General features: G+C 64.2%; 202 protein-coding genes and 3 pseudogenes (1 of these 205 cut by a window edge). 86 read left to right on the top strand and 119 right to left on the bottom strand.

From position 1 onward, the window contains the following. A protein-coding gene (locus K289_RS0104115) for an aspartate/glutamate racemase family protein (RefSeq protein WP_027550320.1) crosses the window boundary here: on the top strand, nt 1-136 show its final stretch. 503 nt of this gene lie to the left of the window's left edge; 136 of the gene's 639 nt are visible here — the last part of the coding sequence; its start codon lies off the left edge, out of view; it ends in the stop codon at nt 134-136. Here the strand turns inward: K289_RS0104115 and K289_RS0104110 are convergent. Continuing rightward, complete coding sequence (locus K289_RS0104110; RefSeq protein ID WP_027550319.1) at nt 133-780, bottom strand: TetR/AcrR family transcriptional regulator; 648 nt, start codon at nt 778-780, stop codon at nt 133-135. The genes K289_RS0104115 and K289_RS0104110 overlap by 4 nt on opposite strands. A 157-nt stretch (nt 781-937) precedes the next feature. Between K289_RS0104110 and K289_RS0104105 the strand changes: the two genes are divergently transcribed. The 5 genes from K289_RS0104105 to K289_RS0104085 are packed head-to-tail and all read left to right on the top strand — an operon-like array spanning nt 938 to nt 5,714. Continuing rightward, nucleotides 938-1,147: a ferredoxin gene (locus tag K289_RS0104105; protein ID WP_027550318.1), complete on the top strand. Its 210-nt coding sequence runs from the start codon at nt 938-940 to the stop codon at nt 1,145-1,147. Nucleotides 1,148-1,203: 56 nt separating this feature from the next. Further along, complete coding sequence (locus K289_RS0104100; protein WP_027550317.1) at nt 1,204-2,424, top strand: cytochrome P450; 1,221 nt, start codon at nt 1,204-1,206, stop codon at nt 2,422-2,424. 33 nt (nt 2,425-2,457) lie between these two features. Next, nucleotides 2,458-3,780, top strand: coding sequence for an MFS transporter (locus tag K289_RS0104095; protein WP_027550316.1), 1,323 nt, complete (start codon nt 2,458-2,460; stop codon nt 3,778-3,780). Nucleotides 3,781-3,798: 18 nt separating this feature from the next. Further along, the gene (locus K289_RS0104090) at nt 3,799-4,464 is read left to right on the top strand and encodes a sulfite oxidase-like oxidoreductase (protein WP_027550315.1); all 666 of its coding nucleotides are present in this window, start codon (nt 3,799-3,801) and stop codon (nt 4,462-4,464) included. Between the two features lie 26 nt (nt 4,465-4,490). Next, nucleotides 4,491-5,714 (top strand): bifunctional alpha/beta hydrolase/OsmC family protein, encoded by a 1,224-nt coding sequence (locus tag K289_RS0104085; protein ID WP_027550314.1) that lies wholly within the window; start codon nt 4,491-4,493, stop codon nt 5,712-5,714. Between the two features lie 10 nt (nt 5,715-5,724). Here K289_RS0104085 and K289_RS0104080 read toward each other — a convergent pair whose 3' ends face one another. Beyond that, on the bottom strand, nt 5,725-7,155 hold the full coding sequence (locus K289_RS0104080) for a PLP-dependent aminotransferase family protein (protein ID WP_198024660.1): 1,431 nt from the start codon (nt 7,153-7,155) through the stop codon (nt 5,725-5,727). A 100-nt stretch (nt 7,156-7,255) separates the two neighbouring features. Between K289_RS0104080 and K289_RS0104075 the strand changes: the two genes are divergently transcribed. Beyond that, nucleotides 7,256-8,173, top strand: coding sequence for a DMT family transporter (locus tag K289_RS0104075; protein WP_027550312.1), 918 nt, complete (start codon nt 7,256-7,258; stop codon nt 8,171-8,173). On the opposite strand, the gene K289_RS0104070 is transcribed toward K289_RS0104075, so the two are convergent. The 16 genes from K289_RS0104070 to K289_RS0103995 all read right to left on the bottom strand — a co-directional run bounded on the left by K289_RS0104070 (nt 8,152) and on the right by K289_RS0103995 (nt 22,388). After that, the gene (locus tag K289_RS0104070; RefSeq protein WP_027550311.1) at nt 8,152-9,210 is read right to left on the bottom strand and encodes a YeeE/YedE family protein; all 1,059 of its coding nucleotides are present in this window, start codon (nt 9,208-9,210) and stop codon (nt 8,152-8,154) included. The two genes, K289_RS0104075 and K289_RS0104070, sit on opposite strands and share 22 nt — an antisense overlap. 2 nt (nt 9,211-9,212) lie before the next feature. Continuing rightward, entirely contained in the window at nt 9,213-10,217 is a 1,005-nt protein-coding gene (locus tag K289_RS0104065; protein ID WP_027550310.1) for a zinc-binding alcohol dehydrogenase family protein, read from the bottom strand. Nucleotides 10,218-10,313: 96 nt separating this feature from the next. Continuing rightward, on the bottom strand, nt 10,314-11,645 hold the full coding sequence (paaK, locus tag K289_RS0104060; RefSeq protein ID WP_027550309.1) for a phenylacetate--CoA ligase PaaK: 1,332 nt from the start codon (nt 11,643-11,645) through the stop codon (nt 10,314-10,316). A 42-nt stretch (nt 11,646-11,687) separates the two neighbouring features. After that, a complete protein-coding gene (paaI, locus tag K289_RS0104055; RefSeq protein WP_027550308.1) occupies nt 11,688-12,137 on the bottom strand; it encodes a hydroxyphenylacetyl-CoA thioesterase PaaI in 450 nt (149 codons plus the stop codon). A gap of 55 nt (nt 12,138-12,192) precedes the next feature. Then, complete coding sequence (gene paaE, locus K289_RS0104050) at nt 12,193-13,275, bottom strand: 1,2-phenylacetyl-CoA epoxidase subunit PaaE (protein WP_027550307.1); 1,083 nt, start codon at nt 13,273-13,275, stop codon at nt 12,193-12,195. Between the two features lie 135 nt (nt 13,276-13,410). Beyond that, nucleotides 13,411-13,914: a 1,2-phenylacetyl-CoA epoxidase subunit PaaD gene (paaD, locus tag K289_RS0104045; protein WP_027550306.1), complete on the bottom strand. Its 504-nt coding sequence runs from the start codon at nt 13,912-13,914 to the stop codon at nt 13,411-13,413. Then, on the bottom strand, nt 13,908-14,684 hold the full coding sequence (paaC, locus tag K289_RS0104040) for a 1,2-phenylacetyl-CoA epoxidase subunit PaaC (protein ID WP_027550305.1): 777 nt from the start codon (nt 14,682-14,684) through the stop codon (nt 13,908-13,910). The genes paaD and paaC overlap by 7 nt, the downstream gene beginning before the upstream one ends. Before the next feature lie 143 nt (nt 14,685-14,827). Then, nucleotides 14,828-15,115, bottom strand: a complete 288-nt coding sequence (gene paaB / locus K289_RS0104035) for a 1,2-phenylacetyl-CoA epoxidase subunit PaaB (protein WP_008136594.1) — start codon at nt 15,113-15,115, stop codon at nt 14,828-14,830. A 10-nt stretch (nt 15,116-15,125) separates the two neighbouring features. After that, the gene (gene paaA / locus K289_RS0104030; protein ID WP_027550304.1) at nt 15,126-16,118 is read right to left on the bottom strand and encodes a 1,2-phenylacetyl-CoA epoxidase subunit PaaA; all 993 of its coding nucleotides are present in this window, start codon (nt 16,116-16,118) and stop codon (nt 15,126-15,128) included. A gap of 75 nt (nt 16,119-16,193) precedes the next feature. After that, the gene (paaX, locus tag K289_RS0104025) at nt 16,194-17,060 is read right to left on the bottom strand and encodes a phenylacetic acid degradation operon negative regulatory protein PaaX (protein ID WP_027550303.1); all 867 of its coding nucleotides are present in this window, start codon (nt 17,058-17,060) and stop codon (nt 16,194-16,196) included. A gap of 189 nt (nt 17,061-17,249) precedes the next feature. After that, complete coding sequence (locus tag K289_RS0104020) at nt 17,250-18,020, bottom strand: triacylglycerol lipase (protein ID WP_027550302.1); 771 nt, start codon at nt 18,018-18,020, stop codon at nt 17,250-17,252. Between the two features lie 185 nt (nt 18,021-18,205). Further along, the gene (locus K289_RS0104015; protein WP_027550301.1) at nt 18,206-19,492 is read right to left on the bottom strand and encodes a DUF445 domain-containing protein; all 1,287 of its coding nucleotides are present in this window, start codon (nt 19,490-19,492) and stop codon (nt 18,206-18,208) included. Nucleotides 19,493-19,661: 169 nt separating this feature from the next. After that, complete coding sequence (locus tag K289_RS0104010) at nt 19,662-20,114, bottom strand: phasin (RefSeq protein ID WP_027550300.1); 453 nt, start codon at nt 20,112-20,114, stop codon at nt 19,662-19,664. A 224-nt stretch (nt 20,115-20,338) separates the two neighbouring features. After that, nucleotides 20,339-20,932, bottom strand: a complete 594-nt coding sequence (locus tag K289_RS0104005) for a GNAT family N-acetyltransferase (RefSeq protein WP_027550299.1) — start codon at nt 20,930-20,932, stop codon at nt 20,339-20,341. Next, nucleotides 20,929-22,011, bottom strand: a complete 1,083-nt coding sequence (locus tag K289_RS0104000) for an alpha/beta hydrolase (protein WP_027550298.1) — start codon at nt 22,009-22,011, stop codon at nt 20,929-20,931. The genes K289_RS0104005 and K289_RS0104000 overlap by 4 nt, the downstream gene beginning before the upstream one ends. Beyond that, on the bottom strand, nt 22,008-22,388 hold the full coding sequence (locus K289_RS0103995; protein ID WP_027550297.1) for a hypothetical protein: 381 nt from the start codon (nt 22,386-22,388) through the stop codon (nt 22,008-22,010). The genes K289_RS0104000 and K289_RS0103995 overlap by 4 nt, the downstream gene beginning before the upstream one ends. A 171-nt stretch (nt 22,389-22,559) precedes the next feature. Here K289_RS0103995 and K289_RS0103990 point away from each other — a divergent pair, with 171 nt between their 5' ends. Both K289_RS0103990 and K289_RS0103985 read left to right on the top strand, forming a co-directional pair. Continuing rightward, nucleotides 22,560-23,480, top strand: a complete 921-nt coding sequence (locus K289_RS0103990) for an alpha/beta fold hydrolase (RefSeq protein ID WP_027550296.1) — start codon at nt 22,560-22,562, stop codon at nt 23,478-23,480. 130 nt (nt 23,481-23,610) lie between these two features. Further along, nucleotides 23,611-24,075, top strand: a complete 465-nt coding sequence (locus K289_RS0103985; RefSeq protein ID WP_027550295.1) for a nuclear transport factor 2 family protein — start codon at nt 23,611-23,613, stop codon at nt 24,073-24,075. A 38-nt stretch (nt 24,076-24,113) separates the two neighbouring features. Here K289_RS0103985 and K289_RS0103980 read toward each other — a convergent pair whose 3' ends face one another. The 6 genes from K289_RS0103980 to K289_RS0103955 form a co-directional block, all read right to left on the bottom strand. Further along, nucleotides 24,114-24,788 carry a spermidine synthase gene (locus K289_RS0103980; protein ID WP_027550294.1) on the bottom strand — a complete coding sequence of 225 codons (675 nt, stop codon included), beginning with the start codon at nt 24,786-24,788 and terminating at the stop codon, nt 24,114-24,116. Nucleotides 24,789-24,922: 134 nt separating this feature from the next. Next, entirely contained in the window at nt 24,923-28,159 is a 3,237-nt protein-coding gene (locus K289_RS0103975; protein ID WP_027550293.1) for a bifunctional cytochrome P450/NADPH--P450 reductase, read from the bottom strand. Nucleotides 28,160-28,286: 127 nt separating this feature from the next. After that, a complete protein-coding gene (locus K289_RS0103970; protein ID WP_027550292.1) occupies nt 28,287-29,282 on the bottom strand; it encodes an alpha/beta fold hydrolase in 996 nt (331 codons plus the stop codon). Between the two features lie 10 nt (nt 29,283-29,292). Beyond that, the gene (locus tag K289_RS0103965; protein WP_027550291.1) at nt 29,293-30,843 is read right to left on the bottom strand and encodes a wax ester/triacylglycerol synthase family O-acyltransferase; all 1,551 of its coding nucleotides are present in this window, start codon (nt 30,841-30,843) and stop codon (nt 29,293-29,295) included. A 46-nt stretch (nt 30,844-30,889) separates the two neighbouring features. Beyond that, complete coding sequence (locus K289_RS0103960) at nt 30,890-31,690, bottom strand: triacylglycerol lipase (protein WP_027550290.1); 801 nt, start codon at nt 31,688-31,690, stop codon at nt 30,890-30,892. Continuing rightward, complete coding sequence (locus K289_RS0103955) at nt 31,690-31,947, bottom strand: DUF6489 family protein (RefSeq protein ID WP_027550289.1); 258 nt, start codon at nt 31,945-31,947, stop codon at nt 31,690-31,692. The genes K289_RS0103960 and K289_RS0103955 overlap by 1 nt, the downstream gene beginning before the upstream one ends. A 412-nt stretch (nt 31,948-32,359) precedes the next feature. Between K289_RS0103955 and K289_RS0103950 the strand changes: the two genes are divergently transcribed. From K289_RS0103950 to K289_RS0103895, 12 genes are all read left to right on the top strand, one after another. Further along, nucleotides 32,360-33,961 carry an ABC transporter substrate-binding protein gene (locus K289_RS0103950; RefSeq protein ID WP_027550288.1) on the top strand — a complete coding sequence of 534 codons (1,602 nt, stop codon included), beginning with the start codon at nt 32,360-32,362 and terminating at the stop codon, nt 33,959-33,961. A 100-nt stretch (nt 33,962-34,061) separates the two neighbouring features. Then, nucleotides 34,062-35,042: an ABC transporter permease gene (locus K289_RS0103945; RefSeq protein ID WP_027550287.1), complete on the top strand. Its 981-nt coding sequence runs from the start codon at nt 34,062-34,064 to the stop codon at nt 35,040-35,042. 1 nt (nt 35,043) lies between these two features. Continuing rightward, nucleotides 35,044-36,009: an ABC transporter permease gene (locus tag K289_RS0103940; RefSeq protein WP_027550286.1), complete on the top strand. Its 966-nt coding sequence runs from the start codon at nt 35,044-35,046 to the stop codon at nt 36,007-36,009. A 13-nt stretch (nt 36,010-36,022) separates the two neighbouring features. Continuing rightward, complete coding sequence (locus K289_RS0103935) at nt 36,023-37,009, top strand: ABC transporter ATP-binding protein (protein ID WP_027550285.1); 987 nt, start codon at nt 36,023-36,025, stop codon at nt 37,007-37,009. Further along, the gene (locus K289_RS0103930; protein WP_027550284.1) at nt 37,006-37,995 is read left to right on the top strand and encodes an ABC transporter ATP-binding protein; all 990 of its coding nucleotides are present in this window, start codon (nt 37,006-37,008) and stop codon (nt 37,993-37,995) included. Before K289_RS0103935 ends, K289_RS0103930 begins: the two co-directional genes overlap by 4 nt. An 84-nt stretch (nt 37,996-38,079) precedes the next feature. Then, a complete protein-coding gene (locus tag K289_RS0103925) occupies nt 38,080-39,885 on the top strand; it encodes a gamma-glutamyltransferase family protein (protein ID WP_027550283.1) in 1,806 nt (601 codons plus the stop codon). A gap of 11 nt (nt 39,886-39,896) precedes the next feature. After that, nucleotides 39,897-40,607 carry a DUF1028 domain-containing protein gene (locus tag K289_RS0103920; protein ID WP_027550282.1) on the top strand — a complete coding sequence of 237 codons (711 nt, stop codon included), beginning with the start codon at nt 39,897-39,899 and terminating at the stop codon, nt 40,605-40,607. Next, nucleotides 40,604-41,593 carry an ABC transporter ATP-binding protein gene (locus tag K289_RS0103915; RefSeq protein ID WP_027550281.1) on the top strand — a complete coding sequence of 330 codons (990 nt, stop codon included), beginning with the start codon at nt 40,604-40,606 and terminating at the stop codon, nt 41,591-41,593. The genes K289_RS0103920 and K289_RS0103915 overlap by 4 nt, the downstream gene beginning before the upstream one ends. Then, entirely contained in the window at nt 41,593-42,699 is a 1,107-nt protein-coding gene (locus K289_RS0103910) for an ABC transporter ATP-binding protein (protein ID WP_051310484.1), read from the top strand. Before K289_RS0103915 ends, K289_RS0103910 begins: the two co-directional genes overlap by 1 nt. A gap of 22 nt (nt 42,700-42,721) precedes the next feature. Further along, nucleotides 42,722-44,233 carry an ABC transporter substrate-binding protein gene (locus K289_RS0103905; protein WP_035683786.1) on the top strand — a complete coding sequence of 504 codons (1,512 nt, stop codon included), beginning with the start codon at nt 42,722-42,724 and terminating at the stop codon, nt 44,231-44,233. Nucleotides 44,234-44,243: 10 nt separating this feature from the next. Further along, nucleotides 44,244-45,185, top strand: coding sequence for an ABC transporter permease (locus K289_RS0103900; RefSeq protein ID WP_027550278.1), 942 nt, complete (start codon nt 44,244-44,246; stop codon nt 45,183-45,185). A 3-nt stretch (nt 45,186-45,188) separates the two neighbouring features. Beyond that, a complete protein-coding gene (locus tag K289_RS0103895; protein ID WP_027550277.1) occupies nt 45,189-46,070 on the top strand; it encodes an ABC transporter permease in 882 nt (293 codons plus the stop codon). On the opposite strand, the gene K289_RS0103890 is transcribed toward K289_RS0103895, so the two are convergent. From K289_RS0103890 to K289_RS0103850, 9 genes are all read right to left on the bottom strand, one after another. Next, the gene (locus tag K289_RS0103890) at nt 46,067-46,813 is read right to left on the bottom strand and encodes a hypothetical protein (protein ID WP_027550276.1); all 747 of its coding nucleotides are present in this window, start codon (nt 46,811-46,813) and stop codon (nt 46,067-46,069) included. The genes K289_RS0103895 and K289_RS0103890 overlap by 4 nt on opposite strands. Nucleotides 46,814-46,822: 9 nt before the next feature. Further along, complete coding sequence (locus K289_RS0103885) at nt 46,823-48,073, bottom strand: adenylate/guanylate cyclase domain-containing protein (RefSeq protein ID WP_027550275.1); 1,251 nt, start codon at nt 48,071-48,073, stop codon at nt 46,823-46,825. Then, the gene (locus K289_RS0103880) at nt 48,070-48,459 is read right to left on the bottom strand and encodes a response regulator (protein WP_027550274.1); all 390 of its coding nucleotides are present in this window, start codon (nt 48,457-48,459) and stop codon (nt 48,070-48,072) included. Before K289_RS0103880 ends, K289_RS0103885 begins: the two co-directional genes overlap by 4 nt. Next, nucleotides 48,456-51,035, bottom strand: a complete 2,580-nt coding sequence (locus K289_RS0103875) for an ATP-binding protein (protein WP_027550273.1) — start codon at nt 51,033-51,035, stop codon at nt 48,456-48,458. The genes K289_RS0103880 and K289_RS0103875 overlap by 4 nt, the downstream gene beginning before the upstream one ends. Nucleotides 51,036-51,206: 171 nt before the next feature. Further along, nucleotides 51,207-54,302, bottom strand: coding sequence for a MexW/MexI family multidrug efflux RND transporter permease subunit (locus K289_RS0103870; protein WP_027550272.1), 3,096 nt, complete (start codon nt 54,300-54,302; stop codon nt 51,207-51,209). A gap of 68 nt (nt 54,303-54,370) precedes the next feature. After that, complete coding sequence (locus tag K289_RS0103865; protein WP_027550271.1) at nt 54,371-55,564, bottom strand: efflux RND transporter periplasmic adaptor subunit; 1,194 nt, start codon at nt 55,562-55,564, stop codon at nt 54,371-54,373. Between the two features lies 1 nt (nt 55,565). Beyond that, nucleotides 55,566-56,267, bottom strand: a complete 702-nt coding sequence (locus tag K289_RS0103860; RefSeq protein ID WP_084788544.1) for a TetR/AcrR family transcriptional regulator — start codon at nt 56,265-56,267, stop codon at nt 55,566-55,568. A 150-nt stretch (nt 56,268-56,417) separates the two neighbouring features. Beyond that, nucleotides 56,418-57,008, bottom strand: coding sequence for a thiamine pyrophosphate-dependent enzyme (locus K289_RS0103855; RefSeq protein ID WP_027550269.1), 591 nt, complete (start codon nt 57,006-57,008; stop codon nt 56,418-56,420). Further along, nucleotides 57,005-57,559, bottom strand: a complete 555-nt coding sequence (locus tag K289_RS0103850) for a thiamine pyrophosphate-binding protein (protein WP_027550268.1) — start codon at nt 57,557-57,559, stop codon at nt 57,005-57,007. Before K289_RS0103850 ends, K289_RS0103855 begins: the two co-directional genes overlap by 4 nt. Nucleotides 57,560-57,664: 105 nt before the next feature. Here K289_RS0103850 and K289_RS0103845 point away from each other — a divergent pair, with 105 nt between their 5' ends. The 3 genes from K289_RS0103845 (at nt 57,665) to K289_RS0103835 (ending at nt 62,143) form a co-directional block, all read left to right on the top strand. Beyond that, entirely contained in the window at nt 57,665-58,885 is a 1,221-nt protein-coding gene (locus K289_RS0103845) for a cytochrome P450 (RefSeq protein WP_027550267.1), read from the top strand. Nucleotides 58,886-58,969: 84 nt separating this feature from the next. Continuing rightward, nucleotides 58,970-60,187, top strand: coding sequence for an ornithine--oxo-acid transaminase (gene rocD, locus K289_RS0103840; protein WP_035683782.1), 1,218 nt, complete (start codon nt 58,970-58,972; stop codon nt 60,185-60,187). Between the two features lie 471 nt (nt 60,188-60,658). Next, nucleotides 60,659-62,143 (top strand): Spy/CpxP family protein refolding chaperone, encoded by a 1,485-nt coding sequence (locus K289_RS0103835; RefSeq protein WP_027550265.1) that lies wholly within the window; start codon nt 60,659-60,661, stop codon nt 62,141-62,143. A 30-nt stretch (nt 62,144-62,173) separates the two neighbouring features. On the opposite strand, the gene K289_RS0103830 is transcribed toward K289_RS0103835, so the two are convergent. From K289_RS0103830 to K289_RS0103790, 9 genes are all read right to left on the bottom strand, one after another. Next, complete coding sequence (locus tag K289_RS0103830) at nt 62,174-63,037, bottom strand: sugar phosphate isomerase/epimerase (RefSeq protein ID WP_027550264.1); 864 nt, start codon at nt 63,035-63,037, stop codon at nt 62,174-62,176. Then, nucleotides 63,037-64,227, bottom strand: coding sequence for a dihydrodipicolinate synthase family protein (locus K289_RS0103825; RefSeq protein WP_027550263.1), 1,191 nt, complete (start codon nt 64,225-64,227; stop codon nt 63,037-63,039). Before K289_RS0103825 ends, K289_RS0103830 begins: the two co-directional genes overlap by 1 nt. 10 nt (nt 64,228-64,237) lie before the next feature. Further along, the gene (locus tag K289_RS0103820) at nt 64,238-65,389 is read right to left on the bottom strand and encodes a Gfo/Idh/MocA family protein (RefSeq protein WP_027550262.1); all 1,152 of its coding nucleotides are present in this window, start codon (nt 65,387-65,389) and stop codon (nt 64,238-64,240) included. Beyond that, nucleotides 65,386-66,783 (bottom strand): hypothetical protein, encoded by a 1,398-nt coding sequence (locus K289_RS0103815; protein ID WP_027550261.1) that lies wholly within the window; start codon nt 66,781-66,783, stop codon nt 65,386-65,388. The genes K289_RS0103820 and K289_RS0103815 overlap by 4 nt, the downstream gene beginning before the upstream one ends. Nucleotides 66,784-66,787: 4 nt before the next feature. Next, on the bottom strand, nt 66,788-67,636 hold the full coding sequence (locus K289_RS0103810; RefSeq protein ID WP_027550260.1) for an ABC transporter ATP-binding protein: 849 nt from the start codon (nt 67,634-67,636) through the stop codon (nt 66,788-66,790). Beyond that, complete coding sequence (locus tag K289_RS0103805) at nt 67,633-68,625, bottom strand: ABC transporter substrate-binding protein (protein ID WP_027550259.1); 993 nt, start codon at nt 68,623-68,625, stop codon at nt 67,633-67,635. The genes K289_RS0103810 and K289_RS0103805 overlap by 4 nt, the downstream gene beginning before the upstream one ends. 137 nt (nt 68,626-68,762) lie before the next feature. Next, nucleotides 68,763-69,572 (bottom strand): ABC transporter permease, encoded by an 810-nt coding sequence (locus K289_RS0103800; RefSeq protein WP_027550258.1) that lies wholly within the window; start codon nt 69,570-69,572, stop codon nt 68,763-68,765. A 311-nt stretch (nt 69,573-69,883) separates the two neighbouring features. After that, nucleotides 69,884-70,591, bottom strand: coding sequence for a TetR/AcrR family transcriptional regulator (locus K289_RS0103795; RefSeq protein WP_198024656.1), 708 nt, complete (start codon nt 70,589-70,591; stop codon nt 69,884-69,886). Nucleotides 70,592-70,813: 222 nt separating this feature from the next. Continuing rightward, entirely contained in the window at nt 70,814-71,662 is an 849-nt protein-coding gene (locus K289_RS0103790) for a VOC family protein (RefSeq protein ID WP_027550256.1), read from the bottom strand. On the opposite strand from K289_RS0103790, the gene K289_RS50160 reads away from it, so the two are divergent. From K289_RS50160 to K289_RS0103780, 3 genes are read left to right on the top strand one after another with little or no spacing between them, the layout of a single operon-like run. Beyond that, complete coding sequence (locus tag K289_RS50160) at nt 71,642-71,818, top strand: hypothetical protein (RefSeq protein WP_156917783.1); 177 nt, start codon at nt 71,642-71,644, stop codon at nt 71,816-71,818. The genes K289_RS0103790 and K289_RS50160 overlap by 21 nt on opposite strands. Before the next feature lie 60 nt (nt 71,819-71,878). After that, nucleotides 71,879-72,772: a sugar kinase gene (locus K289_RS0103785; RefSeq protein ID WP_027550255.1), complete on the top strand. Its 894-nt coding sequence runs from the start codon at nt 71,879-71,881 to the stop codon at nt 72,770-72,772. Nucleotides 72,773-72,790: 18 nt separating this feature from the next. Beyond that, nucleotides 72,791-73,708 (top strand): ribokinase, encoded by a 918-nt coding sequence (locus K289_RS0103780; RefSeq protein WP_027550254.1) that lies wholly within the window; start codon nt 72,791-72,793, stop codon nt 73,706-73,708. Here the strand turns inward: K289_RS0103780 and K289_RS0103775 are convergent, their stop codons facing one another. Beyond that, the gene (locus tag K289_RS0103775; protein ID WP_027550253.1) at nt 73,709-74,929 is read right to left on the bottom strand and encodes an NAD(P)/FAD-dependent oxidoreductase; all 1,221 of its coding nucleotides are present in this window, start codon (nt 74,927-74,929) and stop codon (nt 73,709-73,711) included. It lies immediately after the preceding gene. 249 nt (nt 74,930-75,178) lie between these two features. On the opposite strand from K289_RS0103775, the gene K289_RS0103770 reads away from it, so the two are divergent. Further along, complete coding sequence (locus K289_RS0103770; protein ID WP_027550252.1) at nt 75,179-75,973, top strand: enoyl-CoA hydratase/isomerase family protein; 795 nt, start codon at nt 75,179-75,181, stop codon at nt 75,971-75,973. Nucleotides 75,974-75,982: 9 nt separating this feature from the next. Here K289_RS0103770 and K289_RS0103765 read toward each other — a convergent pair whose 3' ends face one another. The 4 genes from K289_RS0103765 to K289_RS0103750 form a co-directional block, all read right to left on the bottom strand. Beyond that, nucleotides 75,983-77,323, bottom strand: a complete 1,341-nt coding sequence (locus tag K289_RS0103765; RefSeq protein ID WP_027550251.1) for a TRAP transporter large permease — start codon at nt 77,321-77,323, stop codon at nt 75,983-75,985. Next, nucleotides 77,320-77,904 carry a TRAP transporter small permease gene (locus K289_RS0103760; RefSeq protein WP_027550250.1) on the bottom strand — a complete coding sequence of 195 codons (585 nt, stop codon included), beginning with the start codon at nt 77,902-77,904 and terminating at the stop codon, nt 77,320-77,322. Before K289_RS0103760 ends, K289_RS0103765 begins: the two co-directional genes overlap by 4 nt. Before the next feature lie 127 nt (nt 77,905-78,031). Continuing rightward, nucleotides 78,032-79,027, bottom strand: a complete 996-nt coding sequence (locus K289_RS0103755; protein WP_027550249.1) for a TRAP transporter substrate-binding protein — start codon at nt 79,025-79,027, stop codon at nt 78,032-78,034. A gap of 76 nt (nt 79,028-79,103) precedes the next feature. After that, on the bottom strand, nt 79,104-80,807 hold the full coding sequence (locus tag K289_RS0103750) for an IlvD/Edd family dehydratase (RefSeq protein ID WP_027550248.1): 1,704 nt from the start codon (nt 80,805-80,807) through the stop codon (nt 79,104-79,106). A 187-nt stretch (nt 80,808-80,994) separates the two neighbouring features. Here K289_RS0103750 and K289_RS0103745 point away from each other — a divergent pair, with 187 nt between their 5' ends. The 3 genes from K289_RS0103745 (at nt 80,995) to K289_RS0103735 (ending at nt 83,667) form a co-directional block, all read left to right on the top strand. Beyond that, a complete protein-coding gene (locus K289_RS0103745; protein WP_027550247.1) occupies nt 80,995-81,681 on the top strand; it encodes a GntR family transcriptional regulator in 687 nt (228 codons plus the stop codon). A gap of 382 nt (nt 81,682-82,063) precedes the next feature. Further along, nucleotides 82,064-83,056, top strand: a complete 993-nt coding sequence (locus K289_RS0103740) for a TAXI family TRAP transporter solute-binding subunit (RefSeq protein WP_245283841.1) — start codon at nt 82,064-82,066, stop codon at nt 83,054-83,056. 20 nt (nt 83,057-83,076) lie between these two features. Then, entirely contained in the window at nt 83,077-83,667 is a 591-nt protein-coding gene (locus K289_RS0103735) for a hypothetical protein (protein WP_027550245.1), read from the top strand. Nucleotides 83,668-83,951: 284 nt separating this feature from the next. Here the strand turns inward: K289_RS0103735 and K289_RS0103730 are convergent, their stop codons facing one another. Both K289_RS0103730 and K289_RS0103725 read right to left on the bottom strand, forming a co-directional pair. Continuing rightward, a complete protein-coding gene (locus K289_RS0103730) occupies nt 83,952-84,566 on the bottom strand; it encodes a hypothetical protein (protein ID WP_027550244.1) in 615 nt (204 codons plus the stop codon). A gap of 930 nt (nt 84,567-85,496) precedes the next feature. Beyond that, nucleotides 85,497-86,321, bottom strand: a complete 825-nt coding sequence (locus K289_RS0103725; RefSeq protein ID WP_027550243.1) for an NAD(P)-dependent oxidoreductase — start codon at nt 86,319-86,321, stop codon at nt 85,497-85,499. A 91-nt stretch (nt 86,322-86,412) separates the two neighbouring features. On the opposite strand from K289_RS0103725, the gene K289_RS0103720 reads away from it, so the two are divergent. Then, nucleotides 86,413-87,408 carry an SMP-30/gluconolactonase/LRE family protein gene (locus K289_RS0103720; protein ID WP_035683772.1) on the top strand — a complete coding sequence of 332 codons (996 nt, stop codon included), beginning with the start codon at nt 86,413-86,415 and terminating at the stop codon, nt 87,406-87,408. A 202-nt stretch (nt 87,409-87,610) separates the two neighbouring features. Here K289_RS0103720 and K289_RS0103715 read toward each other — a convergent pair whose 3' ends face one another. Then, nucleotides 87,611-89,041, bottom strand: a complete 1,431-nt coding sequence (locus K289_RS0103715) for an aldehyde dehydrogenase family protein (RefSeq protein WP_027550241.1) — start codon at nt 89,039-89,041, stop codon at nt 87,611-87,613. Between the two features lie 210 nt (nt 89,042-89,251). Further along, on the bottom strand, nt 89,252-91,615 hold the full coding sequence (locus K289_RS0103710; protein WP_027550240.1) for a transketolase: 2,364 nt from the start codon (nt 91,613-91,615) through the stop codon (nt 89,252-89,254). Nucleotides 91,616-91,747: 132 nt separating this feature from the next. On the opposite strand from K289_RS0103710, the gene K289_RS0103705 reads away from it, so the two are divergent. The 3 genes from K289_RS0103705 (at nt 91,748) to K289_RS43860 (ending at nt 94,737) form a co-directional block, all read left to right on the top strand. Beyond that, nucleotides 91,748-92,209: an Lrp/AsnC family transcriptional regulator gene (locus K289_RS0103705; RefSeq protein ID WP_027550239.1), complete on the top strand. Its 462-nt coding sequence runs from the start codon at nt 91,748-91,750 to the stop codon at nt 92,207-92,209. Nucleotides 92,210-92,328: 119 nt separating this feature from the next. Beyond that, entirely contained in the window at nt 92,329-93,249 is a 921-nt protein-coding gene (gene ppk2 / locus K289_RS0103700; RefSeq protein ID WP_027550238.1) for a polyphosphate kinase 2, read from the top strand. Between the two features lie 51 nt (nt 93,250-93,300). Beyond that, on the top strand, nt 93,301-94,737 hold the full coding sequence (locus tag K289_RS43860) for a TAXI family TRAP transporter solute-binding subunit (RefSeq protein WP_063614121.1): 1,437 nt from the start codon (nt 93,301-93,303) through the stop codon (nt 94,735-94,737). Here the strand turns inward: K289_RS43860 and K289_RS0103690 are convergent. The 8 genes from K289_RS0103690 to K289_RS0103655 form a co-directional block, all read right to left on the bottom strand. Continuing rightward, complete coding sequence (locus K289_RS0103690; protein WP_027550237.1) at nt 94,715-95,794, bottom strand: zinc-binding dehydrogenase; 1,080 nt, start codon at nt 95,792-95,794, stop codon at nt 94,715-94,717. The two genes, K289_RS43860 and K289_RS0103690, sit on opposite strands and share 23 nt — an antisense overlap. A 60-nt stretch (nt 95,795-95,854) precedes the next feature. Beyond that, complete coding sequence (locus tag K289_RS0103685) at nt 95,855-96,796, bottom strand: DMT family transporter (protein WP_027550236.1); 942 nt, start codon at nt 96,794-96,796, stop codon at nt 95,855-95,857. A 188-nt stretch (nt 96,797-96,984) separates the two neighbouring features. Then, nucleotides 96,985-97,824, bottom strand: coding sequence for an aldo/keto reductase (locus tag K289_RS0103680; protein WP_027550235.1), 840 nt, complete (start codon nt 97,822-97,824; stop codon nt 96,985-96,987). A gap of 217 nt (nt 97,825-98,041) precedes the next feature. Further along, on the bottom strand, nt 98,042-98,938 hold the full coding sequence (locus K289_RS0103675) for an SMP-30/gluconolactonase/LRE family protein (RefSeq protein WP_035683877.1): 897 nt from the start codon (nt 98,936-98,938) through the stop codon (nt 98,042-98,044). A 377-nt stretch (nt 98,939-99,315) separates the two neighbouring features. Next, nucleotides 99,316-102,021 carry a nitrate reductase gene (locus K289_RS0103670; protein ID WP_027550233.1) on the bottom strand — a complete coding sequence of 902 codons (2,706 nt, stop codon included), beginning with the start codon at nt 102,019-102,021 and terminating at the stop codon, nt 99,316-99,318. Nucleotides 102,022-102,037: 16 nt separating this feature from the next. After that, nucleotides 102,038-103,255 carry an NAD(P)/FAD-dependent oxidoreductase gene (locus tag K289_RS43855; RefSeq protein ID WP_198024655.1) on the bottom strand — a complete coding sequence of 406 codons (1,218 nt, stop codon included), beginning with the start codon at nt 103,253-103,255 and terminating at the stop codon, nt 102,038-102,040. Between the two features lie 10 nt (nt 103,256-103,265). Further along, nucleotides 103,266-103,694, bottom strand: coding sequence for a globin family protein (locus tag K289_RS0103660; protein WP_027550232.1), 429 nt, complete (start codon nt 103,692-103,694; stop codon nt 103,266-103,268). 205 nt (nt 103,695-103,899) lie between these two features. Then, complete coding sequence (locus K289_RS0103655; protein WP_027550231.1) at nt 103,900-105,303, bottom strand: MFS transporter; 1,404 nt, start codon at nt 105,301-105,303, stop codon at nt 103,900-103,902. 94 nt (nt 105,304-105,397) lie between these two features. On the opposite strand from K289_RS0103655, the gene K289_RS50155 reads away from it, so the two are divergent. Continuing rightward, nucleotides 105,398-105,610, top strand: coding sequence for a hypothetical protein (locus K289_RS50155; RefSeq protein ID WP_156917780.1), 213 nt, complete (start codon nt 105,398-105,400; stop codon nt 105,608-105,610). A gap of 30 nt (nt 105,611-105,640) precedes the next feature. On the opposite strand, the gene K289_RS0103650 is transcribed toward K289_RS50155, so the two are convergent. The 4 genes from K289_RS0103650 to K289_RS0103635 form a co-directional block, all read right to left on the bottom strand. Continuing rightward, nucleotides 105,641-106,435 carry an ABC transporter ATP-binding protein gene (locus tag K289_RS0103650; protein WP_027550230.1) on the bottom strand — a complete coding sequence of 265 codons (795 nt, stop codon included), beginning with the start codon at nt 106,433-106,435 and terminating at the stop codon, nt 105,641-105,643. 12 nt (nt 106,436-106,447) lie between these two features. Then, nucleotides 106,448-107,344 carry a nitrate ABC transporter permease gene (gene ntrB, locus K289_RS0103645; RefSeq protein WP_027550229.1) on the bottom strand — a complete coding sequence of 299 codons (897 nt, stop codon included), beginning with the start codon at nt 107,342-107,344 and terminating at the stop codon, nt 106,448-106,450. A gap of 60 nt (nt 107,345-107,404) precedes the next feature. Then, nucleotides 107,405-108,721 (bottom strand): CmpA/NrtA family ABC transporter substrate-binding protein, encoded by a 1,317-nt coding sequence (locus K289_RS0103640; RefSeq protein WP_027550228.1) that lies wholly within the window; start codon nt 108,719-108,721, stop codon nt 107,405-107,407. Nucleotides 108,722-109,066: 345 nt separating this feature from the next. Beyond that, a complete protein-coding gene (locus tag K289_RS0103635; protein ID WP_027550227.1) occupies nt 109,067-109,984 on the bottom strand; it encodes a dioxygenase in 918 nt (305 codons plus the stop codon). 163 nt (nt 109,985-110,147) lie between these two features. On the opposite strand from K289_RS0103635, the gene K289_RS0103630 reads away from it, so the two are divergent. After that, nucleotides 110,148-111,422 (top strand): serine hydrolase, encoded by a 1,275-nt coding sequence (locus K289_RS0103630; RefSeq protein ID WP_027550226.1) that lies wholly within the window; start codon nt 110,148-110,150, stop codon nt 111,420-111,422. Nucleotides 111,423-111,505: 83 nt separating this feature from the next. On the opposite strand, the gene K289_RS0103625 is transcribed toward K289_RS0103630, so the two are convergent. Next, complete coding sequence (locus tag K289_RS0103625; protein ID WP_027550225.1) at nt 111,506-113,227, bottom strand: SulP family inorganic anion transporter; 1,722 nt, start codon at nt 113,225-113,227, stop codon at nt 111,506-111,508. A gap of 259 nt (nt 113,228-113,486) precedes the next feature. On the opposite strand from K289_RS0103625, the gene K289_RS0103620 reads away from it, so the two are divergent. Next, complete coding sequence (locus tag K289_RS0103620; protein WP_027550224.1) at nt 113,487-114,995, top strand: sensor histidine kinase; 1,509 nt, start codon at nt 113,487-113,489, stop codon at nt 114,993-114,995. A 53-nt stretch (nt 114,996-115,048) separates the two neighbouring features. On the opposite strand, the gene K289_RS43850 is transcribed toward K289_RS0103620, so the two are convergent. The 3 genes from K289_RS43850 to K289_RS0103605 form a co-directional block, all read right to left on the bottom strand. After that, nucleotides 115,049-115,513 (bottom strand): DoxX family protein, encoded by a 465-nt coding sequence (locus K289_RS43850; protein WP_051310482.1) that lies wholly within the window; start codon nt 115,511-115,513, stop codon nt 115,049-115,051. A 69-nt stretch (nt 115,514-115,582) separates the two neighbouring features. Continuing rightward, nucleotides 115,583-116,944: an MFS transporter gene (locus tag K289_RS0103610; RefSeq protein ID WP_027550223.1), complete on the bottom strand. Its 1,362-nt coding sequence runs from the start codon at nt 116,942-116,944 to the stop codon at nt 115,583-115,585. Next, nucleotides 116,913-117,980, bottom strand: coding sequence for an amidohydrolase family protein (locus K289_RS0103605; protein WP_027550222.1), 1,068 nt, complete (start codon nt 117,978-117,980; stop codon nt 116,913-116,915). The genes K289_RS0103610 and K289_RS0103605 overlap by 32 nt, the downstream gene beginning before the upstream one ends. A gap of 165 nt (nt 117,981-118,145) precedes the next feature. Here K289_RS0103605 and K289_RS43845 point away from each other — a divergent pair, with 165 nt between their 5' ends. Next, complete coding sequence (locus K289_RS43845; protein WP_051310481.1) at nt 118,146-118,700, top strand: MarR family winged helix-turn-helix transcriptional regulator; 555 nt, start codon at nt 118,146-118,148, stop codon at nt 118,698-118,700. Between the two features lie 21 nt (nt 118,701-118,721). Then, nucleotides 118,722-119,939: a 3-hydroxybenzoate 6-monooxygenase gene (locus tag K289_RS0103595; protein WP_027550221.1), complete on the top strand. Its 1,218-nt coding sequence runs from the start codon at nt 118,722-118,724 to the stop codon at nt 119,937-119,939. Nucleotides 119,940-119,978: 39 nt separating this feature from the next. Here K289_RS0103595 and K289_RS0103590 read toward each other — a convergent pair whose 3' ends face one another. Further along, nucleotides 119,979-120,710: a cytochrome c biogenesis CcdA family protein gene (locus tag K289_RS0103590; RefSeq protein ID WP_082908102.1), complete on the bottom strand. Its 732-nt coding sequence runs from the start codon at nt 120,708-120,710 to the stop codon at nt 119,979-119,981. 205 nt (nt 120,711-120,915) lie between these two features. Further along, complete coding sequence (locus tag K289_RS52150; RefSeq protein WP_245283840.1) at nt 120,916-121,467, bottom strand: hypothetical protein; 552 nt, start codon at nt 121,465-121,467, stop codon at nt 120,916-120,918. A gap of 160 nt (nt 121,468-121,627) precedes the next feature. On the opposite strand from K289_RS52150, the gene K289_RS0103580 reads away from it, so the two are divergent. The 5 genes and pseudogenes from K289_RS0103580 to K289_RS43840 all read left to right on the top strand — a co-directional run bounded on the left by K289_RS0103580 (nt 121,628) and on the right by K289_RS43840 (nt 126,127). After that, nucleotides 121,628-122,674 (top strand): LysR family transcriptional regulator, encoded by a 1,047-nt coding sequence (locus tag K289_RS0103580; protein ID WP_027550218.1) that lies wholly within the window; start codon nt 121,628-121,630, stop codon nt 122,672-122,674. A gap of 28 nt (nt 122,675-122,702) precedes the next feature. Further along, nucleotides 122,703-123,074, top strand: coding sequence for a helix-turn-helix domain-containing protein (locus K289_RS0103575; RefSeq protein WP_027550217.1), 372 nt, complete (start codon nt 122,703-122,705; stop codon nt 123,072-123,074). Between the two features lie 381 nt (nt 123,075-123,455). Then, nucleotides 123,456-124,802 carry a murein L,D-transpeptidase gene (locus tag K289_RS0103570; RefSeq protein ID WP_027550216.1) on the top strand — a complete coding sequence of 449 codons (1,347 nt, stop codon included), beginning with the start codon at nt 123,456-123,458 and terminating at the stop codon, nt 124,800-124,802. Nucleotides 124,803-124,922: 120 nt separating this feature from the next. Next, a complete protein-coding gene (locus K289_RS0103565) occupies nt 124,923-125,744 on the top strand; it encodes an enoyl-CoA hydratase (protein ID WP_027550215.1) in 822 nt (273 codons plus the stop codon). 105 nt (nt 125,745-125,849) lie between these two features. Beyond that, nucleotides 125,850-126,127, top strand: a pseudogene (locus K289_RS43840) (hypothetical protein). Between the two features lie 117 nt (nt 126,128-126,244). Here K289_RS43840 and K289_RS0103555 read toward each other — a convergent pair. The 3 genes from K289_RS0103555 to K289_RS0103545 form a co-directional block, all read right to left on the bottom strand. Continuing rightward, a complete protein-coding gene (locus K289_RS0103555) occupies nt 126,245-127,324 on the bottom strand; it encodes an isocitrate/isopropylmalate dehydrogenase family protein (protein WP_027550214.1) in 1,080 nt (359 codons plus the stop codon). Between the two features lie 165 nt (nt 127,325-127,489). Beyond that, nucleotides 127,490-128,557, bottom strand: a complete 1,068-nt coding sequence (locus K289_RS0103550; protein WP_027550213.1) for an alcohol dehydrogenase — start codon at nt 128,555-128,557, stop codon at nt 127,490-127,492. 150 nt (nt 128,558-128,707) lie between these two features. Next, on the bottom strand, nt 128,708-129,904 hold the full coding sequence (locus K289_RS0103545) for a CaiB/BaiF CoA-transferase family protein (protein ID WP_027550212.1): 1,197 nt from the start codon (nt 129,902-129,904) through the stop codon (nt 128,708-128,710). 132 nt (nt 129,905-130,036) lie between these two features. Here K289_RS0103545 and glgA point away from each other — a divergent pair, with 132 nt between their 5' ends. Next, a complete protein-coding gene (gene glgA / locus K289_RS0103540) occupies nt 130,037-131,503 on the top strand; it encodes a glycogen synthase GlgA (RefSeq protein WP_371260784.1) in 1,467 nt (488 codons plus the stop codon). Between the two features lie 68 nt (nt 131,504-131,571). Here the strand turns inward: glgA and K289_RS0103535 are convergent, their stop codons facing one another. Together K289_RS0103535 and K289_RS0103530 are read right to left on the bottom strand one after the other, a co-directional pair. After that, nucleotides 131,572-132,522 (bottom strand): oxygenase MpaB family protein, encoded by a 951-nt coding sequence (locus tag K289_RS0103535; protein WP_027550210.1) that lies wholly within the window; start codon nt 132,520-132,522, stop codon nt 131,572-131,574. Between the two features lie 93 nt (nt 132,523-132,615). Continuing rightward, nucleotides 132,616-133,758: a patatin-like phospholipase family protein gene (locus K289_RS0103530; protein WP_035683763.1), complete on the bottom strand. Its 1,143-nt coding sequence runs from the start codon at nt 133,756-133,758 to the stop codon at nt 132,616-132,618. Nucleotides 133,759-133,958: 200 nt separating this feature from the next. On the opposite strand from K289_RS0103530, the gene K289_RS0103525 reads away from it, so the two are divergent. Continuing rightward, nucleotides 133,959-134,846, top strand: coding sequence for a LysR family transcriptional regulator (locus K289_RS0103525; RefSeq protein ID WP_027550208.1), 888 nt, complete (start codon nt 133,959-133,961; stop codon nt 134,844-134,846). 61 nt (nt 134,847-134,907) lie between these two features. On the opposite strand, the gene K289_RS0103520 is transcribed toward K289_RS0103525, so the two are convergent. Together K289_RS0103520 and K289_RS0103515 are read right to left on the bottom strand one after the other, a co-directional pair. Then, nucleotides 134,908-135,624 (bottom strand): peroxiredoxin-like family protein, encoded by a 717-nt coding sequence (locus K289_RS0103520; RefSeq protein WP_027550207.1) that lies wholly within the window; start codon nt 135,622-135,624, stop codon nt 134,908-134,910. A gap of 82 nt (nt 135,625-135,706) precedes the next feature. Continuing rightward, nucleotides 135,707-135,991 (bottom strand): hypothetical protein, encoded by a 285-nt coding sequence (locus tag K289_RS0103515; protein WP_027550206.1) that lies wholly within the window; start codon nt 135,989-135,991, stop codon nt 135,707-135,709. Between the two features lie 239 nt (nt 135,992-136,230). Here K289_RS0103515 and K289_RS0103510 point away from each other — a divergent pair, with 239 nt between their 5' ends. Together K289_RS0103510 and K289_RS0103505 are read left to right on the top strand one after the other, a co-directional pair. Next, a complete protein-coding gene (locus tag K289_RS0103510; RefSeq protein WP_027550205.1) occupies nt 136,231-136,713 on the top strand; it encodes a cupin domain-containing protein in 483 nt (160 codons plus the stop codon). A gap of 139 nt (nt 136,714-136,852) precedes the next feature. After that, entirely contained in the window at nt 136,853-138,061 is a 1,209-nt protein-coding gene (locus K289_RS0103505) for an MFS transporter (RefSeq protein WP_027550204.1), read from the top strand. On the opposite strand, the gene ccoS is transcribed toward K289_RS0103505, so the two are convergent. The 10 genes from ccoS to K289_RS0103455 all read right to left on the bottom strand — a co-directional run bounded on the left by ccoS (nt 138,058) and on the right by K289_RS0103455 (nt 147,460). Beyond that, nucleotides 138,058-138,231, bottom strand: coding sequence for a cbb3-type cytochrome oxidase assembly protein CcoS (gene ccoS, locus K289_RS48200; RefSeq protein WP_063614119.1), 174 nt, complete (start codon nt 138,229-138,231; stop codon nt 138,058-138,060). The genes K289_RS0103505 and ccoS overlap by 4 nt on opposite strands. Further along, nucleotides 138,231-140,423, bottom strand: a complete 2,193-nt coding sequence (locus tag K289_RS0103495; RefSeq protein ID WP_027550203.1) for a cation-translocating P-type ATPase — start codon at nt 140,421-140,423, stop codon at nt 138,231-138,233. Before K289_RS0103495 ends, ccoS begins: the two co-directional genes overlap by 1 nt. A gap of 11 nt (nt 140,424-140,434) precedes the next feature. After that, nucleotides 140,435-140,920, bottom strand: a complete 486-nt coding sequence (locus tag K289_RS0103490; RefSeq protein ID WP_027550202.1) for a FixH family protein — start codon at nt 140,918-140,920, stop codon at nt 140,435-140,437. 15 nt (nt 140,921-140,935) lie between these two features. Continuing rightward, a complete protein-coding gene (ccoG, locus tag K289_RS0103485) occupies nt 140,936-142,402 on the bottom strand; it encodes a cytochrome c oxidase accessory protein CcoG (RefSeq protein WP_027550201.1) in 1,467 nt (488 codons plus the stop codon). A 111-nt stretch (nt 142,403-142,513) separates the two neighbouring features. Next, entirely contained in the window at nt 142,514-143,389 is an 876-nt protein-coding gene (ccoP, locus tag K289_RS0103480; protein WP_027550200.1) for a cytochrome-c oxidase, cbb3-type subunit III, read from the bottom strand. 6 nt (nt 143,390-143,395) lie between these two features. Then, nucleotides 143,396-143,560 carry a cbb3-type cytochrome c oxidase subunit 3 gene (locus K289_RS0103475; protein ID WP_027550199.1) on the bottom strand — a complete coding sequence of 55 codons (165 nt, stop codon included), beginning with the start codon at nt 143,558-143,560 and terminating at the stop codon, nt 143,396-143,398. A gap of 13 nt (nt 143,561-143,573) precedes the next feature. Continuing rightward, nucleotides 143,574-144,308 carry a cytochrome-c oxidase, cbb3-type subunit II gene (gene ccoO, locus K289_RS0103470; protein WP_027550198.1) on the bottom strand — a complete coding sequence of 245 codons (735 nt, stop codon included), beginning with the start codon at nt 144,306-144,308 and terminating at the stop codon, nt 143,574-143,576. A gap of 10 nt (nt 144,309-144,318) precedes the next feature. Beyond that, on the bottom strand, nt 144,319-145,968 hold the full coding sequence (gene ccoN / locus K289_RS0103465; RefSeq protein ID WP_027550197.1) for a cytochrome-c oxidase, cbb3-type subunit I: 1,650 nt from the start codon (nt 145,966-145,968) through the stop codon (nt 144,319-144,321). A gap of 210 nt (nt 145,969-146,178) precedes the next feature. Continuing rightward, a complete protein-coding gene (locus K289_RS0103460) occupies nt 146,179-146,604 on the bottom strand; it encodes an HPP family protein (RefSeq protein ID WP_027550196.1) in 426 nt (141 codons plus the stop codon). 28 nt (nt 146,605-146,632) lie between these two features. Further along, nucleotides 146,633-147,460, bottom strand: coding sequence for a universal stress protein (locus K289_RS0103455; RefSeq protein WP_027550195.1), 828 nt, complete (start codon nt 147,458-147,460; stop codon nt 146,633-146,635). A 206-nt stretch (nt 147,461-147,666) separates the two neighbouring features. On the opposite strand from K289_RS0103455, the gene fixL reads away from it, so the two are divergent. The 4 genes from fixL to K289_RS0103435 all read left to right on the top strand — a co-directional run bounded on the left by fixL (nt 147,667) and on the right by K289_RS0103435 (nt 151,069). Then, nucleotides 147,667-149,184, top strand: coding sequence for a sensor protein FixL (gene fixL / locus K289_RS0103450; RefSeq protein WP_027550194.1), 1,518 nt, complete (start codon nt 147,667-147,669; stop codon nt 149,182-149,184). A 3-nt stretch (nt 149,185-149,187) separates the two neighbouring features. After that, complete coding sequence (fixJ, locus tag K289_RS0103445; RefSeq protein WP_027550193.1) at nt 149,188-149,805, top strand: response regulator FixJ; 618 nt, start codon at nt 149,188-149,190, stop codon at nt 149,803-149,805. 43 nt (nt 149,806-149,848) lie between these two features. Further along, complete coding sequence (locus K289_RS0103440; RefSeq protein ID WP_027550192.1) at nt 149,849-150,262, top strand: response regulator; 414 nt, start codon at nt 149,849-149,851, stop codon at nt 150,260-150,262. Nucleotides 150,263-150,364: 102 nt separating this feature from the next. Further along, nucleotides 150,365-151,069 carry a helix-turn-helix domain-containing protein gene (locus tag K289_RS0103435; RefSeq protein ID WP_027550191.1) on the top strand — a complete coding sequence of 235 codons (705 nt, stop codon included), beginning with the start codon at nt 150,365-150,367 and terminating at the stop codon, nt 151,067-151,069. Between the two features lie 65 nt (nt 151,070-151,134). Here K289_RS0103435 and K289_RS0103430 read toward each other — a convergent pair whose 3' ends face one another. Genes K289_RS0103430 through K289_RS0103415 form a run of 4 tightly spaced genes read right to left on the bottom strand, consistent with a single transcriptional unit; the run spans nt 151,135 to nt 157,020 of the window. Then, nucleotides 151,135-152,427 (bottom strand): MFS transporter, encoded by a 1,293-nt coding sequence (locus K289_RS0103430; protein ID WP_027550190.1) that lies wholly within the window; start codon nt 152,425-152,427, stop codon nt 151,135-151,137. Between the two features lie 23 nt (nt 152,428-152,450). Continuing rightward, on the bottom strand, nt 152,451-152,972 hold the full coding sequence (locus tag K289_RS0103425; RefSeq protein ID WP_027550189.1) for a PRC-barrel domain-containing protein: 522 nt from the start codon (nt 152,970-152,972) through the stop codon (nt 152,451-152,453). Nucleotides 152,973-152,995: 23 nt separating this feature from the next. Next, entirely contained in the window at nt 152,996-155,200 is a 2,205-nt protein-coding gene (locus tag K289_RS0103420; RefSeq protein WP_027550188.1) for an amylo-alpha-1,6-glucosidase, read from the bottom strand. A 56-nt stretch (nt 155,201-155,256) separates the two neighbouring features. After that, the gene (locus K289_RS0103415) at nt 155,257-157,020 is read right to left on the bottom strand and encodes an ABC transporter ATP-binding protein (RefSeq protein WP_027550187.1); all 1,764 of its coding nucleotides are present in this window, start codon (nt 157,018-157,020) and stop codon (nt 155,257-155,259) included. Between the two features lie 284 nt (nt 157,021-157,304). Between K289_RS0103415 and K289_RS0103410 the strand changes: the two genes are divergently transcribed. Next, on the top strand, nt 157,305-158,375 hold the full coding sequence (locus K289_RS0103410; protein WP_027550186.1) for a glycosyltransferase family 4 protein: 1,071 nt from the start codon (nt 157,305-157,307) through the stop codon (nt 158,373-158,375). 147 nt (nt 158,376-158,522) lie between these two features. Here K289_RS0103410 and K289_RS0103405 read toward each other — a convergent pair whose 3' ends face one another. From K289_RS0103405 to K289_RS0103390, 5 genes and pseudogenes are all read right to left on the bottom strand, one after another. Next, entirely contained in the window at nt 158,523-160,454 is a 1,932-nt protein-coding gene (locus tag K289_RS0103405; RefSeq protein WP_027550185.1) for an alkyl/aryl-sulfatase, read from the bottom strand. Nucleotides 160,455-160,760: 306 nt separating this feature from the next. After that, nucleotides 160,761-162,044: a TRAP transporter large permease subunit gene (locus tag K289_RS53020; protein ID WP_027550184.1), complete on the bottom strand. Its 1,284-nt coding sequence runs from the start codon at nt 162,042-162,044 to the stop codon at nt 160,761-160,763. Nucleotides 162,045-162,266: 222 nt separating this feature from the next. Then, nucleotides 162,267-162,623: pseudogene (locus K289_RS53015) on the bottom strand (TRAP transporter small permease); the annotation flags it as partial. A gap of 265 nt (nt 162,624-162,888) precedes the next feature. Next, complete coding sequence (locus K289_RS0103395; protein WP_027550183.1) at nt 162,889-163,890, bottom strand: DctP family TRAP transporter solute-binding subunit; 1,002 nt, start codon at nt 163,888-163,890, stop codon at nt 162,889-162,891. Between the two features lie 196 nt (nt 163,891-164,086). Next, nucleotides 164,087-164,857 carry a methyltransferase domain-containing protein gene (locus tag K289_RS0103390; RefSeq protein ID WP_027550182.1) on the bottom strand — a complete coding sequence of 257 codons (771 nt, stop codon included), beginning with the start codon at nt 164,855-164,857 and terminating at the stop codon, nt 164,087-164,089. 143 nt (nt 164,858-165,000) lie between these two features. On the opposite strand from K289_RS0103390, the gene K289_RS0103385 reads away from it, so the two are divergent. Together K289_RS0103385 and K289_RS0103380 are read left to right on the top strand one after the other, a co-directional pair. Further along, nucleotides 165,001-165,744, top strand: a complete 744-nt coding sequence (locus tag K289_RS0103385; protein ID WP_027550181.1) for an SDR family NAD(P)-dependent oxidoreductase — start codon at nt 165,001-165,003, stop codon at nt 165,742-165,744. A gap of 580 nt (nt 165,745-166,324) precedes the next feature. Next, complete coding sequence (locus K289_RS0103380) at nt 166,325-166,816, top strand: DUF3617 family protein (RefSeq protein ID WP_027550180.1); 492 nt, start codon at nt 166,325-166,327, stop codon at nt 166,814-166,816. 266 nt (nt 166,817-167,082) lie between these two features. Here K289_RS0103380 and K289_RS0103375 read toward each other — a convergent pair whose 3' ends face one another. The 5 genes from K289_RS0103375 to K289_RS0103355 form a co-directional block, all read right to left on the bottom strand. Then, on the bottom strand, nt 167,083-169,047 hold the full coding sequence (locus tag K289_RS0103375; RefSeq protein WP_027550179.1) for a sigma-54-dependent Fis family transcriptional regulator: 1,965 nt from the start codon (nt 169,045-169,047) through the stop codon (nt 167,083-167,085). A 201-nt stretch (nt 169,048-169,248) separates the two neighbouring features. After that, complete coding sequence (locus tag K289_RS0103370) at nt 169,249-170,442, bottom strand: serine hydrolase (RefSeq protein ID WP_027550178.1); 1,194 nt, start codon at nt 170,440-170,442, stop codon at nt 169,249-169,251. Between the two features lie 67 nt (nt 170,443-170,509). Then, nucleotides 170,510-172,144, bottom strand: a complete 1,635-nt coding sequence (locus K289_RS0103365) for an NAD(P)/FAD-dependent oxidoreductase (protein ID WP_027550177.1) — start codon at nt 172,142-172,144, stop codon at nt 170,510-170,512. Nucleotides 172,145-172,609: 465 nt separating this feature from the next. Beyond that, entirely contained in the window at nt 172,610-173,578 is a 969-nt protein-coding gene (locus tag K289_RS0103360) for an MBL fold metallo-hydrolase (protein WP_027550176.1), read from the bottom strand. 443 nt (nt 173,579-174,021) lie between these two features. After that, complete coding sequence (locus K289_RS0103355) at nt 174,022-175,083, bottom strand: isocitrate/isopropylmalate dehydrogenase family protein (protein ID WP_027550175.1); 1,062 nt, start codon at nt 175,081-175,083, stop codon at nt 174,022-174,024. A gap of 168 nt (nt 175,084-175,251) precedes the next feature. On the opposite strand from K289_RS0103355, the gene K289_RS0103350 reads away from it, so the two are divergent. Beyond that, a complete protein-coding gene (locus K289_RS0103350) occupies nt 175,252-176,640 on the top strand; it encodes an MFS transporter (protein ID WP_027550174.1) in 1,389 nt (462 codons plus the stop codon). 41 nt (nt 176,641-176,681) lie between these two features. Here K289_RS0103350 and K289_RS0103345 read toward each other — a convergent pair whose 3' ends face one another. Beyond that, the gene (locus K289_RS0103345) at nt 176,682-178,286 is read right to left on the bottom strand and encodes a B12-binding domain-containing radical SAM protein (protein WP_027550173.1); all 1,605 of its coding nucleotides are present in this window, start codon (nt 178,284-178,286) and stop codon (nt 176,682-176,684) included. A gap of 314 nt (nt 178,287-178,600) precedes the next feature. On the opposite strand from K289_RS0103345, the gene K289_RS0103340 reads away from it, so the two are divergent. The 10 genes from K289_RS0103340 (at nt 178,601) to K289_RS0103295 (ending at nt 187,957) form a co-directional block, all read left to right on the top strand. Next, the gene (locus tag K289_RS0103340; protein WP_027550172.1) at nt 178,601-179,050 is read left to right on the top strand and encodes a (2Fe-2S)-binding protein; all 450 of its coding nucleotides are present in this window, start codon (nt 178,601-178,603) and stop codon (nt 179,048-179,050) included. A gap of 12 nt (nt 179,051-179,062) precedes the next feature. Next, entirely contained in the window at nt 179,063-181,249 is a 2,187-nt protein-coding gene (locus K289_RS0103335) for a xanthine dehydrogenase family protein molybdopterin-binding subunit (RefSeq protein WP_027550171.1), read from the top strand. Between the two features lie 48 nt (nt 181,250-181,297). Next, nucleotides 181,298-182,578 carry an NAD(P)/FAD-dependent oxidoreductase gene (locus tag K289_RS0103330; protein ID WP_084788539.1) on the top strand — a complete coding sequence of 427 codons (1,281 nt, stop codon included), beginning with the start codon at nt 181,298-181,300 and terminating at the stop codon, nt 182,576-182,578. Between the two features lie 174 nt (nt 182,579-182,752). After that, nucleotides 182,753-183,220, top strand: a complete 468-nt coding sequence (soxX, locus tag K289_RS0103325) for a sulfur oxidation c-type cytochrome SoxX (RefSeq protein ID WP_051310492.1) — start codon at nt 182,753-182,755, stop codon at nt 183,218-183,220. Nucleotides 183,221-183,228: 8 nt separating this feature from the next. After that, entirely contained in the window at nt 183,229-183,696 is a 468-nt protein-coding gene (locus K289_RS0103320) for a SoxY-related AACIE arm protein (protein WP_027550168.1), read from the top strand. Further along, nucleotides 183,696-184,016: a thiosulfate oxidation carrier complex protein SoxZ gene (gene soxZ, locus K289_RS0103315; protein WP_027550167.1), complete on the top strand. Its 321-nt coding sequence runs from the start codon at nt 183,696-183,698 to the stop codon at nt 184,014-184,016. Before K289_RS0103320 ends, soxZ begins: the two co-directional genes overlap by 1 nt. Further along, nucleotides 184,013-184,792 (top strand): sulfur oxidation c-type cytochrome SoxA, encoded by a 780-nt coding sequence (soxA, locus tag K289_RS0103310; RefSeq protein WP_027550166.1) that lies wholly within the window; start codon nt 184,013-184,015, stop codon nt 184,790-184,792. Before soxZ ends, soxA begins: the two co-directional genes overlap by 4 nt. Before the next feature lie 83 nt (nt 184,793-184,875). Then, nucleotides 184,876-186,201 (top strand): ABC transporter substrate-binding protein, encoded by a 1,326-nt coding sequence (locus K289_RS0103305; protein ID WP_027550165.1) that lies wholly within the window; start codon nt 184,876-184,878, stop codon nt 186,199-186,201. Further along, the gene (locus tag K289_RS0103300; protein WP_027550164.1) at nt 186,198-187,136 is read left to right on the top strand and encodes a carbohydrate ABC transporter permease; all 939 of its coding nucleotides are present in this window, start codon (nt 186,198-186,200) and stop codon (nt 187,134-187,136) included. Before K289_RS0103305 ends, K289_RS0103300 begins: the two co-directional genes overlap by 4 nt. Continuing rightward, nucleotides 187,133-187,957: a carbohydrate ABC transporter permease gene (locus K289_RS0103295; RefSeq protein WP_027550163.1), complete on the top strand. Its 825-nt coding sequence runs from the start codon at nt 187,133-187,135 to the stop codon at nt 187,955-187,957. The genes K289_RS0103300 and K289_RS0103295 overlap by 4 nt, the downstream gene beginning before the upstream one ends. A gap of 55 nt (nt 187,958-188,012) precedes the next feature. On the opposite strand, the gene K289_RS0103290 is transcribed toward K289_RS0103295, so the two are convergent. Both K289_RS0103290 and K289_RS0103285 read right to left on the bottom strand, forming a co-directional pair. Beyond that, a complete protein-coding gene (locus K289_RS0103290) occupies nt 188,013-188,717 on the bottom strand; it encodes a cysteine hydrolase family protein (RefSeq protein ID WP_027550162.1) in 705 nt (234 codons plus the stop codon). Nucleotides 188,718-188,977: 260 nt separating this feature from the next. Next, entirely contained in the window at nt 188,978-189,931 is a 954-nt protein-coding gene (locus K289_RS0103285; RefSeq protein WP_027550161.1) for a hypothetical protein, read from the bottom strand. A gap of 165 nt (nt 189,932-190,096) precedes the next feature. Between K289_RS0103285 and K289_RS0103280 the strand changes: the two genes are divergently transcribed. Beyond that, the gene (locus K289_RS0103280) at nt 190,097-193,573 is read left to right on the top strand and encodes an indolepyruvate ferredoxin oxidoreductase family protein (protein ID WP_027550160.1); all 3,477 of its coding nucleotides are present in this window, start codon (nt 190,097-190,099) and stop codon (nt 193,571-193,573) included. A 173-nt stretch (nt 193,574-193,746) separates the two neighbouring features. Here K289_RS0103280 and K289_RS0103275 read toward each other — a convergent pair whose 3' ends face one another. From K289_RS0103275 to K289_RS0103260, 4 genes are all read right to left on the bottom strand, one after another. Further along, nucleotides 193,747-195,468: an FAD-dependent oxidoreductase gene (locus tag K289_RS0103275; protein WP_027550159.1), complete on the bottom strand. Its 1,722-nt coding sequence runs from the start codon at nt 195,466-195,468 to the stop codon at nt 193,747-193,749. 142 nt (nt 195,469-195,610) lie between these two features. Next, nucleotides 195,611-196,630: a S1C family serine protease gene (locus K289_RS0103270; RefSeq protein WP_027550158.1), complete on the bottom strand. Its 1,020-nt coding sequence runs from the start codon at nt 196,628-196,630 to the stop codon at nt 195,611-195,613. A gap of 82 nt (nt 196,631-196,712) precedes the next feature. Continuing rightward, nucleotides 196,713-197,162: a hypothetical protein gene (locus K289_RS0103265; protein WP_027550157.1), complete on the bottom strand. Its 450-nt coding sequence runs from the start codon at nt 197,160-197,162 to the stop codon at nt 196,713-196,715. 249 nt (nt 197,163-197,411) lie between these two features. Next, complete coding sequence (locus K289_RS0103260; RefSeq protein ID WP_027550156.1) at nt 197,412-199,010, bottom strand: GMC family oxidoreductase; 1,599 nt, start codon at nt 199,008-199,010, stop codon at nt 197,412-197,414. 203 nt (nt 199,011-199,213) lie between these two features. On the opposite strand from K289_RS0103260, the gene K289_RS0103255 reads away from it, so the two are divergent. Next, on the top strand, nt 199,214-200,002 hold the full coding sequence (locus K289_RS0103255; RefSeq protein ID WP_027550155.1) for a thermonuclease family protein: 789 nt from the start codon (nt 199,214-199,216) through the stop codon (nt 200,000-200,002). A 1,303-nt stretch (nt 200,003-201,305) separates the two neighbouring features. Beyond that, complete coding sequence (locus K289_RS47665) at nt 201,306-202,010, top strand: nucleoside deaminase (protein ID WP_051310480.1); 705 nt, start codon at nt 201,306-201,308, stop codon at nt 202,008-202,010. Between the two features lie 156 nt (nt 202,011-202,166). Here the strand turns inward: K289_RS47665 and K289_RS43830 are convergent, their stop codons facing one another. Then, nucleotides 202,167-202,919 (bottom strand): hypothetical protein, encoded by a 753-nt coding sequence (locus tag K289_RS43830; protein WP_051310479.1) that lies wholly within the window; start codon nt 202,917-202,919, stop codon nt 202,167-202,169. Nucleotides 202,920-203,213: 294 nt separating this feature from the next. Here K289_RS43830 and K289_RS43825 point away from each other — a divergent pair, with 294 nt between their 5' ends. Then, nucleotides 203,214-203,741: a MarC family protein gene (locus K289_RS43825; protein WP_051310478.1), complete on the top strand. Its 528-nt coding sequence runs from the start codon at nt 203,214-203,216 to the stop codon at nt 203,739-203,741. A gap of 10 nt (nt 203,742-203,751) precedes the next feature. Here K289_RS43825 and K289_RS0103230 read toward each other — a convergent pair whose 3' ends face one another. From K289_RS0103230 to K289_RS0103205, 6 genes are all read right to left on the bottom strand, one after another. Next, entirely contained in the window at nt 203,752-204,363 is a 612-nt protein-coding gene (locus tag K289_RS0103230) for a DedA family protein (protein WP_084788536.1), read from the bottom strand. Further along, nucleotides 204,360-204,902, bottom strand: a complete 543-nt coding sequence (locus K289_RS43820; RefSeq protein WP_371260783.1) for a class I SAM-dependent methyltransferase — start codon at nt 204,900-204,902, stop codon at nt 204,360-204,362. The genes K289_RS0103230 and K289_RS43820 overlap by 4 nt, the downstream gene beginning before the upstream one ends. Nucleotides 204,903-205,177: 275 nt before the next feature. Beyond that, nucleotides 205,178-205,567 carry a cytochrome o ubiquinol oxidase subunit IV gene (cyoD, locus tag K289_RS0103220; protein ID WP_027550152.1) on the bottom strand — a complete coding sequence of 130 codons (390 nt, stop codon included), beginning with the start codon at nt 205,565-205,567 and terminating at the stop codon, nt 205,178-205,180. Then, the gene (locus K289_RS0103215; RefSeq protein ID WP_027550151.1) at nt 205,564-206,205 is read right to left on the bottom strand and encodes a cytochrome (ubi)quinol oxidase subunit III; all 642 of its coding nucleotides are present in this window, start codon (nt 206,203-206,205) and stop codon (nt 205,564-205,566) included. The genes cyoD and K289_RS0103215 overlap by 4 nt, the downstream gene beginning before the upstream one ends. Continuing rightward, nucleotides 206,205-208,208, bottom strand: coding sequence for a cytochrome o ubiquinol oxidase subunit I (gene cyoB, locus K289_RS0103210; protein WP_027550150.1), 2,004 nt, complete (start codon nt 208,206-208,208; stop codon nt 206,205-206,207). Before cyoB ends, K289_RS0103215 begins: the two co-directional genes overlap by 1 nt. Further along, nucleotides 208,198-209,031 (bottom strand): ubiquinol oxidase subunit II, encoded by an 834-nt coding sequence (locus K289_RS0103205; protein ID WP_027550149.1) that lies wholly within the window; start codon nt 209,029-209,031, stop codon nt 208,198-208,200. The genes cyoB and K289_RS0103205 overlap by 11 nt, the downstream gene beginning before the upstream one ends. A gap of 264 nt (nt 209,032-209,295) precedes the next feature. Between K289_RS0103205 and K289_RS0103200 the strand changes: the two genes are divergently transcribed. Next, nucleotides 209,296-210,096, top strand: a complete 801-nt coding sequence (locus tag K289_RS0103200; protein ID WP_027550148.1) for an SDR family NAD(P)-dependent oxidoreductase — start codon at nt 209,296-209,298, stop codon at nt 210,094-210,096. A gap of 238 nt (nt 210,097-210,334) precedes the next feature. Here K289_RS0103200 and K289_RS0103195 read toward each other — a convergent pair whose 3' ends face one another. Beyond that, entirely contained in the window at nt 210,335-211,663 is a 1,329-nt protein-coding gene (locus tag K289_RS0103195; RefSeq protein WP_035683853.1) for a sorbosone dehydrogenase family protein, read from the bottom strand. Nucleotides 211,664-211,905: 242 nt separating this feature from the next. Between K289_RS0103195 and K289_RS0103190 the strand changes: the two genes are divergently transcribed. From K289_RS0103190 to K289_RS0103170, 5 genes are all read left to right on the top strand, one after another. Then, nucleotides 211,906-213,099: a urate hydroxylase PuuD gene (locus tag K289_RS0103190; protein ID WP_027550146.1), complete on the top strand. Its 1,194-nt coding sequence runs from the start codon at nt 211,906-211,908 to the stop codon at nt 213,097-213,099. A 158-nt stretch (nt 213,100-213,257) separates the two neighbouring features. After that, nucleotides 213,258-214,115, top strand: coding sequence for a VOC family protein (locus K289_RS0103185; protein WP_027550145.1), 858 nt, complete (start codon nt 213,258-213,260; stop codon nt 214,113-214,115). Between the two features lie 79 nt (nt 214,116-214,194). Continuing rightward, entirely contained in the window at nt 214,195-214,470 is a 276-nt protein-coding gene (locus tag K289_RS0103180; RefSeq protein WP_027550144.1) for a hypothetical protein, read from the top strand. 449 nt (nt 214,471-214,919) lie between these two features. Further along, complete coding sequence (locus K289_RS0103175; protein ID WP_027550143.1) at nt 214,920-215,885, top strand: lytic transglycosylase domain-containing protein; 966 nt, start codon at nt 214,920-214,922, stop codon at nt 215,883-215,885. A gap of 148 nt (nt 215,886-216,033) precedes the next feature. Next, on the top strand, nt 216,034-216,501 hold the full coding sequence (locus K289_RS0103170) for an NUDIX domain-containing protein (RefSeq protein WP_027550142.1): 468 nt from the start codon (nt 216,034-216,036) through the stop codon (nt 216,499-216,501). Nucleotides 216,502-216,537: 36 nt separating this feature from the next. Here K289_RS0103170 and K289_RS0103165 read toward each other — a convergent pair whose 3' ends face one another. The 3 genes from K289_RS0103165 to K289_RS0103155 are packed head-to-tail and all read right to left on the bottom strand — an operon-like array spanning nt 216,538 to nt 219,494. Beyond that, nucleotides 216,538-216,921: a cupin domain-containing protein gene (locus K289_RS0103165; RefSeq protein WP_051310475.1), complete on the bottom strand. Its 384-nt coding sequence runs from the start codon at nt 216,919-216,921 to the stop codon at nt 216,538-216,540. A gap of 20 nt (nt 216,922-216,941) precedes the next feature. After that, entirely contained in the window at nt 216,942-217,646 is a 705-nt protein-coding gene (locus K289_RS0103160; RefSeq protein WP_027550140.1) for an SDR family oxidoreductase, read from the bottom strand. A gap of 48 nt (nt 217,647-217,694) precedes the next feature. Further along, the gene (locus K289_RS0103155) at nt 217,695-219,494 is read right to left on the bottom strand and encodes a thiamine pyrophosphate-binding protein (RefSeq protein WP_027550139.1); all 1,800 of its coding nucleotides are present in this window, start codon (nt 219,492-219,494) and stop codon (nt 217,695-217,697) included. 223 nt (nt 219,495-219,717) lie between these two features. Here K289_RS0103155 and K289_RS47660 point away from each other — a divergent pair, with 223 nt between their 5' ends. From K289_RS47660 to K289_RS0103130, 4 genes are all read left to right on the top strand, one after another. After that, on the top strand, nt 219,718-220,629 hold the full coding sequence (locus K289_RS47660; RefSeq protein ID WP_051310474.1) for an IclR family transcriptional regulator: 912 nt from the start codon (nt 219,718-219,720) through the stop codon (nt 220,627-220,629). A gap of 141 nt (nt 220,630-220,770) precedes the next feature. Next, entirely contained in the window at nt 220,771-222,015 is a 1,245-nt protein-coding gene (locus tag K289_RS0103140) for an ABC transporter substrate-binding protein (RefSeq protein WP_027550138.1), read from the top strand. Nucleotides 222,016-222,100: 85 nt separating this feature from the next. Next, the gene (locus tag K289_RS0103135) at nt 222,101-222,976 is read left to right on the top strand and encodes a branched-chain amino acid ABC transporter permease (RefSeq protein ID WP_027550137.1); all 876 of its coding nucleotides are present in this window, start codon (nt 222,101-222,103) and stop codon (nt 222,974-222,976) included. Beyond that, a complete protein-coding gene (locus K289_RS0103130) occupies nt 222,973-225,513 on the top strand; it encodes a branched-chain amino acid ABC transporter ATP-binding protein/permease (RefSeq protein ID WP_027550136.1) in 2,541 nt (846 codons plus the stop codon). Before K289_RS0103135 ends, K289_RS0103130 begins: the two co-directional genes overlap by 4 nt. A gap of 225 nt (nt 225,514-225,738) precedes the next feature. On the opposite strand, the gene K289_RS0103125 is transcribed toward K289_RS0103130, so the two are convergent. Next, a complete protein-coding gene (locus K289_RS0103125; RefSeq protein ID WP_027550135.1) occupies nt 225,739-226,722 on the bottom strand; it encodes a tripartite tricarboxylate transporter substrate binding protein in 984 nt (327 codons plus the stop codon). Between the two features lie 446 nt (nt 226,723-227,168). Here K289_RS0103125 and K289_RS0103115 point away from each other — a divergent pair, with 446 nt between their 5' ends. The 5 genes and pseudogenes from K289_RS0103115 to K289_RS0103090 all read left to right on the top strand — a co-directional run. Then, nucleotides 227,169-227,828 carry a hypothetical protein gene (locus K289_RS0103115; RefSeq protein WP_027550134.1) on the top strand — a complete coding sequence of 220 codons (660 nt, stop codon included), beginning with the start codon at nt 227,169-227,171 and terminating at the stop codon, nt 227,826-227,828. Then, on the top strand, nt 227,825-228,094 hold the full coding sequence (locus K289_RS0103110; RefSeq protein WP_027550133.1) for an HGGxSTG domain-containing protein: 270 nt from the start codon (nt 227,825-227,827) through the stop codon (nt 228,092-228,094). Before K289_RS0103115 ends, K289_RS0103110 begins: the two co-directional genes overlap by 4 nt. Continuing rightward, the gene (locus tag K289_RS0103105) at nt 228,091-229,398 is read left to right on the top strand and encodes a hypothetical protein (RefSeq protein ID WP_156917772.1); all 1,308 of its coding nucleotides are present in this window, start codon (nt 228,091-228,093) and stop codon (nt 229,396-229,398) included. The genes K289_RS0103110 and K289_RS0103105 overlap by 4 nt, the downstream gene beginning before the upstream one ends. Nucleotides 229,399-229,849: 451 nt before the next feature. Continuing rightward, the gene (locus K289_RS43805) at nt 229,850-230,323 is read left to right on the top strand and encodes a cupin domain-containing protein (protein ID WP_051310473.1); all 474 of its coding nucleotides are present in this window, start codon (nt 229,850-229,852) and stop codon (nt 230,321-230,323) included. A gap of 127 nt (nt 230,324-230,450) precedes the next feature. Continuing rightward, nucleotides 230,451-230,686: pseudogene (locus K289_RS0103090) on the top strand (IS110 family transposase); the annotation flags it as partial.

Raw genomic sequence — 230,686 nt, 5'->3', positions numbered from 1 at the left:
CGACGTCGTCGCTCTCGCCCAGTTCAGCATTGCCGCGATAGCGCCGCTGGTCTCGCAGACGACAGGCCGCCCCGTTGTGACCACGCCGGACAGCGCGGTCGAGAAACTGATGAAATTGCTTGGGGCGAACGCTTAAGCGTTGGCCTTGCCCCGACGCTGCGCGTCCCCGATCGCGGCCGCCAGCGCTGTCTTCGTCTCGTTGACGAAATCCTCGACCAGCTCCTCGCGCGTGGCATGCGCGGCCTCGCCCGTGAACAGACCCTGCTCGGCCAGCATCACCACGCCATGCAGCGCCGCCCAGATCTTGAGCGCCTGCCGCTCGCGCAAATAGCCCACTGCCGGCGCTTCCAGGGCTTCGATCACCAGCGCGAAAGTCTCGCGGGTGGCCTCATGCAGCTCGCTGCCCTTTGCGGCGCAAGACACCGTGCGCGAGGCGAACATCAAACGATAGATGCCGTTGCGGCGCAGACCGAAATCGAGCGTCGCCTGCGCCAGCCGCGACAGCTTCGACTGTTTCGATGGCTTCGCCATCGCCTCGCGCAGCACGACGGTGAGCTGCCGGAACGCCTCCGCCGTCACCGCGGCGAGCAGCGCCTCGCGATCGGAAAAATGCCGATACGGCGCCGGCTGCGAAACGCCGAGCTGCTTTGCGAGGGCCTTGATGCTGATCGCCTCCGCCCCGCCCCGCTCCGCCTCGCGTAGCGCAGCTTTGATCAGGGCATCACGGAGATCGCCGTGATGATAGGCGTTCTGCGGCTTGCGGGCGAGTTGTGACGGCATCTTGACGCGAAACCTATAAGTTTGCGCTTGACAGGGGAAGCCCATCGCGAATGTAATATACTATAACTTCAATCAGCGGCGAATGCCGTCGATAAAATCAAACATGAGGAAACGCGCCCGGCCTTTTTTGGGCCCGCGCCCACGACCGAGGACGCCAATGGCAGAGCGACTCAAGGTTCACGTCGATCCCGACAAATGTCAGGGCCATGCGCGTTGCAAGGCGCTGGCGCCGGAATTGTTCGAGCTCGACGAATACGGCAACGCCCACGAGGCCGGAGATGGCACCGTCCCGGCCGGCCTGGAAGACAAGGCCTGGCTTGCCAAATCCAACTGCCCGGAAATCGCGATCGACGTAATCGAGGAATAGCGCGCCTTTCGCGACGCGCGCCCATTCAGCGAAAACCAGCGTGAGGATTCCCTGAGATGTCCGACGTCAGCCAACCTGCCGCCCATCCGCCCGTCACCGACTGGCTCAACGATTTCGACCACACCGATCCGCAATGGACGGAAGATCCCTTCCCGATCTGGGACGAGTTGCGCGCCGCAAGCCCGGTGGTGCATACCGAGCGTTTCCTCGGCTGCTACCTGCCGACGACGTACGAGGCGGTACGAGCGATCGCCAACGATCCCGAGCACTTCTCGTCGCGCCGCATCATCGTCCGCGACGCGCGGCCGGAAATAACCAAGAGCGCCGCACCCCCGATCACCTCCGATCCGCCCGTGCACAAGCCGGCCAAGCAATTGCTGCTGCCGCCGTTCACGCCGGACGCGATGAAGAAGCTCGAGCCGCGGGTCCGCGCCATCTGCAACGAGCTGATCGACGGCTTCGTCACCGAGAAGCAGGTGGACGCTGCGGCGCGCTACACCAAGCACATCCCAGTGCGGGCAATCGCCCACATGCTTGGCATTCCCGAAAGCGACAGCGACCTCTTCATCAACTGGATCCACATGATCCTGGAGCTCGGCATCAAGGACGAGAACATGCTGCTCCAGGCCGTCCACGAGATGAGCGACTATTTCAGCGCGCATATCGAGGAGCGCAGATCGAGGCCGACCGATGATCTCATTTCCTATCTGATGAACGCCCGGGGCAAGGACGGCCAGCCGCTCGAGGAAGAGCACGTGCTGGGCTCGCTGCGCCTACTGCTGATCGCCGGCATCGACACCACCTGGAGCGCGATCGGCTCCTCGCTCTGGCATCTCGCCCACACGCCAGCCGATCGCGAGCGCCTGGTCGCCGAGCCGGAACTGATACCGACGGCCGTCGAAGAATTCCTGCGCGCCTATTCTCCGGTGACGATGGCACGCGAGGTGGTCAAGGAGACCACGGTCTCGGGCTGCCCGGTGAAGCCGGGCAACATGGTGCTGCTGTCCTTCCCCGCAGCCAACCGCGATCCCAAGATGTTTCCGGACGCTGACAAAGTCGTGATCGACCGTCGGGAAAACCGCCACGCCGCGTTCGGCCTCGGCATCCATCGCTGCGTCGGTTCCAACCTGGCGCGGATGGAGATGCAGGTTGCGCTGGAGGAATGGCTGAAACGGATTCCAGACTTCGCCCTCGACCCGGCAGGCTCCGTGACCTGGTCGCAGGGGACGGTGAGAGGCCCCCGCCAGTTGCCATTTCTGCTCGGAAAGACGATGTAGGCCTCTCCAAAAGCAAAAGCGGAGAGGCCGGATATGACAGAGCAAGCAATCAAACCGGCCTCCGAGCAATTTGACATCGCCGACGCCGAGCGGCGGATCAAGGCGATCTTCATCGGCTCGATCGGCAATCTCGTCGAATGGTATGATTTTTACGCCTATACGGCGTTCGCCCTGTATTTCGCGCCGGCCTTCTTCCCCGGCAACGATCCCGTCGTCCAGCAATTGAACGCAGCCGTCGTGTTCGCGGCGACCTTCCTGATGCGCCCCTTGGGCGGCTGGTTCTTCGGCTACCTCGCCGACCATTTCGGCCGGCGCATTTCGCTGACGCTGTCGGTCGTCTTCATGTGCTTCGGCTCGCTGATCATCGCGTTGACGCCGACCTATGCCACGATCGGCTTTGCCGCCCCGGTGATCCTGGCGCTGGCCCGCGTGATCGAGGGCCTGAGCCTCGGCGGCGAATACGGCGCCAGCGCAACTTACCTGAGCGAGGTCGCCGATCCCAAACGTCGCGGCTTTTATTCAAGCTTTCAATACGTCACGCTGATCGGCGGCCAGCTCACCGCGATCATCGTGCTGCTCCTGCTGCAAAAGGTCTTCCTCACCCCGGAAGAGCTGAAGGCCTGGGGCTGGCGCATCCCGTTTGCGATTGGCGCGGCGCTCGCGATCTTCGCCGCGGTGATGCGGCGCGGCCTGCACGAGACCGAGGCGTTCGAGGAAGCCAAGAAGGTGGTGAAGCCGACCGGTTCGATCACCAACCTGCTGCGATATCCGCGCGAGCTGTTGCTGGTGATGGGCCTGACCGCCGGCGGCACCGCGGCGTTCTACACCTTCACCACCTACATGCAGACCTTCGTCAAGCTCTCGGTCGGATTGACCGAGGACCAGACAACCTTCGTGATCTTCGGCACCCTGATCTTCGCGACCATCCTGCAGCCAATCTATGGCGCGATCTCCGACAAGATCGGACGCAAGCCGCTCCTGATCTTCTTCGGCGTCGCCGGCACGCTCGCGACCGTTCCGCTGCTGATGACGCTGAAGGAGGCCAAATCGCCGTTCATGGCCTTTATCCTGATCTGCGCCGCCTGGCTGTTCGTGGCTGGCTACACCTCGATCAACGCGGTGGTGAAGGCCGAGCTGTTCCCGACCAATGTCCGCGCCCTCGGCGTCGGCCTGCCCTATGCGATCACGGTGTCGATCTTCGGCGGCACGGCGCCGGCGATCGCGCTCTATTTCAAGACCATCGGGCACGAGGAATGGTTCTACTTCTACCTCAGCGGCATCATCTGCATCTCGCTGATCATCTATGCTACGATGCGCGACACCAAGCATGCCTCCGCGATGCATCGCCACGAGTAGCCCAGTCACGAGTAACCAATGGCCGACGACAACGAGCCGCCGCCCGACAGCAAGCTGACGCGCACCAAGGAGAAATGGGCGCGCGAGGGCCGCTTCCTCACCGGCAGGATGACCCGCCCGGAGGACCAGCGCCTGCCTCCTGGCCAGCACCTCACCAGGGACTGGCCGGTGCTCGACCTCGGCCTTTCACCGGAGATCTCGCGCGAGCGCTGGCGGCTCGACGTCTATGGCGCGGTCGACAACCCCGTGTTCTGGACCTTTGCGGAATTCGCCGCCCAAAGACAGGCGCAGTTCACCTCCGACATCCACTGCGTCACGACCTGGTCCCGCTACGACAATCAGTGGGAAGGCCTCGCAACGCGCGAGCTGCTCGACATCTGCCAACCGCGCGCTGATGCACGCTTCGTGGTGCTGCATTCCTATGACGGCTACACCACCAATCTCGCACTCGAGGATTTTGCAGCCGAGGATGCTTTGCTCGCCCATACCTGGTCGGGCGAGCCTCTGACGGACGAGCACGGCGGCCCGGTGCGGCTGGTCGTGCCGCATCTCTATTTCTGGAAGAGCGCGAAATGGCTCCAGGCCATCGAATTCCTGACCGAGGACGCGCCCGGCTTCTGGGAAGTCCGCGGCTACCATAACCGCGGCGATCCCTGGGCCGAACAGCGCTATTCGAGCGATTAGAGTTCACGAAGAACGGGGGAGAGCCCATGGCTACGGAACGCTTCCAATTCCAGGGCGAAGGCGGCCATCAGCTTGCGGCCGCGCTGGAGCTGCCGGACGGCGAGCCGGCGGCCTACGCGCTGTTCGCGCATTGCTTCACCTGCGGCAAGGATACGCTGGCAGCCAAGCGCATCTCGGTCTCGCTCGCGGCCAAGGGCATCGCGGTGCTGCGCTTCGACTTCACCGGCCTCGGCTCCAGCGAGGGCGACTTCGCCAATTCGACGTTCTCCTCCAACGTCGCCGATCTCGTCCATGCCGCCGACCACCTGCGCGAGACCCGCAAGGCGCCGTCGATGCTGATCGGACACAGCCTCGGCGGCGCCGCGATCCTGGCGGCGGCAGGCAAAATTCCGGAGGCCAAGGCCGTCGCGACCATCGCCGCCCCCTCCGATCCTGCGCACGTCACCGGCCTGTTCAAGGATCATGTCGACGCGATCCGCGCGCAGGGCGAGGTCGAAGTGTCGCTCGCAGGGCGCCCGTTCCGGATCAAGCGCGAATTCCTCGACGACATCGTCGAGCAAGAGCTGATGAAGGACATCACCGGCCTGCACAAGGCGCTGCTGGTGATGCATTCGCCGGTCGACGACACCGTCGGCATCGACAATGCGACCAAGATATTCATCTCGGCAAAGCACCCCAAGAGTTTCGTCTCGCTCGATCATGCCGATCATCTGCTCACAAAGCCCGCGGACGCACTCTATACGGCCGACGTGATCACAGCTTGGGCGAGCCGCTACATCGACACGGCCAAGCCTGCAAAGGCGATGGATCTCGCCGAGGCGCCGCGCCAGGTGGTGGTGCAGGAGACGCGCAAAAGCAAGTTCAACCAGACCATTTCGGTCGGACCACATCGCCTGGTGGCGGACGAGCCGGTTGCTGCAGGCGGCGAGGATGCCGGCCCCGGGCCCTACGATTTCCTGCTGGCCGGACTTGGCGCTTGCACCTCCATGACGATGCGGCTCTATGCCGACCGCAAGTCGCTGCCGCTCGACCGTGTCACCGTCACGCTGAAGCATTCCAAGATCTACGCAAAGGACTGCGCAGAGTGCGAGACGCGCGACGGCATGCTCGACCAGATCGATCGCGTGATTGCGATGGAAGGCACGCTCGACGTCGAGCAGCGCAAGAAGCTGATGGAGATCGCCGACAAGTGTCCGGTGCACCGGACCCTGACCTCGGAGATCCGTATCGTGACGAAGGCTGCGGAGTGAGGTAACCACTCTAGAAGCAGGACGCCATCGTCCGCACGGCCGCGCTGATCTCGCTCTCGCGCCATGCCGCGAAGCCGAGCAATAGGCCGTGGTCGCGCGGTCGGCCGAGCGAGAGGCTGGACAGAGCTCGCGTCTCGACCCCGGCCTCGACCAGCCGTTTGACCGCCGTACGATCTGCGCTGCCGCGCTTGAGGCGCGCAATGAGCTGGATGCCGCCTGAGGGCGCCTCGACCTCGAGAAAATCGCCGAGGCGGCGTTCCATCTCGCCGACGAGGTGATCGCGCCGCGCATGGTAGAGCCGGCGCATCCGGCGCAGATGCGCGAGGAAGTGCCCGTCGGCGATGAACTCCGCCAGCGCTTCCTGGATGTTGCTGGCTGCGATCAGTCCGATGTGCCGCTGCGCGATCCCCAGCGTATCGCGAAGGGCCGGCGGCGCGACGAGGTATCCGAGGCGGATATCTGAGGTCATCACTTTCGAGAAGGTGCCGACGTAGAACACGCGGCCGAGCGTATCGAGCCCCTGCAAGGACGGCACCGGCCGACTGTCATAGTGGAACTCGCCGTCGTAATCGTCCTCGATGATCCAGGTCTTGCCCGGCCGGCATGCAGCGAGAAATTCGCTGCGACGGGCAAGCGACATCAATCGACCCGTCGGATGCTGGTGCGACGGCGTCATGAAGATGAGCTTTGGCGCGGCCGTTCCAACCACCCGCTGCATGCCCTGCTCATCCAGCCCGAGGCCGATCACGCGCGCACCGGAAGCGCGGAAGGCGGCCGCAGCGCCGGGATAGCCGGGATCTTCGACCCAAACCTCGTCACCGGGCGTGATGAGGGTAGCTGCAATCAAGGTCAACGCAGCCTGCGCGCTCGGCAGAATCATGATCTGCTCCGCTGCCGCGCGCACGCCCCTGTTGGTCGCGAGGTAGTGCGCCAGCGCCTCGCGCAGGCGCGGCCGGTTCACCGGTCCGAGTTCACGTTTCCCCGCACGCACGGCACTGCGGCGCAGGCAGCGCGCCCAGATCTCGTTCGGAAACTCTCGGGCATCCGCATGGCCAGGCCTCAAGGGGCGGAGCGGCGCCAGATACGACATCGGCCAATCCGTCTCGCGCAGCTTCGAGGCCCAGGGCGAGAGCCGGGGCTTGCCAGGCTGCACGCGCGACGCGGCAGCGCCAACTCGCTCGATGCGTTCGGCGCCATCGATCATCGCAACCGGACGTCGCCCGTGGGACATCTCCAGATATCCCTCGGCAGCGAGCTGCTCGAACGCAAAGCTGACGGTGTTGCGCGACACACCGAGATCGCTTGCTAGCCGGCGGCTCGACGGCAGCACACGGCCCTTGCCGAGCCGGCCGCTCGCAATGAGACGCCGGAGCTGGCTCGTCAATTGCGCCACCAGCCCATCGTCGCCGGATCGCTCCAGCACGATCAGCCCGGAGATCATCGCATCGGAAACTGGCACCTTGTTTCTTTCCAATCTGGCACTTTTTTTGGTGCCAATTGCGATGCTATCTGCCGGACGACGCCGCTTCAAGGATCTTGCAATGAACGCCTCCCTGTCACCTCGCGCGGCCATCGGCCTGTTCCTGATCGTCGTCCTGGCCTGGGGCGTGAACTGGTCGGTGACCAAGCAGCTGGTACAGTTCGTGCCGCCGCTGTGGAGCGCGGCGATCCGGAGCTGGATCGCGCTCGTCGGCCTGTTCGTGATCCTGCGCGCGAGCGACAACCTCGTCATTCCGGAACGTCACGACGTGCCCGTGATCTTGAGCGTCGCGCTGCTGCACATGACATTGTTCTCGACGCTGACCGCCGCTGGCCTGCGCTTCATTCCCGCCAGCAAGGGCATCGTGCTCGGCTATACGACTCCGCTCTGGGTCGCGCTCGCGGCGCCGCTGCTCGGGAAGGACGCGCTGACCGCACCGAAGCTCGGCGGCGCACTCCTCGGACTTGCCGGCCTCGCCGTGATCCTGAACCCGTCCTCGATCGACTGGACCAACGTCAATGTCGTGCTCGGCGCCGGCATGGTGATCCTCGCGGCCATTTGCTGGGCCGCGAACATCATCTATCTGCGCTCGCATCGCTGGATCGCGTCCCCGCTCCAGCTCCTGATCTGGCAAGTGCTCGTGGCGACGGTGGTGCTGACGATCACGGCGACGATCACGGACGGACTGCCGCACGTCGAATGGTCATCGCGGCTCGTGCTACTGTTCCTGTATTCGGGCCTGATCGGAACGGTGCTGGCCTATTGGGCGATGTCGATGGTCAACAAGAGCATCTCGGCCCTGACCACGTCGCTCGGCACCACAGGAACGCCGATTGTCGGCATCGCCAGCGCCGCGATCCTGCTCGGCGAACCTATCGACATCAGCCTTGCCGTCGCGGCCGCGTTGATCGTCGCTGGCATCGGCGTTGCCACGCTGGCCGACCGCCCTCTGCGCGGTCAGGCCACCGCGAGAGGCTGAACGCGCAGCGCGCCGCGCAGGCCTACGGCGGTGCCGAGCAGGATGCCGGCGACTGCGACGAATGAGGCCAGCGCGAGGGTCGACAAGCCAGTGAGCCCCTGCCCGATCGAGCAGCCGAACGCCATCACCCCGCCGATGCCCATCAGCGCCGCGCCGCTGCCCGAGCGCAACATCTGGCGCGGCGAGGAATAGCCTTCGAGCTTGAAGCGGCCGCTAGCAAGCGCCGTTGCGAGGCTGCCGGCGAACACGCCGGCAACGGTTGCGATGCCGAAGTTCGGCGTCAGGCCCGTCGAGAGCATCGCGTATTGCAGCGCATCCGCGATCGGCGCGATGAAGGTGAGCGAGGTGACCGGAACCGGATTGAAATCATCGGCGCCGAGATAGCCGGTGACGAACCAGCCGCCGGCAACGAGGAGACCGACAATGATGCCGGCCGCGATCTGCCCCGGCGAACGCCGAAAACCGGCGTGGGCGAAAGCAAAGAGCATCAGGGCGACGACGATTGTCGCGGCAGCCAGCGTGCGCGAAATGGTTTCGCCGAGACCAAGCGTTGCCAGCAACGACGGCAGCGAGTTTGAGTTCGCGGACGCCTGCGAGACCTGAACGAGCGCGATTCGCGCCGGCGCGATCAGTCCCTTGAGCGTCATCTGGGCGGCAATGCCGAGCACGATGACGACGACGAAGGAGCGGAGATTGCCGCGACCGAGCAGCACAAGTGCGCGCGAACCGCAGCCGTTCGACAGCACCATGCCATAGCCAAACAGGAGGCCACCGAGGAACAGCACTGGCGCTGAGAACGTCGGTTGCAGATAGATCGATTTGCCGAGATCGACCGTGCCGCCGCCGGCGAGGATCTGGCTTGCGGCGATTGCGACCGCGACCGCCAGCGCATAGGTGCGCACCAGCCGCCCATCTCCCTCCGCGAACCAGCCGCGCATGCTGCTCATCAGGCAAAAGCCGCTGAGCAGGCCGACGGCGCCGTAGATCAGGCCGATGGCGAGGCCGGCAAAGATGACGAGTTGAGCGGACGATTCCATAGCTACGGCTTCAGGATCACGCGATCGCGCGAGGAACCGGCGACAGCCGTATACGCCTCCTTGGCGCTCTCTAGCGGATAGATCGCACTCGCCTTGATCGGGAACGGTTTCAGGTGCCCGCTCGCAAAGCCGGGGCCGAGGTCGCGCAGCACCGCGCCGGTTGCCGCCGACGACAGGCCGAGCGTGTCGATGCCGACATAGGTGTGCTGTCCCCGGTAGAATTCGAGGATGTTGAACTGCACGATGCGGTCGATCGCCGCAATGAGGATCTGGCGACCGCGAAGAGCGAGCGATTTGTGCGCGGCCTGAAAATAGGGATCGCCGACGGTGTTGAAGACGATATCGGCGCCCTTGCCACCGGTCACTTCGCGCACGCGCGCGGCGACATCGGTGGCGGAGGCATCGATCACCTCGGTGGGCGCGTTGGTGTGGCCCTCATAGGCCTCCGCCTTGCGCACCACGCCGATAACGCGCGCGTCCTGCCAGGTCGCGATCTGCACCGCCGCCTGGCCGACCTTGCCGTTGACGCCGAACACGAGCACGGTCTCGCCGCTCTTCGGCACCCCCGCGCGACGAAAGCCCTCCATGGCAGTGACAAAGGGCACGCCGATACCGGCGGCCTCCTCCCAGGAGACGGACTTCGGTTTCTCCACCACCGCATCAGCTTCGACGATGAGATGGGTGGCGTGGGTGCCGTCGCGGCGAATGCCGAGATCGCCGGAGGAACCGAACACCTCGCGGCCGATCGTGCCGGCCGGACCATCGATCACCACGCCTGCGTAGTCACGGCCGGGAGTGCGCGGGAACACGGCGTAGGGCATCAGGCCGGTCGCAGCCTTTACATCGGACGGGTTGACGGCAGCGGCCTTGACCTCAATCAGCACGTCGTCTGCGCCACGAGCCAGCGTATGGCGCTCGACGACCGGCGCGAGCGCGGCAGAGTTCTCGGCCTTGGCATTGAGGCGCACACAGCGCGCCTCGACGGCTCTGGTATCGGCTGATGACATCGAAAAACCCACGATTTCTCGCGGGCCTTGTCGCCTTCCGCGACCGCCAAGTCAACCGCCGCGGGGTGCCCTGCCCCATGTCACAAGGGGCCAGAGCTAGTCCTTCGGCCGCTTGTCGTAGACCCGCCTGGCCTTGCCGAGCGAGCGCTCCAGCGTGGCCGGCGCGACCGCCTGCACCTTCGCCGTGACGCCGATGGTGTTCTTGATGTGAGTCGAGATGCGATCGGCATGGTCGACGAGACCCCGGCCGTCCCAGTATTCGGACCGCGCCTCCGCAATAATCGTCAGCTCGTCCATGCGGCCTTCGCGGGTCAGTTCGAGGATGAAGTGGCCGCCACACCAATCGGTCGCGAGCAGCAGCTCTTCGATCTGGGTTGGGAACAGGTTGACGCCGCGCAGGATGATCATGTCGTCCGAGCGGCCTGTCACCTTCTCCATTCGCCGCATGCCAGGGCGCGCCGTGCCCGGCAACAGCCGCGTCAAATCGCGGGTGCGATAGCGGATCACCGGGAATGCTTCCTTGGTCAGCGAGGTGAAGACCAGTTCGCCCTTCGCGCCGTCCGGCAGCACCGCACCGGTCTCGGGATCAATCACCTCGGGATAGAAGTGGTCCTCCCAGATGTGCAGGCCATCCTTGGTTTCGATGCACTCCTGCGCGACGCCGGGGCCGATCACCTCGGAAAGCCCATAGATGTCGGTCGCATCCATGTCGAAGGCTTCTTCGATCTCGCCGCGCATCGCATTGGTCCAGGGCTCGGCGCCGAAGATGCCGACCTTGAGCGAACACTGGCGCGGATCGAGCTTCTGGCGCTTGAACTCGTCGAGGATCGCCAGCATGTAGCTCGGCGTCACCGTGATGATGTCGGGGCGGAAATCGTTGATGAGCTGCACCTGCCGCTCGGTCATGCCGCCGGAGATCGGCACCACGGTACAGCCGAGCTTTTCCGCGCCATAATGCACGCCGAGCCCGCCGGTGAAGAGGCCGTAGCCATAGGCATTATGGATGATCATGCCGCTGCGGCCGCCGGCGGCGCGGATCGAGCGCGCCATCACCTCCGACCAGGTCTCGATATCGCGCTGGGTGTAACCAACGACGATCGGCTTGCCGGTCGTGCCGGATGACGCATGCACGCGCACCAGCTTTTCGCGGGGAACGGCGAACATGTTGAAGGGGTAGTTGTCGCGCAGGTCCGTCTTCACCGTAAAGGGGAACTTTGCGAGATCGGACAAGGCGCGGAAGTCGGAATGATGCACGCCGGCCTTGTCGAAAGCTTTGCGGTAATGCGCGACGTTGTCGTAGGCGTGCTTCAGCGACCAGGCCAGGCGCTGCATCTGCAACGCCATGATCTCGTCGCGCGACGCGCGCTCATGCGCGTCCATCTCCGGACTATAGGTGCTGCCACCTTCCTTGAGCCTGGTCAGAGCCATCCTCGTTTCCCCACATTGGTTCGTTTTTCTTTATCAGTCGCTTTATTGATCTTGCGTCGGCAGCCACGTGCCGGGAATGACACGCGAATGCCCGCGGAATTCAGCGATGACGGTGTCACCGGCGGTGACGCGCACGTCGTAGATGCCGGAACGGCCGCCGCGGGTGATCTCTCGCGCCTTCGCAATGAGGCGATCGCCGAGCTTGCCCGGCTTGATGAAGGTGATCTGCCCTTGCGCCGCGACTACGCGCTCATTGTGTGAGTTGCAGGCGAACGCGAAAGCCGAGTCGGCCAGCGTGAAGATGAAGCCGCCATGGGCGATGCGCTGGCCGTTGACCATGTCGGGGCGCACCGTCATCGCCAGCGTCGCAAAACCCGGACCGATCTCGACAATCTCCATGCCAAGGCCTTTTGAGGCATCGTCCTCCGCCCACATCGCGTCGGCGCAGGCGCGAGCCACGTCTTCGGGCGACAAGGCTGCTTTGACGTTCACGCGCACCTCCCGGCTGAATGTTTTCCCATGATGTTCTGCTGCCTGGCGAAGGCTGTCAAACGTGGTCGTAATCGACCACCACCCGCTCCGAGACGGGCTTCGCCTGGCAGGTGAGGACGAAACCGGCCTTCAGCTCCCAGGGCTCCAGCGAATAGTTGATGTCCATCGGCGCCTCGCCTTCGACCAGCTTGGCGCGGCAGGTGGAGCACATGCCGCCCTTGCAGGCGAAGGGCAGATCGACACCGGCGCGCAGTGCAGCATCGAGGATCGCCTCGTCCTCGGCGACCGGCACGTCGCGGCGCTTGCCGTCGATGATCAGCGAGGCGATCGCCTTCGGCGGCGCATCCACAGCGACGACCTTCTTCGGCCGCGGCTTGCCGCCGAACTCGGAGACGAAGCGTTCGACATGGATGCGGTCCTCGGCGATGCCGAGATCGCGGCAGGTTGTTTCGATCTCCTGGCTCATGCCGAGAGGACCGCAGATGAAGACGTGATCGACGCTGTCCGCCGGCACCAGCGCGCGCAACAGCACCCTCACCTTCTCGCCGTCGAGCCGGCCGTGCAGGATCGGGATGTCCTGGTCTTCGCCCGAGATGACGTGGAAGATGGAAAGACGATCGATGAAGCGGTCCTTGAGCTCCTCGAGCGCCTCCAGGAACATGATGTTGGCACTCGCGCGGTTGCCATAGAAGAGGAAGAAGCGGCTGTTCGGCTCGCGCGCCAGCACGCCCTTGACGATCGACAGGATCGGCGTGATGCCGGAACCGGCGGCAAAGCCGACATGGATGCGCGCATCTTCTGCGGGCGGGATCGCGCCGAAGCGGCCGGTCGGCGTCATCACGTCGAGCTCGTCGCCGCGTTTCAGCTCGTCCGCGGCCCAGCTCGAGAACGCACCGCCGTCGACCTTTTTCACGGCGATGCGAATCTCGCCGTCATCCGGGCCGGAGCAGATCGAATAGGAGCGGCGCACCTCCCCGCCATCGAGCGTGGTGCGCAGCGTGAGGTACTGGCCGGGCGTGAAGGCGTAATCGTTGGCGAGCTCGTCCGGAATGGTGAAAGTCATCGATACGGCGTCGGACGCCTCGCGGCGGAGGTCGTTGACGGCCAGGCGATGAAAGCGTGGTGCGGCTGCGGACATGAAGAACACTCTAGGTTTGGCTCACCGGCGTCATTGCGAGCGCAGCGAAGCAATCCAGAATCTCACCGCGAAGATAGTCTGGATTGCTTCGCTGCGCTCGCAATGACGATGGGGTTGGCATTGTGCTCAATTCACTCAATGACACTTGAAGTAGTCAAAGGGTTCGCGGCAGGCCTTGCAGCGCCAGAGCGCTTTGCAGGAGGTCGAGCCGAATTCGGACAAGAGCTCGGTGTTGCCAGAGCCGCATTGCGGGCACGCCACCGCCTGCTCGCCGAACAGCGCGCGACGTGAGCTGGAAGCTTGCGGCGGCGCAATGCCATAGGCGCGCAGCTTCCGGCGCCCCTCCTCGCTCATCCAGTCGGTGGTCCACGCCGGTGACAGCACGGTACGCACCTTCGGCTGCCGGAAGCCGGCGCGTTCCAGCGCGAGCTCGATTTCCAGCGCGATTATGTTCATGGCCGGACAGCCCGAATAGGTCGGCGAGATCAAGACTTCGATCTGATCACCATCCAGGGCGACGTCGCGCAGCACGCCAAGATCGGCAATCGTCAGCACCGGGATCTCCGGATCGACGACACTCGCCGCCGCATCCCAGGCGCGCTGGCGCAGCTCGGCGTCGCTGTCGAGCGCGGTCACCATGTCAGACCCGGGAAGGTGCGCTGCATCGATTGCAGCTCGCTGAGGAGATGGCCGAGATGCTCGCTGTGCCGGCCCGAGCGGCCGCCCTGCTGCATCCAGTCGTTTTGCGGCAAGGCGAGCGTCGCCTCGTTGATGATGCCGGTCACTGTCTTCAGCCAGCGATCGCGCAATCCCGCCGGATCGATGGCAACGCCGGCATCGATCAGGCCGCGCTCGCTGTCGTCGACGGCAAACATTTCGCCGGTGAAGGCCCAGAGATGATCGATCGCTGCCTGCGCGCGGGCGTGACTCTCGTCGGTGCCGTCACCGAGCCGGATGATCCATTCCGAGGAATGGCGCAGGTGATACGCACTCTCCTTCTCCGACTTGGCGGCAATCGCAGCCAGCGTCGCATCGCGCGAGGCCATCATCGCGCGCCAATAGAGATCGGCAAAGGCGGAATAGAAGAACTGCCGCACCAGCGTCTGGGCGAAATCGCCATTCGGCTGCTCGACCAGCAGCAGGTTGCGATACTGCCTGACGTCGCGCAAGTACGCGAATTTGTCCTCGTCGTTGTCCTTGCCTTCCGCCTTGGCTGCATAGCTGTAAAGCTCGCGGGCCTGGCCGATGAGATCAAGCGCAATGTTGGAGAGCGCCATGTCCTCTTCCAGCATCGGCGCATGCCCGCACCATTCCGACAGCCGATGGCCGAGGATCAGCGCATCGTCCGCGCGGCGCAGCGTGTAGAGCACCAGCGGCGTTTCGGAGACCTGAATGTTGGCGATGGCCATTGCTTCAATCCGCTGTTCACTTGCCGCTTGTTCCGACCTCATCCTGAGGAGGCGCGAAGCGCCGTCTCGAAGGATGGGCCAAGGGTCCCGGGCCTTCATGGTTCGAGACGCCGCTTCGCGGCTCCTCACCATGAGAGAGAGCGCTACATGTGGCCCACTTCTTCAGGCACCTCATAGAATGTCGGGTGCCGGTAGATCTTGGATTCCGCCGGCTCGAACATCATGCCCTTTTCGGCGGGATCGCTCGCGGTGATCGCGGTCGACGGCACCACCCAGATGGAGAGGCCCTCGCCGCGCCGGGTGTAGATGTCGCGCGCGGCCTGCAAGGCCATGGTCGCGTCGCTCGCATGCAGCGAGCCGACATGCTTGTGCGCGAGCCCGTTGCGGCTGCGAATGAATACTTCCCACAGCGGCGTGTTCGGCGTGGCCATCGTAATCTCCCTATTCCGCAGCTTGTGCGGTCTGACGGTGCGCGCGCTTGGCGGCATAAGCGGCTGCGGCCTCGCGCACCCAGCTGCCCTCATCGTGGGCCTTGCGGCGCGCGGCGATGCGGTCGCGGTTGCAGGGGCCGTTGCCGGCGAGCACCTGCTTGAACTCGGTCCAGTCGATCTCGCTGTAGCGCCAGTGCCCCTCGGCATCCTGCGTCATGCCGGGATCGGGAATGGTGAGGCCGAGATATTGCGCCTGCGGCACGGTGGCGTCGACGAACTTCTGGCGCAGCTCGTCATTGGAGAAGCGCTTGATCTTCCACTTCGTCGAGGTGTCGCTGTGCTGGCTGACGCCGTCCGGCGGGCCGAACATCATCAGCACCGGCCACCACCAGCGGTTCAGCGCGTCCTGCGCCATCGCCTTCTGCTCGTCGGAGCCGCGGCATAGCGTGAGCATGATCTCGTAGCCCTGGCGCTGGTGGAACGACTCCTCCTTGCAGACGCGGATCATCGCGCGCGCATAGGGGCCGTAGGAGCAACGGCACAGCGGGATCTGGTTCATGATCGCAGCGCCATCGACCAGCCAGCCAATGGTGCCGATATCGGCCCATGTCAGCGTCGGATAGTTGAAGATCGAGGAATATTTGGCCTTGCCCGCCAGCATGGCGTCGACCAGCTCCTCGCGCGAGGAACCGAGAGTCTCAGCGGCGGCATAGAGATAGAGGCCGTGGCCGCACTCGTCCTGCACCTTGGCGAGCAGCGCGGCCTTGCGGCGCAGGCTCGGTGCGCGCGTGATCCAGTTGCCCTCGGGCAGCATGCCGACGATTTCGGAATGGGCGTGCTGGGAGATCTGGCGGGTGAGCGTCTTGCGATAGGCCGCCGGCATCCAGTCATTCGGCTCGATGCGCTCCTCGGCATCGATGCGCGCCTGGAACTGCGTGGCCTTCGCCGCGTCCTCGAGGCCGCGATCCTCGGCCTCGGCCGTGTTCAGCGCCTGCGTATACATGCGCATCCTCCCGTTTGGTTGGGAGGCAATATATAACAGAAATTAGATCATGCAAGATATTTCTGTAACATAAAATCAGACACCGAACCTCCGCTCGAGGAGCTTGCGCGCCGGCGGCAGCGGCCCTGTTTCATTGGTTCCATGGCCATCGAGCCATTGTTCCGATGGGGCAAGCAGCGCGCGATAGATCTCGCCGCAGAGCTCGCGGGCGGCCCTGCCCGGCCAATCCCCCGGCAGCAGGCTGTCCGGCAGCAGCGGATCGCGCAGCACGACGCGGCGGTAGTAGTGGATCAGCAGAATCCGCGCGGTGAAGGCATCGGCGTCGGACAAACCCGTGCCGCGGCCGATCGCTGCGTGGAGCGGCTCGAACATCTTCATGAACTTGAGATAGGCGTCAGCCGTGCGATCCAGCGGCCAGCTCGCGCTGAGCAAACGGCGTCCGCTGTCATCCTCGGCTGAGACTTCGAGGCGAATGGCACCGGCAGCCTCATCCGGCACAGGCACGCCCGACGGCGCGACCCAGACGCCCGGCAGCGGGCTGCCGAAGCCGGCATTGCGCAGCGCCTCGCGCGAGGCGTCGCGACCCTCACCATTGCCGATCAGCAGCAGCTCGAAACGCCCGGTCCAGTTCGACGGCGGCGGATCGTAGATGTGGCGCGTGGCGGCCTCGAAGGTCTGCCGCCCTTTCTCAGCGAGCCGGTAAAAGCTGTTGCGGCCGACCTTTTCGCGGGTCAGCCAACCGTCGGCCGCAAGGCGCGACATTGCGGTGCGCACGACGCTACTGTCGACGGCGAGACCTTCGAAGAATTCGAGCAGCGTGCCAAGCCACACCGAGCCGCCACGCGGCACGATCGCGTCGCCGAACACGGTGATGACGATGGAGCCGGTGCGCGACGGCTCGCGCTTGAGCTGGTCGATGATGCGAGAAAGCGGATGCGCCATGCACGAGGCATAGCGCGTTTGCTGCGGGCGGGACAATGGAGACAGCAGGGCAGTCATCCTTCGAGACGGCGCTTCGCGCCCTCTCAGGACGAGGTCTGACAGTGTGCTTCGCGGAATCAGTCGCTCACAACCCTCATGGTGAGGAGCGCGGCAACGCCGCGCGTCTCGAACCATGCAAGCCCGCTCCGCTCACCGATGCGGGTCGGGATACGCCAGGCTGCGCCAGCCGCTGCGGTCGAAGGGCCGCCACTTGCCCTCCTCCTGCGCGAGACGATCCGCCACCGCGTAGACAGCGGCCGGGTGATGACCCATGCCGCAATGGCTGCTCTCGACCTCGATGCTCTCGCTCTGTGCGCCCGTCTTCTCCATGCAGCCCTGCCACGCGCAGACGCCGTCGGTACGGCTGAAGATGGCGGTGGTCGGCACCGGCGGCGGGACAGCGAGCTCACCGCCGAAGCGCGGGTCGACCTCGTCGGCCTTGCGGCCGCTCGCCCATTCATAGACGCGCCAGGCGTTGGTCGAGCGGGGGTCGCCCGCGAACGGGCTGCCGAGCGTGATCACCTGGCGCACGCGCTCCGGCATCATCTTGGCGAGCTGGCGCGCATAGAGGCCACCGAGGCTCCAGCCAACCAGGCTGATCTTGCGGCCATGGGTGTCGCTCAGCTCCTCGACGAGGTCGACCATGGCATGCTGCACGCCCGGACGCAGGCCATAGTTGCGGCCCTGGCGCCAGCCGCTGACGGCATAGCCCTTGCTCTTCAGGAAAGCGCGCAGCGGGCGGGTGGAGATATCGGATGCAACGAGGCCCGGCAGCACCAGCACCGGATGGCCATCGCCGCGGGGCGCGAGGCTGAGCAGCGGCAGCGCGCCGAGGAATGCGCCGAGCTCGTGGATCGCCCGCCCTTCCAGAAACATCAGGGTGCGGGACGGCGGGCTCAGCGTCTGGGCAGTAGCGGTCATCAATGTTTCCCCTGGAAGTGCCGGCCGCGATGCCGGCAATGGACATGAATTCCAATACGCCGGCTTCTTGGACGTTCCGCAGCGCAACATGAATCAGCTAGGCGGCCGGTTCCCGACATTCAAGCCGGAGAGGCAGCACGCGACAATAGGCGCGCGCGTTAATGCTAACGGCCGTGATGCAAAAGTCACAGCAATCGCAGCAGGAATTCGCCGGTGTAGAGGGCAAGCCCGGCGAGCCCGCCGATCAGCGAGCCGTTGAAGCGGATGTATTGCAGGTCGCGGCCGATGTTGATTTCGATCAGCGAAATCAGCTGCGTCATATTCCACGACTTGACCTGGTCGGAGATGAAGGTCGAGACGCCGCTCTTCTGGTCGGCGACGAAGCTGCGCAGCACCGTCACCAGGCCCTTGTTGATCTCACCGCGCAGCTCGGCATCGCCGGCAAGCGCTTCGCCGGCTGCGACGAACATGCCGGCGAGATGATGTTGCAGCACCTGCGTCTCACCGCTCGCGCTGCGCTCGATGAAGGAGCGCGTGTTGGCCCACACGGTGCGCGCCAGATCGGCGAGTTCGGGACGTGCGAGCAGATCGCGCTTCAGCCCGTCGATGCGGTCGATGTAAGTCTGATCGGTGCCGAGCCGATCGACGAAGGTCAGCACCATGCGGTCAAACTCGCCGCGAAACGGATGCTTGGGATCACTGCGCACTTCCTCGAAGAACGCGGTTGCCGACGCCACGATCTTGTTCACCAGGAATTTGTCGGCGCGATAGAGTCTGAGCAGGGTCGGCAACTCCGCGCGCACCTTCTCGCGGATCATCGCCATCGTCTCCTTGCCGGTCAGCGTGTCGTGCATCACGCGCAGGAGATCGTCGAACAACACCTGGTGCCGCCTCTCCGCAACGAAGCCGCGCAGCGTGCCGGCGGCAAGCGGGGCGAGATCGATCGCCTGCAATTGCGACGACATGCGGCGGATGATGAAGGTCATCAGCCCCGAGCTTTCCGTCGCGGAGAAAGCTTCCGGCAACAGGCGCAGCGCAAAGCGCGCCAGATCGTCGCTGCGTTTGCGGTCGCGCAGCCAGTCCGCGACGAAGGAGCCGAAATCGATCTCCTTCAGCTTGGCCTCGACGGGACCTGCCTCGAGGAAATGCACCTGAATGAATTCACCGAGCTTGTCGGCGATGCGGGCCTGATTGCTCTGGATGATCGCGGTGTGCGGGATCGGCAGGCCGAGCGGCCGCTTGAACAGCGCGACCACGGCGTACCAATCGGCAAGGCCACCGATGGTCGCGGCTTCCGCGAAGGCGGCGATGAAGCCGAACACCGGATGCACATTCAACAGCGACTTCGCAACCACGAAGAGGAGAAGCGTCGAGGCCAGCACCAGCGTCGCCAGCGCCTTGACGCGGCGCAGTTCGGCCGCGCGTTCGGCGTCGCCTGGGGCATCGAAGGAGAAGGTGCTTGGTGGGGTCATGACTGCGTCACAGTAGCCGTCATTGCGAGCGAAGCGAAGCAATCCAGAATCTCCCGCGGAAAGACCCTGGATTGCTTCGTTGCTTCGCTCCTCGCAATGACGGTCGCACAAAAAACAAGGCCCGCCGAAGCGGGCCTTAAAAATTCAGTTTCTCAACTCAACGTACAAATCACGCAGTCTTGTAGACCTTGGCGAAATTGTCCTGAGCGGCCTTTGCGCCGTTGGCGGCGAGCTTGCCGAAATAGTCGGAGGTCGCCTTGGCGCGCGAGACGAGCACTTCGCCGCGGGCACGGAGCAGACCCGACTGGATCTCGACGGCTTCGCTGATCGACTTGGCCGACGCGAGCTTGTCGATGCCGGAGAAGAACGCCTCGGCGTCCTCGTAGATCGCCTGCTGGACGTTGCGGCTGATCTTGCCGGCCTCGGTGACGGAATCGGTCACCGCGTTCTCGATGGCGGCGGTCACCCGCTCGGAGCCAGCGAAAACCTCGGCAGCACGGTCCTTGGCAGTGTTGGCAGTCTTCTTGACGAACTCGCGGGCGGCCTCGGGAACTTCCAGGTTCTGGATGTTCTTGAAAGCGTCCTTGAAGCCCTCGAAAGCGGTGTTCGTTTCAGTGGTCATGGGGTTCTCTCCATCCTCATTGGTCTGAGCTATGGGCTCACCCCGTCCGGATTGGCCCGGGGCACGGCTTATATGGCATAGTTAATTGTGCGATGCAATATTCGTATTGCACTGCGATATCACGAAATCGTGAACAGCCTTAACGAGAAGCATCCCTGATGCCTTCCTGACCATTTTAGCCATGAAGGTCCGTTGAGGGCTCTTTGAGTGCTGGACCGCGCTCTTTAGTGCTGGACGGCGCCTGGCAGCCCGTATGCCTCCATCTGGGCCTGGACCTGCGCGATGTTGTGCCCGAGCACGACGATATCGTGGGTCTTGCCGTCGAGATCCCGGACATGGTCCCGGAGCAAGGCCTCCGCCTTGAAGCCGAGGCTTTCGAACAGCGCGATCGCCGCCTGCTGGTCGACCGTCATCTGGACGGAGAGCTTTTCGAGGCCGGCGCCGAGCGCGAGCGCAAAGGTCTCCTGCGACAGCGCCCGCCCGACCCCCTTCCCGCGCACGTCGAGCGAGACCACCATGCGGATCTCGCCGACATGGGGCGACCAGGAGTGCGGATCGCGCACCAGGGTGCCGCAACCGACGACCGTGCCACCCCTGACCGCGAGCAGGCTCGTGATCGCGCCACGCTCGATCTCCTTGACCCAGGCCGAGAGCACCTTCGGCTCGCTGATGTTGCGCGGGAGAAACAACAGATCATGGGTCGGCAACGCCTTGCCGAAGGCGAGTACGGCGGCTTCATCCGACGGTGACATCAGGCGGATCTCGATATCGCCGGCATCCGTCTTGACGTGACGCGGATAGGAACGTGCTACGCTCATGTCGATCTCTTCCCCAGCCAGGAGTCCAGCTTCGGCCACAGCCGCTTCACCGCGTTGGCGCCGGCGACGAGGGAGACGTGACCGCCCTTCAGCATCACCTCCTCCTTGTCCTCCGACCCGATCTTCGAGATCAGGTGCTTTGCGGCATCATAGGGCACGATGTGATCGTGCTCGGCGACCGCGTGCAGGATCGGCACCTTGATGTTCTCGAGCTTCGCCGCGCGGCCGCCCACCGACATGGTGTCGTTGAACAGCTTGTTGTCCCACATCAGGTCCTTGGTGATGGCGCGGAAGTATTCGCCGGCCAGCGGCAGCGTGTCGGTCGCCCAACGGTCGAACATCCTATAGGACTTCACGAACTCGTCGTTCCAGATGTTCTCCCAGAGCTGGATCTGGCTCACCGTGCGCGAGGCCGGCCGCAGCATCTCGAACGACGACAGGATCATCTCCGGCGGCACGTTGCCGACGCTGTCGACGAGGCGATCGACATCGAAATAGCGGCGGTCGGAAAAATTGGAAAATAGCTTCATCTCGCGGAAATCGATCGGCGTGGTGAAGCAGATCAGGTTCTTCATCGGTCCGTCATTGACGATCGAGCCATAGAGCAGCGACAGTACGCCGCCGAAGCAATAGCCGATGACGGAGACGTCCTTTTCGCCGGAATCCTGCTGCACGCGGCGGACGCAATCCGGAATGAAGTCGAGGACATAGTCCTCCATGCGAAGACTCTTCTCCTCCGGTCGCGGCGCGGTCCAGTCCAGCATGTAGACGTCGTAGCCGCGCTTGAGCAGGAATTCGATGAAGCTCTGGCCGGGCACGAGGTCGAGGATGTAGCCGCGGTTGGTCGTCGCCATCACGATCAGCACCGGGACGCGGTAGATCTCGTCCGACATCGGACGGTAATGATAGAGGCTCATCGTGCCGCGCGAATGCAGCACGTCCTTCGGCGTCGAGCCGAGCGTCGGACCGGAGGTCGAGAAATATTCGACGCCCTTGATGCTGCGCATGATGGCGCGCTGCACCTCGGTCTGGATGCGCTCCGGGAGCTCTGCGAAATCAAGTCCCGTCGGCGCGTTCATTTTTGCTCTCCGCCTTGAGGGGGCGGGCGCTTGGTCCGCGGCGGCCGCAGCGCGGCGCCGATCCGCGACCCGCCAGAAGCGGCCGACATCTGGCTCAGCATGGACTTGATCTCGCCGAGCTGCCCCTCGATGGATTGCAGCCGCTCCGCGATGCCGGTCATCTGCTCGCGGCTCGGCAGGTTCATCGAAAGAAGGTATTTCTCCATGAGATCGCCGAACTGCTTCTGAGCACCCGCAGCAGCGCCGCCGGCCCGGTTCATGGCCTGCGAGAATTCGGGGGTCTCCATCGCCTTGGTGGCAAACGAGTTGAAGCCTTTCTCCATCTCGCCAATCATCTTCTGCCACAGGGCGACAGGATCGTTCATCTTGTCGGTCATCGGCGTCCTCCAGGTCACGAGGGCTTTTGGCGCCCTTCTTTTCCCTCCATACCACACCGTTGCGACGGGCCGGTCAACGGGCAAGCGGCGATCTGGTGTCGCGCGCACGGCTTCTTTGCAGCGGCAAACCGTGCGATACAACATCTGTCTACCTGCAAGAGGAACACGCCCGTGAACGCCTCCGCCCATCAGCCGCCGCAGACCGTGCGCGCCAACGGCATCGACATCTGCTACGAGATCTTCGGGAACGACAACGCCGAGCCGCTGTTGCTGATCATGGGGCTGGGTGCCCAAATGATCCACTGGGACGACGGGTTCTGCGAGCAGCTCGCCGCGCGCGGCTTTCGCGTGATCCGCTTCGACAATCGCGACATCGGCAAGTCCAGCCATCTGACTGGCGGCAAGCGGCTGACGCCGCTCGAGCTGTTGAAGCTGCGCTTCCTGAAAATCCCGGTGGCCGCCACCTACAGGCTGATCGACATGGCCAAGGACACGGTCGGTCTGATGGACGCGCTCGGCATCAAGTCGGCTCATCTGGTTGGCGCCTCCATGGGCGGCATGATCGCCCAGGAGGTCACGCTGTCATTTCCGCAGCGCGTTCGCTCGCTCACCTCGATCATGTCGACCACAGGCAATCCGCGCGTGCCGCCGCCGACGCGAGAGGCGGCCGCGATGCTGATGGCACCGCCGCCGCGCAGCAAGGAGGAGTTCATCGTCCGCTTCGGGCAGACCTGGAAACTCTTGCGTGCGGGCTCCTTTCCGGAAGAAGAGGCGCTCGATCCCGGCCGCGCCGAGCGCGTGTTCGCGCGTGGACTCAATCCGGCAGGTGTGGGGAGGCAGCTTCGCGCCGTGCTCGCCTCCGGCAGCCGCAAGGAACGGCTCTACGCCGTCGAGACACCGACGCTGGTGATCCACGGCACCGTCGATCCCCTGGTGCGGCCCGAAGGCGGCAAGGACACGGCAGCGTCGATCCCGGGCGCAAAGCTCCTGATGATCGAGGGTATGGGCCACGCGCTGCCGATGCGGTTCTGGAGCGAGATCATCGACGCCATCGACAAGCACGCGCAGGGCGCAGCGGCCAAGGCGGCGTAGACCAACGCGAGCGGTCTCCTCACGGTAACTATGTGAGCTGGCTGATACTCTCTTACCGCGCACCGGGGCGAAAGCTATACAGACCTCCGTTGATCGCCAGAGACAGAGGCAGCGGCCTCTTGGAGTTCACATGCATCTCATCTTCCGGTCAGGCGCGATGATCGCCGCGTCAATTCTCATGCTGTCCTTCGCAAGCGGCGGCGCGATTGCCGGTAACGCGCAGGAGGAAGCCAATCGCAAGACCGTGCTTGCCTTCTACGAGAAGGGCCTCAATCAAAAGGACACCGATGCAGCCCTTGCCTATGTCGGCGATCGTTACGTCCAGCACAATCCGAACGCAGCTGATGGCCCGGACGGCTTCCGAAAGTTCATCGGCTTCCTGCGCGAGAAATTCCCTAACTCGCACAGCGAGATCAAGCGCACGTTTGTGGATGGCGACTATGTCATCCTGCACGTTCATGCGGTTCGCGAGCCCAGCACCAGGGGCAACGCGATCGTCGATATCTTCAAGCTGGAGAACGGCAAGATCGTCGAGCACTGGGACGTGGTGCAGGCCATTCCCGACAATCCCGCAAACAGCAACACGATGTTCTGACGAGTGGAGCTGGCGGGCGTGCAAAGGTGTGCCGCAGCCTAACTCTTCCTCGCCATCCAGATCACATGGCGCGCACCACCGCCTTTGCCGGTGGCTCGGACGTTGATTTCGTTGACCTCGAAGCCCGCGGTACGAAGACGCCGTGAAAAATTCGGATGCGGCCCGGACGACCAGACTGCGAGCACTCCGCCGCGCCGCAGCGCGGTGTGTGCTATCTTCAACCCGGCGATATCGTACAAGGCGTCATTGGCCTTGCGGGTAAGACCTTCCGGACCATTGTCGACGTCAAGCAGGATCGCATCGAACCTGAGCGGATGCCTTTCGATCAGCTGCGCAACGTCCACTTCACGAATGTCAACGCGGGGGTCACTGAGGCTGTTGCCGAAAAGCTCGGCCATCGGTCCTCGCGCCCACGCCACCACGGCAGGGACCAGTTCAGCCACCATGATCTGCGCCTCGCTTCCGAGCACGGCGAGCGCCGCACGCAGCGTAAAGCCCATGCCCAATCCGCCGATGAGGACAACCGGCTTGACGACCTTCTCGATGTGCTTTGCCGCGAGCGTCGCGAGCGCGGCTTCGGAGCCCGACAGGCGGCTGTTCATCAGCTCGTTGGAGCCGAGCTTGATGGAGAACTCCTTGCCGCGGCGCATCAGGCGAAGCTCGCCATCAGAGCCGGGTATCGCGGCGGTATCGATTTTTTCCCAGGGAATCATGCGTGAGCTTTAGCACGATCGGAAATCGTAGGGTGGGTTAGCCGAAGGCGTACCCCACCTCTTTGGACTCCGCTTGTCGATAGAAGGTGGTGGGTTACGCTTCGCTAACCCACCCTACGATCCACAATCTGCGGCTAGCCGCCCGCCCAGACGTCAAGCACATAGCGGTTCCCTGCACCCAACTTTTCGATCCAGCGCGTGCCGGCGGCAGCATCGCTGCCGCTCTTCTCGCGATGGATCGCGACGAGTGCCGCCTTCACATCGGGCTCCATCTTGCCACCATCGCCGCAGACGTAGATGATCGCACTCTGCTCGATCAGGGCCCAGACCTTGTCCTTTTGCGCTGCGAGCAGATGCTGCACATAGGTCTTCGGACCGTCTGCGCGCGAGAACGCGGTGAAGAGCTCCGTGATGCCGCTGGCCTCCAGCGCCTTCAACTCCTCCCTGTAAAGATAGTCCTGGTCGGGATGGCGGCAGCCGAAGAACAGCATCGCAGGACCAAGGGCGGCACCCTTGGCTTTCCGCGCCGCGCGCTCCTGGAGGAAGCCGCGGAATGGCGCCAGCCCCGTGCCGGGGCCGATCATGATGATCGGGACGGATGAATCATCCGGCAGACGGAAGCCGGCCCTGGTCTCGCGCACGGTCGCATAGACCGTATCGCCCGCACGGCGATCGCTGAGATAGTTCGAGCAGATGCCCTTGTAGATGCCGCGGCCCGAGGCGGCCGGCCCGCCGACCACGCCGACGGTGACGCTGCACCGCGCGGGATCGACCGACGGCGAGGACGAGATCGAGTAATAGCGCGGCGCGAGCAGTGACAGCATTTCGAGATAGACGTGGAACGGCAGCTCGCAGGCCGGATGTTCGATCAGCAGGTCGAACACCGATTTGCGTTGCGCCAGGATCTCGCCTCGGTAGCGCTCGCCGGCTTCCGCATCATCGCCGACGAAGGCGAGCAGCTTCGGCTTGGTCACCGGGCAGCGCGTATGCTCCGACATGATCTGGATCTGCTTGCGCGTTGCCACCTGCTGCAGCTCGACGAAATCGGTCAGGAGTTGGCCGACCGAGACACTCTCGCCGGTCGGCAATTGCGCGCGGCGTCCCTCGGCGACCTGGAGCCTGACCTGGTCAGCGGGCAGGAAGCCGAAGCGGCGCGCCACCGCATCGACCAGCGCCGGGTCGTTGCGCGGCACCACGCTGAGATGGTCGCCAACGCGGTAGCTCGTGCCCCGCGGCAACTGCACTTCGATGTGGCGCGTCGAACGATCCGACGGATTGGGACCGTTCCTGTTCTGAAGCTCGTCGTTGACCAGCACCTTCATCGCGACAGTGCCGCCGAGCGCCGCGACCGCCTTGACGGCGCCAGGCGCAACCGGCTCGACCTTGTAAAGCGGCTCGTCGTCGGCGCTGCGGCTGAAGTTTTGTGTCAGCCCCCACTCATTCATCGCCGCGGGCGCGGCGACCGCGAACCATTTTTCGAACTGGCCGTCGAGATCGCTGCGCGCGTCACCCTCACCACGGGCATAGAGGCTGCGCGCGCCGCGGGCCGCAAGCTGCTCGTCGATGAAGCGCGGCACGGATTGGTAGGTCGCGGCCCAATCGCTGTTGCCGCAGCCGAACACGACATAGCGCACCTTGGACAGCGCATCCTTCGAGGCGTCGCCGTGCAGCCATTTGACGAACTGCGTGGCGTTGTCCGGCGGCGCGCCGTTGTAGGAGGCGCAGAAGATCAAGACGCCGCCCTCCTCCGGCAGCTTGCCGGCATGGTCGTCGAGCGGCGCGAGCCTGGTGGCGAAGCCGTTGACCTCGGCAAGATCGGCGACACGCGTCGCCAACTCTTCGGCCGTGCCGAGATTGGAACCGTAGAGCACGAGCAGCGGCGTGTTGTGACCGGGACGCGTCGTGGCACGCGGCGCGGCCGTACCGGCACTCGTCGTCACAGCCACCGGGCCAGCATAGGCGCCGCGCTCGCGATCGGCGCGCGGGCGGACCTTGAGCTTGAATCCCTCCGGCTTGATCGTCAGCGTCTCCTTCAGATGCATCTGGTAGCGCTGATGGTCGACCAGCCGGAAGCGCTGGAGGATCATGCCCAGCGCGAGCGCGGCCTCGTGCATGGCGAAGCCGCGGCCGATGCAGGCGCGCTGGCCATTGCCGAACGGCTTCCAGGCATTGATCGGCCGCTTGGCCTCCGCCTCACGGCTGAAATTTTCGGGATCGAACGCATCGGGATTGGGACCCCATACGCTGGGATCGCGATGCAGCGCCGTCACCAGGATCGTGATGAAGGTGCCCTTTCTCAGCCTGTACTTGCCGCCGCCGATGGTCTCGTCCTTGAGCGGCGAAATGCCATAGGCCGGCGCCGGCGGCCACAGCCGCAGCGCCTCTTTCAGGATCTCGGTGATGTAGGTGAGCTGCGTCACCTGCTGATAGGTCGGCCGGGCGTTGACGTCGGGGCCGAAGACGCGGTCGACCTCGTCATAGGCCTTCTTCAGGATCTCGGGATGCTTGAGCAGCGCGTAGATCGTGTAGGACAGAAGGCCGCTGGTGGTCTCGTGGCCCGCGATCAGGAAGGTGTTGATCTGGTAGCGGATGTTGACGTCATCGAGCTGCTCGCCGGTCGAGCGGTCAACGCCGGTCATCATCGCCGCGAGCATGTCTTTCTTGTCGTCGACGGCCTCCGCGCTCTTGCGCCGCTCGGCGATGATCTCGTCGACCATCTTGTTCATGAAGGCGACGTCTTCGCCCAGCGTCTTGCGCCGCTTCTGCATCCAGAGCTGCTCGAACGGCAGGCCGCGAGTCATCATGATCGTTTCGAGCGAGCGCACCAGCGACTCGACGAAGGGATGGTAGTCGCGCCGGTAGAAGGAGTTGAAGCGGTAGTCGAAGCCGCACAGCCCGATCGTATCCAGCGTCAGCGCAGTCATGTCGTGCACGACGTCGATCTCGTCGTCGGCGTTGAGCCGTTCCCACTTCTTCACGAGCTGCTCGGCAATGTCGACCATGCTCGGGTGATAGGACTGCATGGCGCGATTGCCGAACGGCTGGAGCAGGATGTTGTGCGCCTTGCTCCAGTTCGGCTCGTTGGTGTCGGCCGTGAACAGGCCGTCGCCGCCGACTGCGCGCACGCGGCGCAGCGCGCCGCGCACCGTCTTGTCGAACCGCTTCTCGTCGGAGAGTTCGTCGACCAGATCATGGCCGGAGACGACGACGATCGGCGAGCCCATCATGTCGAGCCAGAAGATCGGCCCGAGCTCCTTGGCGAGCCGCGTCAGGTGCTGCACGGGCGCAGCCGAGTCCAGCGACAGCATATTGCCGACCACCGGCTTGGTCGGCGGATGCGGAATCGGGTCCAGACGGTTCTTGGATGACATTGACGTGCGTATCCCCCTGCCTCAGTCAGTAACCTCGTCATTGCAAGGAGCTCTTGCGACGACGCAATCCAGACTGTCACCGTGCGGTGAGATTTCTGGATTGCTTCGCTTCGCTCGCAATCACGGGCTAGCCAAACCGCCTTCTACGCCATTCGATCAGCTTGGCGCTGACCTCTTCCGGCTTCTCCTGCTGCGTCCAATGGCCGCTGTCCTTCACCAGATATTTCTCCAGGTCCGGCACCAGCTTCTCCATGCCGTCGGCCGCCGACGGCGGCAGCACCGCGTCGTTCTCGGCCATGATCATCAGCGACGGCACGTTAACGTGATGGTCCAGTCCCTCGGAGCGCTGCCAGTTGCGGGTGTAGTTGCGGTACCAGTTGATGCCTCCGGTAAAGCCGGTCCTGGTGAACGTATCAACGAACACCTTCTTCTCCTCCGCCGACAGGATCGGCGTGCGCGGATCATGCTTGGCATCGTAATTTTCAATCATCTGCGGAAACGCCAGGTTGATCCGGGGCGAAGCCCCGATACCGGCGATCGGCTCTTCGGCTGGCGCGCCCGCGGGCCGCGCAACCGGCTTGCGCATGAAGGCATCAAAGGTCTCTTCGACGCGGCTGCCGAAGATCCTGTCCGGCTCGCGCGCGGGATCCTGGAACTGCACGATGTACATGTGATCGCCGAAGCGCTTGCGGAACAGCGTGATCGGGTCGGCCGGCGCGCGGTCCCAATGCGGCGTATTGACACCGACGACGCCAGCGACGCGCGCGGCATGCCGCAGCGGCATCTGCCAGACGACGAAGCCGCCCCAGTCGTGGCCAACGAAGATCGCCTGGTCGATCCCGAGATGATCGAGCAGCCCGACGAGATCGCCGGTCAGATGTTCCAGGTCGTAATCCTCGACCTGCTCGGGCCGGTCCGTCGTGCCATAGCCGCGCTGGTCGGGCGCGATCACCCGGATCCCGGCTTCGCTCAGCGCCTTGATCTGGTGGCGCCAGGAGAAGGCGAGCTCGGGCCAGCCATGACAGAGCACCATTGGCGGCTTGTCGCTCTTCGGGCCCGCGTCGTAATAGCCCATGCGGATTCCGTTCGTCTGCACGAACTCAAGCTGCGGCATTTCAATCATTGCAAACGTCCTATTCAGCAGCGCCTTTGACGTCGGCTGCCGGCGGCGCGTAGGCGGCTTCCAGCGCGGCGAACTCCTCTGGCAGCATGTCGCACATCACCTGCACATGCGGAATGATGTTGGCGCCGACGATGAAGCCGAAATCGAGCTGGTCGCGATAGCTCTGCACGGTGATGTTGAGCGCCTGCCCGTGCGTCGAAATCGATACCGGGAAGATGTGCAGGAGCTCGGCACCGGCGGCATAGAGCGTCTGCCGTGGACCCGGCACGTTGGAGACGGTGATGTTGGCTGCCGGCGGCAGCACGTCCGAGAGGTTCGAGCGGCTGTAGAGCAAGGCCAGGATCTGCACCATGATCGGCGCGCCCAGCATCGAGATGTTAGAGACCTGCGGCATCAAGGCGCGCAAGGGGTGAGACATCTCCTTGGATTTGGTCGATTGCGCGATGATCGCCTCCAACCGCGCCTTGGGATCATCGATGTTGGTGGCGATCGAGCAGATCATGCCGAACACCTGGTTGTTGGCCTCGGTGTTACCCTCCTCGCGCAGCGAAATCGGCACCGCCGCCGTGAGCGATTTCGTCGGCAGCGTGCCGTACTGCTGGAGGTAGCGGCGGACCACGCCGGAGGCGAGAGCCAGCACCACGTCATTGAGCTTGCCGCCGGCCTGCTTGGCGAGCGCCTTGGCCCGCGACAGGGAAATCGACACGCCGGCGAAGCTGCGCTCCGAGGAGATGGTCTTGTTGAGCATGGTCGGCGGCGACACCATGCTCGCGAGGCTCTCGCGCGACCTCGGATCGGCGATCTTGCCGAGCACGTCGGAGACGCTCTTGAGCACGGTCGGGATGTTGCCGGCGAAGCGCACCGCGCTCTCGATCTGGTACATCGCGTTGTCGAACAGGATCGAGCCGATGTCGCTTTTGCCGGTGCGCGGCAATTGCAGGTTTTTCGCGGCGGCCGAAGCATCGAGCGGCTGGCTGAAGAGTTGCTGATAGGAATCGAGCAGGTTCGCCGCGATGTCGCGCGGCTCCTGTCCGGGCTTCGCGCCGCCGGTCGGCGGCTCGACCTTCCGCGGGATCGGCGAGATATCGTAGATCATGTTCGTCAGCGCCGCGCCGGCACCGCCGTCGATGGCGGCATGGTGCATCTTGGAATAGAGCCCGACCTCGTTGTCCTTCATGCCCTCGAACACGTAGAACTCCCAGAGCGGGCGGGCGCGGTTCAGGAGCTTTGCATGCATCCAGCCGACAATGCGCTCGAGCGTGGCGCGGTCGCGTGGCGCAGGCAGGCTGGCGCGGAAGATGTGGCGATCGATGTCGAACTGATCGTCCTCGACCCAGGTCGGGTGATCGATATCAAGCGGCGCCTTCTCCAGCCGCGCCTTGAGGATTGGCGCGATGTGCAGGCGCGAGACGATCATCGCCTTGAAGTCTTCGAAGAAGTCGCCCTTGTAGTCGTCGGGCAGGCGAAAGATCGCCATGCTGCCGACGTGCATCGGCATTTCCGGCGTTTCAAGATAGAGAAACGACGCATCCAGTGACGACAGCTTCTTCCCGTCAGCCATTAATCCCTCCCGCAAATCCAACGGGCGCCTTGGTTGGCGCTTCTCGTCAGGCCGATACTGCCTGTTCCGGCGGGGCATATGCAATGGCAAACGGCCCCTCCCGGTCAAATGGCCAGAATTCCCCTTCCGGTTGCGCCAGGCGATCCGCAACGGCCCACAGGGCGGCCGGATTCACCCCGAGCCCGATGTGGCTTGCAAGGTACACCTCGATGTTCTCGGCACGCTCGGATGGGCGTAACAGACAGGTCCGCCAGTTCACGACGCCGTCGGCGCGCGAATAGAGCGAGCTCGCCGGCACCGGCAGGTCGCCGGCGATCGCCGCACGCAGCTCGGCAAAATCCTCGACGCGCTCGCCGGACAGCGCTTCGTAGAGCCGCGTGGCATTGGTTGCCCGCACGTCGTTGGCAAAGGGGCTGCCGAGCGTCACCACGTAGCGGACCATGTCGGGCGCCTGCAGCGCCAGATCGCGCGCATAGACACCACCGAGACTCCAGCCGACCAGGCTCACCTTGCGCCCCGTCGTGGCATGGATCTCGGCCAGGCGAGCGCGCAACGCATCCCGCATCCGCTCCAGGCCTCCGAGATTGCGGCCCATCCGCCAGGCATGCGTATCGTAGCCGAGCTCGCTCAAATAGCGCCGCATCGGCGCCATCGAGAGATCGCTGGCCAGAAAGCCCGGCAGCGCCAGCACCGGATGGCCGTCTCCTCTCGGCGCACGCATCAGAAGGGGCGACAAGAGGACGCTGGCATTGAATTCGAACAGGCCGCGTGCTTCGGCAAACAGCAGCCCGAGGCCCGGCGGACGAAGCCGGCCTGACGCCAGGGCTCCGTCCGGTTCGGGCGGCATTATTTCTTCTTATCGCTGCTGCGGGTGCCGCCGAGACCGGCCATCGTCACGAACATGTTCTGAAACTGCTCGGCAAGCTTCGGATCGAAGGAGAACCAGCTCTGGATCAGCGATTCCGGCGAGACCTTCTCGATGTTGCTCAGCACCTGCTGCTGCAATTTGTCCATCACCGCCGTCTGCATCGGCGCAACGTCGGGTAATCCGAAGAACTGACGGGCCTCTAAGGGGGTGCAGTCGATTTCGATGTTAACCTTCATGTCCCCTCCTAAAGAAACGGATTCGGGCGGCTGGCCCAGTATCGCCGCGACTTGGTGTGCGACGCAAGCGACCTGACGCAAGCGGCAGACCGCCGGTTTCGGCAATCGGCGGATATGGTCAATCAAATCGCTCCGCACGAATGCGCTGAGATCGCCGGGCGCATCCCCGACGAGAGTCCGGACGGACGGCCGGGGTGCCGCCATTCTGGGACCTCATGGGCCGAAAGTCGAATGTCTGCCCACAGCCGCCCGCCCTCTTCATTGTTGGTCAGCATTGCTGCACAGCGGCGCAAGTTGGCGCGTTCCTTGCTGGAATGGCGCTTGCACGGGTCAGCAACTCTGGGCAACATGGATCAATAAGCCCGCCGAACAATCAAAAATCACCGGCGTGGCAGTGTGGAGAGGGTCACGGATGTCAGTAGGTCGTAGTCTGTTTGCGGCGACGCTCGCCGGTATGCTCGCGTTGACGCTCTCGCCAGCGTCGGGCCAGACGCTGCGTTACGCCAACCAGGGCGAGCTCAAATCACTCGATCCGTACACGCTGAACGAAAGCACCACCCACGCCCATCTCGGTCACGTCTATGAGGGTCTGGTCGAACGCGACAAGGACCTGAAAATCATTCCGGCGCTGGCCGAAAGCTGGGAAACGCCGGAGCCAACCCGCTGGCGCTTCCATTTGCGCAAGGGCGTCAAGTTCCACAACGGCGATCCCTTCACCGCCGACGACGTGGTGTTCTCCGCCGAGCGCGTGCGCGCACAGGGCTCCAACCTGCTGAACCGCCTCCCCGCAGACGCCAAGGTCGTCAAGGTCGACGACTACACCGTCGATTTCATCCTCAGTTCGCCCAATCCCATCCTCATAGGGCAATGGGACGTCTGGTACATCATGGACAAGAAATGGGCGGAGGCGAACAATGCGGTGGCACCGACGCCGGCCGCGGCCACGACGCCGAGCTATGCCTCACTGCACGCCAACGGCACCGGCCCCTTCATGATCGACAGCCATCAGCCCGGCGTGAAGACCGTGTTCAAGGCCAATCCGAACTATTGGAAGAAGCCGGAACATAATCTCAAGGAGATCGTGTTTACCCCGATCGCATCGGACGCCACGCGCGTGGCCGCGCTGTTGTCCGGCGAGGTCGACGTGATCGAGCCGGTTCCGATCCAGGACATCCAGCGCGTCAATGCCAGCCCCAATGCGACGGTGCTGTCCGGGCCGGAACTGCGCACGATCTTCATCGGCATGGACCAGTCGCGCGACGAGCTTCTGTTCTCGAACATCAAGGGCAAGAACCCGTTCAAGGACATCCGCGTCCGCGAGGCCTTCTACAAGGCGATCGATGTCGAGCTGATCAAGAACCGCGTCATGCGCGGGCTCTCCACTCCGTCCGCGCTGATGATCGCGCCGGAGCTCTATCCGCTGTCGAAGGAGTTCACGCGGCCGAAATTCGATCTCGATGGCGCCAAGAAGCTGCTGACGGAAGCAGGTTACCCCGATGGTTTCGAGGTCACCATGGATTGCCCGAACGACCGCTACGTCAATGACGCCGCGATTTGTCAGGCCGTGGTCGGCATGCTCGCCCGCATCGGGGTCAAGGTGAACCTCTTGGCGCAACCGAAGGCGCAATATTTCGCCAAGGTGCTGAAGCCCGGCGGTTACAAGACGTCCTTCTTCCTGCTGGGCTGGACGCCGGCCACGATGGATTCCCAGAATGTGCTGCACGACATCATGGGCTGCCGCGACGATCCCAAGGATCCCAACCGCGGCGAGGCCAATCTCGGCGGCTATTGCAACAAGCAGCTCGACGAGCTCACCGACAAGGTTCTAGTAGAACCCGACATGACCAAGCGCAATCTGCTGATCAAGCAGGCGTTCGAGATTGGCAACAAGGACTGGGCCTATATTCCGCTGCATCAGCAGGCGCTCGCCTGGGGCGTGTCCAAGAAAGTGAAACTGGTTCAGCGTGCGGACAATCAGGTCCTGCTCTACTGGGCCACCAAGCAGGACGAGTAGGTGCCAGCGAGTTGTGAAGTCCCGGAAGCCTCGGCTTCCGGCACTTTCCGTTTCGGGCGACGCGACGATGCGCGCCCCTGAAGGAATGTGAAAGGAAGAGATGCTCGCTTTCACGCTTCGCCGGGCCATCCAGGCCATCGGCGTCATGATCGCCGTCGGGATCATCTCGTTCTCGATGTTCCGCTTCGCCGGAGATCCCGTGAACCAGATGGTGTCGATGGACACCTCGGGCGCCGAACGCGCCGCGATCCGCCAGTCGCTCGGGCTCGACGATCCCGTGATCGTGCAGTTCGGCCGCTATGTCGCCAATGCCGCGCAGTTCAAATTCGGTGTCTCCTACCAGTTCCGGCTGCCCGTATCGCAGCTCCTGTCGGAGCGGATGCCGGCGACGCTGGAGCTGGCGATCTGCGCCACCATCTTCGCGATGGTCTGCGGCATCCTGATGGGGGTCTATTCGGCGCTCCGCCGCGACAGCTGGCTCGCCCATGCGTTCCAGGCGATCTCGCTGATTGGCATCTCGCTACCGACCTTCCTGATCGGCATTCTCCTGATCTACCTGTTCTCGGTGACGCTGGGCTGGCTGCCCTCTTTCGGGCGCGGCGAGGTCGTGCGTATCGGCTGGTGGACGACTGGCCTTCTGACGCTGTCGGGGCTGAAGGCGCTGATCATGCCCTCGGTCACGCTCGGCCTGTTCCAGTTGACGCTGATCATGCGGCTGGTGCGCGCCGAGATGCTGGAAGTGATGCGCACCGACTACATCCGCTTCGCCCGCGCTCGCGGACTGACCACGCGTGCGATCCATTTCGGTCATGCGCTGCGGAACACCCTGGTTCCCGTCATTACCGTCGCTGGCCTGCAATTTGGCTCGGTCATTGCATTCGCGATCATCACCGAGACCGTGTTCCAGTGGCCGGGAATGGGGTTGTTGTTCGTGCAGGCCGTACAGAATGTCGATATCCCGATCATGGCCGCCTATCTGATGATGGTGTCCCTGATCTTCGTCACCATCAATCTCGTGGTTGATATCCTCTACACCATCGTCGATCCGCGTCTGCGCTCGACGGTCAGCCGGGCGCACTGAGATGAGCGAGGCAGTCGTCCCCCACAAAGTCGAGGATCGCGGCTCGCGCGCCTCCCCAGGCTGGTTCAGGCGCGCGCTCGACAGCGATCTGTTCTACTCGTTCCGCCGCTCCAAGATCACCATGATCGCGGCCGGCGTCACGCTGCTGTTCTTCCTGCTCGCAATCTTCGCCTCAGTGCTTGCCGTGCAAAATCCGTTCGATCCGGCCCAGCTCCAGTTGCTGAATTCGCGCATCTCCCCGCTGTGGACCGCCGACGGGCAGAGCCCATTCCTGCTCGGCACCGATGAGCAGGGCCGAGACGTGTTCTCCGCAATCCTCTACGGCCTGCGGATCTCGTTGTTCGTCGGTGTGCTCGGCGTCCTCTTCTCCGGCGCGCTCGGCATCCTGCTCGGGCTGACGGCGGGCTATTTCGGCGGCGCCGTCGACGGCCTGATCATGCGCATCGCCGACGTACAGCTCTCCTTCCCGGCGATCCTGATCGCGCTGCTGATCAACGGCATCGCCAAATCGGTGCTTGGCAACAGGCTCGACGAGATGAGCATGCTGGGCGTGCTCGTGCTCGCGATCGGCCTGAGCTTCTGGGTCCAATATGCCCGCACGGTGCGCGGCTCGGTCATGGTCGAAAAGAACAAGGACTATGTCGCCGCCGCGCAGCTGATCGGCCTTCCTGCTCCGGTGATCATGCTGCGCCACGTGCTGCCGAACACGATGGGGCCGATCCTCGTCATCGCCACCATCAATCTCGCGCTCGCCATCATCACCGAAGCGACGCTGTCCTTCCTCGGCTCGGGCATGCCCGAGACCATGCCCTCGCTCGGCACGCTGATCCGCATCGGCAACAATTATCTGTTTGCGGGCGAATGGTGGATCGTCGCGTTCCCCGGCCTCGCGCTTGCCGCGCTGATCCTGTCCATCAACCTGCTCGGCGACTGGCTGCGCGACGCACTCAACCCAAAACTCAGATGAATACGCCGCACCCATGACCGAACCCGTCCTTTCCGTCCGCAATCTTCAGGTGGAGTTCGCCTCCCGCCGCGGCACGCTGCGCGCCATCGACGGCGTCTCCTTCGACATCGCCAAGGGCGAGGTGCTGGGCGTGGTCGGCGAATCCGGTGCCGGCAAATCCGTCACCGGGCTTTCGGTGATCGGCCTGATCGATCCGCCCGGCCGCATCGCCGGTGGTGAGATCCGCCTGTCCGGGCTGCGCATCGACAATCTGCCGCCCGAGGAGATGCGCCGCATCCGCGGCAAACGCATCGGCATGATCTTCCAGGACCCCCTCACCTCGCTCAACCCGCTGTACCGGATCGGTGATCAGATCGTGGAGACGATCCGCACCCACCTCGATTTGTCGGAGCAGGCTGCGCGTCGTCGCGCCATCGACCTCTTGGCCGAGGTCGGAATCCCCGCGCCGGAAAAACGCATCGACGGCTATCCGCACGAATTCTCCGGCGGCATGCGCCAGCGCGTGGTGATTGCGCTCGCGATCTGCGCCGAGCCGGAGTTGATCATCGCGGACGAGCCGACCACCGCCCTCGACGTCTCCGTGCAGGCGCAGATCATCTCGCTGATCAAGCGGCTCGGACGCGACCACGGCACCGCCGTGATGCTCGTGACGCACGACATGGGCGTGATCGCGGAAACCTCCGACCGCGTCGCGGTAATGTATGCCGGCCGCGTCGCCGAAATCGGCCCGGTGCAGGACGTCGTGAAGACCCCGTTGCACCCCTACGCCAAGGGCCTGATGGGCGCGATCCCGACGCTCGCGGGCGATGACAAGCGCCTGGTGCAAATTCCCGGCTCGATGCCGCGCCTGTCCGCGATCCCGCGCGGCTGCTCCTTCAATCCGCGCTGCGCCTTCGCCTTCGATCGCTGCCGGGTCGAACGGCCCGACCCGCTGCCACGCGGCGCGCAATCGGTCGCGTGCCATCTCTATGACAGCGTACCGACGGAGAGCGCGGCATGAACGCTCCCTATGTCCAGGTCAGAAATCTGCGCCGTGTCTTCGACGTCTCGAAGCCCTGGCTCAACCGTGTGCTCGAAGGCGGTCATCTCGAATATCTCAAGGCCGTCGATGGCGTCACCTTCGACATCAGGAAAGGCGAGACCTTTGCGCTGGTCGGCGAATCCGGCTCGGGCAAGACCACGGTGGCGCGAATGGTGGTCGGTCTCCTGCCGCCGAGCTCCGGCAACGTGCTGATCGACGGCGTCTCGATGACCGACCCGCGGCAGGCGCCGGCACGCCGCAGACTGCGGCGCCGCATCCAGATGATCTTTCAGGACCCCTACGCGAGCCTGAACCCGCGCTTCCGGGTCGACGCCATCATCGCCGAGCCGATCCGCGCCTTCGACCTGATCCAGGGCGAGCGCGACATCCAGGCCCGCGTCGGTGAGCTGCTCAGCCTCGTGGGCCTGCACCCCGACGACCGGCTGAAATATCCGCACGAATTCTCCGGTGGCCAGCGTCAGCGCATCGCGATCGCGCGGGCGCTCGCCTCCGATGCCGAATTCATCGTCTGCGACGAGCCGACCTCCGCGCTCGACGTCTCCGTGCAGGCGCAGATCCTGAACCTGATGCGGGATCTGCAGGACAAGTTCGGCCTGACCTATATGTTCATCAGCCACAACCTCGCCGTGGTCCGCCACATGGCGAGCCGGGTCGGCGTGATGTATCTCGGCCGTATCGTCGAGATCGCGGAAGGACGCGAATTGTTCGCCCGCCCGCGCATGCCTTACACCAAGATGCTGCTGGGCGCCGTGCCCGACCTCGCGATGAGCGGCCGCCAACGCATTCCGGTCAAGGGCGAGATCCCGAACCCGATCAACCCGCCCTCCGGCTGCGCCTTCAACCCGCGCTGTCCGCTGGCGTTCGATCTCTGCCGCAGGGAAGCCCCGGAACTGATCGACGGCGTCGCCTGCCACGCGGTTAACACCGCGCCGGTGCCAGCGTGACGCGCGCGTGCCATGCGGCCCGTGCATTGGCAGGCCGGCATCGCCTGTGATCAATTGCGCGCCGCAACTGAGGTAACGAATTCCATGGCCAGCAACATCAATCCCGATCCCTTCACGACCAGACCTGAGATCGAAGGCACGTTCGGGGTGGTCGCCACCACCCACTGGATCGCAACGGCCGTCGGTATGGCCATTCTGGAAAAGGGCGGCAACGCCTTCGATGCCGGCGTCGCCACCGCGTTCACGCTTCAGGTGGTCGAGCCGCATCTCAATGGCCCGGGCGGCGACGTGCCGATCATCGTGCATGACGTCAAGCGCGGCCGCACCGAGGTGATCTGCGGCCAGGGTCCCGCGCCGGCGCGCGCCACTATTGCCCACTACAAGAACGAAGGCCTCGACATGGTGCCCGGCACCGGCCTGCTCGCGGCCTGCGTCCCCGGCACGTTCGAGTCCTGGATGATGCTGCTGCGGGACTATGGCACGATGCGGGTGCGCGACGTGCTTGAGCCCGCGATCTCCTACGCGCGTGACGGCTATCCGCTCGTCGAGCGGGCCTGCGCCACGATCCAGACCGTCGAGCAGCTGTTCCGGAAATACTGGCCGACGTCAGCCGCGATCTACCTGCCGAATGGCGAAGTGCCGAAGCCCGCCACGCTCTTCACCAACAAGACGCTGGCGGCGACCTACGCGCGCATCCTGAGCGAAGCCGAGAGCGGCGGCGGTGGCCGCGACGCCGAAATCGAGCGTGCGCGAGAGGCCTGGTCGCAAGGCTTTGTCGCGGAAGCCGTCGACAAGTTCTGCCGTACCCACGAGGTGATGGACGTCAGCGGCTCCCCCCATCGCGGCGTACTTTCGGCCGACGACATGGCTCGCTGGCAGCCAACCATCGAGACCCCGCTTACCTACGACTATGGCCGCTACACCGTCTGCAAGGCGGGCGTCTGGAGCCAGGGCCCTGTGACGCTGCAACAGCTTGCGCTGCTGAAGGGCTTTGCGCTCGACGGGCTCGATCCGACCGGGCCGGAATTCATCCATCTCCAGATCGAATGCGCCAAGCTCGCCTTTGCCGATCGTGAAAAGTTCTACGGCGATCCCAAGTTCAACGAGATCCCGATCGGAACTCTCCTGTCGGACGCCTATAACGACGAGCGCCGCAAGCTCGTCACCGATAGAGCCTCGCTCGACTTCCGGCCCGGCTCTGTCGAGGGCTTTGGCGGCGAGGTCAAGCTGCGCCGCGCCGAGGGTCAGCGTGAGGCAATCGGCGCGCTCGGCGCCGGCGAGCCGACGGTGGGACGCTTCGGCGAGGTGCGCGGCGACACCGTGCATTTCGACATCATCGACAAAGCTGGCAACATGGTCTCCTCGACACCGTCGGGCGGCTGGTTGCAATCCTCACCCGTGATTCCCGAGCTCGGCTTCTGCCTCGGAAGCCGTGCGCAGATGTTCTGGCTGGAGGAAGGCCACCCGGCTTCGCTAGCGCCGGGCAAGCGGCCGCGCACCACGCTCTCGCCGACCATGGCGCTGCGCGACGGTGAGCCGTATCTGGCCTGGGGTTCGCCCGGCGGCGACCAGCAGGATCAGTGGATCACCCAGTTCTTCCTGCGGCACGTCCACTGCAATCTCAATCTGCAGGAGGCGATCGACGCGCCGGCCTGGCATTCCGAGCACTTCCCGATCTCGTTCTGGCCGCGCACCGCGCGCCCCGGCGTGCTCGTCGTGGAGAACCGCGTGCCCAAGGCAACGATCGAGAATTTGCGCGAACGCGGGCATATCGTCGAGGTCGGCCCCGACTGGTCCGAAGGTCGCCTCACCGCGGCCTCGCGCGTCGGTCGGCGCCGCCGCGCCGCCGCCAACCCGCGCGGCATGCAGGGTTACGCGGCGGGACGCTGACGGATAGCGACATGACATGGTCGATCATTGCGCGAGATCCTGCCACCGGCCAGTTCGGCATCGCCGTTGCGACGCGCTTTTTCGCCGTCGGCGCACGCGTGCCTTTCATCGCCGCGGGCCTCGGCGCCATCGCGACACAGGCTTTCGTCAATCCCTATTACGGCATCGATGGCGTCAAGCTCTTGCGCGAAGGCCTGAACGCGCACGACGTCCTCGCCGCCCTGCTCGCGACCGATGACGGCCGCGAGAGCCGCCAGGTCCATATCATGGATGCGAGCGGCGCGATCGCGGCGCATACGGGGCGTGACTGCACCGCCTGGTTCGGGCACATCGCGGGCGGCGGCTTTTCGGTCGCCGGCAATATGCTCGCCGGCGCAGATGTGCTCGATGAGACCGCGAAGACCTACATCGCCAATGACAGCCTGCCCTTCCCGCGCCGCCTGCTCATGTCGATGCGCGCGGGCGAGGCCGCCGGCGGCGACAAGCGCGGCAAGCAATCCGCCGCGCTCCTGATCCACGGCGAAGAGGAATGGCCGGCACTCGATCTGCGCGCCGACGATCATCCCGACCCGATCGGCGAGCTCGAACGGCTCGAGCAAGTCAGCCATGAGGTCTGGGTGCACTTCCGCGACTCCCTGCCGACGCGGCAAAACCCGTCCGGCAACACTGATCGCGACGTGATTGACACCAGAATCGCTGCAGCACGCACGAAAGCCCAATGAGCGCCGCCCCGCTGATCGAGATCGAGGGGCTGCGCATCCGTTTCCACGGCGACGATGGCCGCATCACGCATGCGGTCGACAGCGTCGATCTCAGTGTCGCCAACGGCGCCACGCTTGGCCTTGTCGGCGAGTCCGGCTGCGGCAAGAGCGTGACGTCGCTCGCCATCATGGGACTGCTGCCGAAGCAGAGCGCGGAGGTCACCGGCGCGATCCGCTTTGACGGCCTCGATCTGTTGCAGGCACCGGACCAGATCTTGCGCGACCTGCGCGGCAACCGGCTCGCGATGATCTTCCAGGAGCCGATGACCTCGCTCAATCCAAGCTTCACCATCGGCGACCAGATCATCGAGACGATCCTGCGTCACCGCGGCGGCTCCCGCAGAAGCGCGCGCGAGCGGGCCATCGCGCTGCTGCGCCGGGTCCACATCCCCTCGCCCGAGCGGCGGATCGACGAGTATCCGCACAAGCTGTCCGGCGGGATGCGCCAGCGCGTGATGATCGCGATGGCGCTCGCCTGCGATCCGCGGCTGCTAATCGCCGACGAACCTACCACGGCTCTCGACGTTACCCTGCAGGCCCAGATCCTGGAGCTAATGCGTGAATTGAAGGCCGCAAGCGGCGCGGCCATCATCCTGATCACGCACGATCTCGGGGTCGTTGCCGAGGTGTGCGACGAGGTGGCGGTGATGTATGCCGGCGAGATCGTCGAGCGCGCACCGGTTGACGAATTGTTTGCTTCCCCGCAGCATCCCTATACCGTCGGCCTGCTCGGCTCGATCCCGCGGCTCGACCATCGCGCCGAGCAGCTCGCGACGATCGAAGGCATGGTGCCGAACATGGCGCAACCGCCCGCGGGCTGCCGCTTCGCCGCGCGCTGCCCCTTCATGCGCGAGGCATGCACCGCGGCGCAGCCGCCACTCGTCGAGGTCACTCCCGGCCACCTCTCGCGCTGCATCCGCGCACCGCTCGAACTCCTGGTGTCGTGATGGCGCTGCTCGAGGTTGAAAACCTGGTCAAGCATTTCGTCGCCGAGCGTTCGCTGCTCGGCCGTCCCAAAGCCTTCGTTAGGGCGGTCGATGGCGTCAGCTTCACGCTCGAGGCGGGCAAGACGCTCGCCCTCGTCGGCGAATCCGGCTGCGGCAAGTCGACGGTCAGCCGACTCGTGCTGCGGCTGATCGAGCCGGATGCCGGTTCGGTCCGCTTCGACGGCCAGGACCTGCTCTCGCTCGACGCGGGCGCCTTGCGCGCATTCCGCCGCCAGGCGCAGATCATCTTTCAGGACCCTTACGCCTCCCTCAACCCGCGCATGACGGTCGACCAGATCCTGAGCGAGCCGCTGGCCTTGCATGACCTTGTGCCGTCGCCGCGGCGGCGCGCACGTGTCGATGAGCTGCTGCGGCTGGTCGGGCTCGAGCCGCGGCTGGCGCGTCGGTATCCGCACGAATTCTCCGGCGGCCAGCGCCAGCGCATCGCGATCGCCCGCGCGCTCGCGGTCGAGCCGAAGCTGATCATCTGCGACGAGCCGGTCTCGGCGCTGGACGTCTCGATCCGCTCGCAGATCCTCAACCTTCTGCGCGAGCTCCAGGACCGGCTGGGACTTGCCTATATCTTCGTCTCGCACGACCTCGCGGTGGTCAAGCACATCGCCGATCGCGTGGCCGTGATGAATCTCGGCAGCATCGTCGAGGAGGCCGAGGCGGATGCGCTGTTCGCCGCGCCACGCCACCCCTATAGCCGCGCACTGCTGTCCGCGATCCCCCTGCCGCAACCCCATGCCAAGCGAACCACGGTCCTGCTGGAGGGCGAGATTCCAAGCGCGCTCAATCCGCCGTCAGGCTGCCGCTTTCACACCCGCTGCCCGTTCGTGGTTGCACGCTGCCGCACCGAGCCGCCGGAACTGGTGGCTGACGGCACCGGCCACGCCACCGCCTGTCACCGCGTCGCCGAGCTTCCGTCCGCCGACGCGATCCTGCCGGCGATGGGCGGCTTTTCGCCGTCACTGGCGAAATTGGTCGCGGCCTTCAGCCAAAAGGCGGAAGGCGCTGCCCCCTCCGGGGTTGGTATACAGGGTGCAAGGCCGACAGCGACGTAGCCGCAGCAATGGGGACTGTCCGATGAAGAAATTTCGCCTCGCCACAATAGCCGCAGCTTTCGCATTGTCGTTTGCGGCAGCCGCCCAGGCCCAGACCACGCTGCGTGTTGGCCTCGCCGAGGACCCTGACGTCCTCGATCCGACCATGGCACGTACCTATGTCGGACGCATCGTGTTCGCCGCGTTCTGTGACAAGCTGTTCGACATCGACGAGAAGCTCAACATCGTGCCTCAGCTCGCGCTGTCGAGCGAGACGGCCGACGACGGCAAGGCTCTCGTCATCAAGCTCAGGCCCGGCGTGAAATTCCACGACGGCGAACCCTTCGATGCGGAAGCCGCAAAGTTCTCGCTTGAACGGCACCTGACGTTCCCAGGCTCCTTCCGCAAGCCCGAGCTCGCCTCGGTCGATCACATCGAGGTCGTCGATCCCCTCACCGTGAGGCTGGTGCTGAAGGCGCCGTTCTCGCCCCTGCTCGCGCAGCTCACCGACCGTGCCGGCATGATGGTCTCGCCTAAGGCCGCGAAGGCGGCTGGCGACAAATTCGGCCTGCATCCGGTCTGCGCCGGTCCCTACAAATTCGTCGAGCGCGTACAACAGGACCGCATCGTGTTCGAGAAGTTCGCGGACTATTGGAACAAGGACAACGTCTTCATCGACCGCATCGTGTTCCAGCCGATCGTCGACGCCACCGTGCGGCTGGCGAACCTGAAATCGGGCGGGCTCGACCTGATCGAGCGCGTGCTCGCCACCGACCTCAAGGAGGTGCGCGCGGACTCGCGCCTGAAGGTCGCGACCGCCATCGAGCTCGGCTATCAGGGCGTCACCCTCAACATCGGCAAGGACAAGGCCAAGGGTCCCCTCAGCCAGTCCGCAAAGGTCCGGCAGGCGCTCGATCTTTCGATCGACCGCGACGCAATCAACCAGGTCGTGTTCAACGGCGAATTCCAGCCCGGCAATCAATGGGTCAATCCCGACCATCCCTACTATCAGACGTCTCTTCCGATCCGCGCCCGCAATGTCGAGAAGGCCAAGGCGCTGCTGAAGGAAGCCGGCGTGACGCCGCCGGTCAGCGTCGATTTCCTGGTGCCGAAGGGCGCAGAGACGGAGACCCCCGCGCAGGTGATCCAGTCGATGGCGGCAGAGGCCGGATTCGACATGAAGATCCGTCTCACCGAATTCGCGACCGGGCTCAAGCAGGCCGAGGCCGGCGACTATCAGGCCTATATGCTCGCTTGGAGCGGACGCGTCGATCCCGACGGGAACACCTACGTCTTCCTGCACAGCGGCGCGCCGCAGAACTACGGCGGGTGGGACAACGCGCAGGCTGACAAGGCCCTCGATGACGCGAGGCTGGTCACCGACCTCTACAAGCGCAAGGCCAGTTACGAAGTGCTGGCGAAACTTGTCCATGACGAGGAACCGATCCTCTACCTCTACCACCGCCGCATCATCATCGCGCACACGACCAAGCTCGAAGGCTATCGGCAGATGCCCGATGGCCTCGTGCGCGTGATCGGGCTCAAGCTGAAGTGACGCCGAGAGGATGCTGAACTTTCTCGCCCGCCGTCTTGCCCAGATCGTGCCGACGCTGTTCTTCGTCTCGGTGCTGATCTTCTCGCTGCAGCAATTGCTGCCGGGCGACCCCGCGCTGGTGATGGCGGGCGAAGAGCGCGATCCGGCGATCATCGAGCAAATCCGCCATCAATACCGGCTCGACCAGCCTATACCGGTGCAATACGCCTATTGGGTCGGGGGCGTGCTGAGGGGCGATTTCGGCGAGTCGCTGCGCAACAAGATGCCGGTGCGCGAGCTGATCACGCAGAAGCTTCCCGTCACGCTCCAGCTCGGCTCGATGGCGATCCTGATCGCGTTCCTGATCGGCATTCCCGCCGGCATCATCGCCGCCGTGAAGAAAGGCACCGCCTGGGACTACGGAGCCAATTTGTTCGCGCTGTGGGGCATCTCGACCCCGAATTTCTGGCTCGGCATCATGCTGATCTTCCTGTTCTCGATCGAGCTCGGCTGGTTGCCGGCCTCGGGCTACGTGTCGCTCACCGAGAACTGGCGCGCGAGCCTTGCCGCCACCATCATGCCCGCCTTCGTGCTCGGCAATGCGATTGCCGCCATCCTGATGCGGCACACCCGCAGCGCCATGCTGCAGGTGCTGGAAAGCGACTACGTCCGCACGGCGCGGGCGAAGGGACTCCTGGAGCGCTCGGTGATTCTCAAGCATGCCATGCGCAACGCGCTGACGCCGGTGATCACGCTGGGAGCGCTCGAGCTCGGCACGCTGTTGTCCGGCGCCGTGCTGACCGAGCAAATCTTTTCCATCCCCGGCTTCGGCAAGCTGATCGTGGATGCCGTCTTCAACCGCGACTACGCCGTGGTGCAGGGCGTTGTCCTGGTGACGGCGACGATCTACATCACGCTCAACCTGATTGCCGACATCGCCTATATCCTCGTCAATCCGCGGCTGAGGGGCTAGGCCATGACCGACGCCGCTCTTGCGATCAACGCCGACGCCAGCGAGCTGGACAGCCCCGCGCGCAGGGCGCGCCGGCGCCTGTTCAAGCGCAAGGCCGCGGTCGCGGGGCTCATGGTGCTCTGCTTTTTCATCATCCTGGCGCTGTTTGCACCCCTTATCGTGCCCTACGATCCCATCGCCACGAGTTGGAGCCTGGTCCGAAAACCGCCCACTGCGCTGCACTGGTTCGGCACCGACGAGCTCGGCCGCGACATTCTGAGCCGGGTCGTCTACGGCGCTCGTGCCTCACTGCTTGCGGGCCTGATCTCCGTCGCGATCGCGCTTGGGATTGGCGTGCCGCTTGGCCTGCTCGCCGGCTATCGCGGCGGCTTCATTGATGCGCTGATCAGCCGGATCACCGACGCCATGCTGGCCTGCCCGTTCCTGATCCTCGCGATCGCGCTCGCGGCATTCCTGGGACCAAGCCTCGGCAACGCCATGATCGCAATCGGCATCTCGGCAACGCCGGTGTTCATCCGCCTGACCCGGGGCCAGGTGCTGAGCGTCAAGGCTGAGGACTATGTCGAAGCGGCGCGCGCGCTCGGCAATCCGCCGTGGCGGATCGCCTTCGCGCATATCCTGCCGAATATCCTGCCGGCGCTGCTGGTGCAGGCGACGCTCTCGATCGCCGCCGCCATCATCGCCGAAGCTGCCCTGTCGTTCCTCGGTCTCGGCCAGCAGCCGCCGGCGCCGTCCTGGGGCAGCATGCTCAATGCCGCGCAGCGCTTCCTGACTCAGGCGCCCTGGATGGCGATCTGGCCGGGACTCGCGATCTTCCTGGTGGTGCTATCGCTGAACCTGCTCGGCGACGGTTTGCGCGACGCACTTGATCCGCGCCAGCGCTAGATCACCGTCTCGCGCATCACGCGCCTGCAATCCATCTCATATTCGAGATCGACCACCGGCGGCCGCGCGAAGTGCCAGGTGAGGCCCGAACGCAGCGCGCCGCGCCGGACCAGCTCGTCCACAAGCGCGTGATGGAAGTCGTGCACGGAATAGGCCTGCACGCCCGTGGTGTCCTTCCAGCCGAAGCCGAAGGCGGTCATCCGGTTCTCCATCTGGCAGGTCGTCGTGAAGCGCACCTTCTCCCGCAGGCCTTCCGGGCTGAGATCGCGGTAGCGCACGGTGCGCTCGACATAGCTGCCGCCGCCCTCGCGCGCTTCCGCGCCACCAGCGATCACAAAGGTCGGAGACTTTGCCGCCGTCGGCCGCGTGAAGGAGAACGCATAGAACGACGGCTCGGACGGCGGATCGATCTCGGGACAGACATTGCTGCGCGCGACCGGATTGGTCGTCCCGTCAAAGATGGCCCATTCGGACAACGTCTTCACATAATGCAGGTTGAACGCACGAAAGCCGTCCTCGCTGAACGCGGCGGGCGAGCGCAGCTCGCAGGCGCAGAAGGCAGTCAGCGGACGCCCTGCCTCCTGGATGAATTTTGCAGCGCGCGCAAATCCTTCAGCCAGTGGCACCAGCCGGTCGAAACGAACGCGCTCGATCTCGTAGCCATCATCCGCCGCTGCGCCAGCCGAATACTGGAACACGGACGGGATGAACCGATAATTGCCGGCGGAGAATTCGCGCGTCATCTCGAGCTCCTATTCCAGTTGCATGCGGACGCCCTTGGCGCCGTTGAGCAGGCGTTTGAGATGAAGGCCGGCCAGGGGATCGTCGGCATGCACGCCGATCAGGGCGGCGAAGGCGGGCATGGCCGCGGCATCGCCTGCCTCGAGTTTTGCAAAGGCCTCGGAGTATTGCGCCGTTGCCGGCGCTTCGAATTTTGCCTGCGGCAGCGGCTCGAACGCGCGCAGGGGCTCGCTGCGCCCGCGCAGCATCAGGTCTCCCACCGGGCGCCCTTGAAAATTCTCGGCGCTCCCGGCAACGCTGGCGCTCACGCAAATCCGCGTGCCCAGATATTTGTTGGCGGCTTCCAGCCGCGCCGCGATGTTGATCGTATCGCCATAGGCGGTGTAGTCGAAAAAGCGGTTGCCGCCGAAATTGCCGACCAGTGCGGGCCCGGCATGGACACCGATGCGGGTGATTCCGAAATTCACGCCCTTCGTCCTCTGGCGTGCGCAAAAGTCCTGCGCCCAGGCATCGAGGTCGTGGGCACAGGCGACTGCGCGCGTCGCATAGTCCGGCTGATCACCGGGCGCGTTGAACAGCACCTGGATCGCGTCGCCGATGATCTTGGCGACCGTTCCCTCATGCCCGAACACGACCTCGGCCATCCCTCCGACATATTCGTTGAGGAGCGCGCCGAGCGTCTCGGGCGGCGCGCTCTCGATCAGCGACGTGAAGCCGGTAATGTCGGTGAAGATGGTGGCGACGTCGCGCCACTGCACTTCCATCCCGTCGCCCTCGCCGCTTGCCGCCAGGCGCTTGGCAAGCTCCGGCGAGAAATGGCGCGACAGGGCGGCATGGGCCCGCTCCGCCTCCATCTGGCGCCGGCGCGCCTCGCGCAGCATCTCGATATGGCGGAGGGTCTTCTCGATCGTCGTCTCCAGGTCGACGAAGTCGATCGGCTTGGTGAGGAAGTCGAATGCGCCGCGGTTCATGGCAGTGCGGATATTGCTCATGTCGCCATAGGCCGAGACGATGATGGTCGACTTCTTGTCCTCGGCCTCCTGCAGCTTCTGCAGCAGCGACAGCCCGTCCATCCGCGGCATGTTGATGTCGGAGACGACCATGTCGACGTGCGGATGCTGCGCGATCGACTCGAGCGCCTCGACGCCGTCGCGCGCGAACATGAAGTTGACGTGCCCCTCGCGAAGCTGCCTGCGGAATTTCTGCAGGACCAGCGTTTCGAGATCGGGCTCGTCGTCGACGAAGAGGATGGTCGCCGTCATGCCGCCTGCTCGAGCCTGGTGTCGATCTCCTGGCGCAGCTGTGCGAAGTCGATCGGCTTGGTGAGGAGCGCGACGGCGCCCCGCTCGATCGCCTTCCGGTGCGTCTCGGCGTCGCCATAGGCCGTGATCATGATGACGGGAACGTGCGGATGTTCGGCCCGAACCTTCTGCAGCATGTCGAGCCCACTCATCCCGGGCATGTTGATGTCGGACAGGATCAGGATCAGCGCGGGATCACGGACCTCGGCCGCGCGTCTGAGCGCATCGGGCGCGGACGGAGCAAACTCCATCTGAAAGCGGCCGGCGCGAAGGTCGCGCCGGAAATGCTGCCGGAACAGCGCCTCGACATCGGGCTCGTCATCCACGACCAGGATGTAAACGTTCACGTCTTGCCTCCGGTAGTGCCTCCCGCCGCCAACGTGCGCGGCAGCGTGATGATGAATTCGGTAAATGCGCCGGGCTCGGTATTCACGTCAATCGTTCCGCCGTGCTGTTTCACGACGATGTCATGACTCATGGACAGGCCAAGCCCGGTGCCCTCGCCGGCCGGCTTGGTGGTGAAGAAGGGATTGAACATCTTCTCCTTCACCTCGGGCGGAATGCCCGTGCCGTTGTCACGGATCCGGATCTCGACCTTGCCGCCGAGATTCCGTGTCGTCGCGCTCAAGGTCGGCTCGAAGCCGTCCCCGGCGCTCTCTTTGCGTTTGGCCGAGGCATAGAAGCCGTTCGAGATCAGATTGAGGAGGACCCGCGTGATCTCCTGCGGATAGATGTTGACAGCACCGGCCGCGGGATCCAGGTCGCGCTTGAGCGTGACATTGAAGCTCGGCCTTTCGGCGCGCGCGCCATGATAGGCCAGATTCAGGCTTTCTTCGACGACCGCGTTGATGTCGACGTGGCGATGCTCGCCGGAGCCTTCGCGCGAATGCAGCAACATGTTCCGGACGATGGAATCGGCGCGCTTACCGTGCTGCACGACCTTTTCGAGATTGCTCTTGAGCATGCCGGTCAACTCGTCGACATCCTCCCTCGTCTTGTCGTCGAGCGCGGCCGATCGCAAGGTCTCGTTGAGCTCCCCAATCAGCTCCGTCGACACCGAGGAGAAGTTGTTGACGAAGTTGAGCGGGTTCTTGATCTCGTGGGCGATGCCCGCGGTGAGCTGGCCGAGCGAAGCGAGCTTCTCGGTCTGAATCAGGCGGTCCTGCGCGGTGCGCAAATCGTCAAGGGACCGCGACAACTCTCTAGTGCGTTCCTGGACTTCTTCAAACAGTCGGGCATTCTCGATCGCGATAAGCGCCTGATCGGCAAACGTAGCCGCCAGTTCGATCTGCTTCTCGCTAAAGGGCCGCACCATGTGCCGCGTCAAAACGAACACGCCGATCGGCGCACCCTCGCGGAGCAGAGGCACACCAAGCATCGTACGTACGTCAGAACGCCTTCGAGCAGAAGAAGGCGCGAATTCCGGGTCGGCCTGCACGTCCGGGACATGAACCGTCTTGCGATCGAGCAGCGTGCGTCCGACCACACTTCCTCGCTCGGGTACGGAAGCGAACGTCCGAAGATGACTTTCCTGCTCAGCTCCGAGGCCGCAGCTTGCTGCCAAATAGAAAACGCCGTCCTTGGGCCGAAAGATCGTGCCTTCGTCCGCGTCACACAGACGGGCCGCCGACTCGACAAGCGTGTTCAACACCATTTGCAGATCGAACGCCGAACGGCTGATCACCTTCAGCACATCGGCAGTCGCCGTCTGCTGCTGTAACGACTCGCTCAATTCCGCCGTGCGCTGCTCGACCTTCCTTTCCAAGGTCGCATAGGATTCCTGCAAGCGGGCGCCCATGTCGTTGAACTGGTCGGCGAGCCCTTCGAGCTCGTCGCCGGTCCTGATCGAGATGCGCTGGGAGAAATCGCCGCCGCCGATGCGCTCAGCCCCGCTGCGCAGCGCCTGGATCGGGCCGACCATGCGGCGCGCGAGAAAAATCCCGGCGAGCACGGCGAAGATCGATGCCACGAGCAATACGATCGCGAGCCGCTCCAACGAGGCATGGAGGGCGGCATAGGCTTCCTCCACCGGCAACTCGACGAACATGGTCCAGCCGAGCGGCGCGATCGGCGCGGACGCCGTCAGAACCTTCTGTCCCTGGATGTTGGTCGCTTCCTGAAGCGAATCCGGCATGACGCCGTCGCCGGCTTGCGCCGCACGCACCTGCGCCAGCCCCGACATGTCGGTGTTGCGCAGCACGAGGCTGATGTCGGGATGCGCAATCAGGCGTCCCTCCGGGCCGACCACATAGGCATGTCCGTGCTCGCCGACCCTGATCTGGGAGACCACGTCCCAGATCAGCTTGAGGTTCACCTCCGCGATGCTGACACCGGCATCCTTGCGCGCGCCGGCCAGCGCCAGCGTCATGTACGGCTCGGACTCCCGGCGGAAATAGACCGGCCCGTAATAGACCTTGTGCGCGACGGCCTCGGTAAATTTCGGATCGCTCGACAGGTCCACCCCGCTGTCGATGGCGTCCATGGCGAGCCGCGAGACGCGCAGGCGCTCCTTGCCGGTCGCATCGACCTGGGCGAGCTCGGTAATGGCCGGCACCTGCCGCAAGAGCCGCAGCGCATCGAACCGGCGCTGCTCAATGGAGCCGGCCGACCACGGCAGTTGGGTGGTCCAGCCGAGCTGGTTCTCGATCTCCTTGACGAACTGGCTGATCTTGGCCGCCGCGGCTTCGGCCTGCTCGTGCTGAACCCGGATCAGCGACGCCTTGTGCTCACGATAATAGAAAAAGACCTCGAACAGTCCATTGGCGAGCAGCGCGATGGCCACGACCGCCACGAACAGCGCGACGTATTTAGTGAACAGCCGGACTCTGATCCGTGACCCTTCCGCCCCATCGGACGCGCTGCCACGGGCCGCGCTAGGCAGCGTCCGGGCTTGCGGGGTGTCGGGATGGAGGGAGATGGTCATCCCGCCAAGCCTAGCAAGAAGGCTGGACCTTGTCTCTCGCAGGGGCGGGAAAAGAGGTCGTCCAATACCGGGGCGCCGCTGCGCGGAATGATCGGCGATGGCGGCCACAGAAAAAGGGCGGCAACGGTGTCAGCCGATGCCGCCCTTTCTTCGTTCAGTTAGCCTTTCGTATCAGGTCGGCCGCAGCGCCTTGGAGCCGAGGTCCATGGCCTCGATCTGCTTGTTGCGCTCCGATTCGGCCTCCTTGCTGTGGTCGGTTGCCAGCACGACGTAGACCGCCGGCAGCACGAACAGCGTGAACAGAGTGCCGATGGACATGCCGGCCACGACCACGAGTCCGATCGAGAAGCGGCTGGCGGCGCCGGCGCCGGTGGCGGTCAGCAGCGGGATCAGGCCGGTGACCATCGCGGCCGTCGTCATCAGGATCGGACGCAGACGGATGCGGGCCGACATTTCGATGGCCGAGCGGCGGTCGAGCCGTTCCTTGATCTGGAGCTCGTTGGCGAACTCCACCATGAGGATGCCGTGCTTGGTGATCAGGCCGACCAGGGTGAGCAGACCGACCTGGGTGTAGATGTTCATGGTCGCCACGCCGAAGAACAGCGGGATCAGGGCGCCGACGATCGCCATCGGCACCGAGATCATGATCACCAGCGGGTCACGCAAGCTCTCGAACTGCGCCGCCAGCACCAGGAAGATGATGATCAGCGCGAAGCCGAAGGTGATCGCGAGCTGATTGCCTTCCTGCACGTACTGCCGGCTGTCAGCGAGATAGTCGTGGCTGAAGCCCTGCGGCAGCTTCTTGGCCTCGCTCTCGAGGAAGTCGACCGCAGCACCGATGGTCACGCCCGGCATCGGCACCGCCGAGAACGTCGCCGAATTGAGCTGATTGTAGTGCGTCAGCGAGTTCGGGTCGGTGGTGGTCTTGATCGACACCACCGTCGACAGCGGGAGCTGCTGGCCGGTGTTGGTGGTCACGTAGTAGCCGCCGAGCGAATCCGGCGAGAGCCGCTGACCGCGCGGCACCTGCGGGATCACCTGGTAGGAACGGCCCTCCAGATTGAAGCGGTTGATGTAGTTGCCGCCAAGCAGAACCGCGAGCGTGCTGCCGAGGTTCTGCATGTTGACGCCGAGATCCTGCGCCTTGGTCCGGTCGATCGTCACCTTCACGTTCGGCTGATTGTAGGCGAGGTCGCTGTCGGAGACGATGAACATGCCGCTCTTGCGCGCAGCGTCCTTCAGCTTCTCCATTTGCTCATAGACCGTCTGGAACCCTGCGGTGGAGTTGATCACCATCTGCACCGGCAGGCCGCCCGGGCCGCCCGGCAGCGGCGGCAGGTTGAATGCGAACGCCTGGACGCCCTCGATCTTGGACAGCTCCGCCTGCACCAGCGGCTTCAGCGCGATCGACGAGCGCTTGCGCTCCTCCCAGGGCTTCAGCAGCATGCCGGCGATACCACCCTGCGGACCGTTGATGCCGTTCAGCACGAAACGCAGATCGGTCTCGGGGAACTTCTGGAATTCCTTGTCGAGCTTGTCGCCGTAGAAATCGACATAGTCGATGTTGGCGTATTTCGGCGCCTTGGTCACCGCGAAGACAATGCCCTGATCTTCTTCGGGCGCGAGCTCCTTCGAGGTGTGCATATAGAGGAAGCCGACGAGCCCGAGGATCGTCACCGCGAACAGACCGGTGATCGCCTTGTAGTCGAGCGAGCGGTCGAGCCTGCGTCCATACCACCGCGTCACTGCGCCGAACACCTTGTTGACGAACTTGGCGAAGCGGCCTTCCTCCGTGTTCTTCAACAGCACCGAGCACATCATCGGCGACAGCGTCAGCGCGATCACGCCGGATACGATCACCGAGCCCGCCAGCGTAAAGGCGAACTCGCGGAACAGCGAGCCGGTGAGGCCGCCGAGGAACCCGATTGGCGCGTACACGGCAGCGAGCGTGATGGTCATCGAGACCACCGGACCGACGATTTCGCGCGCGCCTTGTAGCGCCGCCTGTACCGGCGTCTTCCCTTCTTCCAGATGTCGATGGATGTTCTCCACCACGACGATGGCGTCGTCGACCACCAGGCCGATCGCGAGCACCATGGCGAGCAGCGTCAGCAGGTTGAAGCTGAAGCCCAGCGCCAGCATCAGCGTGCAGACGCCGATCATCGACAGCGGGATTGTCACCACCGGAATAATGACCGAGCGGAGCGAGGCGAGGAACAGGAAGATCACGACGATGACGATGATGACGGCTTCGCCCAGCGTCTTCTCGACCTCGTCGATCGACGACTGGATGAACTTGGTCGAGTCGTAGGCGACCTTCATCTTCATCGACGGCGGCAGATTGCGCTCGAGCTCGGGGAACAGCGCGCGCACGCCCTTGACCAGCGTCAGCGGGTTACCTTGCGGGGTCGCCTGCACGCCGATGAAGATCGCGTGCTCGCCGTTGAAGGCGACGCTCGCATCCGTGCTCTGCGCGGCAAGCTCGACGGTCGCGATGTCCTCCATCCGCACGAAGCCGCCGTCCTTGGCCTTGATGATCATCTTCTTGAACTGGTTGACGTCGGTGAGGCCCGTATTCGTCGAGACGTTCGAGACGATGAGATAGCCCTTGGTCTGGCCCGCCGCGGACTGGAAGTTATTGGCGGTGATCGCCGCGGCGACGTCGGCCGGCGACACGTTGCGGCCTGCCATCTTCACCGGATCAAGCCACAGCCGCATCGCGAAGGTCTGGCCGCCCAAAATGTCGGCGGAGGCGACGCCGTCGACGGTCGACAGCACTGGTTGCACCACGCGCGTCAGATAGTCGGAGATCGCCGAGCCCGACAATTCCTCGGATGAGAAGCCGAGATACATCACGGCCGTGGTCTGGCCCGTGGTCTTGGTGACGATCGGGTCGTTGGATTCCTTCGGGATCAGGTATTTGACCGAGTTGGTCTTGGCGAGCACCTCGGTGAGCGCCTGGTTCGGATCGAAATTGAGCTTGATGTAGACCTGGATCGTCGAGGTGCCGAGCACCGAGGACGAGGTGATGTAGTCCACGCCTTCGGCGGAGGCGACCGCCTGCTCGATCGGCGTGGTGATGAAGCCCTGAATCAGGTCCGCGGACGCGCCGGGATAGACGGTCGTGATGTTGATGACCGTGTTCGACAGTTTTGGATATTGCCGGATCGGCAGCACCATCGCCGCGCGCAGACCGATCAACAGGATCAGCAGGCTGACGACGACCGACAGAACCGGGCGCTTGATGAAAATATCGGTAAAGGCCATCGCGGCAATCTCGATTTCTTTGTCTCAAGAAGCATGATCCGGCCGGGCCGGATCATGCGAGCGTTATGTCAGTAGCGCGGCGGCTGCGCCGGGATCTGCGGTGCCGGGTCGTTCGAAATCGACACCGGAGCGCCCGATTGCAGCTTGAGCTGGCCGACGGCGACGACCTTGTCACCCGCCTTCAGCCCTTTCAGGATCTCGGCGCGACCGTCGACCCGGTTGCCGGTCTGCACGAAGGTGCGCACCGCACTCAGGCTGGTCTTGCCGTCGTCTTCCTTTTTCTCGGTGATCACGAACACCGCATCGCCATAGAGCGTGTAGTCCACCGCCGTTTCCGGCACGGTGATCACCGCCGGCTTGTCCGGCAGCACCACCGTGGTGGTCACGAACATGCCGGGCTTCAGGATCTTCTCTGGATTGGCAATCGTCGCCTGCACGCGAATGTTGCGGGTGTCGGTCGAGATCTGCGGCTCGATCGTCGTGATCTTGCCCTCGAAGGTGCGGCCTGGATAGGCGTCGACCTTTAGCCGGACGGGCTGGCCGACCTTGAGGTTGCCGGAGTCCTTTTCCGTCACCGTGAAGTTGGCCCACAGCTCCGACAGATCGGTCAGCGACACGATGGCCGTGCCTGCGGTGAGATACTGACCGAGTTCGACCTTGCGGACGCCGAGATCGCCGGAGAACGGCGCGCGCACCAGCTTCTGCGAGATCAGCGCCTCGGTCTTGGCGATGCCGGCCAGCGCCTGGTCGTAGGCGGCCTGCGCGGTATCGACGGTCGCCTGCGGACCGAACTGGCGCGACGCGAGCTGCTTGGCACGGTCGAGCGAAAGCTGCGCCACGGTCGCCTGCGCCTTGTAGTTGGCGAGGTCGCCCTGCTCCGGCGCGTCGAACAGCTGCACCAGCGGCGTGCCTTCATCAACATGCGCGCCCGGCTCGAACTTGATCTCGGTGACGCGGCCGTTGACGTCGGTGGTGACGTTGACCTGGTGCACGGCAGCGAGTTCGCCGACCGCGGTCAAGAGGTTCGGCACCACCTCCGACTTCGCCTCGGCGGCGCTGACGGCCACCGGCGGCGGCTTGTTGTTGGCGAAGAACTGCTTGATCATCTGGCCCCGGAAAGAATTGAACCAGACGAGGCCGCCGACGAGCACGCCCAGCAGCGTGCCGACGATGAGGAACCAGCGCACCGGCTTGACGGGACGCTTGGCAGCCTTGTTGTCGATCGGTTCGCCCGAAATCTTGTGTTCGGCTACGATGTTCATGTCATGCACTTTCTGCAATCGCCGTCTTGCCGGCACCCGGCGCCAAAGCGCGGTCCAGATGCGAAGCAATTGCGGCGTCGTTAAGTCCTATACCCCTCAGAAGAAACTCACAGAGCTGCCGCTCCAGATCGTTCGCCTTGCCGTAAGCGAGACAGGGCGCGGCCGGCAGCCTGGTCAGCGCAGCCGTCATCACCGAATGATGCGCAAACCAGAACAGGTTGAGCGGCTCGCCGCCGCAAGGCCGCGCATCGCCCGCGGCGACCGCGCGCTCGAGCGAGGCGACGAAGACCGCGCCGATCAGCTTCTCGATCTTGGCATATAGCAGGCGCGCGAACTCGCCATCATCCAGATGGCTCGTGGCCATCAGTCGCAGGCGCTGCGCCTCCTCCTGGTCGGGACCGTCGGCGATCTCGAGGAAATGCTGGACCATGCCACGGATCAATTCGACCAGGGCGGCGGTCGACGGCTCCCGCTCGAGCAGCTCCATCAGCGCCGGGTCGGCCTCGCATTCGTCGCTGAGGATTTCGGCATAGAGCGCCGCCTTGGACGGGAAATGCTTGAACAGCAGCGCCTCGGAAATGGCAGCTGCCGCCGCCACGCTCTTGGTCGTGGTGCCGTTATAGCCATGTCGGGCAAAGCAACGTTTAGCGGCGCCGAGGATCAATTGACGCCTCAGGTCGCTCGTCATGCGTAGTGAGCTCATGTTAGTGAGTAAGCACTCACCCACGCCAAAGTCAAGCACAATGCTGCGACGCAACCTAAATGGGTTGTAGATTCAACGGAAATTTACGAGCAGCGGCCGCCTGCCGGCACGATCCGGCGGGTCCGATTGAGGTTCGATTCGAACGGGGGCCTAGATCGGCTGGAAACCGAGGTCGCCGCGGATCCGGTTGACGATATAGGTCCCGTCCCGGCTTGGCAAAATCCGCTCTACGTTGGCGCTGTCGATCTTCACATTGGCAAAGCGTGGCCCGGCCGAGACGTCATGGACGGTTTTGGCAAAAGCCTCCACCTCGGCCATGGTCGAGATCGCCCGGCTGTCCGGAATGCCGCAGGCCCTGGCGACGCCGACGAGGTCGGCGGCCGCGGAGGTGTGGCTGGTCTGGCCGCCGGTCTCACCATAGCACTCGTTGTCGAGCACCACGATTGAGAGATTCGACGGCTTCTGCAGGCCGATGGTGGCAAGGCTCCCCATGCCCATCAGCATCTCGCCGTCCCCGGTGATGACCAGCACCGGGAGCTTCGGCTGCGCCAGCGCGAGCCCGAGGCCGATCATCGCCGCGCCGCCCATGCCGCCCCAGAGGTAGAAATTGCGCGCATGGTCGCCGGCGGCGGTGATGTCGTTGGTGGAGGCGCCGAGGCCGCCGATCGCGACGAGATCCTTGCGGTTCGCAAGCAGCGCGGACACCACCTGGCGGCGGTCGAGGAGATTGGCCTTGCTCATTTGGTGAAAACCTTTGCGCCGATCAGGCGCTGCGACAACAGGACTGCGGTCGGCGTAAGGGCGTTGTAGGCTTGTGCCGCGGCCGCTTCGAGCACGGCCGGAACCTCGGCTGGGTTCGATGCCCGCAGCACCTTGACGCCCGAGAGTTCGAAGACGCCCTGCGTGGTCGAGCCCATCGGCACCTGCCACGGATTGAACTCGCCCCACTCGCCGCGCATGGTCACCAGCGTGAGGAACGGGAAGCGCAGGATCGGGATCAGCGAGAGCATGTTGATGCAATTGCCGACCCCGCTCGACTGCATCAGCAGCACGCCACGCTGTCCACCGGTCCAGGCACCGGCCAGAAGCGCCACGCCCTCCTCTTCCGTCGTCAGTGGAATGCCGCGCATGGTGGACGAGCCCTGCACGCGTTGGATCAGCTTCGAATGGCCGGCATCAGGCACGTAAGGCACCTGCCGGACGTCGAAGCGTTGCAATGTCGCGAAAATATAATCGGGCCAAAGAGTGCTCGATTCGGGTGCCGTGTCGGCAGCATCAGCGCGGGCGTGCATTTTCCTGTCCGGTCAGAGCAAATCGTGGCACGACTGTAGACGGTGAGCCGCATCGCTCGAAACAGCGAAAACGGCATATCGGTCTCAACCGGCGAGTATGGCGGCATGAACGCAGATGCGAGAGAACTGGCAGCCAATTTCGATCTGGAGAAGCTGACGCCCGAATTCTACGACAATCCCTACCCGACTTATCGTGCACTGCGGGAGAACGAGCCGGTCAAGCGCCTGCCGAACGGCACCGTGTTCCTGACCCGCTACGACGACCTCGTCACCACCTACAAGAACACGAAGTCTTTCAGCTCGGACAAGAAGCGCGAGTTCGCGCCGAAATACGGCGACTCCCTGCTCTACGAGCACCACACCACAAGCCTCGTCTTCAACGATCCGCCCTCTCACACCCGGGTGCGGCGGCTGATCATGGGCGCGTTGTCGCCGCGCGCGATTGCAGGGATGGAGCCGGACCTCATCAAGCTGATCGATAGCCTGCTCGACGCCATCGCTGCCAAAGGCAGTTGCGAGCTGATCGACGACTTCGCGGCCTCCATCCCGATCGAAGTGATCGGCAATCTGCTCGATGTTCCCCACGAGGAGCGCAAGCCGCTCCGCGACTGGTCGCTGGCGATCCTGGGAGCGCTCGAACCCGTCGTGTCGACCGAAGCCGCCGCGCGCGGCAACAAGGCCGTGAAGGACTTCCTCGCCTATCTCGAGACGCTGGTCGCGCGCCGGCGTCAAGAACCCGGCAATCCCGACCGCGACGTGCTGACGCGTCTGATCCAGGGCGAGGAGAACGGCGAGCGGCTGACCGAGAAGGAATTGCTGCACAATTGCATCTTCCTGCTCAATGCCGGGCACGAGACCACCACCAATCTTATCGGCAACGGCCTGGTGGCGCTGCATTGGAACCCGGATCAGAAGCAGCGGCTGATCGACAATTCGGACCTGATCAAGACCGCAGTGGAAGAGATCCTGCGCTACGAGAGCTCGAACCAGCTCGGTAACCGCATGACCACGGAGCGGGTCGAGCTCGGCGGCGTCATGCTCGACGCCGGCACATCGATCACGCTGTGCATCGGCGCGGCCAATCGTGATCCCGCGCAGTTTCCGGATCCGGAACGCTTCGACATCGCGCGCACGCCGAACCGCCATCTCGCCTTCGCGACGGGGGCGCATCAATGCGCCGGCATGGCGCTGGCGCGACTCGAAGGCGCGATCGCGATCTCGCGCTTCCTGGCGCGCTTCCCGAACTACGCCTTGAGCGGTCAACCGTTGCGGGGCGGACGGGTGCGTTTCCGCGGCTTCCTGAGCGTGCCCTGCTCCATCGGCTGAGGCCCTCGCCAGCACGCATCATTTTGAACGAACCACGCATTATCGGTTAGAATGCGTGAAATACGTGAGCTGGAGTGACGAAGGATGAGTAGTCCGCCAGTTGCTGATTTCATCACGAGGGAGGCGCGCTTCGGCGCCCGCAATTACGAGCCGCTAGGCGTTGTCCTGTCGCGCGGCGAAGGCGTCTTCGTTTGGGACACCCAGGGCAACCGTTACCTGGATTGCCTCTCCGCCTATTCGGCGGTCAACCAGGGCCACTGCCACCCGAAAATCCTGGCCGCGATGGTCGAGCAGGCCGGCCGACTGACCCTGACCTCGCGCGCATTCCACAACGACCAACTCGCTCCCTTCTACGAAGAGATCGCAGAGCTGACCGGCTCCCACAAGGTGCTGCCGATGAACAGTGGCGCCGAGGCCGTGGAGAGCGCGATCAAGTCCGTGCGCAAATGGGGCTATGAGGTGAAGGGGGTGCCCGACGGGCAGGCCGAGATCATCGTCTGCGCCAACAATTTCCATGGACGCACCCTCGGCATCGTCGGTTTCTCGACCGATGCGGCCACGCGCGAACATTTCGGCCCGTTTGCGCCGGGCTTCAAAATCATCCCCTTCGGCGATCTCGCAGCGCTGGAAGCCGCGATCACACCGAACACCGTCGCCTTCCTGGTCGAGCCGATCCAGGGCGAAGCCGGCGTCATCATTCCACCGGCAGGCTATTTCACGGGGGTGCGCGAGCTCTGCACTGCGCACGAGGTGATGCTGATCCTCGACGAGATCCAGACCGGGCTCGGCCGCACCGGCAAGCTGCTTGCGGAACAGCACGAGGGTATCGAGGCGGATGTGACGCTGCTCGGCAAGGCTTTGTCCGGCGGTTTCTATCCCGTCTCGGCCGTGCTTTCCAACAACGAGGTCCTCGGCACTCTGAAACCAGGTCAGCACGGCTCGACATTTGGTGGCAACCCGCTCGCCTGCGCGGTGGCGCGGGCGGCGCTCCGCGTTCTCGTCGAGGAAGGGATGATCGAGAACGCTGCGGTGCAGGGTGAGCGCTTCCTGCAAGGCCTCAGAAGCATCCGCGCCAACACCGTCCGCGACGTGCGCGGACGCGGGCTGATGCTGGCAGTCGAGCTCAATCCCGAAGCCGGCCGTGCGCGCCGCTACTGTGAGGCCCTGCAGCTCGAAGGCATCCTCGCCAAGGATACCCACGAGCATACAATCCGCTTCGCCCCGCCGCTGGTGATCACCGGCGACCAGGTTGATTGGGCGCTGGAGCGGATCGCGACCACGCTTACGCAGGATTTCACGTGAGGCCTGCCTGCGTCGGAATGGCGCATGCCGGAGGCGAGCGAACGATTTCGTCGCCTGCGCGTTGACAGTCACGGGCGACTGGACGAGCGAAGAGCTGCTGTCATGCTTCCGCGTGGCGTTTGTCTTACGGCTTTCCTGGTTGGCGTCTTCATGCTGGCGGCGAATGTCGGCGTGCACGCCCAGCAACATGGAAGAGGTGGACCACCGGGACCCGCTGCCCGACCGGCAGCGCCACCGGCGATGGCCCGTCCGGCGGCGCCGCCAGCGATGTCGCGTCCCGCCGCACCGGCATTCCATCCACCGGCCATGCCGCAGCGACCGGCCATGGCGCCGCATCCGGTGCCCCACTTCGCTTCGCCACCGCCGCGTCCGGCCCCACACTTCGCCGCACCACCGCCGCGAGCGGCCCCGCACGTGGCGGCACCGCGGCCTGAGATCCATCGGGCGCCGGCGGCACCGCAGCGTCCGGCCATGGCACCGCAGCGGACGCCGCATATCGCAGCCCCCTCGCGCCCCAGCGCGCCACCAGCCATCAGCGCACGGCCGTCGCGACAGGAGCGGATCGAACAGCGAGCGCAACAGCATCAGCAACAGATCCAGCAGCGCCAGCAGATCACGCAGCAACATCAGCGCGACGCGCTGACACGCCAGAGCGCGGAACGTCAGACCCGCATCGACCGGCTGCAACAACGTGTGCAGCAATTGCAGTCGAGCAAGCCGGAAGGCCGGCGGGCGCAGCATGCACAGGAGCGAGCGCTGCAGACACAGAATCACCTGCTGCAGCGCGAGCAGAGCATGCAGCAGCGCGATCAGGCGCGCCTGCAGCGGTTGGGACCCGAGCCAACGACAGTTGGCCGAGCCGCCGCGGCCACTGCCGTCGCCGCGCGGGCCGCCGAGCGCGGGCGATTTACGGAACGATTCCGCGAGCACGCCACTCCGCAAAGCCAAGCGGCACTCATCACCCGCCAGAGCGGCTGGGCTCCCCGGCAGGCTTGGCGGCACCGTCATCCTGCGGTCTTCGTGGCCTGGCTTGGGCCGGTGTTCTGGCCGTACGCCTATTCCGATATTTTCGACTACACGTTCTGGTCCTACGCGTACGACCCCGGCTATTGGGCCTATGCCTACGACGACTTCGTCGACACCGTGTTCTGGGGCGGGGATGGCGCCTATTCCGCCTATGCCAGCATCAACCCGTATGACTATCCGCAAGCCGGTGGCAGCTACCGCGCGCGCCGGAGCGCCAGCGTAAGCCAGCAGACGGTGCGGCAATTGTGTGACGCTCCGGACAAGGGCGTGACCGCGTGGCCGTTCGCGTCGATCACCCAGGCAGTACGGCCGACGCCCGAGCAGCGTACCCTGCTCGACGACTTGAAGGCCGCCGCGGCACAGGCCGCCGATGCGTTCAAGCAATCCTGCAATGATTCGTATGCTCTGACGCCGCCCGGCCGCTTGCGTGCGATGACGAACCGCGTCAGCGCCACGCTCGAGGCGGTGAAGATCGTGCGGCCGGCGCTCGAAAAATTCTATGGTTCACTCAGCGATGAGCAGCAGGCGCGTTTCAACGCGCTCGGTCCCAATATCGGCGAGCGCTCGCAACAGCAGTCGCAGCAGCAGGAGGCGAATGCTCAGCCCGAAAGCTGCGGCGATCCGAAATCCAGCCTGACGCAGCTCCCGATCGAACGGATCGAGGCGGCAATACATCCGGCGGGCAAGCAGAAGGACGCGCTCGAGCGATTGGGCGATGCGACCAATCAGGCAGTTAAGGCCCTGCAGGCAGCCTGCCCGGATGAGGTGCCGCTGACCCCGGTGGGGCGACTCGAAGCGATGCAGAAGCGGCTCGAGGCCATGCTGGAGGCAGCTAATCGGGTGCAGCCGGCATTGGACGAGTTCTACGCGACGCTGAGCAGCGAGCAGAAAGCGCGCTTCAACACGCTGCCGCAGACCGCAAGCCAGTGACCGCCAGCAGCATTGTTTGAGATGCCGATCCTAAACCACGCTTCGGTGCCGCTCGATGCAGGTGCGCAGCACCTCGTCCATCGGCTTGCCCCACCAGTCGTTGGAGAATATCTCGATCTCCGAATAACCAGCATAGCCTTGCGCCTCGACGGCCGCGCGCACCGACTTGATGTCGATCACGCCGTCACCCATCATGCCTCGATCGTTGAGGATGTCCTTGGTCGGCACCAGCCAGTCGCAGACATGAAACGCCAGCAGGCGATCCTTGCCGGCGCGCGCGATCTGGCCCATCAGCTCCGGATCCCACCAGATGTGATAGACATCAAGCGCGACGCCGAGCATGCCGCTGCGGCTGGGATCGAGCCGGTCGCAAATATCCAGCGCCTGCTTGGTCGTGTTCACGCAGGCGCGATCGGCCGCATAGGCCGGATGCAGAGGCTCGATCGCCAGCGGCAGTTCCGCCTGCCTGGCGTAATCGAGCATCTCGGCCAAGCCATCCTCGACCTGTCCCCGCGCCGCCGAAATATCCTTCGACGCGGCGCTGCCCGGCCGCGAATATTGCGGCAGGCCGCCAACGACGAGCACGATACAGGAGGCGCCCAGCGCCTTGGCTTCGTCGACACAGCGCCGATTGTCGTCGCGCACTTCGGTCCAGCGCGCAGCGTCGGAGGTGAACATGCCTCCGCGGCAATAGCCCGAGAGTTCCAGACCAGCATCGCGTACTGCGCGCACGGCGCGGTGAAGCCCGACGGCCGCGACCTGGTCCCGCCAGGGATCGATAGCGCCGATGCCATGCCTTGCACAGGCCTCAACGATCTGAACGAGATCACCCTGCTTGCGGACTGTCGCCGTGTTCAGCGACAGCCAGCGATGGTCAGACGAAAAATCACGCATCAGGATTCTAGTCCGTGCGAGGCCAGCACGGTCTTCATCCGCCGCGTCGCAAGTTCGGGATTGGCGAGCAAGCCGGCTTGATCCGCGAGGCGGAACAGCTCGGCCAGATGCAGCATCGACCGCGCGCTCTCCTGGCCGCCGACCATGGTGAAGTGATCCTGGTGGCCGTTCAGGTAGGCCATCAAGACCACACCGGTCTTGTAGAAGCGCGTCGGCGCCTTGAAGATGTGGCGCGACAGCGGCACGGTCGGCCCCAGCACGTCGTGGAAGCCGGCCTCGTCGCCGACCGCAAGCCGCGATAGCGCGTAGGAGGCCGCCGGCGCGATGGCATCGAAGATGCCGAGCAGCGCGTGCGAAAAGCCGTGTTCGTCGCCGGCGATCAGCTCCGCGTAGTTGAAGTCGTCGCCGGTGTACATCTTGATGCGCTTGTCGAGGCGACGGCGCATCTCGATCTCGCGCTGCTTGTCGAGCAGCGAGACCTTGACGCCGTCGACCTTGGCGGCGTTGCCGTTGATGATGGCGACCGCCGTGCCCATCGCCTTGTCGAGATCCTTGGTGCCCCAATATCCCGTCAGCGCCGGATCGAACATATCGCCGAGCCAGTGGATGATCACGGGCTCGCGGACCTGCGAGAGCACACGGTCATAGACTTTTGCATAGTCATCGGCGTTGCGGCCGAGCTTGGCGAGCGCGCGCGAGGCCATCAGGATGATGCGGCCGCCGACCTTCTCGACCGCGGAGATCTGCTCTTCATAGGCGCGGATCACGTCATCGAGGCTCTTGGCATCCTCGACCGCGAGATGATCCGTGCCCGCGCCGGAGAACACCAGCGCGTTGCGCTGCTTTGCGGCTGCGACCGAACGCGTGATCAGCTCCAGTGAGGTCGGCCAGTCCAGCCCCATGCCGCGCTGCGCGGTGTCCATGGCCTCCGCGACGCCGAGACCGAGGTCCCAGACATGCTCGCGGAAGGCGATGGTCTTGTCCCAGTCGACGGACACCGAGAGCCAGGGATCGTTGTCCGCGAAAGGATCGGCCACCGTATGCACGGCCGAGAACGCGATGCGGTTCAGCGTGCCCTCGAGCTTCGCCGGGAAGCTCCGGGAGGCAGCGAGCCGGTAGGTCTCGATCGAGCGGTCGGCCTTCGGCAGTTGCAGTGAGAGCGATGACATCGGCTGGACAGGCTTGTTCATGTCGGCCTCCTCAGACCTTGACCGGCGCGACGTCGACCCAGCGCCGCTCCTTCCAGCTCTTCAGCGCGCATTCGGCGAGCTGCACGCCCTTGGCGCCTTCGAGCAGCGTAAACTTGTACGGCGCGTCTTCATAGACATGGCGGATGAACATCTCCCACTGCTCCTTGAAGCCGTTGTCGTAGGTGACATTGTCCGGCAGCTTCTGCCAATCGCCGTAGAAATCGTGCAGCCGCTTCTCGTCGGGATTCCAGACCGGACGGGGCGTCGCCTGCCGCGCCTGGATCATGCAGTCGGAAAGGCCCGCAACGGCCGAGCCGAGCGTGCCGTCGACCTGAAAGGTGACGAGGTCGTCGCGATAGACGCGCGTCACCCAGGACATGTTGATGTGGGCGATGATACCGCCCTTGAGCTGGAACGTCGCATAGGCGGAATCGTCGGCGGTCGCCTTGTACTTTTCCCCCTGCTCATCAAAGCGCTCGGGAATGTCGGTGTTGCCGATGCAGACCACGCTCTCGACGTCGCCGAAAAGGTTGTCGAGCACGTAGCGCCAGTGGCAGACCATGTCGAGAATGATGCCGCCGCCGTCCTCGCTGCGGTAGTTCCATGATGGCCGCTGCGCCTCCTGCCAGCCGCCCTCGAACACCCAATAGCCGAACTCGCCGCGCACCGAGAGGATGCGGCCGAAGAAGCCGGAGTCGCGCAGGAAGGCGATCTTCTTCAGGCCGGGCAGGAACAGCTTGTCCTGCACCGTGCCGTGCTTGACGCCCTTGGCGTTGGCGAGTTTGACCACCTCGACAGCCTCTTCGAAGTTGGTCGCAATCGGCTTCTCGCAATAGACGTGCTTGCCGGCGTTGATCGCGCGGGACAGAAGGCCGGGCCGCGCCTGCGTGGTCGCGGCGTCGAAGAACATGGTGTCGTTCTTGTCCGCGAGCGCGGCATCGAGGTCCGTGGTCCAGCGCGTAATGTTGAACTGCCTGGCCAGCCGCTCGACCTTGTCGGCGCTGCGGCCGACCAGGATCGGATCGGGCATCACGCGATCGCCGTTCTTCAGCCTGACGCCCCCCTGGTCGCGGATCGCGACGATCGAGCGGATCAGATGCTGGTTGAGCCCCATGCGGCCGGTGATGCCGTTCATGATGAGGCCGAGGCGTTGTGTGGTCATGCCAATTGCTCCTGACGTGATTTTGGCTGTTCGAGCGGGCGTAGCGCCGACCAGTCCGGATGGACCGACGTCGCAAAGCCCGTTGCGGTCAGCGATCCCGTGAGGAGATCGCCGTCGTGAATGGAGAGCCGGACGCCTTGCCCGCTGTCGGCGTAGAGATCGGGATGGGCCTTTGCGAAGGCCTGAGCTTCAGCGGCAGGCGCCTCACCGAAGCCGTCGACATAATGATGGCCGTTGCGCTCGGCATGCGTGACGCCGATCAGGGCGCCCAGCGCGAGGTCCTGCTGCACGGCAAGTCCGGCCTGGCAGGTCAGGTCCTCGCCGGTCACGAAGAACGTCTCTCCGCCAACACTCCACTTTGCGGCGCGCGTCGCGTTGACGACGGACTTGTAGAGCCCCTTGCAGGATTTCGAGGAAATGCCGCGATAGCCGAGCGCTCGCGCGGCCGGAAACGCGTCATAGGAATCGTCGGCCTCATCGATGATGAAGCCACGCGCCGCGAGCGACCCGAGCGGCGACTGCCGCGTGATATCGCGCAGCATCGGCTGCTCAACATAGAGCAGGCGCGATGAGATCGATCGCAGTGCGACGTCACGATCGAGCCGGTCGATCAGTGCACGCAGCGCGGCCAGATCGGCGTACTGCTCGTTCGCGTCGAGCGTCACCTTGTAGTCATGCCCCAGCGTATCGAGCTCCTTGCCGATGCGCGCCAACCTTGCCGCATCGGCCATTGGGTCGCCCGACAGCTTCAGCTTGAAATACCGCGCACCGGCATTCTCCCGGGCGTCGGCGACACCGCCCTCGCCTTCGACAATGTCGTCGAGACCTACGGTGTGACGGACCGCGACGCGCGGCAGCGGCGTCCGCTTCGCAAGAAACTGCGCGATGTCGGAGTCCTGCAGATCAGACGACAAGCGCGCATCGATACCGGCGACGTTGCCCGCCATGCCGTCGAAGAAATTCGTATCAGCGGCGCGCAGCAATGCATCGAGAATGGCCTTGTCGATCTCGGCTGGCCCATAGCCGGCCGCGAGCGGCGGGATGTTCTCCTGCGTGCAGGCGACGACCTGCGCACCGATGCAGGCAGCATGCAGCCCGAAGGCGGTGTCAAAGCCGGTCTGCGCCAGATAGAGATCACGTGCGATCGCAAGTGAACGCCGGAGCCCGTCGACCGTCTGCACCGGCGACAGCTCCGGCCGCTTGTCGAACCACTTTGGCACCAGCAGCTCGGCGCTGGCGCCGATCGCAACGCCCTTGCCCTCGACCTCGATCTCGACCCCCACGAAGAGCTGCGGGGTCGCGTGGATCGTGATGGCGCCGAAGCGGAACGGCCGTGCGAAACGCACGGGCCGTTCAAAGAACGCGATGTCTCGCAGCTTCAGGCGCACAGGCATGGCTCTAGTCCAGCGAACCCTGCGAGAAAAAATGCTTGCGGATGCGCTGCACGAGCTCGGTGAAGACCGGGTCGGCCATCACGTCGAGCGAGCGCGGGCGCGGCAGCGGCACATCGTAGATCGCGGCGACCGCACCGGGCCGCTCGGTCATGACCAGCACGCGGTCGGCGAGGAACACGGCCTCCGGAATCGAGTGCGTGATGAGGAGCACCGTCTTCTTCGTTTCACGCTGGATCCGCATCAGCTCGACATTCATGCGCTCGCGCGTCAGCGCGTCCAGCGCGCCGAAGGGCTCATCCATCAGCATGATCTTGGGATCGTGCACCAGTGCGCGGCAGATCGAGGCGCGCTGCTGCATGCCGCCGGAGAGCTGCCAGGGCAACTTCTTCTCGAACCCTTCGAGACCGACCAGCTTCAAGAGCTCCTTGGCTCGGGCGAGATATTCGGCCCGCGGCAGCCGCTTCATGTCGATCGGCAGCATCACGTTTGAGATGATGTTGCGCCAGGGCAGAAGCAGCGCATTCTGAAAGACGATGCCGACATTGCCGTGCGGCGTCGTCACCTTCTCGCCCTCGACCAGGATCTCGCCGGTGGTCGGCGGCAACAGGCCGGAGATCAGCTTGAGCAGCGTGGACTTGCCGCAGCCGGAGGGGCCGACCACGACGAAGAACTCGCCGTCATTGATGTGAAAATCCAGCGGCCGCAGCGACGGCACATCGCCGTCGCGCGTCCGATAGGTTTTCGACACGCCGGACAGCTTGATGCCCGACGCTTCGCTCCCCGCCCGGTCGCTCACCAGTCTCAGATGCGCGGCCGGTTGCAAGTCATCACTCGGTCTTGTCGCTGGTTTCACGAGTTGCCCTTCGGCAGGTAATCGTTGGTGTAGAAGGCCTTCGGGTTCTCCTTGGCCTTGGCATCGAGCCCGCCATATTCGACCATCAGATTGACGGAGTCGGTCATGTTCTGGTCGGTGACCTGGAACGGCCGCTTGCTCTTGGTCTCCGCCGTCCGGTAGAGCGGGATGGTCAGCTCAAAACCCTGCGTCAGCGTGTCGATCTTGCCGCCCTTCGGGTTGGCATCGAGGATCGACTGCGCCGCCGCTTTCGGCTCCTTCTCGGCGGCTTCCACCGCCTTCGTCGTCGCCGACATGAAGCGGCGGACGAGATCGGCATTGGCCTTCACATAGTCGGAATTGGCGATGATGCCCGACGACACCATGTTGATGCCGTAGTCGGCGAACTTGATCGGATAGACGTCCTTGCCGGTGGCATCCTTGATCTTCATCGACTGGTCCATGACGTAGCCGAGCAGGAGATCGGCCTGGCCGTTGATGACGGCGTTGAGCTTGGTCTGGCCGTCGCCGGCGACGGTGTGGAAGTCGCTCTCCTTCAGCCCGGTTTTCTTCAGGAACAGCGGCCAGATCTGGGTCATGGAGTCGGCGGGCGTGATCGCCACCGTTCTGCCCTTGATATCCTCGGGCTTCTTGATGTTCTTGTCGGCGAAGCCCATGGCGGACATCGGGCTGGTCTGGAGCAACACGCCAGTCGCGATCACCGGCGCGCCCTTGATCGCGGCGCGCATCATGGTGGGAACGTCGACATAGCCGAAGTCGGCGGTCTTGGCGGCAACGGCCTGCGTGGTCGCGGCAGAGCCGCGGCCTTCCTGGATCTCGAGGTCGATGCCCTCGGCCGCATAGATGCCCTTGGCCTTGCCGTAATAGAACGGCGCGTGCTCGCCATAGACGTACCAGTTCAGCATCAGCACGACCCTGTCGGCCGCCTGCGCCGGCACAACCGAAAGCGCCATCAGCGCCGCCGAGACAGCTCCTATCCACCGCTTCATCGCTACTCTCTCCGTTGTGCTTGTTGCTTTCGGCCGTTGGTGACCGTTCGTTGCTTTAGTTTTTGTTTGAGCATGATCTTATCGGAAAACCGCTGCACACTTTGCGCTGACGCGGCCCTCCGGGTCCGGATCATGCTCTAAGAGGCGAAAATCACGTCCTCGCGCTGGCTGACATGCCAGGGAATGACCAGCTTCTCGATGCGATCCACGATCCAGAACAGAATGACGCCGAGCAGCGCCAGGATCACGAGGGCCGCGAACATCGTCGGCAGATCGAACGTTCCGATCGAGCGCTGCATCACGTAGCCGATGCCGGAATTGGAGCCGACGAACTCGCCGACGACGGCGCCGACCACGGCGAGCGTCACCGACACCTTGAGTCCCGAGAAGATCGCCGGCAGCGCATGCGGCAGGTTCACCGCGCAGAACACCTGCAACCGGCTGCCCTGCATGGCGCGGGCGAGATCGACCATGTCGGGATCGACCGACTTGAAGCCCTGCACGGCCGAGACCACCACGGGGAAGAACCCGAGCAGGAAGGCCGAGATCACCTTCGGCAGGATGCCGAAGCCGAACCAGACCACGAACAGCGGCGCGATCGCGATCTTCGGCACGGATTGAGAGAATACCAGCAGCGGATAGACGTAGCTCTCCACCGTCTTGGACCCCGCGATCAGCATCGCCACGGGAATGCCGAACAATGCGGAGAGCACGAAGCCCCAAATGGTCGCGTAGGTGGTGGGCCAGGACTGGCGCAGCAGCTCGGGCCAATCGGTGCGCAGTACGGCCACGACGTCGGCCGGGGCCGGAATCTGATAGGCGGGGATCTTGAACAGCCGGATCGCGAGGTCCCAGGCCACGACGATGAAGACCAGGAACAAGAGCGGCCGCACCCAGGCCGCATTCAGCATCTTGGACACCGCACCTTGCGGCTTCGGCTCAGCCACGTCTCACTCCCGGCGTTCTTTTTCGTTCGGGCGAGAAATTAACCCGTTGGATAAATACTGTCCAGCGCTTTCCCTGTGACGTTTTGCGCGATGGTTCCTAGCCTTCAAAACTCGAGTTGGCGGTGAGGTAGCGGGCCGTCGTGCCACATCTTCGGTGTCATCCCCCGCGAAAGCGGGGGATCCAGTACGCCGCGGCTTCTCCGTACCTCCTCAGCGTCTCTGGAATACTGGATCGCCCGATCAAGTCTGGCGACGACAACTGAGATTGCGGAAACGGCAGACAATCGGTCCGCCAGTACGCGGCTACACCGCTAAGCCGTCTGCGCCACGGCGGCGCGCGACTTCGGCGCCTTGACGATCTCGAGCAGCTCCGCCGACCGGCCCGTCAGCGCGGCCAGAACGAGGCCGACCATGTGGGCAAGCCGCTCATCCTTGGCGTCCTTGGCGAGCAGGTCGCGGCCGAAGATCACGCTCAGGGTGGCGGAGTTCGAGAGATAGAAGAAGCACAGCCCCGCGATCGAGATGTACAATTGCACCGGATCGACCGCGACCTGGAAGTCTCCGCTGTCGACGCCGCGCCGGACCACGGTGCGGATCATCTCGACGAAGGGCGAATGCATCGACTTGACCTTGGTCGAGCGCTTCAGGTGCTTCGCCCGCGCGAGGTTCTCGGTCTGGAGCAGCGACAGGAATTCAGGATTGCGCAGAAAATAGTTCCAAGTGAATTCGATCAGACGTTGGATCGCCTCGGGCGGATCGAGATGTTCGAGATCGAGCCCCCGTTCCTCGCTGCGGATCTTGTCGTAGGCGCCTTCGAGCACCGCGAGATAGAGATCGTCCTTGTTGCCGACATGGTAATAGAGCATGCGCTTGTTGGCGCCGGCCTTGGCTGCGATGCGGTCGACACGCGCGCCGGCAAGCCCGTGGGCCGAAAACTCCTGCTTGGCAGCCTCGAGGATGCGCAGCCGCATCCCTTCGGGATCACGCTGCCATTTCAGATTTCGCTTTGCCTTTGCCAAGCCGGTTGCTCGCTGGGTGCTCTCACGACGTCATGTAACACGCGCGCGACGGTTTGAGAATGAAGGATGACAGCCTCTCCGGGGCGGGCGCGAGCCCGGAATCCATCGTGCGGCAGGGTGAGTGGACGAATGGATTCTGGGCTCGTCGCTCCGCGACGCCCCGGAATGACGAAGAAGAGAGGCATTTCGCTGCGCTCGCAATGACGAATGGAGAGACCGGCATCACTCCGCCGGCTTCGGCGAGCGCTCCAGCAGGATTGTCTGGATCCCGCAGGTGCCGTTCCTGACCGTCATCACCCGCGTGCCGGGCTTGCGGCCGTTGCGCACCTCGCTGACATCGAGACCGGCCGAGATCAGGCGGGTGCGCGTGGCCTCGATGTCGGCCACCCGCCAGCTCAGGCCCCATAGCCTGTCGTGCATCAAATCGCCGCCGGCGACCGGCCGCCGCACCACCTCGACGACGAGGTCACCGCAGCGGAAGAACATCAGTTGGCCCCAGTCATGGTGCGAGCGGTCGAGTGCCAGATCGAGGCCGAGCCGCGCGCCGTAGAGCGCGGCGGCACGTTCGGAGTCCTCGGTTGCGACCACGACGTGATCGAGCGCATCGATCGGGACGACGTCGGTCGCCGCGGACAGCCGACGCTCCTCGGCGAGTTCGAGGAAGAACATGCGCACGCCGCGCGTCAGCTCGGTCGCGGCGCGCGTGCGTTTCCAGTGCATGGCCGCACCGGTGTCGGCGTCGCTGCTTTCGACCTCGGCGACCGGATCCGGCCTCAAGGCCACCCGCTCGAGTCGCCGATGCATCTTGCCGATGTCGGCGACACGAAAGCACAGGCTTGCGAGCACCCCTTCGCGGTCTTCCAGCAAAGCGCGCATGCGATCGGCGGTCACGTTGGAGCCGCTCGGCGCCATCAACTCGATCGTCATGTTGGCAAGCGTGAACAGCACCCGATCGGCGCTATCGCCGGAATTTTGCCAGGCCGGCGCCCGTCCCAGCAGCGTCTGATATGCCGCCTTGGCCGCACCGATGTCCTTGACCAGAGCGACGACGTGATCGAGGCCGGTGATCATTTTTCCTCCCATTCGACGCGCCTGGAACTGGACATCAATCCGGCGCTCCGGCTTTGCTTGGGCATTGCGTTGGCCCTGTCATGGTCGTATTCCGGCCCAAAGCTCACCTCAAGCGCTTCGGGCGGCGGCTTTGCGAATAATTTCGGCGTCCCCTGAGCGGAACCGGTGCTAAAGTAGGCCGCCGGCCGGGACCACCCAGCGCACTACGGACAAGCAATGCAGGCCCTCTTTATCGGACAGACCTATATCGACGTCGTCTTCATCACGGACCACATGCCGACCGGCGACGAGAAGCACGTGGCCTCGGACTACGCCGTCTCCTTCGGCGGCAACGCGGTCACGGCGGCGTTCTGCTGCGCCAAGCTCGGCATCGTGCCGGACCTGATCGCCACCGTCGCCAATGACTGGCTGGGGCGCATGTTCCAGGACATGTGCGCGAAGTATGCGATCTCGCTGCACGGCCGCAAGGTGAATACGTCCTCGCTCTCCTTCATCATGCCCAAGGACGGCAAGCGCGCCATCGTCCGCTGCCGCGACGACTCCCACATCCACCCCTTCCCGATCCTCAATCTCGGCAATTGCCGCGCGCTGCATATCGACGGCCACCAGCCCGACGCCGCGATCCATTACGCGAAAGTCTGCCGCGAGGCCGGCATCCTGACCTCGCTCGACGGCGGCGGTCTGCGCACCAACACGCACGAGCTCCTGGAATTCATCGACGTCGCGATCGTCGCCGAGCGGTTGTGCGAGCAGATGGACCTGACGCCGGAGCAGATGCTGGACTACCTGAAGAGCCGCGGCTGCCGGATCGGCGGCGTCACCATGGGCGAGAAGGGCCTGCTCTGGTACAACGAGACCGGTACGGTCGAGACCATGCCGGCGATGCCGATCCCGCGCGAGCGCGTGCTCGACACCAATGGCGCCGGCGACGTCTTCCACGGCGCCTATATCTATTCCTACCTCGCCCATCCCGGCAAAACCTGGCGTGAGCATTTCGACTTCGCTCGCGCGGCCTCGACCTTCAAGATCCAGCGCCTCGGCAACGAGGCCGGCTTGCCGACCCTTGTCGACATCGCCAAGGTCAGGCACGAGTTCGAGGTCAGGGTCTAGACGTCACTGGAGTCTCGCATGGGGCGCGTCTTCGTCGCCGGCAGCATCAACATGGATGTGGTGGCGACGGCCGATCGCCACCCCAGGATCGGCGAGACCGTCGCTGGCCGGCAGGTGCTGTATTTCCCCGGCGGCAAGGGCGCCAATCAGGCGGTCGCGGCATCGCGGCTGGGCGCACGGACGACGCTGATCGGCCGGCTCGGGAAGGACTCCTTCGGGACGGAGCTGAAGGCCTTTCTTGGCGATCAGGGCATCGATCTCGGCTATGTCAGTGAGACCTCAACAGCGCATACCGGCACGGCCATCATCACGGTGGCGGAGGCCGACAACACGATCGTCGTCATTCCCGGCACCAACGCGCTGGTCGGCGCGGACGATGTGAGCGTCGTGCCGCTGCTGCGGGGCGACGTCGCCGTCAGCCAGTTCGAGATCCCCTTACCGACGATTGCCGCGTTCTTCCGAAGGGCACGGTCCGCTCAGGCGACCACGCTGCTGAATCCGGCACCGGCGCAAACCTTCGGCCGCGACCTGCTTGAACTCGTCGATATCCTCGTGCTCAACGAGACCGAGCTCGGCTATCTCGCCGGCGTCGACTTGTCGGAAGACGACGAGCCGGCGCGCATGATGGACGTCGCGCGGCGGCTGCGAGCGCGCGAGGACCAGACGATCTGCGTGACGCTCGGCAAGCGCGGCGTACTGGCGCTTGCCGGGCGCGAAGAGATCGCCGTGCCGGGCCGCGTGGTGAAGGCGGTCGATACGACCGGCGCCGGCGACTGCTTCGTCGGCGCGCTCGCAGCGCAACTCGCCGATGGCGCCACCTTGCCAACAGCCCTCACATTCGCCAACGCGGCCGCCTCGATCTCGGTGCAGCGCATGGGCGCGGGTCCCTCGATGCCCACGGCGACAGAAGTTGCCGCCATCGTCAACGCCGGCTGATCACGCCAGCGCGCTCTTCAGGTCGAAGCTTTCATCCGCGGCCTTCTCAGGCGCGAGCGAGCGATCCATGCCGAGCAGGCGGCGGCCGAACATGTGATCGCCGGCGCGGTTGATGGACTCGATGCCGAGCAGCTTGTCGCCCTTGTAGCAGAACGCCGAGAACGCCTTCCCGGCGGGGTCGCCACGCAGCACGACGCGGTCGTAGCCGGTCGTGAGCCCCGCGATCTGCAGCTTGTCGTCGCCCTGGTCGCTCCAGAACCAGGGATGGCCATCGTAGAGTTTGCTGTCGCCCGTGAGCCGCGCCGCCACGCAGCGGGCGTGATCGGTGGCGTTCTGCACCGACTCGAGCCGCAGCGATCCGCCGAAGCGCGGGCTCGCGAACAGCGCGCAATCGCCGATCGCGGAAATATTGGGATCGGACGTCAGCAGATGTTCGTCGACGATGATGCCGGAGGCGACCGGCAGCCCTGCCTCCGCCGCGAGCTCGATATTCGGCAGCACGCCGACACCAACCACGACGAGATCCGCCGGCAAGTGGCGACCGTCGCTGAGGCTGACGCCAGTGACCTTGCCACCCTCCGCCTCGATGCTGGTTGCCTGCACACCGAGGTGAATGCGGATGCCGGCTTCACGGTGCCGCGCCTGAAAATAGTCCGAGACCTCCGCCGTCACCGCGCGCGCCATCACACGCGGGGCAAGCTCGATCACGTCGACCTCCAGCCCCTTGATCCGCGCAGTGGAGGCGAATTCGAGGCCGATGAAGCCCGCGCCGATGATCACGGCGCGCGTCTTCGACGGCATGATCTTTCGCAGCGCCTCGCTCTCGTCGAGGATCCGCAGATATTTCACGTCGGGCAGATTCGCGTTCGGCAGATCCAGCATCCGGTTGCGCGCCCCCGTGGCCAGCACGAGGTGGCCGTAGTCAAGCATTTCGCCCGACGCGAGCAGGACCGTGCGTTTCGCGCGATCGATCGACACTGCGCGGCCCGCGATCAGCTCGATCTTCTGGTCGTGGTAGAATTTTTCCGGCCGGAACATCAGGCTCTCCGGACCGGCGGAGCCCTTGATATAGGCCTTGGACAGAGGCGGCCGCTGATAGGGCAGATGGGCCTCGTCGTTGATCAGGCAAACGCGGTCGGAGAAACCCGCCTGACGCAGGGATGCCGCGGCCTGGTAGCCGCCATGGCCCGCACCGACAATGATCACCGGACCTTCAGTCATTGGAACAGCCCTCTTCCCAAGACACGAGCGTTAGCCATGTCGTCTCCTCAATCGTTGATTTTGGCTTGCTGGCCTCGCCCGGAGGAGCCGGCGCTCGTGTCCGTCCCTAAACGAAGGCAGCCCCATTTGACCCCATCGTTCCGGCTTGCGCAAGAGCGCCAGCCTGGCATGCAAGCGCCATGACCGGGATTGTCACCCCTCGCCTTCTGAGATTTAGTTGCACCAACGACCTCCTGCCGGGGATTTCCGATGTCAGCTCCCGTCTCCAGTCCCGATGATACCGCCCTGCTGCGGATCGACGGCCCGATCGCCACCATCACGCTCAACCGTCCCGCCGCGTTCAACTCGATCAACCTTGCGATTGCGCAGAAGCTCGAGCAGCTCGCGGCGTACATCGAAGGTGCGGACGAGATCAGGGTCGTCATCCTCGAAGGCGAAGGCCGCGCCTTCTGCGCCGGCGGCGATCTGCAGACAATCGGCGCCGCCGCCGAAGCCAACACGGTGACGCCAGTCGTCGGCGAACTGCTGAAGCATTACCACACCTTCATCGAGACCATTCGACGCATGCCAAAACTGTCGCTGTCGAGCGTCCACGGTTCGGCTGCCGGCGCCGGGATGGGCCTCGCCTTCGTCACCGACCTCTGCATTGCCGCGGAGGATGCCCGCTTCACGCCGGCCTATGCCAAGATCGGGGTGTCGCCCGATGGCGGCAGCACGGTCGGCATCGTCGGCACGGTCGGATCGCGCCGCGCCCTGCAGATTTTCCTGTCCGAGGACAGTTTTACCGCGCAGCAGGCCCATGAATGGGGCCTTATCGCCAAAGTGGTTCCCGCGACCGAGCTTAAGGCGGCCACGCGGCAGCTTGCCGAGCGCCTGGCGCAGAACCCGCCGGCAGCGATCGCCGGCACCAAGTCGCTGGTCTACCAGGCTGCCACCACGCCGGTGAAGCAGCAGCTCGACGCCGAGGAACACAAGATCATCATGGCGATGAACACCGAGGAATTTCGCGTCGCCGTGAAGAAGTTTACGAGCAAGGGCAAGTAGCCGCCGGACTCACTGCGGACAGATGTAGCCTGTGCCTGCCGGCGACTTGAAGCAGCCGACCGATTCCGGCAGCACGTGCCGCGGCAGCCACAGCACCACGCTGGGGAAGTAGATCGCGAACGCAATGGTCGCGAAGAACACGACATAGATCGGCAGCGCCGCGCGCAGCGCCTTGGCGAAACTGATGCCGACGAATTTCGACGCCATCAGCAGCACGAGCCCGTAGGGCGGCGTGATCAGGCCGAACGCGAGCGTGGCGATCAGCACCACGCCCATATGCACGCCGTTGATGTCGCCGGCTTCCGTCAGCGCGTTGACCAACGGCATGAAGATGATGATGGTCGGCACCGGCTCGATGAAGTCGCCGACCACGGTGAACAACAGCACCATCAACAGCATGATCAGATGCGGATCATTCCCGGCGATGGACGTGATCCATTCCGCGATGTAGTTTGCGCCGCGCAGATAGGCGAGCATCCAGCCGAAGGCGTTGGCCGCGCCGATCGTGATCAGCGGCAGCGAGAAGATCAGGCCGGCAAGGCAGAAATCGTAGGGGATCTTCTTGAAGTGCCCGCGATTGAGCGCGGGGATCACGACCAGGATGATCCAGGCCACCGCGACGACGCCGGCCTCCGTCGGTGTGAACCAGCCGGTCAGGATGCCGCCGAGCAGGATCACCGGGATCATCAGCGGCAAGGCCGCATCGCCGGCGGCGAACACCACCTGCCGGAGCGGCGCGCGCGGCTTGCGCAGGCCCGAGGGCCCGAAGAAATAGCAGTAGATCATCAGTCCGAAGCCGATCATCAGGCCCGGCACCACGCCGGCCATGAACAGGCCGGCGATCGAGACGTTGCCGACGGCGCCATAGACCACGGCGGTGATGCTCGGTGGCACCAGCGCCGCGATGGTCGAGGCCGACGCAATGATCGCAGCAATGAAGGCAGGCTCATAGCCCTCGCGCTTCATCGGGCCGCCCAACGCGCGGCTCATCACGGCGACGTCGGCCGTCGTCGAGCCCGACATCTCCGAGAAGAACATGCTGAAGACGACAACGACCTGCGACAGGCCGCCCCTGATGTGTCCGACCAGCGACACCGACAGGTTCGCGATCCGCACCACCACATTTGCCGAGCTCATGAGCTCGCCGACCAGCAAAAAGAACGGGATTGCCAGCAGCGCCTCGGAGTCCACGCCGTCGAAGATCTTCTGGATGATCGCGGCGAGCGAGACGTCCGAGAAGATCGCGCCGATGAACACGCCGGCCATCAGCGAGAACGGCACGGGCACGCCGAGATAGCCGAAGAACAGGAAGCAGAACGACATCAACGCCAGGACGATTGGTGCGCTCACGGCCGCGCCCTCGTTTGTGCGTCCGTCGCGGCCGCGGAATGCGTTTCATCCTCGTCCGGTGGTTCGGGATGATCAAAACCGTTGCGCAGGCCGTTGACGAGTTGTTCGATGGTGAACAGGCCGATCAGGACGCCCGACAGCGGAATGATGGCATAGAGCGAGGCGATCGGCGTGCCCGACGGCAGGCGGAAACTGCCGAAGCCGCGGAGATAGTTCTGATAGCCGTACCAGATCAGGCAGAAGGCGACGCCGAGAACGACGATGCGAATGATGACCTCCACGATCAGCCGCGGCGTGCCGTGCATCGCCTCGGAAATCGCGGTGAGATAAAGGTGGTCGTTGCGCCGCGTCGCGGCTGCCGTGCCGATGAAGATCGCATAGATGAACAGCGTCGAAGTGACTTCCTGGAGCCACAGCCAGGGATGGCCGATCGTGCGCGTGACGATGTCGGCGGTCACCGACAGCGAGAATCCGAAGCACAACGTACCGCAGAGAAGCATCAGCGCGAGCTCGAGCCAGTCGAGCGCACGCCATTTGAGGTGACGCTGCCGTCTCAAGACCAGTTTGTCGGCGATGGCCATGCTACGAGCGCTCCGCAATTCCTTGTCCGGTTCTCGTCATGGCCGGGCTTGTCCCGGCCATTCACGTTTGGGCCAGCCGGGAGGGAGAATGCCCGGGACAAGCCCGGGCATGACGGCTTTGCTGGGCCTAATTAATCGACCGGATCAGGTTCTTGATCTTCTCGGCGTGCGGGCCGAGCTCCTTGGCGAGCTTGTCGAGATAGGGGTCGGCGACCGCCGTAAAGCTCTTCTTGTCGACGTCTTGGACGATCTTGACGCCCATCTTCTTCAACTTCTCGGCCGCGCTCCGCTCGAGCTCGAATGCCTTTTGCGGCTCCTTGGTGCTGATCTCGTTGGCCGCCGTCTGCACCCACTGCTTCTGCTCGGCAGACAGGCTCTGCCAGAGCTTGTCGGAGACGAACACCAGCGCGTTGTTGGCCTCGTGCTCCGTGATGTTCAGAACCGGGGCGACCTCGTAGTGCTTGTTGACGAGGTAGACATTGATGCTGTTCTCGGCGACGTCGACCACACCGGTTTGCAGCGAGGTGTAGACGCTGCCGAACGGCATATGCACAGTCTGGGCGCCATAGGCCGGGAACATGGTGTCCTCGGTGGCGGTCGCCTGCACGCGGATTTTCAGCCCCTTGATGTCGCCGACATTGTGGATCTCCTTCTTGGAGTACATGTGGCGCACGCCCTGCGATCCCGTCGCGATCACATGCAGGCCCTGCGTGGTCTCGTCGATCATGGTCTTGAGCGCTTCGAACACCCGGGGATCGGCGAGCCCCTTGATCACGTGGTTCTCGTCGCGGAACAGGAAGTGCAGCGACATCACGCCCGCCTGCGGAGAGATCGTCGCGGTGTTGGCCGAAGAGATGATCGCGAACTCGATGTCGCCCGCCTTCACGAGTTGGAGAACCTGCGGCTCCTGGCCGAGCTGCGCGCCGGGATACTGATCGATGATCATCGTTCCCTTGCTCAATTCCTTGAGCTTGTCGGCGAAGAGGTCACCCGCGATGGAATAGCCGGTGTTGCGCGGCTGGTCATAGGCGAAGCGATAATGCTTCACCTCCTGCGCCCCGGCCCCAGTGACGAACAGGACGGCGGCCAAAGCCACCAACCCACGCATGGATCGTGCAATCATCGTTTCCCCCTGTTTTATCGCCCGCCGCTTTAGCGGTCTGAGCTACGTTTGTGGGTGCTTGGTCACCCCTTCCCAGTCACTTGCCAGTCCTCTGCATAAAATCGAAGTCGCAGCCCTCGTCGGCCTGCAGGATGGTCTCGTTGAACAGCCAGGCGTAGCCGCGCCGTGCCTCGTCCGGCGCAGCAGGCGCTTTCAAGGCAGCGCGGCGCCGTTCCAGCTCGGTCGCGTCGACCAGCAGCTCGATGCTGCGCTTGGCAACATCGAGCCGGATCATGTCGCCGTTTTTCACCAGCGCCAGCGGCCCACCCACAGCGGATTCAGGCGTGATGTGCAGCACGATGGTGCCAAACGCCGTGCCGCTCATGCGCGCATCCGAAATGCGCACCATGTCCTTGGTGCCGCCGCGCGCGAGCTTTTTCGGGATCGGCAGATAGCCGGCTTCGGGCATGCCGGGCGCACCCTTCGGGCCGGCATTGCGCAGCACCAGCACGTCGTCGGCGTTCACGTCGAGATCGGGATCGTCGACCCGCAGGGTCATGTCCTCGACGGATTCAAACACCACCGCCCGCCCCGTATGCTGCAGGAGCTTCGGGCTCGCCGCGGATTGCTTGATGACCGCGCCGCGCGGCGCGAGATTGCCGTGCAGGACGGCGAGGCCACCTTCCGGCTTGATCGGATTGTCGCGCGGGCGGATCGCGTCCTGACCGGGCACCTCTTCCGCATTCGCCACGACATCGCGCAGAGTCCGGCCCGTAATCGTCTTCGCGTCTAGATCGATGAGATCGCCGAGCTGCGCCAGCAGCTTCGGCACACCGCCGGCGTGATGGAAATGCTCCATATAATGCTCGCCGGACGGCTTGAGGTCGACCAGCACCGGCACCTCGCGGCCGAGCTTGTCGAAAGCATCGAGATCGAGCCGGTGCGGCGAGCGATGCGCCATCGCGGTCAGATGGATCAGGCCGTTGGTCGAGCCGCCGATCGCCTGAAGCACGACCTGCGCATTTTTGAAGGAGGCCGGCGTCAGCAGTTCACTCGGCTTCGGCCCCTTCGTCTTCGCCATCTCCGCGGCAATCTTGCCGCTGGCCTCTGCCAGCCGGAAGCGCTCGGCATGCGGCGCCGGGATCGTCGCGCTCATCGGCAGCGACAGGCCGAGCGCCTCGATCATGCAGGCCATGGTCGAGGCCGTGCCCATCACCATGCAGGTGCCGACCGACGGGGCGAGACGGCCGTTCACCGCCTCGATCTCGGCATCGTCGATGTCGCCGGCGCGATACTTGGCCCACAGCCTGCGACAGTCGGTGCAGGCACCCAGCACCTCGCCCTTGTGATGGCCGACCACCATCGGCCCCACCGGAATGACGACGGTGGGAAGATCGGCGCTGATCGCCGCCATCACCTGCGCAGGCAACGTCTTGTCGCAACCGCCGATGACGATCACCGCGTCCATCGGCTGGGCGCGGATCATCTCCTCGGTGTCCATCGCCATCAGATTGCGCAGATACATCGAGGTCGGATGCGCAAAACTCTCGGCGATCGAGATGGTCGGAAACACGAACGGCATCGCGCCCGACAGCATCACGCCACGCTTCGCGGCCTCGATGATCTGCGGCACGTTGCCATGACAGGGATTGTAATCACTATAAGTATTGGTGATGCCGACGATGGGACGCTCGAGCGCGTCGTCGGAATAGCCCATCGCCTTGATGAAGGCCTTGCGCAGGAACAGCGAGAAGCCGGCATCGCCATAGCTCGTCAGCCCTTTGCGCAAGCCACTCGTCATCATGCCACTCCATTCCGCACTTCGCATTGTCGTACAGCCTACCCCCCGATTGTCAATAAGAGAGGCGCCAGCGGCGGCAATTTCCGAGCTGAAGCCGCGTCGAACGCTCCAGATTATTGACAATCTGCATGTTCCCTGCTCCACAGGAGCGGCTGGACCGGAGCGCCCTGCCGGGAGGCTGGAAGGAATGCAGCACATTCGCACCGCTGATGCAGTGACGGTTCGGCGCGACGACCCGGACGATGTCGTCGCGCGGCTCGAGGAGGACATCATTTTCGGCCGCCTCGCGCCGGGCGCGCGCCTGACCGAGGACGCGCTGATGGCGCGCTACGGCACGTCGCGGCATTTCGTGCGCCAGGCCCTGGTGGAGGCGGAGCGGCGCGGCATCGTCCGTCGCGAGAAGAATGTCGGCGCCACCGTGCGGATCTACTCGGCCGAGGAAATCCGGCAGATCTACGAGGTCCGGGAGATGTTGACGCGGCAGGCCGCGCTGATGGTCCCCCTGCCCGCACCGCAAAGCCTGGTCGATACGCTCAGTGAATTGCAGCAGCAATACTGCGCCAGAGCGGAGTTGCAGGACCTGCGCGGCATTCACGAGACCAACGATGCCTTCCACGTCGCGCTGTTTGGCGCCTGCGGCAATCCCTATCTGGTGCGCTCGCTCCAGGACTACATGAACCTGACGCTGCCGATGCGCGCAAAAAATCTCGCCGACCGCGAGGGGCTGGCGCTGTCGAAGCGCCAGCACGAGATGATGATCGAGCTGTTGAAGGGCCGAGATAGCTGGGCCCTGGCCCAGCTCTGTGTCGATCACATGCAGTTCAGCAAGTCGGACTATCTCGCTCGCATCGCTAATGATGACGCCGGGCACTAGTTGGGCAAGTTCCTACCGCGGACGAGCCGTATACATCCGAGTCGGAACGTCGCTAGCCCGGGCGCGTTGGAAGGCTTGAGCGAGATCCGTTCACCCAGTCACACTTCGGACTTGGCTGGGTGACGATTTGTCGAAGCTTGTCACGCCCAAAGGAGGGCTGGCTACCGAACCGGTTTGAACAATGAGGGTCTGCGGAGCGATGCGGGCCGGTTTGTTCATCGCATTGATTGCAATGGCCTGGCTCGGCGGACAGGTCCAGGACTCCCCCGCGCAAACGCTACCATCCGCTTCTCAGGGAGAACCCGCGAAAGCTCCTCCGCGAAAAGAAAGCGTCCCCAGGAAAGAGACGGGACGATCTGCGGACCCATATACGGTGGGATTCGTGGCCGGCACGCCGCAATGCACTGAATTCGCGATAGCACAGGACATTGCTACCACGCTGGCCAGTGGCCAGGAGACGGGCCCTCATGGCGAAGTCGCACTGCGGGTCCTGCCAATCGTGGGAAACGGCGGCACCCGCAACGTCCTGGACGTACTGACCCTGGCAGGTGCCGACGTGGCGATCGCACCCGTTGTCCTGGTCGACCGGCTGCGGGAGGCAAAGACGTTCGGAGACATCTCTGACAAGCTTGCCTACATTGCCCCGCTCTATATCGAAGAGTTCCATCTCCTCGCGCGGCCGGAGATTGCAAGCCTCACGGATCTTGCGGGGAAGAGAGTCAATCTCGGCGAGGACGGCAGTGCCGGCGCTGTGCTTGGCCGCGAGGTGTTGAACCGTCTGGGCGTCAAGATCAGCGAATCCAACCTGGGACCGGACGCCGCGCTGGAGGAGATGCGGAAGGGAGACATCTCCGCTGCCCTGCTAGTCTCAGGAAAACCGGTCAGCTTCCTGGCACGCACCGGGCAAGCCGATGGTATTCACTTCCTGCCCATTCCCTATTCCAAGGAGCTGATGCAGCAAGACTACTTGCCATCGACGCTCCGTCACGAGGATTATCCAAATATCATCGGGGTCGATGCACCGGTCGACACGATCGCGATCAAATCCGCTCTCTACGCCTACAACTGGCCGGCTCGCAACGAGCGGTTTGGTCTGCTGGAATTGTTCGTCCAGACACTGTTCACGCGTTTTCCTGAATTTCTCGGCGATGCACATCATCCCAAATGGCGCGAGGTGAACCTAGCCGCGCTGCTGCCTGGCTGGCGACGATTTCGACCGGCAGAGCGATGGCTCCAGCAACAAACAGGCGGAGAAGCCGCGCTTCGCAAGGCGTTCGGCCGGTTCCTCGAAAGCCAGCCAGCCGCCAATCCGCCGGACCGCGAAGAATTGTTCCGGGAATTCCTGCGCTGGCGAGAACGCAATCCGGGCAGGTGAACGCAACTTGGGAGGTGTCGATGCGCAATGCGCTTGTGACCGTAGCCCTGGTTGTGCTGCTCGGGTTGATCGTCGACGGGAGGGGTCCGGTTGCCCAATTCGCTCCCTTCTCATCACCAACTCCGCAGACGCTAGCGCCGGCGACGGCGCCACCGGCCGATCAGGCCGAGAAAGCCAGGACAGCCAAGCACCGAGGCGGGAAAGCGCATAAGAAGCAGGAGCATAGGAAACAGGAAGAGAAGCACCAAGCGGTCCGCCCGCCTCCAAACCAGCGCAAGATCGCCGAAAAGAACGGATACAAGCGGGTCAGTGACCTCGTAAACTTCCCAAAGTTCTTTCCTGGCCTCGGCATCATCTTTGTCAAACCCGACACTTTGCCGCTGGGGCCGTTTTTGTGCTTCGATCGAAGGGATCGTCTGGTCGCGACCGTGTACATGGTCCCGATCCAGGACATCGACGACCACAAGTCATTGGAGGCGGCGGGGTCCTCGGGACCAGTTGACCACGTCAGCTTCTACTTCAACCCGGGTCACCCCGGCGTCGATGTGCCGCATTACCATGTGGTGCTCTGGCATGTGACCAAGAAACAGGAAGAGCGCGTTGCGAAATAATGAGCGACGGGTCATGCGATCACGCGGGCCCCGCTTGTCAGAGCACGTCACTGACGATCTGCGCGGCTTCTGGAGGGTGGCAGTAAAGGGCCCTTCAACTCTTTCTCAGCTTGCGGCTGCGAGGCGAGATCGAGGCGCGCCGCGGCGCATTTCGCCACGACGGGACCAACCGCTGGCGCCTGTCGAGATGATGCCTGACATCGCAGCGACGGAGGCGCGCACTCTTTGCCCGCCATCGCTCGCCGGATTCGGCGATCCCTTAAGGGGAAGACTACCAGCTCGGATCAGCGAGAGAAGATGCGGGTGCCGCGCGTCCATGCCTGTTGGCTTCCGACTGGACTGGCCCCGATTTCCCAGCCCGCGCCGCCCCACAGAGCGTCAATCACGGCAAGATCGCCCGCACCGTCTCGGACAAAAAAGATGTTCGGAGTCGAGTTGGTCTGCAATGCCCCGCTTTCGCCATTGGCCTGCAGCTTCAGGAGGCACCAAATATCGGTGAGTTTGCTCTCACCGCGAGTACCGAGTTCGCCGATGATCTCTGCGGCATTCGAGGGATTCTTCAAGAGATAGGCTTGCAAGGACGCATCGTCCGCGGTTTCGACCTTGACAGCGAACCGGCGCACGAAGGTCGCGCCAAGCCACGAAATCTTGACAGGTGCAGTCGGCGCAATGTCTTCCTTGAAATGCTCGCCCGCAACGAATGCGTCGGTTTGGGGGATTGCGGACGTCGAGGGGGGATCGAAGGGCTCGCCAGGCTTGCGCTTGAGCGAACATTCGATTCTGGTGCTGGGAGCAAGCGACGCCGAACTGCCGTTGGGCTTGTTCTCATCGGCCGATGCGCAGAATCCCCACAGTGCCAGGATTAAGACGAGACACGGGTTGAGCGCTAAGCCGCGCATTGTTGGCGTCCTTGAATTTCCGATTCAAGAACAAGGTAAACTGTCGATTGCGGCTGTAAATCAAAGACTAGGTTTCTGGTTAAGCTTTAAACCAAAAAACTAATTTGAGAAAAATCCAAGACAATACTTGGAACCGAATACGTTGCTCAGCAGCGGCACGCAATGCAACCGGGCCACCTCAAGATTGTTCCCGGGCGCTTGAGAGGATGATGCGACTCGTATGCCAAGGATCAAAAGGCGCGATCGGCTGATCGTCCTGCGAAGCGCTTGAACTTCTGCCCAGGCACATGAAAGCGCATGCTTCAAAAAAGCAACCCGCTTTTCCAGCCGATGCGTGCGCTGTTTCTACTGGTCCGCCAAACGCGCAATCGTCTGGCTACGCCCTGAAGGAACCTTCAAACCCGGGGCGGACGTGGGCTGCGGCAGGAACCGGCAACATCTTGCCTGTGCGCGCAATGGATCGCTCCAGGTCCAGCGCACGCGCCAAACCGGATCATGGGCGTACGCCGGGATGCGCCAGAACCAGATCGTTTCGTAAACACTGTCCCCGAACCGCTCGACATCCGGGCGTGACGTTGGCCAGAGTGCCGCAGCGAGGACGACCGCCAACACGGGGATCGCTGACACAACTATCTTGCGCATATTGCTTCCACAATAAATAGCACTTAAAGACGGGCACTCCCGCGCGACGCAATGCATAGAAGAAACGCTCGGGTGTTCCGCCAATAGAACACCCATTTCCGACAATGGAAATCCGGAACTCTACGGTGCGGCCGAACGAACGTGCGAGCGAGCTGAGGTTCGGACTCAGCCGCAATCACAGCGCTCGCCTCGTGACGGGCCGTTGGCGGACATGCGCCAAATCGGCAGCCATCGACCGCCACGAACGGCAAGCCGGAGGTTTGACGCTCCGACTTGCGCCCGGGTTTTCTAGCGCTTGCTCCAGTCGATGATGCGGCTTGGGTCGGCATCGAACTCGATGCTGCAGAAGGCGCCGCCCTGGTAGTAGTCGCCGACCGGATCCGGCTTCAGCTTGGCCTGCTCGTCCATCGCATGCTGCCAGAAATCCTCGGCACGGCCGGTCGGGCGATAGCCGAATTCGTAGGCGCGATGGTTGTCCCACCAGGCGCGCTCGTTGAGGGAGGCGCCGTAGAAGATCTCGAATTGGATGTCGGGATGTTCGAGCCCGATGCGGCAGAGCTGCACGAGATCTTCCGGCTTCAGCCAGATCGCGAGCCGGCGATGATCGAGCGGCATCTCGCCGAAATTGCCGATGCGAAGGCAGGTCACTTTCAGCCCGTGCTTGTCGGCATAGAGCGCGCCGACCGCTTCGCCGAACACCTTGCTGACACCGTAGCGGCCGTCCGGGCGTGGGGTGACGTCGGTGCCGATCTTGTGGTGGCGGGGATAGAAGCCGACCGCATGGTTCGACGAGGCGAAGATCACGCGCTTGACGCCCTTCTTGCGCGCCGCCTCGAACAGATTGTAGCCGCCGATGATGTTGGCCTGGAGGATATCCTCCCAGGAGCCTTCGACCGAGTAGCCGCCGAAATGCAGGATGCCGTCGACCCCCTCGCAGATCGCCTCGCATTGTGCGAGATCGGACAGGTCGGCCGCCTTGAACTTCTCGTTCGGGCCGAGATCTTTGGGCGGCTTGATGTCAGAGAGCAGGAGATCCGGATAGATCGGCGGCAGCAACTTGCGCAGGCTCGAGCCGATTCCGCCTGAAGCTCCAGTCATCAAAATACGCGGCATTTCTTCCCTCGTCGGTAGCGACCAATTTGCGGTCGCGGGTCTCTAATGATAGCAGACTTGGGCAGAGGGAACGCAATAACGAGAACTGCACATGAACGATGCATCGTCCCAAACCCAAGAAATACCTCAAGGCGCAAGGCCTCAAGGCTGGCGGCCGGCGACGTATTACCCCGATCCGGCGATAAGTGCACTCGATCCCCGCTTCGAAAAATACTGGCTGAAGCTGTCGGCCGTGGAGCGGCTTGCGACCGGCCTGCGCTGGGCCGAGGGCCCGGTGTGGTTCGGCGATGGACGCTATCTGTTGTGCAGCGACATTCCGAACCAGCGCATCATCAAATGGGAGGAGGAAACCGGCGCCGTCAGCGCCTTCCGAAAACCCTCCAATTTTGCCAACGGCAACACGCGCGACCGCCAGGGCCGGCTGATCACCTGCGAACATAGCGGCCGGCGCGTGGTGCGCACCGAATATGACGGCGAGATCACGGTGCTGATGGATTCGTTCAACGGCAAACGGCTGAACTCGCCGAACGACGTCGTGGTGAAGTCCGACGGCTCGATCTGGTTCACCGATCCCACCTTCGGCCTGCTCGGCAATTACGAGGGCTACAAGGCCGAGTCCGAGATCGAGCCGAACGTCTACCGGCTCGATCCGGCGACCCGCAAGGCAACCATCGTCGCCGAAGGCGTGCTCGGACCGAACGGGCTGTGCTTCTCGCCGGACGAGAAGATCCTCTATGTCGTCGAATCCCGTGGGCAACCGAACCGCAAGATCCTCGCCTATGATGTTTCTGCCGACGGCACCACGATCTCCAACAAGCGCGTCTTCATCGATGCAGGCCCGGGCACGCCGGACGGCATGCGCTGCGACATCGACGGCAATCTCTGGTGCGGCTGGGGCATGGGCGATCCCGCGCTCGACGGCGTCGTGGTGTTCGCGCCCGACGGCGTCATGATCGGCCGCATCGCGCTACCCGAGCGCTGCGCCAACCTCTGCTTCGGCGGCGTCAAGCGCAACCGCCTGTTCATGGCGGCGAGCCAGTCGATCTATGCGCTGTATGTGAACACGCAGGGCGCGGTCGGGGGATAGCCTTTCCGAGGTTACAAGAATCGTAGGGTGGGCAAAGCGAAGCGTGCCCACCTCGTCTCATTTGCTGCGGTCTTGGTGGGCACGTCGCTTACGCTCCTTTGCCCACCCTACGACGCTTCGCTGTTGGGCGGATAGCATCACTCAAACGGCAACGCCGGAGCAGTTTCCCGCTCCGGCGTCGTGTTCGTTCAGGCGATGAGGCTTACGCCGCGTTGAAGCCGGCGACTGCCTTCACTTCGAGGAAGTCCTCAAGACCGTACTTGCCCCACTCGCGGCCGTTGCCCGACTGCTTGTAGCCGCCGAACGGCGCGGTGCGGTCGTTCGGCACGCCCTGGAGGTTGACGTTGCCGGCGCGGATCTGGCGGGCAACGCGCTTGGCGCTTTCCACCGTATCGGCCGAGACGTAGCCGGCGAGACCATACGGCGTGTCGTTGGCGATCTGCACGGCATCGGCTTCGTCCTTGGCGCCGATGATGGTCAGCACCGGTCCGAAGATCTCCTCGCGAGCGATCGTCATGTCGCTGGTGACGTCGGCGAAGATGGTCGGGCGGACATAGAAGCCCTTGTTGACACCTTCGGGCAGGCCCGGGCCGCCGGCGACGAGCGTTGCGCCCTCGTCGATGCCCTTCTTGATCAGCGCCTGGATCTTGTCCCACTGGCCGCGGTTGACGACGGGACCGATGGTGGTGCCTTCGCCGCGCGGATCGCCGGCCTTGGTCTTGTCGGCGACCGCCTTCGCGATCGCGGCGACTTCCTTCATCTTCGACAGCGGCACGATCATGCGTGAGGGCGCGTTGCAGGACTGTCCGGAGTTGTTGAACATGTGCATCACGCCGCCGGTCACCGCCTTCGTGAGGTCGGCGCCTTCGAGGATGACGTTCGGCGACTTGCCGCCGAGCTCCTGGCTGACGCGCTTCACGGTCGGGGCCGCGCGCTTCGCCACATCGATGCCGGCGCGGGTCGAACCGGTGAAGGAGATCATGTCGATGTCGGGATGCTCGCTCATGGCGGCGCCGACCTCGGGGCCGAGACCGTTGACGAGGTTGAACACGCCCTTCGGCACGCCGGCTTCGTGGAGAATCTCGGCGAAGATCAGTGCCGAGGTCGGCGTGAACTCGGACGGCTTCAGGATCATGGTGCAGCCGGCGGCGAGCGCAGGCGCGACCTTGCAGGCGATCTGGTTGAGCGGCCAGTTCCAGGGCGTGATCATGCCGACCACACCGACCGGCTCGCGCAGCACCATGGCGGTGCCGACCGGTTCCTCGAAGTGGTAGTTCTTGAGCACGTCGAGCGTGGTCATGAGGTGGCCGAGGCCGGCGCCGGCCTGGAGCTTCTCGGCCATCGGCAGCGGCGCGCCCATCTCGTCGGAGACGGCGGCACCGATCTCCTTGAGGCGGCCCTTGTAGATCTCGATGATTTTCGAGAGCAGCGCGACGCGCTCCTCGCGGCTGGTCTGGGAGTAAGTCTGGAACGCGCGCTTGGCGGCGGCGGCGGCCTTGTCGACGTCGGCCTTGGAGCCGAGCGCAACCTCATACATCGCCTCTTCCGTCGCCGGATTGACTACGGGCGTGGACTTCTTGACGGCGGGATCGACCCAGGCGCCGTCGATGTAGAATTGCATGCGATTGACCATCTTTGACCTCTTCTTGGGGGCATGGAGGGGGCGTTTCGGCAGGCATCCTTGCACGAAAGCGCCAGCAGTTGAACCCGCCATATGCGGGGCCAGCGTTGCGGCGGACGGAGGATATATGAGCCGATGACGGAGGGGTGGCAAGATGGCTCAGCCGTCATTCCGGGGCGCGGACGAAGTCGCGAGCGCGAAATGACGGCCCGGTTACTTCGACTACACCACCATCTTGCGATGGAGCACCGGCGCGCCGGTGGTGAGGCTTTCGGCCGCATCGATGATGGCGTTGGCGTCGATGCCGTAGTGGCGATAGAGGTCGGCGAGCGCACCGGTCTGGCCGAACTGCTCGACGCCGAGCGCCTCGACGCGATGGCCGCGGACGCTGCCGAGCCAGCCGAGCGCGGCCGGATGGCCATCGATCACGGTCACGATGCCGCAGTCGCGCGGCAGCGGCGCCAGCAATTTTTCGATGTGGCTGAGGTGCTGGACGCCGCGGCGGTCACGCCGCAATTTCCGTGCGGCGGTCCAACCCGCATGCAGGCGATCCGCCGAGGTGATCGCAAGCAGGCCGACGTCGCGCCGGCTCTCGCCGATGAAGCCGGTCGCCTCGATCGCTTCCGGCGCGATGGCACCGGTATAGGCGATCACGACCTCGGCATTGGGGCCCGGCTTGCGCAGCCAATAGGCGCCGTCGGTGATGCCCTTCTCCAGCTCGGGCGTCATGATCCGCTGCGCCTGCTCGATCGCGCGCGTCGAGAGGCGCAGGTACACCGAACCGCCCTCGCCCGCCTCGCGCTGCATGTGGCCAAACCCCCAGCCCATGACCACGGCGAGCTCGTCGACGAAGGCCGGCTCGAACGAGGCGAGCCCGTCCTGCGCCATACCGATCAGCGGCGTCGCGATCGACTGATGCGCGCCGCCTTCGGGCGCGAGCGTGATGCCGGACGGCGTCGCCGCCACCATGAAGCGCGCATCCTGGTAGCAGGCATAGTTCAGCGCATCGAGCCCGCGCTCGATGAAGGGATCGTAGAGCGTGCCGACCGGCAGCAGCCGCTCGCCGTTGATCTGGTGCGACAGGCCGAGTGCCGAGAGCATGATGAACAGATTCATCTCGGCGATGCCGAGCTCGAGATGCTGGCCCTTGGGCGAAGCGTCCCAATTGTAGGTCGAGGGAATTTTCTCGCTACGGAATAAGTCCGCCTTCTCGGCGCGTGCGAACAGGCCGCGCCGGTTCACCCACGGACCGAGATTGGTCGAGACGGTGACGTCAGGCGACGTCGTCACGATGCGCTTGGCGAGCTCGCTGTCGCCGCGCGCGATCTCGTTCAGCACGAGCCCAAAGCCCTGCTGCGTCGACATCTGCGGTGACGGCTTGAAGGTGAGCTGCGACGGCACCTCGAGGACGGGTGCGCTCAGCCGGCGGCCATCCTGGTTGAATGGCACGTGTGCGAGGAACGCTTCGAGCGCGGCAGCATCCTGCGTGAGGCCCTCGAACTTGTCCCATTCGTGGCCGGGCCGGATGTCCTGGCTCGCGCGCCACTTTTCCATCTGCGCGACCGTCATCAGGCCGGCATGATTGTCCTTGTGGCCCTGGAACGGCAGGCCAACGCCCTTGATGGTGTAGGCGATGAAGCAGACCGGGCGATCGTGGTCGATCGACTCGAAGGCCTCCAGCATGCTCGCCATGTCGTGGCCGCCGAGGTTCGACATCAGCGCCAGCAACTCGTCGTCACTGCGGCGGTCGATCAATTTTGTGATCGGGCCCTGGTCGCCGATCTCGTCGTGCAGATGCTTGCGGAACGCCGCGCCGCCCTGGAAGCACAGCGCCGCATAGAGCGCATTCGGGCAATTGTCGATCCAGCGCTTCAACGCCTCGCCACGGGGCTCGGCAAAAGCCTCGCGCATCAGCCGGCCGTATTTCACGATCACCACGTCCCAGCCGAAATTGCGGAACATGGTCTCGAACTTTTCCCAGAGCCCTTCGCGCACGACGGCATCGAGCGACTGGCGGTTGTAATCAACCACCCACCAGGTGTTGCGCAGGCCGTGCTTCCAGCCCTCGGCAAGCGCCTCGAAGATGTTACCCTCGTCCATCTCGGCGTCGCCGACGAGCGCGATCATCCGCCCTTCGCGGCGATCCTTCATCCAGCCATGCGACTTGACGTAGTCCTGCACCAGCGAAGAGAACAACGTCTGCGCGACACCGAGACCGACGGAGCCGGTCGAGAAATCGACGTCGTCGACATCCTTGGTGCGCGAGGGATAGGACTGCGCGCCCTTGAAACCGCGAAAATTCTCCAGCTTCTCGCGCGTCTGCCGGTCGAACAGATATTGGATGGCGTGGAACACCGGGCTCGCATGCGGCTTCACCGCGACGCGATCCTCAGGCTTCAGCACCGAGAAATAGAGCGCCGACATGATGGTGGCGAGCGAGGCCGATGAAGCCTGATGGCCACCGACCTTGAGGCCGTCCGCGTTCGGGCGGACGTGGTTGGCGTGATGGATCGTCCATGACGACAACCACAGCACCTTGCGGCTGAGAGCGGACAGGGTTTCGAGGCGCGCGGAATCGACGGGCATGGCAATGCTCCCGGAAATAACGTCCCGATGATACGCCCGCGCGCGGCCCCAAACTTCTCAATTTTTCGCGCCACGCCTGCCAAAATTGGTATAACTTACCAAAGAGACGCTTCAAAAGCAGGTTTCATCCCAATGCCGGACCTCGACGCCATCGACCGCAAGATCCTCGCTTCGCTCCAGACCGACAGCCGCCTCACCATGCAGGAGCTTGCCGACAAGGTCGGGCTCTCGGTCTCGCCCTGCCATCGCCGGGTCAAGCTCTTGGAGGAGCGCGGCGTCATCACCCGCTATGTCGCCACCGTCGACCAGAAGGCGCTCGGCTTGCATGTCAGCGTCTTCATCTCGATCAAGCTCGCGCGGCAGAAGGAGGAGGATCTCAACCGATTTGCGCGCGCGATCTCGAAATGGGACGAAGTGCTGGAATGCTATCTGATGACCGGCAACCGCGATTACCTGCTTCGCGTCGTCGCGGCCGATCTTTCCTCCTATGAAGTGTTCCTGAAGAACAAGCTGACCCGCCTCGATGGAATCGCCTCGATCGAATCGAGCTTTGCGCTGAGCCAGGTCAAATATTCGATCGCGCTGCCGGTGTGAGGCCCATCAGGGCCGTTTTGCGCCTGACAAGCGGCCTTCGCCAGCCGCCGGTGTCACATTAGCGCAACAAACCCCGCCGATGGTCGGGGCGAGAGGCATCCGAGCCGAGAGAAGGACCCATGACTGCATCCGACCGTACCTCCCAAGCCGCCAAGCGCGAGCGCATCATCCAGGAAATGGCCGACGATCTCGACGAAGAGCTGGAGATGGAGCTCGATGATACTCGTCTCGACGAACTCCTGGACGAGGCCGACACGCTGAGCCCGACGGTGGATCGCAAGGTCTACTTCAGGGAATTGCTGCGGCTCCAGGGCGAGCTGGTCAAGCTCCAGGACTGGGTGCAGACCGAGCGCAGGAAGGTCGTCGTGCTGTTCGAGGGTCGCGACTCCGCTGGCAAGGGTGGCGTCATCAAGCGGATCACCCAGCGTCTCAATCCCCGCATCTGCCGCGTTGCCGCCCTTCCGGCGCCGAGCGAGCGCGAGCGCTCGCAATGGTACTTCCAGCGCTACGTGGCGCATCTTCCGGCTGGCGGCGAGATCGTGCTGTTCGACCGGAGCTGGTACAACCGCGCCGGCGTCGAGCGCGTGATGGGCTTCTGCACCGACGACCAGTATCAGGAATTCTTCAAGTCGGTGCCGGAGTTCGAGCGGATGCTGATCCGATCCGGCACTATTCTGCTCAAGTACTGGTTCTCGATCACCGACGACGAGCAGCAGTTCCGCTTCGCCATGCGCATCAAGGATCCGCTCAAGCAGTGGAAGCTCAGCCCGATGGATGTTGAGGCGCGCAGCCGCTGGGAGGCGTACACCAAGGCCAAGGAGACCATGTTGGAGCACACGCACCTGCCGGACTCGCCGTGGTGGATCGTCGATGCCGTGGATAAGAAGCGCGCCCGGCTTAACTGCATCTCGCATCTGTTGAGCCAGATTCCCTATCAGGAAGTCTCCCGCATGCCGGTGGTGCTGCCGCCGCGCGTCCGCAATCCCGACTATCACCGCGGACCAATCCCGCAGGAGATGTACGTGCCTGCAAAATACTGACGGCACCCGCCACGTTTGCGGCGGACAGGCTTTACCGATGAGGACAGCGAGATGCCCGTGCCGAGCGATCTGAGCGTCACCGGGGACGCCTCGCCTCGCCGGCGCAATCGCCTCAGTCCGTGGCTCGCGCTCGCGAGCGGCCTCTCGGCGCTGACGGTCGCGCTCGCCATCGCCTATTGGGCGTGGCAACCGGCGACGCTACGCATCGCCGTCGGGCCGCCCGGCAGCGACGACCAGATGCTCGTGCTCGCCATGGCCCAGGCGTTCGACGCCAAGGGCGGGCCGGTGCGGCTCGCCCCGATCGAGACCGATGGAACGCTGCAAAGTCTCAACCTGCTCGGCGGCGGCAAGACCGACCTCGCAGTGGCACGCGGCGACCTCGAGATGCCGTCCGAGACCAGCTCCGTGGCGATCATGCGCCGGAATTTCGTGGTGATGTGGGCGCCGTCGGGCCGCAAGGGCGCGGGCAAATCGAAGGTCACGGAGATTGCGGCCCTCAGCGGACGCCGCATCGGTGTCGTCGGTCTCGGCGATGCCAACGTCACCCTGCTGCGGGTCATCCTGGCGGAGTCCGGCGTCAATCCGCAGAAGGTCTCGGTCGTCCAATTCGGCACCGACCATATCGCGGAGATGACCCAGGACACCACGCTCGATGCCTTCATGATGGTGGGTGCGCTCGACGCCAAGGTCATCGCGGATACGATCGCCGCCACAGCGCGCCTGCGCGGCGAACCCAAATTCCTCGGCGTCGACGTCTCCGATGCCATCGCCGAGCGGCATCCGCTCTACGAGTCCGAGGAAATCCCCGCGGGCGCATTTGCCGCCTCGCCGCAGCGCCCCGACGACAAGATCGACACCATCGCCATCAATCATCTGATCGTGGCGCCAAGCTGGTTTTCCGAGGACACGGTCGCCGCCTTCACGCGCGAGCTGTTTGCGGTCCGGCAATCGCTTGCGAAGGATCTGCCCACCGCCCGTCACATCCAGAAGCCCGACACCGACAAGGATGCCGCGCTGCCGGCGCATCCCGGCGCCGCCGCCTATGTCGACGGCAACGAGCGTAGCTTCATGGACAAGTACAGCGACTACATCTGGGGCGCGGTGCTGTTGCTCTCGGGTCTCGGCTCCGTGGCCGCGTGGCTGCGCCACTATCTGAGGCGCGAGGAGCGCAGCCTCAATGCGCTGCATCGCGACCGCCTGCTCACGGCGATTTCCAGCGTCCGCGAGGCGACGTCACTCGACGATCTTGCCGCCATGCAGCGCGCCGCCGACGATATCCTGCGCGAGACGCTGGCCTGTCACGAAGACGGCGCCATCGAGGACGGCGACCTCGCCGCATTCAGTCTGGTTCTGGCGCAGTTCCATCAGGCGATCGTCGACCGCCGGGCCGTAATCGGCAACGCGACCAAGGCCGATGATGCCGATCTGCCAACCGAACGCGATGGCGCCGTGCTTCAGCCCTTCGCTATCTCCACGGCTGCACGATGATCTTGGTGTGCGCCTCGGGATTGGCGAGGTCGGCGAAGGCCTTCGCGACACCGTCGATGCCGACCTCGGCGGTCACCATCGCCGCGGCGTCCACCTGCCCTTCCGCGATCAGACGCAGCGAATAGGCGAATTCGTCCGGCGTGTAGCCGAGCACGTACTGGACGTTGAGCTCCTTCATGATGCCGAGCATGGGCTCACTTCTGTCGGTCTCCATGCAGACGCCGACCACAACAATTCTTGCATCGCGTGGAGCGCCCTCGAACACCTGCTGCAGCAGGCCGGGCACGCCGACGCATTCGAAGATCACCGCGGGTTTCAGCGCCGGCAGCATCGCCTGGAGCGGCGGCCGCGCCGCCTTCTCGGCCGCCGACATCTGGGCGTGCTCGGCCCAGGTCGCATAAGGCTGCGACACCCTGGGGTTGACGACGATGTCCGCGCCGAGCTTTGCCGCGAGCGCGCGCCGTGCCGGCGAATAGTCGGCGGCGACGATCGGATGCAGGCCTCTGATCTTCAGCGCGGCGATGACCGCGAGCCCGACCGGCCCGCAGCCGATGACGAGCGGCACCTCGTCCCCCCGGATGTTGGCCTTCGCCACGGCGTGAACGCCGACGGCAAGCGGCTCGGTCAACGCGGCATGTTCGGGAGCGAGGCCATTGGGCACCTCCAGGAGCAATGGCTCACTCAGCAGCATCTGCTCTGCATAGCCGCCGATATTGTCGTTGGAATAGCCGATGCCCTGAATGCCCGCCGGCGTCAGCAGCGCCGGCAGCGAGCACACGCGCGCGCCCGGCTTGAGCTTGCGTTCCGTGCCCGGACCGTAGTCGACGATCTCGCAGCAGAACTCGTGGCCGAACACGACGTCGCGCGACAGGTCCATCGGCGTGCGCCCGATCTTCTTCGCCATCTCCACCATGCGATGGGCATGTTGGCGTGCATGCAGATCGGAGCCGCAGATACCGCAGGCGAGCGTCTTGACCAGCACCTGACCCGCACCCGGCTTCGGTGCCGGCATCCGGTCGACGATGATCTCACCGTTCCTGAAAATGGCAGCCCGCATCCGGCTCCTCCTTTATTGTCGGAGCCGTTGATAGCACGAAGCGGCGGGCGCGGTATTGCGTCAGGCGTTCGGCGAACGCTCTTCCAGCACCAGCAGCTGGGCGCGGCGGATGCGCTCGCGATGGGCGATGTAGAGGCCGCTGGCGACGATGAAGGCCGTACCGATGACGGTCCAGACGTCGGGCAGCTCACCGAACAGGAAGAAGCCCAAAATGCTGACCCACAACAGCTGCGTGTAGGAGAACGGCGCCAGCACCGAGGCATCGCCATAGCGATAGGCGAGCACCACGATCCACTGCCCCACTGTCGAAGCAACGCCAATCAAAATGCCAAATCCGATCGCGCTCCAGCTCGGCGTGACCCAGACGAACGGCACCATCACGGTCAGGATAGCCGCGCCCGTCAGCGCGGAATAGGCCATGGTGGTGGCGACGGCTTCCCGGCCACTCATCATGCGCGTCAGGATCAACGCGGCAGCCCAGCAGAACGCCGACACGATTGGGAAGAACGCCGCGGCGTGAAACGCGCTCGAGCCCGGACGCAGGATGATCATCACGCCAACGAGGCCGATCGCAGTCGCGATCCAGCGGCGCAAACCCACCTTCTCACTCAGGAAGATAATCGACAGCGCGGTGACGAACAGCGGCGAGACGAAAGCTGTAGCAGACGCTTCCGCGATCGGCAGGAATCCCAGCCCCGTGATGAAGAACAGTGAGGAGCCGAGCAGCGCCGTACCACGCATCACGTGAAGGCGGAGTCGCTCAGTCCGCATCGCGAAGAGCGGCGAACCCGGCACCATTACCGGCACGAACATCAGCGCGAATGTGAGGAAGCGGATCCAGGTGATCTCGATCGACGGCAGGCTCGACGACAGATATTTCGCCGTGACGTCGGAGCAGCCGAGGAATACCGTCGATAGCAGCACCAGCGCGATGCCCTTGAAGGGATGATCGACGCGCGCCGGCGCACGCCGTGCTGCCTGGTTCTTCTCCGGCACGGGCATGGAAATGACATCGAGCCTTGCGGCTGCGGCGGGCGGCGGGGTCACGGCTGGAACTCGGGAGAAATGCGAATCGAGTACGCTCTCAAAAAACGCCAATTGGGCGCGATTCACAACTTCCGAAAACAGGATGCCGATATGCGCTGAGGGCCACGCGCGTCAACGATCCATTAATAATGGGCGTTTGTGCATTACAACATCGGCAAACTGCGTGGCTTCGGACCGAGCGGAAACGCCGCATCCAACGCCGCAATCTCCTCTTTCGTCAGCACGAGATCGCCGGCGGCCGCATTTTCGCCAGCATGTTCCGCGGACGACGCCTTCGGGATTGCGAACACCGTAGTTGCACGGGTCAGGAAGCTCAGTGCGACCTGCCGCGGCGTGGCGCGACGCGCCTCTGCGATGCGCGCGAGCACAGCGCCGCCCTTGCTGCCGCTTGCAGGAAAGTCGTCATGTCCAAACGGCGAATAGGCGACCACCGCGACGCCGTGCTTCTCGCATCTGGGGATCACGGCGTGCTCGATTGCGCGCTCCTTCAGATGATAGAGCACCTGATTGCAGGCGATCCTTCCTTCGCCGGCGACGTCAAGCATCTCGTCGAGATCGTCGGCGTCGAAATTGGAGACGCCCCAGGACTTGATCTTGCCGGCCTTCACCAGTTCCTCGAAAGCGGCGACGGTATCCTCGAGCGGATACGAGCCGCGCCAGTGCAGCAGATAGCAATCGAGCCGGTCGGTCTTCAGCCGCTTCAACGACCGCTCGCAGGCGGTGATCGTGCCTTTGCGCGAGGCATTGCTCGGCAACACCTTCGAGACCAGAAACACCTCGTCGCGGCGGCCCGCAATCGCATCCGCAATGACGAGCTCGGCGTCGCCATACATCTCGGCGGTATCGATGTGGGTCATGCCGAGATCGAGCCCGCGCTGAAGCGCGGCGATCGCGCGCCTGCGGTCGCCGTGGTCGAGATACCACGTGCCCTGCCCGATGACGGAGACGTTGGTGCCGGTCTGGCCGAAGGGGTTTGATTTCATGTCTTGATCCAGTTCATTAGGTCGAGCGCCGCTCTTCTCCCTCTCCCCGTTCTTACGGCGAGAGGGTCGGGGTGAGGGGCTGCATCCGCGATGACGATAGCAGTTGGACTCGCGGAAGCTCCCCCTCACCCGCATTTGCGCTTCGCGCAATTGCGGTCTCTCCCCGCACGCGGGGAGAGACGAAGGGAGCGCCGCGCATCTCAACTATCATCGCGTGCTAGAGTTCACTTATATCCGCAACCAGCACACTGCCGGTCGCCGACTCCGTGATGTAGAGACGATCCTTGTTTGCACCACCGATTGCGACGTTGGTGCAGTTCGGCCCCGCACACGACTTGATCCGCGCGATCAATTCGCCGTTGGGCGCAAACACGAAGACGTGGCCGAGCGAGGCGTGGCCGACGAACAGCCGTCCCTTGGCGTCCATCGTCATGCCATCGGGACCGCTGGTGCCGAACAGCGAGCAGAAGCGTCCAACTTTCGACACGCTGCCGTCCTTCATGAATGGCAGCCGCCACACCGCGTTGTCGCGTGTCATGGCGACGAACAGCACGGTCTCGGTCGGATCGAGCACGAGGCCGTTCGGGCTGATGCCGGTGTCGATGAGGCAATCGAGCCGGCCGCTCGGCGTCAGCCGATAGACCCGACCGCTCGGATCATGCAGGCCGGTCTGGCCCTGGTCGGTGAAGTAGATGTCGCCGTTAGAGGCGAGATGCAGGTCGTTGCAACCGCGGAACGATTCCGAGTTGCGCGCGGTCAAGACCGGCGTGATGCGCCCTGCCCCGGCGTCGAGCTGCATGATGCCGTGCATGTAGTCGGCCACCAGAATGCGGCCGTCGGCCGCGATCTTCAGCCCATTCGGCCAGCCCTCATATTCGATCGCCAACGACCATTCGCCGTCCGGCGCGATGCGGAAGACGCGACCAAAGGGAATGTCGACGATGTAGAGATTGCCGTTGGCATCGAACGACGGCCCTTCAATGAAGGAGTCGGTTGCAACACCCGGCCGGTTGGCCTCAGCCCAGTCCGTCCGCACGCCCTTGCGGCGAAACTTGTCGGGCATGGTGGAGAAGATTTGCGTTTCGATCAGGCGCGGCGGCGTTTCCAGGTACATCATGGCTTTGTGATTGTTATGCGTTGGGCTGGTAAGACGCGCGGCAGCATAGGCCACAATGCCCGGCCCGTCGATTGGCGCGGATATCATGGCAGGAATGGCGCAGGCTGGTGCCACATACCCAACGGTCGTCCCGGCGCAGGCCGGGACCCATAACCACAGGAAGGAGTTTGGCGACGACTCGTCGTTCGGTACTCCGACCGCGTACAATCGAGAGATTCCGCGGTATGGGTCCCGGCCTGCGCCGGGACGACGCTGTGGAAACGGGCACCACCGCATCAACACCGTCATTGCGAGCGCAGCGAAGCAATCCAGGCTGCCGCCGCCGTGCTGGATTGCTTCGCTGCGCTCGCAATGACGATGGGACGGAGGCGCGCCTAGCTCGCCGCGCCCGCGAGCTTCGCTTCCTTCGCGGGCGCACTCTCCGCGGCCGCAATCAGCCGCTTCAGCTCGGGAATGCACGAGCCGCAATTGGTGCCGGCCTTCAGCTTGGCGCCGATCTCGGCGGCCGTGCGCGCGCCGGCCGCGATGGTGTCGCAGATCGTGCCACGACCGACGCCGAAGCAGGCGCAGACGATGGGACCGCTCGAGGCTGTGCCCTCGGTGGATTTGCCCGACAGCAGCAGACGGCGTTGCTCGTCGGTGACGACATCGGCCGCAAACACGCTCTTCACCACCTCCCAGTCGCCGGCATCATGCGCCGGGCCGACGAACAGGCATGTCTCCATGCGCTCGCCCGCAAACGAGGCCGCGCGATAGACCCCGCCGCCGAAGTCGCGGTACTCGGCGACATCCTCGCCGGCGACGCCATCGAGCCACGCCGGCCAGCGCGCGAGATCGGCATTGTCGGCGAACAGGTAGCCGAAGCCGCCGGCGATGCTCACCCGGCTCCACCACAGATGCCCCGGGAGATCGAGCTCTTTGCGCGAGAGCGCAAAGCCGCGGAACACGTATTCATACGGCGCGATGGCGGCTGGCGTCGCCTTCGATTCAGGCTGGCCCGAGAACGGATCGTTGAACGACTGCACCAGCGCACCGACGCGGCCGTGCGAGGTGTTCATCGCACTCCAATGGATCGGCGCGAACAGCGCGCCGCGCTGCTGACCCTCGCTGACGACGACCTTCAGGATGCACTGGCCGTAATCGGTGGTGATGCGCGCGAAGCCGTCATGGACGATACCGTATTTGCCGGCATCGTCGGGATGGATCTCCACGAACGGCTCGGGCAGATGCGCGCCCAGCCGCTGGCTGAGGCCCGTGCGCGTCATGGTGTGCCACTGGTCGCGGATGCGGCCGGTGTTGAGCCGGAGCGGCCGCGACGGGCTGGTCTCGCTGCGCAGCGACGGCACCTCGGGCGCGACGAAGCGGCCCTTGCCGTCATTGGTGAAGAATCCGCCGCCCGCGAAGAAGCGCTCGCCGGAAGCCTGACCTTCGCGCGCCGGCCACTGCACAGGCGTGAGCGTATCGAACGCTTCATTGGAGATCGACTTCAGCGCGCCGATGTCGAAATCGCGGCCGCCATCGTTCTCGAAGGCCGAGAGCGCGGCGTGCTCGCGGAAGATCTCGGCCGCCGATTTGTAGTTGAAGCTGTCGCCGAAGCCGAGGCGCTTGGCCACCTCGCTCAGGATCCACCAGTCCGGCCGCGCCTCGCCCGGCGCCGGCAGGAAAGAACGCTGGCGCGAGATGCGCCGCTCGGAATTGGTCACGGTGCCCGACTTCTCGCCCCAGGCAAGCGCGGGCAGCAGCACGTGCGGCCTGGCCTCGACCGTGTCATTGGAGAGCACGTTCTCGGACACCACGAACAGCTCGAGCTTTTTCAGAGCCTCGCGGACCATGTCGGCGTCCGGCAGCGACACCGCCGGATTGGTGCCCATCACCCACAGTGCCTTGACCTCACCACGGTTGATGGCCTCGAACAACTGCACCGCCTTCAAGCCCTCATGGGTGGCGATGCGCGGTGCCTTCCAGAACCGCCGCACACGGTCGATCTCGGGCGGCGTGAAGCCCATATGCGCGGCGAGCTGGTTGGCGAGACCGCCGACCTCGCGGCCGCCCATCGCGTTCGGCTGGCCCGTGAGCGAGAACGGCGAGGCGCCGACCTTGCCGATGCGCCCCGTGGCGAGATGGCAATTGAGAATGGCGTTGACCTTGTCGGTGCCCTGCGCCGACTGGTTGACGCCCTGCGAGTAGAGCGTGACGACGCGCTCCGTGTCGCGGAACATCCGGAAGAAGGTCGCGACCTCCTGTTCGGACAAACCGGTCGCGAGCGCGGTCGCAGTGACGCTGCCAGCGATGCTGCGCGCACGCGCCAGCGCGTTGTCGAAGCCCGAGGTATTCTGCTCGATGTAGTCCTTGTCGAGTGCGCCGTTGTCGGCGAGGTGAACGAACAGGCCGGAGAACAGCGCGGTGTCGGTGCCTGGCTTCAGGCCCAGGAACAGATCGACGTCGCTCGCCGTGTCGGTGCGGCGCGGATCAATCACGATCATGCGCGCGCCACGCTCCTGCCTGTTCCCGAGCATGCGCTGGAACAGCACCGGGTGGCACCACGCCGCGTTCGAACCAACGAAGACCAGAAGATCGGCCTGGTCGAGATCCTCGTAACAGCCGGGCACGGTGTCGGCGCCGAAGGCGCGGCGATGCCCGGCAACGGACGACGACATGCAGAGCCGCGAATTGGTGTCGACATTCGCCGTGCCGACAAAACCCTTCATCAGCTTGTTGGCGACGTAATAGTCCTCGGTCAAAAGCTGGCCGGAAAGATAGAACGCGACCGCATCCGCGCCATCACGCGCAACGATGTGCTGCATGCGGTGGGCGACATGATCGAGCGCATCGTTCCAGGCGACGCGTTCGAGCACGCCCTTGCAGCGGATCATCGGATGGAGCAGCCGGCTTTCGAGCCCGACGGTCTCGCCGAGCGCGGAGCCCTTGGAGCACAGCCGACCAAAATTGGCGGGATGATCGGGATCGCCCGAAATCGCCGCGCCACCTTTGCCGTCGGGCGTCGCCAGCACGCCGCAGCCGACGCCGCAATAGGGACAGGTTGTTCGGGTTGCACGGAGCGTCGGATCGATCGCCGTCATGGTCAGGCCCGCCCTATCAAGCCGCTTTGGATGGACGCGCCAGCGCGCGGCCGAACATCATGTCGGTGCGGATGGCCGTGATCTTTTCGCGGGTGCGGATCAGTTCGAGATACCAGAGCGCATCGACGGTATCGCCGATCAGCACGGCGCCGGTCAGCCGGCCGTCGGCGATGACGAGCTTCTTGTAGGTGCCGCGCTTGACGTCGGAGAGCACAAGGCTCTCGCTGCCCTCGCCGCCGATGAAGTCGCCGGCGGAGAACACGCTGACGCCGGACACCTTCAGATTGGTCGAGACCACGCTGCCCTGATAGGCCGCAGGCCGGCCGGCGAGATGCCGCGCCAGAACGCGCGCCTGCTCATAGGCCGGCTCGACCAGGCCGTAGCAGACGCCGCGATGCTCGGCGCATTCGCCGAGCGCGAAAATGTCGGGCGAAGCCGTCTGCATCACGTCATTGACGACGATGCCACGGTTCACCGCGATGTCGGCGTCCTTGGCGAGCGCGATATTGGGCCTGATGCCGGCGGCGAAGATCACGGCGTCGGCCTCGATGCGGCTGCCGTCAGCGAGCTCGACGGCCTCGACATGGCCCTCACCATGGATGCGGGCGGTCGAAGCATTGAGCATGACGCGAACGCCCTTGCGCTCGACCAGCCTCTTGAGCAGGTCGGCGGCGGGCAGATCCAGCTGGCGCTCCATCAGCCGGTCCATCAGATGCAAAAGCGTCACCGGCGCGCCGGCCTTGGCAAGACCATAGGCTGCCTCGAGGCCGAGCAGGCCGCCGCCGATCACGACGACACGCTTCCTGGCGGCGGCGAGCGTCAGCAGCAGATCGACGTCGCGGCTGTCGCGAAAGGTGTGCACGCCGGCAAGATCGGCGCCGGGCACGTTGAGCCGCAGCGGCGTCGAGCCGGTGGCCAGCACGAGCTTCGAGTATTCCATGCTCTCTTCGCCGGCGATCTTGAGCTCGCGGCGACCGGTGTCGATCTCGGTGACGCGATAGCCGTAGCGCACCGTGACGCCGCGATTGCGCCACCAGTCGGCGGGCCTCAGCTCGATCTCGTGCGAGCCGGTCTCGCCGGCCAGCACGGAGGAGAGCAGCACACGGTTGTAAGCGAGCCGCGGTTCTTCGCCGATCACGGCGATGGCGTAGCGGCCGAGCGCGGTCTTGGCGAGTTCATCGACCAGCCGTGCGGCCGCCATACCGTTACCGACGATGACGAGCGGTTCACTCACGAGGCATCTCCTATTCTGCCGCCTGTGGCTGCGCGCCATAGGCCTCCGAGATCATGAAGCCCGACAGCACGCCGTAGGCGTCGGTCCAGGCTTTCGCGACGTCCGGCGTCCAGGCCTCGCCGAGGCCCTTCTCCAGCGTCCACAGCAAGGTGGCGCCGACCACCGGATAGTGCTCGGCCTTGGCTCCGTAGGCGACGTGACGCTTGGCAAGCATTGAAGCCGCGGGAAGAATCGATTCGAGGTTCGACAAACCGCTCACGACAGCAGCGAGCATGCCCATCAGCTTCTTGCGCTGCTCGGTCATGTCTTCGGGAAACATCGCACGCACGGACGGCGCGACCTCGAACAGACGATCGTAGAACAGCACCGAGGCTGCCTCCGAAATCGGCGCGACCTTGGAAAAGCTCTGCTGGACGAGGTTGATCTGTTCGAGCGTCATGATGTTCTCCTGTCTGTTTCGGTTTGCTTTTGTCCGCGCCGTTGCGGAAAAAGTTCATGGGTCAAACGTCATCAGAGAGACTTCTCCCCGCGTACGGGGAGAAGCGAAATTCGTACCAACTCTATTGTCTGAGCATGATCTCCGCGCAAACGCGTTCCGCGTTTGTCGCGAGGGAAAACCGCTGCATACTTTTCCGGATCATGCTCTACACCCGCGCTTCGGCGAGGCTTGGCGCGCCCTCACGCTGCGGGCCGCGACGCAGGTAGAACCACCAGGTCAGGCCGAGGCAGGAGGCGTAGAAGGCGAGATAGATCGCGAGCGCGACCTGAGGGCCGCCGGTCATGGCGATCGACTTGCCGAAGCCGCTCGGGATGAGGTAGCCGCCGACGGCGCCGATCGCGCCGATGAAGCCGACCGCCGCACCGCTCTCGATGCTCGCCGTCTTCAATGCGAGCGCGCGTGCCGCATCACCCTTGCCGCGGACCTTGAATAGATTCTCCTCGCGGAAGATCGAGGGGATCATGCGGTAGGTCGAGCCGTTGCCGATGCCGGTCGTGACGAACAGGATCAGGAACATCGACAGGAAGCCGGTGAAATCCTTCTGCCCGACGAAGTAGAGCACGCCGATCGTCGCCGCCGCCATCGCGATGAAGTTCCAGAAGGTGATGATGGAGCCGCCGACCTTGTCGGCGAGCCAGCCGCCGAACGGGCGCGCCAGCGAGCCGACCAGCGGCCCCAGGAACGCGATCGAGATCGTCATGGCCGGGAACTGCGTCTTGATCAGCAGCGGAAACGCAGCGGAGTAGCCGATGAAGGATCCGAACGTGCCGATGTAGAGGTACGCCATGATCCAGGTATGCTTGCGCTTGACGATCGCGAGCTGGTTCTTCACCGACGACTTGGCGGAGGTCAGGTTGTTCATGAAGAACACGGCGCCGAACACCGCGATCGCGATCGGCAGCACCCACATCAGGCCGGCGTTCTGCAGGAAGATGCCTTCGACCGGCGTCGCCTGGAACAGGTTGATGACGCCGAGCGTCATCAGGATCGGGGTCAGGAGCTGCACGCTCGAGACACCGATGTTGCCGCCGGCGGCGTTCAGCCCCAGCGCCGATCCCTTCATCCGGTCCGGGAAGAAGAAGGAGATGTTGGTCATGCTGGAGGCGAAATTGCCGCCGCCGAGGCCGGCCGTCGAAGCAACCAGCAGCATCAGCCAGAACGGCGTGTCGGGCTGGCTCACGAAATAGGCCAGCGACAGCGTCGGGATGAACAGGATCGCAGCACTGAAGATGGTCCAGTTGCGGCCGCCGAAGGTCGTGACCGCGAAGGTATAGGGGAAGCGCATGAAGGCGCCGATCAGGCCGGGCACTGCGACGAGCTGGAACAGCTGGTCGGTGGTGTAGTGGAAGCCTGCCTGCGGCAGCTTGGTGGTGACGATGCTCCAGATCAGCCAGACCGAAAAGCCGATATGCTCGGCCACGATCGACCAGATCAGGTTGCGTCGCGCGATAGTCTTGCCAGTCGCATTCCAGAACGCCTCGTCTTCGGGGCGCCAGTCTGAAATCCACGTCGGACTTGAAGCCGGATTTCCAGTCGGATTCGTCGTCATTGATAATCCCTTCTAGGCTCACCGCTGCGTCGTTGCAGGCTCCCTCCAGCCATGGAGGCGTGCTCCGAGGCTTCACCCCGGTGGCGAGTTCACGATGCTGATTGATGATGTTGAGGGACGTCGTCGTTGGCGTCGCAAATTGACATTTCAATTTCCGTGCCAACTGCCAGCGATCTGGAAATACAGGGATTTCAGCGCGTTATTCGCATTGCCCGAAATTTTTGCAGGCCTGTTTCGCACGCTAATTTTGCGATTCGCTCAATCTTTGTGCGGCGCACAAGGATTGAGCGAGGTGTCGATTATTTAGGCGCGGACGTTTCGCGCATTAACCTTTGGTTTACGCGGCCTCTACGAAGCGATGACGCTCATAGAGGAACTCGAGCACGCGCTGCCGGCACTTCAGATAGGAGGCATTGGTCGCAAGCTCGAGCCGCTTGCGCGGGCGCGCGAGCGGCACGTCCAGCACCTCGCCGATCCGCGCCGACGGGCCATTGGTCATCATCACGATGCGATCGGACAGCAGCACGGCCTCGTCGACGTCGTGGGTGATCATCAGGATGGTGTTGCCGAGTTTCTGATGCAGCGCCATCACGGAATCCTGAAGATGCGCGCGGGTCAGCGCGTCGAGCGCACCGAAGGGCTCGTCGAGCAGGAGAACCTTTGGCTCCATTGCGAGCGCGCGGGCAATGCCGACGCGCTGCTTCATACCGCCGGAGATTTCCGAGGGCCGCTTGTCCTTCGCATGCGCCATCTGAACGAGATTGAGATTGTGCATGACCCAGGCCTCGCGCTCGGCCCGCGTCTTGGTCTTGGCAAAGACCTTGTCGACGCCGAGCTTGACGTTCTCATAGACGGTCAGCCACGGCAGCAGGCTGTGGTTCTGGAACACCACCGCGCGATCGGGCCCCGGCGAGTTCACCTCGCGGTTCTCGAGCAGCACGCCGCCGGTGGTGGCACGGGTCAGCCCTGCGATGATGTTGAGCAGGGTCGACTTGCCGCAACCGGAATGGCCGATGATCGAGACGTATTCGCCCTTCCCGATGGTGAGGTTGATGTCCTTCAGCACCTCGGTCGTGGCATTGCCGCGGGTAAAGGTCTTGTCGATGTGGTCGAGCTTCAGATAGGCGGTCATGTGCCCTCTCCTTCAGTTCTGCGCGGTGCCGCGGGTGACGATCCTGCCGAGGCCCGCGATCAGGCGGTCGAGCACGAAGCCGACGATGCCGACATAGAACAGCGCCAAAATGATCTCGCTGATATGCGAGGAGTTCCAGGCGTCCCAGATGAAGAAGCCGATGCCAACGCCGCCGATCAGCATTTCGGCCGCAACGATCGCGAGCCACGACAGGCCGATGCCGATGCGAAGCCCCGTGAAGATGTAGGGCGCGGCCGCCGGGATCATGATCTTGGCGAAGAACTCGAGCGGATTGAGCTGGACCACGGCGGCGACGTTGCGATAGTCCTGCGGGATGTTGCGGATTCCGACCGCGGTGTTGATGATGATCGGCCAGATCGAGGTGATGAAGATGACGAAGATCGCCGACGGCTGGCCGTCGCGGAACGCCGCGAGGGACAGCGGCAGCCAGGCGAGCGGCGGAATGGTGCGCAGCACCTGGAACAGCGGATCGAGCCCGCGCATCGCCCACACCGATTGCCCGACCAGCACGCCGAGGGCGATGCCGGCAACCGCGGAGAGCGAATAGCCGAAGGCGACGCGTTGGAGACTGGCGGAGAGATGCCAGAACAGGCCCTTGTCGATGCCGCCATGGTCGAAGAACGGATCGAGGATCAGCTCCTTGGTGTCCTTGAACACCTTTGACGGGGGCGGCAACGTCGAGCCGGCGCGGCGGCAGACGAGCTCCCATACCAACGTCAGCAGCGCGAGCACGACGAGCGGCGGAATCACGCGGACGGCAGCCTCCTTTGCCATCCGCGCGTAAGCCTCGGCGCGCGGCGGTCGCTTCGGCATTATCGCAACGACCGGCGCGGCAGCGCCCGCAGGGGTCGCGGTCTCAATGTCCATCTTCGTGGCAGGCATGTTCATCGCAATCTCTCTCCGGCTTCCCAAGACGATGCGGCCGCCTGACGGCGGCCGCGGGCTCCATCAGACTTCGACGCGCTTGATCGCGAGCGACTTCAGATAGGCAGCCGGATTTTCGGGATCGAACACCTTGCCGTCGAAGAAGGTCTCCTTGCCGCGCGAGGTTGAGGCAGGGATCTCGGAGGTTGCTACGCCCAGCGTCTTGGCCGCGTCCTTCCAGAGGTCCTCGCGGTTGACCTTGGCGATCAAGGCCTTGCTGTCGAAGCCAGGCTCGTACTTGCCCCAGCGGATGTCCTCCGTCATGAACCAGAGATCGTGGCTCTGGAACGGATAAGACGCCTGATCCTTCCAGAAGCGCATCTGCTGCGGCGAGTTCTCGACGACGCGGCCGGTGCCGTAGTCGAACTTGCCCTTCATGCGGTCGGTGACGTCCTCGACCGGACAGTTGATCCACTGCCGCTTGGCGCAGATGGTCGCGGCCTCCTCGCGGTTCTCGGCCTTCTCGGCCCACTGCTGGGCCTCCATCACCGCCATCAGCAGCGCCTTCGCCGCCTTCGGGTATTTGTCGACCCAGGCCGCGCGCATGCCGAACGACTTTTCGGGATGCTTGTCCCAGAGCTCACCGGTGGTGATCGCGGTGTAGCCGATCTCCTGGTGGATGAGCTGGAGGTTCCAGGGCTCGCAAACGCAGAAGCAGTCCATGGTGCCAACCTTCATGTTGGCGACCATCTGCGGCGGCGGCACGACGATGGTCTCGATGTCCTTGTCCGGGTCGATGCCGCCGGCGGCGAGCCAGTAGCGGATCCAGAGATCGTGCGTGCCGCCGGGGAAGGTCATCGCGGCCTTCACCGCCTTGCCGCTAGCCTTCTTCTTCTCCAGCGCGACCTTGAAGGGTGCAGTGTCGATGCCGACCTTGACGTCGGCATATTCCTTGGCGACCGAGATGCACTGGCCGTTGAGGTTGAGCCGCGCCAAAATGTACATCGGCGTCGGCTGATTGTTCTGCGTCACCTTGCCGGCGGAGATCAGATACGGCATCGGCGTGAGGATGTGCGCGCCGTCGATGCCGTTGCCTTCCGAGCCGAGCACGAGATTGTCGCGCGTCGTGCCCCAGGAGGCCTGCTTCTGCACCTCGACGTCGGGCATGCCGTATTTGGCGAAGATGCCCTTCTCCTTGGCAACGAACAGCGGGGTCGCGTCGGTGAGCGCGATGAAGCCGAGCTTGGCGCCCTTGACCTCGGGGCCAGCGTCCTGCGCGAACGCACCGGCGGGGAAATTCAGTTTGGCGGCGGCGAGAAGTGCGGCAGTGCTGCCGGTCGCCTTCAATAATTGACGGCGGCTGAGGCCAGTCTCCGAGGGCCGGCGAATGCGCTTGGTCATGGGTCGTGTCGTCCTTTGCGTCGTTGCAGGAAATGAGTGCGTCAGTGCACACGAGCCCCCTTGTCCGGTGACGCCGCCGTTGGCGCATGCGAACGCATGACGGGAGGGACCCCGTCGCGGTGGCGTCGGCAAATCGGATGAGAGGTCTCGCGGGACGGCATCAATGGCGTCGGCACAAACTATTCAAGCTTTGTGCCAAGGCGATCGACGAAAATATCGTATATATATCAATATATTACAGCGACGGAACGGATTGTCGCAGGCCGCCTTCCGCACGCGGAACTTGCGGCCCGCCCAATTTTTGTGCGCCGCACATAAACTAGGCAGGCGCTGGAAATGCCTTCGTCAGGCGTGCTCCTCGACCTTCACCCCGAGCGGCCTCGGAGCCTGGCCGCCGCCCGGCTTGAGGTGGAATTCGTAACTCATCAGATGCCAGCGCCCGTTGGCTTTGGTGCCGTCGGGCATCGCCGCGTCGTCACGCGGCTCGACCTTGGCGATGAGGTCGTCCTTGACCCCGAACACCACGTCGGAATCGAGATATTTGTCGCCGCCAATGAAGACGTGGGTAATCAGCGGCTCAAAGCCCTTCGCATTCACCAGGAAATGCACATGCGCAGGGCGCATCGGGTGGCGGCTGGTCTGCAGGATCATCTCGCCGACCGGACCATCGGTCGGGATCGGATAGCTGCACGGCAGGATGGTGCGGAAGAAAAAGCGGCCGTCGCTGTCAGTCACAAAACGCGCCCGCGCCGTAGCGCCGACCTCGTCATAGTTCGGCTTCTGTGAATCGTAGAAGCCGTCGTCATCCGCATGCCAGACGTCGACAGGAACGCCCGCGAGCGGCTTGCCGTGGAGATCGGTAACGCGGCTTTGCACGAACATCTTCTCGCCGGTCAGGTTGTTCGGGGAGATGTCGGTGCCGTGCGCGGTCATCTTGTGCTCGCCGACATAGAAGGGACCGAGCACGGTGGTCTGGGTGGCGCCCTCGCGATCGCGATGGTTGACGGCATCAACCAGCATGGAGACGCCGAGCACGTCGGACAGGAGGATGAATTCCTGCCGGGTGTCGGTGCATTTCTGGCCGGTGCGGGTCAGGAAGTCGATCGCATACTCCCATTCCTCGAAGGTGAGACCAGTCTTGCTCACGTAATCGTGCAGCGACTTCACCAATTCCTGGAGCAGGAATTTCGCGCGGGGGTTCGGGGTATCGTCGAAGCTGCTGATGACGGCTTCGGTGAGTTCGGTCTCGTTGAACTGGGTCATAGGCTGCCTGCTCCCGATTTTTCTCGTTAAGCCCGGCGGGCTCCTTGGAGGCGTTCCAGCATGGACCCTACACCAGCCGCCCCGGCCGCGTTAAGCGCGACCGGGTTGGAATGGAGCCGCCATTTCGGCTATCAACGTCCAACAAAACCGCCCGGAGGAACTGATGCTCGCCCCAACCCCCGCCTCGCCCGAATCCGTCGGTATGTCCAAGGCCGCGCTCGACCGCGTCGATGCGCATCTGAAGAACCGCTACATCGATGCCGGCCGTTTCCCGGGCACGCATCTCCTTGTCTATCGTCGCGGCAAGGTCGCGCACAGCTCGGTCCAGGGCTTTGCCGATGTCGCGCGCAAGGTGCCGGTCAAGGACGACACCATCTACCGCATCTATTCGATGACCAAGCCGCTCACCAGCGTCGCCTTCATGATGCTGGTCGAGGAGGGCCTCGTCGCGATCGACGAGCCCGTCGCCAAATACATTCCGGAATGGAAGGATCTCGGCGTGTTCGTCGCCGGCACCGCGCCGGCCTTCCTGACCCGGCCGCCGACCCGCCCCATGCTGATCGTCGACCTGCTGCGCCACACCTCCGGCCTCACCTACGGCTTCCAGCAGCGCTCCAACGTCGACGCCGCCTACCGCACCGAGAAGATCGGCGAGGTGGAGAAAGCCGGCACGCTGCAAACGATGATCGACGGGCTGGCCAAGATTCCGCTGGAGTTCTCGCCGGGCGAGGCCTGGAACTACTCGGTTGCGACCGACGTGATCGGCTATCTCATCGGCAAGATCTCGGGGATTCCCTTCGAGCAGTTCCTGAAACAGCGCATCCTCGATCCGCTCGGCATGACCGACACCGATTTCCACGTGCCGGCCTCCAAGGAGCACCGCTTCGCGGCCTGCTACTCGGCCGATCCGGGTGGCGGCATGACCTTCCATGCCGGCCAGCGCCGCGAAGGCCTGACGCTCCAGGACGATCCGGCGACGAGCTCGTTTCTGTCGCCGCCCACCTTCATCTCAGGCGGCGGCGGCCTCTGCTCGACCGTCGCCGACTATCTCACCTTCTGCCGCGCGCTCATAAATGGCGGCGAGCTCGGCGGCGTCAGGCTGATCGGACCGAAGACGCTGGCGTTGATGACGACCAACCACATTCCGGGCAATCGCCACCTGCCTGAAGTGTCGCGCTCGCTGTTTTCGGAAGCCACCTACAACGGCATCGGCTTCGGCCTCGGCTTCGCCGTGACCATGCGCCCGGCCGAGACGCTCATCGCCGGCAGCCCCGGCGAATATAATTGGGGCGGCGCGGCCACGACCTCGTTCTGGATCGATCCGGCCGAGGAGCTGATCGCGATCTTCATGACGCAGGTGCTGCCGTCGAGCGCGTATCCGATCCGGCGCGAGCTGCGCAGCATGGTCTACGCCGCGATCACCGAGAGCAATCTGTAGGCCCACGACCATGGATCACGAAAACGGTCTCGGCGCCTCGGCGCCGAGACCGTTTCGCACACGCTCCAAACACGGCAAATTGCCTAGCCGTCGGTTCGGTCCTCCCAGTCGTCCCACGTCACATTGTTGATCGCGAGATAACGAGAGACGGCGACCCCGATGGTTGGAAAGAAGTAGCTTTCGCCAAGCTGCGCGAACAAGCCGAACTTCTTCAGCTTGTCCTTGACCGGATCCTTCAGTTCGGCAAAGCACAACTCTATGCCCTGCGCGTGCAGTGCCTGATCCAGTTCGGCAACGACATCGCAGGCCGTGACGTCCACACTGGTCACCGGCTCCGCCGCGACGACCAGCCAGCGTACTTGTGTTGGCGATGTCGCGACCGCATCCAGGACACGTTCCTTGAAGAATTCAGCGTTGGCGAAGAACAGCGGCGCATCCCACCGAAACAGGACCAGCCCGGGGATACGGCGCGCATCCGGGTATCTCTTGATGTCGTGATAGCCTTTGACGCCTTCGGCGCGTCCCAATACCGCGGAGTGAGGACGCCAGCCATCCCAGAGAAACTCGACGATGGCGATTGCAATCGCCAGACCTATTCCCGGAATCACCCCGAGCACTGCGACGCCGACAAAGCAGACAACCGCCAACCAGAATTCCCAGCGCTGAATGCGATAGATTCGTTTGAGGTCCGCGATCTCGACGAGGCCGATCGCGGCGGCAATGACCACGGCGGCCAATGCCGCGCTGGGCAAATGCCGAAGGAGATTCGGCGCGACGAGCAGCAGCGCAGCGATGGCAAGCGCGCCAACGACGCTGGTGAGTTGGGTTCGAGCGCCGGCAGCTTCCGCAACGGGCGTACGCGAGCTGCTGCTGCTGATCGCAAAGCCCTGAAAGAAACCGGTCGCCAGATTGGCGGCACCAAGTCCCACCAGTTCCTGGTTCGGATCGGCCCGCGCTCCCAATCTCGCGGCATAGGCACGTGACAGCACACTCGTATCGGCAAACGACACCAGCGCGATCGCGCAACCGCCGATCAGCACCGGGACCACATCGCCGTAGCCGATCCAGGGAACGACGAACGCCGGCAGCCCCTGAGGAAGAGGACCCACGACCTTCAAACCGTAAGCCGCTCCGAGATCCAACGCACCGACAACGACCGTTGCACCGACAACCGCGATCAGGATGCCCGGGAGTCGCTTGCTGTTCTTGAGAAGCAGGATCACGGCCAATGTGGCCAGCCCAACCCCGAGCGCGACCCAGTTTGTCCGTCCTTCGAGGATGGCACCGCCGATTGCCCCTAGTTTTCGCAGGGGCCCTTCGCCCTCGATGGAGAAGCCGAAGAGTGTTGGCAGTTGGCTGATCAAGACGGTCAGCGCTATTCCGTTCATATAACCGTAGCGGATCGGCTTGGAGAGAAGCTCGGTGACAAAGCCCAGGCGCGAAAGACCCGCTAGGATGCACACGATCCCCGAAACGATCGCCATCATGCCCGCAAGCGTTGCGGCCCGCAGGGGATCGCCGCCAGCCAGCGGAGTGACGACGCCCAGGATGATCCCCACAAGAGCCGAGTCCGGGCCCAGGACGAGTATGCGGCTTGGGCCGAACAACGCGTAGACCAGCAGCGGCACGATCGTTGCGTAAAGACCGTAAATGCCGGGCAGGCCAGATGCCACCGCATAGGCGATTCCAACCGGAACCAGCATTGTCGCCAGGACAATCCCGGCGAAGATATCGTGCGGAAACCACGCTGCCTCATACCGACGAAGCGCCTCCAATCCTGGCAGCCGGTGGATCCAATGCTTCATTGGCGGGTCTCTCCCAAATCCGGATTGGGCTTGTCAGCCGCGAGTCGCGAGTTGGCCGCAATTGGCGGACCGGAATCCACTATAGGCCATGTCGGTCTGGCATGTTGAATCACGGCGTCGCAGTCGAGTCGTCGACCGGCGCTTTTGCAGTGCAACTTGAGCGTCGTCCACGCGATCAAAATGCGGGGTGGCACAATCGCAGCGCTGCTTTATGCTCCGCCCATTCGGCGCCGTCGCGCCGGAGCTAGGGTATCTGCGTTTGTCTAAGCTCACCCTGCCGGTCCGGCTCGCTCTCCTGGTCGCGGGAACGACGCTGCCGCTGATCGTCTTTGCCGTCGGCCTCGCCTACTACAACTACCAGCAGGATCGCAGTGATGCGACGCGCCGGGTGTTTGAGACGGTCCGAAGCATGCGCCTCGTGCTCGACTCCGAGGTGCAGCGGATGACCGGCGGATTGCAGGTGCTCGCGCTCAGCGACTCCTTGCGGAGCGGCGACTTCGACAGCTTCAGGCGCCTGGCCGACGGCTTCATCACGCAGTACGGCGGAGACAGCGTCCTGCTCGTGGCCGACAGGTCCGGACGCCAGATCTTCTCGACCCTGACGACCGACACGGCGAGCCTGCCGCCGCGCAACAATCACGAGATCGTCGAGCGGGTCTTTGCGAGCAAGACGCCGCAATATTCCGATCTGTTCATCGGCTCGGCCAAGAAGCGCCCGATCGTGACGGTCGAAGTGCCCGTGCTACGCAATGGCGAGGTCGTCTATACGCTCTCGTTCAGCCCGCCGATCGATGTCTTCCAGCAGCTTGTCGAGCAGCAACGGCCCGACGATGAGTGGACGGTTTCGCTTCTCGACACCAAGGGCATCGTGTTCGCGCGCGCGCCCAACCCGGCGGAGACGTTCGGCAAGCAGGCCTCACCCTCGCTCTACAACGTGATGTTTCGCGCGAGCGAAGCCACTCTTCCGACGATCTCGCTCGACGGTGTCGCGCTCGCGGCCGCCTATGCGCGCTCGCGGCTGACCGGATGGACGGTCGCCGCCGGCGTCGCGGAGAGCTCGCTGATCGCGCCGCTCTGGCGCAACATTGCGATCACCGGCCTGATCGGCGGCGTGCTGCTCCTGATCGGCCTCACCTTCGCGGTGCGCATGGCGACCGCGATCGCGCGCGCCGAGATGCTGCATAACCTCCTGATCGAGGAGCTCAACCATCGCGTCAAGAATACGCTGGCGCTGATGCAGGCGATCGCGGTGCAGACTTTCCGCAGCGCGAGCCGGGACGAGCGGACGAAGTTCGAGGGTCGTCTTGGCGCGCTCGCCGAAGCGCACAATCTGCTCAGCCAGGAGAAATGGCAGGGCTCGGAGCTGAAGGACGTGCTCGACCGCGCGCTGCAGCCCTTCCTGCTCACCAGTCCCGGACGCATCCGGATGGCCGGCCCCGCGGTGCCGCTGTCGCCGCGGCTTGCCGTGGTGTTGTCGATGATCGTGCACGAGATCGCCACCAACGCCGCAAAATACGGCGCGCTGTCCAACGAGACCGGCAGGGTGACGCTCGACTGGGAGGTGACCTCCTACACGCCGAAACCGCAGCTCCGCCTGATCTGGACCGAAGCCGGCGGCCCGCCGGTGACGGCGCCGGTGCAGCGCGGTTTCGGCTCGCGCCTGATCGAGCGCAGCGCGCGCGACCAGCTCGGCGGCGAGGCAACCGTCGACTTCTTGCCGCGCGGCGTCGTCTACACCATCAGTTGCACGCTGGACGAGGCGCGGTAGGCGGACTGAAGGGAAAAGCGGATCATCACCATTCGCACGCACATCCTCGGAGATCAGGAGAGTCCAGGCGCACCTTTTGGACCGAGCTTGATGGCCGTCTGCACGGCAAAGGCGCCCGGCCCGTAGGTCGCGATCATCGCAAGAGCCCCGAGCAGGCCGAGATTCTTCAGGAAGTTGACGGTCTGCATCACGACTTGCGCCTCCGGCGCGGCCCAGAAATTGTGAAACATCAGCGTGGCGGCGATCGTAAACGGGAACAGGACCATCGCCGCCTGGCGTGCGAACAGGCCGAGGAGCAGGGCCGCGCCGCATCCGAGCTCGACCGCAACTGCGCCTGCGGCAAGGACGACGCCAAATCCGTCGGCGCCGCCGGGAAGTCGACCGGCAGTCACGGCGAATGCCATCACCTTCCCGATGCCGCTGTAGAGAAACAGCGGTGCGATCGCAGCGCGTGCAAACAGAAGTACCCAGGCATCTGGCGAGTTCGCAGACGCGACGGAGCGGGCGGATGTCGGCATGTCAGATCTCCTCTGGTGAAGTCTCGTTGCTGTAGGTGTGCAGCGCGTTGCTGCTGATCGGCGTGACCATCATCCCTCGGCTGGCGCAACATCGGCGCTCGGCAGACGATTGGCCGCGGCGAGGCCCAGCGATCCGATCGCCAGCGCGCCGACGATGGACGCGCCGCCGATCGCCCAGAACACGGCGTCGGGACCGCCGGTGACCTGCTGCAAGAGCCCGATGACGTAGGGACCCAGGATCGCTCCGACCCGGCCGATGCCCAATTCCATCCCCACGCCGCTGGCGCGGAAGCAGGTCTCGTATGAGCCGGCCGTGAAATTGTTGAGGACGTGCTGCGCGCCGATGATGCAGAAACCCGCAACGGCGACGATCGCGAGATTGACGCCATGGCCGCTGACGAAGACGAGCGCCAGCACGGCAATCCCGCCACTCATCCACCATGTCGCAAGATATCGGGGCGTCAGCGCAAAATTGCGGTCGGCCAGCATCGCGAGCGTCAGGCCGCCGATGAAGGACATCGCCTGCATCAGGGCGCCGAAGCCGAAAGAGGCTGCAAAGGTCTCGCCGCGCTTCAGCATGACCGTCGGAATCCAACCCGTGAGACCGAAGATCGCGAACAGGCTGAGGAACGCCGTGATCCAGATGGTCAGGGAGACACGGCGATAGCGCGGGCTGAGCAAGGCACCGATGGTGCTCTGCGGGAGCGTGCCGTCGACTGAGGCGAACGTCGCAGTCTGATAGACCGCCGCCCGCTCCGGCCGCAGGCGCGCGAGCAACGCGCGCAATTCAGGGACACGCGACCGGGCCGCCAGGAAGCGCGGGCTTTCCGGCAGAATGGCGTGGGCGACGAAGGTCAGCGGGATCGAGAGCGCGCCGACGTAATAGAGGATTTGCCAGCCGTGCTGCGGCGTCAGGAACACGCCGACGAGACCGGCGGCGACACCTCCGAGCGACCAGCCCAGCGTCACGCCCCACAGCGAGAAGGTGTTGCTGACGCGCTTCGGCGCGAGCTCGTTGATGAAAGTCGTCCCTAACGGCAGCAACACGCCGAGGCCAACCCCGGTGACGAAGCGCAAGGCACAGTAGCTCCAGAAGTCGCTCGCCAACATCGCGGTCAGCAAGGTGAAGACGTTGACGATCCACAAACCCGCGAGCAGCGTGCCGCGACGGCCGAAGCGGTCGGCGACGCTGCCGTGACCGATCGCGCCGAACAGGAATCCGACGAGACCCGAGCTCACCAGAAACCCCGCCTGGCTTGGTGCGAGCCCCCAGGGCTGAACCACGTAGTGGATGACATAGGCCGGATTGAAGGTGTCATAGCCGTCGAACAGCGTGATGAGTGTGATGAGGATGCCGAGCAGCTTGTGGAACGGGCCGATCGAAGCGCCGGACAATTCATCATGCACGTCGATTTCGGACGAGATGCTCACGGGTTTCCTCCATTGAAATTGATGACATCTTCTGCTCTGCGGCAGATTGGATTGATGCGTCGCCGAGCCCGAACAGGGCGCGCGCGTTGTCGCAGCCGATCTTGAGGCGGTCGCCTTCGGAGATCGTCGCGGCGTCGAACCAGTCGGCGGCGTGGTCGATGTTCTCGAACGGCCAGTCGGCGGAGAAGAGGATGCGATCGGCGCCGATCTCGAGCATTGCGTCGATCAGCGCCTGGGTGCGGAAGTTGCCGGACGTGGTGATGTAGAAATTTTCACGAAAATAGTCGGCGATCTTGCGCCGCGCCGGATAAGCATTCTGGGTCCGCATCCACTTGTTGTGGTTGTCGACGCGCCACATCGAGTAAGGCAGCCCCTCCCCCATGTGGCCGAGGATGATCTGCAGCCGCGGGTAGGCGTCGAACAGGCCGGAGCCCATCAGGCGCAAGGCATGCACCGCGGTCTCCTGTCCGAACGCCCAGGTCGGGCCCAGCAGCCAGCGATGGCCCTCGTAGATGGCCGCGTCCTTCGCAAGCGGATTGCGTGGGTGCAGATAAAAGGGAACGCCGAGACGCTCGACCTCCGACCAGAACGGCCAGAACTCCTTGCGATCGTAATAGATGGCGTGATCCGTACCGGCGAGCTCGCTGAAGCCGTTGACGAGCGCGCCGCGGAATCCCAGGTCACTGACGCAACGATCGAGCTCGCGCGCAGCCGCGTCAGGATCCTGCATCGGCAGCGCGGCGAGGCCCTGGAAGCGGTCAGGCCGCCTTGCGACCTGCTCGGCGAGAAAATCGTTGGCACGGCGCGACAGATCGATCGCACGGTTGCGGTCGGCAATCGCCTGGACCGCCGGCGCATTCAGCGACAGCAGCATCATCTCGATGCCGTGGGCGTCCATCTCCGCGAGCCGGCGGTCGTGGATGTCGAGCAGCCGCGCCTTCAGCTCGATCCAGTCCTCGGCCGGGGCAAATCCCGCGCTGTCCTGGACGGTGCCCTCCATCGCGAAATGCTCTTCGAGCGCAATCTTGCCCTGCATGACGTCGTTCCTTCGGCTTTGCTTTCGGCGTTGACAAAGCAAAGCATCGGGCGCAAATACTTGTCAATGAGAAAGTTGCATTTGCAAATGATTGATATGCAAATATTGTGCATGCGAAGGTTGGCGCTTATTCCGGGCGGAGATCTCCCGTCAGGACCCAAGCCCATGTATCGATTTTCGAATTCGCTTCCCTATCTGCTCGCCCGGCTCGGCGTGCGCATGGGCGACCTCTTCGCGCGCGTGATCCGTCACGAGAACTTGACGCTTCCGATGTACCGCGTGCTCGCCGCTCTGTCGGAGCAAGGCCATCCGTTGCGGCTCGGAGAGATCGCCGAGCTGACCTCGGCCGATGTGTCCACCCTGTCGCGCATCGTCGCGGAGATGAGCCGCGCGGGCCTTTTGACACGCGACCGGCCCGAGAACGACCAGCGCAGTCTCCAGGTCGTCCTGACGCCCAAGGGCGCCGAGCTGGCGGCGCGGCTGATGCCGCTCGCCGCCTATTATGAAGAGGTCGCGACCGGCAGCATGTCCGCCAAGGAAGCGGCAGAGCTCAAGCGCGTGCTGGTCGAACTCTACAAGAACATCGACCGGCTCGAGCAGGAAGTCGAAGCCGGATTGATCAAGGTCCCACCGCCGGCGCGGTCGAAGGAAGCCCGCGACGAGCGGCCAGAGGCGAAAGCCAGGACGAGCCAGCAGCGCGGCAAGACATCACGAAAATAGGGAAACGACCGAGGAGAGGCCATGCGACAGCATCCCATCATCATCGCAGGCGGCGGCATTGGCGGGCTTGCAGCCGCAATCGCGCTGGCGCGGAAGGGGTTCCAGGTCACGGTCCTCGAGCGCGCGTCGCGCTACCAGGAGATCGGCGCCGGCATACAGCTCGGTCCCAACGCATTTCACGCCTTCGATCGCCTGGAGCTCGGCGATGCCGCGCGGTCGATCGCCGTCTTCATCGACCAGCTCCGGCTGATGGATGCGATCTCGGCGGAAGAGATCACCAATATCGATCTGACCAGCTATTTCCGCCGCCGCTTCGGCAATCCCTATGCGGTGGTCCATCGCGGCGACCTTCACGGCATCTTCGTCCGCGCCTGCGAGGAACATCCCAATGTCACCTTGAGGACCGACTGCGACGTCGTCGGCTTTGAGCAGAGCGGCGCACGAGCCACGGCCCTGCTCAAGTCCGGCGAGCGCGTCACCGGGTGTCTACTGATCGGTGCTGACGGGCTCCGCTCCCGCATTCGCCAGCAGATGGTCGCCGACGGCGCGCCGCGGATCGCCGGGCACACCACTTATCGGTCGGTCATCCCGACCGAGCAGATGCCGGAGGATCTGCGCTGGAACGCGGCGACGCTGTGGGCCGGCGCCAAGTGCCACCTGGTGCATTACCCGCTGTCGGGCTGGAAGGTGTTCAATCTGGCGATCACCTGCCACAACGACCCGGTGGAGGCTTTCGCGGCCAGGCCCGTGACCCATGAGGAGGTCCTTGAAGGGTTTCGCGACGTGCACCCCCGCGCCAAGGCGATCATTCATCACGGAAGGGACTGGAAGGCGTGGGTGACCTGCGACCGGGATCCGACCTATCGCTGGATCGACGGCCGCATCGTCCTCCTGGGCGACGCCGCGCATCCGATGCTGCAATATTTTGCGCAAGGCGCCTGCATGGCGCTGGAGGATGCGGTATGCCTTGCCGAAGAACTCGACGACACGGAAGGCGACGTCGCCCACGCCCTGGAGCGATACCGAAATGCCCGGCTGCTGCGCACCGCGCGGGTCCAGCTTCAGGCCCGGGAACTCGGCGATCACGTCTACCATCCGGCCGGGGTCCACGCGCTCCTGCGCAATCAGCTCATTCGCGACACCAGCCTGGAGCGCTTCTGCGAGAACCTCGCCTGGCTCTATCAGGACCCGTTCTCCGCACGGCCATCAGACGCCGGAAGGAAGATCGCGCAGGCTTGAGGCTGGCACGTGCGCGATCGGCAAGCGTCTGATCCGGCGCTAGCCGAAGGTCTGCAGCACGGGAAACGTCTCGAGCAGCCAGATGCTCATGTTCGAGACCGCACCGGTGAGGAACGCGATGCCGGTGATCACCATCAACACCCCCATGGCGCGCTCGACATTGACGAGCTGCCGCTTCATGCGCGCGAACAGTTTCGAGAACTGCTCGATCATCAAGGCGGCGATCAGGAAGGGAATGCCGAGGCCTGCGGAATAGACCGCGAGCAGGCCCGCGCCCTTGGTCACCGTCGCCTCGGCCGCGGCGATGGAGAGGATCGCGGCGAGGATCGGGCCGATGCAGGGCGTCCAGCCGAAGGCGAAGGCGAGCCCCATGACATAGGCGCCCCAGAGCCCGACGGGCTTGGGAATCGGCAGCCGGCCTTCGCGCATCAAGAAGCCGATGCGGGTCAATCCGAGGAAGTGCAGACCCATCACGATGATGACCACGCCGGCGAGGATCGAGAGCTCGGCCGACCAGGCCCGGATCAGCCCGCCGACCAGCGAGGCGCTGGCGCCGAGCGCGACGAAGATCGTGGAGAAGCCCAGCACGAACAGCAGCGCCGACATCATGACCGCGCGCTTGGAGGCCGATGCCGGCTCCTCGCTCTCGACATGCTCGATCGTGGCGCCGGTCAGGTAGATCAGATAGGGCGGAACCAGGGGCAGAACGCAAGGGGAGAGAAAGCTGACGAGGCCGGCTATCAGCGCCGCCGGGATCGAAACATTTTGCATGATGCAGTCAGAGCCATTTCAGCCCTCGGGGCGCAGCGCGCGAGGACTGCGCGAGGCCGGGGCCGGACGGCTCAGGTGTAGCCGATGCCGGGGAATGCGCAACCGAGGCGCAGGAAAACCAGGCTCCTCCCGATGCCGTCTGTGATCACAGGTGCGGCATCGGGACGCACACAAATCTCGCAAAAACGAGACTGGGCGGCGCGGGTTATTTCACCACGCGGAGCAGCGGACGCCGGGGCTGGTCCTGCGTCTGCTTGGAAGGCGGCGGCGGTTCGCTTGCAGCGCTCCGCACCATTTCGTCGCACAATGCCCGAAGGTCGGCATTGTCAATTCCTTTGAGTCTCATCCGCAAATCGAGGATGACGATCGAGAGCAATTCGGCCGTCTCCCGGCTGTTGCTCTGGTTGAGGACCTTGCGGCATTCGTCGAGCGTTTCCAGCACCGACTGCAATTGTTCATCTAAATGCGACACCGGCGTTCTTTCCGTTCGTTCGGCCTGCGAGAAGCGATGGCAACGTTCCCCTCGGCCCCCCATACCAGGGTGAGGATAGCACGGGGATTCCGCGCCTTCGAACACGAATTCAGCGCGTTCCAGGCCTGAAACCGGGGTTCCGTCCAGAGCACCCCGCCATGTGATGGGCGAAAATCGAACCAGTATCGCGACGCCGGACCGGTCGCGGCGCAGTGGCCGCCCTTCCGGATGGAATCCGCTCTCCTCGCAGCCATCCCAAGGCTCGCAACGGAACGCACGCGACACCCCTCTTCCGGACAACAGCCTGCCCGATTCCCAACCCCGAGCGCACTCAAATACCACTCACGGCACAATAACGATGGCGTTTAAAAGTCGCCACCCCGCAACCCGCCGTGGTTGTGGTTTGCTTAAGATTCTGCCAGTTTAGCGGGCCGGAAGGACTTGTATGCACCTCTTGGCGGAAAGGGGCGTTCCTCTGGAGGAACGCCAAAAAGCAAATCTCGGCGGCCTCTCGGATTGGGATGCAGCCCGGATATTCCTTGAAGTTGTCCGTTGCGGCAGTTTCCGCTCGGCGGCCGAACGACTTTCGTTGTCGATCAACGCCGTCCGCCGGCGAATCGACGATTTCGAGCGCCAGACCGGCATCACCCTGTTCACCCGCGACGTCCACGGCACGCATCTGACCGACGAAGGCGCGCTGGTGGTCTCCGCCGTCGAGCGAATGGAGGCGGCGACCTTCGACGTTCTGCGCGCCAGTGATTCGAAGGCCAATGCTCTGTCGGGCGAAGTGCGGGTCGCCGTCACCGAAGGGCTCGGGACATTCTGGCTCGCCCCGCGCCTGGTCGAATTCCAGCAAACCTATCCGAAGATCCTCGTCGACCTGCATTGCGCGATGCGTTCGGCCGACGTCTCGCGCCACGAGGCCGACGTCGCCATCCATCTGTCGCGCCCCTCCGCGCTCGATATCAAGCTGGTGCGGCTCGGCCGCATGCATCTGATGTTCTGGGCCGCGAAGCAATACGTCGAGAAACATGGCGCGCCGCAGACGGCGGCGGAATTGATCAAGCACCGCCTGGTGCTGCAATTCGCCGATCAGATCGCCGCCAAGGAAACTTTTGAGAGCTTCTTCCCGGGCGTTCCTGAACGTGACCTTCTGGTCATGAAGACCAACGTCTCAAGCGCCAACTATTGGGCTGTCGCGAACGGCGCCGGAATCGGCGTATTCCCGAGCTACGCCATTGCGCTTGGCGGGAAGTTGACTCCACTGGAGGTCGCGCTGAACAGACCGCTGGATATCTGGTTGTCCTACCACCCCGGTAGCGGCCGAATCCCGAGAGTGCGGCACATGATTGACTGGCTGATCGAAGCTTTCAATCCGGCACGCTTCCCGTGGTTTAAGGACGAGTTCGTGCATCCGCATGAATTCAAGGACTTGTATATGGGCGAACCCCTGACCCAGCTCTTCGGGGGATTTTCAACCGAAGAACGGTGAGAACACTATGAAAGCAGCGGCAAAGAGAATGAAGCAGCGCAGCGCTGGCAAGCCGGACATCGAGCTTGGCAAACGGATTCGTCTGCGGCGTGTCGAGATGAAGATCTCGCAGGCCGAACTGGGCGAAAAGCTCGGCGTCAGCTTCCAGCAGGTCCAAAAGTACGAGAAGGGCGTCAACCGCGTCGGCGCGGCTCGGCTTCAGCAGATCGCCGGCGCCCTTGATGTGCCCGTCACCTTCTTCTACGACGGCGACAACAAGGCGCGCGAGGTCGAGAGCCTGCTCTTCCTCGACAGCGCCTTCAGCCTGCGGCTGCTGCGCGCCTACAGCAAGATCAAGGACCAGACGGTGCAGCGTCAGCTCGTCTCGCTGATGGAATCGATCGCGGCAAACGAAGGCTGAGATCGACCAGGTCTGGCCATCAGAGCCGATGTTCAATCCGCCGCGCGCGGGGGCGCGGCCGGATTGAACGAGACCCTGGCTTGCGCGTGACGCGCAGGCTCCGCTTTTTCGGGGCGGCCTGACCGCCCTTTTTCTTTTTCCGGCATTCCGCCTGCCATTGCACTCGCAGTTTTCGCGAACCGAGTCGGGCTCTGCCGCGACCTAATCGGGGGCCCCGAACGCAGCGGGCCCGCGCTGCGCACGCTTAATCGGACCGCAACCCGCATGCCCTAGCCTCCCGGTAGCTTCGCCATCCGGAGCATCGGCCGGTACGGTGCGGCGGATCTGCACTATCTCGCGAGCGCCCCTCCGGGCCTCGTTCTCATGGGGAAGACCAGACACATGTTGAAGCGCCACGCCGTGATCGTTGCCCTTGGCCTGTTCGCGAGCGCCCCGGCGCTGGCGCAAACGGAGACGACCGGTCAGGCCGGCCCGAGGCCTGCGAGCCCCGGCACGGTGCCTGCGGCCGCCAATCCGGCCCACGCGCCCGCGCCGAAAGCTGCCGCATCGACATCCGCCTCGACGCCGGAGAGCCGCTCGGCCGCGGCGCTCGCGCTGACGCACGAGCCGACCTATGACGAAGGCACTGCGCAGCGGATCAAGGACGCCGCGCTGAGCTATTCCGATCTCGCGGTCCGTGGCGGCTGGCCGACGATCCCTGCAGATGCGAAATTCGCGCTTGGCGTCCAGGGCGCCAACGATGATCTGCTGCGTAAGCGGCTGATCGTCTCCGGCGACCTCGCCGCCGACAAAACGAGCGGCGCCTTCGACCAGGATCTTGCCGACGCCGTGAAGCGCTTCCAGGTGCGCCACGGCCTCGCCTCGACCGGAACGATGACGCCGCGCACGATCGCGGCCATGAACGTGCCCGTGCAGAAGCGCATCCGCCAGTTGGAGGCTTCGCTCGAGCGGCTCGAGAACATCAACTTCGCCTTCGGCCAGCGCTACGTCGTCGTCAACATCCCCGCAGCCTTTGCCGAAGCGGTCGAGAACGACGTCGTGGTGCGGCGCTATCGCGTGATCGTCGGCAAGACCGAAAAACCGTCGCCGACGCTCACCGCGTCGATCAGCAGCGTTGTCCTCAATCCGACCTGGACGGTGCCCTCCTCGATCGCCAAGACCGAAATCTCCGCGCATATGCGTAAAGATCCGAGCTACCTGTCGCGCATGCACATGGAGGTGCTCGATGGCCACGACAATCCGATCGATCCGCATTCGGTCGACTGGTCGGGCACTCACACGCCGAATTTCACGGTGCGGCAGCAGAACGGCACGTGGAACGCGCTCGGCGCAGTCAAGATCGACATGCCGAACGCCTATTCGGTCTACATGCACGACACCAACCAGCGCAACCTGTTCAGCGACGACTACCGCTTCGACTCCCACGGCTGCTCGCGCGTCGACAATGTGCGCGATCTCGCCGCCTGGCTGCTGAAGGATCAGCCGAAGTGGAGCCGCGCCGCGATCGACGCGGAGATCGCTACCGGGCAGCATCAGGAGGTCGCCATGGCGAAGAAGGTGCCGGTGGCCTGGATCTACCTGACAGCGTGGATGACCAAGGACCAGACCATCCAGTTCCGCAACGACATCTATAACCAGGACGAACAGTTGCTTGAGGCAACCGCCGAAGAGGCGGCGTTCTTCAGCAATGCCGCCAACCATCCGCTGACCGCGCACATGGCACAGTAGGACGGCTCACCAGGCATGCAATCGCGGCACAGGCGGATGCAAAGCTCATCGCCTTGCCGCGGTTGACCCTGACATCGCGTCAGCCGCACATTGCGCTCCTCAACGAGAAGCGGGTGCGCGATGCCGGACCAATCCAACACGACTGAAGTCGCCTACGCCGACGGCAAGATCCTCAAGCACGCCGCCGACGGCGTCGGCGTGATCACCTTCAACAATCCCGACAAGCGCAATGCGATGTCGCTGGAGATGTGGGAGGGCTTTGGCGAGGCGCTGACGAGCTTGCGCGACGACGATGCAGTGCGCGTCGTGATCCTGCGCGGGGCCGGCGGCAAGGCGTTCGTCTCGGGCGCCGACATCAGCCAGTTCGAGAAGACCCGCCACAACGCCGCGGCGTCCGAGGAATACTCTAGGCGCAGCGCCGCCCAGCGCGCGCTGCTCGCCGACTATCCCAAGCCGACGATCGCCTGTATCCAGGGCTTCTGTCTCGGTGGCGGCATGCAGGTCGCGATGCTCGCCGACATCCGCATCGCCGCGCACAGCAGCCAGTTCGGCATTCCCGCGGCAAAGCTCGGCATCGCCTATGGCTATGACGGTTTGCGGAATCTGGTGTCACTGGTCGGCCCGTCCTGGGCGCGACTTCTGATGTACACGGGCATGCGCATCGATGCGACGGAAGCGCTGCGCATCGGGCTGATCGAGCGGATGATCCCGGACGATCAGCTCTGGGGCGAGACCATGTTGATCGCGGAAACGATTTCCGGCAACGCGCCGCTCGCGATCAAGGCCGCAAGGATCACCATTGCACAGGTGCTGAAGGACGAAAGCCAGCGCGACATGGAGGCGATCAAGGCGATCGGCAACGCCTGCATGGACTCTGCGGATTTCCGCGAGGGCCGACAAGCCTTCATGGAGAAGCGCAAGCCGCAGTTCCAGGGACGGTGAAGCTGAACCGGCATTCACGAAGATTAAATTCCTCGCTGCCTCGCGCTGCACAGCAACTAACTGATCTCCCAAATGTTCTTTCGCCACAACGAGAGGGAGATTGCGATGAAACTCAAGTTTGCTGTTCTTGGTCTGGCTGCCATGGGCGGTGCTGCGCTGGCGTCAGGGCAGGCCCTGGCGGCGATGCCGAACGGCATTCCGCAGGCCGATCGACTCGCAAGCGGTCCGGCCGCGGACATCGATCAGGTGCGCTGGGTGTGTAACCCCTGGGGCCGTTGCTGGTGGCGTCCGAACTATTATGGCGCCTATGGCTTCTACGGCGGTCCGCGACGCTTCTACGGACCGCGTCCGTGGGGCTGGGCCACCGCTGGCACCGCTGGTGAATGACGAAGGGGCCTCTTGGGCCCCTTTTTTCTTTGTGTCGGGTTGTGGCCGCATCGACGGTACGCTCCCTCGCCCCGCTTGCGGGGAGAGGTGTGGCGCCGCTCTTCAGTTGTTTTTCAGAGCGCAGCGAGTACCGCTTTCGCGATGTCGGCGGTGCCGTTGCTGCCGCCGAACTCCATCGGCTTGATGCCGCCGGCATAGACTTGGTCAACTGCGTGCTCGATCTTCTCGCCGGCCTCGGCCGCGCTCTCCAGGCCGTGCTTGTCGGCGAGCCAGTCCAGCATCATCGCGGCCGACAAGATCATGCCGGTGGGATTGGCCTTGCCCTGCCCCATGATGTCGGGAGCGGTGCCGTGGCAGGGTTGAAACACCGCGTAGCGGTCGCCGATATCTGCCGACGGCGCCATGCCGAGGCCGCCGATCAGACTCGCGGTGATGTCGGAGACGATGTCGCCGAACATGTTCTCCATCACCATCACGTCGAAATCCCAGGGACGCTTCACCAGCATCGCCGAACAGGCATCGACATAGAGGCGGTCGGTCTTCACCTCCGGATGATTCTTGGCGATCTCGTCGAAGATGCCGCGAAAGAAGGCGAATGCCTTGAACACGTTCGCCTTGTCGACGCAGGCGAGCGCCCCGCGCTTGCCGCGCGCCTTGCGCCGCTCGGCGAGGCGGAACGAAAACTCGAACAGGCGTTCGGAGGTCTTGCGCGTGATCACCATGGTCTCGCGCGCGTCCTCATGCGTGACGACGCCCTTGCCCATCGAGGCGAACAGGCCCTCGGTCGACTCCCGGATCACGACGAGGTCGATGCCGCGCTGATCGGCGCCGACGATCGGGCTCGGCACGCCCGGAATGAGCCGCGCCGGACGCACGCCGGCATAGAGATCGAAGATGAAGCGCAGCTCGATCTGCGGCGCGATCTCGGTGTTGTCAGGGTAGCGAACCGACGGCAGGCCGCAGGCCCCGAGCAGAATCGCATCTGCCTCCTCGCAGAGTTTGATCGTGGACTCCGGCATCGACTTGCCGGTCGCGAGATAGTTGTTGGCGCCGGCCGGCGCATCGGTGAAGCGAAAGCTCAAGCCGGACTTCTGCTCGATCTTGCGCAGCACCTCGATCGCCGGCGCCATGACCTCGGGACCGATGCCGTCACCGGCGAGCACGGCAATGTGGAAGGCGTTGTTTGCGGACATTGAGGGTTCCCAAGCGAAGAAAAGAAAGGCCTCGTCATTGCGAGGAGCTGGCGACAAAATTGCAGAGCAATTTGCGCTGAAGCGACGAAGCAATCCAGATCGTTTACGCGGATGGATTTCTGGATTGCTTCGCTTCGCTCGCAATGACGAAGGATGGAGCGTTCACTACGGCGTCAGCACCGTCCGGCCGACCACCGCGCCCTGCTGCAATTGCAGCAACGCGTCATTGGCCTTAGCCAGCGGCAGCGGCGTCACCGGGATCGGCGGCACCTTCTTGGTGCGGACGAGATCGAGCAGTTCCTGCGTCTCGCGCAGGTTTCCGACATAGCTGCCCTGGATCGTCACCGCCTTGATCGGGATCAGCGGCAGCGCCCAGGTCGCACCGCCGCCGAACAGGCCGACGATGATGAGCTTGCCGCCCTTGGTCAGGCAGTCGAAACCGAGCTGCGTCGTCGCGGCATTGCCGACGAGGTCGATCACGGCGCGGATCGGACCGCCTGCCTTTTTGCCGAGCTGCTCCAGCGCATCGCCCGCCTTGGGATCGACGGTGGCGAGCGCGCCGGCCTTCTCCGCCGCCTCGCGCTTCCTCGCGTCGATGTCGACCATGATCGCGCCCTTGCCGCCCATCGCCTTCAAGAGCGACAGCGCCATCAGGCCGAGTCCGCCGGCGCCGAACATCACGATCGGCGTATCGAAATGCTGCTCGACCTTCTTCAGCGCGCTGTAAGTGGTGACGCCCGAGCAGGCGTAAGGCGCGGTCGTCGCGGGATCGAGCCCTTTGAGATTGAGCAGATAGCGCGGATGCGGCACCAGCATGTGGTCGGCATAACCGCCGTCGCAATAGACGCCGAGCGAGCGCGGCGTCAGGCACATGTTCTCGTCGCCCGCAAGACAGGTCGCGCATTTGCCGCAGCCGATCCAGGGATAGACGAGGCCGACATCGCCGAGCTTGAGATCGCCCTGATCGGTCGGCTTCACGTCCGGTCCGAAGGCGATCACCTCGCCCACCGTCTCGTGGCCCATGGTCAGCGGCAGGTTGATGCCGCGGTCTTTGAGCGACAACGGCTTGCGGCCGTGGCCGAGATCGTAGCCGCCTTCCCAGATATGCAGGTCGCTGTGGCAGACGCCGGCCGCCTTCACCTTGATCAGCACCTGCGTGCCCTGCGGCTCCGGCGTCGGTTGATCGAACTCCTTCAGCGGCGCCTTGAAATCGGCAACCTTGAAACTCTTCATGGGCGTCTCCCGCATGTTTCTTGTTGTCGCCGCCAGCATGCCACGGCCGGACCAGCGAGACAAATTCAGACCTGTCTTAGTTTACGCCGCCGGACGATGGCAAGCAGGCCGCGCGCAAAGCTGCATCGCGTGCAACCACGATGACGATCTTCAACCTTGTGCCGCCGTTTTGCCTGACGGAATTGCCGCAGCATCGGCAAGACCAATCTCCTCGCACAACGCGCGCGTGTGTTCGCCGAGCACGGCCATCGTCTTGCCCGGCGTGGTGTCAGCGCCCGACATCCGGAACGGCAGGTTGAGGACCTGAAAGGAGCCGCCTTCGTCCTGCACAACAGACAGTGCCTGGCGATGCTTGAGCTGCGGATCGCGCAGCGCCTCGGCCACCGTGCGGTAGGCCGAAGCAGGCACGCCCGCCTCCGCGAGCGCAGCGAGGCACGCGTCCGTCGGGAGCTGCCGCGACCACGTCTCGACGCCGTCCATCATGTCAGCCCAGTTGTCGCGCCGTGCGCCGTAGGTGGAGAAGCGCGCGTCCAATATCCACTCGGGCTGGCCGATCACGCCCATCAGCGCCTGAAATGTCTTCTCGCTGGCGACGGTGATCATGACGTAGCCGTTCGCCGTCTCGGTCGGGCCGAACATCGGACGCGGCGGCGGCTTCACGGCGAACTGCGAGCTCTGCAACTCGATCACCGTCAATGTCAGCATCGATTCCAGCATGGAGACGTCGATGTGCTGGCCGAGGCCGGTGACCGTGCGCTGATACAGCGCCGCGGCGATCGCGCCGAAGCCGTAGGTGCCGGTGACGACGTCGGCATGGTAGATGCCGCAATAGTCGGGACGGTGGCGGCCGGGCTGGTAGGCGAGATGCGCCATGTCATAGCCCGACGCCGCATGGATCACCGGCGCATAGGCCGGCAGCTCAGCCGACGGGCCACTCTGGCCGTAGCCGGAGATCGAGCAGTAGATCAGCTTGGGATTGACCGGGCGCAGCTTGTCGTAGTCGAGCCGCAGGCGACGCATCACGCCTGGCCGGAAGTTCTCGACCAGGATGTCGGCGGTCGCAGCCAGCCGGCGCACCGCCTCCTTGCCGTCCTCCGACTTCAGATCGAGCACGATGCTCTTCTTGCCGACGTTGAGCTGGCCGAACACGGTGCTGCAGCCCTTGCGCAGCGGCGGCCGGGAGCGCATCATCTCGCCGCCGTCAGTCTCGATCTTGATCACCTCGGCGCCCATGTCGGCGAGCATCCGGGCGCAGTGGGGACCGGCGATCGTCGTCGAAAAATCCAGGACCCGCAGGCCGGCGAAGGCCTTTGTCGTCGTCCCCTCATGTTGATCTGCTAGCTGCATCCTTGGAGTCCCCCTTAGGAACAACGGGTGTTCTTCTTGGTTGATGCGCCGACCCTAGATGGCGGCGGCCCGGTAGGAAAGTCTTTACCGAGCGGACGCGTCTTTCCGGGCGGGCTTAGGAATGCTGGGTAACTGGACCCGTTCTTGCATAGCAGCAAACGGGCTCGGAAAAGGGCATCATTCTTGAGGGTCTTGTTCGTCACCACCGAGATGGACGACTTCGTCCGCGTAGGCGGACTTGGCGCCGTTTCGGCTGCGCTCCCCAGAGCCCTTCGCCCCTTCGCCGATATCCGGATCATGCTGCCCGGCTATCGCGACATCATCGAACAACTCACGCATATTCAGATCGTTGGCCGCTGTCCGGCATTCGCGGAAATGCCGGCCTGCTCGCTCGGCCGGGCCTCCACCAAGGACGGTCTGCCGGTCTACGTGCTGTTGTGCTCACAGCTCTACGACCGTCCGGGCAACCCTTACGGCGACGAGACCGGGCGCGACTGGCCGGACAACGACATCCGCTTCGCGCGCTTTGCGTCGGCAGCCGCTGAGCTGGCCGCAGGCAGGCTGGACAAGGATTGGGCAGCAGACCTGGTCCATGCCAATGACTGGCAGGCCTCGCTGGTGCCGGCTTATCTCGCCTGGCGGGGCGCCGGGATCCCGTCGATCCTGACCATCCACAACCTCGCCTATCAGGGGCTCTTCCCGAGGGATACGCTGCGGCGCATCGGCGCACCGGAGAGTTCCTTCCATATCGATGGCATCGAATTCTACGACCAGCTCTCCTTCCTCAAGGCCGGGCTCGTCTATGCCTCGCACCTCACCACCGTCAGCGGCACCTATGCGCGGGAGATCACCACCCCTGAATTCGGCTGCGGCCTGGAAGGCCTGCTGCGACTGCGCTCCGATGCGGCCGAGCTCACCGGCATCCTGAACGGCATCGACGAGTCCTGGGACCCGCGTTCCTGCGCACAGCTCGCCCAGCAATTCGGCGCCGGCGACTGGGTCGGCAAGAAGGCCAATGCGGACTACGTGCGCAAGCAGTTCGGGCTCGCGGTGTCGCGCGGGCCGATGTTCGGCATCGTCGCGCGGCTGGTGCACCAGAAGGGCATCGACCTCGTGCTGTCGGCGGCCGACGAGATCATCGATGCCGGCGGGCAGATCGTGGTCACCGGCTCCGGCGAGCCCGCGCTCGAGCAGGCGCTCGTCGCGGCGCATCGCCGCCGCCCGGACGCCATCGGTGTCGTCATCGGCTTCAATGAGGCCCAAGCGCGGCGGATCTTCGCCGGCAGCGATTTCATTCTGATGCCGTCGCGCTTCGAGCCGTGCGGGCTCAGCCAGATGTACGCTCAGCGCTTCGGCTCGCTGCCGATCGGCCACCAGACCGGCGGGCTGGCGGAGACCATCACCGACGGCGAGACCGGCTTCCTGTTCTCGCAGCCCTCATATGAGTCCTTCCTCGGCGGCGTCCGCCGGGCATTCTCGACGTTCATGACGCAGGACCGCCTCGACTCCATGCGCCGCAGCGCGATGGCGCGGTCGTTCTCCTGGAGCATCTCGGCCGGCAGCTACAGCGCGCTGTATCGGAAGCTGGCGTCGGCGTGAGGCGCGCGAGGCGCTTCCACATTTTCCGTCATTGGCAATGACGGTGTTTGTGGCACCGACGGAGGACCTCACCCCCTGCCGCGCTCATCCATTTGCGGTCGGCCGATCCAGGCGCGATTGAGACAGCGGGTCATCCAATCGGGCTCCGTCCTGCCATTCAGCCGCGCCTGCGCTTCCTGATAGGGACCGACATAGCGCAGCCGATCGGGCAATCTCGGGTAGACGCGCCGTATCCACCGCAGCGCGTTGTCTGCGGCTCTGGCGTCCCGCTCGTCGGGCGCAAGGCCGAAGCCCGCGCGCAATCGCTCCGGCAGCATGCCCGCAGTGAGCGCGCGATACCATCGCGGCGGCCGCAGCCACGGACGCGCGCCGCCGAGAATCTGCGTCGCGACCTCGCGCGCCGCCGCACTGACAGTCAGCGTGTCCGACTGCGCCATCGCTTCGCAATAGGCTGCGAAGCCGGACCAGTCTGCCGGGAGATCATCCGGCATCAGCCCAAACAGAGCGCCGTACATCCTGCTCTCGGTCCAGTAACGCTCGCGCTCCTCCATCGAGAGCGGCGGCAGAACCAGATCGTGCGCCATCAGCGCGGTCTCGGTCAGCGTCGCATGAACCCAGCGCAGCGCTGGAACGTCGTTGGCGCAGTACTTCGAGCCCGCCGCGAACGGACCGACCGCATCGGGCATGTGTCCAACGATCATGGTATGGCGCCGATGCAGTTGCCGCGCCGACAGAAGCGCCCTGTCGAGCGAGCCGAACACCATGGCGAACATGATGTCGAACGTGCGATGGAAGCGGCCGATCGGATCGACCAGGGTCCGGGAGTGCTCGGCGATGGCGGCCGCGACCCAGGGATGCGCCAGCTGAAGCAGCAGTGCGCGGCCGGCGCCGAGAAAAATCACGGCTTCCCGATCGATCCGCCAGCTTACCGAGGCTGGACCAAAAACGCCCGCGATCGGTCCCGCGGCATCAGCCCGGACGAGATTGAGCGCAGCCTCCAGATCTTTTTCACCGACCAATCGCAAAACCCTTCAACGCAGACGCCCCCACAATAGCCGAGACCCGTGGACTCGCGAAATCGTCATTACGTGAAGCGGCGAATGATCCGGCGATCACTCCGCGGCGATCGGCATTTCCTCCATGTGCTCGTGCAGTACCACGCCTGACAGCGGGTCGAATTCTCCAACCCAGGGCGCGCGCGCAAGCACTGAGCTCGTGTGCGCATAACCGGCATCCCAGCGCCGCATGATGCCTGACGGGCTGAAGTCGATATCCTTGGTATGGGTCTCGTGATCGAGCTGCGGCGCCAGTAGGCGCACCACGTGCATGCGCGTCGGACAGCCATAGCTCACCAGCTCACGCACGGCCGGATCGTTGCGCTCGCTCTCCGGCAGTCGCGCTGCGAGCTGGTTGATGACGTGGCGCAGACGATGTGCCTGCTGCTGGCGGGCAATCTGGCTGGCGATCCGGCTGGAGTACTGCACGTCCTTGTGCCGGTTCAGCACCTCCGCCATCGTCGTCGGCTCGGCGCCGACGGGATTCCACAGATGGACGGCGAAGATCAGCGAGTCCTTGCGCGGGTTGTCGTCGAACACGGCCTCGGTCGGCGTGTTCGAGAGAATACCGCCGTCCCAATAGAGCTCGCCGTCGATGCGTATCGCCGGAAAGGCGGGCGGCAACGCGCCTGAGGCCATGACATGCTTCACCGTCAGTTCGCCGTCGCGGCTGTCGAAATAACGCATCCGGCTGGTCCGGACGTGAGCTGCGCCGACCGTGAGACGCGGTGCGCAGCCATTGACCCGGCTGAAATCGACGAGCTCGAGAAGCGTCTTTTCCAGCGGCGCGGTCGAATAGAAGCCGGCGTGATCCGCCCCGAGCGGAAAGGAGTCACCCGCATGCGCCAGCGGATTGGGCCGGAAGAAGCCAGGAATGCCGTTGGTGATCGTCGACCAATAGGCAAGTTTCTCGTTGAAACCGGGGAACGCCGTCCGCAGATTCCAGATCGGATTCTGCTCCATCCGCTTCCAGAACTCCTTCAGCCGCGACAGCCGGTCCTGCGGCTCGTTGCCGGCGATCAGGCTGGCGTTGATCGCTCCGATCGAGGTGCCGATGATCCAGTCCGGCTCGATGCCGGCCTCGTGCAGCGCCTGGTAGACGCCAGCCTGATAGGAGCCGAGCGCACCGCCTCCCTGGAGCACAAGCACGACCTCGCCCGGCAGGGCCTTTGACCCTATGCGCTGAATGGTGCTCTGCATATATCGCCTCCGTCAGGCTCGACGCCGCTTGAAATACGCCGGAGCAGCGCCATTGTTACGCCTGCCATTCTGCGGAACGCACGGGCACTCCGCAAATGCCCGTTGGCTTCCGAAACCATGCGCGGACGCTATTGCCGCGAGGGTGTCATTCCCTACCCCAATCGGTTAGATTCCGGGTCGGTTTTGCTGGGAGCCGATCCATGGAAATGCATCAGGTCCGCTATTTCCTCGCGGTGGCGCAGCTATTGAATTTCACGCGCGCGGCCGAGGAATGCAATGTGACGCAGCCCTCGCTGACACGTGCGATCAAGCAGCTCGAGGCCGAGCTCGGCGGCGACCTCTTCCGCCGCGAACGGCCGGCGGCACAACTCACCGAGCTCGGCCAGCGAATGCACCCGCTTCTGAAGCAGTGCTTCGATGCGGCCGTTGGCGCACGCTCGCTCGCCTCCTCGTTCAAGAGCGGGGAGATCGGCGCGCTGCGCATCGCGCTGACGCACTCGGTCGATCTCGGGCTACTCATTCCCCATCTCAAACAGATCAAGCGGCAGTTCAACCGGCTCGAGCTCCACTTTATGCGGGGCACGAGCCGCGAAGTCGGCGAATTCCTGAAGAAGGGCGAAGCCGAGCTCGGTATTGCTGCCGATATTGACGAGGCCTGGGAGCGGCTCGACGTCTGGCCATTGTTCACCGAGACATTCGAGCTCGTCGTCAACAGCGAACATCGCCTTGCCGAGCGCGGCACGGTCGAGCTCGACGATTTGCGCTCAGAGCAGTTGCTCGGGCGAACCTTCTGCGAGCAGTCCCGACGCGTCTCGGCCACCCTGCGTGAGCACGGAATCGACGTCGATCATGGCCACGAGATTGCGAGCGAGCACGATCTGATCGAGCTGGTGGAAGCCGATATCGGCGTCGCCCTGGTGCCACGCACCTCGCCCGTGCCGGAGACGCTGAAGCGGACCGCCGTCGCAGGACTGGACGCCCGCCGCACTGTCAGCCTCTATGGCGTCGCCGGTCGACAGCGCACGGTGGTCGCCAACGCCGTCATGCGCATGTTGCGCGGCGCGGACTGGCGGGAGATTGCGGGGTAGCTCTCCCGACGCAAAGTCGGTGTCTACGCTCCCTCGCCCCGCTTTCGGGAAGAGGTGAAGTTCAGTGCTCCCGGGTCGCACCTTCCAGCGCGGCGAGCAGATCATCGATCTCCATCCGCTTGCGGAAATCGGGATCAACGAAGCGGGCCTTTACGATTCCGTCGCGTCCGACGACAAACACGGCAGGGATCGGCAGCATCCAGCCATCGTTGCCGTGGAACTTCGCCATGTCCTGATAGGACAACAGCTCCTGAATCTCGGCCCCGAGCCAGATCGCGAGGTTGAGCGACAGCGCATAGCCGTTGTCCAGATCAGTCAGCACCGGAAACGGCGCCCCGGACTCGGCCTTGAACTTTCCGGTGAACTCCTGGGTCTCCGGCATGATTGCGATGGTCTGCGCCCCCAACGCCTTGATGCGGTCCTGCGCCTGGGTCACTGCGCCGACATTGAGCCGGCAAAAGGGACACCAATGGCCGCGAAAGAACATCACCGCGACCGGACCGCTCACGAGCAGCGCGGGCAGCGTGACGAGACGTCCGCTCTCGTCAGGCAGCATGAACGGCGGCATCGCATCACCCGGACGTGGCGCGCTCTCTCCGCCGCCGTTCCCGTTCAATCTTACCACAAGGCGATCGACCGCGTCGCCATAGGCCGGGAACACTTCGCGGCTGGCGTCGGCATAGGCGCGGAGCTGTTCGTTCAGCGTGCCCTCCATATCGCGGCAGCGTTGGAAGGCAAGCCTGAGCCGCTCGGCATCGGCTGGTGAGAGAGACGTCATCTTCCGCTCCGGCGTTCCCTGAGGCGAATATTAGTTTCGTGGTCCGGCCGCCCGCAAGGGCGGCCGTTACGCGAGTGGCGGCTCAATTCACGTAGAAATTGCCGGTCGGATCGAGCCGACCCGGCGTGTAGTACAGCGTGCCGTTGTCCATGAAGAAGACGGTGTTTTCGGGCACTTTCTTCGCGTTCTTCATCATCGCGTCGTGGTTCTTCTCGGCCGGCGCCATGGCCATCGCCGACATCTTGCCCGGCCCGCCATAGACATAGGCCATTCCGGCCTTGAGATCCCAGGCGGCCTCCGAGAAGGCCGATGTGGCGATCACCGCGAAGGCGGCGGTGGCGATCAGGGTCTTGGACACTTTCGTCATAGAATGCTCCTCCGGATTGACGTGAACGCCCGCCAATCGGGCGCCCTGCCATGGAACGCTGGAAGCCGCGCAAGCGAAAATGCCGATCGCCGATCGGTTCGATAGCCACCGCGTATCAAGATAGCGCGGGGCTATCGCAGCGAAAGCGAGACGGCATTTCCGCAGAGGCGCGACTTTGACGAAGCTGATGCCATTGCCGGCGACCGATGAACCCCGGCGAGCAACAAGGGAGACTATCCATGTTCACGCATCTCACATCGTCGCGCGCGGTCTGGGCAGGTCTTGCTATCGCCGGCGCACTCGTGGTCTCGGCGCAGCCAGCTCTCGCCGGCGAATGCCCGGCCGACAAGATCAAGCCGAATGCACGCCAGATGGTCGACTACAAGCCCGTCGGCGTCACCGACGTGACGCTCGGCTCGATTGACCTCGGCAAGCAGCCCGCCAACATCAGGGATCGCGAGCTGCGCTTCCGCAAGCTGACCATCGAGCCCGGCGGCATCGTGCCCTGGCACAGCCATGACGACCGCCCTGCCCTGATCTTCGTGCAGCAGGGCGAGATCGTCGAATACGCCTCCAACTGCGTCGATCCGATCGTGCACAAGGCCGGCGATCTCCGTCCCGAGGTCTACGGCACCTCGCACTGGTGGAAGAACCTCGGCAAGGAGACCGTCGTCCTCTACGTGGGCGACGTCCGCAAGGATCCGCACGACCACAACATGTAACGAGCCACTGCTGTCCCGTCATTCCGGGGCGCGGGGCGAACTATGGTGCGCAATTGCGCACCTGAGAATCCTTGGATTCCGGGTCTGGCGCTTGCGCACCAGCCCGGAATGACAACAGCCGTTTCAGGGATGTCGCATCATGACCGATCTGTCTGCACGCATAAGGCCCGCTGCAATGGGAATGGGCGAGCACTCGCGCGGTGTCGTCCTCCGCTCTCTCGTGATCGGCCTCACCGCATTCCTCACCGTGGTCGACCTGTTCGCCACGCAGGCGATCCTCCCCTCCCTGACGCGGCACTACGGCGTAACGCCGGCGGCAATGGGCTTTGCCGTCAATGCCAGCACCTCTGGCATGGCCGTCGCCAGCCTCGTGGTCGGCGTCTTCAGCCCGCGCATCGACCGAAGGCGCGGCATCCTCCTGAGCCTGGCCTTGCTCGCCATTCCCACCAGCCTGCTCGCGTGGGCACCCAATCTCGCTGTCTTCACCGCTTTGCGCGTCATCCAGGGCCTCTGCATGGCCTCCGCCTTCGCGCTGACGCTCGCCTATCTCGGCGAGCAGTGCAGCGCAATGGACGCCGGCGGCGCGTTCGCCGCCTACATCGCCGGCAATGTCGCCAGCAACCTCGTCGGCCGGCTGATCTCCGCCGCAGTCGCCGACAGCCTTGGCCTCGCCTGGAGCTTCTACCTCTTCGCCGCGCTCAACCTCGCCGGCGCGGGTCTGGTCTACTTCACCATCGCGCGCGTTGAGCCGATGCAGGCCATGACGCTGACGGCATCCCCTCTCGAGGCCGTATCAGCGCATTGGCGCAATCCGCGGCTGCGCGCGGCCTATGGGCTCGGCTTCTGCATCCTGTTCGCCTTTATCGGCACCTTCACCTTCGTCAATTTCGTGCTGGTGCGGCCGCCATTGTCGCTAGGCGTGATGGATTTGGGCCTGGTCTATCTGGTGTTCCTGCCATCGATCGTCACCACCCTGTTCGCCGGCCGCACTGTTGCGCGGATTGGAACGCGCCCGACGATCTGGACGGCGCTTGGCCTTGCAACGATCGGCCTGCCCCTGATGCTGGCGGAGCACCTTGCCGCGGTCCTGGCGGGCATGGTGCTGGTTGGCGTCGGCACCTTCTTTGCCCAGGCGGCCGCGACGGGCTTTGTGGGACAGGCGGCTACGGACAACCGCGGCGTCGCCAGCGGGACTTATCTCGCCTGCTATTTCTGCGGCGGCCTCGCCGGCACCGCCGTGCTCGGCCGGTTGTTCGATTCCTGGGGATGGCCTGCCTGCGTTGCCGGTATCGGGGCGGCGCTCGCGATTGCGGCGCTCCTGACCTCTGCGCTCAGGAGCGAATTCTAACGCTTCGCCTGCACCTGCACCTCCTGCGGCGGATCGTCGTCGGCAATCGCACGCCAAGCCGCGCCGTCGAGGTCTTCGTACTGGCCGCTCTTCAGCGACCAGAGGAAGGCGGCGAGGCCTGCGAGTCCGAGGGACAACGCCAGCGGGACCAGGATGACGAGAATCTCCATCACGCGATCTCCCGCGAGGCGCTGCGGGCCCGCAGCGAATTCAGCATGACCAGGATCGATGATCCGCTCATCGCGGCGGCGGCGATCAGGGGCGTTACGACGCCGCTGATTGCGATCGGCACCGCCAGGACATTGTAGCCGATTGCAAGCCAGAGATTTTGCCGCATCAGATGCAGCGCCTTGCGCGAAAAATCGATCGCGGCAACCACGGGCGCCAGCGGCTTGCCGAGGAAGACGAGATCGGCGGTCGACTGGCTGAGATGCGCGGCCGAGATCGGCGACATCGAGACATGAGCCGCCGCAAGCGAGGGCGCATCGTTCATGCCATCGCCGACCATCAGCACCTTCGCGCCGCGTCGCTTCAATTCCTCGATCCGCGCGATCTTGTCGGCCGGCGTGACGCCGGCGCGCCACTCGGCGATGCCGAGCGCGTGGGCCGCCGCGATCACCGCCGGCTCGCGGTCGCCCGACAGAATCTCGATGCCGACATTGCGCGCCTTCAGCGCGGCGATCACACCTTGCGCGTCCGGACGCAGGCCCTGACGCACCGCGAGGACGAACTTTTCGCGGCCCTTGCTGAACGCCACCACGGACGCCTCGGCTTCGAGATTGCCGCTCGTCCCGATCAGCGCCTCAGCGCCACAGAACGATGGACGACCCAGCCGGAGTTCGATGCCATCGACGATCGCCCGCACGCCCTGGCCGGGCTCCTCGACTGCGCCGATGATCGGCGACCGGGCGCCGGCAGCCTGCGCGACCGCCGCGGCGACCGGATGATGGCTCGACAGCGCGAGCCGGCCGGCGAGCTCGAAGATATCAGCGGGAATATCGGCTGCATTGGTGACTTCGAGATCGGGCAGCGTCAACGTGCCGGTCTTGTCGAAGATGACATGATCGGCTTCGGCCATGCGCTCGATGGCATCGCCCGAATTGAGCAGCACGCCGGATTTGAACATCGCGCCCGAGGCCACCGTCTGCACGGTCGGGATCGCAAGGCCCAGCGCGCAGGGACAGGTGATGATCAGCACGGCGACACCGGTGACGATCGCATCATGCCAGCCAGCGCCGGCAATGACCCAGCCGATGATGGTGAGGAGCGCGGTCGCATGCACCACAGGCGCGTAGAGCCGCGAGGCGCGGTCAGCGAGCCGCATGTAGCGCGAGCGCGCCTGCAGCGCGTTGTCCAGCAGCCGCGTGATCTCCGCGAGCAGCGTCGCCTCGGACGCCGCCGAGACCCGCACCCGCAGCGTGCCGGAGATGTTCATCGAGCCGGCATAGACCGGCGTGCCGTGCTCTGCCGTGACGTAGAGAGTCTCGCCGGTGATCAGGCTCTGGTCGATCTCGGAACGTCCCTCGATCACGGTGCCGTCGACTGCGCAGCGCTCGCCGGGCCGCAGCAGCACGATGTCGCCGGGATGGATCGCCGCTACCGGCACCTGCGAGATCTCGTCGGGACCGACGAACTTCGCGGCGGTTTCCGCCTTCAGCGCGGCGAGATTGCCGGCGACCGCGCGAGTCCGCCGCCGCATGTTCTGGTCGAGGAAGCGGCCGACCAGCAGGAAGGTGAGCAGCATGATCGCCGCGTCGAAATAGGCGTGCTCGGCGTGATGGACGGTCTCGACCACGGACATGCCGAGCGCGAGGATCACGCCGATCGAGATCGGCACGTCCATATTGGTGGTCTTCGCCGCCAGCGCGCGCCAGGCCGAGCGGAAGAACGGCTGCCCGGCATAGGCCGCTGCCGGCAGCGCGATCAGCGCCGACAGCCAGTGGAAGAAATCGCGCTGCTCGGGCAGCATGTCCGAGACGTTGCCGGACCACACCGGGATCGACAGCATCATCACGTTCATGGTGGCAAACGCCGCGACGCCGAGGCAGCGCAGCAGGAAGCGCGATTCCGCGACTTCCGTCGCCTCCGCGCTCTCGGTCTCATAGGGGTAAGCCTTGTAGCCGAGCTCCTCGAGACGATCGATGAAGCGTCCCGGGTCGAGCGTACCCTCTTTCCATTCCAGCGCGACGCGGCGGTCGGTGAGGTTCACCCGCGCCAGCGTGACGTCCGGAATGGCCGACAGTCCGCGTTCGATCTTGGCCATGCATCCGGCGCAGTGCACGCCCTCGACCGCGAGATCGATGTGATGGAGCCCCTGCCCCGCGGCCCGGACATAGTGCGAAAAATCTCGCGTCACCTGCATGGCGCGCCCCTTCAGTTCAGGATCACACGGTTGCGCGAGAGAAACACGCGCTCGCCGCGGGCCTCGCCTTCGATCACGAGATCCCACTGGCCCGGCGCAACGGACGCGGCAGTGCCGCGATAGATGCCGATGCCTGCCTCGGAGAGCTCGACCGCGAGGTCGGCACGTTTGTCGGTCGGCCGCTCCAGACGACCGCCGAATTTCAATCCGCTCATCGGCTGACCTGCGGCATCGCGGGCCTCGACCTGAAGAACGGCGCCGCCATCAGTGCGGCGTTCGATATGCGCGTTGACCTGCCATTTGCGCGCCGCCTGGTGCTCCGCCGCGGAGATCTCCTTGTCGTAGGCGAGCCCCGCCGCATAGGGACTGTCGACGTCGGTGCCGGGCAACGTCGCGATGGCGAGCTTCATCATGGTGACGTTGACCCCGATCACGATGCCGAAGAAGGCGACCAGCATCAGGAAGACCTTGGTTCCGGTCAGTGGCTTGGATGCCATGGCAGTCTCCTGGCCCTAAGGCGAGACGAAATTGTCGGTGGTCGAGGCGACCTCGCCGAGCCCGATATCGGTGACGTGGAAGCGGACTGGAATCGACTTCTCCGGATTGCTCTCGGCCGGCGCGGTGACGAGCAGCCGCAACTCGCTGGTGGAGTCGCGCGGGATCACGACCATCGGTCGGTCCGGCGTCACCGAATCGACGCCGACGACATGGATCGTCAAATTGGCCGGGCCGTCCGCATCGATCGCGACGACGCGGTCGTAGCCGCTCTTGTTCAGAAGCCGGACCGTATAGGCGTTGCGGATCGAGCCGTCGCTGAGCTTGACCGCGATCGGATTGCGGTCGTGCAGCACGTTGACATCGAGCAGGCTGCGGGTCGCCAGCGTATAGAGCATGATGCCGCCGACGACCGCGATGATCGCGCTGTAGACGACGGTGCGAGCCCGGACGATGCGATAGACCGGCGCCTTGCCTTCCTGGCGGCGCTGGATGTTGATGTCGTTGTCGTAGCCGATCAGGCGGGTCGGCCGGCCGATCTTTTTCATCACGTTGTCGCAGGCATCGATGCAGAGCCCGCACTGGATGCATTCGAGCTGCGGCCCGTTGCGGATGTCGATTCCGGTCGGGCAGACGGCGACGCATTGATAGCAGTCGACGCAGTCGCCGACCTGTTCGCCCAGCGCGCGCAGCTCGATGGCCTTCTTGACCGAGGTCCGCTTCTCGCCGCGATCGTAGCGGTAGGTGACGTTGAGCGCCCATTCGTCGGTGAGTGCCGCCTGGATACGCGGCCACGGGCACATGTAGGTGCAGACCTGCTCGCGCATGAAGCCGGCCAGCACATAGGTCGTCGCGGTGAGAATGCCGATCCAGATATAGGCGATCATCGGCGCCTGGAAGGTGACGAGCTCCTTCACCAGCGTCGGCGCATCGTTGAAATAGAGCACCCAGGCGCCGCCGGTCCACCAGGCTATCAGCAGCCAGATCGAATGCTTGAGCACGATCTCGGAGATGCGCTCGAGCTTCATCGGATCGGACGACTTGTCCTTCTTCATGCGCTCGCGCCGGTCGCCTTCGATCAGGCGCTCGACGGCATAGAACAGGTCGGTCCAGACCGTCTGCGGGCAGAGATAACCGCACCAGATGCGGCCGCCGATCGAATTCATGAGGAACAGCGCCACTGCGGCGACGATCAACAGACCGGTGAAGTAGTAGACCTCCTGCGGCCACAGCTCGATGAAGAAGAAATAGAAGCGGCTGTTCGGAAGATCGATCAGCACCGCCTGGCTCGGCGCACCGAGGCCGCGATTCCAGCGCACGAAGGGCAGGAAGTAATAGACGCCGAGGCAGAACGCCATCAGGCCCCATTTGATCCGGCGGAAGGTGCCGGAGACGCTCTGGGGATAGACCTTCTTGCGGGCGGCGTAGAGTGGCCCGTAATCGTCGTCCGATGTGAGCTCGTTCGGGTTCACGGTCTTGTTCATCGCTGAGAGCTTCTAAAGAGGTGCGATCGAACCTAGACCGTGGGCCGGCGCGTCAATTGATTCAGCGCAAAACGGGGGCGATTTTCTTCGCCCCCGTCCGCCGCTGGCCTGCTATTTTCCACCGCCCAGCGAATGGACATAGACCGCCATCGCCTTGATAGTGGCGGGATCGAGCCGCCCGTCCCATGCCGGCATCACGCCGGCGCGGCCCTGGCTGATGGTCTCGATCAGCGTCGCCTCGTCCGAGCCATAGAGCCAGATCTTGTCGGTAAGGTTCGGCGCGCCGAGCTCCTGGTTGCCCTTGCCGCCATCGCCATGGCACGCGACGCAATTCTCGGCGAATATCTTCTCGCCCTTGGCGGCGTCATAGCCCTTGCGGGTCGAAAGGCCCGACAGCGAACGCACGTAGTTCGCCACCGTGACGATCTCGTCCGGCTTCAGCACGCCGTCCTTGCCGAAGGCGAGCATCTGGCCCTCATGCGTCTTGGCGTGCCCCGAGCGCGCGCCGTACTGGATGGTCTGCATGATCTGCTCGAGCGTGCCGCCCCACAGCCAGTCGTCGTCGTTCAGGTTCGGGAATCCCTTCGCGCCGGAGGCGCCGCTGCCGTGGCACGGTGCGCAATTGTCGCCGAACACGGTCCTGCCCTTGGCCCGCGCCAGGGCAAGCAACGCCGGGTCCTTCTCGATATCGGCGAGCGGGGCGGCGGCCAGCGCCGCCATCTTCTCGCCGCGGGCCACCTCGAGATTGGCGAGCTCCACCGCGAGGTTGGCGCGCGTCGAATAGCCGAGCAGGCCGGTGGTATGGCTCGAGATCAGCGGCCAGGCCGGATAGACGATCCAGTAGCCGATCGCCCAGATGATGGTGAGATAGAAGGAGATCACCCACCAGCGCGGCAGCGGCGTGTTGAGCTCCTTGATGCCATCCCATTCATGCCCCGTGGTTGACTTGCCGGAGACGGCATCGATGTCGCCATGATGATCGGTCATGATCTCTCACTCCTCCCGCAACGGCAGCCGTGCCGCTTCGTCGAAGACGGCCTTGTTGCGAGGCCAGAACGCGTAGGCGATGATCGCGAGAAAGATCGCGACGAAGGCCGGTGTCCAGATCGTCGTCACGAGCTCGGACGCAAGGTTATGGACTGTCAGAATCGCTTTCATCGGTGGTGCCTTCTCAGCGAAGATTGGCTTTCTCGTTGTAGAGCTTGAAGTCGACCAGCGTGCCGAGCATCTGCAGATAGGCGATCAGCGCGTCCATCTCGGTCGGCGTGCCGGCCTTGCCGTCGAAATTGCGCACCACGGCCTTGGCGTAGCGCTTGCCGAAGGCATCGCTGCCGGCATTGTCCGGATCAGCCTGGGCTTTGAGGTCGGCTGCGGCATTCGCGATCTGGTCGTCGGTGTAGGGCACGCCGACCGTTCTCAAGGTGCGCATGTGGTCGGCGATCGAGTCGGGATCGACCTCGGTCTGCGCCAGGAACGGATAGCCCGGCATCACCGACTGCGGCACGATCGCGCGCGGATTGGTCAGATGGGTGACGTGCCAGTCGTCGGAATATTTGGCGCCGACGCGGGCGAGATCAGGACCGGTGCGCTTCGAGCCCCACTGGAACGGGTGATCGAACATGCTCTCGGCGGCGAGCGAGAAGTGGCCGTAGCGCTCGACCTCGTCGCGCAGGGGCCGGATCATCTGCGAGTGGCAGAGATAGCAGCCTTCGCGGACATAGATGTTGCGGCCGGCAAGCTCGAGCGGCGTATAGGGCCTGACCCCGTCGACCACCTCGATCGTGCTCTTGAGGTAGAACAGCGGCGTGATCTCGACGAGACCGCCGATCGCGATCACGACGAGGATGCCGACGACCAGGATGATCGAGTTCTTTTCGAAGATTTGGTGGCGTGTCCAGAACGACATGGTCAGCTCCTCATTCCGCCGGCTGAAGAGCGACGGGCATCTGGACTTCCGCTTCACCGACGCGGACCGTCATCCAGAGATTGTAGGCCATGATCAGCGAGCCGATCAGGAACAGCGCGCCGCCGGCTGCACGGATGATGTAGAAGGGATGCATGGCCTCGACGGTCTCGATGAAGGAGTATTCGAGGAAGCCGAGCGAGGTGTAGGCGCGCCACATCAGGCCCTGCAGGATGCCGGACACCCACATCGCCGAGATGTAGAGAACGATGCCGAGCGTGGCGATCCAGAAGTGCCAGTTGACGAGCTTGAGGCTGTACAGCCCCTTGCGGTTCCAGGCCCACGGCACCATGCAGTAGAGCGCGCCGAAGGAGACGAAGCCGACCCAGCCGAGCGCGCCGGAATGCACGTGGCCGATGGTCCAGTCGGTGTAGTGGCTGAGCGAGTTGACGACCTTGATCGACATCATCGGGCCTTCGAAGGTGGACATGCCGTAGAAGGCGACGGAGACGACGAGCATGCGCAGCACGGGATCGGTGCGCAGCTTGTCCCAGGCACCTGACAGCGTCATCAGTCCGTTGATCATGCCGCCCCAGGAGGGCATCCACAGCATCACCGAGAAGGTCATGCCCAGCGTCTGCGTCCAGTCGGGCAGCGCCGTATAGTGCAGATGGTGCGGGCCGGCCCAGATGTAGAGGAAGATCAGCGCCCAGAAATGGATGATCGACAGCCGGTAGGAATAGATCGGCCGCTCGGCGCGCTTGGGGATGAAGTAGTACATGATGGCGAGGAAGCCCGCGGTCAGGAAGAAGCCGACCGCGTTGTGGCCGTACCACCACTGGAACATGGCATCCTGGATGCCGCCCCAGGCGATATAGGACTTCGAGCCGAACACCGAGACCGGCAGCGCGGGATTATTGCCGAGATGCAGGACCGCGATCGTCACGATGAAGGCGAGATAGAACCAGTTCGCGACGAAGATGTGCGGTTCCTTGCGCTTGATGATGGTGCCGAGGAAGACGAGCAGATAGGTCACCCAGACGATGGTCAGCCAGAGATCGGCGTACCATTCAGGCTCGGCATATTCCTTGGACTGGGTGACGCCGAGCAGATAGCCGGTGCCGGCGATCAGGATGAAGAAGTTGTAGCCGATCACGACGAACCAGGGCGCGAGGTCACCGGCGAGGCGCGCGCGGCACGACTTCTGGACCACGTAGAAGGAGGACGCGATCAGCACGTTGCCGCCGAAGGCGAAGATCACCGCAGAGGTGTGCAGCGGCCTCAAACGGCCGAAGCTGATCCAGGGCAGATCGAAATTCAGCCAGGGCCACGCGAGCTGGGAAGCGATGATGAGGCCGACGAGGAATCCGGCAATGCCCCAGAACATCGCCATGAAGGAGGAGAACTTGACCGGGCCCATGTTGTAGTTGGGGCGGCCGTTGATCTCCGCCGGAGGCAGCTCTGCCGGGCGGTCGAAGTAGCGGTTGATGATGCCGAACGCTGCGGCCAGGCTCGCGGCCGCGCTGAGTCCGGCATGGAAGGCGAACGGCGCATCGAGCGCCTTGGCCGCAGCGATCACGAACAGAAAAGCGGAGACCACGAACACCGCCGCCAAGCAGCTTTCGCCGATCGTCATGGATTTCAACGTGGAGGGCTGGCTCATGCGGATTCTCTCTGAAAGAACACGCAGCCAGAAACCACATCCGTCCTCGCGGCGAATTGATTGAAATCAAGAGAGGGTGATTTCTGCCGGCTTGAGGCGTTCGCTCGATGGACAGCGCTATCAATCCCTTGCGCCGAGCTTGGCGCACGCGGCAGGTCGCACCTTCCGTGGAATCACGGAGAACAATTGCAGGGATTGGCGGGCGTGTCTTTAGTCGCGCGCGGTCGCCTTGAGGGCCGCGATGACGTCCTCGCGGGCGATGATGCCGACGAGCTTCTGCGTGCTGTCGAGCACGATGATGCTCCTGATCCGGTGCTCGACCATGATCTGGAGGACACGTGTCAGCCTCGTGTCGGGACTGACATAGATGAATTCCGGCGTCATGACATCGCCGACCTTGCGGTTCATCAGGTCGAGATAGCGCGGCACCATCTGGGTCGGGGTGAAGGCGAAGCATTTCAGGATGTCGAACTTGGTGACGATCCCCACGACCTGCCCGTCATCTTCCACCGGGTAGCTGTTGAAATCGTCGCGGTCGAACATCTCGCTGAGCTCGAGCATGTCGAGGTCGCGCTTAACCGTCCTGACATTGCGCGTCATGTAGCCGTCGACAGTCGCTTCAAGGAATTTGTACATGGCGCGTCCTCATCGATTCGTCGCGTGCTCAGTGCGAGAGCAGCACGCAGCGGGCGGATTGCGTGACCAGATATTCGGTGACGCCACCGAGGATCAGCTCGCTGAACCGCGAATGACCGTAGGCACCCGCGACGATCAGGCCGGCTCCGACATCGCCGGCCACGGTTCCCAATTGATCGGCCGCGCTTCCGGTCGCTTCGCAGACGCGCGCCGTGGCAATGACACCGTGCCGCGCGAGCCAGGCGGTCACATCAGTGACGCTCGCCACCGCCGCCGAGCGGTCGCCGTCGCCTTCCGGAATCTCGACGACGGTGACCTCCCTGGCCTTGCGCAGCATCGGCAGGGCGTCGGCGACAGCCCGCCGGGCCTCCGGCGTGTCCTTCCACGCCACGAGCACGCTGCGCAGATCGAGCCAGTCGACCTTGTCGGGCACGACCAGAAGCGGACGGCCGGCCTGCAGCACCAGGTCCTTGGGGCTCGCGAGCGAGAAGGCGTCGGAAAAGGCCGGACTCTGCCCGCCGCAGACGATGATGTCGGCGCAACGCGCCTGCGCCAGGACAAAGCGTGCCGGAAAATCCATGGCGCTGCGCCACTCCACATGACCACCGCGGTTTCTGATCGCGGCGCGGAATTGCGCTTCGAGCTTGGCAAGGCGCCGCTCGACCGACGCGCGGCCTTGATCGATCACGCCTTGGGCCGCGGCGCCATCGGTGAAGTAGAGGGGCGGAAGAAACTGCGCCGCCGCGACGCCGACGACCGCCGCCTCGAATCGTTCGGCGAGTTCGCCTGCGACCTGAAGCCGCGCGTCGTTGGGCTGATCGAGCGCCAAGCTGACCATCACGGTCGCGTATGTCATCAGGAATCTCCAGGGCACTGAGCTTCCGGAGAGTTTAGGCCTCCGCACAGTCGGCAGGATGAGATAGATCAAACTGCCATGCGTCGCGCGGCAGGAAATCCTCCAATAGAATCAGACCTCCGAACTTGCCTCCGGCGCGGCCTTGGGCGAAATTGCCGCGAGGTGGCGCCATCCGGGCCGGCCACCGCAAGGATTGGAGCAGCTGCTTGTCGCCGACCCGCGTAACGCATCCGCAAGCCGACGATCGCGGCGAGCACTTCCGGGTCCGGATCGAGGGGTTCGGCGTCGGCACCTGGGATCTCGATCTCAGGACACGCGATCTGGAGTGGTCGGACACCGCCAGAGCGCTGCTCGGCATCGCGCGGGATCAGACGGCGAGCTTTGAGCTGTTCCTGTCGTGCCTCGCGCCCGACGACCGTGAGCGTGTCGAGAGCGCGATCAAGCGCGTGTCCGAACAGGGCGGCGGCCTGGACGTATCGTTCAGGCTCGCCCATGCCTCCGACCGCGGACACTGGATCCGCGCCAGGGCAGGTCTCATTCGCGATGACGCCGGCGTGGCGCGCCATCTCAGCGGTATCCTGCTCGACATCGACGAGGAGAAGCAGGTCGAGGAGGCCTTGCGCACGCGCGAGACCCACCTCCGCTCGATCCTCGAGACCATTCCCGATGCCATGATCGTCATCGACGGCCACGGCATCATCCAGCTGTTCAGCACCGCCGCCGAGCGCCTGTTCGGCTGGTCCGAGCACGAGGCGATCGGCCAGAACGTCAGCATCCTGATGCCGGAGCCGGACCGGACCCGCCACGACAGCTACATCGCGCGCTACCGCACCACGCACGATCCGCACATCATCGGCATCGGCCGTATCGTGACCGGCAGGCGCCGTGACGGCACCACCTTCCCGATGCACCTGTCGATCGGCGAGATGCAATCCGGCGGCGAGCCCTATTTCACCGGCTTCGTCCGCGATCTCACCGAGCATCAGCAGACCCAGGCGCGGCTCCAGGAGCTGCAATCCGAGCTGGTCCACGTCTCGCGGCTGACCGCCATGGGCGAGATGGCGTCCGCGCTCGCGCACGAGCTCAACCAGCCGCTGGCCGCGATCAGCAACTACATGAAGGGCTCGCGGCGGCTGCTTGCAGGCAGCAGCGATCCGAACACGCCGAAGATCGAGAGCGCGCTGGACCGCGCCGCCGAGCAGGCGCTGCGCGCCGGCCAGATCATCCGGCGGCTGCGCGACTTCGTCTCCCGCGGCGAGTCCGAGAAGCGGGTCGAGAGCCTGTCCAAGCTGATCGAGGAGGCCGGCGCGCTCGGTCTCGCCGGCGCGCGGGAGCAGAACGTGCAGCTCCGCTTCACGCTCGATCCGGACGCCGATCTCGTGCTCGCCGACCGCGTCCAGATCCAGCAGGTGCTGGTCAATCTGTTCCGGAACGCGCTGGAGGCGATGGCCCAATCGCCGCGCCGCGAGCTGGTCGTCATCAACACCCGCATCGCCGACGACATGATCGAGGTGGAGGTGTCCGACACCGGCTCCGGCTTCCAGGATGACGTCGTTCCAAACCTCTTTCAGACCTTCTTCACGACCAAAGAGACCGGCATGGGCGTGGGACTGTCGATCAGCCGCTCGATCATCGAGGCTCACGGCGGCCGCATGTGGGCCGAGAGCAATGCATCGAGCGGCGCGACGTTCCGCTTCACCTTGCCGGCAGCCGATGAGACCTGATCCATGACGACCAAGGGAATTGTCTACGTTATCGACGACGACGAGGCGATGCGGGACTCGCTGAACTTCCTGCTGGATTCCTCCGGCTTCAGCGTCACGCTGTTCGACAGCGCGCAAGGCTTCCTCGATGCCCTGCCCGGCCTCGCTTTCGGCTGTGTCGTCTCCGACGTGCGCATGCCCGGGCTCGACGGCATCGAGCTGTTGAAGCGGATGAAGGCGCAGCAATGCGCGTTTCCGATCCTGATCATGACCGGGCACGGCGACGTGCCGCTCGCGGTCGAGGCGATGAAGCTCGGTGCGGTCGACTTCCTGGAGAAGCCGTTCGAGGACGACCGCCTCACCACCATGATCGAATCGGCGATCCGCCGGGCGGAGCCGGCGGCCAAGAACGAGGCGATCGCGCAGGACATCGCCGCCCGCGTCGCTTCTTTGAGCCCGCGCGAGCGCCAGGTCATGGAAGGGCTGATCGCGGGCCTCTCCAACAAGCTGATCGCCCGCGAATACGACATCAGCCCGCGCACGATCGAGGTGTACCGGGCCAATGTGATGACCAAGATGCAGGCCAACAGCCTCTCGGAGCTGGTGCGGCTCGCGATGCGCGCCGGCCTGATCAAGGATTGAGGCAGGTCAAAACGGCGTCTTCCGTCTGTGCTAGCCAAGCGGCATGATCGAGATCGGCTCATCTGAGCGGCTCTCGTCCACCGCAAAGCCTACCATCATTGTGGTCGACGACGATGCCGCCGTCCTGGGATCCCTGCGGTTTCTGCTGGAAACCGACGGCTTTGCGGTGCGGACCTTCCGGAACGGCACCGCGCTGCTCAATGCCGCCGGCACGTCGGGCGCCGACTGCTACGTGATCGACTACAAGATGCCCGACATCAACGGCATCGAGCTCGCCGGACGCCTGCGCCGGTCGGATAGTGAGACGCCTGTGATCCTGATCACCGGCTATCCGGACGAGAACATCTCGGCGCGGGCCGCGGCCGCCGGGGTGAAAGACGTGGTTTTGAAGCCGCTTCTCGATGAAAATCTGGTCAAACACATCCGCCGGGCCATCCAGGACAGGCGCGGAAACTGACCTACGGGTTTCTCCGTAGGTGAATGTCCCTAAGGTATCGCTCGAATTTTCCACTGCCCCGATACCGCGTAAGCATAAGCCATCACAACGGAGATGGCACAGATGCTCACCCAGTCGCTCAACGCCCCGGCGATCAGCCCCCAAATCACCCGCGGCAAGGTTGCGCCCGCCCCCCATCCCGTTTCCGACCAGTTCGGCGCCATCACCGGCCATGTCGGCCTTGTCGCCACCGAATTCTCCTACCGCAAGGACGAGGAGATCTACGGCGAGGACGAGCCGGCCGAGTATGTCTACCAGGTCGTCTCCGGCGCGGTGCGCAGCTACAAGCTGCTCTCCGACGGCCGCCGCCAGATCGGCGCCTTCCATCTTCCCGGCGACGTGTTCGGTCTGGAGTCCGGCGCCACGCATCGGCTCGCCGCCGAGGCCATCATCGACACCACCGTGCGCCTGGTGAAGCGCGCCAGCCTCGAGAAGGCCGCCGGCACCGACGTCCAGGTCGCCCGCAAGCTCTGGGCCATGACCGCCTCCGAGCTGCGCCACGCCGAGGACCACATGCTGCTGCTTGGACGCAAGACTGCGATGGAGCGCGTCGCGACCTTCCTGCTCGAGATGGACCGCCGCCTCGCCGTCGCCAGCATGATGGCGCTGCCGATGTGCCGCCGCGACATCGGCGACTATCTCGGCCTCACGCTTGAGACCGTGTCGCGCGCGCTGTCGCAGCTTCACGCCCAGGGCATTCTCGGTTTCTCCGGCGCCCGCCAGATCGTGCTGCGCAACCGCCAGCGCCTGCACAATCTCGACGCCTGATCTCTTCCTCCCCCACTATACGGCCGGTCGAACGCGTTTCGGCCGGCCGTTTTTTCTTGTCGCGATCACACCGCGCTGCGCCGGGTCTCCGGCATTATCAGCAGAATCAGGACGAAGCCCGTCGCGGCAACGCTGGAAAGTCCGATGAAGGCGGTGGCATTGCCGAACTTGTCGCTGATAAAGCCGCCGAGCGCCGTGCTCAACGACGCGCCGATCCCGGTCGCGGTGCCGACGATGCCCTGCGCGAAATTGAAATGGCCGCTGCCGAACGCGACGTCGGCGACGATCAGCGGAATCATCACCGCGAACACCGCCGCGGTGACGCCGTCGAACACCTGCACCAGCACGACCAGATAGGGATCGCGCACGGTTGCGAACAACAGCCCGCGAATCGTCAGCGCGCCGAATCCGATCAGGAGCAGCGGCCGCCGGCCCCAGACCTGGGCCTTGCGGCCGACCGAGGGTGACAATAGCGCCACGATCGCCTGCGGCACGATGATGCAGGCGGCGACGAGGATCGTCGCCCACTGGCTCGATCTCGCCGTCACCGCGCTCGCCATCAGCGGCAGCATCGCGGCGTTGGCGAGCTGCAACAACGTGACGCTGAGCGCGAACACCAGGAGCGGCCGCTGCCGCACCAGATGCCACACATTGGTGTCGCCGCGGTCGGCCGCCTCGCGCGGCATCTCGCCGTGACAGCGCGCGATGTCGACCTCTTCCTCGCGGATGCGGGACAGCGCGATCAGGGTCGGGATTGCGAGCAGGAAGGTGACCAGGAACACCGAGCGGCTCGACAGCAGATAGCCGGCGGTGCCCATCACCGCGGCGGCGACGCCATTGCCGAGGGATGCGAAACGGGCGTTGCGGCCGAGCCGCTCACCGATGGCGAGCGGGCCGACCAGGCCGAGGCTGATCGCCGCGATCGCCGGCCCCAGCACACAGCTCGCCGCGGCGTGCAGCGTCGCGGCCGTCACCACCACCGGAAAGATCGGCATCGCCGCATAGGCCAGCGCGCAGAAGCCGATCGTCGTGATCGCAAGCGCCGCGACCAGCCGCTCGGATTTGGCGGCATCGATGATCGCGCCGCCCGGCATCTGCCCGATCAGCCCGACAATGCCGCCGATCGACAGCACGAGGCCGATCTCGACCTGGGTCCATTTCTGCGTCGTCAGGTAGACCGCGATGAAGGGACCGAACCCGGTCTGCACGTCGGCAAGGAAGAAGATGAACCAGTCGAGGCCGCGCAGGCTCTGGCGCGACGGCGCTGGAATAGCGGCCGGCACCAAGGCGGCGCCGACTCGTCCAGCGCGGCGTTCGCGATCATCGTCTGCTTCGTTCGGCTTCCTCGACAAGAGCACCAGTGGTCAGCCCTCCCCGCACCTCACGGAATGGTTTGCAGCGGTTGCAGGCTGCCGGACGCGCCGAGCACGACGATCGGCGTGTCCTCCTTGTATTCCGGCGCGGCTGCGACCTGCGCCTTGGTCAGCTCCAGCGTGATGCTGCCCTTCTTGTTGACGATCTTGCCGAAACGCAGCGCGTTCCAGTCCACCACGATCTTGCGGCTGCCGACGCCGAGGAAGCCGCCGAAATCGATCACGGCGGCGCGGACATGGCCGTCGCGATCGACCACGACGTCGACGATACGGCCCATGTCCTCGTCCGCCGCGCTGCGGACGTCGCGGCCGAGCACGCCATGGGCGTCGCTCGCGCCGATGATCGTCACCGACGGCGGCGGCGCGGCGTCCTTCGGCGTAACGGGGACCGCCGAGGCCGGCGGCGCCGCTGGCGGCGTCATCGGCTCAGTCTGGACCGCAGCAGGCTCCTGCTCCGCGGCACGCGAAGTGGCCACCGCCGAGCCCACAACGATCGTCACACACAGGATCAATCGTCCGACGGCACGCATAACAACCTCCTTGCGGCGCGCCCTCAGCGCGCCAGCACGATCGACACCTGAATCTGCCCGCGCGTGCGCAGCACCTCCAGCGCAACGTCGTCGCCATGGCGGCTGACGCGCAAGTCGACGCTGGAATCGCCGAGCCGCAGATCGTGCAGGATCACTTCGTTCAAAAATGCCGGCAGATGCGGATTGAGCAGCCGGATCTCACGGCGGGCGACGTCGAATTCGATGCCAAGCGCCGCCTCAAGCAGCGTGAACGGCGTCGCACTCGCCCAGGCCTGCGGCGCGCAGGCGACCGGATACAGCGTCGGGCCGCGCCGCTTCTCGCGCCGGAAGCCGCAGAACAGCTCCGGCAGCCGGCGCAGGTCCATATAGGTCGCGGCCTCGAACAATCCCTTGAAGACATGCGCCACCGAATGCTTGAGCCCGTACTGCGCGAGCCCGAGCGCGATCAGCGCATTGTCATGCGGCCAGATCGAGCCGTCATGATAGGACATCGGATTGTAGCGCACCTCGCCGCGCGCGACCGTGCGGATGCCCCAGCCGGAGAAGAAATGCGGCTGCATCAGGTCAGCGGCGACCCGCCGGGCGCGGTCCTCACGGATCATGCCGCTGAACAGGAGCTGCCCGGCATTGGAGGTCCGCACCTTGCACGGACGCTTCTTGCCGTCGAGCGCGAGCGCATAGGTGCCGAGCTCCTCGCACCAGAACGCGCTCTCGAACCGCTCGGCCAGCGCATTGGCTTCCTTCTCGAGCTGCCTAACGCGCTCCGGCTTGCCGAGCCGCAGCGCGCAGCGCGCGGCGAGCTGCTTTGCGGCGAAGACGTAGCCCTGCACCTCGGCCAAGGCGATATTGCCTTCCGCGAGCTGGCCGTCGGCATGGAAGATCGCGTCGTAGGAATCCTTCCAGCCCTGGTTGGCTAGTCCCTTTTCGGTGGCGCGCTGGTATTCGACAAAACCGTCCTGATCGGGATCGCCGGGACCATCGATCCAGGCCAGCGCCGCCTCGATCGCGGGCCATAGCTCGATCAATGTCTCCTCATCGCCGGTGCGCTCGAAATAGCGCCCGGCCAGCAGGACGAACAACGCGGTCGAGTCCACGCTGCCGTAATATTGCGCGAACGGCACCTCGCGTAGCGCGGCCATCTCGCCGCCGCGCATCTCGTGCAGGATCTTTCCAGGTGCAGCGTCGGCCAATGGGTCGACCGACTTCGCCTGGAAATGTGCAAGCCGTCGCAGCACGCCCTTCGCGACGCGCGGATCGACCCACAGCATCTGAAGCGCGGTGATCAGACCGTCACGGCCGAAGGTCGTCGAGTACCAGGGAATGCCGGCATAGGGATACCGCCCCTGCGGCGTCTCCGTCATCAGCATGTTGAGGTCGGCCATGGCCTGGCACAGCACCTCGTTGAAGATGTTGTTGGAGGTCTCGATGCTGGCCGCGCCCACCGTCGATTGGCGCATCTCGCGGCGATGGGCAAGCAGGCCCCTGAAGAAGCGCGCCGGCTTCTGCGCTCTCGGCCGGTTGCAGGACACGGCAACGAACAGCGATTTTGCCTCATGTGGATCCAGCTCGAGCTGCCAGGTGGCGGCATTCACCGACAGCCGTGTCGGACGCGGATCGAAATGAAGGCCGGTGGTGCGCTCGGCGTCATCGAGGCCGCGATATTCGAACAGAACGTCGGTGGGCCCGAGCAGCCGGCTGGAGCCGGTCCCGCGGCGCGCGCGCCGCTCGCCGCGGACCTCGAACAGGTCGGCGAAATCATTGTCGAACAGAAGCGTCAGCTCGAAGCTGGCGCGCTGCTCGCCGTGGTTCTGCACACCGACGCGCTGATAGGCTGCGCCGCGCCACAGGAAGATCGTGCGCACGATGTGCAGCAGGTCTTTTTGCAGCACAAGGTGTCCCTGCCGATAGATGTCGGGATTGGTGAGATCGACCGTCAGCCCGGAATTGTCGTCGCGCAGGTTCGAGCCCAGCAGCAGCGGCTGAAGATCGTCGAGCACGAGCTCGAGCCGGGCAAGATACCGCGTGTCGCAATGAAACAGACCATCGGGGCCGCCGGCGGAGGCCCCGATGTCACCGTGACTGTCGAGCACGATGAAGGTGTCGTCGTGCTTGAGCGAGCGCCGCGGCCGCGCCGCAGGCCCCGTCATCGGAATGTAGAATGCCTGCTCGGCGACGGCCTCCACAGTCCGTGACACGGAGACGATATGGGTTACGGCTTCGGCTGCCATAAACTGCTTCCCTGCCTTATTTTCGAAACGCAACCGGCTCGAACGCGGCTCTCGATTTACGCGGCGATTTTCCCGAGCCGGCTCATCTCCTGCGTCACCAGCTCACGGTAGGGCCCGTGACCCTGCATCAGGCGGTCGGGCGCGCCGTCCTCGATGATCTTGCCGGACTTCAGCACGACGACGCGATCGAAGTTGCGCAGTGTCGCGAGGCGATGTGCGATCGCAATTACGGTGCGGCCGCGCATCAGGCGCGTCAGCGCCTCGCGGATCGCCTCTTCCGATTCACTGTCGAGCGCCGCGGTCGCTTCGTCCAGCAGCAGGATCGGCGCGTCCTTGAGGAAAGCGCGCGCTATCGCGATGCGCTGCCGCTGGCCGCCGGACATCTTGACCCCGCGGTCGCCGACCATGGTGTCGAGCCCTTCCGGCAGGCTCTCGACGAAATCGCAGCGCGCCGCGATCGCCGCGCGCAGCACCTCGTCATCGGTTGCACTGGGCCGGCCATAGCGGATGTTCTCGCGTATGGACCGGTGGAACAGCGAGATGTCCTGCGGCACCACGGAGATCGCTTCGCGCAGGCTCAGTTGCGTCACCATGGAGATATCCTGGCCGTCGACGGCCACGTTGCCCTCGTCGACATCATAGAAGCGCTGAAGCAGCGTGAACAGGGTCGACTTGCCGCCCCCGGACTGGCCGACGAGACCGACGCGCTGCCCAGGCTGCAGGCGCAGGCTGAACCGCTCAAATATCTTCTCGCCGCCGGGATAGCCGAAGGTGACGTTGTTGAATGCAATCGCGGCGCCGCTCTTGACCAGCGGCTCGGCCTCGGGATGATCACGCAATTCATGCGGGATCAAAAGCGTCGCGATCGCCTCGGTCAGCCGCGCGACGTGCTGGGTGACGTCGACCAGCGCCACCGCGAGATCACGTGTCGCATTCAGGATGGACAGGCCCAGCGTGCAGACCAGCACGACATCGCCGGTGGTCGCCTCGCCCTTCTGCCAGAGCGTGATTGCCCAGGCCATCAGCGCCACCGTCAGTACGACGGTCACGCCGGCGTGAGTGAGCCGGAGCTTCTCCAGATAGCGCAGGCTGCGGCCGCGCGCGGTGAGTTCCCGATTGACGGTGGCATCGAAGCGCTCGTGCTCGTGACTGATGCCGCAGAAGGCCCGCACCAACGGCATGTTGCTGATGACATCGATCATCTCGCCGTCGACGACGGCAGCCTTGTCGGCGAAATCGTCGTGCAAGGGCTTGCCGGCCGCCGCCAGGCGGAACATCGCGATCACCATTCCGCCGGCGATCACGATCAGTCCCGCGGCCATATAAGGGCTCACGGTTCCAATCAGCAGGATTGCCGCAACCGTGGCGATGCAGGGCGGCAACACGTTCCAGACGAACATGTTCTCGACGGTGAACACGGCGTTCGATGTTGCCGTGATGCGACTTGTGAGCATGCCCGGCATGCGATCGGAGAAGTAGCTCGGCGCATGTCCGGTCAGGTGACGAAAGATGTCACGTCGCAGATCCCCAGTGACGCGGACAAAGGTAAAGCTGGCTGTCCAGCTCGCGATCCGCCAGAGAAAGTTGTCCGCCGCGATCAGCGACATGAGTAAAATGAATGCCAGCCATACACCACCGCCGTGCGACGGGCCCGCAGACAAGCTGTCGACCAACGATTTGACGCCATATTGCGTGCCTACAGAGCAGGCAACGGCGGCAACGACAGCGGTCAGGATCACCAGATGCGACGCAAGCCGGCGGCGAAGATAGCGCAAGACAAAGGCAAACGGCCTGCGCGCGTATCCAGAAAGGTGATCCATGTGACTGCAACCCCGTCGTGTTTTCGATTTTTCTACTGGTCGACTGAACTTCGGCCGGGCGGCCTCAGTTCCCTCGCATGGCCATCACGACATGCGGATGAGGACGATCTGAGAAGAGGTCGTGGCAGCATCGAGACAACCAAGACGAACGCGCGACGTGTCCAATATGTAACGTTTGTTGAGGGGAACTTCGCAACTGCGGGAACGTTCCCTTGGCTGGCATTGCCGGTGCCGAAAATGCTGGGGGCTTTCTACGTCCATGATCGCATAAAGGAGATGGTGAGATGCGCATCGCGCAGGTAGCTCCGTTGACGGAGGCTGTTCCACCCAAGCTGTATGGCGGCACCGAGCGGGTGGTGCATTGGTTGACGGAGGAGTTGGTGGCCCTCGGGCACGACGTGACGCTGTTCGCCAGCGGCGACTCGCAGACGTCGGGCAAGCTCGATGCGCTCTGGCCAAGGGCGCTTCGCCTCGACGGTTCCGTGCGCGATCCCAATGCTCTTCATATGGTGATGCTTGAGCGCGTGCGGCAGAAATGTGACGACGAGGAGTTCGACTTCCTCCACTTCCATCTCGATTACTATCCGTGGTCGCTGTTCTATCGCCAACCGACGCCCTTCGTGACCACGCTGCACGGCCGGCTCGATCTCCCCGAGCATCAGCCGGTCTTCAACACCTTCTCCAAGGTGCCCGTCATCTCGATCTCCAACGCACAGCGGCGTCCGGTGCCGCAGGCGAACTGGGTAACGACGATTCACCATGGCCTGCCCGAGAACCTGCTGACGCCGACGCCGGCGAAGCAGGAATATCTCGCCGTGCTCGGCCGCATCGCGCCGGAAAAGGGCGTCGATCGCGCCATCAAGATCGCGACCCATTGCGGCATCCCGCTGAAGATCGCCGCCAAGGTCGATCGCGCCGATCAGGACTATTATGACGAGCTGATCCGCCCGATGATCGAAAACAATCCGCTGGTGGAGTTCATCGGCGAGATCAGCGATCACGAAAAGTCCGAGTTTCTGAGCGGCGCGCTCGGGCTGCTGCTGCCGATCGACTGGCCGGAGCCGTTCGGCCTCGTGATGATCGAAGCCATGGCCTGCGGAACGCCGATCGTCGCCTTCAATCGCGGCTCGGTGCCGGAGATCGTCGACGAAGGCCTGACCGGCTTTGTCGTCGAGGACGTCATCAGCGCGGCCGGCGTCGTCAAACGTCTTCCGCAGCTCGACCGCGCGGCAATCCGCAAGCGGTTCGAAACGCGCTTCACCGCGCGGCGGATGGCACTGGACTATCTTGCGGCGTATCGCAGCCTGACTGAGACACAGGCGCCGCGGATCAAGCTGGTGAGCAGCGCGGAGTAGCGGGGCCGATCTGTCGCGCGTCGTCATGCCCCGCGAAGGCGGGGCATCGAGTACGCCGCAGCCCGTCCGTATGCGTTACTGCCTCTGGAATACTGGATCGCCCGGTCAAGCCGGGCGATGACGGCGAGAGCATGGCGACGACCGTACCTACGTCACCACCGCCCGCTTCGGCTCGACGATCTCGAACATGCGCGGGAATTCATCCATCAATCCCATCAGTTCGGCGAGCCGCATCGGGTTGCCGGCGAGCTTGACCTTGCCGGCGGCCACCGCCTCCGGAAAGCTGGTCAGCTTGGCGATGACTTCGTCGAGGGTCGACCGTGCCAGCGTGAAGCTGGCATCCGCGTCTTCGGCCTGCACGCCTTCCGTATAGGTGAGCGCTGAGTTTTCCAGATTGAGCACGAAGGTCTCGCCGGTGTCGGAGAAGCTCCAGTTCAACACGATGCGCTTGCCTTCCGCCTTCGGGCCGTTGAGACGGATGCCGAGCACGTCCCAGAGCTGCTCGGTGCGGAGCGCTGCGAGCGTCTCGCGCGGCATCGGCGGACGGGGCGGCACCTTCGGCATGCCCTGACGCAATTCCTGGGCGCCGAACAGATAGGCATTGCGCCAGGTCGAACTCTCGGCGGCGTAGCCAAGCTGCTCGAGCGTATCAGCCAGCAGCGCACGCGCCGCCGCATTGTCCGGCTCTGCGAAGACGAGATGGCCGAGCGCCTGCGCCACGAAGCGGAACTCGCCCTTGTCAAAATCCTTGCGCGCCCGCACGAGGATTGCATCGGCGCCGCCCATGTATTCGACGTATTTCCTGCCCTGCTCCACCGGCGGCAGCGGATCGAGATTGACCGGGTTGGCGTCGTACCAGCCGAGATATTTTTGATAGATCGCCTTCACGTTGTGGCGGATGTGGCCGTAATAGCCGCGGCCGTGCCAGGCTCCTTCCAGGCTCTTCGGAAGCTGGATCGTCTCGGCGATCTCGGCCGCCGTCAGGCCGTGGTTCATCAGGCGGATGGTCTGGTCGTGCGCGAATTTGTAGAGATCGCGCTGCTCGCGGATCATGGTGTCGATGCGCTCGCGCCCCCACACCGGCCAGTGATGCTGGCCGCACATCGCCTCCGCCTTGCCGCCCCACAGTCGCAGCGCTTCGTTCAGATACTTTGACCACGCCAGCGCGTCGCGCACATCGGCGCCACGGAACGGCAGGAGATTGTGGAAATTGTGGGTACAGTTCTCGGCGAGGTTCAGAACCTTGTAGCGCGGGATGAAGAAATGCATCTCGGCCGGCGCTTCGCTGTTCGGCGCCATCTGGAATTCGAACTCGACGCCGTCGATGACGCGCGTGTCGCCGGTCGCCATGATCAAATCGGTCGGGCGGAGTAGCGCGACCGCGCCCGCCGCGATCGACTTGCCGAGACCGCAATCGACCTGCCCTCGCGCCCCCTTGGCGAGGAGCGGGCCGAACTGGTACTGCGCCCGGCGCAGCATCGCGGGACCCGCGATGATGTTCTCGGAGACGGCGTGCTCCATGAACAGGTTCGGCGCGATGATCGGCACGCGCCCCGTGGCGAGCGCATCGTCCTCCAGCACGCCGCGCGCGCCGCCCCAGTGATCGGTATGGGTATGGGTGAAGATCACGGCCGCAACCCGCCGCGTGCCGCGATGCCTGAAGTAGAGTTCCAGCGCGGCCCGCGCGCCCTCGATCGAGGTCAGCGTGTCGACCACGATGACGCCGCTGTCGCCTTCGATCAGCGTCATGTTGGCGATGTCGAGCCCGCGCACCTGGTAGACGCCGGGCACGACCTCGAACAGGCCGTGCTGCATGTTGAGGCGCGATTGCCGCCACAGGCTCGGATTGACGGTCGGCGGCGCCTGTTCGGCGGAGAGGAAGCCATAGGGCTCGAGGCTCCAGACCGTCCGCCCCTGCGGATTGGTGATTGTCGCGTTCTCGATCGTGCCGAGGAAGCCCCGCGCGGCATCGTCGAAATCCCGCGTGTCGGAAAACGGCAGTGCGTTCAGCATCGCCTGATGCTGCGCGATGACGGACGGCGTGGCGCCTTTCGGCTCGCTGCTGGAGATCTCTGTCATCGGGCCGGCTCCTTCCCTGATATGGTTGGGAGCCATCTAAGCGCATCACACAGCCGATTGCCATTGTGGGCGCCGTGGCGGGACCGGTCGGTAACGATGCCCTCTTCCCTTCTCCCCCTGTGGGAGAAGGTGGCGCGCTTTGGAGCGCAATTGCGCTCCTGAGCGCGCCGGATGAGGGGTCTCTATCCGCAAACTCTACTGCGCGAGGGGCATCCGCGGAGAGAGCCCCCTCACCCGGCTTCGCGTTCCGCGAAGCCACCCTCTCCCACAGGGGGAGAAGGTGCAGAGTCTACGCGACTCCGCGCCCTACATCATGCCGAGCACGCGCGGCAGCCACAGTGTCAGCTCGGGCCAGTAGGTCACGACGATGAGGAAGCCGAGCATGGTGATCAGCCATGGCATCACGGCCCCCGCCAGATCGGTGATCCGCATTCGCGCGATCATCGATGCGACGTAGAGGTTCAACCCGACAGGGGGATGGCAGAGGCCGACCTCCATGTTGACGTCGATGACGATGCCGAAATGCACGAGGTCGATGCCGAGCTTCTTCGCCGCCGGAGCCAGGATCGGCGCCATGATCAGGATGATCGAGTTGGGCTCCATGAAGTTCCCGGCGAGCAGCAGCAGCACGTTGACCAGCGCCAGGAAGCCGACCCAGCCGAGGTTCTGCGCCGTGATCCAGTCGGCGAGCGTCGCCGGCAGGTTCTCGTTGGAGAGTACGAAGGAGAACAGCACCGCGTTGGTGACGATGTAGAGCAGCATCGCGCTGGTGTTGGCGGCGCGCAGCAGCACCCGCGGCACGTCCTTCATCCCGATCGCCTTGTAGACGAACACCGAGATGAAGAATGAGTAGACCGCGGCCATCGCCGCGGCCTCGGTCGCGGTGAACAGGCCGCTATAGATGCCGCCGATGATGATGACGACCAGCATCAATCCCCAGATGCTCTCGCGGAAGGTGCGCGCCGTCTCGCCCCAGCTTGCCTTGGGCAAGCGCGGATAGTCGCGCTTGCGCGCCAGCCACCAAGTCACGATGCACAGCATCGTGGTGAGCAGCATGCCGGGCAGAAGGCCCGCGACGAACAGCGCGCCGATCGAGGTGTTGGTGGAGACCGCGTACACGATCTTCGGGATCGAGGGCAGCATCAGGATGCCGAGCGAGCCGGCGACGGTGATGATGCCGGCGCCGAAGCGCATGGGGTAGCCGTGCCGGACCATTTCCGGCAGCACGATCGCGCCGATCGCGGCAACCGTCGCAACGCTCGAGCCGCAAACCAGCGCGAACATGGCGCAGGCGACGATGCCGGCGAGGCCGAGGCCGCCATGCCAGTGGCCGATCAGCGAGGTCGCGAAGTTGATCATGCGCCGCGCGACGCCGCCATGGGTCAGGAAATTGCCCGCCAGGATGAAGAACGGGATCGCCATGATCTCGAAGCTCTCGATGCCCGTGAAGAGCTTCATCGAGACCGCCTCGATCGGCACCGTCGTCAGCGTGAACAGGAACGTCATCACGGTGAGGCCGAGCGCGATCGAGACAGGGATGCCGGTCAGCATCAGGGCGATCAGCAGCGCGAAGACGGTCGCGGCGCGCATCCAGTGCGGCAGCGCGATCACGCCGGACTTTTCGGCGAGGCAGAGCATGAAGATCAGGATAGGCGCGAGAATCAGGATCACGCCGAGCGGCGAGACCTTTCGTGCCGCAGCCCTTGTCGCGGCGCCGGCGGGCTGCGGATGCAGCGCGGGCGAGCCGTCGGCCTCCACGCCCTCGACATGGGTCTCGTCGTGATGCGGCAGCTCGCCGGTCCGGAAGTAGGACCAGGCGACCTGGAGGAAGCGGTAGCACATCAGGCCGGAGCCGAGCGGGATCGCGAGATAGACGATCCACATCGGTGCTTCCAGGTCGTTCGACTGCTGTCCGGTGTGGAACATCTCGCCGACGAAGGAGACGCCGAAGGCGGCGATCATGCCGGTGAAGATCGCGCCGCAGAGCAGTGCGAACAGGATCACCTGCTTGCGGGAATATTCGGGGAGACGGTTGACGAGCAGATCGACGCCGACATGGATGCCGGTGCGCACGCCATAGGCCGCGCCGAACTTCGCCATCCAGATGAACATGTAGATGCAGAGTTCCTGCGCCCAGGACAGGTCGAGCTCGGACAGGAAGGTGAACACGGCTTTCGACAACGCCGCGAGCCAGGTCAGCCCGTGCGCAGTGGCCCATCTCGAAAGCGCGATCGACTCGCCGGCGCCGTAGCGGTGCACCACCGCAACGAAGATCAGGCCCGTTGCAGCCGCAATGAGCGTCGCGATCAACCACTCCTCGAGGTGATCGAGCGCACGATTTAGCACGCGAAGCAAATGAAGTCCCCCTGTCAGAGCGAAACGGCCGGGAGTGCGCTCACTCCCGACCGTTCTTGTTGTTCTACGCCAGGCCGCGTCAGTTCATCTTGACGTCGAGTTCCTTGGCGACGAGATCGAGCACCTCCTGCCCGACCCGGCCCTTGGCCCACTTGTAAGTCGGCTGCATCGCGTCCTGCCACGCCTTGCGGTCGGCGTCAGTCAGATAATGCAGCGTGGTCTTGCCCGACTTCTTGATCTCGGCCAGCGCGTCCTCGTTCTCCTTGCGCGCGATCGAGTTGGTGTAGTCGGTCGCCTCCGCCATCGCCTTGTCGAGCTGGGCGCGAATGTCCGGCGGCAGGCCGGCCCAGAATTTCGAGTTGACGATGACCGCATATTGCAGGTGCGCATGGTAGGACACGGTGATGTCCTTCTGCACCTCGTAGAACTTTTGCGTCAGATAATTGGAGGCGGTGTTCTCACAGCCGTCGACCACGCCGGTCTGCAAGGCCTGGTAGACTTCGGAGAACGCCATGATCTGCGGGATCGAACCCATCAGGCGGAAATACTGGTCGGCGATCTTCGAGCCGGAGATGCGGAACTTCAGGCCCTGGAAATCGGAAGGCTTCGTCAGCGGACGATTCGAGGAGACCATGTGGAAGCCGTTGTCCCAGTAAGCGAGGCCCGTGATGCCCTTGGCCTCGAGCTTCTGAAACAGCCACTTGCCGACCGTGCCCTTCATTGCACTGGCGTAGGTCTCGTCGTCCTTGAACAGCCAGGGCAGGTCGAGCGCCTCGAATTCCTTGACGCCGAGGGGCGCGAATTTCGCGGTCGAGGGCGCAAGCATCTGCACCGAGCCGAGCTGCAGCGCCTCGATCTCCTCCTTGTCCTTGTAGAGCGAGGAGTTCGGATAGACCTCGATCTTGACCTTGCCGTCGGTGTACTTCTCGGCGAGCTCCTTGAACTTCAGAGCGCCCTTCCCCTTCGGGGTGTCATTGGCAACGACGTGACTGAACTTGATGACGATGGGGCTCTGCGCCAGGACGGCGGCAGGAGCCAAGGCGAGCGCGGCCGCCGCGACCGCGAGAAGCAGTTTGCGCATAGTTCCTCCCAACAACCTCAAAACCGGTTCTTTTTTTGTTTTCCGGCTTCAGTAGTGGCAGCAATCCGCCACCCGAACAACTAGACCTAAGCCCAATTTGCCGCAGCGATGCCATCTTGACGGAAGTTGTATACGCAACGCAGCGCCTGCTCCAGCCCCGTGGAGCGAGCGCTTATGTCGCATCGCGGCAGCGCAATTAACCCTTGCGCTGGGCCACCATGAAGAGGCGCCGGAACGGAAACAGCGTCTGCCCCGCCGCATTCTTCGGATAGGCCTTCGCTACACGCTCGCCATAGGCCGCCTCGAAGGCGGCCTTCTCTTCGCCCTGCAACACGTCGAGGTAACGCGTCAGCCAGGTCCCCTTGGTCCACTCCTTCACGGGATTGTCGCCTTCGAGCACCTGGAGATACTCGGTCTCCCAGATGTCGATATTAGCCGACAGCGGAGCGAGAAGATCGTGATAGAAGGCCGGCCCTTCGACCGGCGGCGGGGTCACGAGATGCTCGACCTTGGACCGCCAGGGACCATTCAGAGCGGTCTCGCCGATCAGCACATGCGAGGGCGCAGTAAAGTTGCGCGGCATCTGCACCGCAAGCATGCCGCCCGGCGTGACCTTCTCCATCACCGATGGAAAGAGTGCCGCATGATTGGGCAGCCAGTGCAGTGCGGCATTGGAATAGATCAGGTCGTACTGCCTGCTCGGATGCCAGTGTCCGAGATCCTCATGGGACCAAAGCACATCCGGGGCCGCCTTGCGGCCGGCGGTAACCATCTCGGCCGAGCCCTCGACGCCGGTGACGGTTGCGCCCGGCCAGCGCTCCTTGATCAGCTTGGTCACATTGCCGGCCCCGGCGCCGAGGTCGGCGATCTCGCGCACGGCAAAATCCGGAATCCGCATCAACAGGTCGATCGCGGGCCGCAAGCGGTGACCGGAGAACTTCAGATATTGCTGCGGATCCCAGACCATCGCTTCACGAGCCTTTTCTTTTTCGTGTTTCCTTCACTGTCGCTCTTCGTTACCACTGCTCGTCCCGATCGGGCAAATCGCACGTCGGGACAGGGCTGGAAACGAACGACAACAAGCAAGAAGCAACCAAGAGAGCATTGACCATGGATCTCGGGCTCAAGTCGAAAACCGCCGTCGTGACCGGCGCAAGCATCGGCATCGGACGCGCCATCGCCAAGGGATTGGCTGCAGAAGGCGTGCGCATCGTGGCAGTGGCGCGGCGCGCGGACCTGCTCGCCCAGCTGGTGCAGGAGGTCGGTGGCGGGCTCATCACCCCGTTCGAGCAGGACGTGATGGCGAAGGACGCGGCGGAGCGGATCGCGGCCTTCGCGGTGAAGGAGCTCGGCCATGTCGATATCCTCGTCAACAACGCCGGCGGCAGTCGCCCGCTGCCGGTCGACGCACCCGACAGCAAATGGGACGAGGCGATCGCGCTGAACTTCACCAGCTACCGCCGCATCGCGCATGCCCTTCTGCCGCAGATGGTCGAGCGTAAATGGGGCCGCATCATCAACATCACCGGCAAGTCCGAGCCGGAAGGGCTGAACGCCGCGTTCGCGGCCAAGGCCGCCGTGCACGCCTGGGCCAAGGGCCTGTCGCGCGAGATCGGCAAGGACGGCATCACCATCAACTGCATCCCGCCCGGCCGCATCATGAGCGAGCAGATCCGCCGCAACTATGCACCGGATTATCGCGAGCGGTTTGCCGAAGAGGAGATCCCGGTTGGCTATTGGGGCGAGCCGGAAGACCTCGCGGCGCTCGCAGTGTTTCTGGCCTCGCCGGTAGCGCGGTACATCACGGGCACGGTGATCCCGGTGGACGGCGGTTTGAAACGGTATCAGTTCTAGGGCGAGGATCCCTGAATTCGATCAGCCCGAAAAAGCATGTCACGTCCGCTCTGCTCGGAAGCGGACAGCGTCGACCTCTGCGCGTGCTTGTCTGGGTGCCGTCAGGTTATTGGATCACCCTGCGCGCGGAGAAGCCGCCTCGTCGGCGGCTTCCTTCATCCATCGCTTTATTGCCATTGCACGATGACTAGTCTTTTGGCGCACGATTGTGGCAGCGCTGAAATCTGAGCACAGGGTTCGTGAGTTGGTCAGGCGGCGACGCGAGCCGTAGCGGCCAGCGCTGGTCCAGTGAAATGCCGCGAATGTCGGTGCCTCAAGCAACGAATATAGCGGCAGCCAAAACAGGTTGGCTCCAAGCGCATGGGCACCTACGGAGTACCCCATTAGATCCAGTGTTGGCGGTGGAGGCATCGAGTACGATTTATCGTGCCGCTATGCCCTGACCAATGAGCACTCTTGGTGCTGCTTCGGTCATTGGCGGACCGCCCTTGAATCACGACCGCCAGCCTCAAAGATGGCTCCGGTACGCCCCCCGCTTGGCCGATGATGGAGTGCATATTCTTTTCTTGGGAGCAGTGTGATGCACCGAGTGGTTTCCCAGGAAGACAAGCCTGCCCTGATTCTTCGCTGCGCCGTACTGGCAACGGGTGCAGTTTGCGCGCTGCTTGCAGCCAAGTCCCCGAGCTCGGCCGATGATCGCCCGGCCGTTCGTGCAGGGTTGTGGAAATTCGAGCGGACGCTTGAGACCGACGGCAAGGCGACGGATCGGGTGCTGACCAGCGGATTGCTATACGCCCGGCAAATCACCCGTTGCGTCAACCCGACCAGAGCACTTCAAGCGGAAACCGCGCTGCCGCTTTGCAAGATCAGGGATCTTCGTAAGAGAGACGACAATTACGAGTTCCAGAAGGTCTGCGGAGGCGGCGCGCCGGTCAAAACCACTATCGATATAAAGAGCGATAGCGATTACACGATGATCAATGAAGGGCGGATTGGAGCCATAGCGAGCAGGGAAATCATCGAAGCGCGCAGGTTGGCCGATTGCAACCCAAAGGGCGAAGTTCTTCAATAGGGTCACGCAAGGTCGTCGGGTGTCATTCAATCCCGCGGCGTGACGCTTCCCGATCTCTTGCAGGCTTCGCTAACTCTTCGAAGGCTCCGCCGCTTTCGAGCAGCGCACGTTTGAGCCCGGTTCGAGCGGCTCTTCGGCGCAACGACGGCGTCGAAGCGCTCGCGCTCGCGCTTGCGCTCGCAGCACGAACGCGTGGTCCGGCGAGCGAGATCACGACGCCAGGCGTGACCAGCATCTCGCCATTGCCCCGCTCCATGTTGCGAAGCTCAACGCACCGAGCCTGCGGAGCTCGGGTCAACGCGGATGCTGTAACGATGCAGCTTCGCATAGACGGTGCTTTTGGCGAGACCGAGCGCTGCCGCCGTCGCCGTGACGTTGCCGTTACACGACCGCAGCGTGCGGGATATCAAGTCACGTTCGGCGGACTCGGCCAGGGACAGACCTGGCTCGCGCGAGTGTTCTGTCCGCAGGATGGTATCAGGTAGATCCAACGGCTCGATCGGGTCGCCGCTGCTGGTCAGCAGCAGGTTCTCGACCAGATTGCGCAGCTCGCGGACGTTGCCGGGCCAATCATAGTGGCGCAGACACTCGAGCACTTCCGGCGCAAAACGGCGACCTGCAAGACCGTAGCGCGATTTTGCCTGCGCGACGAATTGATCGACCAGCAGCGGAATGTCGTCGCGGCGCTCCCGCAGCGGCGGAATGATGACGGGCACGACAGCCAGCCGGTAGTACAGATCCTTGCGGAAGCGCTGCGCGTCCACCTCGGCTTGCAGATCGCGATTGGTCGCGGCGACGAGGCGGAAGTCCACCTTGCGCGCGGCAGTCTCGCCGATCCTGCTGATCTCGCCATTCTCCAGAGCGCGCAACAACATGGGCTGGAGATCGGGCGGCAATTCGCCGATTTCGTCGAGGAACAGGGTGCCGCGGGACGCAGCCTCGATCTTTCCGGCCATGCCGCCGCGCCGCGCGCCGGTGAACGCGCCGTCGACATAGCCGAACAGCTCGCTCGCCAGCAGCTCGCGCGAGACGGAGCCACAGTTCACGACAACCAACGGGCCGCTCCGGCGCGGGGACGCAGAATGAATGGCTTGAGCGAAAACCTCCTTGCCGACACCGGTCTCACCAAGCAGCAGGACAGGAGCTGCGGTCGTGCCGACACGACGGCATTTTTCGACGACAGCGTGCATCTTGGGGTCAGTATGGATGATGTTGGTAAAGGCCCTGGCATCACCTTGCGCCGGCGGCGAAACGGATCTGCTCGAAACCGCTGGCTTCGGCGCCACCATGACCGTTCCCAGATGTTCGCCCTGATACGCCACCGGCCTCAGCCATTCCTCCTTGATCCAGGCCGGCCGCAAGTTGTTCCAGGGCCGATCGTCGCTGCTCCCAAGGAGCGGAAAACTCGACTGGCTGTGCGGCGCGCCAAGGTCGCGCAAAATCTGCGCCATCTCGCCGTTGGCCTTGAAGGGCCGTCCGGCACTGTCGAACAGCACCGCGTGATGTCGATCCGAAGGAGGCAGCATCCAGAAGCATTGGTCGAGAAGCCGATAGCGGGCGTCCAGCTCCATCTGGAGCAACTGGGCCTCGATGCGCGCAGCCGCCGAAATCGCCAACGCGAGAGCCTGCCGTCCGTAGGAATCGGACAGCCCGGAAATATCGATGGCTCCGATCACGGCGCCATCGATGGGATCGCGGATGACCGAGGCCGAGCAGGTCCAGCGCTGGATCCCTGAGCAGAAATGTTCGGTGGCATGCACCTGGATGGCCTGGCCGGTTTCCAGCGCCGTGCCGATCGCGTTGGTGCCGCAGGTCGTCTCGCTCCAATTGCTGCCGGGCAACAGGTGTGTCTTCTCCACGGCATTACGCAGCGCGAGCTTGGTATCGCCTTCCAGGCGCAACACGATGCCGTCGACATCGGTCAAGACCATGACCGTGCCGGTCTCGCGCATGTAGTCGCGCGCCAGGGCCATTGTCGAGGCGCCGGCGTGGACCAGGCGGGTGCGCTTGTCGAGCAGGCAGTGCAGCCGTTCGTCGTTCATCGGCATCGGAGCTTGGCTGCGTCGGTAGTCCACGGCCGATTTCTGGCTCCGCAGCCAGGAATCGTTGATTGCGGGCCGAACGACCCGGCCGCCGGCGCCGGTCCCGGACAGGAAGTGCTCCCAGCTCGTCAGGACGTCGCGTTCAATACCTGGATTCGCAAAGGCTTCCTCTGGCGTCTGCCCCAACACGCTTCCTCCTTTGACGCGCTGAGCGGTCCAAGATCTTCTTGTTGTTGGGGGACCCCGAGCTTTATCGGCCGATTTTGAGATCATTCCATGCCAACGCGCAACTGACAATCGGATCGCGGCGCAACTTTGGCGCGCCTCCGGCCGCACTGCGAAAGCCGCGAAGCCGAAAGGCGCGACAAATGTCCTGACCTGCCTGGTCGCCTACGCTGCCTTGCGGCGGTGCAGGGTGTCATAGAAGGCCGTCTCGAAGCGCATATACCCGGTGAACGAAGCCGGATCGCCAAACGGCAGGATCTGGGTTGCCCAATAGCCGCCGAAGCCGTTCTGCCGGTCGATCCAGTAGAACAGGTTTGCGAGGCCAGCCCAGCCGAGCGCTCCGGCCGGCCGGCCCGTCGGGGCCTCCTCGTCATTGACCATGAACGTGAACGACCAGGATTTCGACTGGCCCGGGAAGAACTCGGCATCGTTGGAGAGCGACTTGATCACCCCCGGCAACGCCGTGACCTTGAGATCGCCGAGATGGTTCTTTTCCGCCATCCTCACCGTCTCTGCCTTGAGCACCCGGCCGTGCGGGCCGTTCCCGTCGTTCAACCACATCCGAATGAAGCGCATATAGTCGCCGACCGTGCTGTAGAGGCCATGTCCCCCCATATGGACCTCCGGATTTGACGGCAGTTCGAAGTCCATCGGCGAGAGGGAGCCGTCGGCGTTGCGGGCGTGCACGCCGGCGAGCTTGCTGCGCACCGTGTCGTTGATCTCGAAGGTCGTGCTCGCCATGCCGAGCGGCTTGAAGATGCGTTCGGCGAAGACCTCGCCGAGCCGTTTGCCGGTGATGCCCTCCACGACCTGCCCGACCCAATCGATGTTCGTGCCGTACTCCCATTTCGAACCGGGATCGAAAAGAAGCGGCGTCATGATCGCAGCCTTCGACGAGGTGATCACGCTCGGCTGTCCGTGGTCGGTCGCCAGGCGCAGATAGTTCTCGTTGAAGAAGTCGTAGCCGAAGCCGCCGGTGTGCAGCAGCAGCATGCTTGTCGTCACGTCGCGCTTCGGCGCGCGAAGCTTCGGCTGGCCGTTGGCGTCGAAGCCGTCGATCACCTGCAGCTTGCCGATGTCGGGCGCATATCTCTTCGCGGGAGCGTCGAGGTCAAGCCGGCCCTCTTCGATCAGTTGAAGAGCGGCGGTGCCGGTGATCGCCTTGGTGGTCGAGAAGATCGCAAAGCTCGAATCCGTCGTCATCGCCTCCGGCTTGTCGGTCCGACGCTTGCCCGCGGCGCCTTCGTAGATATTGCCGTTGCGATCCGTCACCATGGCGACGACGCCCGGGACGCCCGGCCCCGTCGTGACGGTCTCGTTGAGGATTGCGTCGGCGTCTACAGCAAATTCACTGCACATGTGTTTCCTCCGTCGAATTTTGGGGATGCGAAAAGCAAGGGCCGCGCTCCCGCGACCCTTGTGTCGTTCACTGCTTGGCAAAGCCGGGATAGGCCGAAGAGGCGACCTCGTCGCACTTCTGGCGATAGGTGCCGACGCCGCCGATATAGGAGAGCAGACGGCGCGGCTTGCCCTCGACATTCGAGCCCATGTACCAGGAGTTCGTCTTGGTCACGAGAGTCGTGTTCGCGATCTCGTCGTGGTGCGCGACCCAGGCGTCCTGTGTCTCCTTCGTGGGCTCGATGACGCTCAACTGGTTCTTCTTCAGATACGCGATACAATCGCTGATCCACTCGACCTGCTGCTGAAGGCATGTCGTCATGTTGCAGAGCGCCGTCGACGGTGCCAGCGGCGCGCCGGTCGTGAAGAGGTTCGGGTAGCCGTGGACCTGAAGCCCCATCGTGGTCCTGATGTCGCGGCTCCACTCGTCCTTCAGCGAGCGGCCGTCGCGGCCACGGATGTCGATGCGCGTCAATGCGCCCGAGCCGGCGTCGAAGCCGGTCGCAAGGATGATCACATCCAGCCCATACGATGTTCCATCGGTGAGCTCGATACCCTGGGGAGTGATCCGCTTGATCGGGTTGTTCTTGACGCTGACCAGCTCGACGTTCGCCTGGTGAAACGCCTCCAGATAGTTGGTCTCGAGCGGGACCCGATGCGTGCCGAAGCCGTAGTCGGTCGGGATCAGCGCCTCGCAGAGCTTGGGGTCCTTCAGGCGCGCGCGCATCTTCTTGCGGACGAACTCGGAGATCTCCTCGCTGACATCCTCCTCGAAGAACATCTCGACGAATGAGGCGAGCCACAGCCGCAGCGAGCCTTCGTCCCAGATCCTCTCCAGAACGGCATGACGCTGGTCCGCCGTGAGATCCTTCCAATTGCCGTTGGTGAAGTCGTATTCGAAGCCGGTGAACGAGTGGGGCAGCGTTTTGCGGAATTCCTCGAACCGCGCCTTGTAGGCCTCGACCTCCTTCGGACCGTATTTCGGGTTCTTCATCGGAATGATGTATTGCGGCGTGCGCACGAACACCTTCAGGCTGCCGACCTCGCCGGCGATGGTCTGGATCACCTGAATGCCCGTGGCGCCGTTGCCGACCACGGCGACGCGCTTGCCGGCGAGATCGAGCTTCTCCTTCGGATAGCGGCCGGTATGGACGAGGACGCCCTTGAACCTGTCCTGTCCGGGAAACACCGACGTCAGCGGCGCGGACAGCATCCCGCAGCAGGTGATCAGGAACTGCGCGTCGATGGTGTCTCCCTTGTCGGTCGTGATCGTCCAGCGCTGCGTCGCCTCGTTGAAGACGGCACTCGTGATCGTCGTGCTGAACCGGATATCCTTGCGCAGATCGAGCTTGTCGGCGACGTAGTTGAGCCACCTTTCGATCTCCGGCTGGCCGGGGAAACGCTCGCTCCAGCTCCAGCCTTTGTAGAGCTGCTCCGAGAACAGGTACTGGTAGATGTAGGCCTCGGAGTCGAAGCGCGCTCCCGGATAGCGATTCCAGTACCAGGTGCCGCCGACGCCCGTGGCGGTATCCACGGCTTTGACCTTGAGGCCATGCTCATCGCGCAGCTTGTAGAGCTGGTAGAGGCCCGCAACTCCCGTGCCGATCACCACTGCGTCCAGGCTTTCGTGCTTGCGCGCGCCGTTGCCGTTGTACTCACTCATGCATTCCCTCCCAATGTCAGACTTTGTTCTGCTCCCCGCCGTAAGGCGCGCGAGAGCAAGGGGAGAAACGCAGATTGCGTGCCAGATCGGATTCCTGGATTTAAGCGCTTGCAGTCATTGAAGTGTTGGCCACGGGAGCCCATTTCCGTCCGTTCGAAATCCGAACGGGACACGTGCGGCCAGACCGAATTTCGATCGCCAAGCGCCGAACGGGGGAACGCTACGAACTCGATGTCGCCCCCGCGACCAATCCTGGATCTTGCGGTGCAATAGCTCCGCCGGCTCTCTCGGGTGGCGAACAGCAGACGTTAGCGATCACGCGCGGGCGGATGGGCGATCCAGCGCCATTTTGATCATCGGCGCCCGGACTGTCGCCAGTGCTTACCTGTCAGCTCTTCATGGCGTTGAAGAAGCTGAAGCTGGCGGGATGGACCATTCTTCTGGTCGAGGAGAACGTCGGCAAGCTCAACAGCCGCCGGTACACTTGCCGTCTGCGTCGAACTCCATGGTCTTCCCGCTTAACGGCAGATAGACCGGTACATGGACCCCAGCCTTGAAGGCCGCCGTCTTCGTATTGGGCAGCAATTTACCGTCTTTGGTCGCCGCTTCATTCGCATGAGAGGCAATGACCGCAGTCGGCTGCACCAGTTCATTGATCACGAAGGCCGCCTGCGCCGGTCCGGTCGTGAACACGTCGCCTATATTCAAGACGGCAAGCTTGGCCTGAAATCCACGCCGCACAACGAGTTCTTGATCCGCTATCACGCCGGTATCCCCTGAGAGATAGACGGTGAGTCCGTTGGAAAAGCGAAGCACGTAGCCGCCCGGAGGTCCAACGTAGGCGGTCAAGCCGTTTGTCTGCATCTCCTTGGCGAGATCGCCGGTGAGAAAGGCCGGACTGACACCGTTGCTATGCGCCGCCGGCACGCTCCAAATGGAGACGCCGCCAAGCTTGTTCATGGCGCCAAAGCGGAGCGTGACAACTTGCGCCTTATCGCCGCCGGCTGCCGGAATCCTCGTCCCGAACCAGCTGTTCATCTCGCCGCCCACGAAGAACTTCGCCTTCTTCGCGACTACGATCTTCTCCGTGTTCGAGCTTGGCGTATCCTTGACGTCGAATTCCGGTTGACCACATTCGCCCGCATTTGCTGTTGCCGAATGGATGTCGCCCAGATGATCGCCATGGACGTGGCTCAGCAACACACCGTCGATCTTTCCCAGCCGCGGGTCGTCAGGTCCGCGTACAGTGCGCCCTGCATCGTAGAGAATTCGCGTGCCGTCGGGGTCTTCGAAGATCAGGGCGCGGTCGAGCGCGCAGAACTCTCCGTCGTGGCTCCCAAGCGGCGTGACCTTCACGCCGGCCGACAGGGCGGAGTGAGCGGTTGAGCCGATCAAGGCGACTATTGCAGCTAGAAGCAAGGCTGTACGTGTCATGATTGTCCCTCCAGATTTGATCGGAGGCAATCACCGCCCGTCGGTCTGGTTCCAACGACAGGTACAGATTCAACCATAAGCCACCATGAGGGCACTGAACGAGAGACCATGTGCAGTTCGCATATCCGCGGCGGATGTCGGCCTTGCATTTGCGAGCTGTCATCGACGCCCGCCAGCAAAATATCCGCATTGGGCGAAGTACAGGAGTTGCCTGCGAAAGTCTGCCCCCTCCCTGGAAGCGGACGTCGCACATCCATGAACGCACGACCTGCTCTTCTCCCCCGATCGGCGCCACGATAGCATCGTGCTGGTGTTTTGCCCGACGTGTCAACTCGTCGTCGCGCAGCTCAAAAACCGCCGGCCGGCCAAGGCCATTTCTACTTTGCATGGGGTTGTTTTCGATTTTTTGTTCTGAGCCCCCCTGGGCGGGGCGAGGAAGCAGCTCACTTCGCCTGCAATATCTCCGCAATCGCCGCACCCGCCGCGATCGTGCCGAGCTTGCCGCCCACATCGCGCGTCGCCCGCCCCTCCGCGATCGCCTTTGCCACCGCGGCCTCGATCGCGCTTGCCGCCTCCTCATAGCGCCCAGCTCCGCTCCTCTCGCCGTGCCAGGCCAGCAGCAGCGCGGTCGACAGGATCAGCGACACCGGATTGGCGATGTCCTGCCCGGCAATGTCGGGCGCCGAGCCATGCGCCGCCTGCGCCATGGCATGGCGGTCGCCGACATTGAGCGAGCCGCCGAGACCGAGGCTGCCTGACAATTCCGCGGTCAGGTCCGAAAGAATGTCGCCGAACATGTTGGTGGCGACCACGACGTCGAAGCGCTCGGGGTTGCGCACGACATGCGCCATCATGGCGTCAACCAGGATGTCGTCGACCGCAAGGCCCGGATAGGTGCTCGCCGCCTCGCGGCAGATGTCCAGAAACATCCCGTCGCCGATCTTGAGCACATTGGCCTTGTGCACGATGGTGAGATGCTTGCGCCGCTTCATCGCCAGACGGCAGGCCGCGTGCGCGATGCGCTCGCAGCACAACCGCGTGATCCGGCGCAGCGAGATTGCGACATCGGGCGTGACCAGCATCTCGCCATTGCCCTGCTCCATGTTGCGGTCGGCATAAAACCCTTCGGTGTTCTCGCGCACTACGACGAGGTCGAACTCGCCGAGCCGGCCGGGCCTGCCGGGATAGGTGCGCGCCGGCCTGACATTGGCGAAGAGGTCGAGGCTCTTGCGGAAATATCGTGACGGATTGATCTCGCCGCGCGCCTCGTCCTTGAAGTCGAAGGTCGCGGTGGGACCGAGGATCAGGCCATCGGCCGCGCGCACCACATCGAGAAGCCCGGGTTGCACGGTCGTGCCGAACTGCTTGAGGCTGGCATGACCGATGGGATGCTCCTCCAGCCTCAGATTGAGCTGGAAGCGTTCGGACGCCACGCGCAGCACGCCCGTGGTAGCAGCAGTGATCTCGGGTCCAATGCCGTCACCCGGCAGCACGGCAATTTGCATCGATCATCCCCTAAGGTCCGCCCGGGCGATCATACGCCATGGCGCGCGATCATCGCCCGATCTTCGCGCATACACCGCATGCACGCACATACCTGTGGCAGGCCGCCCGGCCGTAGTACATGCCGGAAGCACCATTGACGCCATGCCGCCGGAGAAAAGCGCGAGGCAATGACAATCACGTTACCTGCGGCTGCGCGCGAGCCTGATGCCCCCATCGCCGACGGCCTGCCGGCCGAGCGCCGGCGCTGGGCGATTGCGGCGATCTTCACCGCGCTGGCGATGGCCTCGCTCGACACCGCGATCGCCAACATCGCCCTGCCCGCCATCGCCGCCGACCTGCATGTCAGCCCGGAGCAGTCGGTCTGGGTGGTCAATGTCTACCAGATCGCGCTGGTCGCGACGCTGCTGCCGCTCGGCGCACTCGGCGAGATCGTCGGCCATCAGCGCATCTATATCGGCGGCCTCGTGCTGTTCACCATCGCCTCGCTGCTCTGCGCGGTGGCGTGGTCGCTGCCGAGCCTGCTGGTGGCGCGCACGCTGCAGGGGCTCGGCGCCAGCGGCATCATGAGCGTCAACACGGCGCTGGTGCGCTACGTCTATCCCGGCCGGATGCAGGGCCGCGGCTTCGGCCATAACGCGCTCGTGGTCGCGACCGCCTTCACCTTCGGGCCTTCGATCGCCTCCGCCATCCTGGCGATCGGTCCGTGGCCGTGGCTGTTCGCGGTCAACATTCCCTTCGGCCTCGTCGCGATCGGCATCGGCTTTACCATGCTGCCGAAGACGCCTCGGGCGGATCACGGCTTCGACTTTCTCGGCGCGCTCCTGGCGGCGGTCTGCCTCGGCCTGTTCATCACTGGAATTGGCAGCGCGGCGCACAATCTCTCGCCTGTCCTCGTCGTGGTCGAACTGGGCACGGCGCTCGTGCTCGGCGTGATTCTGACGCGCCGGCATGCCGACCATCCCGCGCCGATGCTGCCGATCGACCTCTTCAGCCGGCCGATGTTCGCGCTGTCCGCGGCAACCGCGGTCTGCTCCTTCGCGGTGCAGGGCCTCGCCTTCGTCTCGCTGCCTTTCTATTTCGAGGACGTGCTAGGCCGCTCGCAGGTCGAGACCGGCTTCTTCATGACACCATGGCCGCTGGTGGTCGGCATCATGGCGCCGATCGCCGGCCGCCTGTCCGATCGCCATCCGGTCGGACTCTTGGGCGGCATCGGCCTCGTGCTGCTCGGCATCGGCATGGCGCTGCTCGCTTTGCTGCCGGCCAACCCGGGCATCCCCAACATCATCTGGCGGATGGTGATCTGCGGCATGGGCTTTGGCTTCTTCCAGGCGCCGAACATGAAGGCGGTGATGGGAAGTGCCCCGCCGCATCGCAGCGGCAGCGCCTCGGGCATCGTCGCGACCGCGCGCCTGACCGGCCAGACCACGGGCGCAGCGCTTGCCGCGCTCTGCTTCGCGCTCGGCGGCCACAACGGCGCGACCATGGCGCTCGCACTCGGCGCAGGCTTTGCCGCCCTCGGCAGCGTCATGAGCTTCCTGCGGCTTGCGGTGAAATAGAGCGGCCGGCAGCGCAAGAAGCACTGCCGGTCGTTTGGAGATCAGGCCGTTCTCGCGTCGGCGGTCGCCACCTCTGCCATGGGCTCATCCAGCGCGGCCAGACGCGTATCGATGGCATCGATGACCTTGCGCGAGAACGGCCCGAGATGCGCATAGGCCGCGATCATCTGCACGGCTATTCGCGCCGATGACGTGTCGCGCTTGGCGCAGTTGAGGAAGGTCTGCCAGAGCGGTTCGCGTGCCTCGGGGATGGCCGTGACCACACGGTGCACGGTCTCCATCGCCCCGATCTTCGCGCGGATGTCGCCCTCGGCCAGTTCATGGCGTTGTCTAGAACGATCGAGCAGCGTCATCAGGCGATCGATACGCCTCGCATAGGCCGCAGGGCTGTAGACGTGCTCCAGCACCCGCTTGTAGTCCATGAGGATGTCGCGCAGCGGGCGGACCGGATCGAAGTTGATCCCGCTCGTGCACTGATCGGCGCCGATGGTCGGTGCCACATCGTGGCCCGGATGCAGCCGGCCTTCGCGGGCGAGGCGACGCGTGAGCTGCGTGTTCGGCAAGGCATAGAGCAGGCCGACCATGGCGACCGGGATGGCGGCCTCCTCGATGAAGTCGATCATGGCCTCCGCCATCGAGACCTTCTCGCTGTCGAAGCCGACGATGAAGCCCGCGGTGACGAGCATGCCGGCGGCGTAGATCTTGTGGATGCTCTCGGCGATGTTGCGCCGCGTGTTCTGCTTTTTCCGCATCGCGACCAGCGTCGCCGGATCCGGACTTTCGATGCCGACGAAGATGCCGAAGAAATTGGCCTTGCCCATCAGATCCAGCAACTCCGGATCATCGGCGAGGTTGACCGAGGCCTCGGTCGACAATTCGAAGGGATAGCCGTGCGCGCGCTGCCATTCGGCGAGTTGCGGCAGGAACTGCCGCAGCGACTTCTTGTTGCCGATGAAATTGTCATCGACGAAGTCGAGATGGCCGCGATAGCCCATCTGGTAGAGCGTCTCGAGTTCGGCGAACATCTGCGCGGTCGTCTTGGTCCGCGGAACGCGCCCATAGAGCTCGATGATGTCGCAGAACTCGCAGGTGAACGGACAGCCGCGTGAGTACTGCACACCGAGATAGAGATAATCCTCGAATTTGAGCAGGTCGAAGCGCGGCACCGGCGTCTTGGTGACGTCGGCCTGGAACTTCGGTGCGGTGAATACGCCGGAGCGCGCGCCGCTGTCCCAGGCCTCGATGAACGCGTCGATGACGCTCTCGGCCTCGCCGAGCACCTGGAAGTCGGCCCTTTCGTAGATGTGGGGGCTCGACGTCGGATCTGGACCGCCGACGACGACCGGCTTGCCGGCGGCGCGACACAGCTCGATCAGGCGCAGCGTGTCGGCCTGTTGCGGCATCATTCCGCCGGTGAAGACGACATCGGCCCAGGCAAGATCGTCATCATTGAAGGCCGCCGTGTTGCAGTCGATCAGCCGGACCGTCCAGCTTTCCGGCAACATTGCGGCGACGGTGATCAGGCCCAGGGGCGCCGCGGGACGCCGGACGCCCATCAGCTTGCAGGACTCGCCAAAACTCCAGAAGGACTCCGCCGAGAAGAGCGGATAGAGCATCAGCACATTGCAGGAGCGTGTCACGTTCATGGAACCCCATTTTGCTTCGCCGCACTGTATTCAAAGCGGCTCCGTCTTGCACCCCCACCAAAGGGACAAACTGTCGCTAATTCCTAGGCGCGGAACGCACGCGAACGGCGCCCGAGGCCATATACCGCCGTTCACAGAGGGGTCGCGCCGCCCGCCCCGGCGCGCGGGGCAACACCGCCCGATCCATAATCTTCCCGTGCCCGCGAGAATCTTCGGCAATTCCCCCTCAGACTGTTGATTTGAACAGTTCCAGTTTGCCGGACACATTGTTCCCCTGAGTCCAATCGGTGGATTGGGCCAATCAGGGGACTGCGATGGCAAACCTAACAATCAACGGAAAAACCTTCACGCTCGACGTCGAACCCGACACACCACTGCTCTGGGCGATTCGCGAGAATGCCGGACTGACCGGCACAAAATATGGCTGTGGCATTGCACAATGCGGCGCCTGCACCGTTCATATCGATGGCGTCGCCACCCGCTCCTGCGGCATATCCGTCAGCGAGGCCGAGGGCAAGCGTATCACCACTATCGAAGGGCTTGCAGCCGGCGGCACGCTGCACAAGGTGCAGGAGGCCTGGATCGCCCAGGACGTTCCGCAATGCGGTTATTGCCAGAGCGGCATGATCATGGCGGTGGCGGCGCTCCTGAATGAGAAGCCGAAACCGACCGACGCCGACATCGACGAGGCCATCACCAATATCTGCCGCTGCGGCACCTTCCAGCAGGTGCGCGAGGCGATCCACACGATCGCAAGCGCATAAGGAGCCGCCCCCATGAACAAGCACGTTTCGCCCCGCATGAATCGCCGTGCCTTCGTGATCGGAAGCGCCACGCTCGGCGCCGGCTTGGCAATCGGCCTCGATATCCCCTTCGGCGGCCCGGCCGTGGTCCGCGCGGCCGACGGCTCGCCCGAGATCAATGCCTGGGTCGTGGTCAGGCCCGACGACACCGTCGTGATCCGTATTGCGCGCTCAGAGATGGGCCAGGGCTCGCTGACCGGCCTCGCCCAGCTCGTCGCCGAGGAGCTGGAATGCGACTGGACCAAGGTCACGACCGAATATCCGACTCCCGGCCAGAGCGTCGCCCGCAAGCGTGCCTGGGGCGATTTCTCGACCGGCGGCAGCCGCGGCATCCGCAGCTCTCAAGACTATGTCCGCAAGGGCGGCGCCACCGCGCGCGTGATGCTGATCCAGGCCGCGGCCGATGGATGGAAGGTGCCGGCCTCCGAATGCACGGCGGCCAACAGCGTCATCACCCATACGCCGTCCGGCAAGACCACGACCTACGGCAAGGTCGCCGAGGCTGCGGCGAAACTGACACCGCCGGCCGATGTCAAGCTGAAGGACCCGAAGGACTGGAAGCTGATCGGCAAAGGCGTGAAGCGCCTCGACACTGCCGACAAGACCACCGGCACGATGATCTACGGCATCGACGTCAAGCTGCCGGGCATGCTGAACGCCGCGATCAAGGACTGCCCAGTGTTCGGCGGCACGGTGAAGAGCTTCGACGAAGCCAAGATCACCGGCATGAAAGGCGTCAAGAAGGTCGTCAAAGTCGGCGACACCGCGGTCGCGGTCGTTGCCGACACCTGGTGGCACGCCAAGACCGCCTTGGAAGCGCTGCCGATCGTCTGGAACGAGGGCGACAACGCCAAGGTCTCAAGCGAATCGATTGCGAAATGGCTGACTGAGGGCCTCGACAACGAGCAACCGGCCTATGTCGGCAACAAGAACGGCGACGCCAAAGCGGCCATCGCCGGCGCCGCCAGGAAGATCGAGGCCGTCTACAACTATCCCTACCAGAACCATGCCACCATGGAGCCGATGAACGCCACCGCGCTCTACACGGCGGACAAATGCGAGGTCTGGTGCGGTACGCAGAATGGCGAGGCGGCCTTCGCGGCGGTGCTGGAAGCCTCGGGCCTGCCGGCGGAGAAGTGCGATGTGCACAAGGTGATGCCCGGCGGCGGCTTCGGCCGGCGCGGCATGACGGACTACGTCCGCCAGGCCGTCGCAATCGCCAAGCAGATGCCGGGCACACCGATCAAGCTGTTGTGGTCACGCGAAGAGGACATGGCGCACGGCCGGTATCACCCGATCACCCAGTGCAAGATGACCGGCGCGTTCGATGCCAACGACAATCTGGTCGCGCTGCACTACCGCCTGTCCGGACAGTCGATCCTGTTCTCGCTCCGCCCCGAGGCGCTGCAAAACGGCATGGATCCGGCCGCATTCCAGGGCGTCGCCCAATCCGGCGAAGCAGCGTTCGGCTACTCGGTCCCGAACCTCTTGATCGAGCATGCGATGCGCAACCCGCACGTTCCGCCCGGCTTCTGGCGCGGCGTCAACGTCAATCACAACGCGATCTACATGGAATGCTTCATGGACGAGCTGGCCCATGCCGCAGGCCAGGATCCGCTCGAATTCCGCCGCAAGCTGATGGGCAATCACCCCAAGCACCTGGCGGTGCTCAACGCCGTGGCGGAGAAGATCGGTTGGAGCGAGCCGGCGCCGCAGGGCGTCTATCGCGGCATCGCGCAAGTCATGGGCTATGGCAGCTATGTCGCGGGCGCCGCCGAAATCTCGGTGACCGACGGCAGCAAGATCAAGGTACATCGCATCGTCGCCTCCACTGATCCCGGCTACGTCGTCAATCCGGCGCAGGTGGAGCGGCAAATCGCCGGCTCCTTCGTCTATGGCCTCTCGGCGCTGTTCTACGGCGGCTGCACCGTCAAGGACGGCCGCATCGAGCAAACCAACTTCGATACCTACAACTCGATGCGCATCAACGAGATGCCGAAAGTGGAGGCGGTGATGGTGCCGAGCGGCGGGTTCTGGGGCGGTGTTGGCGAGCCGACCATCGGCGTCGCGGCACCGGCGGTGCTCAACGCCTATTTCGCGGCGACGGGCAAGCGCATCCGCTCGGTACCGTTGCGCGATCAGAACATCACCTTCGCTTGAGACGGCTGCGGCGGCCCAAGAAGAGGGCCGCCGCATCCTTTTGTCCGGATGATGCTCATGACGAGGCGCCCGATGACACGGCGGAATGCCGTGTTCGGCATCGCGGCAGCCGCGGCGCTGGCGCGGTCTTCGATGTCGCGCGCGCAGTCCGCGGGCCGCGTGATCGTGGTCGGCGGCGGCTTCGGCGGCGCCGCCTGTGCCCGCGCGCTGAAGCGGGCCAATGCGACGTTGCAGGTCACGCTGATCGAGCCGAACAAGGTGTTCACCGCCTGCCCGTTCAGCAACGAGGTGATCGCGGGCCTGCGCGACATCGAGCTGCAGCAGTTCGGCTATGACAGGCTCGGCGCCGAAGGCGTTCGTATTGTCAACCAGGCTGCGACCAAGGTCGATCCGCAGCAGCGAACCGTCACCGTAGCCGATGGCACCTCGCTTCCTTACGATCGTCTCGTGCTCTCGCCCGGCATCGATTTCCACTTCGAGGGTCTGCCCGGCTACGACGAGGCCGCATCGGAGAAGATGCCGCATGCCTGGAAGGCCGGCACGCAGACGCTGCTGCTGCGCAAGCAGCTGGAGGCGATGGAGGATGGCGGCCTCGTCGCCATCGCAATCCCGGCCAATCCGTCGCGCTGCCCGCCGGCCCCCTACGAGCGCGCCAGCCTGATCGCGCATTACTTGAAGACGAAGAAGCCACGCTCGAAAGTGCTGATCCTCGACGCCAAGGACAGTTTTTCCCAGCAACGGTTGTTCGAGAAGGCATGGAAGGAGCTCTACGGCGATATGATCGAACGCGTCGCGCTGTCGCAAGGAGGCCGCGTCACCTCGGTCGATCCGTCGACCAGGACCATCGTCACCGAGTTCGGCAACTACACCCCTGACGTCGCCAACGTCATTCCGCCGCAGCGCGCAGGCCGCATCGCCGAGATCGCCGGCGCGACGGATGCGACCGGCTGGTGCCCGATCGATCCCGTGACCTTTGAATCGAAGCTTGCGCCGAACATCCAGGTCATCGGCGACGCCTGTCTTGGCGGCGGCATTCCCAAATCGGCATCCGCGGCGAGCGCACAAGGCAAGGCTTGCGCAGCCGCGATCGTCAACCTGTTCGCAGGCCGCGCGCCGGAGACGCCGCGGCTCACCGGCGTCTGCTACAACACCGTGGCGCCGGCTTACGGCTTCTCGCTCGCCGGCAACTATCAGCCGAAAGGCGACATCTATGCCGAGGTCGAAGGTGGTGCCACGAGTCCGGTCGATGCGCCGCGCGAGCTGCGTGCCCGCGAGGCCGCCGAAGCGGAGCGCTGGTTTCAAACCGTCACGGCGGACTGCTTTGGCTAGAACACGATGAGATCAGATTTGTTTGCCAGCCGCGAAGAAGGTGCGCTCCCTCTCCCGCTTGCGGGGGAGGGCTGGGGTGGGGGTGCCTCCGCAATCGACACTCCCGATGTGGCGAGAGCCCCCACCCGCGCCTTCGGCGCGACCTCCCCCGCAAGCGGGAGAGGTAAGCGGACCATGTGGCCACCTAGGTCATCACGCCGAACACGCGCGGTTGCGGCGCTGATTGCAGCAAGCCTCGTGTTCGCCACAGGCGCGCAAGCCGAGGGGCCCGTGCCCTACAGGATCGCCGGCGACGGCATTCCGGAATCGCTCACGGGTGCACCCGGTGATGCCACGCGCGGCCGCGCGTTGGTTCTCGCGCGCACGACGACCTGCATCCTCTGCCATTCCGGACCATTCCCGGAGACGCGGTTCCAGGGCGATCTAGCACCCGACCTCACGGGTGCGGGGAACCGGTGGTCGGTGAGCCAGTTGCGGCTTCGTCTGGTCGATGCGTCGCACTTCAACCCAGAGACCATCATGCCGTCGTATTATCGCGCTGATGGGCTCGTTCGCGTCGGCCGCAACTTTGCCGGCAAGCCGATCCTGTCAGCCACGGAGATCGAGGATATCGTGGCTTTTCTTGCAACGCTTCGGGACTAGCACCATCCATGCGAACCACGCGACGACAATTCCTCAGTCTTGCCGGAACCGTCACGGCCGCCGGAACGATTCCGATCGTCACGCTGCGGCCGCTCGAGGCGACGCCCGCGATGCTCAACACAGCGATCCGCAACGTCGTCGGCGAAGCACCGATCCGCACCGGCAAGGTGAAGCTCGACATTCCACCGCTGGTCGAGAACGGCAACACCGTGCCGATGACGGTCAGCGTCGCAAGCCCGATGACGGCAACCGATTACGTCAAGAGCATCCACGTCTTCAACGAAAAGAACCCGCAGCCGAACATCGGCAATTTCCATCTCGGCCCCTCGTCGGGACGCGCCCAGGTCTCGACCCGGATCCGACTCGCCGACAGCCAGAAGGTGGTCGCGATCGCCCGCCTCTCCGACGATTCTTTCTGGCAGGTCGCCGCCGACGTGGTCGTGACGCTCGCCGCCTGCACCGAGGAAGTGAACTGATGGCTGCAGCCCTGATCAACGTTCCGGCAAAAGCCAGGCGCGGTGACGTCATCGAGATCCGCACGCTGACCTCGCACATCATGGAGACCGGCTTTCGCCGCACCGCGGCCGGAGATCTCGTGCCGCGCGACATCATCACGAGCTTCACCTGTCGCTACAACGGCACCGAGATCTTTCGCGCCGATCTCTATCCGGCCATCGCGGCCAATCCATACCTGTCGTTCTTCACGGTCGCGAAGGAGAGCGGCAGGTTCGATTTCGAGTGGATCGGCGACAACGGCTATTCGTCCACCACGTCGGCATCGATCACCGTCGAATGAGCTTTTGGCGTGCGATAGCGCTGGCGGCACTGTGTGCTGCGGCCCCTGCCCTGCTTGCCGGCGAGATTCCGCCTGAAGCGCGGCGATCCGGCTATTCCTTCATGGGCCCCGACACGCGCGCCATGCAGGACGACGACACGTCCAATCCGGGAATGCTGTTCGTGCTCGACGGCGAGGCGCTGTGGACGAAGAAGGCCGGCAGCGCCGACAAGGCGTGCGCCGACTGCCATGGCGATGCGCGGAGCAGCATGAAAGGTGTCGCTGCGCGCTATCCCGCCTTCGACAAATCGCTCGGCCACCCCGTCACGCTCGACCAGCGCATCAACCTCTGCCGCGCCGATCACCAGCAGGCAACACCACTGCCCTACGAGAGCCGCGACCTCCTGGCGCTGTCCGCCTTCGTCGCGCACCAGTCGCGCGGCGTCGCGATCACGGCCGGCGATGATCCGCAGCTAAAACCCTTCGTCGCGCAGGGCCGCGATCTCTTCATGCGGCGCGAGGGCCAGCTCAACCTCGCATGCACCAACTGCCACGACGACAACTTCGACAAGCGTCTCGCGGGCGCGCCGATCACGCAAGCGCAGCCGACCGGCTATCCGCTCTATCGCCTGGAATGGCAAACCCTGGGCTCGCTCGAGCGACGCTTACGCAGCTGCATGACCGGCGTGCGCGCGCAAGCCTACGACTACGGTTCGCCCGAGCTGGTTGCGCTCGAGCTCTATCTGATGTCGCGGGCGCGCGGCCTGCCGATGGAAACGCCGGCCGTGCGTCCCTGATCCGTAGATTGGGACTAGGCAGGCGTGGCACGGTCGCTAGTATCCCTCCCAAAGATGACAATGAATCAGAGGGAGGGACCAAAGTGGCCAACCACAACATCTCGCGCCGCACGCTCTTGAAGGGCACCGCCGCGGCAGGCGCGCTCAGCCTCACCGGACTTCCGGCGCGCGCCGAGGTCAACTGGAAGAAATACGCCGGGACCAAGCTCGAGGTGATCCTCGCCAAGGGTCCACGCGGCGACAATCTGCAAAAATACGTCAAGGAATTCACCGACCTCACCGGCATCCAGGTCGAATCCGAACAGATCCCGGAGCAGCAGCAGCGGCAGAAGGTCGTGATCGAGCTCACCTCCGGCCGGCCGAGCTTCGACGTCGTGCATCTCAGCTACCACGTGCAGAAGCGGCAGTTCGAGAAGGCCGGCTGGCTCGCCGACATGACGCCCTACATGAAGGATCCGACGCTGACCGCGCCCGATCTCGTCGAGAGCGATTTCTCGGCCGCCGGCCTGCAATACGCCAAGAACGACAAGGGCCAGATGCTGTCCCTGCCGTGGTCTGTCGACTATTTCATCCTCTACTACAACAAGGAGCTGTTCCAGAAGAAGGGCGTCGCGGTGCCCAAGACCCTCGACGAGATGGTCGCGGCCGCCGAGAAGCTGACCGATCCCAAGGAAGGGACCTACGGCTTCGTGGGTCGCGGCTTGCGCAACGCCAACATGACGTTGTGGACCAACTTCTTCCTCAACTATGGCGGTGAATTCCTCGACGCCAAGGGCAACATCCTGACCGATGGCCCGGAGGCGATCGAGGCAACCAAACTCTACCAGACGCTGCTGACGAAGGTCGCTCCACCCGGCGTTGCCGGCTTCAATTGGATGGAGTCGATGGCCTCGTTCACGCAAGGACGCTCGGCGATGTGGATCGATGGCGTCGGCTGGGCGCCGCCGCTGGAGGATCCGGCCGCCTCGCGCGTGGTCGGCAAGGTCGGCTACACCGTCGTACCCGCCGGACCGAAGGGTCAGTATTCGGCCACCTATGGCGACGGCATCGGCATTGCAGCCGCCAGCAAGAACAAGGAAGCCGCCTATCTGCTATGCCAATGGATGGTTTCGAAGCAACAGGGCGCAAGGCTGTTGCAGGCCGGCGGCGGCGTGCCGTTCCGCAACTCCATCCTGAACGATCCCGAGATCCAGAAGGGCGTGAAGATGCCCAAGGAGTGGCTGCAGTCGGTGATCGATTCCGCCAAGATCAGCAAGCTGGGCCTGCCCGTGGTGATCCCGGTCGCCGAATTCCGCGATCTCGTCGGCGCGGCGCTGACCTCGACTTTGTCGGGCGCCGATCCTGCGACCGAGTTGAAGAAGGCGCACGAGCAATTCCGGCCGATCCTGGAGCGCAGCGAAAAGGCGTGAGTGCATTGACACAATCGACTCCGGCGGCGGCTCGATCAGATGCCGCGCCGGAGAAGGAGTTGCGGCCGCCGTCCTACTGGCCGTTCGTGGTGCCGGCGCTGGTCGTCGTGCTCGCCATCATCATCTTCCCGTGGGTCTTCACCATCTGGATGAGCCTGAACGAGTGGAAGGTTGGTTCGCCGACCACCTTCGTCGGGCTTTCCAATTATCTGCGGCTAACGAGCGATCCCCGCTTCCTCGAGGCGGTGGGACATACGCTGGTCTACACCGTGCTCTCGGTGCTGCTGCCGCTCGTGCTCGGCACGCTTGCGGCCGTGGTGTTTCACCAGAAATTCGCCGGGCGCGGTTTTTTGCGCGGCGTCTTCATCATGCCGATGATGGCGACACCCGTTGCGATCGCGCTGGTCTGGACCATGATGTTCCATCCGCAGCTCGGCGTGCTCAACTACCTGTTGTCGCTGGTCGGCATTCCGCCGCAGCTCTGGGTATTTCACCCCGCGACCGTGATCCCCTCGCTGGTGCTGGTCGAGACCTGGCAATGGACGCCGCTCGTGATGCTGATCGTGCTCGGCGGCCTCGCCGCGATCCCGACCGAGCCCTATGAGAGCGCACAGATCGACGGCGCCAGTTTCTGGCAGGTGTTCCGCTTCATCACTCTGCCGCTGATCATGCCGTTTCTGTTCATCGCGGGCATGATCCGCATGATCGATGCGGTGAAGAGTTTCGACATCATCTTCGCGATCACGCAAGGCGGGCCGGGCTCCGCGTCGGAGACGATCAACATCTACCTCTACAGCGTCGCCTTCACCTATTACGACCTCGGGTATGGTTCGGCGATCGCGGTGGTGTTCTTCCTCCTCATCGTCGCACTCGCTGCCGTGATGCTCTACGCGCGCCAGCGCATGCTGTGGACCGAAATCGCGAGCGGCGCATGAACCCACGTCAGATCATTGGCAGGATCGGCCTGTGGTTCGCGGTGTTCGTGATCGTGTCGCCGGCGATCCTGTTCTTCCTGTGGATGCTCTCGCTCTCGCTCAAGTTCGAGGTCGACAACGCCGCCTACCCGCCGGTGTTCATTCCCGAGCACTTTGCCTGGAAGAACTATGCCGACGTGCTCGCCTCCAACCGCTTCCTGACCTATTTCATCAACAGCCTCGTCGTGACCGGCAGCGCGACGGCGCTCGCGCTGCTCGTCGGCGTTCCCGCCGGCTACGGCATCGCGCGAATGGCCGCGCACAAATCCGCGATCGTGATCCTGATCGCCCGCATCACGCCGGGCCTGTCCTATCTGATCCCGCTGTTCCTGCTGTTTCAGTGGCTGGGATTGCTCGGCACGCTGGTGCCGCAGATCATCATCCATCTGGTGGTGACCGTTCCGATCGTGATCTGGATCATGATCGGATATTTCGAGACGACGCCGCTGGAGCTGGAAGAAGCAGCGTTGATCGACGGCGCCACGCGCTGGCAGGTCTTCCGCCACGTCGCCTTGCCGATCGCCCGGCCGGGAATCGCGGTCGCCTTCATCCTGGCCGTCATCTTCTCCTGGAACAATTTCGTCTTCGGCATCGTGCTGGCCGGACGCGAGACACGCACCCTGCCGGTTGCCGTCTACAACATGATCTCGTTCGATCAATTGAGCTGGGGACCGCTCGCAGCCGCCGCGCTGATCGTCACCTTCCCGGTGCTGCTGCTGACGGTGCTCGCCCAGCGTCAGATCGTTGCCGGACTCACGGCGGGGGCGGTCAAGGGCGGGTAGTTGCTCAGCTCTCAATCCTCATCCTGAGGAGTTCGACTGGTTATGCCGCAGTAAGCTAAGGTGACACGCCCGAAGCCTTCAACGCCTCCAGCACCGCGGCCGAGTCCGTGACCCAGCCGAAGATGCCGCCCTGAGCCTTGATCATTTTGAGGCCCATCTCGTGGAATTCGGGGAAGTAGGACGCGCAGCCGTCCGAGATGACGAGGCAGCGATAGCCGCGGTCATTGGCCTCGCGCACGGTGGTGTTGACGCACACCTCCGTCGTGACGCCGCACACCAGCAGAGTCTCGATGCCATATTTCTCCAGGACATCACTGAGCTCGGTGGCGTAGAACGCCCCCTTGCCGGGCTTGTCGATCACGACCTCGCTGTCGAGCGGATAAAGCTCGGGGATGATATCGTGGCCGGCCTCGCCGCGGATCAGGATGCGGCCCATCGGACCGGGATCGCCGATGCGCAAGGACGGCGCGCCGCGCTCGATCTTCGCGGGCGGCGCGTCGGAGAGATCGGGCAAATGCCCTTCGCGGGTGTGGATCACCGGCATGCCGCTCTCACGTGCCGCATCGAGCACGGCACGGACCGGCTTTACCGCGCGCCCGAGCTGGCTGACATCGTTGCCGAGCGTCTCGCCGAAGCCGCCAGGCTCGAGGAAATCGCGCTGCATGTCGATGATGAGAAGCGCAGTGGTCGACCAGTCGAGCCTGATCGGCTCGGGCTCGGCATGGACGACGCCCGATGTCGGTTTGGTTGAGTTCAACATGACGCCAAGCCCCCGCGAGAACTCGCTCTACCTCGAATTCTGCAAGCGCCGTGCCATTGTGTACAATGGCGGGCGCGCGAGAGCCGTGAGGGAATTCGCTGTTTGCTCAGAACGTTACGCCGGGAGCTGACGGATACTCACTCTCCACGCGGCTGACTCTGCCACAGACACCTGCTCAAATGATGAGCAGTGGCTGACGCTCCCACTGCTCGTCATTCCGGGCTCGCGACTTCGTCGCGCCCCGGAATGACGAGCGGCGCCTACCGCCCAGCCCCATACAGCTTGCGATACTCCTCCTCATACGGCGCGTAGGAGTCCTTCATCGTCGCCATGTTGAGCAGCATGGTCGCGACCATCGTGTTCGCCTTGTCGAACACGCGCGTCTTCACCCAGGCGCTTTCGGTACGGCGGCTGCCGGAGAGCGCGACCACTTCGCGCTCGACCTCGTACTCCTCGTCGACGAAGAGCGGACCCTTCAAGAGCCTGATCTCCTGATCGGCGAACAGGCCGACGGCCGGTCCCTTGGCCGGCAGCGGATCGTCCTTGGAGCGGTACTGGAACAGCACGCTCAGCATCTCCATCGGAATGATGGCCTTACGCCACGGATTGTCCGCGCTCGCATAATAGGACGAGTTCTCGGTGATGACGGCGAGCTTCTGCCGCAGCGAGAACGGATAGAGGTCACCCATGTTCTGGTCGAACGCCATGCGCGCCGCCTGACGCTTCATCGTCTGCGCCACCTTCACGTCGCGCAGGATCACGGGATCGGCGAGCGGCTTGAGCTCGGTGAGGCGCGTCTCCAGCGCCGTCGCGGCGGGCGGATCACCAACAGAGGCGGAGCCGCGCAGCACCTCGGTGCCGTCACGCTTGACCATTTGAATCGGGCACTGGCTCGTGCCGGGCAGCGGCTTCGACAGGATCGCCCGCACCTCCTCGCCCTCGAAGCAGGCATTGCGGTAATGCGCTGAGAGACAACCCGTCTCGAACCAGGTCCGTCCCCACAGCCGTGCGCCGAGCGGCGCGAACTGGCTGAAATGCGTCGGGCCCTCGATGGTGCCGCCCTTGAAGCCGAGCTTCTGCGCGGTGGCGTCGTCGTGGATCGAGGCGTGCGCGTCGTAGACCTGCGCGTGGAGCATCTGGCGCGGCTGGCGCCACGGCCCGATCAGGGCCTCGGCCGTCTCGGTGATCTCGGTATCGAATGCGTTCGCGGTCATGGCGTCTCTCCACAGGCAGCCATGACTAGCAGGAGCGCCACGGATGCGGCCAGCGATATTGACTTCACGGACGCATGCTTTTGACTGTCACAATCCGCTTCGCGCTAGCCGCAATCCCTTCCGCAGCGCAAACCCCACGCCGAACACAAGACAAGGACTTCCGAAATGACGCTGTTGCAGGTCGAGCTGGAGGATAAATACCGGCTCGAATCGAGGCGGATCTACCTGTCCGGCACGCAGGCCCTGGTTCGGTTGCCCATGTTGCAGCGCGAACGTGACCGGCTTGCCGGCCTCAACACCGGCGGGTTCATCTCGGGCTATCGCGGTTCCCCGCTCGGCATGTACGACCACGCGCTGTGGCGCGCGAAGTCGTTCCTGCAGGCGCACGACATCGCCTTCGTGCCCGGCCTGAACGAGGATCTCGCCGCGACCGCGGTGTGGGGCAGCCAGCAGGTCGGGCTGTTCCCCGGCGCCAAGGTCGATGGCGTGTTCGGTATCTGGTACGGCAAGGGCCCCGGCGTCGATCGCTCGGTCGATGCGCTGAAGCATGCAAACTCGGCCGGCACCTCGCGCCATGGCGGCGTGCTGGCGCTCGCCGGCGACGATCACGGCTGCCAGTCCTCGACGCTCGCACATCAAAGCGAGCAGGTGTTCGCGGCGGCGCTGATCCCCGTGATCAACCCGTCGACGTTGCAGGACTACCTCGACCTCGGCCTCTACGGCTTCGCGCTGTCACGCTTCTCCGGCTGCTGGGTCGGCTTCAAGGCGATCGGCGAGACCGTCGAGAGCTCGGCCTCGATCTATAGCGATCCCGCGCGCATCCAGATCAAGCTGCCCGAGGATTTCGAGATGCCGCCCGGCGGTCTCAACATCCGCTGGCCCGATCCGCCGCTGGACGCGGAGAAGCGCCTGTTCGGCCCGAAGCTGGCCGCGGTGCAGGCCTTTGCCCGCGCCAACCAGCTCGACCGCATCGTGCTCGATTCAAAGCCCGCGCGGCTCGGCATCCTCGCCACCGGCAAGGCCTATCTCGATTTGCGCCAAGCGCTCGCCGATCTCGGCATCAGCGACAAGGATGCGATGGATCTCGGTCTTCGCATCTACAAGGTCGCGATGACCTGGCCGCTGGAGGAGAGCGGCGCGCGGCGCTTTGCCGAAGGCCTTCAGGACGTTCTCGTCGTCGAGGAGAAGCGCGGCTTCATCGAAGACCAGCTCATGCGCATCCTCTACAATGTGGATGCCTCAAGGCGCCCGACCGTGACCGGCAAGCGCGACGAACGCGGCGCGCCGCTGCTGCCGAGCGAGGGCGAACTGACGCCGACCATTGTCGCCTCCGCACTGGTGGCGCGCTTGCGCCGGCTCGGTCATCACAGCCCGATGCTGGAGCAGCGGCTGGCGCGGCTCGAGGCGTTCGAGAATCCCGTCACCACCAGCACGCCGATCAAGCTGGCGCGCACGCCGTTCTTCTGCTCGGGCTGCCCGCACAACTCCTCGACCAAGGTGCCCGAAGGCAGCCGCGCCATGGCCGGCATCGGCTGCCACGGCATGGCCTTGAGCATGCCGAGCCGCCGCACCGATCTGATCTCGCATATGGGCGCGGAAGGCGTGAACTGGATCGGGCAAGCGCCCTTCACCAGCGAGCAGCACATCTTCCAGAATCTCGGCGACGGCACTTACACGCATTCCGGGCTTCTCGCACTTCGTGCCGCGTCTGCCGCCGGCATCAGCATCACCTACAAGATCCTCTACAACGACGCTGTCGCAATGACCGGCGGCCAGCCGGCCGAGGGCAGCTTCAACGTCGCTCAGATCGCGCACCAGGTCTGGGCCGAGGGTGTGAAGCGGCTTGCGATCGTTTCCGACGATCCGAGCAAGTACCCGCAAGGCAACTACTTTCCGCAAGGCGCGACGATTCATCATCGCCGCGAGCTCGATGCCGTGCAGCGTGAGTTGCGCAACATCAAGGGCCTCACCGCCATCATCTACGACCAGACCTGCGCTGCGGAGAAGCGCCGCCGCCGCAAGCGCGGGCTCTATCCCGATCCGCAGAAGCGCGCCTTCATCAACGAGCTCGTCTGCGAGGGCTGCGGCGATTGCTCGCAGGCCTCGAACTGCGTCTCGGTGCAGCCGCTGGAAACCGAGTTCGGCCGCAAGCGCCAGATCGACCAGTCGAACTGCAACAAGGACTATTCCTGCGTCGAAGGTTTCTGCCCGAGCTTCGTCACCGTGCATGGCGGCACGCTCAAGCGCATCAAGACGTCAGCGGTCGATTCCGGGCAATTGTTCGCCGACCTGCCCCTGCCGCCGGCGCGAGAGCTGGATGGCCCCTACAACATCCTCGTCACCGGTATCGGCGGCACCGGCGTCATCACCATCGGCGCGCTGCTCGGCATGGCCGCCCACGTCGACGGGCGCGGCTGCTCGGCGCTCGACTTCACCGGCCTGTCGCAAAAGAACGGCGCGGTGATGAGCCATGTGCGCATCGCGCCGAAGCCGGAAGACATTTCGGCGGTCCGCATCACCACCGGCGGCGCCGACGTCATCCTCGGCTGCGACATGATCGTCTCGGCAGGACCGACCGCGCTCTGCCGCGCCGAGCGCGGCGTGACGAAGGCCTATATCAACGCCGATCTGCAGCCGACCGCGAGCTTCGTCCAGAATCCCGATCTCGATTTCGAGATGGGCGCGATGCAGACCGTGCTGCGCGACGCGATCGGCGACAAGAATCTCGACATCGTCGACGCCACCGGCATTGCCGCCGCGCTGATGGGCGACTCGATCGCCACCAACCCCTTCATGCTCGGCTTCGCCTTCCAGAAGGGCGCGATCCCGCTGTCGCTGGAGGCGTTGCTCCGCGCCATCGAGATCAACGGCGCTGCGATCGAGATGAACAAGCTCGCCTTCACCTGGGGACGCCTCGCCGCCCACGACATGTCACGGGTGCGCAGCGTGCTCCAGTTCAAGAGCCGGACATCCGCACCGACGAAGTCGCTCGACGATGTGATCGCAAACCGTGCAGGGTTTTTGACCGCCTATCAGAACCAGACCTACGCCGATCGCTACCTCGCGGCCGTCACGAAGGTGCGCAAGGCGGAAACCGCTGCCTTGCCGGCCTCTACCGAGCTGACCGAGGCCGTGGCCAGGAACCTGTTCAAGCTGATGGCCTACAAGGACGAATACGAGGTCGCGCGGCTCTATACCGACGGCAGCTTCGCCAAGAAGGTCGCGGAGAAGTTTGACGGCGATTTCACGCTGAAGTTCCACCTGGCCCCGCCGATCTTCGCAAAGCGCGACAAGGCGACGGGTCGCCTGCAGAAGCAGGAATTCGGCGGCTGGATGATCCACGCCTTCCGCATGCTGGCGAAGCTGAAGTTCCTGCGCAGCACCGCGTTCGATCCGTTCGGCCGCACCGAGGAGCGCCGGACCGAGCGCAAGCTGATCGAGGACTATCTGGCGATGATCGATCAGCGGATCACCGGGCTGAAGGCGGCGCAGATCCCGCTGCTGGCGCGGCTGGCCCGGGTGCCGGAAACCATCCGCGGCTTTGGGCATGTCAAGGAAGCCAACATCAAGCAGGCGGCCGCCCAGAAGGCGCGGCTGGAGGCGGAGCTGGAAAACAGCCGCTTTGCCGCTGCGGCGGAGTGATGTCCCTCTCCCTCTCCCTCTCTCCGCTTGCGGGGAGAGGGTTGGGGTGAGGGGGAGTCTCCGCGGGGACGGTGACAGTTGCACTCGCGGAGAGTCCCCTCACCCGGATCGCATCTATCGATGCGATCCGACCTCTCCCCGCAAGCGGGGCGAGGTGAAGCGAGCGGCGCGCGTCACGCCTGCTCTTTCGCCGTCTCGCGCGGCGCACCACCCTCCGCAAGATGCCGCCCCGCGATGTAGCCGAACGTCAGCGCCGGGCCGAGCGTGATCCCCGGGCCTGGATAGTTGCCATTCATGATCGAGCCCATGTCGTTGCCGCAGGCATAGAGACCGGCGATCGGCGTGCCGTCCTCGCGCAGCACGCGGGCTTGCGCATCGACCTTCATGCCGATCGCCGTGCCGAGATCGGCGGGATAGATCCGCATCGCGAAGAACGGGGCACGGACGATCGGCGCAACGCAGGGGTTAGGCTTGTGAGCGGCATCTCCGAGATGACGCTGATAGATGGTGCTGCCGCGACCGAATTCGGGATCGCGGCCCTCCTTTGCATCGGCATTGTAATTCGCGATCGTCGCGTTGAGTGCGGACGGCTTGATGCCGATCTTCACTGCGAGCTGCGCGATGTCCGCAGCCTCGATCAATTCGCCGTTCGCCACGTAGCGACGGAGGTAGCGCGTGAACGGATTGATGCGGCCGAGGCCGTAGCTCCAGAGAAACTTGCGGTCGCAAATGAGATAGAACGGACGATCAGGTCCACCGTTGCCATCGCGCAGCATGGCGAGCACGAATTCGTGGTAGGACAGCGCCTCGTTGACGAAACGCCGGCCGGCCGCATTCACGGCGATCACGCCCGGCTTGGCGCGATCGGTCACCGTGTGCGGAAAGACGCCGCGGCAGCCGTCGGCGCGGCGGAACAGCGAGGCCGGCACCCAATAGGCCGGGCTCGTCGCCTCCGTATTGAGCGCGGCGCCACTTGCGCTCGCGAGGCGAAGCCCGTCGCCGGTACCGCCAGTGTTGGTCGCCGAGACATGTCCCGCTGCTGCCGGGAAGAAGCGCTTGCGCAAGGTCGCATCATGCGAGAAGCCGCCGGTCGCGAGCACTACGCCCCGGCGTGCGGCGATGGAGCGGTCGCGGGAGCCGTGGCGGATGACCACGCCGGCGACGCGCTCGCCCTGCACTGACAAGTCCTCGACATCTGCGCTGAAGATGATTTCGACCTGCCGCGCCAGCAACGAGGCATAGAGCCGCGCAGCGAGCGCATTGCCGAGGTGCAGCGTCGTGCCGCGCGGCGAGCGCAGCCGCTGCCAGGCGTAGTCAGAGATGAGCCGCGCCGCGCGCAAGGTCGAATGCAGCGATTTGCCGACCCGGCGCAGATGCGGGATGTCGAGGCGGTTGACCATCATCCCGCCGAACAGCGTGAACTCCGGCAGCGGCGGCCGCAGCCGGCCGAAGCTTGCGCCGAGCCGCGTCCCATCGAAGGCGACCGGCTCCAGCACACGCCCACCGGCCGTGGCACCCAGCCGTTCCGGATAGTAATCCGGATACGTCCTCACCGGCTGGAGCCGCACCTCGGTGTTCGCCTCGAGATAGGCGACAGCCTCCGGCCCCCGCGCGAGGAAGGCGGCGCGCAAGCCGGCATTGGCGGGCTCGGACACCGTGCTCGACAGATACCGGACGGCATCCGTGATGCTGTCGGACAGCCCCGCCTCTTTCATCTTGGGATTGGCGGGAATCCAGACCATGCCGCCGGACCAGGCTGTGGTCCCGCCGACGAAGGCGGTCTTCTCGATCACGAGCACCCGAAGGCCCTCGGCAGCGGCGACCGCCGCCGCCGTCATGCCGCCCGCACCGGCGCCGATGACAATGACGTCGTAGGTCTCATGCGTCGGCATCATGCGGCCGAGTTCCGGGAGCGAGGCATGTCCCTGTCATACCCCGTCTGGGGAGAGACAGGCTATAGCGCGATGCCGCCGCTTCACCTCTCCCCAGCGGGGAGAGGGGAAGGCGTCCTCGGCTTACACCTAGCCAACCAAAGTTTCAGCGCGCCGGCTTGCGCTCGACCGGATCGATGTCGATCGCCCGCAGGCGGCCGAGCCGCAGCACGTCCATGGCGAGACGCCGGCCGATCCGGTCGCGGTCGAGCACGCGGATCAGATCGTCGACGCCGTTGATCTCGACGCCGTCGAGCCTGATGACGACGTCGCCCGGCAGCAGGCCAGCCTTCCCGGCCGGGCCGTCCGGCTCGATCTGCATCAAGAGCGCGCCCATCTTGTTCTCGACGCCGGCCAGCACCGCGTGCCGCCGCGGGATCGGCGCGGTCTGCCCGGCAACGCCGATAAAGGCGCGGCGGACATAGCCGTGGCGGATGATCTCCGAGAGCACGAATTGCGCGGTGTTGCTGGCGACCGCGAAACAGATGCCTTGTGCGCCGTTGATGATGGCGGTGTTGATGCCGATCACCTCGGCATTCGACGACACCAGCGGGCCGCCGGAATTGCCGGGATTGAGCGCGGCATCGGTCTGGATGACGTCCTCGATGGTGCGTCCGCTGACCGAACGGATCGACCGCCCGAGCGCCGAGACCACTCCGGCGGTCACGGTCGACTCGAAGCCGAGCGGATTGCCGATGGCGATCACGAGCTGGCCACGCCGCAACGTCTTGGAGTTGCCGAGCGCGGCGTAAGGCAAGTCGCGCACGCCATTGGCACGCAGCAGCGCAAGGTCGGTGTCGGGGTCGACGCCGAGCACTCGGGCGTCGCCGACATGGCCCTCGACGTCGCGCAGCCGGATCTCCTTGGCGGAGCCGACCACGTGGCTGTTGGTGAGGACCAGACCGTCCGGGGAGATCACGATGCCCGAGCCGAGCCCGCCGCGCTCGCGGCCGTTCGGCACTTTCGGCCCGGTCTCGACGCGCACGACGGCAGGGCCGACGCGGTCGGTCACGTCGATCACGGCATTGGAATAGGCGTCCAGCAGGGCCCGGTCATTGTCCGGGGCAGCCGCTGTCGTTCGCGATGACGCGCTGTCATCGGCGATATCCGAGGTAAAATCCAGCATGGCGAGAGTCCTTGAGGCTCACACAAATGGTGGCCTGTTGCCTCCAGCGCAAGTGGCCCGCTCGGGGCGCAAGGCTGGGCTGCTAGGGTGCCCTTCGCAGGCTTCCAGCTCTTGCCTTGACCGGATCGAGCAGCGACCAGTCGCCATCCGGGAGCAGGTGCCCCTTCGGGAATGGCGCGCGCAGCTCCAGCCCAAGCGAACGCAGCACACGGTCGTCGCGGTAGTAGCATTGCAGCACGACGCGGACGAGCGTTGCAGCGGCAGCTCCGCCGGAGCTGCGAAACTCCTGCGCGACCGCATCGCGCTTCGCCGCATCGAGTTCGCTGAGCGGCTGGCCGGCGAGCCGCGCCAGATGATCCAACGCCTGGCGCACCAGTACCGTGTCACGGCCGAGCGTCGCCAGCATGTCGGCCTGGATCGCCGCATCGTCCGCGCCAGGCACCTTGTACTCGTCGCTGGCGGGAATGATCATCGCAGCGATGGTGCGGAGATCGTCGCGTTGCCGCAGCGTAAGAGCGAATTGATCAGGCATGGGGTCCTCTTCTGAACTTCGCGCCGCGATAAAGGTGCGCTCCCTCTCCCGCTTGCGGGGGAGGGTCGGGGAGAGGGTGCCTCCACAAAGAGACTCCCCCAGAGGAGAGAGCCCTCACCCGGCGCTTCGCCGTAGCCAAGGCTTCGCCTTGGCGTTTCGTAAAACGACGGCCGCCGAAGGCGGCCTCCGCCTCTCCCGCAAGCGGGAGAGGTGCAGCGAAGTCGCGGCTCGCTTCGATCCACATCATGATTAGTCGAACAGATTGGTGAGGCGCTGCTTCATCTGGTCGGCGACGTAGAGCGCGATGGCCTGGATGGTCGAGGTCGGGTTGACCCCGCCCGAAGTGACGAAGACGCTGCCGTCGACGATGAAGAGGTTTTTCACGTCGTGCGAGCGGCCCCATTCGTTGACCACGGAGCGCTCGGGATCGGTGCCCATCCGCGCGGTGCCGAGCAAATGCCAGCCGCCCCAGGGGATAGGATCATTGATGCAGATGTCGGTCGCCCCTGCGGTTTCCAGAATCTCGCGGCCGCGCGCGAGCGCATGGTCCATCATCTTGCGGCTGTTCTCGCTGATCGTGTAGTCGATCTTCGCCGCGGGAATGCCGCTACTGTCCTTCAGCACCGGATCGAGCGTGACGCGGTTGTGCTCCTCAGGGAGATCCTCGCAGATCGCCGAGACCGCCATGCGGTGGCCGTTGAGCTTGCGGAACACACGGTGATGATCCGCCCCCCACGGCAAGATTCCCTTCTGCTCGCTCGCGACCGCCTCGAACACCGGCCCGGCGCCGCGACCAAACTGGATGCCGTAGCCACGAACGAAGCCGCGCGACAGATCGGTGTCGTAGAACTCCTTGCTCCACAGGCAAGTCGGCGGCGCGCGGTTGCTGTCGGTCGGCTCCTTCACGAAGCCATAGATCTGCGCGTAAGGGTGGAACATCAGGTTCTTGCCGACGAGGCCTGATGAATTGGCAAGGCCGTTCGGGAAGCGGCTGGATGCCGAGTTCAGCAAGAGCCGCGGCGTGCCGACACCGTTGCAGGCGATGATGACGACATGTGCCGGCTGAAACTGCTCGATGCCGTCCTTGTCGTAGTAGACCACGCCCGTGGCCATGCCGTTCTCGTCGGTGGTGATCTCGCGCACCCGGCAATGGGTGCGCAACTCGACCCCGGCGCGGATCGCCTGCGGCCAGTAGGTGATGTCGGTCGAGGATTTCGCCCCTTGCGCGCAGGCAGGCGTGCAATGGCCGAGATTGATGCAGCGCGCGCGGCCCTCATAGTCCATCGTCGCAACCGTCGTATCCGACGGCCACCAGTGCCAGCCGAGCTTGTTCATGGCCGTGCCGATCAGCGGTCCGGACAGCCCGGGCGGCTGCGGCGGCATCGGCGGATGCGTCAGCGGCGACAGCGGATCGCCTGACATTCCGGATGTGCCCATGATCCGGTCGTTCTCCTCGAAGAACGGCTCCAGCATGGAGTAGTCGATCGGCCAGTCGTCGGCGACGCCGTCGAGCGTCTTGACGCGAAAGTCGCTCGGATGAAGCCGCGGCCAATGCGCGGTGTACATCACGGTCGAGCCACCGACCGCGTTGTAGTTGACGACCTTGATTGGCGAATTGTCGTCGTTGATGGGATAGTCCTCGGGACGGCCGCGGACGTTCGGACTGGTCGACCACTCGCCGTAGAATTTGGCTTCCCAGTCCCGACCCGTGCTCGGATATTCCGCGGGATTCATCCAGCCGCCCTGCTCCAGGCAGAGAATGTGCATCTTGGTCTCGGCCAGCGACCACGCAACGGCAGCGCCCGAAGCGCCGGCGCCGATGATCAGGACGTCCACGGGGTCTTTCATCGCAACATTGTCCTCCCGCCCTCGCCGCTTCCCGGGCGATTCGGCCGCTCGCAGCTTGTCTGCAGGGCCAAACGATAGGGGCAGGCTGGCCGGCGAGTAAAGTCACGGCGCAGGAATGTCGCACTTCGCACAGCGCAGACCATTGGTGTTGCCATGTCCGGATGGTAGGAACGAGGAACAAAAGCAATCGATAGCGAGACCGTATGTCCTTCCAAAATTCCTTTGCCGCCGCCCGCACTTTCGCGTTTTTCTTGTTTCTCGCTCTGTCCGGCTTTCTGGCCACCTCCGGATCAGGCTTCGCGCTGACCGCCGCCGCGATTGCGCGGGATGCCAACTCCATCCAGCTCGGAGATACCACCTATCGGCTCGATGGCGTGGACGCGCCCGAACTGGACCAGGTCTGCATCGACGATCACGCCGATCCCTGGACCTGCGGCCTGGAGGCCCGCGACCAGCTGACGAAGCTGATCGGCGGCCGGACCGTTCGCTGTGACGACGTCGGGCCGGAGAAGCATTTCGGCAAGCGGCACCGCGCGATCTGCACGGCGGAAGGCGACAAGGTCTCGTTGAACGAGCAATTGGTCAAGCTCGGCTTTGCCATCGCGCGCGAGCCGATCAAGGCCAACGTCAAGCCCGCGGCGGCGGACGCCAAGGCGGCCTCGGCCGGCATCTGGAAGGGCTGCTTTGTTGCACCGCAAGATTTCCGCACCGGCAAGAAGGACGGGCCGCTGCTGGGCGCCGCCTGCCGCGCCGATCGCGACAAGGAGATTCGCGCGGTGCTGTTCCCGGAAGATCTGACGATGCCGCCGAGTTGCAGCATCAAGGGCAAGCTCGCGGTGCGCGCCCGCGTCACCGGCAATATCGGCATCTACCACCTGCGGGGCTGCCCGAGCTATCCGGCCACGACCAAGCCGGACCGCTGGTTCTGCTCGGAGGACGACGCGCAGGCCGCAGGCTTCCGCAAGGCCTATAATTGCCGCCGGCCGAAGTGAGAGCCTCGCTTCACGCAGGTGTGAGCGGTAGCCGGAGACAGTATTGATCCGGAATTGAACTCTATCGGGAGTTGTTGCATCTCATAAGAGTGCGGTAGCACCTGGTGCTGGCGCTTCCTTGGCAGCAATTCGGCTTCCTGCCGATTGTCTTTGCTTGGGCGTTTCCTCCCTAGACTTGGGCCGCTTGCTCATCGCAAGCGGCTCTTTTGCTTTCGCGCGCTAGCTGCGAGCCATTGCATGTGCGAACTCACAGGCGGTCGTCATGCCCGGGCTTGTCCCGGGCATCCACGTTCTTGCCGCGGGGGAAGCGTGGATGGCACATGGGTGAGCGGAAGCGACACCGTCCTTCGGACGGCTACGCCCGGCCATGACGACGTGGAAGCTTCAGCGCACCAAGCGATAGCGTCACATGCGATTGCCGACCATCGACCTACTCAGGGCGTGGACCCACTGCTCCTCAAGGCGAATTCCTGCTTGGTTTAGCGCGTTCACCGGACACTCGGTCGGGGCGGGGCTACTTAGCTAGATCGGATCAAGGCCGTCATCTATCGACGCTGAAGTCGGCTTCCGCTTGGCCAAAGGCTTGACCGCCGCCGGGGTCGGCATAGCTTCCACGGCCATCATTGGTCTTTACTAGAACCAGCTCGGTCGGATTTCATCACGCCAGTTTAGTTCAGTATGCCCAAGCAAGTGGGATAATGTACCATGCCGAAGCCCTCTTCCATAGGCAAGCGTCGGAGCAAAGCCTTACCCGCCTTAGGGTTTGCCGGCATGTCTCTCTCGATGGCAAGCGGTGCGTGCGCCTCAACCAGCGAAGCGTCGGCGAATACATCACCGCCCTCGCAGAAGCACGAACTCATTCTTGGTGAGGAGGAAATCTCCGACGTTAGTTTGGCGACGTTCCATGTCTTCGACAAGGAAAATGCTGGACCACCACCGCTCTTCCAAAAACCAAGGCTGGCCAGAGGCTGTGGCTGTGCCTGTAGCTGTGCGCCTTGTGCCTACTGGCCGCAACCTCCGCAGCCTCCAAAGGCAACGCAGCCGACACAGCATCGAAAGAAGAAGCCGCCGCACCGCACGAACTAAATGGCGTCCGGCACAGCCGCCTCGCACGATAGCTATCCGATGAACGTGGCGCGCCGTTTAGCCGAAATCGCATAGTGCGGGAGGGGTTGCTTCGCCTAACCTCCCGTCTGGATTGAAGTGGAGATCGCCCTGGCCGCGACCACGACGCGCCGGGGAGGAGCCAGGCTCGGTCGGGCCCAGGAACGCAGCAACCAAGGGGGACTGCTCGTCGACTCGGATGGAGCAGCTGACGCTCATGAACAGGCCGGAAGCTCACCTTCAAGATTTGCAACTGATGGAGCGATGCCTAGAAGTCGCTCGACTTGGAGCGAAGACAGGAGAGCTGCCGTTCGGCGCCCTGATTGTTTATCGAGGACAGGTCATTGCCGAGGCGACAAATCGTGTTTCATCGGAGAGTGACATGACGCGCCACGCGGAGCTCGTGGCACTTTCCGCGGCACAAAAGGTCCTCAAACGAAAGCGTCTGCAAGATTGCACCTTGTATTCGACCGTTGAACCTTGCCCGATGTGTTCGTTTGCTTCAAGGGAGGCGCGGATTGGTCGTGTGGTGTTCGCCATCTCGTCTCCTGTGATGGGCGGATATTCAAAATGGGACGTGCTGAAGGACGACGATTTATCGAACAAGCTACCTGAGGTTTTTGGACCTCCACCGGAGATCGTCTCCGGCCTGTTGGCCGCGCAGGCCGAGCAGGTCTGGAGCCAGTGGAACCCGCTCGCTTGGCGCTTCATAAAACGCAGAGGTTGCTTTGGATCGGCGGCGGATCTGTCTGAGCGTTATGCGGCCGCGCCGCGGCGCATCCTTTCGTGGGCCGCCTTGACCGCCTTTTTGGCTGCGCCGGCCCTAGCGGTGAGCAAGGCCTTCCTGCGCTCACGTGCGGATTCGAAACCTATGCCAAAGTTCGACTCGCAGCCCGACTCGTGAGCGCGCTGCCGACGTAGCTGCTCGGAATCGCCATCGAAATAACGCTGATCGCACAGGGGCTCGGGCCAGTTATCCTTTTGGCAGCTCGGATTCGCACGTGTCTGGCCGGCGTCGCGCCGTCCGGGCAGCAGCGCTGACGGCGGGATCGGACTGGTGTTATTGCTTGAAGTGCAGCAGTCGATGCGGCAGGCGGCCGTGAGGGTGCGGGAAACCGAGGTGAGTTCCAAGCCGTTGTTTGGCCCTGCGCAATGCCCTCACCGCAATAACAGCGTCAACGGCCAATCGGCTGAGTCTGGGAAGTTGCCGAGGGTCGCTTACAACTGAACCTCCGATCTTGCGCAGTCTAGGCTTACCTGCGGGTCCGATCTTTATGAGCGCCGCTCTCGGAAGTATCCGATGGGCAGGGTTTAGAACAACGCGACAAGCGGCAAAGGGAATTCTGAATTCGGCAGCAATTCGGGCCACGATTTGCGACTCCATATCAGCTGCGACGGCCCCGGTGGTGGCATGGAAGTCCCGTCTCTCCTCAAAACTTGTCATCGGGGTAGCCACTCCAGCAATCGGAGAGTAGCCGGCGCCCGGGATCATCCGAAGGAGCTCCTGGGCCCAAGGGAGGTCACTTGGATAAGCTTCATCTTTCCCCGCAAACACCGACGAAGCGATGACAACCTTACCCGGGCGGAGCTTCGGATCCAGCCCGCCGCATACGCCAAAGCTTATAATCCCGCGCGCACCTTTTCGGATGGCCTCACGCAAACTAGACGCGGTCCGGTCACCATCAGCGATTATCGCTGCCATCCCCGCTATTCTGGCCTCAATTGCCAGTCCAACGACGGCGATCACAGCCTTCGCGTTGGGCGCGCCAGTCTGATCCTCCTTTGCCTCATTTACGATCACATGCAGGGTCATCGCAGGCCTTCTAAAACGAAAGTGTCTCTGGATTTAGCTTGGATCCCGGACAAGGTAACTTGCGGGCCGTGCGTTTCTGCGAAATCTATGTAAGTGTGCTTTCGCGGTCACTAATCGTGGATCATGCGAACAGCGCCGCCCCCTCGGTGATTTTCAGGCAAGTGCCGCTCTCGTGCCACCGCAGCCAACCGAGAGCGACGGCGCGCTCGATCCAGGCGCTGCCCCGCCACTGCCGCCAACCGTCAGAAATGGCTCATTGACCCGTTCGACAAAGATACGGCCATCCTCCACCGCTTGCCGTTCGCGATCTCGACGATCCTGCGCGCGGCGGCATCGAGATCGGCGAAGGGCTGCCGCCGAAGATCCTGCCTCTACGCGCTGCTCCTTTGCTTTTTCTTCCTGGTCTTTGGCACGTTGCAGCTGCGGTTGTTTGACGTGCGGCTGAGCATGGTCCGTATTGTCGGAGGATTGATCCTTATGAAGATCGGGTTTGAGCTCTTCTCTCCTTCTTCATCCGGCGGGATAGCGGGACCTGCCGCGGACGCGAACGGGACCGACGGCGCCTTTGTGCCACTGGCGATGCCGCTAATGTTCGGACCTGGCGCGATCGCCACCATCCTCGGAATGACGGCCACGACCAGAAAGTCCTCAAATGAGCCTTGCCTCCTTCATGGCCATCGCCGCTGCGATCGTCGCCACAATGCTGGTCACCTTCCTATGTCTTGCCTATGCAGCGAAGCTGACGCGGGCCTTGGGCCGCTTGTTCATCACAAGCGGCTTTTCTTTATGGGAAGGCGCACCGGGACTGATCCCCGCGCTTGAACGCCGCAACTCAAGCCCGACGGCGGATGAGCCGGAATGCCAGGGCGAACACGACCTCGACAACGACGATGCCAATAATGGCGGTGGAGGCCGCAGTCGACGGATCGACGCGACTTTCGCGCAAACCGTAGCCCAACGCCAGAAAAGGGGCGTTCCAGGCAAGAGCCCCGACGAACGTCGCCATAGCAAAGCGCATCAGTGGAATGGCCACTACCCCGGCAGGAAAAGCCATGTAGACGCGGACCAGGGGAATGATCTGGGCGATAACGGAAATCCAGAACTGATTACGGTGATATGAACCCGCTATTTGGCGGTATTTTTCGACCCGAAGGCTCAGATAGCATCCTGCATTCTGCACGAGTGCCTCAGCGCGCTGCGGGCCGAACCACCGCCCCACCGCATACCAAATCAGCGAGCCGAGAGTTGACCCGGCTGTGGTCGCCGCGACGGCCCAGGGCAAGGCGGCGAAATTCGGAACGACGAACATGCCAAGCACAATCAGCATGCCGTAGGAAGGCACGATCGGGAGAAGCTTTTCCACTGCCGCGCACATCGTCAAGCCGAACAGTCCCCAACCAGCCAGATCGGAGACCAGGCCCGGCAAATCGGGCAGGTCGATCATCTTCCGACCGCGCGCAAAGTCAGGGGCTTGCGCCGGACAAGCTTGTAGACTCGGGCAGGCGGAAAATTCCGCAGGACCCGGCCATGAAGGCTCGCCTTGAGACCGAGGCGGTCGAGCAACCGGCGCGACACGGGACAGCGAACGCCATAGGTGAACTGGTAAAATGCGCCACCCTTACGCAGAAGGGAAAACACGCCGGTCAGGATGGCGGTGACCTTTCTCGGCGACATATTCAGCAACGGCAGTCCGCTGATCGCGCTGCCTAGAGGTGCACTGCCAAAGAGGCGGCAGACACCGAGCCGCGCCGCATCCATCCGGAGCACGCGGGCTTCGGGGAAGCGCATTCGCAGCACGCTGGCAAAATCCGAGCCGGACTCGACGAGCGTCAAGTCGGATTGACGGACGCCGCGCGCAAGCAAGGCCTCGGTAAAGACCCCTGTGCCGGGACCGAGTTCAAGGACGGGCCCATCCGACGGATCGACCCCGCTCGTGATGAGATCTGCGAGCACCGGCCCCGAGGGGGCGATGGCACCGACCATCAATGGGTTGGACGCCAGCGTCCTGAAGAAGAGAAAAGTATCGGACATGAAACTCCATCCGTACCGCCGATCGATTCGGCAGCCTCAGCCCATGAGCGCTAAGGTGAGCGGATTGCGGGAACATTGCGCCTTAACGGCGCTTCATGCGGCGCCTCCAGCGCGCGGGTCCGCGAGTCCCGAAATATCAAAGGCACTTGCTGAGTTGGCGAGCCGGTCCGGTCCTCCGCCAGGTCTTACGGCAAGAGAAATGACATTCCCAGTCGCTGCGGCTGTTTTCAGCTGTGCATCCGAATGAACTGGTCCATCGGCGGCATGTTCTGGTTGAGATGCGACATGATCCAGACTGTTCCCCCAACAACCAGGAAGACGATGAGCAAGCCGAAGGCGAGCGCCAGCACGTTGTTGGTGTTGTCCGGACCCGTGGTGATGTGGAGGAAGAACACGAGATGCACGCCCATCTGCGCGATCGCGAGCACGATCAGCGCGACCGGAATGGAAGGCTGCCAGACCAGATCCGTGCCGGCGATGAAGAACGACGTCGCCGTCAGCAGCAGCGCCAGGACAAGGCCGACGACATAGCCGAGGATTCGCTCGCCGACACTGTGTTGTTCTTCCTCGCCCGGTGCGAGGTCGTGCCCGGTCGGCACATGCGCCTGATCGCTCATACCGCACTCCCAAGCAGGTAGACGACGGAAAAGACCGCGACCCAGATGATGTCGAGCGCGTGCCAGAACAGTGCGAAGCACATCATGCGGCGCAGAATGTCGGCGCGAAAGCCCTTGGCGAAGACCTGGGCCATCATGGTGAGAAGCCACAGCACGCCGGCGGAGACATGAAGGCCGTGGCATCCGACCAGCGAGAAGAACGCGGTCAGGAACGCGCTGCGCGACGGTCCGTAGCCGCGGGAGACCAGATTGGCGAACTCACGGAATTCGATCGTGAGGAATGCAAGCCCCAGCACGCAGGTTACGGCCATTCCCAGATAGAACCAGAACCGGTTGCGCACGTCGGCGGCGATGCTCGCCATGCCGCAGGTGAAGCTCGACAGCAGCAGGAGGACCGTCTCGATCGCGACGTTCCTGTGCTCGAAGATCTCCGAGCCTTTCGGGCCATCGGCGGTCTGGCCGACCAGCACCGCATAGGCCGCGAAGAAGCAGGAGAACATCACGATGTCGGAGAGCAGGAAGACCCAGAAGCCGTAGGCCGTCACGATCCGTTTTGACGCAGGCCCGGGATGCTCGACAACGATCCCGATGTGATGGGGGTCGGCATGCGCATGCCCGATGGTCGCGGTCATCGTCATCAGACACCCCCCGCCATGCTGACGAGGCTGCGACGCTCCTCGATATTGACGCGATCGATGCGCGCGACCTCGGCCGCCGGTATGACGTATTCGTCATGGTCGCGCCAGGCGAACACGACGAAGGTCGCGAACGCGCCTAGCACGCCGAGGATCACCATCCACCAGATGTGCCAGATCAGCGCAAAGCCCATGACACTGGCGAAGAACGCGCAGACGAATCCGGTCGGCGAGTTCCGGGGCATCTCGATGTCTTCGTATTCGGGTTCGGGATGATGCTCGAGTTGCTGCTCCTTGGCGTGCTGCTTCATCGCCCAGTAGGCGTCCTCGCCGCGCACATCGGGATGGAAGGCGAAGTTGAACACCGGCGGCGGCGACGAGGTCGCCCATTCCAGCGAGCGGCCGTCCCAGGGATCGCCGGTGCGGTCGCGCAAGGCCTCGCGGTTGCGGATACTGACGACAAGCTGCGTGATCTGGCAGACCACCGCAACGCAAAGGAGTCCCATGCCGATCGCGGCTACGTGCATCCACGGCCGCCATGCCGCGACGTCGTAATGCTGCAAGCGCCGGGTCATGCCCAGCAGGCCCGCCGTATAGAGCGGAAGGAAGGTGACGTAGAAGCCGATGAAGGTGAACCAGAAGGCCGCTTTGCCCCAGGCCTCGTCGAGGCGGAAGCCGAACGCCTTCGGAAACCAGTAGGTGAAACCGGCGAAGGCACCAAAAAGCACGCCACCGATGATGACGTGGTGGAAGTGCGCCACCAGGAACAAGCTGTTGTGCAGGAGGAAGTCAGCCGGCGGCACCGCGACCAGGACTCCAGTGAGGCCGCCGGTGATGAACGTCACCATGAAGCCGACCGACCACAGCATCGGCGTCGTGAAGCGGATACGGCCGCCATACATGGTGAACAGCCAGTTGTAGATCTTCACCCCTGTCGGCACGGCGATGATCATGCTGGCGATGCCGAAGATGGCGTTGACGTCGGGACCTGCGCCCATCGTGAAGAAGTGATGCAGCCAGACCATGAAGGAGATGACGCAGATCGCCATGGTGGCGAGCACCATCGAGCGGTAGCCGAACAGCGGCTTGCCGGAGAAAGTCGACACCACCTCGGAAAAGATGCCGAATGCCGGCAGCACGAGGATGTAGACCTCCGGATGTCCCCATGCCCAGATCAGGTTCATGAACATCATGACGTTGCCGCCGGCCTCATTCGTGAAGAAGTGAAAGCCGAGATAGCGGTCGAGCAGGAGCATCGCCAGCGTCGCGGTGAGGATCGGGAATGCCGCCACGATAAGCAGGTTCGAGGCCAGCGTCGTCCAGCAGAACATCGGCATGCGCAGGTAGTTCATCCCCTTGGTGCGCAGCTTCAGCACGGTGGTCACGAGATTGATGCCGGCCACCAGCGTGCCGACACCGGAGATCTGCAGCGACCAGGCGTAGTAGTCGACGCCGACGCCCGGCGAATAGATCAGGCCCGACAGCGGCGGAAAGGCGAGCCACCCAGTGCGCGCGAATTCGCCGACCACGAGCGAGATGTTCACCAGCAGCGCGCCGGTCGCGGTCAACCAGAAACCGACCGAATTGAGCGTCGGAAACGCGACATCGCGCACGCCGAGCTGGAGCGGCACGACAAGGTTCATCAGCCCGATCACGAACGGCATCGCCACGAAGAAGATCATGATGGTGCCGTGGGCAGAAAAGATCTGGTTGTAGTGCTCCGGCGGCAGATAGCCCTGCGACTGATAGGCGACCGACTGCTGGATCCGCATCATGATGGCGTCGCTGCCGCCGCGCAGAAACATGACGGACGCGAGCAGCACGTACATCACGCCGATCCGCTTGTGGTCGACACTGGTGATCCATTCGTGCCAGAGATAGGGCAGATGCCCTTTCACTACGACCCAGGCCAGCACGCCCAGGATCGCGACCAGCACCATCGCGCCTGCGACGAGAGGAATCGGCTGGTCGAACGGGATCGCCGACCAATCGAGCTTACCGAGCATCATGGCCTCCACTGTGCGGCCGGCCCGCCCCGGATGCGATTTGCGGACCGGGCCCGGGCGGGATGTGCTGGGTCGCGATGAGGTCGAAGAGCCGGGGATCCTCGAGCCGGTAGGTCGGCCTGCCCCGCTCGATGCCCTGCTGCACCAGCTTATTGTAGCTGGCTTCGTTCAGCACGGAATCGGTCTTCGCCGTGCTCTCCACCCAGTCGGGAAAGGCGAGCGGCGAGATCACGTTGACGTCGAACATCATGTCGGGGAAACCGTCGCCGGAGAAATGAGCCGACAGTCCCTGGAGCTTGCCCTCATTGTCGGCGCGCAGGTTGAGCCGCGTCACCATACCGTTCATGGTGTAGATCATGCTGCCGAGCTGTGGGATGAAGAACACGTTCATCACGCTCGACGATGTGAGCTGGAAATTCAGCTCGGCGCCGGCGGGCACCGTCAGCGTGTTGACGGTGGCGATACGCTGATCCGGATAGATGAACAGCCATTTCCAGTCGAGCGAGACGGCCTGGATCCGCACCGGGTTGCCGGTCCCCGGCACCGGTGCTGCGGGATCGAGCTGATGCGAGCCGATCCAGGCGACGCCGCCGAGCAGGATGACGGTCAGCGCGGGGATCGCCCACACCACCATTTCGATCCGGCCGGAATAGACGAAGCCGGGCTGGTAGTGCGCGCGCGGATTGGATGCACGAAACCAGAAGGCGAACCCCAGGATCGCGATGATGGTCGGCACCACGATCGTCAGCATGATGAAAACGGAATCGACCAGAATGGTGCTGTTCGCAGCAGCAACGGGCCCTTGCGGATCAAGCAGATTCATCGGCGAGCCACTGGTGGTTGGGAAGCCCCGATGCAGAGCGTAGCGCGAAAACCTCCCCGCAACAAATGCGGCCGTGTGAAGTTATGTAAAGGCGGTTCCTGCGCAACGGCAAGCCGTTGGGCGCATGCGCACTATCATCGCGACGAATGAGCCATGCGTGTCGGGCGGGAGGGCGTGCATCCGGCGCGACCATCACGTGAGACGATCGCTCTTCTGCCGCGATCTGCCCGTGCTATCGTGATGAAAAAGCAGGGAGAAAACGTCATGCGCTTGAGGGACAAGGTCGCCATCGTGGTTGGGGCTGGACAGAGTCCCGGCGAAGCCATGGGCAATGGCCGTGCCACCGCCCTCACCTTCGCGCGTGAGGGCGCCAGGGTGCTGTGTGTCGATCATCATCTCGAGTCGGCCCAGGAGACCGTCGCGATGATCGCTGCGACGCAGGGCATCGCCGCGGCCTTCAAGGCCGACGTCACCAAGTCAGCCGACATCAAGGCGATGGTGGCCGACGCGCAGGCGCGCTGGGGCCGGATCGACGTGCTGCACAACAATGTCGGCGTGAGCCTTTCCGGGGGCGATGCCGAACTGCTTCAGTTGACCGAGGAGGCATTCGACCGCGTCGTCGCCATCAATTTGAAGAGCTGCATTCTGGCGGCAAAGGAGGTGATCCCGATCATGCGCGCGCAGAGAAGCGGCGCGATCATCAACATCTCCTCGATGGCCGCGATCACGAGCTATCCTTACGTCGCCTACAAGGCGACGAAGTCGGCGATGATCGCCTTCACCGAACAGCTCGCCTATCAGAACGCCGAATATGGCATCCGCGCCAACGTCATCCTGCCGGGTCTGATGAACACGCCGATGGCAGTCGATACCCGCGCCCGCGAATGGCACAGGACCCGCGCCGAGGTCGAAGCCGAGCGCGACTGCAAGGTGCCACTGCGCAAGAAGATGGGAACAGGATGGGACGTCGCCAATGCCGCGCTGTTCCTGGCGTCGGATGAGGCGAACTTCATCACCGGCGTAACGCTGCCGGTGGATGGCGGAGCGAGTGTGCGAAGGGGGTAAGTCTTCTCCCTCTCCCCGTTCTTACGGGGAGACGGTCGGGGTGAGGGGCTGCCTCCACAATGGCGGTGACAGTTGGACTAGCGGAGAGCCCCCTCACCCGGATCGCGTCTTGCGATGCGACATAGCCGAAGCTTCGCTTCGACGGTCTTAGAGACGGCCGCCAAAGGCGGCCTTTGCCTCTGCCCGCAGGCGGGGAGAGGCGAAAAGCGAAAGCGCTCGCTTAGCGCGACTTCGGTCGCTAGTGTGTCACTCTCCAGATCGTGCCGTTGCCGTCTTCCGAGATCAGCAGCGCGCCATCCTTCGCCACCGCGACTCCAACCGGTCGCCCCCACACTTCGCGATCATCGACGACGAAGCCGGTGACGAAATCCTCGTACTCACCCGTCGGATTGCCGTCCTTCATCCTGATGCGGATCACCTTGTAGCCGGTGCGCTTCGATCTGTTCCAGGAGCCGTGCTCGGCGGCGAAGGCGTCGCCCTGATACTCCGATGGAAACTGCGTGCCCTGGTAGAAGGTCATGCCGAGGGAGGCCGAGTGCGGCTGCACCAGCACGTCGGGGACCGTCACCTTGTCCTTGAGGTCCGGCCGCGCGCCGGCGTGGCGCGGGTCCTCGTTGCCGCCGATATAGAACCACGGCCAGCCGTAGAAGGCGCCTTCCTTCACGCTCGTCACGTAGTCGGGCGCGAGATCGTCGCCGAGGCCATCGCGCTCGTTGGTCGAGCACCAGGGCAGTCCGGTCTGCGGCTGGATCGCGAGGCCAACGCAGTTGCGGATGCCGGTGGCGTAGATCTTCCGCTCCTTGCCATCCGGATTGAAGGCAAGCACCGCGGCGCGCTCGGTCTCGCTCGCCCAGGCCGCGCCCAGCGGCTGCGTGCGCGACCAGGCCGCCATTCCGCCTGGCGGAGTGCCCATGCCTTCTGCGACATTGCTGAGCGATCCGACCGACACCAGCATGCGCTTGTTGTCCGGCGTGAACACGATGTCGCGGGTGGAATGGCCGCCATCATGCGGCAGGCTCGCCACGATGATCTCAGGCTTGCCACGCGCCTTGAGATCGCCGGCCTGGTAGGGAAAGCGGACCACGCCGTCGGTGTTGGCGACATAGACCCATTGCGGATTGTCGCCATTGGGAAAGAACGCGATGCCGAACGGCTGCTTCAGCCCGCCGGCAAAAACCTCGTTGGTTGCAACCTTGCCACCGCCCTCGCCGGCGCGCAGCACGCGGACGGTGCCGGCCCGCGTCTCCGCAACGAAGAGATCGCCATTGGGCGCCACGCGAATGATGCGCGGTCCGCGCAGCCCGTCAGCAAACAGCTCGATCTTGAAGCCGGACGACACCTTCGGGAACGCTTCCGGCGAACGCGTCACCACGTGCGGAAAACGCGCAGCCGACGGCGTAGCGCCGGGCCTCGCAAGATCCTGCGGACGGATCAGCCTGACCGTGCCGGGCTTGTCCGATTGCCAATTGCCATAGGCCTCCTTGCCTTGCAGCACCGGCTCGGCTTGCGCACCAGTCGCGGCGACAAGCAACCCCGCGGACACAGCGGCGGACCAGATCTTCTTCACGTCGCCTTCCTCCCGGCTGGTTGCTGCCAATTCTATGACTGCCAAGGCTATGACCGCCAAGTCTATGACTGCCAAGTCTATGACTGCCACGTCTTACGTCAGCTCATGCCCGCACGATGTGCAACAGCGTACGCCCATCGTACTGGAAAATGCCGCTGATCGGTGCGACACATTGTAAGGGCGCGGCCGCCTGTCGCGGTCATCAAAGCTGCGGCATCGATGCCGCAACTATCGGGGTGATCATGTGGGGATCCATCATATCGGAATGGGCGAGCCTGCTCTTGCGCTGGCTGCACGTGGTGGCCGCGATCGCCTGGATCGGCAGCTCCTTCTACTTCATCCATCTCGATCTCAGCCTGAGGCCAAGGGCTGAGCTGCCGGATGGCGTGCAGGGCGAGGCGTGGCAGGTCCATGGCGGCGGTTTCTACCGGATCATGAAATATCTGGTGGCCCCACAGCAGATGCCGGAGGAACTCACCTGGTTCAAATGGGAAGCCTACACCACCTGGCTCTCCGGCTTCGCGCTGATGGTGGTGGTCTATTATCTCGATGCAGACCTGTTCCTGGTCGACAAGTCGATCCTCGATCTGACGCCGGCCGAGGCCGGGCTGTTCAGCTTCTGCAGCCTCGCCCTGGCGTGGGCGCTCTATGAGATCGCCTGCCGCACCGGACTTGCGCAGCGCGAGCTCGGTTTTGCCATCGGCGGCTATCTGTTCCTGGTCGGGCTGACCTATGCCTTCACGCACGTCCTGAGCGGCCGCGGCGCCTTCAACCAGATCGGGGCCATCATCGGCACCATCATGGTCGCCAACGTCTTCGCAGTGATCATCCCGAACCAGAAAAAAATCGTAGCCGGCCTGATCGCGGGCCAGGCGCCCGATCCGAAGCTCGGCAAGGCCAGCAAGGAGCGCTCGGTCCACAACAACTATCTGACGCTGCCGGTCGTGGTGCTGATGATCAGCAACCACTATCCCCTGCTCTACGCCACCCGCTTCAACTGGATCATCGTCGCGATCGTGCTGGCGCTGGGGCCGGTGATCCGCCACTTCTTCAACGCGCGGCATGCCGGGCGCAAATCGCCGTGGTGGGTGTGGGGCGTGACAGCGGTCGGCGTCATCGCGATCGGCCTCCTCTCCGCGGCCGGCCCGCGCGAAGTCAAGAATGGCGCACTTTCGGCGCAGCCGACGCTCGCCAATGTCGAGGATATCGTGATGTCCCGCTGCAGCATGTGCCACGCGGCCGAGCCGGTCTGGGCCGGCATCGCGACCGCGCCGAAGGGTATCCTGCTCGACGGCAGCGAGCACATCCAGCGCAACATCCGCCTGATCGGCCGCGTGGCGGCATGGTCCAATGCGATGCCGCCGGGCAACATCACGGAGATGACCAATGAGGAGCGCGCGATTCTCGCTGCCTATATCGACGCGCAGGATCGTTGACGCCGTCCATTGCAACGCGTCGACGCGACGTTTTGCGGAAGGAAATTGCGCATCCGCCGGCGATTTCAAAATGACTCGCGCGTCCATCCAGCGTAGATAGATGCTACGGCCGCTCGTGCGGTCCGTCAGCCAATTCGACATGCCGGGGAAAAATCGCAGTGGCCCTCAAGAACGTCATCGGTATAGATCACGCCGTAGTCATGGTGAAGGACCTCGACGCAGCCGCCGACAACTACAGGCGGCTCGGCTTCACCGTGTCGCCGCGCGGCACCCACAGCGCGCATATGGGAACGGGCAACTACACCATCATGTTCGACCCCGACTATATGGAGCTGCTCGGCGTGCTCGCTGCGACCGAACACAATGCGCCCGCGCGCGCCTTCCTCGACAAGCGCGGCGAAGGCATCGAGCGCATCGCCTTCACCGCAGTCGATTCCTCCGCCGGCGCGGAGGAGATCCGCGCACGCGGCCTCACGCCGATTGGTCCGACCGATTTCGAACGGCCGGTCACGCTGCCGAACGGCACGGTCTCAGCGGCAAAATTCCGCACCTTCATGTGGCCGACCGAGGAGGCACCCGGCGGCGTGCGCATCTTCGCCTGCCAGCACAAGACCCGCGAGACCGTGTGGATCCCCGAACTGATGACGCACGCCAATGCGGCCAAGCGCATCAAGCAGGTGTTGATCGCAACGCCCGAGCCCGTGAAGGAGGCATCGCATCTGTCGCATCTGATCGATCGCGAGCCGAAGACGGAAGCCGACGGCGCCGTCACCGTGCCCTCCGGCCGCGATCGTGGCGATTTCGTCTATTTGACGCTGGATCAGCTCGGCAAGCGCTATCCCGGTGTGCCGCTCGCAGGTCTCTCCGAGCGCGGCGGCGCGGCGCTGGTGCTCGTCAGCGGCGACCTCGCCGCGACCGAGGAGGCGTTGGGTTCGGTAGCGTTGCGCAGCGGGGCCGCGATCTGCGTGCCGCCAGCGAAGGCCAACGGCACGCTGCTCGCCTTCATTGCCAGCTGATTTGAACTAATTCTTTAACAAGCGTTTACCCGGCGGCCCTAGGATTTGCGGCAGTTCACGCCGCCCTGGGGCCAAGCGCATGTTTAGAGAAGGCTCGCCGATCGCCTATGACGCGCCGGCCGAATTGAAGAAGTGGCCGTCGCTGAAGGGACAGAGGCAGAAGGACAGAGGTCCGCCCTATCTCGTCTACAACGGCACGCTCGCCGAATGCGTCCGCGAGCTCATGGCGAAGCCGATCAAGGGCATCTCGCTCTACGACATCATGACGAGGCCGCAATCAGCCTTCGACCAGACCGTGCTGTCGCCGGGCGACGCCGCCGAGATCGCAATGCGCAAGGATTTTCCGAAGGACTAGCCGGCCTCAATTCGACACGCGCCTCGCTGCCCGCTGCTTCAGCGAGGACGGGCGTACGCGCTTGCGATCGCTTTGCCGGAAGCGATGCGGCCCTGCTTTCAGCGTGATCGAGAGGCACTGAAGTCTCGCTACCGATGCGTTGAGCTTGTCTGCGCTGCTTCGGACGCACAGCGTCGTTCACCGCTGTTGCCTCGGGACTTCCCGCGACCGCGGGATGGGTCAGCCAGAGCGCAATCAGCGGCGAACATCCATCTCCGATCCATCTCAATTCATTCCGCAATCCACGGAACAGATCCGTTTCGGGAACACGTAATGGCATTTCGGGAACACCGTAGTAACACCGAAGGAACCGCAGAGATCGCAGCTTTGCCGCAATCGGCCGGTTAAGAAGTCCTTATCGCCGGCGCATCGCCGGCCGTATCATCTCACAGTTCGAGGTTGCACCAGCAATGCGATTTGTCATCGCGGCTTGCGCCGCGTTTCTCGTTCTGATGTGCGACCTCGATCCGTCGGCATCCGGGCAGACATCGACGTTCGCGCCCACCGTTCGCCAGAACGACCAGACTTCTCCACTTGTTCCGGTCGTCGATCTCTTCCTCGCGAGCGTGCAAGCCATCGAGCTCGCGAATGCGCGCGCGGCACATGAGCCGGTGATTGAGCCGGCCCCGCAAGCCGAGCCGGTGGAGCAGGCTCCGCCATCACCAATGGATCAATTCTGCCACGCGCTCAGGCAAGCCGCCGAAAGCAGCGGCATTCCGGTGCCGTTCTTCGCGCGCCTGATCTGGCAGGAGAGCCACTTCAACGCAAACGAGGTGAGCCAGGCGGGCGCAAAGGGCGTCGCGCAGTTCATGCCGGAGACGGCTGCCGAGGTCGGGCTGGACGATCCCTTCGATCCCATGAAGGCCTTGCCCGCATCGGCAAAGTTTCTGCGCAAGCTTCGTGACGATTTCGGCAATCTAGGCCTCGCCGCAGCCGCCTACAATGCGGGCCCGGGGCGCATCCAGAAGTGGCTCGCCAAGGAGAGCGAGCTGCCGCGCGAGACACGCGACTATGTCCGGATCATCACCGGCACCAAGGCCGAGGATTGGACCGAGCGCTCCGAGGCGCTTGCGATCCGGATCGACCTGCCGCGCGAGGCACCGTGCGAAGGCGTCGGCAGCCTGTCCAAGACAAAGGACCTCACCTGGGTTCCCGTGAACCTGACACCCGCGATCATCACCATCATCAGCAAGGCCGAAGCCGCGCAGGTGGCAGCACGGCTGACAGCAAGTCGCGCGCGCAAGCGGTTCGCGTCCCTTCTCAAGAAGAATACTTCGGCCCACGGCAAGGCGCGCAGCATGATCGCGGCGCATGCCACCAAGGGCGCGAAGGCACGCGCCATTCGCGTCGCATCGCGCGAGCGATCCTCGAGCTGATACGCAGAACAGGAAGCCGCTTTGTCGAGCGGCTTTCGAGAATTTGCGGCTTCGCGCAGCCGTCCTTGCCGCGGTGGATTGCCCGGAGCACGTTTTCCCGGCCATACTTGTTCCCGGCCATACTCTCCGATCGAACCCGGAACCTGCGATGCCATCGAAGAGCGCTGGAATCGTCGTCTATCGGATGCGGCCCGACATCGAGGTCCTTCTCGTTCATCCCGGCGGCCCGTTCTGGCGCAACAAGGATCGCGGCGCCTGGTCGATCCCGAAAGGCGAATTTGCGGACGGAGAGGACGCCGAGGCCACCGCGCGACGGGAGTTTGCCGAGGAGCTTGGACTGGAGCTGATGGTGCCGCTGATCGCACTGGGCCAGATCAGGCAACGCGGCGGCAAGGTCGTCACGGCCTTTGCTGCCGAGATCGACATCGATACGCGCAACATTCGCAGCAACACGTTCCAGATCGAATGGCCGCCGCGCAGCGGCAAACGGCAAGACTTTCCCGAGGTCGACCGCGCCGAATTCTTCGCGCTTGAAGAGGCAGGCGAGAAAATCAACGAAGGTCAGCGTCCGCTGCTCGCCCGGCTGGCGCAGCTGGTCGGCGGCGGCTCCAGTTAGCTCGCCGCAACCGCCACACGCGGTGCGGTATGCCGCTCAGAGCGGCTTCTCGTCGTCGGTCACCGGCGAGGTGACCACCAGGAACACGAGATCGGTCAGGCCGGAATTCGCGATCGCATGCTCGACGCCGGGCGGCAGGAAGACCACGTCATGCTTGCGCACGACGTGATTTTTGCCCGCGATCTCCATCAGCCCCTCGCCTTCGAGCACGTGATAGACCTGCTCCTGCACCTTGTGATGATGCCGCGCCACATAGGCCATTGGCTGGTACATCGAGATGCGATAGTCGATGCGGCGCGAGCCAGCGGTCTCCGGCATCACCAGAGGTTTTGACAGCGCGCCGCCGAAATGGTTCGCGAATTCGCGCCACGGCACTTCGGCGATGTTGCGGATGAAGGCGCCGTTGCTTTCCTCGGCCATGATCGTGGTCCTTTCGCGTCTCAATTCACCAGCGCGCCGCCGTCGATGTAAACGATCGAGCCGGTAGCGAAGCCGTTGGTCATAAAGCCTGCGATCTGCTGGGCGATATCTTCGGCCATGCCGACGCGTCCGACTGGAAGCGCCGCGGCGGTCTTGGCCAGCATCTCGCGCCGCGCTTCTTGCGGCATCGCGGCGCGGATCGGCGTGTCGATCACGCCAGGCGAAACCGCGTTGACGCGCACCGGCGCAAGCTCGAGGGCCAGTGCCCGCGCGAGTGACTCCAGCGCGCCATTCGCGGCACTGATGATCGCCGAGTTCGGCCGCGGCCGGACGCTGAGGAAGCCGGTGACCAGCGTGAGCGAGCCGCCCGGCCGGATCACGGCCTCGCGCGCCACGCGCCAGGCCCCCCAGAACTTGCCCTCCATCGTGGCGCGCACGTCGTCCATCGCGACCGTCTTGAACGGCCCGGTGCGAAGCTGCGCCGCCGTCAGCACGACGTGGTCGACGGGGCCGGTGCGGCGAAACAGCTCGGCGACGCTCTCGTCGCTGGTGACATCAGCCGGGATCGCCGTCACCTTCAGCCGCTCGGCGACCCGATCAAGCTTTGCGGCGCTGCGCGAGGCGATGACGACCTCCCCGCCTTGCGTCTTGGCAAGCTCCGCCGTGGCAAGGCCGATGCCTGAGGAGCCGCCGACCACGACGACCTTCTTGCCTGCGAGCGTCATAACTGTCTCCTCGATATCTTCTTGATTGGTGATTTTCGGACTGCGCGGTCAGCCCGGCTGGAAACGCTTGCCTATACCGGCCTTGCTCTGGCCAAGGCCCGGCAGCTCCCAGACGCCTGCTCCGGCCGGATTGACGTCGGCGGCGATGTCGACGTCGATCAGGTACGGCTTGTTGGCGGCGATTCCCTTGCGGATCGCTTCGCCAATGTCGCCGGCGCGATCGACCCGCACGCCTTCGACGCCGCAGGAGCGCGCCATCGCCGCAAAATCGGGATTGTAGCGCTCGCCCGTCTCGGGATGCTTGAAGTCGGTCGCGAGCTCGCGCCCACCGAGATAGCCGCGCTGAAGCCCACGGATCGACGCGTAGGCGTAATTGTTCCAGACCACCCAGACCACGGGCAGATTGTACTCCACCGCCGTGCCCAGCACGTTGGCGTGCATGAAGAAGGCACCGTCGCCGCACACCGACACGCAGGGACGATCGGGCGCAGCAAATTTTGCGCCCATCACGCCGGCGACGCCAAAGCCCATCGGGCCAAAGCCCATCGAGCCGATCAGTGAATCCGGCCGCTTCGGCTTGCAGAACCCGAGCAACCAGTTGTGGTGCACGCCGATGTCGGACACGAGAATCGCATTCTCCGGCAGCGCCTTGTCGATCTCGGCGGCCGCACGCTGCGGGTTGATCGGCGTGGTGTCGTCGGAGAAGCCGGGCGCAACGAACTTGTCCCATTCCTTGCGATATCCATCGATCTGCGCCAGCCATTTCTTGCGCGCATCGGACTTCCTGAAGAGGTTGTCGCGGCGATCGAGCTCGGCATGCACCTGCCGCAGGAAGGTGCGCACGTCAGCCATCAGCCCGAGCGCGACGGGATAGTTGCGGCCGATCTCCTCGGGATCGATGTCGACATGGATCAGCCTGGTCGGCGGGATCGTGAAGGAGTAGCCGGGAATCCACGAGCTCGAGGTGCGGTCATCGAAGCGAACGCCGAGCGCGAGCAACACGTCGGCCTGGCGCGTGGCGTGATTGGCCTGATAGTGCCCCGCGCGCGCCACGAGGCCGAGCGCCAACGGATGGTTGACATCGAGCGCGCCGAGACCGCTAGCAGAGGCCGCGACCGGAATCTGAAGCCGCTCGGCGAGCTTGCGCAGCTCATCAGCCGCGCCGCCATAGCGCACGCCCTGCCCGACCAGCATCACCGGCCGCTCCGCCGAGAGCAGCATGTCGACCGCTTTCTCGACGCCATCAGGGTCGGCACCGCAGCGACTCGAGATGTTCGCGTTCCACTCGATCGCCTTCGGCGCTTCTTCGGCGGCCGATTCCATGAAAACGTCGAAGGGCACGTCGACCACCACGGGGCCGGGACGTCCGGTGATCATGGTCTTCCAGGCCTGCCGCACCGCGAGCGGCACCATTTCGCCGCGCGTCGGCTGAAACACCTTCTTGCAGATCGAGCGCACCGTGGAGGGAAAGTCGGCCTGATGGTGCCGATACATCTCCTGGAACGCGCCGCGGTTGAACTGGCTGGTCGGCACATTGCCGGTGATCGCCATGAACGGCACGGAGTCGAGAAAAGCGTTGGCAAGCGAGATCGGCAAATTGGCCGAGCCCGGGCCGCAGGACGTGAAGGTCGCCGTCGGCTTGCCCGAGACGCGGTAGTAGACGTCGGCCATGAAGCCGGCGACGCTCTCATGATGCACGGAGATCGTCTTGATCTCGGAGGACCGCTCATACAGCGCGTCGATGAACTGGATGTTGCCGTGGCCGCAGAGGCCGAACACCTGCGGCACTTTCTCCTGGATCAGATAGTCGACAATGACCTGGGCGCCATTGAGCATGTTTCGCGACATCAACCCGTCTCCCTTCGGCCCGACGACTTCTTATGTACCGATGCGGGGAACGCGGCCGGTCATCACTGGGCCGCGGGCACCCTATTTCTCATAATGCTGTACGTCAATTTATATTGTGATAGTCTCTTTCCAGAGGAAACGCGGGCTCGGCTCCGACGCTTGCGTGGTTGCGTGCTAGTGTCGGGCATCGAGTCACGACGGATTGCCAGAGGGGGACCGTTCCTTGAGATCGCGTACCAAGGCCAGCACCAGCGAGAAAGCGGCGAGCCCGCGCAAGGCCGCGGTCGCCAAACTGGTCCCCGCACCCCGGGCCAATGGCGACGACGAAGCCGAGGAGAAGCAACGCGGCGGCGGCGTTCAGTCGCTCGGACGCGCCTTCTCGATCCTCGAAGAGGTGGCGCGTCATCGCGAAGGAATTGGACTTGCGGAATTGAGCAAGCTCGTCGGCCTGCACAACTCGACGACTTTCCATCTTGCGAAGACGCTGGTCTCGCTCGGCTACCTCCGCCAGGAGAAGGACAACAAGCGCTATCGCATCGGCCGGCCGCTGTTCGCGCTCGCCGCCAGCGCACTCGACGAGATCGAGATGGTCAATGTCGCAACGCCCGTGCTGGAGGAACTGTCGCGCCAGACCAGCGAAAGCAGCCATTTTGCCGTGCGCATGGGCGATGCCGTGATCGTCATCGCCCGCACCAGCGGCCCCGGCGCGTTTCAACTGACCGACCGCGTCGGCGTGGTGCGGCCGGCCCATTGTACCGCGCTCGGCAAGATCATCCTGGCTGCGCTCAGGCCCGAGCAGCTCAAGCGGTTCCTCGATCACGCTGAACTGAAGCCGTCGACGCCAAAATCGATCACTGATGCGGGCGTACTGATGCGCGAGATTGCCGAGGTGCAGCGCACCGGGGTCGCCTTCGACGATGGCGAGTTCAATCCGGAAGTGCGCTGCGTCGCCGTCCCCGTGACCGATTTCACCGGGCAGGTGATCGGCGCGCTCGGCATTTCCGGGCCGATCTGGCGGCTCTCCAACCAGGCGCTGCACGCAAGCGCGCAGGTCGTGCAGGCCGCGGCGGGCCGCCTGTCGGCCGAATTCGGCGCCAAAGGCGCGGCGCACAAGGCGCTCACGCAAAAGGTCTGAGGCGCGCGCAAGCGGCGATTTTGCCGGTTGACACCGGCAACCTCGTTCGGGATTATCCTCCAGCATTAGAAAAACGTCTCTCACAATATCGGATGTCCGATCTTGAAGGGAGGCACGCGATGCACCCGGGAGGAGACAGACATGATCCGCTACCGCCGACGGACGTTGTTAAAGGCGGGCGCAGCCTTCGTAGGCGCGTCCGCACTTGGGTTTCCATCGATCGTGAAGGCCCAGGCCGAGAAGATCCGGATCGGGCATCTGACGCCGCTGACCGGCTTTCTCGGCGTGATCGGCAGCTACGCGCAGCTCGGCGTGAAGCTCGCGGCGGAAGAGGTCAACCAGTCCGGCGGCGTTCTCGGCAAGCAGATCGACCTGCTCTCGGAAGACTCGATCAATCCCGCAACCGCCGCCACCAAGGCGCAGCGCATGCTGGAGCAGGACGGCGCGGTGGTGCTGCTCGGCGAGATCTCCTCGGCCTCCTCGCTTACCATCATGCAGGTCGCCGAGCGCAACAAGAAGGTGTTCTTCTCGACCGGCGCGCGCTCGGATGCGCTGCGCGGCAAGAACTGCAACAAGTACTCCTTCCACTGCGATATCCCGAACACCGTGATGGTCAACGCGGTCGGCACCGCGCTGTCGCAGAAGGGCATGGTGAGGGGCAAGAAGTTCTTCACGCTGACGGCCGACTACATCTTCGGCCATGACCTGTTGAAGGCGGCGAAAGGGTTCTTCGGTTCACACGACGCCAACCTGATCGGCGACGAGCTGATCGCGATCGACGTCACCGATTTCAGCCCGTATCTTCTGAAAGTGCGGCAGGCCAAGCCCGACGTGGTCTGCTGCAACCTCGCCGGCAACCAGGTCACCAATCTCGTCAAGCAATATGCCGAGTTCGGCCTGCCCTATCCGCTGGTCGGCTTCAACCTCAACACCGGCGATGCCTGGGCGGCCGGCGCCGGCAATCTCAGCGGCACCTGGCCGACGGTGTGGTATCACACGCTGAACAATCCGGCGTCGCAGGCCTTCGTCGCGGCCTTCACCAAGAAATACGGCAAGCCGCCGGAGAATCACGCCTGGATCGAATATGTGACGCTCAAGCTGCTGGCAGAGGCGATCAACACCACCAAGTCGACCGCGAGCGACGAGCTGATCGCCTATTTCGAGAAGCAGACGCAGTTCGACATCATGAAGGCGCGCAAGGCCTATTTCCGCTCCTGGGATCACCAGATGGTGCAAGAGGCCTATCCGTTCACCGTGAAGCCGAAGGACCAGATGAAGGACCAGTGGGACATGCTGGTGCTGGGCGAAGCGGTGCCGGCCGCAAACGATCCGCTGGAATCGATCTATCCGACCAGGGAACAGAACCCCTGCGAGATGAAGGCCTGACGCGCACGCGCGCGGCAAAGCCGATTGGCGGTCAGCGGCGCCGGCACGAACGCCGGCGCCGTTTTGCCACAGCGATGGACGCAACATGCAGTTCGAGTTCTTGCTGGAACAGGTGGTGAATGGCCTCGTGCTCGGAGGCTATTACCTTCTCATCGCGCTTGGGCTGTCGCTGATCTTTTCCGTCGGCGGCATCGTCAATCTCGCGCATGGCGCCTTCTACGCGCTCGGCGCCTATGTCTTCGTCGAGCTGGTGAAGCATCTCGGCTTCGGCGCCTCCGTGGTGATCTCGCCGCTCGCGGTCGCCCTGCTCGGCATCCTCTTTGAGCGCTTCATCCTGCGCCGCTTCTACACGGCCGACCCGATCCTCAGCCTGCTCGTGACCTTTGGCCTTGCGATGGTCGCGGAGCAGGCGATTCGCATGATCTGGGGCGCCGCACCGGTGTCGACCGAGATCCCGCAAAGCTTCCGCGGCTCGGTAATCCTCGGCGACTTCCTGTTCTCGCGCTACCGCCTGCTGATCCTCGCGGTGGTCGCCATCGTGCTGGTCGCGGTCTGGCTGTTGCTGCACAAGACCTCGTTCGGACGCGTGGTGCGCGCCGGCATCCAGCGGCCGGACATGGTCGCCGCGCTCGGCATCCGCCTGCAGCCCTACATGACCGCGATCGTCATGCTCGGCGTCGGCATGGCCGCACTCGGCGGCGCCTTCTTCGCGCCGATCACGACCGTCCATCCGGCGATGGGCGCGGACATCATGACGGTCGCCTTCGTCGTCGTCGTGATCGGCGGGCTGGGCAGCTTCTGGGGCGTCGTCATCGCCGCTCTCCTCGTCGGCGTCGTGCGCGGCATCGCCATTCATTTCGAGCCGGCAGCCGGTGAGGCCTCGATCTACATCCTGATGTTCCTGGTGCTGCTGGTCCGCCCGCGCGGCCTGCTCGGCGAACGCATCGAGAAGTTCGAATGACCCGTGCCTCGACCATCGACCGACTGAGGCCGCTGCTGATCGCGACTGCGGCGGTCATTGCGCTGCCGTTCGTGCTCAGAGCATTCGGCCTATCCGTGAACACCGGCACCTGGATCGTCGGACTGGCGATCGCGACCATGGGGCTCAACCTCTGCATCGGCTATACCGGCCTCGTCTCGTTCGGCCACAGCGCCTGGTTCGGCATCGGCGCCTACGCCGCCGGCCTGATCCAGCTGCGCTTCCTCCCCGGCGATATCTGGCTGCCACTGCTGTTCTCGATGGTCGTCGTCGCGATCGCGTCGAGCGCGATCGGCATGCTGATCCTGCGCCGGCGCGGCGTGTACTTCTCGCTCCTGACGCTCGCGCTGGCCGCGCTCGTCTACACCACCGCCTTCCGCTGGACGAGCCTGACCGGCGGCGAGGACGGCCTCGGCGGGCTGAAGCGCGGCGATATCGGCCCCATGGGCCTCGACGGCGCGCTCAACTATTATGCGGTGGTCGCTATGATCGGGCTCGTCGTGCTCTATGTCCTCATGCGCCTCGTGCGCTCGCCGTTTGGGCATGTGCTGGTGGCGATCCGCGAGAACCAATTGCGCGCGAGCTTTCAGGGCTATCCGGTCGAGCGGTACAAGCTCGCGGTGTTCGTGATCTCTGCCGTCATCACAGGCCTTGCCGGCGCGCTGATCGCGTTCCTGAACTATCTCGTCTCGGCCGAAGCCGTCTCGGTGCCGTTCGCCGGCGAGCTTCTGGCGATGGTCGTCATCGGCGGCATGCGCAGTCTGCTGGGACCTGCGCTCGGCGCGCTGTTCTTCATCCTGTTCCGCGAACTGTTCTCGATCTGGACGTCGGACTGGCTGTTCTGGTTCGGCCTCACCTTCGTGGCCTTCGTGATGTATTCGCCCGGCGGCCTCGTCGGGATCGGTTCGCTGATCATGCGCCGCTTCCATCCCGCCGCGGAAGAGTCCGCCGCCATGAGCCGGCGCAGGATCTATGACGGCCTGCCGCTGCCCGACTTTTTGCGGCCGGAGGCGCCAAGAGGCACTGTGCTCGAGGTCGGCACCGTCTCCAAGAAGTTCGGCGGCATCCGCGCGGTCGAGAATGCGAGCATCAATGTCGCCGCCGGCGAGATCCACGCGCTGATCGGACCGAACGGCGCCGGCAAGACCACGCTGTTCAACCTGGTCTCCGGCCTCTACGCGCCCGATCAAGGCACCATCCGCCTCAACGGCCGCGACATCGCCGGCGTGCCGGCGAATTTGATCTGCCATCAGGGACTGGCGCGCTCGTTCCAGATCACCAACCTGTTTCGCGGCCTGACCATCTACGAAAATCTGCGCCTGTCGCTACAGGCGCGGCGGACGATGCGCTTCAACATCTGGAACGACATCGACGCGTATGAAGAGATCCACGCCGAGACCGCGGCGCTGATCAAGTTCCTCGGCCTCGAAGGCATCGAGGCCATCGAGGGCGGCGAGCTCTCCTATGGCGGGCAGCGGCTGGTCGATCTCGGCATCGCGCTCGGCTCCAAGCCGCAGGTGCTGCTGCTCGACGAGCCGCTTGCGGGCCTTGCCGCGGCCGAGCGCGAGCGGGTGTCCAACCTTGTCAAGAACATCGCCGCCAACATTCCCGTGCTGATCGTCGAGCACGACATCGACCGCGTGCTCGGCTTCTCACAAATCGTCACCGTGATGAATCAGGGTGAGGTGCTGATGTCGGACTGCCCCAAGGCGGTGCGGGCCGATCTGCGCGTGCAGGAGATCTACACCGGCAAGGGCATCCCCGCCGTCGAGCATCAGCGCAGCGGCGAGACCGTGGGCGTGCGCGCCACCGTGCTACGCCTCGATCGCGTCAACACCTTCTACGGCAAGAGCCACATCCTCAGCGACGCCGCGCTCGACGTGCGCGAAGGCGAGATCGTCGCGCTGCTGGGGCGCAACGGCGCCGGCAAGTCGACGCTGCTGAAGACCATCGCCGGCCTCGTGCCGGCGGCAAGCGGCAGCATCAGCTATCGCGGCGACGACATCGCAAGCCTCCCCGCGCCCGACATCGCGCGCCGCGGCATCGGCTATGTGCCGCAGGGACGCGGCCTGTTCGCCGGCATGACCGTGCGCGAAAACCTCGCGCTCGGCCGCCTCGCGCGCAAGACCGACGGCCGCGGCGGCGTGGTCTGGGACGAGGAGCAGATCCTGCACTATTTTCCGCGCCTGAAGGAGCGCATGAACGTCGCGGCCGACTATCTCTCCGGCGGCGAGCAGCAGATGGTTGCGGTCGCTCGTGCGATGTCAGGCAATGTCCGCCTGCTGCTGCTCGACGAGCCCTTCGAGGGCCTTGCGCCGGCCGTCACGCTGGAGCTGTTCAAGGTGTTCGACCAGCTCCGCCGGCACATGTCGATCGTGATCGTCGAACACAATCTCGACCTCGTGCTGGCGCTCGCCGACCGCGTCTTCGCGCTGGAGCGCGGCGCCGTGTTCCACCAGGGACCAGCGGCACCGCTGCTCAATGATCTCGGCTATCGCAAGCAGATCCTGTGGCTGTGACCGAAACAGGTGCGTTCCCTCTCCCGCTTGCGGGAGAGGGCTGGGGAGAGGGTGTCTCCGCAACGGGACAATCCTCAAGCGGAAAGAACCCTCACCCGGCGCTACGCCAGAGCCGAGGCTTCGCCTCGGCCTCTCTTAGAGGAACAGCCCCCGAAGGCGGCCTATACCTCTCCCGCAAGCGGGAGAGGTACAGCGGAGCCTGCCGCTCCATCATGCACAAGCCCCCTACTCCGACTTGATGTTCGCCGCCGCAACGACCTCGGCAAGCTCCCTGGTCTCTTTCCCGATCTTCGCTGCATAGTCGGCCGGGCTCAGCACGGACACGACGCCTTGCGTCCCCAGACGCTCCTGCAACACCGGATCGCTGGCGGCCGCGACGATCTCCCGATGCAGCGTCTCGATGATCGGCGCAGGCGTCGCCTTCGGCAGGAAGAATCCGACCCAGAAGCTGATGTCGAAACCCGGATAGCCGGCTTCCGCGACGGTCGGCACGTCCGGCAGCGACGGCAACCGCTCGGCCGAGGATACCGCGAGCGCGCGCAGCTTTCCGGCCCTGACCAGCGGCACGGCGGAGAGCGGATCGAACACCGCCAGCACCTCCTGCGCAAGGATGGCCACCTCGGACGCCGAACCGCCGCGATAGGGCACGTGGATCATCTTGATGCCGGCGCGCTGGCTCAAGAGCTCCATCGCGAGATGCGCGAGGTTGCCGTTGCCGCCCGAGCCGTAAGCGAGCTCGCCAGGCGCCGCCTTCGCCGCGGCAACGAGATCGGCCACGGTCCTGATGTTGGCGGTCTTCGGGTTCTCGGGGTTGACCACCAGCACGAGCGGCGCCGACACGACGGTGGTGAGCGGCGCGAAGTCTCGCTGCGGCTCATAGCGAATATCCTTGAACAGCGTCGGATTGAGCGTGATCGTCGATGAGTTGCAGGCGAGGATCGTCTGTCCGTCGGGATCGGCGTGCGCCACCACCTCGGCGGCGATCATGCCGTTGGCCCCTGCCCGGTTCTCGACCACGAAGGGCTGCCCGAGCTTGTTGCCGAGCCGGTCGCCGATGATGCGTGCCACCACATCGACCGGACCACCCGCGCTGAACCCGACCATGACCTTGACCGGACGCGCCGGATACTTTTGCGCATGGGCCTCGGTCGGTAGCGCGGGAATGCATAATGCGGCGATGACAGCCAGCAGACGACCCGTTCGTTGCATGTCGTTCTCTCCCCGGACATCGGCGCCACTTGTGCGGTGTTGATGCGACGCATTCGGGGACATGATTATCGCGCGCGAGGCTTTCCGCAATCGCGTTTGCACATGCCGCGACACGCATCAATTCCACCGCGCGGTAAGTGACGGACAGGCCGGGAGGCCAGAGCTCCAAGCAAAACCTGAAAAACAACCCCATGCAAAGTAGCGGGTGGCTGCCTGTGCGAAGCCGCGCGCCTCGTAAACCCGTTTGACACGTCGGGCAAAACAGGCGCACGATTGTATCATTGCTGCAAGCCGTGAAGCGCCCCTGCCCGTCCCGGCCACGGGCGCTTCGACATGATTGCGCGCACGCCCCCCTCATCGATCTCCGAAGCCAACAACGCGCCGGTGCGCGCGACGGCCATGCGCGCGTGCATGCCGTCGCCTGCACGGCCAAAGGAAACACCGACATGACAACATCTCCGAACGCCACCATAACAGCCGCGGTCACGGCAAACGATCGCACCGCCATCGCGGCGACCCCGAAGATAAAACTCTCCCGCCGAAAAATTTCGATCGACCATCCGGATCAGGAAGCCGGCGAACGGCTTCTGGCTGACGCGCTCGGCGCCGTCGACCGCGACGCGCTGCAGGGCATCCTGAAGCAACTGGTGAGGGCCAGCACGATTGGCCAAAACCCCGACAAGGCCAATCTCGCCTTCATGATCTCGATGATGAAGAGCATCGGCCCAAAGGATTCCATCGAGGCCATGCTGGCGGCGCAGATGGTGTCCGTGCACGTGACGGCGATGCGATGCGCCTATCGTCTCGCCTGCGCCGACGACATCCCGCGCCAGGACAGCGCCGCCCGCGCGCTCGGCCGGCTCATGCGCGTCTTTCCGGCCCAGGTCGAGGCGCTGAGCCGCTATCGCAACAACGGCGAGCGGGCGATCACCGTGCAGAACCTGTCGGTGCAGGACGGCGGCAAGGCGATCGTGGGGAACGTGACGCAGCATGCGAGGGTGATCGTAGGTGAGCCGGACCCAGCGGACGCAGCGATGCTTTCCACGCGTGACGCCAGCAAACGGGAGCACGAACAAACCGAGGTCCAGCAAGGCGCCGCTGCATGAGCGGCGGCCACGCCCCCAACACGGGCCCAATGCTGGCAAGCCCGCGCTGCGGCGCGAGGACCCGCAGCGGCCTCGCCTGCCGCGCACCGGCCGTGCAGGACAAGACGCGCTGCCGCATGCACGGCGGCGCCGAGGGATGCGGTGCGCCAAGGGGAAATCGGAATGCGCGGAAGCATGGGCTGTTCACGACGGAGGCGATCGCCGAGCGGAGGCAGATGCGGGCATTGCTGGATGAAGCGCGAAAGCTGCTGAGAGAACTGACGTGATTTTCCGGAGAAACTTCGGCTCAAGGCAAGCAGGCGAAGACTGCAGAGTTTTGGTTCGCTCCTCGCGCCTCCCAAGGGTTGAGATCGATACGACTGGTAAGCGTCGCTGCAGCGCGTTCGCCTCTTCAGCTTTTTATTCGCACTGTTGCCAAGCGATCACAGCATTCGTCTCCATCAGGAGTACCCTCTCGTGGGGTTCTTGCAATTTGTGGGGGAAGATCCAGTCCGGCCTCGGCCATACGAGGAGGGAGCAGATGGCTGTGAAATCCTGGTGGAGTGTCTTGTCAACTGGAGTCGCTGCGCTGCTCGGCAGCATCATCGGAGGCGGTACACCTGCGATCGCGGCCTCCGACAACAACCCAAGAACATACGCGGGAGACTACCAGGGCGGATCGCTTCCGATCGGGACCTTCATTGCGTTCCAGTACGGAAGCTTTGCGCATGCCGATGCCTTCGTCGATCCCACCGGACACGTGCTGCCGAACTCGCACGCCAATACCTGGGTAGAGTTTACGCGCGTGACGTATTTTGGCGAGCTCGCGGATCATCCCTTCGTGATCGAGGCAGACCTGCCATTTGCGACACTGACGGATGTGAATATCCCGGGCACCAACAACCGCGTTGCTGGGGGACTCGTCGACCCGGTGTTTCACATGACCTATTTCTTCATCTCCGACGCGAAGGTCCAGCGCTGGTTCGGACTCACGAATTTTCTCTGGCTGCCGCTCGGGCGCAGCTTCGACAACAGAAGTGCGGTGAATGTCTCGACACCGGGGCAGCTCACCGATACCCCTCAGTTCGGCTACACCGAGGGACTTGGCAAGATTTCGCCAAGTCTCAATGGGATGTTTTTCGATCTGATCGCCAATGCGTCGTTCCACGGCAACGGCAACAGTCCTCTCGAGGTGGTCAATCCGCCTGGCGCCCCGCTCCCCGGAGTCTTGAGATACGATGCGTTGACGCAGCGGCCGTCGTACGACGTCAAGGCCTTCCTGCGTTACAATCCGAGCACGTTCCTATTTGCCGCCGTCGGCATAGAGAAGTCCTGGGGTGGCGAGCAAATAGCCACAAACGGCAGATTTGTCCCCGCCGGACTGCCGCTCACGATACCTCAGCCCGATATGTCGCTCGGCCGAGATGACTTCTTGAGGGGCCATTTCCAATTTCAAATCCCGCTCGCTCAGGATTTTACCATAGCCGGTGACGTGTTTCACGATTTCCAGGCGAAGGGCGGGTTCAGGGAGAACATCGGGGTCGAAGTCCGCCTGGCCAAATTCTTCTTTCCGCCATCGCGCGCGAATTGAGGCCCCTTTGACTGGATCGATGTAGTCGAAGGCTGGATCAGCCGCCACCGGCGCAATATGTCGCGAAGGGCCGGGAGCAGACTTCGCACCTGACCCGGGCATGTCTCAAGCGCCCTGAGCACATAAATAGCCCTCAGGTCTGTTTCATCTTGCTGATGGTAGACTCGGGCACCCCCGCAAAATTGTTCGCCAGCAAGTGACTGGCCAGCTGAATTTCCAGGTGCTGAAGTCCTAGCATCAGTCCGCTGTGGGCATTCCGGATGCACGGCGGCGAAGTGGTGACCTTCACCCAGTCAGTCCTGACAGATGATGGCGCATGCTTGCCTCAATGCGACCGGAGGTGGTAGATCTATTTGCCCGAGAGTTCTCGTGAGCAATTGTGCCGCGAACTACGGTGCGGACTCATTAACGCGAAGCCATAGCCTGATCCAGGCCCAGGGAAAATTGAGACATGACGTACGCAATTTCCACAAGGCTGGCACCTTCATTGATTGGCCTTGCGACTGCGGCGTTTCTCACGCTGAGTGGGTCGGTGCCGGCTTTTACCCAGGATGCAGTTGTCGCAACGCTTCCTCAGGACATTCATTTCAAGGGACCCGACGGGGCGGTGGGGATCGCTGTCCTATATGGCGACCCGAAAAAAGCGGAAGTGTTTTCGGAACGGGTGAGAATCCCAGCTGGCTTCAAGATCATGCCGCATTGGCACGGTGAGACACGAACGGCCGTCGTTTTGTCCGGCACATTTTATTACGCGAACGGTGACCAGTGGGATGAAAGTAAATTCAAGGCATACCCGCCCGGCTCGTTCTTGATCGAGCCAGCGAAAATCTCTCATTACGCGATGGCAAAGGACGGCGAGGTGGTTCTTCAAGCGATGGCTGTCGGTCCGGCCAGCACCACCAGGATTGAACAAGCGAAGAAGTAGATTAGCGGTTGCGCACACGCCTCAGCCTGAAAGTTCGCTACTGATGCTGTGGACGGCTCCTCCACCGGCACGAGAGTGCCAAGGAGTGGGCGCCGTTTGAGGCTCCCACGATTCGGAGGAGCAGCCTATGCAGTCAATTTCGACGATCGGTCTGGATATTGCGAAGTCGGTCTTCCAAGTACACGGCGTTGATGCAGCCTGCCAAGTGGTCGTACGCCGTCAGTTGAGGCGCCGGCACGTCTTGGCATTTTTCCAGAAGCTGCCGCCATGCCTGGTGGGGATCGAGGCGTGCGCCTCATCGCACCACTGGTCCCGCGAGCTGCAGGCGCTGGGGCATACGGTGCGGTTGATGCCGCCGGCCTA

The sequence above is a fragment of the Bradyrhizobium sp. Cp5.3 genome (genome assembly GCF_000426265.1).
Taxonomy (GTDB): Bacteria; Pseudomonadota; Alphaproteobacteria; order Rhizobiales; family Xanthobacteraceae; genus Bradyrhizobium; species Bradyrhizobium neotropicale.
The sequence above is the reverse complement of the archived record's forward strand: the minus strand, read 5'-3'. Positions and strand labels throughout refer to the sequence as shown.

Coding starts and splice junctions, on each gene's coding strand:
- soxZ (WP_027550167.1), top strand. CDS start 183,696: ATGGCTGCAGCCCTGATCAACGTTCCGGCAAAAGCCAGGCGCGGTGAC.
- K289_RS0103940 (WP_027550286.1), top strand. CDS start 35,044: ATGAGCGAGGCAGTCGTCCCCCACAAAGTCGAGGATCGCGGCTCGCGC.
- K289_RS0103630 (WP_027550226.1), top strand. CDS start 110,148: ATGCTCGCCCCAACCCCCGCCTCGCCCGAATCCGTCGGTATGTCCAAG.
- K289_RS50155 (WP_156917780.1), top strand. CDS start 105,398: ATGCTGATTGATGATGTTGAGGGACGTCGTCGTTGGCGTCGCAAATTG.
- K289_RS0104065 (WP_027550310.1), bottom strand. CDS start 10,217: ATGTCATCAGCCGATACCAGAGCCGTCGAGGCGCGCTGTGTGCGCCTC.
- K289_RS0103175 (WP_027550143.1), top strand. CDS start 214,920: ATGCGATTTGTCATCGCGGCTTGCGCCGCGTTTCTCGTTCTGATGTGC.
- K289_RS0103215 (WP_027550151.1), bottom strand. CDS start 206,205: ATGACGATGACCGCGACCATCGGGCATGCGCATGCCGACCCCCATCAC.
- K289_RS0103755 (WP_027550249.1), bottom strand. CDS start 79,027: ATGATTGCACGATCCATGCGTGGGTTGGTGGCTTTGGCCGCCGTCCTG.
- K289_RS0103925 (WP_027550283.1), top strand. CDS start 38,080: ATGGCCAGCAACATCAATCCCGATCCCTTCACGACCAGACCTGAGATC.
- K289_RS0103530 (WP_035683763.1), bottom strand. CDS start 133,758: ATGCAGAGCACCATTCAGCGCATAGGGTCAAAGGCCCTGCCGGGCGAG.
- K289_RS0103260 (WP_027550156.1), bottom strand. CDS start 199,010: ATGAAAGACCCCGTGGACGTCCTGATCATCGGCGCCGGCGCTTCGGGC.
- K289_RS0103160 (WP_027550140.1), bottom strand. CDS start 217,646: ATGACGCTCGCAGGCAAGAAGGTCGTCGTGGTCGGCGGCTCCTCAGGC.
- K289_RS0104015 (WP_027550301.1), bottom strand. CDS start 19,492: ATGACCCCACCAAGCACCTTCTCCTTCGATGCCCCAGGCGACGCCGAA.
- K289_RS0103475 (WP_027550199.1), bottom strand. CDS start 143,560: ATGAAAGCGATTCTGACAGTCCATAACCTTGCGTCCGAGCTCGTGACG.
- K289_RS0103900 (WP_027550278.1), top strand. CDS start 44,244: ATGCTGAACTTTCTCGCCCGCCGTCTTGCCCAGATCGTGCCGACGCTG.
- K289_RS0103205 (WP_027550149.1), bottom strand. CDS start 209,031: ATGAATCTGCTTGATCCGCAAGGGCCCGTTGCTGCTGCGAACAGCACC.
- K289_RS0103660 (WP_027550232.1), bottom strand. CDS start 103,694: ATGACGCTCGAACAGATCAACCTCGTCCAGCAGAGCTTTTCCAAGGTC.
- K289_RS0103380 (WP_027550180.1), top strand. CDS start 166,325: ATGCACCGAGTGGTTTCCCAGGAAGACAAGCCTGCCCTGATTCTTCGC.
- K289_RS0103950 (WP_027550288.1), top strand. CDS start 32,360: ATGTCAGTAGGTCGTAGTCTGTTTGCGGCGACGCTCGCCGGTATGCTC.
- K289_RS0103390 (WP_027550182.1), bottom strand. CDS start 164,857: ATGGTCTGGGATCCGCAGCAATATCTGAAGTTCTCCGGTCACCGCTTG.
- K289_RS43845 (WP_051310481.1), top strand. CDS start 118,146: ATGTATCGATTTTCGAATTCGCTTCCCTATCTGCTCGCCCGGCTCGGC.
- paaB (WP_008136594.1), bottom strand. CDS start 15,115: ATGGCCACGCCGAACACGCCGCTGTGGGAAGTATTCATTCGCAGCCGC.
- K289_RS0103420 (WP_027550188.1), bottom strand. CDS start 155,200: ATGGCAGCCGAAGCCGTAACCCATATCGTCTCCGTGTCACGGACTGTG.
- K289_RS0103170 (WP_027550142.1), top strand. CDS start 216,034: ATGCCATCGAAGAGCGCTGGAATCGTCGTCTATCGGATGCGGCCCGAC.
- K289_RS0103545 (WP_027550212.1), bottom strand. CDS start 129,904: ATGCAGCTAGCAGATCAACATGAGGGGACGACGACAAAGGCCTTCGCC.
- K289_RS0103110 (WP_027550133.1), top strand. CDS start 227,825: ATGAGCGGCGGCCACGCCCCCAACACGGGCCCAATGCTGGCAAGCCCG.
- K289_RS0103415 (WP_027550187.1), bottom strand. CDS start 157,020: ATGGATCACCTTTCTGGATACGCGCGCAGGCCGTTTGCCTTTGTCTTG.
- K289_RS0103275 (WP_027550159.1), bottom strand. CDS start 195,468: ATGATGCCGACGCATGAGACCTACGACGTCATTGTCATCGGCGCCGGT.
- K289_RS0103745 (WP_027550247.1), top strand. CDS start 80,995: ATGCAGCACATTCGCACCGCTGATGCAGTGACGGTTCGGCGCGACGAC.
- K289_RS0103360 (WP_027550176.1), bottom strand. CDS start 173,578: ATGACACGTACAGCCTTGCTTCTAGCTGCAATAGTCGCCTTGATCGGC.
- K289_RS0103640 (WP_027550228.1), bottom strand. CDS start 108,721: ATGACCAAGCGCATTCGCCGGCCCTCGGAGACTGGCCTCAGCCGCCGT.
- ccoP (WP_027550200.1), bottom strand. CDS start 143,389: ATGACCGATCATCATGGCGACATCGATGCCGTCTCCGGCAAGTCAACC.
- K289_RS0103885 (WP_027550275.1), bottom strand. CDS start 48,073: ATGACGGCGACCATCCTCTTCGTCGACGACGAGCCCGATCTCGAAACG.
- ccoN (WP_027550197.1), bottom strand. CDS start 145,968: ATGAGCCAGCCCTCCACGTTGAAATCCATGACGATCGGCGAAAGCTGC.
- K289_RS53020 (WP_027550184.1), bottom strand. CDS start 162,044: ATGCGCGCCGCGACCGTCTTCGCGCTGCTGATCGCCCTGATGCTGACC.
- ccoS (WP_063614119.1), bottom strand. CDS start 138,231: ATGGAGATTCTCGTCATCCTGGTCCCGCTGGCGTTGTCCCTCGGACTC.
- K289_RS0103820 (WP_027550262.1), bottom strand. CDS start 65,389: ATGACCACACAACGCCTCGGCCTCATCATGAACGGCATCACCGGCCGC.
- K289_RS0103490 (WP_027550202.1), bottom strand. CDS start 140,920: ATGGCATCCAAGCCACTGACCGGAACCAAGGTCTTCCTGATGCTGGTC.
- K289_RS0103960 (WP_027550290.1), bottom strand. CDS start 31,690: ATGCCGCCCGAACCGGACGGAGCCCTGGCGTCAGGCCGGCTTCGTCCG.
- K289_RS0104090 (WP_027550315.1), top strand. CDS start 3,799: ATGGCCGACGACAACGAGCCGCCGCCCGACAGCAAGCTGACGCGCACC.
- K289_RS0104105 (WP_027550318.1), top strand. CDS start 938: ATGGCAGAGCGACTCAAGGTTCACGTCGATCCCGACAAATGTCAGGGC.
- K289_RS0103890 (WP_027550276.1), bottom strand. CDS start 46,813: ATGACGCGCGAATTCTCCGCCGGCAATTATCGGTTCATCCCGTCCGTG.
- K289_RS0103865 (WP_027550271.1), bottom strand. CDS start 55,564: ATGAACATCGTAGCCGAACACAAGATTTCGGGCGAACCGATCGACAAC.
- K289_RS0103920 (WP_027550282.1), top strand. CDS start 39,897: ATGACATGGTCGATCATTGCGCGAGATCCTGCCACCGGCCAGTTCGGC.
- paaE (WP_027550307.1), bottom strand. CDS start 13,275: ATGTCCGCAGCCGCACCACGCTTTCATCGCCTGGCCGTCAACGACCTC.
- K289_RS43860 (WP_063614121.1), top strand. CDS start 93,301: ATGCCCGTGCCGAGCGATCTGAGCGTCACCGGGGACGCCTCGCCTCGC.
- K289_RS0103860 (WP_084788544.1), bottom strand. CDS start 56,267: ATGAGCTCACTACGCATGACGAGCGACCTGAGGCGTCAATTGATCCTC.
- K289_RS0103165 (WP_051310475.1), bottom strand. CDS start 216,921: ATGGCCGAGGAAAGCAACGGCGCCTTCATCCGCAACATCGCCGAAGTG.
- K289_RS0104020 (WP_027550302.1), bottom strand. CDS start 18,020: ATGACCGCTACTGCCCAGACGCTGAGCCCGCCGTCCCGCACCCTGATG.
- K289_RS0103855 (WP_027550269.1), bottom strand. CDS start 57,008: ATGAGCAAGGCCAATCTCCTCGACCGCCGCCAGGTGGTGTCCGCGCTG.
- K289_RS0103670 (WP_027550233.1), bottom strand. CDS start 102,021: ATGACGGCGATCGATCCGACGCTCCGTGCAACCCGAACAACCTGTCCC.
- K289_RS0103435 (WP_027550191.1), top strand. CDS start 150,365: ATGCTCACCCAGTCGCTCAACGCCCCGGCGATCAGCCCCCAAATCACC.
- K289_RS0103595 (WP_027550221.1), top strand. CDS start 118,722: ATGCGACAGCATCCCATCATCATCGCAGGCGGCGGCATTGGCGGGCTT.
- paaX (WP_027550303.1), bottom strand. CDS start 17,060: ATGGCGCATCCGCTTTCTCGCATCATCGACCAGCTCAAGCGCGAGCCG.
- K289_RS0103425 (WP_027550189.1), bottom strand. CDS start 152,972: ATGCGTGCCGTCGGACGATTGATCCTGTGTGTGACGATCGTTGTGGGC.
- K289_RS0103565 (WP_027550215.1), top strand. CDS start 124,923: ATGCCGGACCAATCCAACACGACTGAAGTCGCCTACGCCGACGGCAAG.
- K289_RS0103575 (WP_027550217.1), top strand. CDS start 122,703: ATGAAGCAGCGCAGCGCTGGCAAGCCGGACATCGAGCTTGGCAAACGG.
- K289_RS43805 (WP_051310473.1), top strand. CDS start 229,850: ATGACGTACGCAATTTCCACAAGGCTGGCACCTTCATTGATTGGCCTT.
- K289_RS0103255 (WP_027550155.1), top strand. CDS start 199,214: ATGTCCTTCCAAAATTCCTTTGCCGCCGCCCGCACTTTCGCGTTTTTC.
- K289_RS0103635 (WP_027550227.1), bottom strand. CDS start 109,984: ATGACCCAGTTCAACGAGACCGAACTCACCGAAGCCGTCATCAGCAGC.
- K289_RS0104080 (WP_198024660.1), bottom strand. CDS start 7,155: ATGATCTCCGGGCTGATCGTGCTGGAGCGATCCGGCGACGATGGGCTG.
- K289_RS0103905 (WP_035683786.1), top strand. CDS start 42,722: ATGAAGAAATTTCGCCTCGCCACAATAGCCGCAGCTTTCGCATTGTCG.
- K289_RS0103680 (WP_027550235.1), bottom strand. CDS start 97,824: ATGAAATCAAACCCCTTCGGCCAGACCGGCACCAACGTCTCCGTCATC.
- K289_RS0103775 (WP_027550253.1), bottom strand. CDS start 74,929: ATGACTGAAGGTCCGGTGATCATTGTCGGTGCGGGCCATGGCGGCTAC.
- soxA (WP_027550166.1), top strand. CDS start 184,013: ATGAGCTTTTGGCGTGCGATAGCGCTGGCGGCACTGTGTGCTGCGGCC.
- K289_RS0103550 (WP_027550213.1), bottom strand. CDS start 128,557: ATGAAGAGTTTCAAGGTTGCCGATTTCAAGGCGCCGCTGAAGGAGTTC.
- K289_RS0104075 (WP_027550312.1), top strand. CDS start 7,256: ATGAACGCCTCCCTGTCACCTCGCGCGGCCATCGGCCTGTTCCTGATC.
- K289_RS0103995 (WP_027550297.1), bottom strand. CDS start 22,388: ATGACCGACAAGATGAACGATCCTGTCGCCCTGTGGCAGAAGATGATT.
- K289_RS0104085 (WP_027550314.1), top strand. CDS start 4,491: ATGGCTACGGAACGCTTCCAATTCCAGGGCGAAGGCGGCCATCAGCTT.
- K289_RS0103155 (WP_027550139.1), bottom strand. CDS start 219,494: ATGTCGCGAAACATGCTCAATGGCGCCCAGGTCATTGTCGACTATCTG.
- K289_RS0103770 (WP_027550252.1), top strand. CDS start 75,179: ATGTCAGCTCCCGTCTCCAGTCCCGATGATACCGCCCTGCTGCGGATC.
- K289_RS0104110 (WP_027550319.1), bottom strand. CDS start 780: ATGCCGTCACAACTCGCCCGCAAGCCGCAGAACGCCTATCATCACGGC.
- K289_RS0103265 (WP_027550157.1), bottom strand. CDS start 197,162: ATGCCTGATCAATTCGCTCTTACGCTGCGGCAACGCGACGATCTCCGC.
- K289_RS0103385 (WP_027550181.1), top strand. CDS start 165,001: ATGGATCTCGGGCTCAAGTCGAAAACCGCCGTCGTGACCGGCGCAAGC.
- K289_RS0103460 (WP_027550196.1), bottom strand. CDS start 146,604: ATGTACAAATTCCTTGAAGCGACTGTCGACGGCTACATGACGCGCAAT.
- K289_RS0103705 (WP_027550239.1), top strand. CDS start 91,748: ATGCCGGACCTCGACGCCATCGACCGCAAGATCCTCGCTTCGCTCCAG.
- K289_RS0103410 (WP_027550186.1), top strand. CDS start 157,305: ATGCGCATCGCGCAGGTAGCTCCGTTGACGGAGGCTGTTCCACCCAAG.
- K289_RS0104095 (WP_027550316.1), top strand. CDS start 2,458: ATGACAGAGCAAGCAATCAAACCGGCCTCCGAGCAATTTGACATCGCC.
- K289_RS0103510 (WP_027550205.1), top strand. CDS start 136,231: ATGTTCACGCATCTCACATCGTCGCGCGCGGTCTGGGCAGGTCTTGCT.
- ccoO (WP_027550198.1), bottom strand. CDS start 144,308: ATGTCGTTCTGGACACGCCACCAAATCTTCGAAAAGAACTCGATCATC.
- K289_RS0103140 (WP_027550138.1), top strand. CDS start 220,771: ATGATCCGCTACCGCCGACGGACGTTGTTAAAGGCGGGCGCAGCCTTC.
- K289_RS0103280 (WP_027550160.1), top strand. CDS start 190,097: ATGACGCTGTTGCAGGTCGAGCTGGAGGATAAATACCGGCTCGAATCG.
- K289_RS47665 (WP_051310480.1), top strand. CDS start 201,306: ATGGAGCAGCTGACGCTCATGAACAGGCCGGAAGCTCACCTTCAAGAT.
- K289_RS0103895 (WP_027550277.1), top strand. CDS start 45,189: ATGACCGACGCCGCTCTTGCGATCAACGCCGACGCCAGCGAGCTGGAC.
- K289_RS0103850 (WP_027550268.1), bottom strand. CDS start 57,559: ATGCACGCCCGCGCTGATGCTGCCGACACGGCACCCGAATCGAGCACT.
- K289_RS0103395 (WP_027550183.1), bottom strand. CDS start 163,890: ATGCGCAAACTGCTTCTCGCGGTCGCGGCGGCCGCGCTCGCCTTGGCT.
- K289_RS0103365 (WP_027550177.1), bottom strand. CDS start 172,144: ATGAGTGAGTACAACGGCAACGGCGCGCGCAAGCACGAAAGCCTGGAC.
- K289_RS0103230 (WP_084788536.1), bottom strand. CDS start 204,363: ATGATCGACCTGCCCGATTTGCCGGGCCTGGTCTCCGATCTGGCTGGT.
- K289_RS0103970 (WP_027550292.1), bottom strand. CDS start 29,282: ATGATTGAAATGCCGCAGCTTGAGTTCGTGCAGACGAACGGAATCCGC.
- K289_RS0103785 (WP_027550255.1), top strand. CDS start 71,879: ATGCAGGCCCTCTTTATCGGACAGACCTATATCGACGTCGTCTTCATC.
- ccoG (WP_027550201.1), bottom strand. CDS start 142,402: ATGAACAAGACCGTGAACCCGAACGAGCTCACATCGGACGACGATTAC.
- K289_RS0103685 (WP_027550236.1), bottom strand. CDS start 96,796: ATGCCCGTGCCGGAGAAGAACCAGGCAGCACGGCGTGCGCCGGCGCGC.
- K289_RS0103710 (WP_027550240.1), bottom strand. CDS start 91,615: ATGCCCGTCGATTCCGCGCGCCTCGAAACCCTGTCCGCTCTCAGCCGC.
- cyoD (WP_027550152.1), bottom strand. CDS start 205,567: ATGAGCGATCAGGCGCATGTGCCGACCGGGCACGACCTCGCACCGGGC.
- K289_RS0103805 (WP_027550259.1), bottom strand. CDS start 68,625: ATGAAGCGGTGGATAGGAGCTGTCTCGGCGGCGCTGATGGCGCTTTCG.
- ntrB (WP_027550229.1), bottom strand. CDS start 107,344: ATGAACATGCCTGCCACGAAGATGGACATTGAGACCGCGACCCCTGCG.
- K289_RS0103650 (WP_027550230.1), bottom strand. CDS start 106,435: ATGACCGCCTATCTGAAGCTCGACCACATCGACAAGACCTTTACCCGC.
- K289_RS0103965 (WP_027550291.1), bottom strand. CDS start 30,843: ATGGCTGACGGGAAGAAGCTGTCGTCACTGGATGCGTCGTTTCTCTAT.
- K289_RS0103875 (WP_027550273.1), bottom strand. CDS start 51,035: ATGACCATCTCCCTCCATCCCGACACCCCGCAAGCCCGGACGCTGCCT.
- K289_RS0103605 (WP_027550222.1), bottom strand. CDS start 117,980: ATGCAGGGCAAGATTGCGCTCGAAGAGCATTTCGCGATGGAGGGCACC.
- K289_RS0103915 (WP_027550281.1), top strand. CDS start 40,604: ATGAGCGCCGCCCCGCTGATCGAGATCGAGGGGCTGCGCATCCGTTTC.
- K289_RS0103980 (WP_027550294.1), bottom strand. CDS start 24,788: ATGATTCCCTGGGAAAAAATCGATACCGCCGCGATACCCGGCTCTGAT.
- K289_RS0103730 (WP_027550244.1), bottom strand. CDS start 84,566: ATGCGCGGCTTAGCGCTCAACCCGTGTCTCGTCTTAATCCTGGCACTG.
- K289_RS0104000 (WP_027550298.1), bottom strand. CDS start 22,011: ATGAACGCGCCGACGGGACTTGATTTCGCAGAGCTCCCGGAGCGCATC.
- K289_RS0103285 (WP_027550161.1), bottom strand. CDS start 189,931: ATGACCGCGAACGCATTCGATACCGAGATCACCGAGACGGCCGAGGCC.
- K289_RS0103355 (WP_027550175.1), bottom strand. CDS start 175,083: ATGCAAATTGCCGTGCTGCCGGGTGACGGCATTGGACCCGAGATCACT.
- K289_RS0103440 (WP_027550192.1), top strand. CDS start 149,849: ATGATCGAGATCGGCTCATCTGAGCGGCTCTCGTCCACCGCAAAGCCT.
- K289_RS0103715 (WP_027550241.1), bottom strand. CDS start 89,041: ATGGTCAATCGCATGCAATTCTACATCGACGGCGCCTGGGTCGATCCC.
- K289_RS0103825 (WP_027550263.1), bottom strand. CDS start 64,227: ATGAACAAGCCTGTCCAGCCGATGTCATCGCTCTCACTGCAACTGCCG.
- K289_RS0103125 (WP_027550135.1), bottom strand. CDS start 226,722: ATGCAACGAACGGGTCGTCTGCTGGCTGTCATCGCCGCATTATGCATT.
- K289_RS0103180 (WP_027550144.1), top strand. CDS start 214,195: ATGTTTAGAGAAGGCTCGCCGATCGCCTATGACGCGCCGGCCGAATTG.
- K289_RS43850 (WP_051310482.1), bottom strand. CDS start 115,513: ATGCCGACATCCGCCCGCTCCGTCGCGTCTGCGAACTCGCCAGATGCC.
- K289_RS0103525 (WP_027550208.1), top strand. CDS start 133,959: ATGGAAATGCATCAGGTCCGCTATTTCCTCGCGGTGGCGCAGCTATTG.
- K289_RS0103790 (WP_027550256.1), bottom strand. CDS start 71,662: ATGATCACCGGCCTCGATCACGTCGTCGCTCTGGTCAAGGACATCGGT.
- K289_RS43820 (WP_371260783.1), bottom strand. CDS start 204,902: ATGGTCGGTGCCATCGCCCCCTCGGGGCCGGTGCTCGCAGATCTCATC.
- K289_RS0103760 (WP_027550250.1), bottom strand. CDS start 77,904: ATGGCCATCGCCGACAAACTGGTCTTGAGACGGCAGCGTCACCTCAAA.
- K289_RS0103135 (WP_027550137.1), top strand. CDS start 222,101: ATGCAGTTCGAGTTCTTGCTGGAACAGGTGGTGAATGGCCTCGTGCTC.
- K289_RS0103405 (WP_027550185.1), bottom strand. CDS start 160,454: ATGACAGAGATCTCCAGCAGCGAGCCGAAAGGCGCCACGCCGTCCGTC.
- K289_RS0103955 (WP_027550289.1), bottom strand. CDS start 31,947: ATGAAGGTTAACATCGAAATCGACTGCACCCCCTTAGAGGCCCGTCAG.
- K289_RS0103675 (WP_035683877.1), bottom strand. CDS start 98,938: ATGTACCTGGAAACGCCGCCGCGCCTGATCGAAACGCAAATCTTCTCC.
- K289_RS0103985 (WP_027550295.1), top strand. CDS start 23,611: ATGCATCTCATCTTCCGGTCAGGCGCGATGATCGCCGCGTCAATTCTC.
- K289_RS0103725 (WP_027550243.1), bottom strand. CDS start 86,321: ATGCCGCGTATTTTGATGACTGGAGCTTCAGGCGGAATCGGCTCGAGC.
- K289_RS0103910 (WP_051310484.1), top strand. CDS start 41,593: ATGGCGCTGCTCGAGGTTGAAAACCTGGTCAAGCATTTCGTCGCCGAG.
- K289_RS0104010 (WP_027550300.1), bottom strand. CDS start 20,114: ATGACCACTGAAACGAACACCGCTTTCGAGGGCTTCAAGGACGCTTTC.
- K289_RS0103945 (WP_027550287.1), top strand. CDS start 34,062: ATGCTCGCTTTCACGCTTCGCCGGGCCATCCAGGCCATCGGCGTCATG.
- K289_RS43830 (WP_051310479.1), bottom strand. CDS start 202,919: ATGACCCTGCATGTGATCGTAAATGAGGCAAAGGAGGATCAGACTGGC.
- K289_RS0103345 (WP_027550173.1), bottom strand. CDS start 178,286: ATGAACGTGACACGCTCCTGCAATGTGCTGATGCTCTATCCGCTCTTC.
- K289_RS0103495 (WP_027550203.1), bottom strand. CDS start 140,423: ATGCAGGTGACGCGAGATTTTTCGCACTATGTCCGGGCCGCGGGGCAG.
- K289_RS0104005 (WP_027550299.1), bottom strand. CDS start 20,932: ATGAGCGTAGCACGTTCCTATCCGCGTCACGTCAAGACGGATGCCGGC.
- K289_RS0103270 (WP_027550158.1), bottom strand. CDS start 196,630: ATGCTGGATTTTACCTCGGATATCGCCGATGACAGCGCGTCATCGCGA.
- soxX (WP_051310492.1), top strand. CDS start 182,753: ATGTGGCCACCTAGGTCATCACGCCGAACACGCGCGGTTGCGGCGCTG.
- K289_RS0103515 (WP_027550206.1), bottom strand. CDS start 135,991: ATGACGAAAGTGTCCAAGACCCTGATCGCCACCGCCGCCTTCGCGGTG.
- paaA (WP_027550304.1), bottom strand. CDS start 16,118: ATGTATACGCAGGCGCTGAACACGGCCGAGGCCGAGGATCGCGGCCTC.
- K289_RS0103570 (WP_027550216.1), top strand. CDS start 123,456: ATGTTGAAGCGCCACGCCGTGATCGTTGCCCTTGGCCTGTTCGCGAGC.
- K289_RS0103845 (WP_027550267.1), top strand. CDS start 57,665: ATGAACGCAGATGCGAGAGAACTGGCAGCCAATTTCGATCTGGAGAAG.
- K289_RS0103335 (WP_027550171.1), top strand. CDS start 179,063: ATGAACAAGCACGTTTCGCCCCGCATGAATCGCCGTGCCTTCGTGATC.
- K289_RS0103330 (WP_084788539.1), top strand. CDS start 181,298: ATGATGCTCATGACGAGGCGCCCGATGACACGGCGGAATGCCGTGTTC.
- K289_RS0103130 (WP_027550136.1), top strand. CDS start 222,973: ATGACCCGTGCCTCGACCATCGACCGACTGAGGCCGCTGCTGATCGCG.
- K289_RS0103975 (WP_027550293.1), bottom strand. CDS start 28,159: ATGTCATCCAAGAACCGTCTGGACCCGATTCCGCATCCGCCGACCAAG.
- K289_RS0103350 (WP_027550174.1), top strand. CDS start 175,252: ATGACAATCACGTTACCTGCGGCTGCGCGCGAGCCTGATGCCCCCATC.
- K289_RS0103870 (WP_027550272.1), bottom strand. CDS start 54,302: ATGGCCTTTACCGATATTTTCATCAAGCGCCCGGTTCTGTCGGTCGTC.
- K289_RS0103735 (WP_027550245.1), top strand. CDS start 83,077: ATGCGCAATGCGCTTGTGACCGTAGCCCTGGTTGTGCTGCTCGGGTTG.
- K289_RS0103815 (WP_027550261.1), bottom strand. CDS start 66,783: ATGCCTGTGCGCCTGAAGCTGCGAGACATCGCGTTCTTTGAACGGCCC.
- K289_RS0103505 (WP_027550204.1), top strand. CDS start 136,853: ATGACCGATCTGTCTGCACGCATAAGGCCCGCTGCAATGGGAATGGGC.
- K289_RS0103935 (WP_027550285.1), top strand. CDS start 36,023: ATGACCGAACCCGTCCTTTCCGTCCGCAATCTTCAGGTGGAGTTCGCC.
- K289_RS0103200 (WP_027550148.1), top strand. CDS start 209,296: ATGCGCTTGAGGGACAAGGTCGCCATCGTGGTTGGGGCTGGACAGAGT.
- fixJ (WP_027550193.1), top strand. CDS start 149,188: ATGACGACCAAGGGAATTGTCTACGTTATCGACGACGACGAGGCGATG.
- paaK (WP_027550309.1), bottom strand. CDS start 11,645: ATGGCTCTGACCAGGCTCAAGGAAGGTGGCAGCACCTATAGTCCGGAG.
- K289_RS0103590 (WP_082908102.1), bottom strand. CDS start 120,710: ATGCAAAATGTTTCGATCCCGGCGGCGCTGATAGCCGGCCTCGTCAGC.
- K289_RS0103655 (WP_027550231.1), bottom strand. CDS start 105,303: ATGACGACGAATCCGACTGGAAATCCGGCTTCAAGTCCGACGTGGATT.
- K289_RS0103290 (WP_027550162.1), bottom strand. CDS start 188,717: ATGTTGAACTCAACCAAACCGACATCGGGCGTCGTCCATGCCGAGCCC.
- K289_RS0103750 (WP_027550248.1), bottom strand. CDS start 80,807: ATGACGAGTGGCTTGCGCAAAGGGCTGACGAGCTATGGCGATGCCGGC.
- K289_RS0103830 (WP_027550264.1), bottom strand. CDS start 63,037: ATGCGTGATTTTTCGTCTGACCATCGCTGGCTGTCGCTGAACACGGCG.
- ppk2 (WP_027550238.1), top strand. CDS start 92,329: ATGACTGCATCCGACCGTACCTCCCAAGCCGCCAAGCGCGAGCGCATC.
- K289_RS0103455 (WP_027550195.1), bottom strand. CDS start 147,460: ATGACATACGCGACCGTGATGGTCAGCTTGGCGCTCGATCAGCCCAAC.
- K289_RS0103835 (WP_027550265.1), top strand. CDS start 60,659: ATGGCACCGCAGCGGACGCCGCATATCGCAGCCCCCTCGCGCCCCAGC.
- K289_RS0103520 (WP_027550207.1), bottom strand. CDS start 135,624: ATGACGTCTCTCTCACCAGCCGATGCCGAGCGGCTCAGGCTTGCCTTC.
- K289_RS0103115 (WP_027550134.1), top strand. CDS start 227,169: ATGACAACATCTCCGAACGCCACCATAACAGCCGCGGTCACGGCAAAC.
- K289_RS0103295 (WP_027550163.1), top strand. CDS start 187,133: ATGAACCCACGTCAGATCATTGGCAGGATCGGCCTGTGGTTCGCGGTG.
- K289_RS0103320 (WP_027550168.1), top strand. CDS start 183,229: ATGCGAACCACGCGACGACAATTCCTCAGTCTTGCCGGAACCGTCACG.
- rocD (WP_035683782.1), top strand. CDS start 58,970: ATGAGTAGTCCGCCAGTTGCTGATTTCATCACGAGGGAGGCGCGCTTC.
- K289_RS0103690 (WP_027550237.1), bottom strand. CDS start 95,794: ATGCGGGCTGCCATTTTCAGGAACGGTGAGATCATCGTCGACCGGATG.
- K289_RS0103340 (WP_027550172.1), top strand. CDS start 178,601: ATGGCAAACCTAACAATCAACGGAAAAACCTTCACGCTCGACGTCGAA.
- K289_RS0104100 (WP_027550317.1), top strand. CDS start 1,204: ATGTCCGACGTCAGCCAACCTGCCGCCCATCCGCCCGTCACCGACTGG.
- paaD (WP_027550306.1), bottom strand. CDS start 13,914: ATGGTGACCGCGCTCGACAGCGACGCCGAGCTGCGCCAGCGCGCCTGG.
- K289_RS0103190 (WP_027550146.1), top strand. CDS start 211,906: ATGTGGGGATCCATCATATCGGAATGGGCGAGCCTGCTCTTGCGCTGG.
- K289_RS0103930 (WP_027550284.1), top strand. CDS start 37,006: ATGAACGCTCCCTATGTCCAGGTCAGAAATCTGCGCCGTGTCTTCGAC.
- K289_RS0103555 (WP_027550214.1), bottom strand. CDS start 127,324: ATGTCCGCAAACAACGCCTTCCACATTGCCGTGCTCGCCGGTGACGGC.
- K289_RS0104070 (WP_027550311.1), bottom strand. CDS start 9,210: ATGGAATCGTCCGCTCAACTCGTCATCTTTGCCGGCCTCGCCATCGGC.
- K289_RS0103625 (WP_027550225.1), bottom strand. CDS start 113,227: ATGAAGCATTGGATCCACCGGCTGCCAGGATTGGAGGCGCTTCGTCGG.
- paaC (WP_027550305.1), bottom strand. CDS start 14,684: ATGGCCATCGCCAACATTCAGGTCTCCGAAACGCCGCTGGTGCTCTAC.
- cyoB (WP_027550150.1), bottom strand. CDS start 208,208: ATGCTCGGTAAGCTCGATTGGTCGGCGATCCCGTTCGACCAGCCGATT.
- K289_RS0103720 (WP_035683772.1), top strand. CDS start 86,413: ATGAACGATGCATCGTCCCAAACCCAAGAAATACCTCAAGGCGCAAGG.
- K289_RS0103370 (WP_027550178.1), bottom strand. CDS start 170,442: ATGTGCAGTGAATTTGCTGTAGACGCCGACGCAATCCTCAACGAGACC.
- K289_RS0103580 (WP_027550218.1), top strand. CDS start 121,628: ATGCACCTCTTGGCGGAAAGGGGCGTTCCTCTGGAGGAACGCCAAAAA.
- K289_RS0103780 (WP_027550254.1), top strand. CDS start 72,791: ATGGGGCGCGTCTTCGTCGCCGGCAGCATCAACATGGATGTGGTGGCG.